The following is a 229,266-nucleotide window of genomic DNA, read 5'->3' as shown; positions in this document are numbered from 1 at the left end:
GAGTATGATGTTAGGATTATTAACCCCTTGGTGCTCAAGAAGTTTAAGGATTTTAGGGGTAAGAAGAGTGATAAGAATGATGCTAAAAAGCTTGCGGAATTAGTTGTTAATATGGGTAGTGAGTTTATAACGAGTGAGGCTAGGGAGTTAACAAGCCAATGGGATTTTGTGACAAGGAGTATTGTTAGGGTTAAGAACAGGTTGAGGAGGGATTTAGTACTTCTAGGATATAGGGATAGTTTGTCCAGGGAGAACTTGAATGAGGTATTGAGAGGGGAGGATAATGCAGTGTTGTCTGAGGTTAGGTTTCTTTTAGGCGAACTGGAGAGGCTTGAGGGTAGGAAGAGGGAGATTGAGGAAGAGCTTGAGAATTTTGTTCCCAAGGATAGTTTGATTTTCACTATTCCGGGTATTGGTAGGACGCTGGGTTGTATTATTTTGGCTAGGGTTGGTGATGTTAGGCGCTTTTCTGATAAGAAGAGGTTTGTTGCTTATTGTGGTCTTGATCCGGTTGTTGAGTCTAGTGGGAAGGGTGTTGTTTCAAGGGGTATTTCTAAGAAAGGTGATGCTGTTTTGAGGAGGGCTTTTTACCTTGCAGCTTTAACTGCTATTAGGGTTAACCCTGTTATCAAGCGTTTTTATGAGGAGCACAAGGGTAGGTTGAAGGGTAAGGAGTTGATTATTGCTTGTGCAAGGAAGCTTGCTGTTATTACTTGGGCTGTACTGTACTATAATAAGCCCTTTGAGGCTGACGAGTGATAAGGAGAGTCTTGTTTTTCATAAGTAGTGTGGACTGTGCTTGATTTTTGATGGAAAGGTTTTTATACCGGAAGCTCCCCGCCCTGGAAGGGACGAGGGTTCCCATCCAGAGTGGCTCATCGTTCCCACCATTGATTCGGGTTTACATCTCTCATTTGGTGGGCAGTCGAGTGGATCAGAGATCCACTCCCATTTGGAAATTGGGGATCCATCATCCACACTGTCTGGATCCCGTGAAATAGAAAATGGAGATGATAGTTGCTCCTCCCTCAGTCTCATTAAACCCTCGATCGAGCTGGAGAGGAGGATCATTAACGCCACTAAGAAAAATTCCACCAAAGAGGTATTTAAACTTTATAAGGGGGCTATCCATCCCCGCCTCAGAGAGGCGAGGCTTTCCGCCCCCTTAACCCCATTTTTTGTAAGTTAATATCTTATCAATCCTCTTAAAGTACTTCCAAGTTCCTCAACCTTCCCTAATTCACCTTGACAGTGCTAATTTCTCTTTATAAACATTATGACTACACTTGATAGGAAAGAGAATAGTTCCATTATATAGAGACTCCATTATAATAGATAGAGTTAGTAGCATTTTAACACAAAAAGAATAAAATTAATGGGAATTATATCCTAATACTAAAGCCTGGACCACCCTGCTGACCTTGAGGTAAATACGGTCTTAATGAGGCTACTAATTGTTCAACAGTCAATGTATGTAGCCATATTTTTCCGGGCCCTTCAACATTTACAAAGAATAGACCCTCTCCAGAGAACAACAATGACTTTATTCCTCCTACGGGTTGAATACCATATCTCATACCTTCCTCAAATGCCATTAAATGTGACGCCTCAACTTGCAACTTCTCTCCAGGATTAAGGTATTTCTCAATTAAACCTCCGTAAGCATGCAAGAATACGTTACCATAACCCCTAAACCTCGCTAAAAATATACCTTCTCCACCTAACCATCCTACACTTAGCTTATTTAAAGTAGCATCGTAATTCACACTGTTTTCTGCACATAAGAAAGAATGGGATTCTGCTAGAATTCCATTGCCTTGTAGTTGTATTTGAACTATTGGGCCAGGAAAGACGCCGGATAAGTATGCTTCCCCTGGACCTAAAAATTCAGTTACAAAAAATGATCCGCCTGTTATTTCCCTTTTTAAAGCACCGAAAAATCCACCCCTCATTGTAGTCTTCATTGTCACTGAACTTTGTTTTGCAACCATATGCCCTGCATCAGCGTAAATTGCTTCTCCTTCACCTAACATTACTTTTAAGTACTGTAAATCTTTTCCAAGAATTTCATACTGAGGCATGGTCTCTCTTTATAGCCATAATATATAAATCTTGATGCTTAAATGGACTTTCTAGCTCTTCTGGGTACGGTAATCAAGTACACACCACTCTTGATTATGTTATGCTTAACAAAACGAACGACAAGCCTTCGCTTCTCTGTGACGGGCTGAATCCTTTTTCACGTTAACAGAAACCTTTTTGTATTTGATCATGTTAGAATTTTGCGATAAAGATGATCCTTGATGCCGATTTGGGCTATGCCCAAAAGGATGAGGGTGAGAAGTACACAGACGTGAGTCCCGTGCCGTTGGGCTCTAAGGAGTCCCATGACCCACCTACCGTGAAGCTGGGTAGTTGGTTGAGGGCTAAGTCCCTACACTCAATCATGATTGAAGATAAAAAGAGTGAAATGAAAGTATATGGATAAACGGTACTATATAGGACAACAATTTTGTTAGTGCAGTATAAATCATATAAAGTATAAATTTAGTTTCAATTCATCATAAGACTTGTCTATTAATAAAGTGATAGTATTGTAAGTTTAACCCAATGTAAAAATTTTATTGTTACACAGAGAGTTTAAAGGAAAAGATTTTAAGTAAATTTCAAATGAATAAAATCATCTGTCTGAATTCCGCAGTATGAAAGATTAATCAACTTATATGTAGAAAAGAGATGAAAATTCCATTTAACTTTTTATCACAAGATAAACTATTCTTTTAAAGAATGAACCTATTTTTTGTACATATTTCCATTCGTTAGGGTATTCAAGACAGTACCTTAAATCCTCCGGTAGTTTCTCTATCGGTATCTCATATATTGGAGGGTCGAAGATATCCTCTAGCTTCTTCTTAACATTTTGAAGGTCTTCCTTTTGCTTAAGTGTTAAGCTCATACAACATCACTAATGTATAAGTAGTATTTCTAATTTTTAAATCTTATGGCCCTATATTTATATTAGACATGAAATGTTTAAACCTAAATCTGGATAATTCCGTAAAAATTAAAAAAAGTTGAATGATAAAAAGCATAAAGATTATAGCTTCAGCATAATTCTCAGCTAAGTAAGAGATTTATAGCTTATAAAAGAAGAGGTATCATTTGATGACGGGTTATTAAATGATTGATTATAACTTGTTAAAAGGAAAGCATTTATACTCTTAAATACTATAAATAAAACATGAAGGTTAGTTTAGATTTTTTAAATGATTTAGTTCATGGAGATGCATTAAAAAAATTAGAATCTCTAAATAATTATCGATTAATTGAATTTTTAAGTAACGTCGTTAAGTTATGCGAACCGGATAGTGTACATCTTATAACTGGAAGCAATGGGGAGAAAGAGTATATAAGGAAAAAGGCTCTGGAAAGCGGGGAAGAGAGTAAACTAAAGACTAGTGGACATACTATACATTTTGATCACCCTTTAGATCAAGCTAGGGCTAGAGAGGATACATTCATACTTACTGATACTAAGATCCCCTATGTTAATACTAAACCTAGAAATGAGGGTTTAAATGAGATCCTAGCTTTACTTAAGGGATCAATGAGGGGTAGAGAAATGTATGTGGGATTTTATTCTCTTGGTCCTAGAAATTCTCCCTTCCAAATTTTAGCAGTTCAAGTGACTGATTCTCCGTACGTTATTCATAGTGAAAATATATTATATAGAAATGCATTTGAAGATTTTAATAATAATAAGCAGTTTTTGAGATTTGTCCACTCAAAGGGAGAACTAGATATAAGAAAAAGGAGAATAATGATTGACCTAGCGGATAATACTGTTTATAGTGTTAACACCACTTACGCCGGTAACAGTGTGGGCTTAAAGAAATTAGCTTTAAGGTTAACAATAATGAAAGCTGTAGAGGAGGGCTGGCTCTCCGAGCACATGGCTATAGTGGGGTTCAATGGAGATAAGGGTACACACTACTTCACAGCTTCATTTCCTTCAGGAAGTGGAAAGACCTCTACTTCCATGATTGGGAGTCTAATAAGCGATGATTTAGCGTTTATAAGGGAATTTGACGGCTTTCCTAAAGCAGTAAATCCAGAAATTGGAGTTTTCGGCATTATACAAGGTATAAATGCTAGGGACGATCCAATAATATGGGAAGTCCTCCACAAACCTGGAGAAGTAATATTCTCTAACGTATTAATGACTGAAGATGGTGATGTGTACTGGGAGGGAAGTGAATTACCAAAACCAGAAAAGGGGTATAACTATGAGGGAAGATGGAGTAGGGATAGCGGCAAGCCAGCCTCCCATCCAAACGCTAGGTTTACTGTTCCTTTAACTTCATTCCAGAATTTAGATGGAAATTGGGATAATCCAAATGGTGTCGTTATAGATGGCATAATATTTGGTGTAAGAGACTACAGTACTCTTATTCCAGTTGTTGAGGCCTTCTCATGGTCTCATGGAGTTGTGACTATTGGAGCTTCAATGGAGTCTGCTAGAACCTCAGCTGTAATCGGGAAATCCGATGAGTTAGAGTTTAATCCAATGGCGATTTTAGACTTTATGCCCATCTCGCTCAGTAGGTATTTAAGAAACTATTTGAATTTCGGTAAAAGATTAAGGAGAAGTCCTAAAATATTTGGGTTTAATTATTTTCTAAAAGATGAAAATAATAAATTCTTGAATTCAAAGGAGGACAAGAGAATATGGGTTAGCTGGGCTGCAAAGAGAGTGGAGGAAACTACTGATGCAATCTATACGCCTATTGGCTTCATACCATTTTATGAAGATCTAAAAGCTCTATACAAAAGAGTTTTAGGAAAGGAGTATAGTAAGGAAGATTATGAGAAGCAATTTACAATAAAATTGAGAAGATACTTAGAGAAAACAGAGCGCATAATTGGGATTTACCTTAAATTTGAGGATATTCCCTCTGAGGTTATTGATGAATTAGAAATGCAAAGAAAGAGAATTATTGATTATATTAGCAAGTATGGTGATTCAGTATCTCCATTTAAATTGGAAAAAGCTTGAATAGCTTTTATCTTATTTAAGATCCGGTTTCATAAAATAAGTTAAGTTTTTTTATGGTATGAGCACTTGCCTTCCGACAGCCTTGAAATTCTCCAAGTTATCAATTGCCTCATTTGCCTCCTCTAATTTCATGGTTTTAGTTACCATTGGTTTAACTTTACCAGCCTCCGCTAATCTCATTATCCCCAAAAAGTCTGATTGGTTCCCAACTAAACTGCCTACAAACTGTATTTCCGACAAGGTTATTAAAGGTGCGTGGAAGTGCAAATCGGCACCAAATAATCCTACCATTACGTATTTGCCTTGTTTTGCCAAAGCCCTAGGGTAAACCGAAAGCGTTTTCTCGGAGTTATTTAGGTCTATTACAGCATCAACACCCTTCCCTTCAGTTATCCTCCTTATCTCCACCAAGACATCTTGGATTGACGCATTTATTACGTAGTCAGCTCCAGCTCTCTTAGCAGCCTCTACTGCTTCATCCCTCACATCTACACCTATTATCGTTGCCCCGCTAACAGCTTTGGCTATCTGAACTGCCATCGTTCCTAATCCTCCGCCAGCCCCCACTACTAGTAATGTCTTAGTTGGATCTAAGGACGCTTTTCTAACTGCCCTATACGTGGTTATTCCAGAACAAGTTAACGGCGAAGCCTCTACTGCATTAAGCCTTCTCAGCTTGTAGATATACTTATAATGGGGTATCAATACGTACTCTGCATAAGCCCCATCATAGTTAATTCCCAACCATCTAGGAGAATCACACATATGCTCATCCCCTATTCTGCAATAGTAACAATTTCCTTCTCCTTGCCAAGGATTAACCGCAACTAGATCGCCCTTGGAGTATCCAACAACTTCATCTCCAACTTCCTCAATTTTTCCCGCAATCTCGTGACCTAAAGTTACCGGCAATTTGACACCCAAATCTTCTACTATTCTTAAATTCCCAAATCTTCCTTGTCTCATGTGGACATCAGAATGACAAACTCCTGCTGCCTCTACTTTTATCAAAACTTGTGCTCCCTTAGGTTTAGGTATATCTATATCTTTTAAAACGAGAGGTTTTCCTATTTCCACTAATCTAACTGCTCTCATGCTATCACATAAAATATAAATATGTTTAACATATTATTAAATATTATAATGTTATTTAACATAGTACCTTTACTGACAATTATCTAACGTATTATGATATTAACATTTATATAGATGAATCTAGTTAAAACTTTATCGTGTTCGTTTTCTATTTATGAATTCATCCATTCTCTTTTTTGCGGAATCCCCCAATGACATTAACGCCAACTCCATGACTGCATTTCTTATCTTCTCCTTATCGTTTTTCAACCAATACTTCATCGTCATAATAGAATTCATATCAATACTCTTGATTTTCTCTAACTGTTCCTCAACTTCTGTATAAAGGTCTTCCCTTTTGACCACTATATCAACGAGCCCTATAGTTTTAGCCTCTTCAGCAGTTATGGAATCTCCAGTTAATACTAGCCTAGTAATTGATCTACCCAATATTGAATAACCTACTGATATTGCCATTGGCGGAATTAACCCCAACTTTCCTTCTGGAATTGAAAAAGTAGCGTCTTCAACTGAAATTATCACATCACAGAAAAGCAGTATCTCGCAACCACCGCCATAAGCAAGCCCATTAACTGCACATAATAATGGCTTCTTCAAATCCACTAGACTTTCAATTGCACTATATAAAGTGTTGAAGAAGTCTAGGGCATCTCTTTGGTCCTTCAACTCTAACATGGCGTTGATATCATCTCCTGCGGAGAAAGCTCTTCCATTGCCAGTTAAGACTATTGCTGAAATTGACTGATCACTATTACACTCCCTCAAGTGTTTTGCTAAGAGACTCCAGCTTTCCTTATCTAGGGCATTTAACTTTTCTGGTCTATTTAATGTGATCCAACAAACGTCTTTTCTTCTTTCAGAGAGGATTTTTGCCATAATATGATATGTGACAAAGGATATCTTAAATGTTGGTCTTTCAAATCCTGCTGTGAAGATTTTAAAATTTGAGATTGAAATAAAATTGAATAGTGTGTTGCTATGATATTGCATCTTGGCTTACGATCTCCAAGTTAATCATACTTTATTAAGAATAACACTTGTATATAGAAAATCAGAAGTAAAAATAACAAAAAATACTATCCTTTAATACTCTCTAATGGTTTTCCAGTAGTTCTAATTCCCCATATGCCAACTATAGTCCCTGCAATACCAGCTACAACTGCTAAAACTATAAATGATAATAATTGCATGTTGACATACGCTAAGGAAAAGATTATTGGACCAATTGCACCGCCTAAGTGTCCAATACCATCAGCAATACCATAACCTAAAGTTCTAATTCTCGTTCCAAAAATTTCAGCAGTGTAAGCGTACATTGTGGGGAATTTGAAGCCCTGCAAGAACATTTCCATAAATCCCATTATTAGCATCAGAGAACCACTACTGAAAAACCACGCTACTATAACCACACCAGCTAGAACGTTTACTAATGATACGCTACATTTACGTTCAAAGTTATCGTTCAATAACGTACCAATTACAACACCCAGAGGATCACCATATAGAATATAAGTGAAGTACAACGCAGTATTAGTAAAACCGTGAGAGCTAATAAAGCTAAAGATGGGATCAGAAAATAATGCGTAACCCGTAAAATAGCTTAAGAACCAAACGATAGTCATCATGAGGATTCCGAAATCCCAGCTTAACTTCATCTCCTTTTTGGCAATCCACATTGGAGATTCAGGCAGCCAAACCCTAGTAATTAACGCAATCAGAGAAACTAGAAGTCCGGCCAAGAAAAGTAATCTCCATTCGCCTCCTAAGGCTACTGCAATAGGTCCCACAATTAACGTTGTTAAAAAGCCTGAGGCTGTAACTAACCCAACTGCCCTACCTCTCCTTTCAGCAGATACGGTTTCTGATATATAAGCTGGCACTACACTGATTTCTCCTTCTATTCCTAATCCTATAATGAACTCTGCTATGATTATCCATGAAAACGTTTGCGATAAAAAGCCAATTAGAGATCCTAATGATACAAGTCCCATGGAAGTTAATAACCCAATTTTTCTTCCCTTGAATGATGATAGCAATCCGTTTATCACTCCACCAATTGCATATCCAATCATTTCAGCAGATAATGGTAAGTTAGCGATAACTGTAGAGACTTCAAACTGCTTGCTAACGTAATTTATAATGTACGGAACGTTGAATATATCCCAAAAGGTTAACGACATCCCGATTGCCAAGACTACTAATTTCCAGTTCATGCTTTTTTCTGAAAGTTTAAAGTTTATAAAACTTACCATTTATGGAATAATGAATAATTTAAAGACCTATTTTTGCACTAGAGTGTGATTTTTGTAGTTCATCTCTAATTTCCTCTAATGTAATCCATAAGGTACCTCATCAGTAACTCAGCATAATATTATATTACCGTTATGTTTTATCACTCTTTTTATCTACTTTATAGTGATTTAACTGGGTCCTTTAAGTAGTGTATAACTCCGTTCAGAAGTACCGTATCATAACTCTCACTCTCAATTGGTAATTCCTCAGCGTAGGCTCTTTTCACTTTTATCCCTCTCTTCTCAGCTATCTTACCCATTTCGGAAGGTTCTACGCAGTCCTCAATTCCAATCCCCTTATCTTTTAGAATATATTCGAAAAGACTGTAGAATTTTTGTGTAACTGTTAGTTATTCTTAATCACTTCTCAATATCATTTTTGCCATGGATATGTTTATATAGTATTACATCAGATTCATATATTGATGATCTCCCTACTGATGACGGGCTCTGCTCACGAGGTTTTGGGAGTGATAAAAGGTGGATGGGAGGGTAATGGTGTTTCCCTCGACTAGCCCCAATGAGTTGAGGGTGACCGTGTATGATCCCCTAAGAGGGGCGCCGTGGCGGAATTAGAAGTAATTAAAAGTAAGGATAAATTACGCCACGGGTAAACACTGCTCTCATAACCTACACTCAAGATTTTCTTTCCCATTTCTTCTATCAGAAGAGCTTCGGAGAATAATACGTTTTGATTTTTCACAAATCAAGAATCATATTCCTCTGCGTATTTATCGAAAGCCGATACCATAATATAATGTACTTATAAACTAATTTATAATCCTTAACATAAGTTATCCTACTTTTTAGGAGCGTAAATAGCATTAACCTACTAATTTTTTAAAACCGCCAAAGTAAGTAATACCTATGAATAAGCTAATTCCCATACTAGTCGTGGTAATAATCATTCTTGGCATAATTGCGTTTCTAGAATTTGACAAGTTTCAACAAAATACTAGTTTAACTAAAAGCACTAATATTTACGCCTTGTTCCCTGGTCGTAATCACTCTTTCAATATAGTTGCGAACTATTCCGGTAATTACGCAGATGCTTTAGTAATAGTGAACTCGTCTACAAATGCCACTTTGATGGCTTCACCCTTTTTATGGAATATAGGATATGCTTTAGGAAACGTTAACATGACGTTTAATAATAATTATTTACACGTAGCGATAAATCTATCTCAAATAAACAAGATTTCGTTGAACGTGGTTGATGGTTATCCAGGTTTAATGTACGGTCAAGAATTGTGGTGGCCATTTGAGTATAGAACAGCACAACTTCAGTCCCTTTACTTGCCTATGATTGTTTCCCATTTATCTAACTTCTACTCAATTCTTAATTACTCCGTTTACCTCATTAATGGGAGTATTGACGATTTCTCCTATGATATTTGGCTTTCCCAAAATCCCAACATAACTTCTTTACAATATGGCGATTTTGAAATAATGATTTGGATGTATTGGACCGAAAACTTGTCCCATGTTCCATATTTCATATATGTCGGCAACATGACAATCCCAACACTTATAAATGGTAAGATCCAGAACTTGAGTTGGGAAGTATACGTATTGCCTAGAACTGGTTCTGCCAATGGTTGGACTGGAGTTTACTTTTTGTCACCCTTAAAAGAACGCAAAGCGGAATTTGGAGTACCCATAGCTTATATATTGAAAAACATGGGCCAATTTATTGAGAACGCAGGGATGAATATATATAATCCAAATACGTACTATTTAGATGCAATACAGGTTGGCATGGAGTTCAGTGATAATCACGGTACTGCAATAATGGGTTACTATTTGTATTCATGGCGAATATGGATACTCTCCTAAGATCTCAATTATGATATATCTCTTGCTCCTAGGGGAATGCAAGTCTAAATCGGAGATCCACAGAAGGGCAAAGAAATTTAGGGGAAAAATCAAGAAAGTATTCAATGACTTCTCCAAGGAGCTGGAGCTGAAGTTGAGCGGACTTGTTGACTACTTACCAAGTAGTGCATTGTTCGGCAAAGTCGGGAAGCTCTAGGGCTGACTCCTTTCTGATCGAAGTACCCTTCGGGAAGAGGAATAAAGAGACCTTGTGGAAGAAATTCCAACTGAGCCTAAGGCAGGGAAAGTACAAGGAGGCAGCCAAACTACTTTACCAATATATGAACTGCAAGGTTAGGAGAAGGTTCAAGGGAGAGTTCACCAAGAAGAGGAATAGGAGTTACTTCGGCTTCAAGGTCTTCACTCTCATGTCGCCCACAATGTTAATACACGAAATTCAAGTGAAACTTGCCAATTTCCCCGACAACAAGGTCGGCTTCTTCCACAGCGGTTACAGGGTAGTTGATAGGGATTTCGTCGGGAAAGCTTCAACATGGTTGATAGGTTTTCCAAGTTTTAGGCGTTATGTTGAGTTCTTCGGGATTTTCTTGAAAAGGTATTGGAGACCTTACGCGACTGAAAAGGATATGGTGGAGCTCTTCGGCTACGTTATCGCGTTGATCTACAACTCCTCGATCTATACCTCAGTGTTGTCGCGGGTTCCCGAGAGTCAGTTAGCCCACTAACTTTGTACCGCGAGAGTTGATCGAGGTAGTGTGGGCTATGTGGAAAATTCTGTTTTTCTCTACTACTGGTTATTTTCTTTTACAGTATAAGTTTAATCTCACGTTATACTGAAAGATAAAATTGTATTTCATTCCTTATGGTTCATAATACAATATTTCTCTCTAGCTATCTTTATTCAATTATTTTGCGTTCGGGACAGTCTCTTGAGCTTCTTTGGATGGCACTTAAGATTTAATGATATCCATACTCTTTGATGAGCCTATCCATGGCGCAATAGGTCGGAAATGTCTTATAAGCGTTATATCCAACCTCATAAAATTGACTTAACGCTAACTTGACCTTTTTGAGAAACTCCTCATACTCTTTGTTATCATCGTAAACATTCAATGGAAGAAGAGTTTCCCTATCTTCACCAAAAAGCCATCCATTATAGCCGTCATTTATTATCTCTGGGACAGCACCGTCTCTAGACGCTATAGATGGGACTCCATTAATTCCTGCCTTCATGAAACTAGTACCACTGGCCTCCCAACCGGAGAATGGTGTAAAGGTCCATATATCACTGGCCCATATGGCGAGTTTCATTAAATTTGCATCAGCACCCCTTACAAATATTACATTGCTTTTCATTTCAGAAATTTCCTTTAATCTTCTCTCCATTTCCACAGCAGAATAATCCTTAGGATGAGCTAATCCGCCTATTATAAAGAAAACGTCGTCCTTTAAATCCTCAATTAGTCTTAAAATGAAATCCGGTCTCTTATACGCCGTAATCCTCCTTAACCAAGCTATGGTAGGTTTATCAGTATCCTTTCCCAATTTCTTTATACTATCTCTTTTAACTTCCTTCCTCTTTTTGATGAAGTCGTCTAGATCTTTAACGTCATTAAGTAATGGATGTCTCCATCTTGGAATTTCGACTCCATTAGTTACTGCCCTTATTTTATACATGTGTTGAGGAAAAGTTCTACCAACGTGTTTTAACATCTTTTTCGATACTACAATACCTTCTATTGACGATGAAAGTCCAATATCTGTCATCACCACGTGATCTAGAGGAAACTCATAACCGAACTCCTTTTTAAATAAATATGAGGGAAAGGTGGGATGGCCCCAAGGTGCAGGTGTATGAATTATAATTCTATATCTGTGGAAATACTTTATGAGTGGAAGGAAGGCTGGACAAGCCTCTTGCATATCGACGTATTTTATCTTATCCCATTCTATTCTTTCGTTAATGTAATTTTCCGCAACCCTAGCTAATAGAAGACATTTATAAAACCTCTCCTCGTCGCTATTCTCCACGTAAAGTTGTTCATTAAAGTTAGTGTTTAATGGATTAGCAAAGATAGCTTTTGCAGTATTTAAAGTGTAAGCCAAATATTCGACCTTTATTCTTTGACCTCCAAGGGTAATTTCACTTTCCCATTCCTTATTTAAATTAGATAATAGTTCTTTTTGTTTTTCCTCTCCGTTAACGTAGCCTCTTCTGTAAAATAACGTAATTACTGTATAGTTAATACCTAATCTAGATGCAGCGTAAAATTTATCCCCTTCGAGAATACCTAAGCCTCCAGCGAAATTTTGACCAATGTCCAAGCCAAGCTCAGCTGTAACACTTACAATCATATCTCTTTGCTTCCTCAATAATTGGTTAAAAAACTATTTCCAACTCATATTAGACTTACGCTTATACTTTTCTTACCCTCCACCCTTATCTTATCTCCTTTTTTAACGCTGGTTGGACCAATAAATACTCCCAAGGAAACGTAACCCCTCATGTGCTCCCTAACCTTTTCCTCTGGCTTGTATTTTGGCTCACCTTCTCCTACAAACTTATCGTTTATATAAAGCTTAAATGAACCGAAAGGAGGATCAATTTCTGGTCCTACATATAACCTAGCTGCAAAGATATTATCTGCAACAATGTAATGTGAAGGGAGATCCCATGTAGTAAACCTTGGAGCTGGGATTTCCAATCCTAGGAATGTCCTTTTAACTTCGCCGTTTTCAACTAGGGCAACTATCTCAACTTCTAATTTGTGATTTCTAAACCACAATTCTACCGTATTTTCTCTGGTTATCATTGCCTTTGTCAATACTCCTTCCCCGAAACCAGATAATTTATACCCGCCTAAACCCTCGCTATTTATAAGAATGTCTATAAATTCCTCCTTAACCTTCTTAGCCTCATCTTCAGTTAGGGGAAAGGGTTCTATTTCCTTCCTACTCTTGTATGCGTTGAATAATAACTCAGCTTTTTTCATTAATATTTAACGAGAAAAATTAGATTAAATATTTTTCCTAGTCAATATGTGGGTGGAATAGTCTCTTATATTCCTAGCTATCAAATATTATATATGGTATTTGTAAATGAAAAAACTTATCAAAGATATGTAGAGGAGAGAAGGGAGGAGGAATTTCATAAGGAATATGAAAGAGCGTTAGATCATATTGAACTTGGAAAGGATTATCCTATCTTGATTGGTAAGGATGAAATCAAACTTTCATCCAAGTATATAGTTAAAACTCCGGTTGACACAAGTTTAACTTTCGCAATTACTCAAAAGGATGATGGAACTAATTTACGTAACGCAATAAAGATTGCTAGAAAATCCTTTGATTATTGGCAGTACTCAGATTGGAAAGATAGGGTAGAGTTTGCGTATAAAGCAGCTGAGGAGCTAAGGAGAAGAAAGTTCGAGCTTGCCGCAATAATAACTTACGAAAACGGTAAAAACAGATATGAAGCAATAGCAGAAGTAGACGAAACCATTGATTACTTTCTCTATTACGCTAAGCTTTTGGAGGATAATAGGGGATACATAAGACAGATGGAAGGTAGAATATACAAGAACGAGAAAGCATTTTCGGTAATGAGGCCCTATGGTACTTGGTTAATCATTTCTCCATTCAACTTTCCATTGGCGATTACTGCCACAATGACTTTAGGAGCACTACTGACTGGAAATACAGTAGTAGTGAAGCCGTCATCAGATACTCCAGTTTCAGCCTATATGCTTGTAACCATTATGAGAAGAGCTGGATTCCCACCTGAAGCAGTAAATTACGTCACAATACCTGGAGAGCTTGTAACTCCAGCATTGGATGAGGTTGACGGTTTCGCATTTACTGGATCTAGGGATGTTGGTCACAGGTTACTAAAGACGTTTATAAATAGAAAGCCGAGACCAGCTGTTCTAGAATTGGGTGGAAAGAATGCTACAATAATTACCGCAAGGGCCGATTTAAATAAGGCAGTTGAAGGTACTTTTAGGGGTGCTTTCGGATTTGGAGGGCAAAAATGCAGTGCAACTTCTAGGGTATTTATCGAGAGCCCAATATATGATGAGTTCTTGAAGAGAATGAAGGAGAAAGTTGAGAAGAGTGTAATAGGTGATCCGAGAAAAAGGGAGACCTTCTTAGGTCCACTAATAAATAAGGGGGCTATTGAGAAGTTTAGAAGATACGTTAAACAAGCGGTCGAAGAGGGTGGTAAAATACTAGTGGGAGGAAGGGTAATCGATGACGAGAAAAGTTATCTAGTTGAACCAACGATAATTGTAGACTTGCCATACTCGAGCCCATTGTGGAAAACTGAATTATTCGTACCAATCTTACTAGTAAAGGAGGTCCGGAATCTTGAAGAAGCTGTAAAACTTGCAAACGATGTTGATTATGGCTTAACTGCAGGTATCTTCTCTGAAGATCCAAAGGAGATACAATATTTCTTCGACCATATTGAGGCTGGAGTTGTATATGCTAATAGAACTGTTGGATCAACTACTGGAGCTATGCCCGGTGTACAGCCTTTTGGAGGTTGGAAGGATTCTGGTTGGACTGGGAGGAACGCTGGAGGGCCGTATTATCTCCTCTCGTTTATGAGAGAACAGGCTAGGACTGTATACGATTAAGTTAACCTTTTTATTATTAACTTTCATATCAATTTATGAATAAGACGCTTTCAGTACTATCTGTGACAATCCCCTTTTTACTTTCTGCATATGTGATACACACAATCTCATTTATCTATCTCTAGCAATTGCCTTAATTATTACGTCAATACTCAGCACAATAGGAATGAGCTTTTTATGAACATATAAAAACTTGACTTTACACTATAATAATTATGGAAAGTGAAAACGTTCTGAAAGATGTAGAGACTTTCATAAAGACAAAAATGAGCATGTTTAAGACTAGAAGTTACGTTTATGAGGGAATAATTAAGGTTAATGAATACACCCACAAGGACTTAAAACTAGAATTCTACTACTGTGATGAGAAGCTACGACATATCGTAATAAAAAGTAGTGATTTAAATTCAATACTTAATAGTGATAGCAATACTCAGAATATAAATGATATATTGAGATATCTAGAAGAAAAATTAAAGGGATAACCTCCTTGACGCTTCTTTATAAATGGGATCCAGAAAATCGTAATCTTTTATCAAACTTACACTCTCAAGCTGTTTTAAGATATTACTTAATACGCTAGAGGATATTGTAGTCCCCTCACGATCACTTAAGCACCTTTCTAACCTACTCCAGCTACTATTACCATCTGCAATGCATTTCAAAGTATATAAGTACCTTCTTCCCACTATTTCTGAAATCCTTCTCTTATTCTCTATTAAATTCTTCAATTCGTTTAATGCCACATTTACTGCAATCTCCTTTACCCTTTCAACGTCTTTGAAGTTAACATATAGGTTTCCTGAAAAGGCTAACCAACCTGGAATTCCATCAAAAAAGCTTATGATTTCCTCAATAACCTCATCTTTTACCTTCAATGAATATTCCTCAAACCCTTTTCTCAGAAAATTAAAGGAAGCGTCTTTATTAAATCTCTCAAGCCTGATTTCATGATAAAACCTACCATAAAGTGGTGAGGAGGGGTCTTCTATACTCATGAAATCGTACAATAGGCCAACTTCTGATCCCGTTAGAATGAACGTTAAGTTTTTGTCGTAATCATAAGCGTGAGCTATAGCCTCCTTTATTTCCTTTGATAAGGGACCTCTAAGTCTCTGCGCCTCATCAAAAGCTATTATTAGCCTCTTCTTATTGAGATGATCGAATAGATCTGACAAGGATACAAAGTTCTTTCCCTTCCATGAAATCTCTATCTCATTTCCCATTATTCTAATTCCCTTTATGCCTTTCAAAATTTCAATAACCCTATTGCTACCCCTTGCTAACAGCTCATAAAGGTCCTTCCAACCGTAATTTTCCTTAAGCTTCCTACAATCTGTTAAAATGAAAGGTATATTACTCTCATTCAAGAATACTTGAAGAAGAGAGGTTTTCCCAATTCTCCTAACACCAGTTAAAAGGATCAATGGTCTATCTATGTTTTTCTCGAGTTCTCCTAGCTCTTCTTCCCTATCAAATAACTCCTCTCTCTTCACCTTGGGTCTCTCATCAAATAACAACTTCTGCCCCAGAATATTACTTCATCCCCAGAAGTTGATAAATTTTTCCCTTATGAAAACCTTGTAAAAAAGTATTAATATATTATGAACACAAATCCATTATATGGAGTATGCAGAGCTCGTGAAACTTTTAGAGGAAACGGTTAAAATTCCAATATATGGTGTATTAGGCAAGTTAAGGAATAATTTAATATACTTGGCAACATCTGAAGGGGAAATAAGCATTTATGCTTTAGTTAATGGAAAAAGTGTAAAGTTAACAAAATCACCAATAGCAGTTACAACAAGACCAAAATCTAACTTGGACTTCATACCCTTTGCAAGAGATGTAGAAAAGGGAAAGGAAATTCACGCAGTATATATAGCAAATTTGAAAGGGGAGGAGTTTCAAATTGAGTCACCAAGGGTTAGAATTTCTTCTTTAGCTTATGATAGCAAGCGTATAGTATTAACTGGTTCCTCACAAAGTGAAACCTCAATATACGTTATCGAGAACGGAAAATTAAGTAAACTTACTACAATACCTCCCTTCTCATTTGTTACAGACATTAACGAGAAATGCATTATAGGTTCGGGAGTATTGAAGGGAAATCCAAGATCACAAGAGTTCTTCATAATTAACTTTAGTGGAGAGATGCAAGTATTAACACCGAAAGAAGGGAGCGTAACCAATGCGTATTATCTAATGGGAAATAAAGTCTACTTGATAAGCGACTACGAAACATTAGGTGAATCTTATTGGGTTTACACCTATGACATAGAGAGTAAGGAGTATAAGAGAGTTGAAATTCCTATTGAATTTAAGCCAGTTGAGATATATTACGACCCGGAGGATTCGTTAGTAATAGCAAAAAGAGATGGTGAATCTAGACTATTTGATAACGGTAAAGAGATCAAAACTCCAAGGGGTACCATAAGTGGTGCAACCAGAATAGGTGACGAAATATACTTTTCCCATTCCTCCTTAGTATCACCTTATAAAATATACAAGGCAAATAGAGAGGGAAAGACCGAGATCGTTGTAGACAATAGGAAGGTCGATATGGGTGAACTTGATTACGTCAAGTTGAAGACGGATGTTGACGTACCCGCATGGGTTATAAAGAGAAAAGTTCCAGGGAGTACAATAATATATGTACATGGAGGGCCGTGGTCTGAAGTTGACAACAGTTGGGATTTGTTAATCGCACCTCTAGTGTTAGCTGGTTATAACGTTATTGCACCTAATTATAGGGGATCAACTGGCTACGGAAGTAGATTTATGCTAATGAATATTGGAGATCCTGGAGGTGGTGACTTAAGGGATGTTGTTAAGGTAAGGGATTATGCTGTAGAGTCTGGAATTGCAAATAAGGTGGGAATAATGGGTTATAGTTATGGTGGATATATGACGCTATTAGCGGTAGGAAAAGAGGCTAGTAAGTGGGATTTCGGTATAGCTGGTGCAGCGGTTGCTGATTGGGTTGAGATGTACGACTTGTCTGATTCGTTGTTTAGAGGGTTCATGGAGATACTGTTCAATGGTAAAAATATAGAATTGATGAGGGAGAGGTCTCCAATTACTTATGCAAGTAACGTCAAAGTACCATTATGTATAATCCACTCTCAGAATGATACCAGAACTCCATTAAGTCCAGTCATGAGATATGTACAAGAGTTACATAAAAATGGTAAAACTTATGAATTTCACGTAATACCGAATCTCGGCCACGCCATATATAAAGTAGAAGATGCCATAGATTTGTTATTACCAGCCCTAATATTCCTTAAAAAATTAAATCGAGGATAACCAATTATAAGTTTTTGAAATTTTTCCTTTTATGTAAAAACATCCTTACTTGAGCTCCTTTGGCGCTTTAGGATACTTTTCCCATAATTTTGGATCGTGTGATATTATAATATTTGTCCTTGGCATTCTCATCATGCTCTTAAGTAGTCTTATCCTAGTATAATACTCCTCAGCATTACCTAACAGCCAACCTTTACTTTCAAAATCTAGCTCTTCTGGGACATGTATGAAATCGCCAGTTAGTATATAGTTGTTGTCATTTTGCGTTCTTAACTTTAATACTAAGGAGCCTGGAGTATGGCCTCCAAATAGGTATACCTCAACTCCAGGTAATATTTCTAGGTATTCGCTTGATATAGGAACTACATTCATATCGCGTAATATTTCCAAATCTCTCATCAGATAAGGAACCGGTTTATTTAGCCAAACATTTAATAGAGCGTATTTTAGTTCCTTTTCATGGACTATTACTGATGGCTTAAAGCTTTTGAAAACTTCTAGATTTCCCGCGTGGTCTAAATGTAAATGAGAAAAGACTATGAAGTGGATGTCTTCTGGTTTTAAGCCTATAAGCTTTAACTGGTTTTCCATTTTGTTTACATCAGAAAATTGGCTTACTGGGAAAACATTTAATGCCATTTGTGGCCATTTTTCCTCCGTTTTATCTGGAATGCCCGTATCGAAAAGTATTATACCATCCGTATGTTCAATTAAAACACTGATAACATTTACGCTGACCCAAGAACGTGGTTTAGGATTCTTCATTTCCTCTGCTGTCATTGGAGTGGGAAGAAACCAGCCCATATCCGCATTTATCTTACCATGGTCTAACAGATAGATTCTATTTACACTCATACTCTTCCATTACTCTTTATATTTTAAAATTTTGCTATAATAAACTATAATACTCTTCCAGCAAAATTTCTAGTAATGCATTCTCTGACTTCCTTATATGATATAAAAGGGTATTTGGCTTAATTCCTAGCTCGCTACTTAAGCCCATTAGCGTATTGCGCCTAGGAAATTCAAATAGTCCACGGACGTAAGCAAATTTAAGTAATCTCAAGTTCTTATCAGTCAACCCATTTATAGCTTTCTCTAACTTCTTTGGTTTCATTTCTCTAAAAGATATCAAATTTCCAGAATTTTGTAATCTCTCTTGTACATGAGGTAATTTAGAGGAATTAATTATTACTTTCCACTTCTCTATCCCATCAAATATCCTATGAGATACCACTATGGAGTTGGTCTCATGAAATAAGTTGGAGATAGAGTTTTGTCTTGGATAAGTAAACTCCAATAAACACGCGTCATCCAGGTAATCGAGCTTCTCTATCTTCATATTTTCATTACATTTTAGCTCCTTTATGAAATTCTTCGTATCCTTACCCAAGATCAAAACTTTCGATGAGAAGAATTTATCGTCTGTGAAATTTTGGGACAATAGTTTTATATTGACACTATATCTGCTGGTTAATTCGGTCCAACAATTTGCATGTGAAAGACCGATATCCATTAATAATAATTTTTCCATAAATTAAGTTAATAGAGTGAAGTATAAAAATTTTAATAATTATACCATGAAAGTGGATACGATGGGTCGTCTATTTCCTTTGCATATAGAGACACTTTCAGTCTTTTCTGTGTCTCGACCATAACGGCAACCTCATCGTTGTATGTACCCCTTTTATTAAGGCTTAATTCGACTGCACCGGGTTGTGGACCATGAATATGCCCACCCCTATGCAACGTTATATCACCTTTGCTTATCCCCCGCCTACTCATGAATTGTCCAGATGAGTAGAAAATCATCTCATCCGCATCCACATTATTATGATAATAGGATATTGGGACCGCTTGTGGGTGATAATCAAAGAGCCTCGGGACAAACGTACAAACTACAAAATTACTCGCCGTAAAGGTAGTGTACATCGTAGGTGGTTGATGTAGTTTGCCCGTAATAGGCTCTAAATCATAAACGCTCAACGCAAATGGGTACAAATAACCATCCCATCCCACAACATCAAAGGGATGAGTATCTAGCTCCACGAATTGAAAACCGTTAGAAGTTTTGATTACTAGCCTATAATTCCCTTTTTCATCGTAAGTACGTAATGTAGGTAATCTTATGTCTCTGTTATAATAAAAGGATCCCTCAACTAATTGCCCATATTCGTTCCGATAGTTTTTAGGCAATTCAACTTGCTTACCCTCTACCACTAATAACTCTGAATACTTCTTGAATACAAATGTGTAAGTAGTCCCCCTTGGAACAACTAAATAATCCCCTTGACTTACATTTATCTCTCCAAACAAACTTTTAAAAAGTATTTCACCTTCATGAACATAATATATCTCATCGAAGTCGGCGTTTCTATAAAAAACTTTACTTTCACCTTCACTAGTTTTTACGTAGGAAATAAAAGTATCTTCATTAAAGAGGAGCGTTATACGGTCTAAGAACGCATCGTTAGACTCCCTTAGCTTTGAGGTAGATAGTTTATGATGTCTATATCCAGAACTTTTCCATTCCTGTATAGAGTTATCTTTCCACTCCTCCAACCTGACTATCCTAGTTGGAGGATTCAAGTGATAAAGAAGCGAGTATCTACCGCTAAATCCGTTTATCCCAAATACCTCCTCCCTTACCAATTTGCCGTCCTTAGTAAACACAGTGTGTCTCTTTTTAGGCAATTCTCCCTGCTTATAATAGAACACCATAACTGCATATTATTTTTAAGTTATAATATTTAAGCATATAATAGAAAGGTTTCAATTAAACATTTATTTGGATAAGATGGGAAATAATTTCTGGTAATAAGGTATGATTAAAATAAAACCTGAACTATTTTGGGTAATGGACTATTATCCAGATCAAGGACTGTCGAAGGGAGAATACTATGATCAAGTAGCTAGGGAAATTGAAATAGCTGAAAAATTGGGATTTAGAGGAGTATGGATTGCTGAACATCACTTCATAGATTACGGTATTGTTCCGAATTCACCAATTTACCTTTCTCATATAGCCACAAGGACTAAATCTATTAGAATTGGTCCTGCAGTTTCCACAATAGTATTTAGAAATCCAATACAGGTAGCTGAGGATTACTCTCTATTAGATGTACTATCTAATGGAAGAGTAAACTTAGCTGTAGGAAGTGGATACTTAAAGCACGAGTTCGCAGGATTTAATGTCTCCCAAGAATATAAAAGGGAGATTTTCGATGAAGCCCTTGACATAATCCTTAAATTAATGAAAGGAGAGAAAATCACTGTTAATGGTAAATATTTTAAGTTCGATAATATAGGCATAAATGTACTTCCAGTTCAAAAACCACATCCACCAATTTGGATAGCAGTACTTAGAGCTGAAGCTGCATATCACGTTGGAAAGAAGGGATTTAACTTGATGATGATACCTTATGCTACCATTGATAAGATAGACGATATAAAGCCGGTAATAGATTCGTATAGAGAAGGTTTGAAGGAGGTAAAAGGAAGTTTGCCAGAGATCTCGTTAGCTTTTCACGCTCATGTCTCTAGTACTTTCCATAGTGCAGTGGAGGAGAACAAAGAATATATACATAGATACGTATTTTCCAGACTTTACGCTAAGAGGAGAACTCTGGATGAACTTTACAATAGCGGGCTACTACTTCTTGGTAGCCCCGAAGATGTCGCTAATCAAATATGCAAAATCTGGAAATTAACTGAGGTTAATAGAATAATGTTTCTAGTCGACTATGGAATGAAACCATTTAATTTAGTTGCGGAAATACTTACTGATATCAGAGAAAAGGTGAATCAAAAGCTCGAAAGAAAAGGTATAGAACTTGACTTTGCGGAGTAAAATAACTCTATTATTATACCTACTGAAACATAATGATAACCTTTATCTATCTGTAATTTGTGGGACAATAAATAAGGTTAACATCCCATTAAGCTCAATAAGATCTCAATTATTCTTAACATTCATAGCCGAATCTATAAAATATTTATATTGCTATTATAAAGTTCCCTAAATTGTTCAGCTCATTCATAGTGTCGCCACTAAGCTACAAATTATGCTACTAAACTTAATTCAGCTAAAAAGTACAAGCTATCCCATGTTTTCCAGACGTAGTTAGTTATAGCAGTTGTTCTACTTTAACGTAGCTTAAAGATTTTCATCAGACCTAGTGCATCAACTAAACACATCTCAACTAACCTGAGGAGTTTATCCTCATATTTTTAATTAACTAAACACTAAACTAAAAACTTTATAGGTAGTACCGGGAATTTTGTATTACCGAGGAAAATTAGAACAACTGCTATTAGTTATATATATCTTAATGACGACACTATGAGCTCATTCCTCTAATCATTTAATATACATTTTTTATACTATTTTGAATTGCCTTGGACCTTCTTTCTTAAAATATACCATGAACCTAATGCCTTAGCCCCTAAATTGCCTTCAGCATCTCTAAACTCTATCTCAACAACTATTACTGTACTGCCTTTCCTAAGAACCTTACCCTCAACCCTAAACGGCCCCTTATACATAGGCTCCAGAAAGTTAACCTTAAGTTCTTGTGTAACTTGATCCACACCATCATTAACAGTAAACGCTGCAAGACCTCCAGTGAAGTCAATTGCAGCCATTATTATTCCTCCGTGTAATACGTTGCCCCTTCTAGTTAATTCTTCCTTAAAAGGTATTTCAACTACTGCTCTACCTTGCTCTAAGAGAAGCACTTTAGCTCCTACATATCTGAAAACATGATCAGCATTTTTGAATATTTCCTCAATAATCTTAGGATCTTCCATACTAATAAAGAAGAGAGAACGATTTAAATAATTTGCTGATCAGATTATTCTATAGCTAGAAGAATAGGTGGTGTTCTCATGCAGTCCTCTTATTCGATATCTATTAGTAAAATTGTATCAAAACTGTAGATTTCCCAAATAGGTGTTCTGATCTAGAAGTAGCTATAGAAACTAGAACGTTTAAGACGTCTTAAAACGGTTTATGTGCGAGGATTGCGAGATTTTCGTGGAGGTCATCTAGATGGACCTCACAATCCTCGCACAATTAACACTTCTGATTCTAAGAAATTTAAACTTTAAGCCGAGAAAACACAAGCCAGAAGACATTGCCTACGTAATATCAGCATACAGATTACCAAACCTCGGGATACCGCCATCCACACTCTACTATTATTCCAAAAAACTCGGGATGAGGAGGAAGAAGGAGACCAGGCCTACTTCATAATCTATTATAACTTTTTCAAAACTTTAGCAATAATGGGATCAATAATAGCGTATACTCCCCTCTCCTCCCTTATAATGTAACCATCATCTAGCAAGCTTTTTAGACCCTCGTTAATACTAGATTTACCTAATTCTATACCTTTTAAATCGCCCCTACCGCCTTCTTTCGCTAGGAATTTCAATATTGTTTTAGCATTCTTTCCTAATTTATTATATTCCTCTTGAACTATCCTCCTTACTATTGGGTCGTTAGATATCATATCTTCAATTGTCTTCTTAACACATTCTAGTGTTACTTTATCACATTGCAAACTCTTTAATCCAAAATAATTTAGCCAAGCTGGAATTCCGTTCAATTCTTTCATAGCAAATAGTAAAGCATTATCATCATACTCTTTTCCCTCTTCTTCAAAGCTTTGCTTTAAGAAACTAAATGAGGTATTCTCATCAAATTGTTTTACATAAATTGGGAAGAAAAATTGATAAAAGGGTTCCTTCTTACTGGACAAAATCTTTTCTAAAAGACCCACTGATGAGCCGGAAATCACGTATGAAACTCTACTATGAAATTGCCATTTACTTCGTAAAAGATGAAAAATTCCAGGATAGTTCTGAGATGCAAACCTTAAGTATTGGAACTCGTCAATAGCGACTACGATATTTTTTATCCCAAACTCCTCTCCTAGCCTCTGCGGTAATTCTAAAATTTGTGGAATTGATTCCTTTATACCTCCCCTTTTAACGCTATTTAGGAAAACTTCAACTTCTACTAGATTAATATTGAACGAAATCTTAACGTAACCTATTAACTCCCTTAACATTTCGAGCAATTCCTTACCCTTTTGCTTAACTATTTGAGGTATTTTCCTTTTAGGTTCAACGTAATTCATTACGTTAGTGATTAGAAGTGACGAATATAGCGAAAGAAAGGATATTAGATCAAAGCTTTTCCCTTCTAAAAAATCCTCTGCAGAGAGATAGACTTTTGGAGTCTCAATCATTTTTAAACCTTTCAATATTACCGAAGTCTTTCCTATCCTTCTCACACCGATTATTGCAGTTGGTTGTCTTCTATTTGCCATTTCAACTAGTTGCCTTATCTCGCTTTCCCTATCAAAAGGCTCATCAACTGGTTTACCGAAGATAAATTTCACGGGTACCAATAAAATATGGGTACCCATACTATTAAAGTTTATCTAGAATACTTTTTAGGTTAAGAAGAACCCAATTTCAAAACCGAACCTTATGAAGATTATACTTCCTGAGACTTTAAAGGGCAAGACTTTCTCCCCAATATAAGGAAAGGTTTTTGTGTAATTTTAGAAATGCCGTTGCCCTTTAGACTATAAGCAAGTATAATATTACAGAATCTTTCTTTAAGAATACACAACGTAAACTAATAAGGAGTTTGATTTTTAGTATCTCCAATCTCATTCGCTTTTAGCAAAAAGAGTTTATCATATAGCCTTGATTCTCTAAACAGCGCATATAGAATTTACCATATTCTGATAAAAGTTATAAACAAAAGAAAAACAGAAAATGATACAAGATAATAAATTACAATTTACTAATTAAAGATTATTAAGAGAACCCTAGAGGGTTACAACGATTACTATCGATACCGATAATTGGATAACTTTAAATTTATTACTATCGATTCTGATAGTATGAGTGAGTTAATAGCAAGACAAAAAGGAAGATTAAGATTAATGACCCTTTGGTTACTATGGCAATCTCCAAAAAGAGGCATTGACATTATCGATGATATTAACAAAATGAGCTGGGGCTTTTGGAAACCTTCTCCCGGTTCAATATATCCACTTCTTAATAAAATGGTAGAAGAAGGAACAATAGAGAGAACTTCTGATGGCAAATACAAGATCACTGCTAAAGGAATAGAGGAGATTAAGGAGATCTTACCCATTAAGCAGATAAATAGCATTGAAGATTCTATACAAGAACTGGAAGGACTGGCGCAATTCTTTAAGGAAGTCGAAAGGAATAAACTCTTTGAATATAAAGATAGGATCTTGAACGCGATAAAGGAAATAGAGGAGGTCGTTAAAGGTGCGTAATGTCGCGATAGAGGCTATAAATCTGACTAAGAGATTTGGAAAGTTCGTTGCGGTTGATCACATTAATTTTGAAGTGTATGAGGGTGAAATATTTGGCTTTCTAGGTCCTAATGGTGCTGGGAAGTCAACCACAATAAAAATGTTAACTACTGTATTAACACCGTCTGAAGGAACTGCAATTGTTAATGGATATGATGTAATAAAACAGCCCGCACATGTTAGACAATCAATAGGCGTAGTACCACAAGAATACACTGCGGATGAGGATTTGACTGGTTGGGAGAACATGATGATGATGGCAGGACTTTACGGAATACCAAAGAAAGTAGCAGAGGAGAGATCTAAGGAGTTACTTGAAATGGTTGAGTTAACTTATGCTGCTAAAAGAAAAGTTGAAACGTATTCTGGAGGTATGAGGAGGAGATTGGAAATTGCGATGTCACTAATAAGTAGACCTAGAATACTGTTCTTAGATGAGCCGACGTTAGGTTTAGACGCGCAAACTAGGGCTGCAATATGGCAATACATAATGAAGCTAAAGGAGGAATATAAGATGACAATATTCGTTACCACGCACTATTTAGAGGAGGCTGATATGTACGGAGATAGAATTGCAATTATTGATAAGGGAAAGATTTTAGCAATAGGAAGCCCCAAGGAGTTAAAGGAGAAAGTTGGTGGGGATTTAGTTTCACTTCAGACCAATAATGACGAATTGGCAATGAAGGTAGTTTCCTCAATAGATGGAATCCTAGATGTAAAGAAAGCAAATGATGGTATTAGAATTAAGGTTAGGAATGGTGAGGAGAAAGCTCCAGAGATCCTAGAGTCTTTAGTTAAAAATGGTATTAAGGTTAGTAGAATGTCAATTACTGAACCAACAATGGATGAGGTATATATGGAGTTCACTGGAAAGAGGCTAAGAGATGAAGAGGCTAGCGCACAAGAAATGTTCGCATTTAGAAGAACTATGAGGAGGGCGAGAACATGATAGAGGAGGAAAGAAATAACTATTCAGTTTTCCACGGTTTATGGACTTTAGCGTCTAGAGAATTGAAGAAGTGGTATAAGGCTCCAGTGATACTTCTCCTTTCATTAATACAGCCAATATTCTGGATAGGAATATTCGGTAAAGCAATGAATCTAGGTAGCATCTTTACTGGAACCTCCTATAACATCCCTGGCCTAACAATACCGAAGCAAGTGTTAGATCAAATAGGTTTAGAAATACTTAAACAGACCTTCGGAACTAGTGATTACTTCTCCTTCCTAGCGGCTGGAATGCTATCCTTCATAGTGCTATTCACATCGATGCAGAGCGGTATGTCAATAGTTTGGGACAGAAGATTGGGAGTACTAGATAGAATTCTAACTACCCCTGTAGCCAGAGGGAATATAATAATAGGTAAAGTTTTATCTGCTGTAATAAGGTCACTAGTGCAAGCTACAATTGTCCTTGTAGTTGCTATATTGTTAGGAATGACCTTCTATCCTGGAATTAACCCTCTTGACTTCCTAGGAGTTTACGCTGCATTGTTTCTCATGTCTTTCGGATTATCTTCACTATTCCTGATGCTGGCACTGAGAGCCACAAGTTGGGAGTCCCAAATGGCAATAATGAATTTATTAAATCTACCATTACTCTTTACCAGCAACGCGTTCTATCCAGTGAAATCAATGCCGTACTGGTTAAAGCCAGTAGCATACATTAATCCATTAACGTATTCCAATGGTGTCGCAAGAGGATTATTGCTAGGAATAAGCACTAATCTTGGCCTAGACTTCCTTTATCTGGGATTATTCGCATTAATATTATCTACAATCGGTATAGTGCTATCTTGGAAATATCTCTCCAAGTGAACCTTTTCTCGTAGAAACACTTTTATTTATAAAATAATGAAATAATCGTAATGAGCTACTTCGATAATATTCCACTTTCAACAAGGATTAAAACGTTCATAGTAACTTCAGCAGGTTTTTTACTAGACGGCTATGATTTAAACGCGATATCATTTGCAGTCACGGTAATATATAAACAGTTCTCCTTAACAACTGTCCAGTATGGTTTATTGTTAGCTGCATCGTTGATTGGTATGATACCAGGCTCCATATTATTTGGATGGCTATCAGATAAGATGGGTAGAAGTAAGATAATGGGACTCGATCTTTTCTTCTTCTTAGTTTTTGGCATATTATCTGCAATTTCCCAGAACTTTGTTGAGCTTTTCATCTCGAGATTGTTATTGGGAGTTGGAATAGGTGGAGATTACCCCATAAGTAGCACATTAATGTCTGAACTTTCACCTTCAAGATCTAGGGGAAGATATTTGACTGGATCCGTAGCAATGTATTGGGTTGGTGTTGCAATTTCAGGAATCGTAACGTTATTTTTATTGCCTATTGGAAATTACTTCTGGAGATATGTATTTTTAATTGGGGCTCTAATATCAATACCAATAATACTTCTCAGGCTTAGATTAATTGAGTCTCCAAGATGGTTAGTTTCCACTGGAAAGGCTAATGTTAAGGAGATAAGTAGAGAAATGGAGAATAAAGGGGTTAGAGGTGTAGTCGATTTATTTAAGGGAAAACTACTAAAGATTACACTTTTTGTAACCAGTGTTTGGTTCCTATTTGATGTAGCCGCTTATGGGATTGGTCTGTATTATCCAGCTTTACTTGAAGAATTCGCATTTCCATCTAAATATGAGGCAGTACTGGGGACTCTGGCTATCGCTGGAGCTTCCGTTTTAGGATATATTATTGCTGAACTCCTTGTTGACTCGTTAGGAAGAAGAATGGTACTTCTAGTTGGATTAGGTCTCATGACGCTATTACTTTATCTAGGAGGAGTTTACAAGGTCACTGGAGGAATATTAGTGCCATATTTCATGTTGTTCGTAGCCTTCGAACAATGGGCAGGGGCGGTAACATTATTTTATCCAACTGAACTATATCCCACTCCAGTTAGGGCGGTTGGGCAAGGATTTGCTACTGCAATTAGTAGAGTTGGATCAGTACTTGGCGTATTTTACTTCCCAATATTAACGAAACAGATAGGGTTCTTTAACTCATTAATACTATTTGGTTCTGTATGTTTAATAGCGTTCATAATTTCAATACTCATGAGTAAAGAGACTGCTAAAAAACCATTAGAAGTGACTTCAGAGGGTATTAAATAAATAATATACACTACTTTTTATTTGTTGTTTTCTTTATTGCTACTTTTTAAAAATCTAAAATATGGGCTTTAATGCATAATCCCAGAAAAGTGCTCCCAGTACCTCCTATGAAATCTGGAATACCAAAGACGAAGAAATATTCGCCTCTAAAATTGAACGTCACAGTCCTATATCCAAATAACCAGAGCGCTAGCATTGGTTCCCAACTTCTCGCTCGTTTATCATCCCTCCAGTTAATTGTGCCTAAAATAATAAGAATAACAAACCCTATACCTATTGCTCAAGGAGTTAATGAGTGAAATAAGGTGAGTCTCTTAGTAAATAGCTTAGAGCATCGTTTAATAGGGGATCTACTAGCGCACCATCTTAAAATTAAGAATAAATGTGCCGATAAACTCGGTGAAATACTTACATAACGAATCCTCCATGACAACTGAGGCTATAGTCACTCACTACCTAATGACTTTTCCCATCCCATTGATCTCTTCACAGCCTCTTTCCATGCTTTGTATCGTTTTTCTCTCTCCCTTTCACTCATTGACGGAATAAATTCCTTGTCGATCTTCCACTTTTGTTTTAATTCCTCAAGTGAATTCCAATAATCTACTGCTAAACCCGCTAACATTGCTACACCCATGGATGTAGTTTCCATAATCCTTGGCCTTACTACCTTTATTCCCAGAATATCTGCCTGAAATTGCATCAGTAAATTGTCCTTAGCTGCCCCACCGTCAACCTTGAGTACATTTATTTTAATTCCCGAATCCTTCTCCATTACTTCTATTACATCTCTAGTTTGGTATGCAATTGATTCCAGTATTGCCCTAGCTATATGAGCCTTTGTAGTACCTCTTGTAATACCTATTATCAACCCCCTAGCATATGGATCCCAATATGGAGCTCCTAGACCAACAAATGCAGGTACAAAATAAACCCCACCCGTATCTGGTGTACTTGCAGCTAATGGTTCAATCTCATCAGATACGTCTATCGCTCTTAACCCATCTCTAAACCACTGTACGGCTGCACCAGTTATAAATACGCTCCCCTCCAAAGCATATGTGACCTTTTTATCCTCTATACCCCAGGCTATGGTAGTTAGGATATTCTCCGAGAAAATTGGATTATTGCCTATATTCATTAAGATAAAGCTTCCTGTACCATAAGTTGACTTTACTTCACCCACTTCATAGGCTATTTGCCCAAACAGTGCTGCTTGTTGATCTCCCGCATCTCCAGATATTGGAATTGAGGATCCCAAAATTTCGATATATCCATAAATCTGACTGGAGGGTTTTACGTCTGGTAATACACTCTCGGGAATTTTCAATAATTCTAAAATTTCCCTATCCCATTCGAGTTTATTTATATTGAATAACATAGTTCTTGAGGCGTTTGAATAATCAGTTACATGGACCTTACCATTAGTTAATTTCCATATTAGATATGTGTCTATGGTTCCAAACTTTATTTCCCCTCTTTTAGCCTTCTCCCTTGCATTAGGGACATTATCCAACATCCACTTTATCTTAGATCCGCTAAAATAAGGGTCTGGAACTAGCCCCGTTTTATCCTTAATCATCCTAAAGTAATTTGCCTTTAGCCAATCCGTTATATTAGAAGTTCTCCTATCTTGCCAAACTATCGCGTTGTAAATTGGCTTTCCACTTTTTACATCCCACAGTATTGTAGTCTCCCTCTGATTGGTCACTCCAATTCCGGTAATCTGCTTAGCCTCAATCTTTGCCTTTTCTATCGCCTCCTTTATGGCCAGCATTTGTGCATTCCATATCTCATGGGGGTTATGTTCCACATACCCTGGCTGTGGATAATGTTGAGGGAACTCGTGTTGACCTATTCCTACTATTTCCAAATCTTGATTGTAGATTATTGCCCTAGCACTTGTTGTTCCCTCATCTATTGCCAGGATGAAGTTATTAGACATAATAAAATTATTTGTTTAACTAATATTTAACTCTTTTAGATCATCTTAGGAAGATATTTGGATTTATATCCGATCAATATTGATTACTAGATACATTTTAAAAAACAAAATTTATAAGTGATATATCTATAAGCCTTTAGCTGAATGCCGTAGAGGGTTACCTCGTTTGCAGCTAATAGGTCCATGATATTACCTCATACTCGTCCCCTATCAGTGTTACTCAAAATGTAGAATCAATTTCTCTTATCTATTTTTAGGAAAACAAATTGAAATCGCAATGGATCTGTGAATCGCCCCGAGTTACCAATATCAACATTTTTAATGCTAGGCTCACAACACATTACTATGGAGATTAAATCTACAGTAACAGTAATTGGAGGAGGAATCAGCGGTTTATTTACTGCCTTAGATTTAGCGTTAAGGGGAATTGACACAATATTGGTAGAAAGAGGCGATATAGGTTCTGGAACTTCTGGAAAATTTCACGGACTTCTTCATAGTGGGGCTAGATATGCGATAACTGATCCCGAATCCGCTAGGGAGTGTATTCAAGAGAATAAGATAATATCGAAAATTGCTCCTCATGCAGTGAAAGATACTGGTGGAGTATTTCTCGGCATTACTAATGATGACCTACAATTCTCTGAATCTTTTATGAAAGCGTTAAAAGAAGTTGGAATCGAACACAAAGTCGTGGACGTTAATGAGGTGTTACAGAGTGAACCCTTTATTAATAGGGATACAAAGCTGGCGATTTGGGTTCCCGACAAAGTAGTTTATGGTTACGACCTAATGGCTAGCGTTGCAGTTACAGCGTCGTTAAACGGAGCTAAGATTTTAACGTATAATGAGGTAGTAGAGTTCATAAGGGAAAAAGATAGTGTTAAGGGAGTTAAGGTTTTCGACAAAATAAACAATACTACTAACGTAATAAAATCCGACTATATAGTTAATACAGCAGGACCTTGGTCCTTCAAAATTATAAGGATGGCTGGTTTAGAGGAAATACCAATAATGCCAACTGCGGGAATTATGGCAGTCTTTGACCAAAGGGTTAATAACATGGTCATTAATAGATTGAGACCACCCTCTGATGGAGACATAGTTGTACCATACGCTGATTCGTCAATTCTAGGAACTACAGCTACAATTATTGAGGATCCAGATAACTTCACCATCTCAGATGAAGATATTAATATGTTAGTAAGTGAGGGAGCTTACCTAATACCAAAATTAAAGGAAATGAAGGTAGTTAGATCTTATGCCTCCATAAGACCTTTAATTAGAAGTGATGTCTCTGCAAGAGAGGCTACGAGGGATTTTAGATTAGTTGATCACGAAAAAGAAAATGGGTTAAGAGGATTAGTATCCGTAATTGGCGGTAAGTTTACAACTGGTAGACTAGTTGGAGAAAGAGTAGCTGATTTAGTCTCTTCTAAGCTAGGCATAAAGAGCGTGAGTAAAACTGCAATGACTAACCTGATTAGCCCTCTAGATATTAATCTATTAGATTACGCTGAAAGGATTGGGATACCTAAAGTAGTGGTGAAGAGTATTTTAGATAGGAAAGGATCCTTAGATGAGGAAAGGTATTCAAGTTCGCTATATATTCTTTTATCACTAATTTCTAGGGGGAAGATATAGAAAATGGATTTTAAGGGAATTTTTGAGGTAAAGAAAAAGATAAACGCAGTTAAGGAATTCTTAACTAATCCTAACCAGTTTGCCGAATGCCTCCCTGGATTACAGAGCTATGAGGTAATGAATAATACATTTAAAGCGAATTTCAAGCTAGATGTGTCGCAAATGAAAATACCCCATATGAGCACATTAACTGCCTTAATAACTGCCAATATTCTTGAGAAAGAGAATGGTGTAGAGATAAACGGTAATGGTAGATCTGCTGGGGTGGGAATAAAGTTTAGTATCGTCATGGGATTAGAGGAAGGTGAGGAAGTTACTAGAGTGAGTTGGTTTGCCAAGGTAGATCTTGGAATGTTATCTAAACTTTTAGGGGAGGACAACATTAGAAGGATAGCCGAGCCCAACATAAGCCATATAATTAACTGTATTTCTTCAAAATTATCATGATCTATTGTAATTAATATTCTTCGTATTAGTAAAAAATCTCTAACTTCTAATTAGCCTATTTGTTAGTGATTCCCTTCTCTTTCTCTTGAAGTACCCTCCACAATATTTTACCTGATCCGCTCTTTGGTAATGAATCAACAAACTCTATAACCCTGGGATATTCATAAGCGCTCATGTGTTGTTTACACCATTCCCTTATATCTTCTGCAGTTATCTTCCCCTTATATTCTGGTTTTAATACTATATACGCCTTAACTTCCTCATTAGTTCTCGGATCTGGTGTCGCAACTACACACGCTTCTAAAACTGCCGGATGCTGATAAAGTTTGTTTTCTACCTTAGTTGGCCATACCTTATACCCTGCTCTATTTATCATTCTCTTTATCCTATCCATGATGAAGAAATACCCTTCTTCATCCATGTATCCAAGATCACCAGTTCTAAAATACTCTAAACCATTAACAGTTATAAACGACTTCCTAGTCTCTTCTTCCTTATTCCAATAGCCCTTAAATAGACTAGGACACCTTACGACTATTTCTCCTTCCCTATTGGGCGGGAGCACTTCACCTGTTGATGGATCGATAATCAAAGCGTCAACTCCAAAATGTGGAATCCCTAAACACTGCAACTTAGGTCTTTGCGGGGGATTGACGTGAGTTTGAGACATTGTTTCAGTTAATCCGTAACCCTCTACATAATCTAAACCAGTTAACTCTTTCAGCCTCTTGGCGACAGCCTCGGGCATTGGCGCGCCTCCTCCGCCTACTAAAATTAGGGAACTCAAGTCCCTCTTTTCTATACCCGGCGTTGTTAATAAATCTACAACCATAGTGGAAATGTTAGTCCAATGGGTAACTTTATACTTCTCTATTGCATCCAATGCTGCTTCTCTATCCCAAATAGATAGTAAAACCATTGTACTACCAGTGTATAATGGGGCGTTTACACTATGAACGAAGCCGGTAACGTGAAATATGGGTAAGGATGATAAGACCACTGCCGAAGGCGTTAACATGTTCCAAACGACTGATCCCAAAACTGTTGGCCATATGGTTGAATGCGTGTGGACACATCCCTTTGGTACTCCAGTTGTCCCCGAGGTATATGGGATTACAGCAATATCCTCAGCGTTCACCTCAACTGGTGGAGGATTATAATTGTTTCTTAGAGTTTCCTTCCAATAGATTGCATCACCACTTAACTCTGGCTCCCTCTGCATCAATGGATGTACCCTTATTTCTGGTTGTTCTGGAAGATAATCCTTAAACCTACCCGCTATAACCCATTTAACTTGACTATTTTCTTTAGCCTTAATAACCTTACTGAGGTAAGATGATAAGGTGACTACTCCAACCGAACCAGAGTCCCTAAGTATGTAGTTAATCTCGTCTTCTGCCAATAATGGATTTATTGGAACCAATATCGCATTAGCCCTAAGAATTCCGAAATAGGCTATAATCCATTGTACTGAGTTAGGCATAAATATTGCTATTCTATCCCCTTTCCTAACTTTAAGTTCATTAGATAGAAATGATGAAAATCTAATTATGCTTTCCCACAATTCCCTATACGTTATTCTATTGCCGTAATATATTACAGCAATCTTATTGGGATACCTCTGTGAGGAGACCTCTATAATATTGAATAGGGGAACCTCTGGGTAATCCAATGTCTTAGGCAACTTAGATGGCCAATATTTAAACCAAGGTCTATCAGATGGTACACTTTGATTCATAAGAAAATTTAGTTATATACACTAATAAACCTTTATTCACAGAAAAGCTTATCTATTATGAATAAAAATAAACTAATGTATGAGAATACCTTTAGTTGGGAAGGAACCAATAGAAGCTAAGAATATGGGATTTACGCTCATACATGAACATCTAAGAGTTTTCAGTGAGGCTGTTAGATTTCAATGGCCACATCTATACAACGAGGAAGAAGAATTTAGAAACGCTGTGAACGAAATTAAGAAAATAATACAATTTGGAGTTAAGACTATAGTGGATCCTACGGTAATGGGATTGGGAAGGGACATTAGATTTATGGAGAGAGTAGTTAAGGCTACTGGAATAAATTTAGTTGCAGGGACTGGGATTTACATATATGTTGACTTACCGTTCTATTTCTTAAATAGATCAATTGAGGAAATAGCTGATCTATTTATTCATGATATAAAAGAGGGAATACAAGGTACTTCTAACAAGGCTGGTTTCATAAAGATAGCTGCAGATGAACCAGGGATCACTAAAGATGTGGAGAAGGTAATAAGAGCTGCTGCCATAACCCATAAGGAGACTAAAGTGCCCATAATTACGCACTCTAACGCCCACAATAACACTGGATTGGAACAGCAGAGGATATTAGTGGAAGAAGGTGTTGACCCAGGGAAGATATTGATAGGTCATTTGGGCGATACTGATAATACGGATTATATAAAGAAGATAGCAGATAAGGGATCCTTTATCGGATTAGATAGATATGGTTTGGATTTGTTCTTACCAGTTGATAAGAGAAATGAAACAACATTGAAACTAATCAAGGATGGTTACTCTGATAGGATAATGATTTCACATGACTATTGTTGCACAATTGACTGGGGGACTGCTAGACCAGAGCTTAAACCTAAACTTGCTCCAAGATGGAGTATGACTCTGATATTTGAGGATACCATACCGTTCTTAAAGAAAAATGGAGTGAGTGAGGAGATTATAGATATAATATTCAAGGAGAATCCGAAAAAATTCTTCAGCTAAATATTTATTTTAATTCAACATTTTTATTATAGCATGCCACTGGATCCTCAAGCTAAAGATCTCCTAACTAAAATAAATTCGCTATTACCTACAACTCCTCTAACACCACAAGAGTTCAGAAAAGTCAGAAATGAACTTTTTGTCAATTTGTTTAATAAAGAGAAAGTTGAACTGAATGATATTCGTGATATGACTATCCCAGGAAGTAATGGGAACATAAAAGTTAGAGTCTATTTTCCAAGCCTAAAGGAAAACCTACCAGCTGTAGTGTATTATCATGGAGGAGGTTTCGTTTATGGGAACTTAGATACTCATGATAGTGTATGTAGGCTAATTTCGAAGTTATCAAATACGATAGTAGTTTCGGTGGATTATAGATTAGCTCCAGAACATAAATTCCCTACACAAGTTTATGAAGCTTATGAGGTTGTTAAGTGGTTGGCTAATAATGGAGGAAAGTTATCAATAGATACGTCAAAAATTGCAGTTGCCGGTGATAGTGCAGGAGGCAATTTGTCTGCAGTAGTTAGCATTCTTGATAGAGATAATAAGGATAACATTGTGAAGTATCAAGTTTTAATATACCCCGTAGTTAACATGTTAGATTCCTCTCCCTCAATATATAATTACGGTGATGGCTATTTTCTAACCTATGAGAGAATTTTATGGTACAATAAGCAGTATGTTAAGGATGATAATGACTATTATAATCCTTTAGCCTCACCTATGCTCGCTAATCTACATAATCTTCCTCCCGCGTTGGTAATAACTGCTGAGTATGATCCCTTAAGAGATCAAGGGGAAATTTATGCTCATAAATTGAAGATGAGTGGGGTAAAGGCAATAAGCTTAAGATATAACGGCATGATTCACGGTTTCATGAGCTTTTACGAATATTTAGATGCGGGAAGAGAGGCAATACATCATATTACCGCATCTATTAGAAAAATATTTAACTATTGATTTTTTGCTATAACATTTTTCAGAATACCTATTTTTTCCACATAAAGTTCTATACTACTATTTGGCTTTAACGATTTACCTATATCTAATCCAGTACATCCACTTACAGTACCACTACCGAAAACATCGCCAGGCCTAATGTGTTCGTCTTGTGAGACATATTCTATCATTTCTTCAAAAGTCCATTGCATGTCCTCTGCCCTAGTATCACACCAGATTTCGTCATTAATTTTAGCGTAAACTCTTAACCCCTTAATGTCTGATAACTCGTCCTTAGTAACTATCCAAGGACCCAATCCATTGGCGAAGTCTTTACCCTTAGCTGGCCCTAACAAACCTTTCATTTCAGCCATTTGTATATCTCTCGCACTAAAATCATTGAAAATTGCAAAACCTAGTATGTAATCCTTTGCTTTTCTTTTATCAATATCCTTACCTTTCTTATATATTATGGCTGCTATTTCCAATTCTATATCAACGTGATTAGAATACTTCGGCCAAGGTACTTCCTCTAAATGACCATAAAATATTGCTGGATCTCCCTTGTAATAAATAGGTATCTTGAACCATTCTTCAGGAATAGGCTGTCCTCTTCTCCTATAAGTAGCCTCAACGTGACCTTTAAATGCTAAGAAATCCCTTAACATATTCGCCCTTAATAATGGGGCCTTTAGCTTAACATGATTAATATTATAAAGAACCTCATTTCTCTTTTTTGCCCACTCCAAAATTTCCTTGACCATTTCCAATCCCCTATCTCCCGCTTGAAGAACACCTAGCATATCTGGAGGAACAATAGCTTGGCAATACCTCTCCACAAACTGTTCATCCTCCCCTTTCTCCATTAGCATTAGATAACAAGAGGTATTAAGATCTGCCACAAGCTCATCGTTAACCAAAACACCACTTCTTACCCTATTATCCTTAACGAAACTTAGTAGTTTCATGCTCTCTAAAAATATTTAATCAAAAAAGGTAATATATATTATTATGGAAGTTCAATATAAGTTCGAAAGGATAAGTGATAACGTATACGCTTTCATTCAACCTAATGGTGATTGGTTCTTAAGCAATGCTGGGGTAATAATTGGTAAAAAATACGCTATAGTAGTGGATTCATTAACGAATGAGAAAATGACTAAACAATTCATTTCTGAAATAAGGAAAGTAACAGATAAGCCAATAAAGTATTTGATAAATACTCATGAACATGAAGACCATTTGTGGACTAATCACTTATTCCCTAACGCAATAACCATTTGCCATAAGAATTGTAGGGAGAAGGTAGTAGAGGGAATGAAGAGAGGGGCTAATCCCTACGAGAAGTTATTTAGCACAATAGATTTTTCGGGCTATAAATACACTCCCCAAGAAGTAGTAATTGATAATGAGATGAGAATATTTATTGATGATGAGGAAGTTAGAATAGCGTACGTTGGCTACGCGCATACGATTAGTGACATCTACGTCTATGTTCCTAATAAAAAGGTTATATTTACTGGTGACCTCCTCTTTTCTCCACCTTGTACTCCATTTGCGTTAATGGGTTACATTCAAGGATATATAAATACGTTAGAGAACCTAGCTAATCTTAACGCAGAGGTTTATGTTCCTGGCCACGGTGAGGTAAGTTATGATAGAAAAACCTTGTATGAATCAAGGGATTACTTAATCTTTGTGAGGGATGAGGCTAGAAAACTGATGAAGAGTATTGATGATCCTATTAGAGCTGCCTATGAAGTAAATTTAGGCAAATATGAGGAGTGGATAAGTAAGGAAAGGATAATTGGAAATTTGGCTAGAGCTTATAGCGAGTTGAAGGGAAATCCTCCAGCCTCAAAATTGGAGAATATTGATAAAATATTAGTAGAGATGGTTAAATATAGGGAAAAGAAAGGTGGAATAAAGTAATTAATGTTGTTGCGACAACCACTTTAACACTATGGAGTTAACGTCTTTTTCACTGTTTTCCCCAGTGTACACATCCAAATGTCCATATCCCTTCAACGAGATGACTTCACTATTTGGAGGTAATCTCTCGCTGTCAAAGACTTGAAGACCGAACCTTTCGCTGAAAAATGCTATAGTGGGTACAAGTATTCCCTTATAGTCAAATTTCAACCCTCTTTCTAGACTTAATCTATATGGCCAGTAAGGGTCGAAAGAAGCTAAAATTGGGAACACATCTTCTTTTTTAGAATATGGATAATCGTAAGGATTAGCTGATCCACTTATGTACAAACTATCCATTAAGAAATCACTTATAGTCTTATATTTGGGATCTGGACTTGGCATATCTGGATTTGCTAATGCGTAAGCCCAGATAGGGTTATTTGGCCCTCCTCTACTGGGTATAGCGTAAATACCTTTAGCTTCCATTTCTTCAATGCTACTTACTTCTGGAGTATAGAACCTTGGTCTAATACCATGCTTAACTGGACCTCCATCTAACAATATTAGTCCTTTAATGTCATCCCTCCAATATAGGGAGGAATAGTTTAGAGCTGCTCCACCTCCAAAACTCTCTCCAGCTAAAAATATTCTTTCTTGATTGGAATTCCGTTTAATGAAACTAACTACCTCTTTAATATCGTTGATCCACGTACTCCATCCCCAATTAGCCATAAAGGAGAGTTGCTTATCTTTAAGAAATGGAGGAACATAGTGGGTTCTATAGTCAATTGTGTAAACGTTAAATCCGTTTCTTGCTAGATAAAGTACAATAGATTTTTTGAAGTCTGGTGTTGTATAATATATACCATGCCAACTTATGGTTACCAATTGTTCCCCGCTTGACCATGTACCGGGAAGAACTAGTATAGCCTCATTACCACCATCTCTTAAATTTACCTTGTGAAGGGATATGACATCATATGTAGAACCTTCTCTCTTCATCTTCCATATGTTCTCTACAAGCTGTTCATTACCTAAGATTGGGGACTCACTTTTTACAATTTTCCATTCTTCATACATCAATCCTAACCTCTTGTTAAGATATCCTTTAGCGCAGAACCGACCATGACAGTAACTAGTCTACTCACATTAGGAGAACCTATGAAGGCGTGAACCATGCCGTTTACCCTAAAGCTTAAGGTAGAGACTCCAGATTCCATTAGCCTCTTCGCTAGTGTTTCCGAAAAGTTTATAGATTAGCATTACCAGATTGAACTATGCAAGATTTGGTTCAAGCTTATAAGGAAGAGAAGAACGCGAGAATTAAGGAGAGGATTCTTGCAGTGAAGCTGCACGTAGTTGATGGTAAATCGGAGAAAGAAGTTTCGAAAATGCTTAACAAGGGCTATTCCACGATAAAATTGTGGATTGGTAAGTACAAGAAGGAAGGTCTTGATGGACTAAGGGACAAGCCCAGATCGGGAAGACCCAGAAAAGTAGAAGAAGAAAAGATAAAACAAATACTTGAAGATAAGCCCCAAAAATACGGAATACAAGAAGAGTACTGGACAATGAGAACATTAAAGATAGCACTACAAGAACAAGGAATAGAGTACAAGAAATCCAGACTATACGAACTAGTCCACGAACTAGGATACAACCTAGTAAAACCCAGACCTACCAACATCCAGGCAGAAAAGGACAAGTGGGAAGACTTTAAAAAAAATAAAGAAATTGGAAGGAAAGGCCTTATTCTTTCTAGACGAGTGTAGGGCAGTAATTAGCACGTCAATTAAGAAGGTTCTAGCTAAGATCGGCAGTAAGCCCGTAATGCGCGTCAATATAGGTTTTTCCTCAATCTATGTTATTCTCGCTATAAACGCTTGGACCGGTGAAGTAATAGTTTCTCTTGCTAAAAGGCCTAACTCTGAATCTGTTAAGTATTTCTTGAGGTACTTTAGGAGGCGTGTGGGTAGTGGTAGGGTTTACATGGTCATGGATAATTACTCTCCTCACAAGACTAAGGGTACGCTTGAGGTTTGTCGTAGGAAGGGTATTCATCCCGTGTTTACTCCTCCCTACTCGCCTGAGCTTAATATGGCTGAGGCGGTCTTCAAGTCCCTCAAGAACTACATGAGCAATAAAATATTTTATACGATAAAAGACGTTAAAAATTGTATTAAACAGTTCTTTGAAGAAAATAAGTATAGATTTGATCTTAATGCAATAACATACTTAGGGTTAGATAAAATTGAGGTCTAAGAACTTTCCGGAAATACTAGCGTAAGCCTCTCCTTGATCTCTTAGAGGATCAAACTCTGCAGTCACAACTATAGCTTGTGGTAAGTTTGAAAGATCTTCTGTAATTAAAGGGACGAACATGGGATTAAGAATGTCCTTCTCGTCTCTTATGTACATTCTTATTCCGTAATCTACTGGTACGTTAATGTCCAAGAAATAACCTTTTCTATACTCAGTCATTGATCTAGAGGCTAAATCTAGATAGACGAACGGAACTACAAGCGCTTGTGCCCTTAATTTCATCCCACGATCTCTGGAAAGAATAGATGTGACAGCAGCCAAGTTGCCTCCCGCACTGATACCGAAAACTGCGATCCGATTTTTATCTCCACCTATATTTTCAGCGTTTTCATAAGCCCATTTTGTCGAATCGAAGCAGTCAGTCACGGCTGCGGGAAACTTATGTTCTGGAGCTAGTCTGTAATCAACTGAAATAACTATGCAGTTACAAGAATTAGCTAATATTCTAGAAACGCTATCCTCAGTTTCGATACTTCCTAAAATCCATGCCCCACCATGAAAATGGAGAACAATAGGATGGCCTCGTTTATCATCTGGATAATATATTCTTATAGGTATTTCAGTTTCTGAACCTCTAATTTTTCTATCCTCAATCTTATATACTGGGTCCTTCGGAGTTGCTTCTGCTAAAAGCTTGTTTAGTTTTTCTCTAATTTCTTTTAATGAATATTTGGTAAAATCTAAAACGTTAGCACTATAGAAATATTCTAAAAATTTTCTTACTTCCGGATCTAGAGGAATCCTTCCACCTAATCAATCTTATATTTTTGACTCCATATATAGTTTACTATTTAATTTTAAGAAACTTTCACTATTAGTTCTCTAAAGTTTAGCTAGAGATTATTTAGCTATGAGTTATCTTTGTGCAGTGCCTTCTCTGTAAGCTTCATTGACCTCCTCAAGTCTAACCCCTACTGTCTTAGGAATTGTAAACCATAATAAAGCAGCCGCAAATGGGGCTGGGAGGCCTAGAATTACCCATGCTGGTAATGGACCTATTATCTCTATTAAAGGAAATAAAAGCAAAGGCCCAATAACTCCACCTAAATGCCCTATACCATCAGTTATGGCGAAACCCGTTGATCTTACTGCCGTTGGGAAGGCCTCACTACTCATTAAATATCCAGCTAGATATGGTGGATTGACAACGAATTCTAGAAGAAAATAGGCTATAAACCAAGTTATGAGTTCCTTGTTAAGTAGTAAATATGTCGATACGAAAGAGCTAATTAGGAATCCTATTCCTCCTATTTGGGTTAGCAACCTTCTATCAGTCTTCTCTACTATGCCTAGTAAAATAAACGAGATTATTGTAGCTCCTATCGCAGCAAATCCTGACAATCTAATATACTCTGCATACTGAGCTGGAGTAAATCCTACCACTACTTTTACGAATGTAGGGCCAAGTCCAGTAGATGTATACTGTATGAAGTAGATGAAGAACCAGAAGATCGTGAGCGAAATTAGACGCTTAAGATATTTCGACTCTCCTAATATTTTCAGTTGACTATAAGATGGCACTTCTTGGTAATGAACTATCTTAGGCTGTGGAAGTGATTGTATCTTAGCTCTCTTCATACTTACCTCTTCCATTCTATTTACAATCTTCTCAACATCTTGTATCCTTCCCTTCTTTACCAGTATTCTAACGCTTTCTGGAGATGAAATAGCTAAAATTACAGTAGTTATAATTGCTAGTACTGCTGGCAAAAGGAAAATTATTCTCCAACCTAATGTAGGACTAATAGTTACGATGAACGCTGCGACTACTGTACCAATTCCCACAGCTGTCCATCCCGAGATGAAAATCCAGTTTGCATATTTTCCTCTTTTCATACTAGGAGAAAACTCTGCAATATAGACCATGGCTAAATTAAGACCTGCTCCAATACCTATACCTTCTAGCATCCTAAAGATAAACAGCATTAAATAGTTGGTAGCTAAACCCATACCCAAACTGCCAATTCCTAGAAGCGCAAATGTTGTTATTAGTACTAGTCTCCTACCTATTCTATCTGACGCAATGCCAAACCCTATGGAGCCTATAATGTAACCTGCTAAACCCACTGAAACAATAATTGAAGCTTGTATTGTGTTTATGAAGGGAATAAAAGGTAAGGCGTAACCTAAATTAGATACCGCGTCGTATAGGGTAGCGAAATACCCTATTCCGAGCGCCCATAGTAGTGCATATGATAGTCCCCATGTAGGTAGTCTATCAATTCTAGCCAGATACTCATCTAACTTACTACTCATGTGATTAATTATGTCAATTAATTCATAAAAATATCTTATGAAAGTCAATTTTTTAGATTTATACATATACTGTATAATTACATACCCATCATCAACAATATAGGTCATAACGTATATTAGATCAATTTGTATAGTTTTAACACTTGGTTGTAAATAAAGGTCTGTCTATTTATTCAATTTTTAAAAAGCAATAAGAGTAAAATCAGTTTATTGGACTAAAGGGATAAGTTTTAAAGCTAGTCAAGAGAAAATGAGTTTGCGATGATATTTACTTTAAAGCTACCAATGCAAGGTCCCTTAAAGTACATCAACGCATATCTGGTAAAGGACAATGAAGAGAGCATACTAATAGATACTGGACTACCTACTCAAGAAGATTTAATCGCTTTGACAAACTATTTAAAAGTGAATGGCTATCCAAGCTTCGTTGTTGTTACTCATTATCATCCAGATCACATAGGTCTAGTTAGATTATTTAAAGATAGGAGTAATATATTGATATCGGATAGAGAGTTCGAGTATATAACCTATCTCATGAGTGAAGAGTACGAAAAAGAAATGAGACAATATTTTCTCGCAAATGGGTTTCCGGAAGAGTTTATCCAGAAAATGTTTAAAAATCGAAGTCGATTTAACGAAATAATTGACAGCGTAAATTTTAATACCGTTAAGGATGGGGATGTGGTAAAATTTGGACAAAGGCAGATGAGAGTATTATTGACGCCTGGTCATACCATGGGACATATTTGCCTAGCCTACGACAAAGTAGTCTTCTGCGGGGATCACATATTGCAAGACATAACGCCAAATATATCGTTATTGAGATTGGAGGATAATCCATTGAAGGCGTATTTAGAAAGCCTCGATAGGATAGAAAGACTAAGTGTTGAGCAATTATATCCAGCACATGGAGAGCCGTTCAAAGATGTAAGTAAAAGGGTAGAGGAAATAAAGGAACATCATAAAAGAAGGCTAGAGGAAATAAAGAATATTATAAGTGTTTTGAGAAGGGCTAATGGATTTGATATTGCGTCTAGAATTTCTTGGTATAAGAAGTGGGATGAACTTTCAACGTTTGATAAGCAATTGGCTATGGGGGAAACATTATCACATATTAAATATCTAGTTGAAGAGGGCGTTATAAGGGAGATAAACAACACTAATAGTATTTATTATACTATAAGTAGTTGATATAAAATGGGTAAATATTAAAAATTGTATGAAGATTGAATTGAGATTACTTTTTAACCTTATTTTGCTTATCTTTATCCGATGAAAGTAGAAGATATTAAAAAAATACTTGTAGTTGGAGCAGGAACAATGGGACACGGTATAGCTGAAATTGCTGCGATTTCTGGGTATAAGGTGTACTTAAGTGATATATCTCAAGATATATTAAACAATGCTTTAGAGAGGATAAGATGGAGTTTAAGTAAGTTACAAGAGAGAGGACAGATAAAAGAGAGTGTCGATACCATAATGTCCAGGATAACTACTATAGTGGGATTAGATAAGACAGTGAGTGATGCTGACTTCTCAATAGAGGCTTCAACCGAGAGAATGGATATAAAAAGACAAGTTTTCTCCAAACTTGACGAGTTATTACCATCCCATGCAATATTAGCCACAAATACGAGTAGTTTACCAATCACTAAAATCGCTGAAGCTACTAAGAGACCTGATAAAGTTGTGGGGATGCACTTCTTCAACCCGCCAGTATTAATGCAACTTGTGGAAGTGATGAAAGGAGATAAAACTAGTGATGAAACCGCTAAGGTAACTTACGATTTGGCAAAGAGGTTTGGTAAACAACCAATAATGATAAACAAAGACGTGCCAGGTTATGTTGTTAATAGGATATTGGGTCAGATAAATGTCGCCTCATGCGTATTAGTGGAGAAGAAAGTTGCAGACTACAGAGAAGTTGACGCAGTAGCTAGATATAAATTAGGATTTCCGATGGGAGTTTATGAGTTAATAGACTATACTGGAGTAGATGTTGCATACTATGTTTCAAAATCTAGAGAGGAATTAGGAATAAGAGACGATATACCAATATGCAGTCTAATAGAGCAGAAGTTTAAGAACAACGAACTAGGTGTAAAAACTGGAAAAGGCTTCTATACTTATCCAGCACCAGGTAAGTATGTTAAACCAGAATTGCCAAAAGAATTAGCTGATAAATTAAACCCCGTATTAATTTTAGCCGGAGCTGTAAATGAGGCTGCTAGACTATTGAGAGAAGGAATAGCAAGTAGAGATGACATAGATTTAGGTGTGAGATTAGGCTTAGGACTTCCCAAGGGAATATTCCAATACGCAGATGAATTAGGAATTGATAACGTGATTAAGGCTTTGGAAGACCTAAAGGCATTATCTGGTTATAGTGTTTTCTCACCAGATCCCTTGCTAACTCAAATGGTAGGAGAGAATAAATTAGGAATAAAGACTGGTAGTGGGTTCTATACGTATGGAAAGGTTGAGGAGAAGAAACTAAACACACTTATTATACGTATTGAACCACCCCTAGCGTGGATTATATTAAACAGACCAGAGCGTTTAAACGCATTAAATCCAGAGTTGGTAAGTGAACTCGATAAGAGTCTAGATGAATTAGAGGGCAGAAGTGACGTAAGAGTTGTCATTATTACTGGTAATGGTAGGGCTTTCTCAGCTGGAGCAGACGTTAGTTCATTCATTACGTTAAGACCAATAGACGTGATAAGATTGAGGACTCTAAGAAATGTAGTAAACAAAATTGCTCTTTATACTAAGCCAATAATTGCAGGGATAAATGGGTTTGCATTAGGGGGTGGACTTGAGTTGGCCATAGCTTGCGATATAAGGATAGCTTCCGAAGTTGCGCAATTAGGACAGCCTGAAATAAACATAGGCATAATACCTGGAGCTGGGGGAACACAGAGATTACCTAGACTAGTTGGGAAGGGAAAGGCTAAGTTAATGATATATACTGGAGACATGGTTTCAGCTGATGATGCGTATAAGATGGGATTAGTGGATTTAATAGTCCCAGCAAATAGGTTTGAGGAGGAAGTAAGAAGAGTAGCATTGAAAATAGCCGAAAAATCTCCAATATCCCTCTTGGCAGCTAAATTGGCAATAGAGTTAGGATACGAATCCAATATCTGGACTGGACAGACCCTTGAGTCCACATTATTTGGGCTTTTATTTACAACTAAAGATGTGGAAGAAGGAGTAAAGGCTTTCCTGGAGAAAAGAAAACCACAATTTAAAGGAGAATAATTTTTTACTTTATTTTTCTTTCCTTAGCCTTTTGGTAATCCCAGAACTACTTCTCCCAATAGATTCCTTAATATCTCTGAAGTACCACCAGCTATTGTTATAGCTCTAGAGGCTAATAAGCCATATGCTATCTCTGGCCTAAATCCAGGTTCCCTTTCCATAACCAGTCCTTCTATTCCAGCATTACTCATTGCGTTTTCGTAAACTCTCTGTATGGCCTCTGAAGCTACTAACTTTATCACTGCAGCCTCTGGACCTGCAATATATCCCTTCTTGAGCCTCTCCAGTATCCTCTTATAAAATGACTTTAGTGCTATTATATCCTCTGCTGTATTGAACAGTTGCTCATTGTTTATAGATAGTTCCCTTATGAGCCTCTCTACTGTAAATAATATTGTTCCTATGTTAAGCCTCTCATAATTTAACGTGGACATTGCCACTTTCCATCCTTCACCAACCTTACCAACTACGTTCTCCTTAGGTACCTTTACGTTATTAAAATACAATGTGTTAAATTCAGATCTTCCGGTAATTTGCTTTATTGGGCTTATTCTTATTCCCTCGCTCTTCATATCAACTATAAGCATAGTAAGCCCCTTATGTCTCTCTGATACATCGCCAGTCCTTGTTAGGAGAAGGCAATAGTTAGCCAGATGTGCATAACTGCTCCATATCTTCTGCCCATTAACTAGAAAGTGATCTCCCTTATCCTCAGCTTTAGTCTTTATTCCGGCCAAATCTGAACCGGCTTGTGGTTCAGAAAAACCTTGACACCATATATCCTCAGCCGTTAATATTCTCCTTATGTATTTCTTCTTCTGTTCTTCAGTACCGTTGAGAATTATTGCTGGACCAACCACGGATACTCCTAATCCAACTGTCGCATAAGGTACTCCTGCTTTGGCGAACTCCTCTCTAACTATTATCTCCTTAATCGGATTTTCTCCCCATCCACCATATTCCTTTGGCCAAGAGACACCTAGATATCCGGCCTCATATATCTTCCTTTGCCACTCCCTTAATACCTCAGGGGGAGCCATATCTCCTTTAGCACTTATCTCCTCCGGTACATTATTCCTTATCCACTCCCTTACCTTAACTCTGTACTCCTCTAATTCATCCTCATTTTTACTCATAATTTTAATACCTCCTCTTCACTTTAAATACTTTCTTTTCTACCACTAGTAAAGAAATCTCTATATTTTTCCCTTAAAACCTTCTTATCAAATTTCCCTACACTAGTCTTGGGAATCTCCTTGACGAATATTATATCGTCAGGTAGCTGCCATTTGGCGAATCTCTGGCTTAAATGCCCTAATAGCTCCTCCTTACTTACTCTATTTTCAAATCCTTGCCTTAAAACCACGAAAGCTAATGGTCTCTCTCCCCATTTAGGATGAGGGATACCTATGACAGTAGCCTCAGCTACAGCAGGATGAGTCATTAAGTGGTTCTCCAAATCTACGGTACTTATCCATTCTCCTCCACTCTTTATAACATCCTTTATTCTATCCACTATTTTAATATAACCTAGCTCATCTACTACAGCTAAATCACCACTTCTCCACCACCTATCTACACCATCACCAACAAACGACTCCATTGTTCTGGGATCATTATAATAGGATGAGGCAATCCATGGTCCTCTGATCCATAACTCTCCCACAGTTTTACCATCGTGAGGTACCTCTTCACCAGTTGATGGGTCGACAACTTTTATATTAATCCCAAAAGCTGGTATACCTTGTTTTCTTAACAAATCCAACATATCCTTATCTGAATATTTCTCCCTTATCTTGGGTTTAACGACACTACCCGCGACTGAAGGAGTAGTCTCAGTAGCACCATATCCCTGCCCAACTTGAAATCCAAACTCCATTAGACCTATTACTAAGCTCAGAGGAGGTTCACTTCCCCCTATAAGGATTCTAGAATTTACAAACAACGGCTTGTTTTCCATGTTTCTTAAGTAGTTTAAAATGGAGCTGAACACTTCTGGAACCCCAGCCGTAACTGTAACTTTCTCGCTAATCATCAAGTCAACTAACGGTTTTGGGTTATCAGCAGTATATCTTCCCGGTAACACTAGCTTAGCTCCTACTAGTGTAGTAGCCATAAATCCTAACCAACCATTTACGTGAAACATAGGTACTAATTGCATAAAAGTATCATCTATTGTAATATTACGTGATATTACTAATGTATTTAATACAATTGATCTATGTGAATAATATATCCCTTTAGGGTCTCCAGTTGTACCAGTAGTATAAGCTGCGTAACACGCTGTCCTCTCGTCAAACATTGGTATCTCATACTTCTCATCGCCTCCCTCCACCAGTTTCTCGTAATCGTAATAATTAGTTTGGTGTTTCTTCTCTGTATCTGAAATCACTATGAACTTCTTAACGGATGGAATATTGTTTGATATGCTCTCGATTAAGGGAATGAAGTCCTCATTTAGGAAAAGAAACGATACTTTAGAGTGATTGATAATCTTAGCCAATTGAAGTGGATGAAGTCTAGGATTTAGCTCTAACATTACTGCACCCGTAGCTGGTATTGCAAAGTATAATTCGTAAAACCTATGCGTATTCCACTCTAGTACACCTACTCTATCACCAACCCTAACGCCTAAAGACTTAAGTGAATTTGCGAGTTTTTTAACCCTTCTGAATGCTTCCCTATAATTATATCTTATAATTGTATTATCCTTTCTCCTAGAGACGATTTCTTGTTCCCCATACCATTTCCCTGCATGTTCCAATATTTGCACAACATTAAGTTGATAGTCGTCCATCATAGTTGAAGGAAAACCTTTTATTATCTCCACATGTAATATGTAATCTTTTCTATATTTAAGCTTTTTTACCTTTATAGATAAAAAATGAAACTAAGGGCTAGGCAACCTTAAATAAGGGGTATTTCTTACCGTTTATCTCCTTAAATATTACTTCAACTCTCTTAGCAATGTCAGCTTGATTCCCCTCGACTATATTGGAATACATTCTAAACCCCTCATCTAGCTCAACTATTCCATAAACAACATAGCTACCGTCCTTCCTATAGATTTTAGTCATCGCAAATATTTTACCTTGCCCTTTACTAAATCTAACTTCAACATCTGAAGAGCCGCATTTAGGACAAAATGCTCTTGGATAGTAAAACCTATGACCACAATTTTTACACTGAATAAACGGTAGCTTCTCTTCGTTAAAATATTTAAAGTATGATTCTCTTATCTCATCATCTCTCATTTCCGCTCACCCAATACTAAAGTTACACTATGCCTTCTACTCCACCACCCAATTCCATTTAGGAATACAACGTCAGCACCCTTAACCTGATGACCATCTGCCATATCGTTTAATTGAAGTAAAGCTTCTTCTAAAATAACACCACCACTCATGTAAGCGGGTTGACCAGTATTCAAACTACCACCCCCAGTATTAATGGGAACATCACCCTTGAAAGTTAAGTCATGAGATTCAACGAATTGCCCAACCTTACCCTTCTCAACTAACCCTATGTCCTCCATTTGTAGCATCACGGTTATGGTGAATGAGTCGTAAAGTTGAAAGGTGTCTACACGATTAAGGTCAAATGAAGCCCTTTTCGCACTTTCAATTGCTGGAGTATAAATTATATCATCCCATTCAGCTGGTGGATTTGGCCAATGAGCCTCTCCATATGCTAAAATATCAATATTTCTAAGTACCGACTTACCCCTTCTTTTACTTACTACAAAAACGTGAAAGCCATCTATAGGGTATACTATTTCAAGAAGATGCAAAGGATAAGAAACTATCCTAGATTGCAAAACGTCCTTCACTGTAATAGGATTTCTGAATAGAGCTTTAGGATTGTAACTCGCACTATATCTCTGCATTACAGCTACTCGTGCTCTCTGTTCATCAGTTGTACCGAAGAGTTTCGAATGTCTATAGGCTACCATTGCGTAATCAGATATTGGAGACATCTGCTCGTAAATCTTAATGTAATCATCAAAGGGGCTATCAATTATATCTGTTTTTTGAAAATGGTTGTCTCTTAAATGAGATATTTTCCCTCCTTGTATGCAAAGTATTGTCTCTGCATCCCCCGCATTAATTGCCTTATACGCTCTATATATCATTGACAACACTGAAGGTCCACCGTATTGCACATGGTCTATAATTTTCGGCTTTATTCCAAAATATTCACTTATTTGGACTGGAGGATTTAAATACGTTTTATTGCCGTGGAATGAACCTCTACCTATATTAGCCATTATCCCATCAATGTCAGCATAATTTAGTCCCGCCATCTCTAGGGCCTCATCAATAGCTTCTTTTAATAGCTCTATTCCATCTTTCTCATAATTTTTATACAGTTTTCCAGCAAATCCTACAATCATCGTTAATCATAATTTACTACTTATTAAAAAATCTTGTTCAAATTTCTCCTTCTAATAATACTTATTAAGAAGTTCAGATTAACTTTTACTATGGCTGAGTTTGTGTATCCTAGTAAGGAATGGGCAGAAGAATGGTGTAAACTACTAAGTGAAAGCAAAGAATATAATGATGCAGGGAAAGGGTGGGTGTCGCCAATTTTATTCGTGGTAACCGATATCCCTTTCCAAGTATTGGACTATTTAGGTGTAAAGGGTACTAACACCATAGCAATGAAGCTTTATCTAAATAATGGAAAGTGTCAAGGTACGGAGTTTTTCACCGATATTACCAAGGCTGATGCCCCATACGTACTTGAGGCAAGTTATAATTCCTGGAAAGATATAATTAGCGGTAAATTGCAAGTAGTCTCAGCCTTGTTATCTGGTACAATAAAGCTTAAGAAGGGTAGCCTTTTCGATCTAGCTAGATATACTACTGCTTCAGTGGTTATGGCTAACATCTCAAATAAAATAAATACAAAATTCCTTGTTTAGATTACTTGGGTCTTAGCATGTTTTCTATAAGAATGGCCAAGTCATTATATTGTTTTTTGGTTAATCCTTGATTTGTCCATAGGATATATCTTCTACCTATCATCTCTCCTATTCCTATTAATACATAGGCTAATAATTCTGGATCTACTTTAACAATCTCTCCCCTATCCATAGCCTCTTTTAGGCCAATCTTGTATCTTTCTGCCAATTTATTGAAATGCCATATGTACATTTCTGGCCTATGCACTTGAGCCTCTACGAATACCTTGTAGTATTTTTTATTCTGACTCATCCATTCTAGGAATTTAGCTAAACCTTCCTTTTCCATTTCTATCCTATTTTGTATACCCATTGTATTTACCTTTAAATAATACCTCATATCGGTATTGAATTTTCTAATTAGTTCATCCAATATATCATGTTTACTTTTAAAATAGAAATAGAACAAACCATAAGCAACACCAGCCTTATTGGTTATATCGCTTATACTGGTGTTTAGAAAACCCTTCTCTGAAATTAAATCGAGTGAGGCATTAATTATTTTATTTAATGACTCCTTTCCCTTTTCAGTTTTCGGGTACCTATACATTTTGACCACCATTTTTGATTACTGAGTCAATTTATAATTTATTGCCATCGTATATAAACCTTTCTAGGAGGAATGATATTACAATAATACTTTCCTAATTTATAAATAAGTGCTATTTAAAAATATAGATGAATCCCAGTCAGTATAGCGATAACCTCTTTTTTCTAAATGTAAGTTAAATTAACAAATGAGTATGAAGCTATATAGTATAATTCAAAATAGAATCTTAAGAACTCCTTATCATAGAATAAATGTATAAATCTAAAAAATTGACTTTCATAAGATATCTTTATGAATTAATTGACGTAAGTAACCACATGAGTAGTAAATTAGATGAATATCTGGCTAGAATAGATAGACTACCTACATGGGGACTATCATATGCACTACTATGGGCTATAGGATTTAGCTACTTCATAACACTCTATGATGCCGTAGGAAATATAGGAGCTGCACTACCGTATATACCCTTTATAAATGCATCCCAGGCTTCGTTAATAGCATCTCTAGGTCTATTTGGTTATATTCCAGGTTCTCTAGGATTAGGTTACTTAGCAGATAGAATAGGCAGAAGGACTGTACTAATAATCACTGTTTTATTGACTGCAATAGGTAGTTTGGGGATGGCATTATCTGTCAACTTTCCCATGCTAGCAGTATTTAGATTCATTGAGGGAGCAGGGATAGGCGGAGATTTAAACTTAGCCATGGTATATATATCTGAATTTGCTCCAAGCTCAAAAAGAGGTAAGTACGCGAACTGGATCTACTTAGCAGGATGGATAGCAGTTGGTGTAGGTGCAACTATTGCCGCATTGTTGGTTACTGGCTTACCCTCTGTGGGATGGAGATTAGCATTTGGAATAGCTGCCATAATGGCTGTAGCTGCACTGGTATTTAGAATTAGGGCTCCAGAGACTGTAAGATTCTTAGTTAAAAAGGGGAGGATAAATGAGGCTGAGAGTATAGTGAGAATAATGGAAGAGACTGCCATGAAGAGAGCTGGAGTTCAATCTTTACCAGAACCTAAAATAATAAATTATTCATATCAGACTACAAATCCATTTTCGATACTAGGAAAGAGAGTATTTGCGAAACGTTTGATAGGGCTCATATTGTTCTGGTTTTTCATATACTTCGTACAATATACATTTTCAACGTTATGGGATTACTATGGAAAGTTCATAGGTTACTCTGGGGCAATGTTTAATCAGTTCGTTCTCTTTACTGGATTTGCAGCTTTAGGAGACACACTTATGGCATTTCTCCTATTGACCTTTATAGAGAGAACAGATAGGAGACTAATCACCCAAATTGGTTCCATAGGTTGGTTAGTCGGCATGGTAGTTGCTGCGTATTTTGCTGTGCATTTTGATCTGTTAGGTATGACATTGACTTTAGGCCTTATTACAAACGCTATTGGAGGTGGAATGTCGTACTTAGCTGGATATTTAATGAGTAGTGAGTCATTCCCAACCGCTGCCAGATCTACTGGATTTGCTATTACTGATGGGCTAGGACATATTGGAGGAGCCATAGGCCCATTATTGCTCTTCCCGCTAGTAGTGGCTACTGGACCAATAAACGCATGGGCTATTGAGGCATTTCCTGTAGTTATAGCTGCGATGATCTTGTGGTTTACTGTTCCTAGGACAGTTGGGGTAAGACTGGAGGAGATAAACGAGATACATCTAACTCCGCAGCAACCTCAAGGAGGAATTATAAAAAGTGAGAAATAATAACAAATAAAGTTTTAAGAAATACCTTTTTTAAACGCGGTATTTCTTTAAGGGAAGGAAAAAGTTAATAGAGTATCATGAGTAATATTATTTATGAGATCAAAAGAATATTTCCTAAAGTCCTTGAAGGATGGTAGAAGTCTGTATTATAGGGGGAAGTTAGTAGAAGATATAACAACACATCCAGTCTTGAAGACAGCAGCATTACATGCAGCTAAATTATATGAGTACGCTGAAAGGCTATATGAAGATAGTAAAATGGGGAAAATCAGCAAGTTCTTTAGGGTACCGTCAACATCACAAGACTTATTGGATAGGCACAAGCTAATTTATGATTTAACGATGTATTGCAACGGTATATTTAACATTTCACAAGCAATAGGAAGCGACGCGATGTTTGCCCTTATGATCACTGCTAAACAAGTTGATAGGAAATATGGAACTGATTACTCAAAGCGTGTAGAGAGATATCTTGAAAGAGTTGCAAAAGAGGATTTGACGCTAGCCACTGCCCAGACTGACGTTAAGGGAGATAGAAGTAAAAGGCCTTCCGAACAAGTTGATCCAGATATGTATGTTAGAGTAGTTGATGTGAAAAGCGATGGAATAGTAGTTAGAGGAGCAAAGGCCCATACTACCCAATCTGCAGTGTCTGACGAGATTATTGTTATACCAACCAGAGCAATGAGGGATAGTGATAAGGATTACGCGGTAGCCTTCGCAATCCCTGCTAATACTAAGGGTTTGAGGATGTATATTAGACCAATTGATGAAGTTGAGGGAAATTCATCCTCAGTGCTCAGTAGAAAAGATTTCGAGCTAGAAACATTAACTGTCTTCGATGACGTTTTCGTTCCTTGGGATAGGGTATTTTTATTTAAGGAATACGACTACGCTGGAACATTGGCAATGCTATTTGCAACCTTTCATAGATTTACCGCATTATCGTATAGGTCAGCAACTATGAATCTATATTTGGGAACTTCTAAAGTGGCATCTCAAGTAAATGGAATTGAGGACGAGAAGCATGTGAGAGATGATATAGTTGATATAATTCTCTACAAGGAAATTATGAGGAGTAGCGCAATATCTGCAGCTGTGTATCCAGTGAACATGGAGGGTGTAGCTGTGCCCAACCCACTTTTTACTAATGTCGGTAAATTATACTCCAATATGCACTTCCATGATGTTGTAAGAGATTTAATTGACATTGCTGGTGGGATAATAGCTACTATGCCCTCTCAAGAGGATTTGGAAAGTGACGAGGGAAAGAATATTGTTAAATACTTAAGGGGCTCAGTTGACGGAGAGGAGAGAGCAAAGGTGTTAAAGTTAGCCAAGGAATTAGGAGCTAGTACGTTTACTGGATATTTGTTAACTGGTATGATACATGCTGAGGGTTCGATGGAAGCTAGTAAAATTGAACTGTTCAGAAGTTATAATTTCAAGGAAGCTGAGAGCTTAGTTAAAAGGATCCTAAGTTAACCTTTTTTCTTTTTATTTGATAATAGAAAAGCATAAAAAGAATAAATAGGAAAATAAATCTATGGAACTCACGCTCCCTACACAGCATGATATACAAGCATTATCTAAGATTCTCTCAGATCCTATTTTCACGTTATACAAGATATTAGGAGCTGAAACAGTAACCGTAAAGGGAAATGAATTTGATGCATTAATATCGTTAGGAGTCACATCTATAATCCTACACGGTACGGTTTATGTAGGGAATAATAAGGTATCTTATAAGTTTTATAGCGTGGGAACACAAAAAGGAGAAGGTGGAGTCTTAGAATTTGACTTATTTAAAGAGGGTGAGATTAGGCTAGTAGTGGAATATGAAGGCAGATTTGCCTCTTTTGTTAAATTCTCCTTAAGGAGAAAAATTGAGAAAAATATGGAAAGACTTGACGAGGAAGTAAGATTGGAAAGAATAAAGAGAAAGATCTGAACCAATTTTGGTAAAAGCGATTCTTTTGAAAAGCAAGACTGAATTCTGACTCGATTATCAATTTAGATAAATTGTTTGAAAATAGTAGAGGCTACTACCATTAAAAGTTGACTGTTTTGCTTGTATTTTATATTACATACACTTTATACAATGTATGATTCTACATTAAAATTATATCCTATATCACTAGAGGAGTTTATATTTAAATAGATAGGTATCGAATAAAAAGCCAACTATTATAAAGGAAGAAATTAATTGTATTAGAGAATAGAAAGAAGTAATGAAGGCAGCCGTATATAAGGGGTATGGATTACCATTAAAAATAGAAGAAGTTCCTAATCCTACTCCAAAAGAAGGGGAAGTCTTAGTGAAAGTAGCCTCAACTGGAATATGTCATAGCGATTTACATCTATTAAGTGGCGAACTAGTAGGGCCACTTCCTAACGGATTTATAATTGGTCATGAAATAGCCGGTTGGGTAGAGAAGATAGGTGGAAATGTTAAAAACCCATATGGACTAAAGGAGGGAGATCCAGTTCTGGTGTCATGGATTGTTCCATGTGGTATATGTAGATATTGTGCGAGTGGAAAGGAGAATTATTGTAAAGAGAATGCGAAAAGACTTGTAGGCCTAATTGGTATTAATGGAGGTCACGCTGAGTATTTAACTGTTCCAGAGATAGCAGTAGTTCCCCTAGCCAAAAATCTCGATCCATACTATTCTTCACCAATTGCATGTGCATACGGTACTGCTTATAACGCGTTAAAGAGCGCTAACGCTACTTCAGGGAAGAGCATCGTTATAGTGGGATCTGGTGGCGTAGGTTCTGCCGCGATACAATTAGCCAACTCAATTGGGTTAAATCCCATTATTGCGGTTGACATAGATGAGAATAAATTAAAGAGAGCTAAGGAATTGGGTGCAACTCATATTATTAACGCAAACGAAAGTGACGCTAGAGCGAAAGTTTTGGAAACTTTGGAAGATGGTGCTGATATAGTGTATGAGACTAAACCCTATCCAGATCTCAAATTATCGTTAGAAGTAGTTAAAAGCGGTGGGACTATAGTTGTCACTGGATTGGGAGGATTCTCTACATTGGCGCAAATTCCCGTAACGCTATTTGTCTCTAGAGGCATAACCTTAATAGGAAGTTTAGGCTACAGACCCAGAATTGACTTACCAGAGCTAGTGAGTTTAGCCTCTTCTGGGAAAATTGATATTAAGAAGTTAGTTTCGCATATTTACACTCCAGACAAGATAAATGAGGCATATGAGAATTTAAAGAAAGGATTACATATAAGGGCAATAATAAGGTGGAATTAGGAAAAAGTTTTTTATTGCTAAAAATTTTATATTATTCATGTACTCTCTAAAGAATAAGGTTGTTGTTGTAACGGGTTCCGGTAGGGGTATTGGTAGGGCAATAGCTGTGAGATTAGCTAATGAAGGTAGTTTAGTTGTAGTAAACGCTAAAAAGAGGGCTGAGGAGATGAATGAAACTATAAAGATCATTAAGGAGAATGGAGGAGAAGCTATTGGGATCTTAGCTGATGTCTCCACGAGGGAAGGATGTGAAAATTTACTTAAAGCGACCATCGATAGATATAGAGTAACTGACATATTGATAAATAATGCTGGTTTAGGACTATTCTCTCCTTTTTTAAACGTAGACGATAAACTTCTAGATAAACACATTTCAACAGACTTTAAATCTGTAGTTTACTGTTCTCAAAGTTTCGCAAAGGAAATGAGAGATGGAGGAGCAATTGTCAACATTGCATCAGTTGCTGGAGTATCGCCAGCCTATGGCTTATCAATATATGGCGCTATGAAAGCTGCAGTAATTGCGTTAACAAAGTACTTAGCTTTAGAACTAGCACCTAAAATAAGGGTTAATGCTATAGCTCCAGGATTCGTGAAGACTAAACTAGGTGAAAGTATGTTTCAAGTGTTAGGGATGAGTGAAAAGGAATTTGGTGAAAAATTCACTTTAATGGGCAAGATTCTTGATCCAGAAGAGGTAGCCGAATTCACTGCAGCAATTCTTAAGATAGAGTCTCTCACAGGGCAAGTTTTCGTGTTAGATTCTGGAGAGAGCATAAAAGGTGGAATAAAATAAGGGTCTTTTTCATTTAATAGCTTAACTAAAACTTTATTTTATCGTATCTAAGGCAAAATTTAAATATAAACAAATCATTTATAGTTAATTATGGGAATGAGTTTTGAAGAATATAAGCATGAGTATTTTAAGTCCATAAGATCTGGAGGCTTAAATTGGTCACTATTTCCAATGAAGTTATATCAGCTTGGGAAGAAGCTTTTCTGGGATCCAGCCAATGTAGATCTAAGTAAAGACGCGGAAGACTGGAAAAAATTGAATGATTTAGAAAAGATGTTCATAATAAATGTTGGGTCAAAGTTTGCTGCGGGAGAAGAAGCCGTGGCATTAGACCTTCATCCGCTAATTGTGACATTAGTTAAGGAGGGAAGAGTGGAGGAAGTGATGTATTTAGAACAATTCGTTTATGAGGAATCTAAGCACGTTGAGGCATTTAGAAGATTTTTTGACGTAGTCAATGTTATGGAAGATCTGAGCGCATATACAAAAGATCTTTCGCCTAATTATAGGAAGATATTCTATGAAGAATTACCAAAGGCCATGTGGAATTTATCCAGAGATCCTTCGCCAGAAAATCAAGTTAGAGCTGTAGTAACTTACAATTTAATAGTTGAAGGAGTAGCAGCTGAAGGAGGTTACAATATTTTCAGACTGATAACGAATTCAAGAAAGATCCTACCCGGTCTGGCTAAAATGGTAAACCTCATAGCTACTGATGAGTCTAGACATATAGCGTTTGGAGTATATTTAATTACAAGACTAGTAAAGGAACATGGAGAGGGAATATACAAAGTTGCCATGGATCACATAAATTACCTTGCACCATATGCTATAGGAATATTCTCTGAACCTACAATGCCCCAAGTTGAGAGCCTACCTTTTAATTTGACTGGAATGGAGCTAGTAGACTACGCTAAAAAGCTCTTAAATACTAGGATTGATGCGATTAATAGAGCTAAGCAGATGAAATTGGAAATGTTATTACCAAAGGATTTGGATGTAATTGAATCATGGTGATTAAATGCTCCTAGATCTTAACTTCGAAATTAGCGAGGATCTTAAACTGATTTTAAGCAGTTTAAATGAATTACTGGAATCAAGGTGGTCCACAAAAAAGTTAAGGGCAGTAATGGAAGGAAACAAGGATTATATTAAGGAAATATGGAAGGAAATAATTAAGCTTGATATCTTACCTTACCTTTCCACACTATCATTAAGAGATAACGTGATAATAAATGAAGTTATTGGTAGAAAATTATTGCCTGGAATTGTAGTAAGTAGTATAGTAGCATCTAGGGGTATTAAGAACAAGGACATTTTAAATAGACTCTACGCCGGTGAAATTAAATTAGCAATATCTGATTCAAACTTCGTGCCCTCGGCTGATGATGCTGATTATATAGTAATAGGAAATAGACTGATTAAGAGAAGCAACTGCACAATTCGTACTTTCAATTCCCTTGATAGCTCCATGAAAATCAGTAAAGTAGACCACATTGGAAACCATGAAGATATAGAAGTTAATAACGCTGAAATTGCACTTTCATTAGCCTCTCAGATGGTGGGAAGTGGTGAAGAAGTTGTTAGCATGTCAATCAAGTATAGTAAAGAAAGGGTTGCTTTTGGAAAACCTATAGGTTCGTATCAAGCAATAAAACATAGAGTGGTTAATGACGCAATTGATGTGGAATTAGCTAGATCTTTAATCTTGGAAGCTGCTGAAAATATGAAGTACGCTTGGATAGCTAAGGATTTGGCTAATAAGAAGATACCTAAGGTTATTTTAAGTGGTATACAAGTTCATGGTGGGATAGGATTTACGGATGATCTTGATATCCACCTCCATTTAAGGAGAGCGCTTACATTAAGTAAGTTATACAATAGTAAAGTGGATATCTCTGAGTTCCTGCAACCTATATAATCTATCAAATAAAATAATATAATAGGTAGATGAGAAGATGTTAGAGGATGTATATCTAGTAGATTACGCAAGAACAGCGTTTACAAGATTTTCTCGTAAGGACTATCAAAAGGATCCTTTCTACAATATAAGACCAGAAGAATTAGCTGGAATGGTGATAAAAAGGTTAATAGAGAAAAACGGAATTAGGGCAGAAGAGATAGATGAAATAATCACTGGATGTGCACTTCAAGTAGGTGAGCAATGGACTTTTGGAGGTAGACATGAGGTTTTCGCAGCGAGATTACCATATAACATACCAACGATGGCTGTGGATAGACAATGCGCTTCATCGTTAACCACAGTTTCTATAGGAGCCATGGAAATATCGACTGGAATGGCTGATATAGTATTGGCAGGTGGAGTTGAAAAACTATCTAGAACACCAATGTTCGATAACCCCCATATTGAAATTAACACTAAGTTTCTAACTGATAATAAGTATATTGAATACGATTTAACTACAGGATACGTTATGGGATTAACTGCTGAGAAACTAGCTGAAGAAGCTAAAATAAATAGGGAGGAGATGGATAGATGGTCTTTAAGGAGTCATCAATTAGCGTGGAAAGCCATTCAAGAGGGATATTTTAAGGACGAGATCCTACCTATTGAGGTAGAAGTTGAGGGAAAGAAGAGTGTTGTAAACGTGGATCAATCGGTTAGGCCAGATACTAGCCTAGAAAAGTTAGCTCAGCTTCCTCCGGCCTTCAAACCTAATGGTAGTATAACTGCTGGAAATTCCGCACCTTTAAATTCAGGAGCTTCTTATGTACTTCTAATGTCAAAGAACGCATTAAAGAGGTATGGCCTAACTCCAATGGCTAAGATTAAGAGCTTTGGATTTGCAGGAGTACCTCCAGCGGTAATGGGGAAGGGTCCAGTTCCAGCCTCTAAAAAGGCCTTAGAAAAGGCAAATTTAAGTATTAGAAAAATAGAGTTATGGGAAATAAACGAGGCGTTTGCTGTCGTAGTATTAAATGCTATAAAAGAATTGGAGTTGGATGAGAGCACCGTAAATAAGAGAGGAGGTGCTATTGCCATAGGGCATCCCTTGGGAGCTACTGGAGCTAGATTAGTAGGCACCTTGGCTAGACAATTAATACTGGAGGGAAAGGATTATGGTGTTGCAACTCTGTGTGTAGGTGGAGGACAAGGAGGAGCATTAGTTCTAGAAAGAGTTTGAGATCAATATTTTTCCATACCTATTTTTATTATTGTTCAGTAAATCAAGAGCTTTCTCAAAATCCTCCAACCTAAACTCATTTCCAATAACCGGTTCTATTTTTCCTTCCTTGACGAGGTTTAGAGTCTCTATTATATCTCTCTTGTTTGCACCTATATGCCCCATTAAATTCATGTCCTTAAGAATCAAATAGCCCAACCTTAAATTAAACGTTACAGAGGGATCTAAATTACCGATCTGGATAATTTTCCCACCGCTCCTTAAACTCCTCATGCTTTCCTCCAGCGTGTAGGGACCAACGTTTTCAATAACGATGGAAACATCACCTATCTTTTTAGCCTCTTCTGAGAACTTCTCCCCTACTATTACGTAGTCAGCATATTTAGAAACTATCTTAGCCTTGCTTTCCCCACTAGTAACTCCTATTACCTTAGCCCCTAAAGCCTTTGCCACTTGAATTGCGTGAATCCCCACACCACCACTTGCTCCAGTAACCAATACAATTTCCCCTTCCTTTATTCCAGCCTTTTTCAGACCCCTATAAACCATGGCTGCAACACATGGAACTATAACAGCTCCCTCATCGGATACACCTTCAGGCAATTTGATTAGACTACTAGCCTTAACTTTGGCCTTTTCTGCGAAAAACCCATCTAGTTCTTGAGCATATAGAACCCTATTCTTACAGTAAACCTCTTCTCCGCTTCTACAATATTCGCACGACCAGTCAGGGACAAAAAGCATTGACGTAACTCTATCTCCTTTCTTAAAATCATTAACGTCTTCTCCAACTTCCTCTACAGTTCCCACAACTTCATGACCTAAAATTAATGGATATTTGGATCTTGGGTAGAATCCCTTTATTTGCAATAAGTCCCTATAACACAATGCAGCCTTGTTAACCTTAATAATGGCTTCATCCTTACCCGGTTTAGGATCTGGTACTTCCTCAATTCTATAACCTTGTTTATGAGCTGGAAGAATAACAGCTTTCATAGTCTTAATTTGTTATTGACTCTTTTTAAATGTTTTTAATAATGCCTTAAAACAAAAATTAAAATAAAAAGATTATCAACTTTTATCATAAAATGTACGTCTCAAAACAGAACCTATTAGCCCTATAGCGTCTTTTCCTTGATCTATTAAAGGGAAAAACGAAAGGAATCCGTGTATAACGTTATTGAATCGAACACTAGTAACCGGGACTCCAGCTTGTAGTAATCTGTTCGCATAGGCCTCTCCTTGATCCCTTAATGGATCGTATTCAGCTGTTATTATTAAGGCTGGAGGTAATCCGCTTAAATCTTGTGCTATAATTGGAGAGAACCTAAAATCTAGTAAATCCGCAGGACTTCGCAAGTATTGAGAACCGAACCACTCTATATGCTCTCTAGTTAGGAAGAACCCATCAGAGTATTCTATCATGGATCTTGAAACACTATCGAAACCTACTGCTGGGTAAATTAGGATTTGATACTTTAAATCAAGTTTACCCTTTGAGAGAAGAGCTACGACTGCAGCCAAATTTCCACCAGCACTATCCCCTGCAATAGCGATTCCCATCTCGCCATCAAACTTGTCCAAATTATTGTAAATCCAATTAGTAGCGTCAAACGAATCGATAACAGCAGAGGGAAACTTGTATTCTGGAGCTAACCTATAATCAACTGATACTACTACACAATTGCACGCATTGGTAATAGCTCTGCACAATGGATCATAAGATTCCACATCCCCTATAACAAAACCTCCTCCATGAAGATATACCAAAACTCCATAGGGACCTTTAGCTTTTGGAAAATACACTCGAGCGTTTATACTGGTTTCACTCCCTGGTATTTTTATATCTTCTACTTTTCTCACTTCAGCTTTAGGTGCTGCTGATGCTAATTGTCTGAATATTTTTCTAACTTCGTCTACTGAAGCTTTACCTATAGGTACGACAAAACCTGATTCTAGTAGCTTTTTGATTCGAGGATCTAGGGGCATATATTAATATTGAAATTCCAAAGATTAAATCTTTTATATACCTCACTTTGGTGGTTCGACTTTAGAATCTATAAGTACGATTATAATATCTAGCGCTAAAATCTTGCCATAAATATTAAGATATATCTATCCTATTGGTTCTCTTCACGTTAAATCCTTTAACATAATCATTAACATTTCGGTTTAATATGGCGTTAATAATAGTCCTATCTATGATATTGGAGCTGTCGAAAACTTTATTAACTAATATTACATGTTTAGAATCTATATGGTTCCAACTATTGGAATATTCTGTAGTAGAATCCAGTGACAAGTCATCACTAAGGAAAATACCTATTTTAAGCTGAGAAAATTCATAAACAGCTTTAATTATTGGATTTTCCTCTTGTATTCCAACATAATTATCCACTATAATGTAATCCCAATTTTTGGATAAGATTAATTTAAGTTGATTTAATCTTTCATTATCATAAAATTTATCTAACAAGTGTACTCTATTACGTAGTTTAAGTATGAAAATACCATCTATTTCTTTTAATGAAGACCTTAAATCGAAACCGTCCAGTAATCCATCACCATAATGTCCTAGGACGTTTGATAAAGTTGATAGAGAATCGTTATCGATCAAGAGAACTCTCTTAAGTTTCTTTTCAGAAATATATTTAGATAATTCATAAGATAGTCTACTCTTGCCTATTCCCCCTTTTAGGCTTAGGATAAAAATTGAAATAGACATATCTATTTTAGGTAAGTATTTTCCTTAATAAAGATTAGTTAGAAAGATTCTAACTACTCTCGTTCTTTTATATGAAATTTAAATGGACAACTATATCTATAGAAGTATTTACATTACGATTTATAGTTTGAGCACTACCAATCTTGTTTGTGGTAATTCATCCATTTTCTCCAATCGCCAAATTTCCTATCGTATTCCGGACACCCTCTCCTCCAATTCATACCTCCAATCCATTCTACATTAACAAAAGTATCATAAAACTTCTTTTCCCTAAATGATATTTCATCCTTAATATAATTCCTTATACTTTCTATAAAGTTTTCCATTTCTTCTTTTGTATTAAAATAGAAAATTATGACCCCCCTACTTAAGAGGTTTAGAGGAAACCCAAAAATCGCATATTTTCCAGATAGATCCTTAGTTATATTTAAAAACTGATCTAAGGGAACTTTTAGAGCATCTATTGGAATTCCCAATTTATAACAGTTTAAGGAGTGCTCATGTTGAATTCCCCTTTCATAAGCTAGCCAACACTCCTCACACTTACCCCATCTTTTTCCAAAACCCTTCCACTCTATCATTTTAAAAGACCTCTTCCACAAATCTCTTAGCTGTTTCCATGTCAATTTTAATTGGATTTCCACTATTGTTCACAATCTCAACGAAAGTTGGTACATATTTTAATGCCTCATCCAAGGTAGTAAATTCGGATAATCTCCGCTTAGCTCCTATCTCCTTCAAGAATTTATCCATGAACTCGTATAATAGCTCCCCTTCACTCTCTATTTCCTTCAGTTTATTTCCTGCTACACTATAATTCAACTTAATTGCTGATGGTAATGAGATACAAGAGGTTACTCCATGAGGTATGTTAAATCTAGGACCGTATACGTAACCGAAATTATGACTTATCCCCATTTTCGCATATCTCATAGTCAATGACGATAGCCACGTGCCTATTTGACATAATGCCCTATTATCAAAGGAATCCAGATCCCTTAGGCACTTAACTAGCTTTTTATAACCTTCTATGGCCAAGGAATCAGTAAATGGCGTAGAGTCTTTAGAGTATAATGCTTCCACTGCGTGGTCTATCGCCCTTACCCCACTGGCTATAAGTAACCATTTTGGGGTTTCGAGCGTAGCTCTTGGATCTAAGATTATCACATCTGCCTCTTTTCCTATCCTACTTTTCTTTATCCCATCAACTGTCGCTCCTCCAGATCTAGTATGCTCCGCCCCAGAAAAGGTGGTAGGTATAGCTATATAATAACCATTAAATGAAAGCTTTATACCGTCTATTATACTCCCTCCTCCCAGGCCTATTACAATATCATATCCTTTAAGTTTCTCCGTTAAATTGTTTACATCAACTGCTGGAGTGTGCTGCCTAGGTCCTTCAATTACTTCCGCATTTATTAGACTTAATATTTGTTCGAGAATTTTACTTTTAAGTAAACTTCTAGTGGTAACTAAGGCTATTCTTTTACCTTTTACGTTTGTTAACCAATCTAATGCGTTGATTCCATAAATTACTTGTGTAGTGGGGTACTCTATTTTAAACATATATTAATATCTAGCAAATAAATTAATAAACTTACAAAACTCTATCTGTTAAACGATAGTTTTTTGTTCAATTTATTAAGTAACGTAAGATTGTGAAATAGGACAGTAGCTGAGATTATTGGTAAGCCGTAATATGCTAATACGAAATACGTAAATGAAGATAAAATGGAGAGTATTGTTGCTGTAATTGAGCTTATTGAAAGGGCAATAGAATACATAATTATACTGGGTAAGAACACACAGCAAGACGAGCCAGACACAACTCCTAGAGAAGGAACCAAAACAATTGACTTACTAAGTTTATTTGAAATTCCCCACAATTTAATTATTTCCATAACGTTTAACCCTATCAATAACGCTAATATAACTCCTATGAAGGTAGAGAAGGGTATGATATCTCCCTCATAAGGACCTATGAAGAACCATATTGCAGGACTGTTTGATACCCATTCTAGAAAAAATGTTAATGGGGGAGGTACGGAGTATCCTATCCCCGCATTGAATGAGAGACTAAAACTTATAGCCCTAATTGAACCAGGAAGGAGTAAATAGAAGAAGAATGAGTAGAGAATTACATGATAGGATATATATAATCCTACTATTAACCAAAATATTTTCTTTCTCCAATTTTTTACAATACCATCCTTGATATAGTTATAGAAAGAGGTTGGTAAGATTAGAATCACGAATATCCAAAACGATATTGTTGATATTGTTGAGTAGAGAAGAATGTCAGACTTACTGAGATCATAAGTTATCAAGGAAATTATTAGAAAAATAGGGGATATTGTTAGTCTTTTAATCATAATGATATTTAAGAAAAATATTAAATAAAAAATTTTCCCTTAACCCCAACTTGCAGATGATGATGTGGTTGTAGACGTTGTAGAGGATGAGGAGGAAATTATGAAGTATGGAACTGACAAAGAATTTGATACTATTAAATCAGCCCACATTCCGTTTTCAGCGTGGCCAGTTATTCCACAAGCGATCCAATAGTAACCAGCTGAAATATTATCTAATATCCCAATTGCAGTCTGACCTGGTTGAACTCCATTACTTGTGAAATCCGATGGGGAATCACCAACATATAGTAGAATTTTCCCATCCTTAGAAATATTGAGATTATTCGGTATTTGAGTATTATTTAATATTATATTTGCGTTATGGGGAATAGATTGTTCATTCGTTAAAATTATCATCACACTCCATCCTGCAGGAACGTAAATTTTCATTTGTCCATATGCAGTCCCATTATAGTTAAATGTTGGACCAGTAGCTGTAACAGTTAGATAGATAAATACAGTCTTGTTATTAGGATTATAAGGTAACATATTAGCCCCAGGAGGTAAAGTTACCGACTGTGTCGTGGTAATAGTAGTGGAAGACGTAGTAGATGAACTTGTTGTAGTTGTGGAAGATGTTGAAGTCGAGCTTGTTGTAGTTGTGGAAGATGTTGAGGTTAAAGCGAAGCTTGTTGTAGTTGTCTCAACTGAACTTGTTGTGGAAGGTACCATGGCAGGATGATGCACTAACGTTAGGTAAGCAACTACTCCTACTACTATTATTACTATAACTATAACAGCTATAATTATTGACGTATTCATGACTGCTAAGTCCCATAGAATCATATTTAAATCTTTTCCCAAATATAGCAATTAACTCTATTATCAAAATAATATGGAATCACAAATCTACTTAAGTTTAGGTGACTAATAGCTTTGACTGGATTTAATAATTACTTTTTATTTAATTTTGTATATTCATTTGACGAAAAATATTATCAAATACTGATAGTTGAATTTTATGCATGCAATATACAACTGAACTAGCCTAAAGATATAATAATTTCGATGACGAGAGACTTATGTAGTAAAGAGGACCAATATACCGTTCTAACAATTATAGATATTAGTCGTTTTTACATAGTCTAGAATTACCTAATCCTCATGCAAAAACATTATCACAATCCTACTCCTCATGGAGTTAAAAAGTTAAGGCTTTTGAATCATTCTTTCCAAATAAAATTTAGTAAATAATAAATTATATTAAGAACTTATTTAACAAGGTTAAATAGTTGTAGGCAAAGCTCATATCTTAATAAAAGGTGTTAAAGTACATTATGGAAAAGTTTTAAAAAGAGAGAGTACGCACATTATCTTATGAAAGAAAGAGAAGTTGAAGCTAAAAGATTAGTAGGAAAGAAAAATGTAAGAGGAAAAGTATACGAATATGAATACTTCACATTGCCATTAAACCTATACTTGCCTAAGTCAATGGTAGAGAAATTCGGAACAAAATATATGCTTCAAGTTGATGAGGATAGTGGGACAATAACAATAAAGCCTAAATCTGGTCAGTGAAACCAAGGATTTTTCCCTTCCGTATTATGAACGTTTTGTTAGCAGTGTGAATTTTGATGATTTTGTCCTTAATTTCAAGTTTAACTATTTTTTCATAAACCTCAGGTTTGTAGAGATGTAAGGAGATTAATATCGTAATTAGATAGATTAGAACAGGTATGATAAAAAGAAATAGGATGAAGATATCTCTGAAAATTACGTATAAAATGGAAACTAATAAGATACTAAAGAATGAAACATAATACATTTCGTTGATATGAGTCTTTTTATACCCTATCTCGTTCTCTGAATGGAGAAATATTACATAGTAACCATCATTGCTTAGTCCAATTGCTTTCTTTTTCACAGTATTAATTTGACATAAGAGCTATTTAATTGATACCTATTTGAGGATGCGGATAAATAATAAATATTAATAAAAAATACAGTACTACTCGAGATGAAAAGATACCTTATATTATTTTTGGTCTTAACAAGTATAATATTTGTACCAATAACTTACTCTTCTAATCAATTTAATTTCCTAAATATTGGAAATACAATTAGCTATAACATTTACGAGACATCATCAAGACTCGGAACCTACTTAACCTTCAACATAAGTATGAACCTAGTTTGGAATGGAACTGCCTTTGTGATAAGTGGTAAATCTATAAATAAAGTGTTTCCTGCAATAAATACAAACAATTTAACAATAGAGAACATAAGTGGTTCTTATCCATATCCTCTAAGTGTATGGATTAATACCGCAGCTGCTGGTACTCCTAACGGATTTCTAGAAACCGGCAAAGAATTCACCAGTTACGATGGCATTCCTTCTGTGGAATTCCTAGACTATAATAATTACACCTACATTTCCCTACAATACATGATACCTCTAAAGTCATACTATAGTGTAAACATAGACCCTGCCTCAAATTTAACATATAGCGCTACCGCTACGCTAACAAAAGGTGACTTAAACTTCTACACTGGGCCATATAACTTGTATAACTTGTCATTCAAATACGTATATCAAAACTACACTGTAGATCTATTCTTACTAGTAGCATCATCAAATGCGGAAATTAATTTCATAAATTACTCTAATCATGCAGCTTTTAACATAACTGGTTCAAAGTTCATAAGCCTACTAGTACCCATAACCACGTTCAACGACTTACTTGGAGTATCTAAGTTCATATATAATGGAACCACTTACGTCATAGTATTAACATCAACGGGAAATGCGTACTATTATAATACGTCCGTACCGATAATTGGAAGTTATATCCCTGGAACAAATTACTACATGATATCTATCCCATATTCAGGAAATCTAATAATTGTATTCGGAAATCATTACTCAAACTATGTTGTCGGAAGTTTTAACATAAAAAATAATGGGGTTGGTAATGGATTCTCCCTAATCTATGCTTTATCTGCAGTTGTAATAGTTGTTGTTGTAACAATAGCTACCTATATGTTAAGAAAGAAGTAACTTGGGGATATCATAGGGGGTATTAGCAACTGGAATTCCAGCTTCTTTAAACGCCCTTATTTTACTCTCAAAGGTTCCCATACCCATATAAACTACTGCTCCTGCATGTCCCATTCTTTTCTCCCTTGGTGCAGTCATTCCCGCTATGTAAGCTATAACTGGTTTCTTAATTTCTCCCCTCTTATACGCCTCTGCTAATCTCTCCTCCATGGTACCACCTATTTCTCCTATCACAACAATTTTTTCCGTCTCTGGATCTTGATCAAACATCTTTGCAACTTCTAAAGTGCTTGTTCCTATTATTGGATCGCCTCCTATGCCTATAACAGTAGATTGACCCATACCAGAGTTCTTAAGTAACTCTGAAACCTCATATGTTAGTGTACCAGATCTAGACACTATTCCTATTTTACCCTTCTTGAATGCTCTGGCTGGAAGTATTCCAACTAGACTTTCCTCTGGAGCTATTATTCCGGGACAATTGGGTCCTATTATTCTAGCTCCCCTAGCTCTGGCATACTTTATAGATCTAGCCATGTCCAAAACTGGTATGTGCTCGGTTATAGTTACAATTAATTTTATCCCCGCATCAACTGCCTCGTATATGGCATCCACTGCGTATCTGGCTGGAACGAAAATTATTGAAGCATCTGCTTCATGTTCTTTCATCGCATCCTTTACCGTGTCGTAGACTGGAACACTGTTAACTTGAGTCCCTCCTTTTCCCGGAGTAACACCAGCAACTATTTTTGTACCGTATTTTAGCATTTGCTGTGTATGGAAGCTCCCTTCTCTTCCGGTTATTCCCTGGACGATTACCCTAGTATTCTTGTTTATGAGCGTACTGCATCACCTATCATTTTTAATACATCATCATATACGTTTACTCCGTTCTCTCTTAATATTTTCTTCCCTAATTCCTCGTTAGTTCCTAATAATCTAACAAATATTGGCTTCTTTACTTCCTTTAGTGCATCAACTATACCTAACGCTACCTCATCACATCTAGTAATTCCACCGTAAATGTTTATAACAATCTTTTTAACTCTAGGATTACTACCCACTTTAATAACGCTTTCTTTAACGTGTTCCCTACTAGCTCCTCCGCCAACATCCAAGAAATTCGCTGGATTTCCACCATTTAATTTGACTAGATCCATTGAAGCCATGGTTAATCCTGCGCCATTACCTATTATCCCTATATCTCCTTCTAGTTCCACATAACTATCACGAACTTCTTGCCTCCCCAATTCCTTTAACAAATCCTCATGCCTATACAATGCGTTATCCTCTAAAATTACTTTAGAGTCTAGTGCTAATATCCTACCATCGTTAGTTAGTGCTAATGGGTTTATCTCAACTAGTTCAGCGTCGTAATCTACAAATAATTTATATAAACCTTGTATTATTTGCCCTAATCCCTTAACTCCTAGATACTTCTCAGCCTCAACAATATCATAACTCCTAACTCCCCTCTCTAATGGTATTATCATCTTCTTAACGTCCTTAGCTTGTTCAACATCAATACCTCCCTCTCTTGATAAAACTAACATTGGTTCCGCAGTTTCCCTATCTAACAATACTGAAGCGTAAAACTCCTTCTCGTGAGGAACGAACTCCTCCACTAAGAATTTCTCGACTCCTAGTTTTTTCAGCTCTAAAATAGTATTATAAACGTCTTCAGTTACTCTTACTAATCCTCTTTTACCTCTAGCGCCTTCCAATAGTTGAGATTTCACTACAGCTTTTCCTTGCCATCTTATTGGTTCAGAAGTTACAACACCATTAGGCACTGGTATCCCTACACGCTTAAAAAGACTCTTTCCCTCATATTCGTATAATTTCATACCACATACTTATCACATAAAAATTTAAACATTACTATGCATTACTTAAATTTAGTAAAAGTATTTAAAGAGGTCTATTTTGTATCACGAGGAATTCTCTCTATAATATTTGCATACTTTCTTCAAAATACAGTCTTCACATTTGGGATTTTCAATGAAACAAAATGCTCTACCTACAGTGACTATTCCAGCGTGTAGTAATTTGTATTCGTAGACGTTTCGTTCTAAATTCTCCTCTACTAATCTTTTAACCTCATTCTTTTTCTTTATATTAATCCCTAATACTCTAGATAATACTCTCTTACCGTACTCTGATGGTGGAAAGTTTGGTTTGTGCCCTGCAAAAAGCATGATTGAGTCAGCTGTTTCTTCGCCTATACCATCAATGCTTAAAAGTAGATTTCTGTCATAAAATTTCTCAACACTACCTAGATTTATTATGATTTTAGATAAATTAATCAATCTCTTAACCTTAGTCTTATAGAAGTTAATTCCTTTCAATACATCATATAATTCTTGCTCAGTAGTATTGTATAATTTATAAAAATCAGTCAAACCTTTACTCCTCATCTCCTCTACTTTACTCTTTACAATTTCCCATCTTGACATTTGAACCAATATTGCTGAAATAATTATTTCTTCTGCACTTTTTAGTCCGTCCCACCATTCATAAGAAGTTTCGGACGAAACTATCCAACCTTTTTCCTTCAATATGCTTCTATTGTTTTCAAATATTTCCAACAATGTCTCAAGTATTTTACGAATCATTATAGTTCACTTAATACATGTTTAACCAGATTTGGAGTACCTATATCAAAAACGTTAGGCTCATTAGCATGTTCTATAGCTTCTAGTAAAACGTTATAATCGCTCCACGTTATTGGATCACTTAAAAACGTAGCTCCCAATATCTCAGCATACTTCTTGGCATCACTTAACGTAGTTGCACTCTTCCAATCGTTGTTGTAAACCATTATTACCGGCTTCCTATACATTACTACTGCCTCCATGGCAGTTTTACCTTGATGCGTTATTACCAAAGATGCATTAGCGATCCACTTTTCTAAATCTGGATCAAAACTAAACGTAGTAACATTTTGACTACGATAAATTGTGGGATCTATTTTCCCCGTCTGTATGACAATCCTCTTCCTTATAGCGGATTTCACTATTGCGTCGAATAACCTCTTAAAACCCATGCTACCAGTTGTAACTAATATGTAGCCTTCATCCTTACTCTCATACTTAGGCTTTTCAACAATGGGTCCCACGACAATACCCTTCTTTTCATAAAGTTTCCTTTGCTCTTGCCAATGAAGAAATACACCCTTTCCGTAATTTGATATTATGCTTATCGCCTTTCCCTTGGTGATAAGTCTATCTTGACTTTCAATACCGTAAACCTTCCCACCTTTTAAGTATTGAAAAAAGGAAGGAAATATGGAGTGATTGCTCCCGGTGGCTATGATTAAATCGTATTTCTTAATATTGGCACTCTTTACTATTGTAGAGAATAATCTCTTAAATAACACTAGACTACTTTCGTCTGGTTCTCTTCCTTTAGGTATCTCGTAGATTTTATTTGCATATTGTGATATCATTTGTCTACTGTAAGGGTCATTTGTTGGTATCACGAAATCTACTTTTTCAGGTAAATATTGGGCAATAGCTCTGGCGAAGCCTGTATGACCACCACCACTGGCTATTATTAAGATTCTTGTCACAATACTCTTTGTAACAGCTAAAGATTTAAGTTAAATGACATAGCGATATTTATGGAAAGTTATAAGCCAATGTGGCTAAAGGGTGCGGTAATTTTAGCCATAAACCTAATAGATAAGGGATATAAGCCAGTTGCTGTTGGCCTAGGTGAAAGGGATTTCTACATTGATGTGAAATCAGACACTAGCATTACCTTAGATGAGGTAAAGAAGGCGATCAATGAGAACGTTCTAGCTAATGTACCCATTGAGAATAATCAGATAGTGTATAAAGGAAACAAGGTTTCAATAATAGAGGATAAGGTTTCAATTTCGACCAATTTAAATCCTAAGTATTTTGAAATTTTAAATATCTCAACTCATCATCCAAATCCCAATGAACAATACGTTAGAATTAGGGGTGTGGCTTTCGAGACTGAGGAACAGTTAAAGGATTACCTTACTTGGCTAGAAAAGGCTGAGGAGACTGACCATAGGCTGATTGGAGAAAAGTTAGACTTATTTAGCTTTCATGAGGAAGCCGGATCAGGATTAGTGCTATTCCATCCTAAGGGACAAACGATAAGAAATGAACTCATTGCGTTTATGAGAGAGATAAATGATAGCATGGGGTATCAAGAAGTTTATACTAGCCACGTTTTCAAGACTGATATATGGAAAATATCCGGTCATTATACCTTGTATAGGGATAAATTAATTGTCTTTAACATGGAAGGTGATGAGTACGGAGTAAAACCTATGAATTGTCCTGCTCACATTCTAATTTACAAATCTAAACCTAGAACCTATCGTGATCTTCCAATCAGATTTTCAGAGTTTGGCCATGTATATAGATGGGAAAAGAAAGGAGAATTATATGGGTTACTGAGAGTTAGAGGTTTCGTCCAAGACGATGGTCATATTTTCCTTAGGGAGGATCAACTAAGGGAAGAAATTAAGATGCTTATTTCTAAGACAGTGGAAGTTTGGCACAAGTTCGGCTTCAAAGATGACGATATTAAGCCTTATTTGAGTACAAGGCCGGATGAGAGTATAGGTTCTGATGAACTGTGGGAAAAAGCAACTAACGCGCTGATTTCCGCGTTGCAAGAATCGGGCTTAAAATTCGGTATTAAGGAAAAAGAAGGTGCATTTTATGGGCCTAAAATCGACTTCGAGATAAGGGATAGTCTAGGTAGATGGTGGCAATTATCCACAATACAGGTTGACTTCAACTTACCTGAGAGGTTTAAGTTGGAGTACATTGATAGGGATGGGGTAAAGAAGAGGCCAGTAATGGTACATAGGGCAATATATGGATCAATAGATAGATTTGTTGCAATACTACTTGAGCACTTTAAGGGTAAGCTACCAACGTGGTTAAGCCCAGTCCAAGTTAGGGTTTTACCGATAACTGATGAAGTAAATGACTACGCTGAAAAAGTGTTAAACGATATGAGAAAGAGGAGAATAAGGGCAGAGATTGATTATGCGGGTGAGACCTTAAGTAAGAGGATTAAGAACGCATACGATCAAGGAGTTTCATACATATTGATAGTAGGTAAGAAGGAAGCTAGTGAGGGTACAGTAACTGTTAGAGCTAGAGGTAACATTGAAGTAAGGAACGTTAAGTTTGAAAAGTTCCTAGAGTTATTAATCACCGAGATTGGGCAAAGGGATGTAGAACAAACTACAGTAAAAGCGTTAAAATAGTGAATTTTTTATAACAATATATAGTATATTAATACTTGTGCTAGTGTATGGTTTGTATAAAAGTCCTCTTGGCTATATAACTGTTGCTAAGGACGATAAGGGATTTATTATGCTGGATTTCTGTGACTGTGTAGAAGGAAATTCAAGAGACGATAGTAGCTTCACTGAATTCTTCCATAAGCTAGATCTCTACTTTGAAGGTAAGCCAGTAAACTTAAGGGAGCCTATTAACCTAAAGACCTATCCTTTTAGATTATCAGTATTTAAAGAAGTAATGAAGATCCCTTGGGGAAAAGTTATGAGCTATAAACAGATAGCAGATTCACTGGGAACTTCTCCAAGAGCTGTTGGTATGGCTTTATCTAAAAATCCCATTCTTTTAATCATACCATGCCACCGAGTAATAGCTGAAAATGGTATTGGAGGATACTCCAGAGGAGTAAAGTTGAAGAAAGCCTTATTGGAACTGGAGGGAGTCAAAATACCAGAATGATGTGGAAAAACTTATTGCAGGATTAATCAATTACTTTTTAACAAAAAGAGCTTTATATCGTGTTTGAGTTACTTAATCATTCTCCAAAGTCCGAATAGATAAGTCTAGAGCTGAAGAATTCGAGGGAAAGAACTTTCAAAATAGTCCTCTGCACTATGAAGCTTTTAGGGTTATTGGAAAATGTTTATTAAATTGGAAATATTATGTATGTTATGCACGCGGTTATTTTGGCGGGTGGGTATGGTAAGAGATTAAGACCACTTACAGATGATAGACCTAAGCCTTTGATTGAAGTGGCTGGGAGACCAATAATTGAATGGCAGATCTCTTGGCTTAAACAGTTCGGTATTACATCCTTTGTAATATTAACAGGCTATAAATGGGAGGTTCTAATAAAGTGGTTAAGTGAAAACGAAAAGAGACTGGGAATTTCAACTTATTTTTCTATAGAAGAGGAACCTTTAGGTACTGGTGGAGCACTAAAGAAGGTCGAGAGATTATTAAGTGCTGAAAACGCGTTTATAGTACTCAACGGCGATATAATAACTAACCTAGACATAAGTAAGTTGAAAGTATCCAGCGAAAACGTAATGACAATGTCACTAGTTCCCCTCAAGAGCCCATACGGAATAGTCGAAACTAAGGATGACAAGATTATAGATTTTAAGGAGAAGCCAATCTTAGAAAACTACTGGATAAATGCAGGAGTATATTTAATAAGAAAGGAAATATTCAAATATTTACCAGAAAAGGGAGACATGGAAAAACTCACTTTTCCTAAACTTGCAAAGGAATCGTTATTGATGGGCATAAAATATTATGATGTCTACTGGCGATCAATAGATACAATAAAAGATATAGAGGAGGTCTCTGAAGATTTAATAAAGATGAAGAACGGGCTAAGCTCTGAAAGGTGAAGATCAAATCCGCGACTGATTTAATGAACTATGAAAAGTTCCTCATCTTCCTCTCCTAACCATTTTTTCATTGTCTCCTTGACACCTAATTCCTTAATATCATCCATTATTCTGTCCATTAATCTGTTAATTACCAAATCTCTACAATCGTCTGGTATATTCTCCTTAATTATTAAAAATATTTGTTTTATTATTCTTAATTCCTCTTCCTCTTCAATCATATCAGAAATTTTACTTAAAAAAACACGACTGAGATTCACGAAAGTATTTTCTGTCTCACGTTTTCAACTATCTTGGGCAATGAAATTTCCACTGGTTCCCTTACGACGTAATCCGCAATACTATCCAACGGGGTCTCCTCCATATTTAAAATTATTAGCTTACCACCTCTTTCTTTTACGGTCTGTGGAATTAAATTGGCTGGATATACAGTTAATGAAGAACCTATTGAGATTACGAGATCAGATTCATAGGCAATACTTAGTGCCTCATAAATGTTCTTAACTGGTTCCCCAAAAAGTACAACATCTGGCCTTATTATCCCACCGCAATCACACCTAGGTGGAAGATTACCCTTTTCTATCATACTTAGGACGTTTAGAGAATCATAAGTCCTTAAGCATGAAACACAATATGACCTCCTCATAGTTCCGTGAAGCTCAATAACGTTCTTAGAACCAGCCTTCTGATGTAGACCGTCAATATTTTGCGTTATTATTACCTTTATTATACCCATCTTTTCTAACTCAGCCAAAGAGTAGTGTGCCTTATTAGGTTGGGCTTCGAATAATCCCCTCATTCTTAATGAGTAGAATTCCCAAAAATTTTTGGGATCTTTTTCAAAATATTCTATACTAGCTAACTCTGGTGAATACTTCTTCCATAATCCTTGAGGACCTCTGAAATCGGGAATACCAGAAGCTGTACTGATACCAGCTCCGGTAAAGGCTATGGCGTAAGAAGAGGAAATAAGTTCTTCAGCTATTTTCTCGTATATCATAATTAGAATATACTACTAGTAGGTAAATAAGATTTTAAAATAAAAAAGGTTTGAGTTTAACTTTCATCTTTTTAGATCCTCTGCAGATATATTGCTTTTAGTCTTGAACCCTAGGGCACTAGCTATAAGTGTACCTATGACTGAAACTACCAAGTTCAGTACTAACGCTATTACTGCAGCATACATTAAACCGAAAGGCGTAGGATATAGAGACGTGGCACGAGGTAGTCCAAATGTGAAGAACATATAGGTCCCGCTTATAATTCCAGTAGCCCATCCCGCAGTTAATGCCCATGGATTAAACCATTTAGTGTATAAACCTAAGAACACTGCCGGTAATGTCTGTGTTATAAGTATTCCTCCTAGCAATTGGAGGTTGATGGCATATGTGGATGGAACTAGGAATACGAAGGCTAAGGCTAAGAACTTTATAACAGCTGAAATCCACTTAGCTAACGTAGTTTCCCCTTTAGGTGTAATGCTTGGATTTACCTCTTTTATCACATTTCTAACTAATAAATTGGACGCCGCTATTGCCATTATTGCAGCTGGGACTAAGCCACCAACAAATATACCTAGTAGCATTATACCAGCAGCCCAGTCCGGCATGGTTGATGTTATTAATGCAGGAACTGCAAGAGCACCCCCATATTTAGATACTACACTTAATGCATTTGGTACCGCATAAACTAAAATACCAAATAGTGCTATTATTGCTAGACCAATACCATAAATTGGCAATAATGCTGTACTATACATTAATCTATTTTTATCATCAGCACTTAGTGAACCGTTTATTGAATGTGGATAAAGGTATAGGGCTAGGGCACTACCTAAGAATAAACTCCAATATGCTATTTGTAAGTTATTTGGTAATGTATCATATCTTGCTGAAAGGTTTGCTGCGTTTATAGCACTAAAGGCGTGAGTGAAACCCCCATATTGTAGTGGTACGATTACGATTACCGATATGACCGTGATCCAGATCAAAATATCTTTAAAAACTCCAGTTAACGCAGCACCCCTAAGACCGGAAGTATATGTAAATGCAGCTAAAATTATGAAGGAAACTATTAGGGAAATTTCAGACACTAAGGCCGCGTTACCTATTCCTAATAACATCATCTGTAAGACCGACTTCATACCTACTATTTGCAATGCTATATAAGGTAGTTCAGCGACTACACCAGTTAACGCTATTAAAGCCGCTAAAATGCTACTGTTGAATCTATCTTTCACGAAGTCTGCTGCTGTTACATAACCTCTATTTCTCGAAACAATCCATAGTTTAGGCATTGTCAACATGGCTATTGCAAAGGTTAAAGAAACATATGGTACTGCGAAGAAATATATTGCACCTTTGGCGTAAAGGCTTGATGGTACTGCAATAAATGTATACGCTGTGTATAAATCTGCACCCATCAAGAACCATACTAGAACAGTACCTAACCTTCTTCCTGCCAACCCCCATTCATGAAGTAAATCCAAGTTTCCTTTTCTCCAGAAGGCACCATAAAATCCAAGGAATATGAATACTATGAAAAGCGCTATGAAGACGATTATACCAGCTAGTCCTAGCATCTATATCACCTTCTGGCAAGAAGGAGTGCGGCTATTGAGAAAAGTATTGTTGATATCGCTAACCACAATGTTTGATACCAATAGAAGAACGGCAAACCTCCTAAATCTGGCTCTACTTTATTGTATGTCGGTATTGCAAAATATGCGATAAATGGTATTAGAAGTAGGATTCCCGCTAAAATACTTTTCACACTTACCATTTAACCACTATTCTTACGCTAAGAAATTCCTATATATAATTCTTTCTTTCATTATATCGTTTGAAACATTAAAGTATTTATAGAGTGGTATTAACTTTATAAACTAATATCAAGGAAAGCTATATCCTACTTACTCTCTATATGCTCTAACACATATTTAGCCAATTCAATAATTTCTTTCGGCATGTTTAGCTGATCAAGGGGTGTATAAATTGCTTCTTTTTTAAATGGGATTTTAACTATTTTATTGGTTAGATTTTGAACCTTACTAATATCTATTCTTTCTCTAGGATTATACATATTTATTACTGAGGATATTACATCAAAATTCACCAAATCGTTTCCCAGAGATATGCTTAATTCATTCTTAATATAATCCTTAAACAGTTCCATGAATGCTAAACTTTCATCTACCAAAAACTGATTAGGGGGCAATATTAGGATTAAATTGTAATCTAATCTTTTTTCATTCAAATAAGTATAGTAAGCTTGAAGCTCAGTATCTAAACAAACATCTGATGGTATTGATGGATTATCAACTATCATCAAATCGTAATCCGAAAATCCACTATAGATATCTGCTATTTTTGTAGGTTCTATATTTTTTATTTTCCTACTACAGCCTATATTAATTACTGTAAGTCCATTGTCAACTTCCTTGAAATACATAAAAGAAGACTGACCCACTGTCAAATAAGATAGTAAGTTGCCTTTTATGTTATAGACCCTACTAATTGTAGATGTCAAATCTTTATCTACTAATAATATCTTACGGCTTGTAGCAAGTGCTTTGGTGAGAAAATAAGCTATAAATGATTTCCCTACACCACCTTTGACGCTGGCTATATCAATTCTTTCCATTATAAGAATCATTTGATAATTAGAGTTTAAATAAATTAGCAGTTTCCAACAATATGAGAAAGTAGAGACACTCATAGCTGAAAAGACTAGTAATACATTGGATGTAAAGCAAAAGTTTATAAACTACAATATATAGAAAGTCTACCATGGCTAAGAAAAGAAGCAAGCTAGAAATTATACAAGCAATACTTGAGGCGTGTAAGACGGGATCTCCAAAGACGAGAATAATGTATGGTGCCAATCTAAGCTACGCCCTAACTGGAAGATATATAAAGATGTTAATGGATCTAGAAATAATAAAACAAGAAGGAAAGCAGTACATGTTAACCAAAAAGGGAGAGGAACTACTCGAAGATATAAGGAAATTTAATGAAATGAGGAAGGATATGGACCAATTAAGGGAGAAAATTAATAGCGTACTATCTATTAAACAATAAAAGAAGTTTTTCTTTAAATACTAGTAGTTTTTTCTACCTCTACGCCTACTATATATGCAATCTTCACCTTTAAATCTTTCATTAATTGGTCTATATCAACAAGCAATTTCTTGCTTAAATAATGTGTATCCACCTTATATGTATATGCCCTTCTTCCCTTTTTAGAAGTTTCTATTTTTTCTTTAATTATCATATTCTTCTTCTCGAGATTCAGTATAGATTTATTTACAACAGATTTTGTAATATTCAGTTTGCTCGAAATTTCCTCCATGGTTAGGGCGTTTTGGGATTTAATTAGCAGTTTTAAAATTTCTATATCCCTATCACTGAGTCCATAGAGAAATTTTACTACATTGAATATGTCAGCTACTCTGCCATCTGGCATGCTTATTTCATTTTTACCTTGCATAATTAGAGGATTTCATAAAACTCTTAAAAATCTTTTGGTAACTTGTAAACTTAATTTATAATGATAAAAGAGAATAGTTAAAATTACAATTTATTTAGGATCTAATGCGCCGTTTCTCAACGCGTAAATTGCCCTTATTAACTCGGCATGACTCCACGCTAAAGGAGAAACTGATGGATAGTTATCGTTCTCATCAATTTGTTCTGGCATAACCCCAGTTGGTAAAGATTTCGACAAGGCCCAATCTAACTTCTCCTTAGCCTTCTCTTTCTCACCCATTAACGAATAAACTTCAGACAACCATAATGTTGATATAAACCAGATATTGGGAGTACCACCTCCCTTCAAATATTGATCACCCTCATACCTAGCTAATCCCCTTTTAACACTTAACTTCTCTATGACAGTCTCTAAATTCTTTGCAAAACGAGAATTACCAATAGGAATTACATTAAATATTGGCGCCAATAACGTACTTGAGTCAACGGTCTCATCGATCTTGTGAACCTGACCTTCCTTTATATATATCGTTCTAGCGTAATGGTCACCGACCCAGAATAAATCTGACGCATTACGCATCTGATCTGCAACTTTCTCATATTTTCGCGCTAACTCGTCTTCTCCAAAGAATCTGGCAAAATCTGCTGCAGCCCTCAACCCTGCAATTACAGTTATTGTAGTATAAAAGTGAATACCAATCCTTTCTTCCCAAAGATCAAATGAGGGAAGTGGAAGACCAGTCATCTTTTCTCTATAATTTACTAGAAAATCAGCTATTCCCTTCACCATAGGTCTATAATACGTCTTTATAAAATCAACATCCTTCCATTTTGAGAAGTGAAACCATAAGGCGTAAAGTACTAATGCAGTCTCATCTTCTTGAATAGGCAAATATTCTAGAGTCCAGGGATGCCATGTGGAACCGAAATGTCCATCAACAGTGTATTTGTGAAACAGTGCTCCATTTATTGTGAAAAGCTTTCTAGTGAACTCAAAGAATTGCCTAGATCTATCAAAATATCCCATTAGCTCAAGAGCTAAAATACAGAACACCGCATCCCTATGCCACACGTAGTTATACGTATCTCTATTGAACTTCATAATATCAGTATCAAGTGACGCTATTATGGCACCATTGTTCTGTACATGAGATTGCAAAATCAGTAAACTTCTCCTCAAAATAGAATTATATTCACCATAGTCGATTACTTTACTTAACCATCCCCTCCAATAGTCCTCAACTCTTTTAAATAGAATCTGGGGTGTTCTCTTCCTCACGTAATCGCTTAAGCCCCTAACTTCGTTGTAATTCTTACCAGCTACTAACCATATGTAAAAATCTTCTCCATATAATTTGAAACTACTAGCGAAATCGACAGAACCTTGGGCAATTGGATTACCGGAAAGTTCACCATCTTCACAGTCCTTCCATGTACCTAAAAGACCTTTATATTCCTTAATTCCCGTAGCGTACTGGTAGAAGGGAATAGAAGGTGAAAGCAAAAACCATCTAGAACCTTTATATTGTATCATAGACTCAGAGTAAGGATCGAAAAGTGCGGTATTCCCATCTGGTGTTCCACCAACATGAAAATCAAAGGCGGTAAAAACTCTAACGTCCTTATCTTCTACACCTTTTACTGAAATTTTCCTTATCCAAATATCGTAAGCCATGTCTATTACATCTTCTAAATAAAAATTGACTCCCTCAAAGGAAAAAGAGGAATATACTGCTAAAGTATCGTCTAAATATCCAATCTTTGGATTTAAATTATCTAACCATGAGAACTTACCATTAACGAATACGCCAAACCTACCCTTGTGTAAATTATTTGTAGTCGTTAACGGCCAATATAATTCCCTTATCGTAAAATTACCATCATATAGGACTGTTAATGAACCATTGCCTAAAATCAAATGTCTAGTCATATAATACATAATGTAGAATTCCCTTTTATTCTAACCCCTTTTAACACAAATCTAATAACTCAAGAGAAAAAAAGAATCGTGCTCTGCCTATTTGTTTTTAGAAGAGATCTAAGGTTAGATGACAACACTGGACTAATTAAAGCTCTAGAGGAATGCAAGAAAGTCGTTCCTGCATTCATATTAGACCCTCGACAAGTTGGCGATGAAAACCAGTACAAATCGGAATTCGCATTAAACTTCATGATTAACTCCTTAAATGAGCTAAATGACGAGCTAAGGAAAAGGGGATCTAAGCTTTACGTCTATTACGGAATTGCAGAAGAGGTAATAAAGAACTTACTTAAAGAGATTGACGCTGTTTATCTTAATGAGGATTACACACCCTTTAGCAAAATGAGAGACGAAAAAATTTACAAATATTGCGAGGAAAGTGGAAAAAATATAAAGTTTTTTGAAGATTACTTACTCGCTTCAAAGAACGATTTTATGAACTATAAGAGCTTTACAACGTTTTACAATGCAGTGAAGAATAAACGGGTAAAGAAACCTATTCATAATAATTACACAAATTATTATAAAAATTCTTTAGGAGACGAATACGAATTACCACCTAGTAGAGAGGGAAGAGGAGGAAGAAAGGAGGCCATTAAATTAATAGATAGAGCAAAGCAAATCGATTATACTAGAAGAGATTTCGTAGCTGAGGATAACAGAACCTTTCTTTCACCTCATCTGAAATTTGGAACTGTATCCGTAAGAGAAGTATATTATTCTCTGATAGATAATCAAGCAATAATTAGGCAATTATATTGGAGGGATTTCTATACCCTATTGGCTTACTATAATAATAGAGTATTTCATGAACCGTTAAGAAGGGAATATAACTGTATTGAGTGGGAGAACAATGAAAGGCTACTTCAAGCCTGGATTGATGGAAAAACTGGATACCCAATAATAGATGCTGGAATGAGGCAATTGAGCCGGACTGGCGATATGCCAAACAGAGTTAGAATGTTGGTCGCATTTTTCTTAGTTAAGGTTCTTTTAATAGATTGGAGAATAGGTGAGAAGTACTTTGCAAGTAAACTAATTGACTATGATCCTTCAGTTAACAATGGAAACTGGCAATGGGTAGCTTCAGTAGGTACTGATTATATATTTAGAGTATTTGATCCTTGGAAGCAACAGACTACATATGACCCAGAGGCAAAGTATATAAAAAGGTGGGTAGATGAATTGGAAAGCTATGACGCAGAGATCATACATAATGCGTACAAATATACTCTGAAGAACTACCCTAAACCTATAGTAGATTGGAGAATAAGGGTAAATCTGGCAAAGAGACTTTACGAGGTATGTAGGAAATCTAAAATAAAATAGGTTTCTTTTTCGAATTTGGTACGATGTAAATGTAATTCCTTCGTAAGAAATGCTTATTTATTAATAATCTTAACTTCTTATTGATGTCAGCAAAAACGTTAACAGAGAAAATTTTAAGCAGGGCATCGGGAAAGGATGTCTCACCTGGAGATGTTATAGAGGCTAAAGTGGACTTAGTAGCATTTCATGACTTAACTGGTTACCACGTGATAGAGGTAATGGAAAAGGCTAACATGATTAAAGTTTTCGATAAGAGTAAATTGGTAATAGCTTTTGATCATTTAGCTCCACCTCCAGATGTAAGGAGTGCAGAAATTCAAGGCTATATAAGAAAGTTCGTGAAATCGGAAGGTATTCCTAATTTTTACGACATAAATTACGGAATTTTACATGAAGTCATGATAGAGCAATACGCCAACCCTGGACAAGTTATTTTAGCAGCTGATAGTCACACAACCACATCCGGTGCTGTAGGAGCATTTGCTCAAGGTATGGGAGCTAGTGATATTGCAGCCGCTGTAATAACTGGTAAAACTTGGCTAGTAGTTCCACAACCGTTTAAAGTAGTTTTAGAAGGAAAACCTGCTAAATGGATAACTGGGAAGGACGTTGCATTAAAGTTGCTAGGAGACTTTAAGGCAGATTACTTTAATGGAATGACGTTAGAAATCTTTGTCAAGGATCCCTTAAGTTTTCCAATGGATTATAGGGCAACAGTATCAAATATGGGAATTGAAATGAATGCTGACGCATTAATGTTCATACCAGATCAAGAGACTAAGAGATACATCAAAGAAATGAGAGGATACGAACCAGAACTGGTCACACCAGATAATGGAGCGAAATACGCTGATGAATACGCTATTCAATTAGACAAAATGGAACCATTAGTTGCAGCTCCTCATAGTGTAGATAACGTTAAGGTCGTAAATGAATTGGAGGGTACTCCAGTAGATCAGGTTTACATAGGTTCTTGTACAAATGGTAGGCTAAGCGATTTTGAAATAGCTGCTAAAATAATGAAGGGAAAGAAGGTCAAGAGTAGATGTATAGCCATCCCTGCGTCTTACAGAATGTTTAAGGAGGCTTTAGAAAGAGGTTATATACAAACATTAGTTGATGCTGGTTGTATTGTAACGTATGGAACTTGTGGACCTTGCCTAGGTGGTCATTTCGGTATAGCTGGTCCCGGTGAGAATGTTGTATCAACAAGTTCCAGAAACTTTAAAGGGAGAATGGGAAGTAATGAGGCTAAAGTTTACTTATCTGGTCCCGCTGTTGCTGCAATTAGTGCATTAGAAGGTAAGATTACAGATCCCAGGGTGATCTGAATGATAATAGAAGGTCCAGTAATTAAGTTTGGTGATAAAATAGATACTGATATAATAATTCCAGCTAGGTACTTAAAATATACTGACCCACAGTACTTAGCCCAGCACGTTATGGAACCATTAGACCCAGAGTTTTATAAGAAGGCATCAAAGGGTGTTATAATAGTTGCGGGTAAAGTATTTGGAATGGGGTCCTCAAGAGAACAAGCTGCTATAGCCCTAAAGGCTGCTGGAGTTAAGGCAATAGTTGCTGAGTCATTCGCTAGAATATTCTATAGGAATGCGATAAATAATGGTTTACCAGTCATAACGTTGCCTAATTCCACGAAGGAGATCAATGAAAACAGTTACGTCAAAATTAACGTGGAGACTGGTGAAATCTTGGTTGGTAATAAGGTGCTTAAGGGAAAGGGCATAACAGGGATGGCACTAGAGATTCTACAAGCAGGAGGAATAATGGAATATCTAAAGAAGATGCAGACAGTTAACCGAAACTAAAAAGTTTATTTTTTAGTTTTTAATACTATTATTGTGAAGTGGATTATTATCGGTTTGGTCTCCCTACTGCTTACAATCGTTGATTACAAGATTGGAATAGAGAGTGTTAAACTCGTTTATGGATATGCAGTATACCAGCTTTTAACTACAATTCCATTTAATGTTGTATATCTTTGTTTGATTTTCCTAATAGAATTATTAATAATAAATTCATTTTTAAAATTAAGAAGAATTTTCAATATTTTTCGTCATAAAGATAAATCCCCAATGTAGTTTACAATAGGAAAAACGGTCGAAAAGCTTTTAAGAATTTATAAGAAGAGAGAAAACGGTGAAGTTGTTGGAAGAATCCTAGAGGCCGTAGATATAGCTTACGCTTACCCAAACGGATATTTAGTATTCGAAAATATCAACATGTATACTAAGGATAGGGAGCTTATAGCTATAGTAGGTCCGTCTGGGATTGGTAAATCAACACTCCTAAGAGTATTAGGAGGATTCGTAAAACCACTTAAGGGGGAAATTCGACTGCTAGGAAAAAAGGTAACTAGCCCAACGCCAAAAATTGCACTAATACACCAGTCAATAGCCACTTTTCCTTGGTTAACTGCATTGGAAAATGTTAAACTAGGCTTAAAATATAGGAAATTACCCAAAGAAGAAGAAGACAGATTAGCTAAGCATATGCTAGAAGTAGTAGGACTTCAAGGTTTTGAGGACTTTTATCCAAAACAAATGAGTGGAGGAATGAGACAAAGAATAGCAATAGCTAGAGCCTTAGCTGCTAGCCCACTAGTACTTTTAATGGATGAACCATTTTCACACCTAGATGAGTTAACTGCAGAGGGTTTAAGGCAAGAAGTACATTCCATGCTATTTAATGAATCTACTACACTTCACAGCGTAGTTTTAGTATCTCATAATTTGAGCGAAGTGGTGGAATTAGCTGACAGAGTTTACGTTCTAAACGGAAGACCAGCTACAGTAATTGGAGAAGTAGAAATAAAATTAGAAAGGCCAAGAAACCCAAAGGATGAAAATTTTCAAGAGTATTTAGATATACTTTACGCCCTCTTAACTCCAGTAAAGAAAGGAGGGAACAATAATGAATGAGCTTGTAATGATATTTTTGGCCTCCGTCGCATCATTAGGTAGGGTTTTTCTTACAATATGGTTGTCAATAATTACTGGGTGGTTTCTAGGGTATATAGCAATAAAAAGTAAAGTATTTGAAAATATTTATATTTCAGTAGTAGAAGTTTTCGAATCTGTTCCAGTTATTTCATTCTTTCCAGTTGTTTTAATATTCTTTGTGTATAAGATAGGTGGATATATCGGTATAGAATTAGCAGTAGATTTTCTAGTTTTCACTGCTGTAGTATGGAATATATGGATAGGGATATACCAAGCTTTCAAGACCGTTCCAAGCGACCTTTTAGAAGTTAGCGAAAACTACAGATTAGGCTTTCTGGGTAAAATGTCAAGACTATATATCCCTTACTCATGGCCTAGAATAGCGGCAAATCTTATACCAAGTTTCGCAGATGCGTTCTTCTATATAACCGTTAGTGAGGTTTTCTCAATAGGCAGCTCTAGTTATCACGTATTCGGTATAGGTACGCTAATTGGGGAGTTTACCGCATCGCAAGAATATAATCTAGCCTTAGAAGGATTAGGGATTCTTGCAATTTTAATAATTATATTTACATATTTATTAAGAAGATTTGCCAATTATACAGTATCCAAGTATGGGTTGGACACTGAAGTAAAAGTGACTAAAAGAGGTAGAATGAGAATAAGATATACCACGAGAATGTCAAATACGATAGCCCCTTTCGTCAAACTATCTAAATATGTAACAAGAATTGGAAGTAGGGGTGCAATCAGTGAAGAAGAGACTAGGAGGAACTTACCTTGGAGATATTTGGGCATTGGAATCTCGGTGCTTTTATTGGGATTATTAGTTTATGGTGCTTTCTCCACAATTTCCTCAGTACCTCAATCTGTTTGGCTTTCCCTAATCTCAACTACCCCTAACATCCTTTTTAACCTTTTAATAGACTATGCAAGAGTACTTTTTATTGCAATTGTTAGCCTAGTATTCTCAATATTTCTAGGATATTTCCTTGCAACCCGTGAAAGAGTAGAGAAAGTATTAATTCCGGTAATACAGACCTACGCATCTTTTCCAGCTCCAGCTTACTTTCCATTAGTTTTCACAGCTACCATAAGTTTTATTCATGGTGTATTTGGAAGTTGGACGGATGAATTCTACGTAATACTCTTGGGTTTCATTTCAACTTTCTATTATGTTTTCTATAGTTATTGGCTAGGAATAAAGAACATGCCTAGTCAGTACTGGGAGATAATGAAGAACTATAATTTCTCTTTCTGGCAGAAATTGAGATATGTGATTGTGCCTTCAACATTTCCTTATATAATTGCTGGGCTTTCCAGTACGATTAACAGCGCATGGGGAGGTTTAGCGATAGGAGAATATTGGAAAATTTCAAACAGTTATACATTACAAGTCAGTCACGGTATAATGAAGAGCATTGCAGTTGCTACCGCAAATGGAAATGTTCCTCTTGCAGCCTGGGATTCGTTAATATTTGGAATAGTGGTAATAATTTACTCAATATTCTTCACAAGAAAAATGATGGATTTAGCAAGGCAGAAATACGTTGCAGAGGAAGGAATTTATTTAGCCTAAATCAGCGTTCGCGCATGTCCTCACTGATCAGTTCCCGGATTCGTCATCCTCACTTACTATAGAAAAGATTGCATTAAAAATTTTGCTGAACTATAACCTCACATGATCATACTTTGCACACAATATATAAATTAGTTTAAAAAACAAAATCTTGCATGCATAAAGGATTTTATAATGAAAATTTTTTAAAAAATCGACTAAGCCCAAATTCCTAATGTTAAAAACTTTTAAACCAGTCTAACTATATTAATATAGTATGCCACCCTTTAATAAAGTTCTCGTAGCCAATAGAGGAGAAATTGCCATAAGGGTTATGAAAGCCGTAAAAGAAATGGGAATGAAGGCAGTTGCTGTATATTCTGATGCTGATAAATATTCTCCCCACGTTAAATATGCAGATGAAGCTTATTGGATAGGACCACCCCCAGCTTTAGAAAGTTACCTGAATATTGAAAGAATTATCGATGCGGCAGAAAAGGCTCATGCAGATGCTGTACATCCCGGTTATGGGTTTCTTTCTGAAAACGCGTCTTTTGTAGAAGCTGTTGAAAAAGCTGGAATGGTGTTTATAGGACCTTCTGCTTCTGTAATGAATAGAATCAAGGACAAATTGGAAGGAAAGATGATAGCTAGAAAGGCTGGTGTCCCCACGTCCCCTGGACCTTTATCACCAATTGAAAATGTAGATGAGGCGTTAAAGATAGCTGGGGAAATAGGATATCCCATAATGTTGAAGGCTGCGGGAGGCGGAGCAGGAGTGGGTATTATAAAGGTTGATAATCCTAGTGAACTAGCTGAGGCTTTTGAAAGAAGCAAAAGATTAGCGTACTCTGCCTTTGGCAGGGCAGAAATTTACATAGAAAAGGCTGCTATAAAACCAAAACACATTGAAACACAATTGATAGGAGATAAGTATGGAAATTACGTAGTCGCCTTTGAAAGAGAATGCACAATTCAAAGAAGGAACCAGAAGTTAATTGAAGAAGCTCCCTCACCGTCCATTAAAGAAGAGGAAAGAAAGGAGATTATTGAGGCGTCAATAAGATTTGGGAAAGAAATTAACTACTTTACCTTAGGTACCATGGAGTTCGTGTTCTCACCAGTTACTCATGAATTTTACTTCTTAGAAATTAATAAAAGAGTTCAAGTAGAGCACACAGTCACTGAGTTCATAACTGGAATAGACTTAGTCAAATTACAGATAAGACTAGCTGCTGGCGAATATTTGCCTTTTTCCCAAGAGGATTTGAAAATAAGAGGACATGCAATACAGTTCAGAATTAACGCTGAGGACCCATTAAATAACTTCACGCCTCAATCCGGATACATAACCTATTATAAGGAACCAACTGGTCCCGGTGTGAGAGTGGATAGTGGTATAGAAGTTGGTTCATGGGTTCCACCATATTATGATCCCCTTGTTTCCAAGTTAATTGTTTATGGGCAAAGTAGAGATTATGCCATTCAAGTCGGACTAAGGGCTCTAAACGATTATAAAATAGGAGGAGTTAAAACTACAATTCCATTATATAAGTTGATCTTGCAAGATCCAGACTTCTGGGAAGGTAATTTCACTACTGCATATATCCCTGAGAAAGCAGAGTACTTCACGGCCAAATTAAAAGAAGAACAAGAGATGCAAATTGCAATAGCCATTTCTATTTATAATAGGGGATTGATGAAGAAAAAGACTGAACAGAAAGCACCCATCTCAACTAGTAATGGTAAAAGTAATTGGAAAACTTATGGTATCATATCACAATCCTCTCCAAGGGTGTTGTGGTAATGAGGCTGTTTAGACTTTATAGCGAATTGGGAGATACGTATTTAGTATCCTATGAACAGAGCGGCAACAGTCTTGATAAAATAAAAATAGGAGATAAAAATTATGAAGTAAAATATCTAGGACCAGGCAATAGGGAAAATGAGTATTTATTTGAGATTAATGGGAAAAAATATTATGTTTTCATAGAGTCTGATGGTACTTTGATCTTCAACAATCAAGATTTCTTAAGGTTAGATAAGGTAACTGAAATTCCAGTAAAAGGAGAAGAAAGAGTTGAGGAAATAATTAGAGGAAAGGAAGGAGAAATTGTATCTCCATTATTTGGAAGGATAGTTAAAATTAGAGTAAAGGAAGGAGATGCAGTAAATAAGGGTCAACCTTTGTTATCCATTGAAGCGATGAAGGCAGAAACGGTAATCTCATCGCCAATAGGTGGGATCGTGCAAAAAATTCTGATCAAGGAAGGACAAGGTGTAAAGAAGGGAGATATTTTAATTGTTATAAAATAGTTTTACAGTTATGAGGTGAGATAAATGGCTCTATATGAAAAACCTCCAATGGATAAATTAATTGAAGATTTGAAAATATTAAAGGAAAAGGTATATAAGGGTGGAGGAGAAGAGAAGATAAACTTCCAGCATGGTAAAGGTAAACTAACGGCAAGGGAAAGATTAAATCAGCTGTTCGATGAAGGAACGTTCAATGAAATATTGACTTTTGCCACTACTAGAGCAACTGAATTTGGGTTAGATAAGAATAGGTTTTACGGAGACGGAGTAATAGCTGGATGGGGAAAAATTGATGGTAGACAAGTTTTCGCCTATGCTCAAGACTTTACGGTACTCGGAGGAAGTCTAGGAGAAACACACGCAAATAAGATAGTTAGAGCTTATGAGCTAGCCATAAAAGTTGGTGCTCCAGTAATAGGAATAAACGATTCTGGTGGAGCAAGGATACAAGAGGGTGCACTATCGCTAGAAGGATATGGTGCAGTGTTCAAGATGAACGTAATGGCTTCTGGAGTAATTCCACAAATTACCATTATGGCAGGGCCAGCAGCTGGAGGTGCAGTCTACTCTCCTGCTCTTACTGACTTCCTAATAATGATAAAAGGAGACGCATATTACATGTTTGTAACCGGACCAGAGATTACTAAAGTATCAATAGGCGAAGAAGTGAGTTATCAAGATCTAGGTGGTGCAATAGTACACGCAACAAAATCTGGAGTAGTTCACTTTGTGGCTGAAAATGAACAAGATGCAATAAACATAACTAAGAGGTTACTGTCTTACTTGCCTTCAAATAATATGGAAGAACCTCCATATGTTGATACCGGTGATCCTGCTGATAGGGCAGTGCAGAGTGCTGAATCAATTGTACCTACAGACTCAGTAAAGCCATTTGACATAAGGGAATTAATATACAATATAGTTGACAATAGCGAATTCTTGGAAGTTCACAAATTATGGGCACAAAATATTACTGTGGGATTTGGAAGGATAAATGGAAACGTCGTGGGAATTGTCGCAAACAATTCAGCATATTATGGAGGAGCAATAGATATTGATGCTGCGGATAAGGCTGCTAGATTTATCAGATTCTGCGATGCGTTCAACATACCGTTAATAAGCTTAGTTGACACTCCAGGATATGTTCCAGGGACAGACCAAGAGTATAAAGGGATAATAAGGCATGGTGCTAAAATGTTATACGCATTCTCTGAGGCCACAGTACCAAAAATTACAGTTATTGTAAGAAGGTCTTACGGTGGTGCTCATATTGCAATGAGCATTAAAAGTTTAGGTGCTGATTTGGTTTACGCTTGGCCTTCTGCGGAGATAGCTGTAACTGGTCCAGAAGGTGCAGTTAGAATATTATATAGAAGGGAAATACAAAGTGCTCAAAATCCAGAGGAACTCTTGAAACAAAAAATTGCAGAGTATAAGAAATTGTTCGCTAATCCTTATTGGGCAGCCGAGAAAGGTTTAATAGATGACGTCATTGAGCCTAAGGACACCAGAAAGGTAATAGCTAGAGGATTAGAAATGTTAAGAAATAAGAGGGAATTCAGATACCCCAAGAAACATGGCAACATACCTCTCTGATCAAACCTTTTTTCTACAAATCAACTCTTCACAATTGTTAAGTTGTACCTCTTGACCCAAGGCTAAAAGGATTAGCCTAAGCCTCTTTAATGTATCACACTCATCCCTTACAATGAATATTTCTCCGTTTGGCAAATTAATGAAATCTATTAAGTAATCTTGCAGCCTCTTGGACAACTCTCTCACCTAGTTTTTGGCCTAACAAGTTCCTAACTTTATCTGGATTCATTACAACATCACCTAGTCCTTTAATTCCGTTATTGTACAATAATCTAGCTCTCTTCCTACCTACACCACCTATTTGAACTAATTCTAATAGCTCTTCCTTTACACCATCAGCTACTCTTAAGTTCAAGACCCTAAGTTTATCGCTGTGATCATCTAACCTTAACTCTTTAGATAAATGGTAAGCACTATAGGTTAACCAGTCCATAGTTTCAACGATATTTCTCAAATCTCCAGAACCTATGTTATATTTACCCAATATGGTATCTTCGTCAACTTCATCTATCCAATCCTTCATTATCAACGCCACTTTTAACGCATTTAAGTAAAGGGAATATTCGTCTTCCTCATAAGGTTCCTCTACTAACAGCTCACACTCTAGGTCTTCCAGCAATTCAATTAGCTCTTCTTCCTCATTCCTTCCAACTGATACTAATGGTCCATCTGGAGTAAACGCTAGTAAATGGAGGTAAGCTATTTCACACGAAGCCTTATGTCCCTCAAGCCCCTTTCTTATGATGTCAGCAGTAAATGGATTTATATATAGATCAGCAACCCTCTTTCCAAAATTAGTTAAAGTAAACGTATTATTTTCCTCTCTAATGAAAGAATGCTCTGATAGCCACCTTATGGCCCTATCAAAATAAACGTCAACTAGTGACTTTGCAAGCAGAGATTCATATACAAAGCCTTCCAACTGTTTTTCACTCAGACTACCTTCAGCAGAAAGTATGCCGAGTAAGAACGTGTAAAATGCCCTTTCACTACCCAGTTTAGATTCAATGGGTTCAACATCAGATAGTATGTATTTCTTAAATACTCGATCTACGTCTTCTTTATCCCTTACCACAATTATTGACTCGCCAATCTGATCAAAACCAGGTCTACCAGCTCTTCCACTCATTTGCTTATATTCCATAACTGGAATTTCATCATAATATCCAGCTATCTTCCTATTGAATCGATAAATATCTCCTATTATTACTGTTCTAGCAGGTAAATTTACGCCAGCTGCCAAGGTTGGAGTTGCTACGATCACTTTTATTTTTCTTTTCCGGAAACTCTCCTCTATTATATCCCTTAACGCCTTTGATAGTCCAGCGTGATGATACGCAACTCCCTTACTTATAAGAGATTTTAGTAGCTCTTTTTCATCACTTCCACCTTCCTCGATATCATCCAATTGTTTTAAAATCTCAGATATGGCTTTCTCATCTAAACTTACAAAATTCATGTAATTTGCAATCTTTAATGCTGTACTTTCTGCCATTTTCCTGGAATTCCTAAAAACTAAAACTTGCCCATTTTTGCTTAGACTATCTAGAGTATAAGCTATTATGGCGTCATCTCCGTGAACCTTCCTGGTAGTATTATCTCTGAAAAGTATAGTATATTCCTTCTTCTTCCTTTCTGGATACATAACACCTTCTATGAGGGGAACTGGTCTCCAATTAGTTGCCACTGGTTCTGCACCTAGCCATTTGGCTATTTGTTTGTAGTTACTTATTGTGGCACTCAATGCCAATAGATTCCTCCTTTTGGCCCTTATTGTGACGCTCTCAACCACTGGCCCCCTTTCAGGATCATTAAGGTAATGTAATTCGTCTAATACGAAATAATTAACCTCATTAAGCCAATCTGGCCTATGACGCCATAGGGAATCTAACTTCTCGTAAGTGGTGATTATAATATCGTAATTCTTCAACCAAGCATCATCTGTATCGTAATCACCAGAGGTCATAGCTACTTTAAAACCTATTGATTCCCAGTCCTTGAAAGTTAAATACTTTTCATTCGTAAGAGCCCTAAGTGGAGTCACATATATTGCTTTTCCTCCGTTTTTTAGAAGAAATGAAATTATTCCCATCTCTGCTATTAGTGTCTTCCCAGAACCGGTAGGTGAGGTTAATAGTAGTCTATTGCCATCTAATAGTCCTTTTTTTACCGCTTCAGTTTGAGGCGGGTTAAGTTTTTTTATACCCCTATTTTTTATTATATCAATAACGTTACTAGGTAATTTTAGGTCCTCTACTGACATCCACTCTAATTCTAAGCTCATAAACTTATTTTACTTCTCGCAAAAGGTTTTTAAGCACTATCACCCTACTTTCCATTAAGAAATACGTTGAAAATTTTTCATTGTAGTAGATAGAGTTATATAAGTATAGTGTTGGAAAACAAGACAAAATGTTTATGTACTTATATCATATACTATTTATGATTCATATGACGAGCTTGAAAAAGGTGGATGACCAAACATTTGAGTTAGAAATTACCGGGACAGTGACGATATCTTTTAAATTGGAGGACGAGTTTATAAGAAAAGTCGATAATATTGCAAGAGACTTAGGATATACTAACAGAAGCGATTTTATAAGAGATGCCATAATCTACTATTTAGGGTACCTAAAAAGAAATGGTAATCACAATAATAATCTCAACGCAGAACATTATTGAATATCTATTATTTATTGTAGGACTAATATCCAGTTACGTGATAGGAGCGAACAATAATGCAACGTCATTAGGTATATTGTTTGCAACTAATGCCATCAAAAGAAGATATGCTTACATATTAAATATGATATCTATTTTAGTAGGTGTAGTATTAGGTAGTTTAACTATGCTACATAGTGTTTATGGGGTAGTATATGGAAATAGTTTGTACGTGGCTATAGCTATTTTTACCGCATTATCCTCATCAATAATCACCTTTTATTATTTAAATAAATCAGGTATCCCTTCCTCTTTAAGCCAAACGTTTTATCCATCAATTGCGATACTAACCTTAATATCGCATGGATTTATAGAGTTAGACTGGATAAAATTCTGGGTGATAGTAAGCTCGTGGATTATCTCGCCATTAGTTGCAATTGGATTTTCCCTTCTATTATATTTAACGTTGAATAAGGTTATAAGTGCAGAGACTCGTATTATTAAACAGATTGCAATATATAGAAACCTTATACTATTCTCGTCAGCCTTTACATCATTTATAGTTGGAGCTAATGCGATAGGTATAATAGTATCTTCTGCACTACTCTCTGCTCCAGCATACCTTGTGATACCTCTTTATGGTATATCTGCAGCATTAGGAGTTTTGACTAGTCAAAGAATAGCAATAAGGGTAGGATTTCGTATAACTAAATTAGGATATTTAGGTGCGTCATCAGCATTAATAGGAAGTAATGTTATAAATGAAATTTTCACAATTCTAGGAATACCTCTATCGATAACTCAAACCATAGTTGGTGGTATAGTAGGGCTTAGTTTTAGAAGTTTTACATCTGATGTTAGAAAACAAGTAATGCAGATATTTAGGAGTTGGGCCACATCTCCAATTTTCGCTATAATACTTTCATTGGCAATATTTGGAGTAATAAAGAGTATATTAGGACTTTAATGTAGCGTAGAATATTTCCACACTTAATGTAGCATCTTCTAACGAATCCAATATATCGTCTATAAATATGATTACATCTTTCATTTGCAATATACTTATAATATCAATCTCTTTCTCTATCTCATAAAGCCTCTGCAGAAGAGTATCTTTAATATCATCCCCTTCTCTCTCCATTGCTTGTATTTCCCTACTTAGTTTTAATGAAACTTCAACATCTGATCCTAAATGCCTCGTTAATTCGTGGATCTTAAGTGATGCCTCATTGACCAATGCTAGATACGTAATTAGCATATCTGATAGAATTGTAATACATTTTACATCAACCTTCCTAGACCCCAAAGCCCTAGCCGCGTCTTTTACGGAACTCAAAGTATTAAAAAGGGCTTGAGCCAACATTACCATTGATTCCTTAAAGTCTGGTAAAAATGCCTCTCCATAAAGAGTTGAAAGTATTTCCTCACGTAACATTCCAGCTCTTTCGTGAATAGATTTAATTTTAATTAAATCTGCGGGAATTTGATCGTATTCCCCCTTTCTTACATGATCTACTTCATTTTGCAAAATCTTTACTGCTTCGCCTATTAGTTCTGCAGTAAAGGTAATTCTCTCAAATACCTCTTCTTCCTTATTATTTAGTCTTAATTTAAACATTCTAAAACAGTATAGTAGACAATTATATTTAAGTACTTTTCCACTTATAGCTCAGTCCATTTAATTTTACGACCATTCTTATACTGGATTTATATTTCCTTGCTTATGTTATTTCTCAATACCTTTAGAAAGTTCTTTTAACTTCCTTAAGGCTAATCGTTTATCACTATCTTCAAGCTTAGCTCTAGCTATAAAATCCTCTAAGGTATATATCACCTCCCAAGCAGCTTTCCTATTAACTGGATATGGAATACCATCTTTACCTCCAATAGCAAATGCGTACTTAAATGGATCATAAGGGTAATTCACTGGGTCTTTGTACGATGGTGGCTCATTATATATTAGATCAGCTATTAAGTATAATGCTCTAGCTGTGGAGGGACCTAAACCATTAATTAGTGCTTCCTCAAATGTAAGTGGGTTAGATTCATACATTTCCCTTAGTACTTGTTTGATTCTATTAACATCTACGGGCTTCATGTAAATTAATCTAGCCTCTTTGGATACGAACGCTATTGATCCTCCTTTTATCCACATGTCTAAAGTTGATTGACCTTTAAGCATAGCCATTGCTTGAGTATATAAGGAAACTATCTTATTGGGATTCTCCCTCAGCAAATCTAATATTAACTTCCTTGTCCTATCCTTATCTCTATCTATTACGTTAACTACAACGTTAGTCTTAATACCAGATATTGCAGTATGAGGTTCTACCACAAAATTATCAGCTTCTTTCCAATGATATCTCCTAGCGAACTTCGTTTCTAAATTCATACCCTGCTGGATTACGCTCCATTTTCCATCCTGGGTTACAAGCATGGAGTGATGATATAGTTGGTGCCCATCCTGAACTAAGGTTGAATCAACTTTTGCTACTATCTTACTTATATTTTTAATCTTATTCTTATCTATATCAAAAATTAGCATATCTACCTCTTCTGGAACCTTTAGAGCATTTTTACCTTTCCCTCCCAGCACAGCAAAACCGTGGACCTTAGGGTTTATAATATCCTTCAAAATACCTAATGTTACGGTTGTAGAGCCTGAAGAATCCCAATCCATTCCGATCGCATTATTGAAAGCTTGAAACCATAATGGATTTGAAAACCTTTCCACAACCTTCTGAGGACCTAATTCAAGAATCATTATTTCAACTATTGCCTTAGCTAATCTTTTCATAATGGGAACTAACCATGGAGGAACGTGACCAGTGTGAAGTGGTAAGTCAGCTATTCCCTCTACTTCCATATTTTATAAGTTCTGAAGAGAAGGTATATATGTGCTTATCATATCAACCTCAGACATACACTCACCTAGGTATTTAACCGAATTCTTCTTAGCCTTACGAGAACTTGGTAATATCAAGGCTGATTTAGCGTTATTAGCTGGAGATCTAGTTGAAAAAGGTGAGTATCTACATTTTACTCCCGTATATAACGCCCTAAAAAATAGAGTTAAGCAAATAGTCTCAATTTTCGGAAATGAAGATTTTATAGAGAATAGAAAATTCTATAGAGAAAATTATGGTGATATAATTTGGCTAGAGGATGAAAAAGTAGAAATTGAGATAGCGAATAGAAGACTTGTAATAATCGGTAGTGAAGGAGTTCTAGAAAAACCAACATTGTGGCAAACAAGTAACGGGATAACTGAAGACCTTTATATGAAAAGGTTGGAAAAAATCACCGAAATGACTTGTAATTCTAAAGCAGATATTAAAATTCTTTTAACTCATTACGCTAGTACCTTTGAAACAGTATTCGGTGAAAGAAAAAGTGTATATCCACACCTGGGATATAGAGTGTTAGAGGAGTTATCAACCAAGGGAAAAGATTGTTTACCCAATATAGCAATCCATGGCCATGCACATTATGCAAAAAGGACACTCTCAGTAGTGAAAAGTGTTAGAGTATACAATGTGGCATTACCAGCTAACAAGAGAATTATAACTATCCACACTCTTTAATAAGGTGGAGTACTACTCTTTTTACTCTCTTGATATGTTATGAAACCAACATCTGCTATGGTGTTTTGAACGACTTTAGTAACCCAATTTAGCATAGGACCTTTAATCCCAATCCTATTTAAAAACCTATATATTATGGGAACTTTTAGTTGAGCGCCCGCTGCTAAGGGATGTCCTCCTCCCCCTAATTTAACAGCAAATTGCCTAACATCGATCTCCTTACTTCTAAAAGAAATGCTCCTTCCATTTGCTGACGCAAAGACGGAAGCATTTGTCCTAGTCATCAAAAACTGGGAAGCGTAGCTTATATCCGGAGGGCCTTTCCACCTTACTGCTACAACGACTTTATGGCCGTCAATTTGTATTAACTTATAACTCTTCATTACTTTTTTATAGCCCTCTAACTCTCTGGAAACTACTTCCTCTAACATCTTATCAAACGTATCATTCCACAATATTCCGTTATAAAACATTTTTATTAGCTCATTTTTCCACGAGTAATCCTTGTTATTCTCAACTATTCTTCTCAATTTTTCTCCCATGGGATCATCATGAAGCCATATATCAACTGAACAATCTGCTGAAGCTAATCTCCTAGAAAAATCATCATTGGGATTCTTATATTTATATATAACTCCTGCACCACATGTCGAAGTATCATGATATACTGAAACGCCAATTTTTCTCAATTCCTCTTTCCATTCATCCTTCCAAACATGATGATCAAACCACTCCACGTTAGCACCTTGCTCGATGAGCTTTTTCAAATTCTTTATAATTTCATCAAAAGTACTAGCGTTTATTCCCAAATCCGCGATCATGACGTTATATACTCCTCTTAACTCCAATGAAGACAAAAGTGAATGTAATTTGTTTGGCTCTGTAAAAAATACATTTTTAGGTAATGATTTCACTGCTCTAGCGTAAACGGCCGCAGATGCTGTCCCATCAAAATCGTTATGTACTATCGCATAATATTCCAACTCTTTACCTACCTCTCAAACTTAATGCCGTCTGCAGTAGTTATTATACCCTTGTATAAAAAGTCTACTTGTCTTAAAGTAGCATAATAATCAAACTCCGTTATTGCAGATATTGAATCCTTTGGCATAATTACATTATACCATCTTAAAGCAGCACTACCAGCAGTGTGTAATACGCAAATATTTGCAACAGTCCCAGTAATTATGGTATTTTTGATATTCTTAACTCTAAGAATATAGTCCAATGAGGATTCAAAAAAGGCATCATATCTATACTTCTTAACTACGAAATCGCTCTTTTCTGGAGTCAATTCGTCAATTATTTCTGCACCCCAAGTTCCAGCCAATGCGTGCTCTCCCCATATTTTAAATTCTGGATCATCTTTCATGTGCCAATCTTGTGTATATATTACCAACGCATTGGAACTTCTTGCCTTATCGATTAATCTCTTTATAAATGGTATAGTAGCCTCTGCAGTAGGAACTGATAACTTACCGTTTTTCCTCACAAAGTCGTTTTGCATGTCTACAATTATTAATGCTGTATTAGTAGGATCTAATATTACCTCTTTATGTTCGGGAATAGATGGTACTTCAATTTTCATAATTAAATTTACTGCACGCGCACTTTTATTCCTTTTTTATCTTCTTAGTGAGCATATCAGCTATTTTTAGAACTTTAGGATAACCCCTCTTACCTAGTTCAATGCAATCTTGTAAGTCGACTTTATTTCCTGGACTATAAAAATATCTACCGAATTTAACCCCTACTTTCTCTCCATTTAGATATAAATAGGTAATGTCACTTTCATTAACCAAATCACCCGTAAGCCTAGATTTCGCTACCCCAATTGTTGGGAAGTCTAGGAGAACGCCTATAACTGCAGCAATTCCGCTTTTCCTAGGATGAGCTATCCCATGACCATCAACTAAAAGAAGTTGACAATCCAAACCCTCTATTGCTTTTATCATTAATGGAGCTTCCCTCATGAAAAGGAAACCCGGAATATATGGGAAATTCACTTCACCAACATAAGATTTGTAATTATACTCTCCACTATTAATATCCATACTTACACCTACTGAGAATCCTAGATTACCCTTATATGCAATATCAACCCCACAGATTTTCTTAACGTTCTCAATTCCGTAATGACTTATTTTAACGTTTTTAGAGATAAGGAATTGCAATTTCTCTAAGAATTCGAGTAGATGTTTTTCAACCAACTCTTTCTCATCCCTTCCACACGTAATAAGAACATCTCTTGCTCATATGTTTGTACTGCACCAGGTCTTACCAATCTAACTTCGTTAATAGCAGATTCCACATCTAATCCTTCAGTTAAAATTAGATAACTAGCTAAAATTGTACCAGTCCTTCCTATTCCACCTACACAATGAACTAGATTACCTTCTTTTTCACTTAACAGCCATCTCATAATTGTAAGAAATTGAGAATCCGATGGAACCCCCCCATCTGGAATTGGAATATGTAAGGGCTGAAGTCCATTTTTCTTAAGAATAGACAGATAATAATCCTTATCTCCCCAACTCTCTTCGATTTCCCAATCCTCTGGTAAAACTAATACTCTTTTCACTCCTTCTTTCCTCCATTCTAAAATCTCATTTTCGGTATATGGTAATCCAGAACCTCCTATGGCTTTCCTTCTAACCCAATACATTATTCATCACTTCCATATCAGAAGATCCGCTGAGCGTCACAGATCATTTTAAAATTCTCAAAGTCGATATTTAAGATTATGGTAAGTAGATTATCTACTGGAATATTGGAGTTTGACAAACTAATACAAGGTGGGATTCCTCAAGGATTTTTCATAGCGTTGACCGGAGAGCCTGGAACTGGAAAGACGATATTTTCGCTTCACTTCATTGCTAAGGGATTAAAGGACGGAGATCCTTGTATATACGTTACAACTGAGGAAAGTAGGGATTCAATAATAAGACAAGCTAAGCAGTTTAATTGGGATTTTGAGGTATATATAGAGAAGAAGTTGATAATAATAGATGCGCTAATGAAGGAAAAAGAGGACCAATGGTCTTTAGTGAACTTAACCCCTGAGGAATTGGTGAATAAGGTAATTGAGGCTAAACAAAAATTAGGTTATGGTAAAGCTAGATTGGTAATTGATTCAGTAAGTGCATTATTTTTGGATAAACCCGCAATGGCAAGGAAAATAAGCTACTATCTTAAGAGAGTCCTAAATAAATGGAATTTCACAATATATGCTACTTCACAATACGCAATAACCACATCACAAGCATTTGGATTTGGAGTAGAGCATGTGGCAGATGGGATAATCAGATTCAGAAGGATGATAAGGAATGGAGAACTACATAGGTACATATTAATTGAGAAAATGAGACAAACCGATCACGATAAGCATGTGTGGGAAATAGATATAGTTAATGGTAAAGGAATAGTCTTGAAGGGAAGATTAGAGGAAAGAAGGGAAGATTATACATTGCCAGAAAAGGTAAAGAGAAAGATCATTGAGAGTGGCAAAAAGACTGAGGAGGAATTGAAGTGAATCTATTTTCTACATACTCCTAAGAAGTTCTTAAATATCTCTATTCCTCTTTCTGTATGTTTAACTTCAGGGTGAAATTGCACACCAAATATTGAATTACTTGAGTTCGCCATTGCTTGGACTCTTGCATTTGCGCTACTAGCTAACACTCTGAATCCACTAGGCGGCTCAACCACCTCATCATTGTGACTTTCCCAGACGTTAAGTTGCTGTGAGAAACCTTTCAGAATAGTATCTTCGTCAAATATATTTATCCTAGTGAGTCCATATTCTGGATTTAGGGCTCTTCTTACAACCCCACCCAATACATAGGCAATTAGCTGATGACCTAGGCATATGCCTAACATTGGGACTTTCAGCTCTTTTATATAAAGGGGAGAATTTCCCATTTTTTGAATTTCCTCTGACACTGAGTAGGGGCCACCACTAAATATAACGCAATCGAATTTCTTAAGTTCCTCCACTGGCTTATATGGGGGAATTACCTCAATGTCCGCGCCCAAATACTTTACGTTCTTAAGTATTAGGTGATTATATTGTCCGCCATAATATACTAAACCTACTTTCACATCAGAATCTAAGTTTTTGGATATTTAAAAAATATTGATCAGACTTTTTGGCGACATCACTGGCTCAGAGCCGTCACCAGACATCATTTCAATAATAGATTCTCATACTCCTTTACAAACTTTACACTTCTCTTAACATCTGAGAATAGCTTTGAAGCTACCACTACATCTTCAACCTTTATAATATTCCTATTATTTCTTTGAGCAATTATAAGAGATGGTTCTAACAGTTGAACAGAGTATCTCAAACTATTTTCAACACCTATTTTAGTTAATTCCTCTAAAGCTTGAGGATCTAATTCAATTTCTAATTCATCAGCCCTAATTTTGATTATTTCTTTAATTTCATCAGCATTGTAAGGTCTAGTTGGTATTATCAACAGTCTATCCAATAGGTCAAGAGGAATCCCGTGAGGAGATTCTATATCAGTTCCTCTAATTTTAGTTAGCCCTCTGTTGGTTGCTAAGATCAGTATTGGTGCTAATTCTGACTCTAAGGCTCTAGTTAGGAAAGAAAATGCTTCTAAATCAAGCGTATGAGCATCATCAATGAATAGCACTCCAACTACTAATTCCGCCCTACCTTGGTTAATCCAATCCTTAACTAGTCTATCTACCTCTTTTCTAACGTCCTCATTTATTTCTCTTTCCGTAAAGAACGAGAAGATAGCTGTAACGGCTAGATTTCTAGCAGCTAAATTCAGGTCTAAATCGTTTAAGGTGAGTGTAGTTGTTATTTCCTTTTCTTTTCTCACCGGACCAGTAGGTATCTCTAGTACTTTCGTAGTCTCTATATCATAAGTTTTAGCACCTTCAAAACCCTTAGCCTTACCCTCAACTATAATTTGTCCAGTTTGAGCATCAATCATAATAACGTCGCCTTTCTTAACGCCTAAGGATACGAGTTGTTGTGCTATTTCCTCACCTACTGACAACGTCCTTTCATCGTCTTTAGTGGTTAAAGTTATTTGAGCCTCAACTGGAGCTTGGGAATAGGGATTTAATCTACTTCTAGCAACCTTAATCTTCCTATCCTTTACAACGCCTTCATACACCAGTCTCTTTTCCCTAATTCTGACACCTATTGATTTTCTTATCAATTGGGTTAGTATCTCAGTCTTCTTAAGTTCTGTAGAATATATTTCAGAAGCGTTAATTGCGGTAAATGGAGTATCTTCACCCAGCTCTCTGGCAATCGCTACGGCCAATGCAGTTTTTCCAGTGCCCGGAGGACCAACAAATAGTATCCCTTTTCCCGACATTTTTCCTTGTTTTATCAATTGTACAACTACTCCTGCAGCCTCTCGTGCCTCAGCTTGGCCAACTAGCCCATCTGCAATAAACTTAGCTTTACCATTATCATCTAAACCTAAACCTTTAATATGACTATGAATACTTGCTTTTTCACGTATGGGTTTCTTTAACTCGCGTATCTCTGACATCTCACAGTAATAATATATAATAAAGTTTTTGAGATTAACTCTAAATCTATGAGGCCTTGTATAGTGAGAAAGCTTGCGTATAAAATATTATGGTCAAAGGATTTCCGTTGCAATAGTTAAAAGCTTAGCCTTTTAAGGTGAAAGGGGTCGGAAGTCAAGCCACGTGAATTATGAAAGCTTTATTAATATAACACTATGTAAAGATAACATGTGATGAAGACCTTTGGGACTGACAAAGTGATTGAGTGGCGGCTGTCTGACATGGGTGATTTTAGTTGATACACCTAGCAGTTGGGAGATTTAACATTGATATTATAGTAAAATTGGATTCTATCCCACCCATAGACTCTAGTCACATGACAGATGTTCTTGAAATTATGCCAGGAGGGGCTGCAACAAACTATGCAGTGGCAGTGACTAAACTGGGTCACTCAGCTAAGCTACTAGCAAAGGTTGGGAAAAATGAAGTAGTTAGAAGTCTAATGGAGAAGGTAGTGGAATTAGGGGTAGGTCTAGAATACGTAGAAGAACTAAATGAGAAACCTAGCGCCACATTAATCTTCCTAAGAAACGATGGAACATTATCTATGGTAAGAAGACTTGGTGCATCAATATTGCTAACTAGAGAAGATGTTAAAAGGTGTTTTGGATTATTTGACGTTATTCACTTCGCCTCAGTATCACCGAATGTTGTTGTAAGAGACCCCTATGCAAAATTAGTAAGTTACGACCCAGGTCCACAAGTCAAAAATATAGAGTCGATTGACGTAGACATCTTATATGTTAATGAGAAAGAGTATGAAATGATAGAGGATAAGAACATAAAGGCCAGATTTATCGTAATTAAGATGGGCAAGAAAGGGGCAAAGATAATTACTGAGACAGAAGAGTGTACAGTAGAACCAATACAACTAGAAAAGATAGTTGATACTACCGGTGCTGGAGATACCTTTGATGCTGCATTTAATGTAACATATTCTGATGAAAAGGATATTATAAAGAGTCTACAAGTTGCTAGCGTTGCCTCAGGTCTTAAGGTTACGAGGATAGGAGGAATTTCTTCACCAACATTAGAAGAGGTAAGAGAGTATTTAAGGAAGAAGAAACCAAATGTTATATGTAAATGATCATTCTCTTCGTTGATTTTGACTACTTTTACGCTCAAGTTGAGGAAGTTTTAGATACATCCTTGAAAGGAAAGCCAGTGGTCGTTTGTGTATTTTCTGGTAGATTTGAGGATAGTGGGGCTGTGGCTACTGCGAACTACGAAGCCAGAAAATTTGGGATAAAAGCTGGAATACCAATAGTTGAGGCAAAGAAAATTTTGCCAAATGCAGTTTACTTGCCCATGAGAAAGGAAGTGTATCAACAAGTTTCCAATAGAATAATGAGGTTGCTACGGGAGTACTCTGAGAAGATCGAGATTGCGAGTATAGATGAGGCCTATCTCGATATCTCAGACAAGGTTAAGGATTATCAAGAGGCATATAATCTAGGGTTGGAGATTAAGAACAAAATACTCGAAAAAGAGAAAATTACAGTTACTGTTGGGATTTCCAAGAATAAGGTATTCGCAAAAATTGCTGCTGATATGGCAAAACCAAACGGGATAAAGGTTATTGATAATGATGAAGTTAAAAGGCTGATAAGAGAGCTAGATATAGGTGATGTACCAGGAGTTGGTAGTATTACTGCTGAGAAACTAAAGAAGTTAGGCGTCAACAAACTAGTTGACACGTTAAGAGTTGAATTTGGCGAACTAAAAAGAATAATTGGTGAGGCGAAAGCCAAATATCTGTACTCTTTGGCTAGAGATGAGTATAACGAACCTATAAGAGCTAGAGTACGGAAGAGTATTGGGAGAATAGTAACAATGAAGAGAAATAGCAGGGACTTGGAGGAAATAAAACCGTATTTATTTAGAGCAATAGAGGAGGCATATCATAAGTTAGATAAGAAGATTCCTAAAGCTATTCACGTAGTTGCAATAACGGAAGATTTAGATATCGTAAGTAGAGGAAGAACTTTTACCCATGGAATAAGTAAGGAGACAGCTTATAAGGAAGCAGTAAAATTACTGCAAAAAATATTGGAAGAGGATGAGAGAAAAATAAGGAGAATTGGAGTGAGGTTTAGTAAATTCATTGAGGCAATAGGGTTAGATAGATTCTTCAATACTTAAACTTACTAAACCCTTTAACTTTCCTATATCTATTTCCTTATGAACTGACAAATAGTTATAAAACCCCTTTATTCCCCTCTTAGAAACATCAGGCTTCTCAAGTATTTCAATATCAAAATATAATGGAACTTTAAACATTCTAGCTATTCTATCCAGCTTCAATACACTTTGTATTTTTTTGAAATCATCTTCTATTCCTATGGCATCTACAAATGTCTTTTTACCTTTTATGAAATTAATTTGATCTTGTCTTATTATCCCATACTTATCTACTATAACAACTAATCTAGCTTGTCTTCCTCCTTCAACATCTTCATAAAAATTAAGACATTCTATAAAATATTCATTTTCCGCTAAAGGTATTACCGCCAACTCCTCTTCTCCAACAACCTTCGCAAGAGACTTTAATTTGACCTTCAAGATAATTCACCTAATGATTGAAATAGATGGATCCTTTGGTGAAGGAGGAGGGCAAATTCTGAGAACGTCTTTAACGCTATCTGTCATAACTGGTAAACCATTTAGAATATTTAATATAAGAGCTAATAGACCTAATCCCGGATTACAAAGGCAACATCTATGGGCAGTAAAAGCTATGAAGATGATATCAAATGCTGAAACAAAGGGGGATGAAGTAGGATCCAAAGAACTGATATTTGTGCCTCATGAAATCAAGGGAAATACCAATATAGATATAGACGTTGGTACAGCTGGAAGTGTAACTCTAATAATACAAACTGTCCTACCGGCCATAATTAACAAGAACGTGAAAATTAGAATTAAAGGTGGTACTGATGTCCCGAAATCTCCTACCATTGACTACATTAGACTTGTATATTTAGAAATTTTAAGAAAAATAGGGATTGAAGCAAAGTTGAACTTGATAAAAAGAGGCCACTATCCAGAAGGTGGAGGAGAAGTGATAATTGAAAATGCCAATGGAAACCCATCCGCCTTTAGTTTACTAGAGCTAGGTAAATTAACAATAATAAAGGGAATTTCACATGTTTCATCTTTACCAGCCCATATCGCAGAGAGACAGATGAATTCAGCTAGGGAAATCCTATCTAAACTTGGAGTTCCAATTGAAATAGAAACTGACGTAAGACAAGGTGAAGTAAGTAAAGGTAGTGGTATTGCATTGGCTGCCATAGGGGAGAAGAGTATTATTGGAGCTGATTCGCTGGGAGAGAGAGGTAAAAGAGCTGAAATAGTTGGAGAAGAGGCTGCGAGGATACTTATTGATAATCTTAACACTAAGGCCTCTGTGGATATACACATGAGCGATATGCTCATGATATTTGCATCACTTTACGGTGGGGAATATATTGGTGCGGAATTGACATCTCACGCCTATACGAATATGGAGATTATAAAGAAGTTTCTAGATATTAAAATCGACGTTAGCGGTAAGAGACCATTTAGGTTTAAAGCTAAAATCTTTTAAAGGAACTACGTTATTTAATTTTGGGGACTCCTATGGAGTTCCCTAAAGCTTTAATAAAAAGACCAAATTATAATTTCGAATACCCTCATAAAAGAAAGGATAAAAGAATAGGTAGAGGATTTAGTATAGGAGAACTAGAAAAAGTTGGATTAAATATAAATATCGCTAGAAAACTGGGGATAATAGTAGATATAAGAAGAAAATCAGTTCATGAAGAAAATGTAGAAGTACTAAAGAAGTTTTTAGAGCAACTTTCGACTCAAAAATCTTAAGGAGGCACTATGACCGCACGACCTATCACTTTGCCCTCTCTTAAATCCTTAACCGCCTTGTTGATATCCCTTAATCTGTACGTATTTATTATAGGTCTAATTTTTCCCTCATTATATATTTTATAAACACTTATCAAATCATCAAAGCTGCCGTATAATATACCCCTTACTTTTAACCCCTTTAATACTAGTAACTGCTCCGGAACAGTTAGAGTACCACCAAATTCTCCGACAATTCTTAGCTCTCCTTCCCTATTTAGCAACCACATGGAATCAGAAAGTGTGTAATCACTGCCCACGTAATCTATGATGTAATCAAACTTAGACTCCTTAATCTCACTAGCTATCGTACTGCCATTCTGTATATCAATCGCCTCATCAGCTCCTATTTCCTTAGCCTTACTAAGCTTATTTTTATTATGCCCAATAACGGTAATTCTAGCTCCTTTTAGTTTTAAAATTTGTAATGCCACTAGTGCGACAGCCCCAGTTCCTATAATCAATACATTATCCCCCTCACCTATGCCCTTGGTTGAGCTATAAGCTGTGATTCCGGCATCTGCTAGGGGTGCTAACTCAACGGGATTACCATCTACTCTTAAGAGAATATTATCAGTAGGAACACTCACATATTCCGCGAAACCACCATCAATATTAAGCCCAACAATTTTCACTTTTTCGCAGTATTGATACTTTCTGGACGCACAATACTTACATTTTCCGCAACCAATACTGTTATAAACTAGTACCTTTTCCCCTTCCTTAAAATTGTCATTACCTTTGATAACCTCACCGAGAATTTCGTGTCCCAATATTTTCGGCAATTCAATCTTAATTTCGTATTTCCAATCGCCATTCATTACATGCAAGTCCCCATGACAAAGCCCAGTAGCTAGAACTTTTAGAATAATTCCATTAGAAGGCTCTCTTACATCTTCGAGACTTAATTCCTCACCGAAACTTCTTAGAATAGCAGCTAGCATTTACCATCCTGCCTTTAAATAGTACTCTTTTTCCCATTCAGTTATTTCTGATTCGTATTCTTCTATCTCTATATTTTTGATATTAATATAAGTAGTGATTAAATCTTGGCCCAAATTATACTTCATATATGTATCATTCTCCAATCTACCTAACGATTCCTTTAGGGTCTGTGGTAAGGTTCCGTAATATTCATTTATATTAACCATAAGATTTCTTTCAATACCATCTAAGCCTGCATATATTATGCTGGCTAATAGAATATACGGGTTCGCTAATGGATCTGCTAATCTGAATTCTACTTGACGAGTATCCTTATAATAACTTGGAATTCTGACTATGTAATGTCTTTCAGTGCCTATCCCCGGCATATTTGGAGTCACTACTTCCTTAAATCTCTTATATGAATTGACAGTCGGTGCAGCGATAGATAATATTGAAGAGAGATGCTCTAATATTCCAGAAATGAAATTGTATGCAATCTTGCTAAGACCAATTCCCTTGGCGTCATTGGGATCGTACATAATGTCTTTTCCATCCGTTGTTTGCAAGCTTAATGTAATGTCCATACTACTACTAGGGTAGTCTTTAAATGGTTTCGGCATAAAAGTAGCAATTACATTATTCATTTTTGCAGTATCTCTTATCACTTCCCTACTGGAAATCAGGGAGTCTGCAGCTTCTAAAACAGGTTTTTGAGAAAGCTTAACCTCGTATTGACCTGGGCCATAATGTTTATTAATAGTTTCAACTTGTATATCAATCTCTTCCAAATATTTTATAAGTAATTTTAGAAAGTTTTGTTGTTCTAATAATCCCTCCAACGAGAAGGCTTTGGAATAATCTGCTGGATCTAGGGAAGAATTTAAGAGATAAAATGTTGGTTCAAACGAAACCCGTAGGGTATATCCTGCTTCCTTTAACTTCTCTATTGCCTTATTGAGTATAGATCTACTACAATATGGATATGATAAACCCTCGGGTTGGACTAGAAATGAGAGTACTCTAGCAGTTCTTTCTAAATACGGTATTGCAACGAAGGTGTTAAGATCGGGGATAGCAATAATATCCTCATACTTCGACTTTATCGGCCTATCCTTGTAGTCCATCAATGCCAATGATTCTGGATAGTCAACTCCTTTGTTGCTATTTATCACGTTTTCAAATTCCGCTCTCCTTAGAGACCTACCTTTAGTATTCCCTAGTATATCTACAAATTCTACTCTCACATAATCTATTTTTCCAGATTTTAAAGCATCAAATATATTCTCTTTAGACACTTTTATCTCATCAACTATTCGTAGAATTATTTAATAAATATTAACATGAAAGCTTAAGCATTTATTATGATTTTTATGTAGTTAAGCCATAGGATTCACCAGTGGGGTGTTGTTAAGTTGGTTGAGTTGCTTAAGGCTCACCCACTCAATGTTGAGGAGATCTCTGAGGCGTATACTTCGTCTGTTAACCTGTTTAACGGCAAGAAACTGAAGAAGGACAAGCGGATTGTGGAGAAGGTCGACAAGGTGTTTAACCCCTACTTGATAACGGGCTCTGCTCACGAGAGTGGGGGTATTAGAGTAGTCAGAATGACTGCTAGGTATTTTAGATAGGGAGTGTTTTGTTGGAGAGGAATTCGATTGCTCCTCCTAACATTATGAGAAAGGCGGATGGGAGGGTAGGCACCACATGCTCCGTCTCTGACAGACCTGGGTTTGCAACCGTAGGAGTGACGTTTCCCTCGACTAGCCCCAATGATTCAAGGGTGAAAGTGTATGATCCCCTAAGAGGGGCGCCGTGGCGGAATTAGAAGTAATTAAAAGTAAGGATAAGTTACGCCATGGGTAAACACTTAATCATTCTTTAATATAAGATAAATTGGAATGTTACGCTATCACTTAGGATGAGGAGAATGTCAAAACGATAAGATGTACGAGATCTTATTGGATAGCAGAAGTTGTTTTATCTAATCAAAATCTATCTTGTTGAAGCTCTTAGGAGATAATAAGAAATTTATAAGTATTATTATTATTTAGGTTGTGGAGTGTAAAAAAGCTAGGGCATATTCGAGTTCAGCTAACTTAGGTTCCGGCTTTGATATATTATCGATGGCACATACTGCGTTTTTTGACACTGTTGAAATTTGCGTTGAGAATAAGAATTCAGGGGATATCGTAATTGAAAGTAATTCAAACATTCCACTAGAGCCAACTAAGAACTCGGCTACTTATCCAATAGTTAGGATCATGGAGGAAAGAGGGATAAAGGCTAGTCTTAGAGTTAAAGTGATAAAGGGTATTCCCGAGGGTTTAGGATTAGGGAGTAGCGGAGCTTCTGCAGCAGCAGCTGTTATGGCGTTTAATAATTTATTTAAACTTAACTTATCCAAGGAAGAAGTAGTTAGGTATGCCATGTACGGGGAGATCGCTTCTTCTGGGTCTCCTCATCCAGATAATGTCGCCGCTAGTGTTTTTGGCGGAGTTGTCTCCGTAGTTTCCGTTAATCCAGTTAAGGTTATTGAAATTCCTTTAAATTACTCATTTAATATTTTGCTTTTCGTCCCATTAAATGTACATATTGAAGAGAAAACTAAGAAGGCCAGAGAAATGGTACCTAAAACAGTTAAACTTTCTGAGTATATAAATAATTCAAGATATATGTCCTCTTTGCTGATTGGCTTCGTTAAAGGAGAGAGGGATCTGATAAGATTAGGTTTAAATGACGAAATTGTGGAGAAAGCTCGACTTCCCTTATTCCCATACTATCCTAAAATTAAACAAATCGCGATAAAATACGACGCAATAGGATCTTGTGTAAGTGGCGCGGGTCCTTCAATCTTAGTTTTGACCGATAAAATGACCGATGAAAATAAAATTGCAGAAGAGGGTACTAAAACTTGTAATGAATTTAATGTTGAATGTAAAGTTATCAAAGCCAAAATTGCTGGAGGTGTAGAGGTTGAAAGACGCAACTAGAACAGTAAGGGAAGATATAGATGAAGCGACTGGTGCTATTACTACTCCAATATATCAGACAACTGCCTATCATTATCCTGAAGGAGAGAAATACAGATATTCTAGGGAGGCAAATCCCACTGTTCTAGAACTCACTAAGAAAATCGTAGAACTTGAGAACGCTGAGATGGGTGTTGCGTTTTCTTCGGGGATGGGTGCTATATCCACATCTGCCTTAGCATTATTAAAGCCTGGCAATAGTGTTTTGGTTCATCGTGATATGTTTGGTAGGTCTTATCGTTTCTTTACTGATTATCTTAAAAACTGGGGTATTGATGTAGATGCATCAAACCCTGGTAGTAATAATATAATAGAGAAAGCGAAGTCTAAGAGGTACGATGTAATATTTGTAGAGAATATTACGAACCCATTATTAAGGGTTGTCGATATTAGTGAATTATCCAAGGTTGCAAAAGAAAGAGGAAGTATATTAATTGTGGATGCGACTTTTTCCACTCCAATAAATCAAAAGCCCTTAGAGTTGGGTGCTGATATAGTGGTTCATAGCGCATCGAAGTTTTTGGCTGGCCATAATGATGTAATAGCAGGATTAGCTGCTGGTTATGGTAAGTACTTAAATGTTATAGACCAAATGAGAAGAACATTAGGTACTTCCTTAGATCCCCATGCGGCATATCTGACTTTAAGGGGTATTAAGACTCTTAAAATAAGGATGGATGTTATTAATAGGAATGCGGAGCAAATAGCTGAATTTTTAGAAGGACATCCTAAAGTTATAAAGGTGTATTACCCTGGTCTTAAATCTCACGTAGATTATGAAATAGCTAGAAAGGTCCTCAAGGGATTTGGAGGCGTTTTAAGTTTTGAAGTAAATGGAGGTCAAGAAAATGCATTGAAAGTAATGAAATCACTTAAGTTAATAATTCCTGCACAAACGCTTGGTGGAGTGAATTCCGTTATATCGCACCCAGCTACCATGTCTCATAGGACACTGAGTTTAGAAGAGAGGAAGATAGTTGGGATAACAGATAGTCTTCTCAGACTATCTGTTGGAATAGAAGATGTAAATGACTTGATAGAGGATTTAGATAGAGCATTAGGCACTTTATATTAGATTATTGTTCTTATTTCATGTCTTAATTCTTCCTCTAGCATTTCTCTTATCTCTCTCCTATGGACTCTGCTTAAGTGTAAATAAAGTCCTTTTTTCGTGAAGGGTCCTCTGTTACATAATTTGCAATATAACAAATTGTTATTTTCATAAACTAACCAAAAAGATACTTTATCTATAACATTTAAGGCTAACTTCTTTGACGAAATTCCGACTAATTTAATTATCTCATCATCTTTGACCACCATTTTGCACGCTTTCTTAACACTAGGGTCGATTAATTTTTCCGCGATTATTGTAATTCCGCTGTCCATTTTTCATCCCATACTGATGCAATACCTATCGATATTGTGGCCAATGCTATTAGCCTATTGGCTCTTTTCTCCACGTTAGTGAAATTAAAGAATTGTCTTACGTCATTTATATCTATTCCTAACACCCTAAGAACTTTTTCCACCCTAACTTCCAACTCTAATATTTCAGTTTCTAATGTGCCAATATCTAGTTTTCTCTTAAAGTCTATGATGAAATCTAATATATCTCCTAATTCATTTTCACTTATTTCATCAAAGATCTTTGTTATTTTCCTTCTAACCTTAGAACCTATCACTTCTGCCATTCCCGGAGAATAGTCAATTGGTGATAATTTAGAAATCCAAAGATCGACGTATTTCATTATGGTATTTCTCACTTCCTCGCTCTCCCCTTCCAATTCGATTACTATGGATGCAGCTGCCAGTATGTGAGCCAATGCCTCTCCTACTCTTAACTCCTCCTCATAAGTCGTAAACATGTCCATTGATACGTTTTTACTATCAATTTCCGTGCTCAAGATATATTCCCTATCAATTCTGCTTGGTGGATGAAAATATGAGAGAGAGATCAGATAATACTAAATCGCCGGATGGTATGACGTTGTAGTGGTATTATTAGGATAACTTAAAGTATAAAGTAGGAAAAGGTTTAAATATGAAAGCATTTGTTTTCGGGATAGGCGGTGGAGGCGACATAGTATCTGCGATAGTGGCATATAGTTACTTGAGAAAGTTAGGCTATAACGTTTTGCTAGGTGCAGTGGTTTGGGAGAGATATGTAGAAGATCCCATACCGGGACCCATATGCTTTGACGATTTAAGAAACGCTATTCTAGTAAACCAAGGTTTATACAAGGTTAATAAAGATACTTATGCGATCAGAGGCAGTAGGCAAGTAGTACCTCAATTAGTAAGGGTCATTAGGTCATTAGAGTTGGATGGAGCTTACGGAATTTGCAATAAAAGTGGAGCCATGGGTCTTTATTCATCATTAAAGGAATTTGTAAATAGAGAGAAAATTGATCTAATAGTTGGAGTAGATGCAGGAGGCGACGTATTAGCTAAGGGTTGTGAGGAAACCTTGGGTAGTCCACTCATTGATTTTATCTCTTTAGCCTCTCTTGTCAAGCTAGAGGAAGATGGATATAATGTTATGTTAGGAGTTATAGGTAGTGGCAGTGATGGAGAATTACAATACGATTACTTTCTTAAGCGAATCAGTGAAATAGCTTCGTTGAACGGTTTACTGGATATTAAAGGTTATGATAGGGAAACAGCAAGTCGAGTAGAGAGAGTCCTAAATGAAGTTAATACTGAAGCATCAAAGATACCTTTTGAAGCATTTAAGGGGTTGTATGGAGACATACCCATTAGAAATGGTACAAGAAATGTTTTCGTTACTCCAGTCTCAGCTATTATGTTCTTTCTTGATCCCATTAAGGTAGCCGAGACTAGTCCTCTTTATAGCTTAGTTAAGGATTCCTCTTCAATCGATGACGCTAACAAGAATCTTAATGAAGTTGGTATATATACTGAATATAACTTTGAAATAGATTTGTATTGTCAATTTGGTTTAAATGCTTCCCATGCTTCTGCATATGACGTAAGCAAAATTAGGGCAGAAGGTAGGAGGAAATTAGGAGGCGTTAAAATAAAGTGCTAGATTTTTATTATTGCATATTTATATTGCTATGTGGATCTGATTCGTGAACTAAAGTCAGAGTACGGCTTTGATGAAGATGAAATAAATTACGCGTTATCTAGAGCTAGAGGCATAATCTTTGGCTTTGCCATGGAGTATAGGGCTAGGCGAATATTACAAGAAATGAATTTTGAAAATATCAAGTCAGTCGATATGCCAACTCATGATATAGAAGCTGAAAAGAATGGTATTAAGTATTATGTAGAAGTAAAGGCTAGTAAAAAATCTCCTACAAGGGAATATAGTGCCTATAAGGTAGCGATGATAGCATTATTAGATGGGGTTCATTTGACCTTATCTATGATACCTAAGCCAAATCTTCTTTTAACTGAAGAAATTCTTAGTGAACCAAAAAGAATATTGTATAGGTTCTTTAAATTGGCTTATATGAAACAATCGGAAGAGCTGAAAGTATTTTTGGAAAATGAGAAAAATAGAGAAGTTTTAGATTCGTATTCTAATGTAATAAGGACTATTAGTAATAGATATCACTTACCGATTGCCCTTGATCTCGTTAATCCCTTTTCTTCCTAATTTAGAGGTTTTGTATATTATCAGATCTTTTTCTGCTTTATCTAGAAATTTATAGACTGAGGAATGTTCTTTTCCGTCAATCAAAAGCTCTATGGCCTTCCTTGCTATTTGAACTTGATCATAAGGTCCTATTATTCCTATATAATGGCCGTAAATTGATATATCAACCCCGGTATACTCTTGAATTATTCTTTTAGCTTTTCCACCTTCGCCTATTATCCTTCCCTTTACTCTTCTTATTGCATCTGGATTACTTCCTATGAGTGTTTTCAAATCTATCACATCTAAAATATATTCGTCACTGAGTAATCTAAAGGCGGATTGCTCATCGAATCCTAGACCTATTGCTCTTATTACTGACACAGCCTTGAGGGCTTCATATTGATTTTGACCCTTAGGAAGTATATTGAAAGTCTTAGTTCTTTCATCGTACATAATCTTAGTATCTGTAAACTGCTCAAGTTTCTCAATGATTTTTTTAACTACTTCTAATTTCTCATCTTCTACCGTAGTGAACAAGATTATCAATCCCCGGAAACTCCGAATTCTATCAATAACTCTTCTGTGGGCTTTATATTTATTCCTTTATCCTCAAAAAATCTATTTATGTTATCGAGGTCTCTTTTCAATAACATAATCGCATCTTCGTAATCTATGGGAACTGCTTGGCTCACATCAATTATGTAGCATTTATTATCATAAACCATTACATTATACTCACTTAAGTCTCCGTGAACCAATTTAGCTCTTTTCGTCATAATTTCCACTTGTTGAATTAGGTCATCATACAATTCTTGCGTAATTTCTTCATCATTTAACTCCTTCAAAAGGGGAGCCCTTAGGCCATTTTCACCAATAAATTCCATTACAAGAATGTTTTCGTAAACTAGAATAGGTTTTGGTACTCTAGTTCCAGCCTCATATAGCCTACTAAGGTTTTTGAATTCCTTTTTCGCCCAAGTATTAATAAGTTGTTTAGTATTGGTTACCTTTACGTCTTCGAATCTTATATCGCCAACAGTATATTTTTTAATGGCTCTTTTACTTTGCGCTGCGGATGTGTAGTATATCTTTAGCGCATAGTACTTATTATCGAAAGTCTTGGCAGGATATATCCTAGCTTCTTTCCCAGACGATATTGCACCCAAATACTCCTCAATGTTCAATCTTCTAGCTATTTGAATTAAATTTAGGTAAGTCCTATAATCTATTGTGGAATCTACTACTTTAAAAAGATCTTCGTCTTTACGTCTTTTTTCGTCTTTAGTCTTCTTTGGTAATTCCGTCAAAATCTATCCTCTTAACTGGTCAATTACTTCCCTACTTATGATATTCTCGTTAACAAGTCTCTTTATTTCATCATTTCCATACTTATACAATATATCGCAACGATTGGGTTGAAAATCCCAAATACCAACAAGCACCACATCTCCTTCTCTCATCCACATCTTCTTCCTTATTTTACCAGGTATTCTAGCTAATCTCTCCTTTCCATCCATACACAATACTATTAAATGATCTCCACCTAACATTTTCTTAACTACACATATAGTCTGTCCCTCTTCAGGCTTTGGTACATCTCTACTAGGCGCTTCCTGCGCTCTATCTTTCTTAGGCAACTTATTTATTCACCTACAGTAGTCTATTGTTATATATGCATAAAAAATTACTTCATCTCTCTCAAGAGCTCGATAGCGACCGCAGTTGATCCTCCAATTCCATGGCAGATACTAGCTATTCCTCTTGCCCCACCCATTTTAGATAATACGTTTAAGAGCGTTACAATAATTCTGGCGCCACTTGCACCTATTGGATGACCTAACGCTATAGCCCCTCCAAAAACGTTAAGTCTATCATAAGGTATTCCCAAGTACCTATTTACTAGTACATTATTTACAGCGAATGCCTCATTATTCTCAAAATAATCGAAATGCTTTATATCAGTATTTAATTTGTTTAATAATTTTTTAATAGCAAAGATCGGCGCCTCGGTAAACCTCCAACTCTCTATACCCACCCAACTATACCCTAGAATTCGGGCTATGGGTTCTATTTTAAGTTCCTTAATTGCTTTTTCACTCATTAATACCAACGCTGTCGCACCATCAGATATTTGTGACGAATTCCCAGCTGTGTGTGGGCCACCATCGGTAAACGCTGGAGGTAAAGTTGAAAGCTTATCTAAGCTGGTGTCAGCTCTTATACCCTCATCGACATTAACTACTTTTACATCAGTTTTAATCTCAACGATTTCTGACTTAAAGTATCCATTAACTGTAGCCTTATGAGCCCTAAGATGACTTTGATAAGCAACTTCATCCAACTCTTTTCTTGAAATATTATGAGCTTTTGCAACCATATCAGCCTCTTGTCCCATTACTTTCTGCAGGAATGGATCGGTTAATCCATCGTATAACATGGTATCAATAAGCTCAATATTTCTATTCATTAACATTTTCACACCCCACCTAATATCAGATTTTATTGTGAACGTTGCTTGACTCATACTTTCCGTCCCTCCTGCAACTATTATGTCAACATCTCCAGATTTGATCATCTGTGAAGCTGTAATTACGCTCATCATCCCCGAAGAGCAAACCATATCTACGGAAAATCCATCTATTTCGTATGGAATTCCAGCTCTAATCGCGCACTGTCTGGCTATATCTTGGCCATGTCCAGCTCTTAAGACGTTTCCCATAATTGCAATGTCTACCTTACTTGGTTCTATATTAGCTCTCCTTAGCGCTTCCCTAATTACTATTGAACCTAGATCCACCGGGGACAGATTTTTTAAAGCACCGCCAAACTTTCCAATGGGCGTTCTAACAGCTGATGCGATATATACACTTTCCGGCATACTGAATATACATTCATTCATTAGGTTTAAATTTTTTAAGCAAAAACTCCACGCAAGTCATAAAATGATGCTTCAGTTATTTTAACATTATACCACTTTCCTAGTTCTACATTTTCAGACCTAATCACGACTGGAATATAATTCACCAATCTTCCTACTACAGATCCTTTACGACCTAATTCTGTTGTGATAACTCTGCTAGTACTTCCCACGTATTCTAAATGAATAGATAACGCGATATCCTCATATAGTTTATTAGCTATTTGAATTCTCTTTTTCTTTACACTATCTGGAACCTGGGGCATTGATGCACTTCTAGTATTTGGCCTGATGGAATACATTGCTAAATGTATCCTTTCAAATCTTAATTCCTTCATAAGCAATAGGGTATTATTAAATGCATCTTCATCTTCTCCAGGATGACCTATAATTATATCAGTAGTTATATTGACAAATGGTATTTTACTTCTTATTTCACTTACCAACTCTTTATATTCGTCTATTGTATATTTCCTATTCATTAGCTTTAATACTCTATCATCTCCACTTTGGACCGGTAAATGGATAAACTTATACACCTTAGGGTTTCTCATGATTTCTATTAAATTATCTATTATTCTCATAGCTTGTTCTGGCGTCATCATGCCAATTCTTATCATAAAGTCTCCATCAATTTCCGTTACTTTATTTACTACATCAACTAAACTTATAGATCCTCCTAGATCTAACCCATAAGCTGCAGTATCTTGACCAGTTAATTCTATTTCTTTAGCACCGGCTTGTACGGCATCTCTCACAGCATTAACTATTTCCCTTAATGGATAGCTCCTCAACTTCCTCCTTGCTAGTTTAGTTATGCAGAAGCTGCAATTTCCTGCACATCCGTCAGCTACTGGAATTATTGCAATTTTTCCATCGAAAGTTCTAGGAGTTATAAGTGCTCTATCGCCCTCAAGGACAATTTTACGCTCCTCTGATTTAATTACATCGATTATTCTTTCAACTGATTGTGGACCTATTAATGACGCATTTGGAGCTATGGAAAGGACTGTAGCTGGTTCTGCACTACTCATACATCCTGCTACCACTAATTTTTTTGATAACGTGTTTAATTCCTTAATTCTTTGTTTCATTCTCTCTTCAGTTTCTAACCTTACTGCGCAAGTATTGAGTATAATTATATCTGCGTTCTCAGGGTTTTCTACAAAATTATAACCCTCATTTTTAAGCAACGTCATCATTACGTAAGTATCTGCCCTATTTAATGCGCACCCATATGTCTCAACGTAGATGGTTTTCATTTTCTTCAGTAGTATTTTAAACCCTATGTGCTTATAGATTTAATGTGAATTCAGAAAAAGAATACGTGGAAATGCTTGATAGACTATACTCAAAATTACCAGAAAAGGGTCGTAAGGAAGGTACACAAGCACTACCTAATCTAATAATACTCAATATAGGAAATACCACCATGATTAGAAACTTTGCGGAATATTGTGATAGAATTAGAAGAGAAGATAAAATATGTATGAAATACTTGCTAAAGGAATTGGCTGCACCTGGTAATGTGGACGATAAAGGTGAACTTATAATTCAAGGAAAATTCTCCTCACAAGTAATAAATACCTTAATGGAAAGATTTTTGAAGGCATACGTTGAATGTAGTACTTGTAAAAGCCTAGACACTGTACTAAAGAAGGAGAAGAAGAGCTGGTATATAGTCTGTCTAGCGTGTGGAGCTCAAACACCAGTGAAACCTCTATGAGAGTGTTTCTAAATATAATTAGAGCACAAGGTATGACACTGGTAAATATATGTCAGGAGGAACTATTAGGGAAAGTATTTAGAGAAGGGGAAATAATACTCGATGTTAGTGAGAAGTTTTACGGAGGAGAGTCCGTAGAATTAGATTATGCCCTTTCATTGATCGATGAGGCTACAGTTATGAGTATTGTAGGGAATTACGCGGTAGAAGAGGCAATAAGGAGAGGGCTAGTTCACAAGGATTCTGTCATCAATGTAGCTGGTGTAAAATTCGCTCAAGTTTATAATGTGTGAAATTTATGTCAGGGAAGTTCTGTGTGCTATGCGGAAAGCAAAATGTTGAGCTAATAGACTCACTCTGCGTGGACTGCTATGTAAAATCTAAAAAACTGATAGAAGTACCTAAAAGGATAACCGGAAAGTATTGCAAGATCTGTGGTGCACAATGGATTAAGGGAAAGTGGATAAGGACTTCAGCAACATCTTTAGCTTCAGTCGTGGAAGATATTATAATAAGAGAACTAGGGAATAAGATAGACATTGATAAAAACGTAGAGGAGTTCGCATTTGATATAAAGAGCATATGGAAGGATCCAAGTGGTAATTCCTTTGCTACTATTGAATTTAGAGGGAAGGTAAGAGGTAAACCCTTTTCCCAAGAGGCGATAATTAGTTTAGAAATGGAAAGGACATTATGTGACTCGTGCTTTAGGAAAAAGACACGATATTATGAGGCCATAGTTCAACTGAGGAGTAAAGGTAAGATTGGAGTTGACGATAAGAAGAGAGCGTTCTTCGAATCCTTTTTCTCTACAAGCATAGTGGATAATATTTCTGATGTTATTGAGGGTAGAGAGGGTGTGGATTATTATTTTATGAGTAAAAGTGTTGCAAGAAAGCTTGTATCGATGATATCTTCTATTGTTGACGTTGAAGTTAATGAGAGTTATCAGAATGAAAAGATGAAAAACGGTAAAAGGGAGGCAAAACTAGTTATTTCATTGAGGATATGAGAATAGGTATAGACGAAGCAGGTCGTGGAGCCTTAATAGGTCCAATGATAGTTGCAGGTGTAGTTATCAGTGATTCAAAGCTAAAATTCCTTAAAGGCATTGGAGTAAAGGATAGTAAGCAATTAACTAGGGAGAGAAGGGAGAAATTGTTCGATATTATTGCAAGTACCGTAGATGCTTTCACAGTAGTTAAAGTTTTTCCTTACGAAATAGATAATTACAACTTGAACGATCTCACATATGATGCGGTGTCTAAGATAATTTTATCACTTTCGGTTTTCAATCCTGAAATAGTAACAGTTGATAAAGTGGGAGAAGAGAAGCCTGTTATAGAGCTCATCAGAAAGCTAGGTTATAAGTCAAATGTAGTTCACAAGGCGGATGTCCTATTTGTTGAAGCAAGTGCAGCAAGCATTATTGCTAAAGTAATAAGGGATAATTATATTGATGAGTTGAAAAAAGTTTACGGTGATTTCGGGAGTGGATACCCTGCTGATCCTAGAACAATAAAGTGGCTTAAGTCCTTTTATGAGAAGAACCCAAATCCACCTCCCATTATCAGAAGATCATGGAAAATTTTACGTTCTACTGCTCCACTATATTATATAAGTAAAGAGGGTAGAAGACTATGGTAACGAATTTACCCGCTGAAGCCAAGGCTAAATGGCTAAAGGTGATGGACGCAAAGACACCGGAGGAGAAATTCCAAGCTTTGCAGGAATTTCTTAAGGAAGTTCCTAAACATAAGGGAACCGAAAATCTGGTATATTGGGCTAAGAGGCGAATGGCCGAATTAAGGGAAGAAATGGAGGTAAGAAAGAGCAAGAAAAGCGGAGGTTTTTCGTTATTTGTTGAGAAAGAGGGTGCGGGTCAAGCGATTTTGATAGGAGATTTACTCCTAAGATCCTTAATAATGAAAAAACTTACCAATGTAAAACAAGAATTCAACGAGTTACCAGTGCCTGGCATGGTTAAATATGAGGATGTTCAAATACAGTTGGTTAACCCACCTAAGAGTCTTCCACTCACTAAGACAATAGGTCTAATAAGGAATGCAGATGAGGTAATTATTGTTGTAAACAATAAGGAAGAACTATCCTTTATGAGGAATCTTTTGGAGGAGAATAATATCTTATTGAGAAAACCTAAGGGGAGGGTTATAATAGAGAGAACAAGGTATGGAATCTCTGGAATTAGGATAGTAAATTTAGGTAAACTGGTGGACGTCGATGAAAAAGCCGTAAGGGATTATATAGAGAGTTTTGGGATTAAATCAGCAATAGTGAAGATCATAGGTGAGGTTGCCTTAGATGATATAGAGAAATCCATGTTCGAAGCAGTTAGCTATAAGCCTACAGTAATAATCTCTAAGGAGAGGTTTGATATTGGCGAGTTTCCAATATTGAGTATTGATCAAATAGATAAGTTACCTAAGCTTCTGTTTGAGATGTTAGAGGTGATCAGAATTTACACAAAGGAGCCTGGGGAAGAACCAACTAAGGATCCTTTGATACTTAAAAAAGGTTCCACTGTTCTAGACGTAGCAAGGAAACTGCATTCATCATTGGCTGAAAATTTTAGATATGCCAGGGTTTGGGGAAGGTCGGTAAAGTTTCAGGGACAGAAAGTTGGTCCCTCACATGTTCTAGAAGATAAAGACATAGTTGAGATTCATGTAAAGTAAAATTTTCTATATAAATTTAAGTATAGGTTTATGAGAAAGTAACAATAGAATGAGTATATTTAATAGGCGTGATAACAAACAATCTCTCAACAATCAAGGCCCATCTAAAATTGAATTATTATTTTACAATTCCAGTATTATCAATGGTTTAGTTAAAAGCGTGGATATGAAAATCAAAAAAGCTGGTATAAGTCAAGATCCTCGTTTATTTGCATCTAAGCTATTTCTTACTCTGATACTTTCAATTGCCATTTCAGCGCTATTAATAGCGTTTTCTATTAGGTTCTTTGAGCTATATAGATTTACATTACTTACAAAATATTTGGCAGGGTTTTTAACATTGATAATATTCGGTGTAATAATACCGCCTGTTGTTTATTTGATGCAAATTCTTCAATTATCTCAATCAACTGAGAATAGAAGAATAGGTCTGGATAGTGAAGCTCCAGCATTCGCTGCAGTATTTAACGTTTTCTTAAGATCTGGTCTAAGTGCAAGATACGTTTTCGACTACTTATCTAAATCCACAGCAATGCACTACGCTAGTCAAATCGCCTCATATGTCAATAAGAGAGTTAAATATCTAGGAGAAGGTGTAGAAAGCGCAATAGTCGAATCATTAAACTACTCACCTTCGAAAGTATTTAATGAGTTTTTAATAACTTACGTTACTGCTGTAAGAACCGGAGCTCCAGTTCTAGATACAATGGAAGCTAAGACTAAAGATATTCTAAAGAATATAGAAACTTTAGCTTCTACCGCAGCAGAAAACTTGTCCGGAATTGCTGAGGGTTTCGTAATTTGGCTTTCCTCCGGTTTCATAACGTTCTTTCTGGTTTTATTGTTACAAGCAATATTTCCATCTCTCTTTGGTTCAGTCCCATTTCCTATAATGGCTATTTTCGCAATGATTATGATACCATTGATAAATCTACTATTCATATGGGTTGTAGATCAAACCCAATTTAGATTTCCAGAGAGATCATTAAAAGCGTACAAGGTATTTTATATTACCTTCCCCTTAGGGATAGTCATATCATTTATCGTACTATATTTAATAAAGGACCCAATTCCTCTTCTTTTATACCTACTATTTTTGAATGGTGGTGTACAGCAAATACCGTTATCTGTATTAGCATTTACAGTAGGTCTATTAATAGCTGTCATACCTCCAGCAGTAATTGCAATTAGGGAATTGAGGGAAGGTACAGGATATGACGTCTATGTCGTTTCTTTTCTAAGAGCTGTTGCTGAGGGACTTAGAGCTGGGTTAAATCCAGCTACTGTAGTTAAAAACTTAAAGGATTCCCCGGAAATGGGAAAGTTCAGAGATATACTGAATACCATTTACGCTTATTCTCTGTTAGGTGTCCCCTTAAAGGACGCCTTTAAGATAGCCTCAGAGAGAATATTGGACTTTTCTAGTAGAGTTTCCTTAATTTCATTAGCGGATATGATAGAAATTGGTAGTTTGACACCAGAGACAGTTGAGTCATTAGCAGAACAAGTAGATGCTCAAATAAGGATAAGGAGAAACTATAACGCCAAAATAAGAGTGTTACTATATGCACCGTATATAGGAATTATTTTAGCCTTAGTAGCGTCTATTCTATTGGGTAACGCTATGTTTACCTTAATATCTCATCAATCTTTGGCTTTATCTTATGGACCATTATCCAATGCTACTGTGATCTTGCCCAAATCCCTCTACGTAATCTCTATTTCGGCACTCTTTAACTCGTTTTTGGCTGGATTACTAGTAGGGAAAATAGGCTATGGCAAAACGGCAGCTGGCTTTATACATTCGGCGATTTTAGTAGTTATAACTGCTATCTTAGTTGTCATATCATTACATATATCTCTAATACCTTCTATATCTCCTTCGTCAACATCTTTATAATCTAGATGGAGAAGTGATATATAATGAGTAAAATTTTAAAATCTCTCTTGCCAAAAGGCAAACCCACCGTTAAGCAATTGCCTATAGCAGAGTTACCTATAACACTCTATCCAGTTAGTCCTTTTCCAGAAGAGGTAACTACAATTGTTGCAGACTACGAAGTGAATATACTAAGCTTAGCCCCAGAGGATGTTAAGTCCAATATAGCCCAAAATAATATAGAGTTAGTATTGCCGAATCCTCACATCTTTATTACCTTTGATGAAAGGAAGGGTATATACAAATACGTTTTATTAGAACCACCAGTAAATGATACCATTTACAACATGTATAATATATTCATAGAAGAGGTAGAGAGAGAATTACTTTCCAAGACACCCTCGCTTGACCTTGCGAAAATTATATTCGAACTTAGTAAGAAAAGATCTAATCTTAATATTATCCAAGAGAAAAGGGGAGATATATACATACTAAGTACAAACGCAAGAGTTACGTTATATTACCTATTAAGGAACATGTTCGGATACAACGTATTAACTTCACTGGTTGCTGATAAGAATATAGAAGATATTTCTGTTTCTGGTTTGAATAATCCAGTCTATGTATATCATAGAAGTTATGAATACGTTCCAACTAACATTATGTTTACTAAGAACATGAAGATATCTCCACAACTTAATATTATGATAGATGGTGAGGAATTGCTGGATCAATTAGTACTAAGAATGCTTTCAACCACTGGTAAGTCAATTTCAGTTGCTGAACCAATACAAGACGGTATGTTACCAAATGGTGATAGGATTGCCGCAACATTTAGGCGTGAGGTATCAGCCAGTGGTTCTTCAGTAGTGATAAGAAGATTTAGTGAAAGGCCTATTACGATACTAGATTTAATCAATTCTGGCACCTTATCTCCAGAGTTGGCCGCATATCTATGGTATGGAATGGATCTGAGAATGAGTATAATGTCAATAGGAGTTACTGGTGCTGGAAAGACCACTTTGCTTAATGCAGTTCTGAATCTAGTAAAAGAGAGCATGAAAATTGTCTCTATAGAAGATATTCCGGAAATCAGATTAGCGCATACTAATTGGGTTCAACTTTACGCTAGACCAGCATATGCAGGAGTAGGCAAAGAGATTTCATTAATGGATTTGCTAAAATTATCCCTCAGATATAGGCCAGATATAATAGTGGTAGGTGAGATAAGAGGACAAGAGGCTTACGTATTATTCCAAGCGATATCAACTGGACACGGTGGTGCTACGACATTCCACGCGTATAATACGGACTCTGCAATAAAGAGGCTTATGAATGAGCCCCTTAACATTCCACAAGAGTGGATACCTATGATGAACATAATGATGACAATTAGGAGGTTACCAGTATATGTAGGCGAGAAGATCGTTCTAAGGAGACGTGTTGTAGCAGTTGATGAAATAGTTAGTTGGAATGATTATAGAAGGGTCTCGAGTTGGGATCCGAAAAGTGACGCGTTTGCAATCAATCTTGACTCTGCCAGAGTATTAAAAAATAGAATAGAGGAAGCTGGCCTTAGTATAGATGATGTTAAGAGAGAAATGGAGAGGAGAGCATTATTCCTAAAATTATTAGCGTCTTCCAGGGAGATAATACAGAGTGAGGAGAGTTATAAGCTTGTGAAGAACTATATAATAAAGTATAGCTTAAAGCCAGAAGAAGCTCTAAAAGAAGTTCAATCAATGGCCAGGACAAAAGCTATAGAATTAAAAGAATAATTGAAACCAAGATTAACAACAAAGATGAAAGAGTGTTATTGAAAAGACTATTAACATATGCCATAATTGCGAGAATAACTCCCAATATTTTTATACTCAAGATTTCTTCTTCTTTTACAATGTGGTTTTTAGGAGTGACTTTCCATTTGAACCTTACTTTAAATACTCCTTGAACGTAACCTATAAGGGAAGCGATTATGGTTACAATCCCACTTCTATAGTCATCCTTAGGTTTTATTAGAGTTATATAAATTCCATTTGAGACCAGTATTGGGATCAGTGAGCTAAAGACGTACAGATAGTTTATATTTAATGTAAACTGAAGGGAGATAACAATCAAAAATACTAATAGATATAAGGGGTACAATCCCCATTGTTGAGAATAAATAAATCCCTCAATTCCCTTTGCTCCTAATTTAAACAGTCTCATGCTGTAGGCGAGCAATTCTCCAGAGCCATAAGCCCATCTTTTAATTTGGTTATATAAATCAGTTAGAGTATAAGGGGCTAAGGTATAAACTACAATATCATCAACATATTTCACTCTAATACCATTTAGAGCAAGTCTAATACCTAGCTCTAAATCTTCCGCTACAATATTTTCTTTCCATCCGCCTATTTTCCTTAAAATATCTCTCCTTATTGCAAATGCTGAACCATTTGCAAAAATTATTAGGCCTAACTTCTCTCTTGCCTTAAATAAGGCATTCATTACGAATTCATTAGTGTGAGAGTATATCTTTTGGACTGGTGTGATAGGATCTCTGACTTTTAGCCTAAACGCAGCAGCATCGTAATTAAGTTTAGAAATTTTACGTAAAAAGTTCTTTTCTACTCTGGCTTCAGCGTCAAGAAACACTAATAATTCTCCATCTGAAAGGTTAAAGGCAAAGTTTAGTGCTCCAGCTTTTCTTCCCCCATTTTCTGGTCTCCTTATAATTACGAAATTCTCTGGAATTCTATCTACAACTTTCATAATTTTCTCAAAATTTTCCAACGAATCATCAGAAATTATTATAACTCTGTAAGGTCTGTAGTCCAATTCCGATAAATTATCGATTAACTCTTTTATAGTTCTCTCGTTTTCGTCCTTTATCGCAACTATTATATCTATTTTCTTATTAGAATTGTTTCTATCATTATCCAATACTTGTACTAAATTTTCATTGGAAACTTTATAGTAAAATGCTTGAAGAAGTATCCATAAAGATGTAATAGAGGAGGATATAAAAAGTAAAATTTCAAAAATTTCCCTTATCATCCTTGTTTCTTTCTGTCAATTGCTTTTTTAATTCTTTCCTTAGCCTCGGCTACGCCTCCCCATCCACTTATTTTTACCCATTTATTTGGTTCCAGTTCTTTATAGTGTTCAAAGAAATGTACAATCTTATTCCTTGTAGCCTCTGGAAGATCTTTAACATCATTAATATTAGAAAATGAAGGGTCCGTCTTATTCCTTGGCACTGCTATTACCTTCGCGTCCTCACCTTCCTCATCCCTCATGTAAATCATTCCTATAGGTCTTGCTTCTATTACCGTCCCAGGCATTAATGAGTAATTTCCTAGAACCAACACATCTAATGGATCTCCATCTTCTTCTAAAGTCTCTGGAATAAAGCCATAATTAAACGGATATACCATTGACGTATACAACACTCTATCTACTTTAATAACCTCTTCCTCTTCATCATACTCATATTTAATGTTTGAACCCATGGGTATTTCTATGAATACGTTTATCTCATCTGGGGCTTTTTTCCCAGGACCTACCTTCATATCATTTCACTGCTTATTATTTTGGATTCATCTTATTTAAACTATTCATTATTTTAGTAACCAGTTCTCTTATCTGATTCAAAGGCTCTATGGAAAGTAATTTATCTATTTCCTCTGCGTAACTTAAGATTATCTCATCAACATTAAATCCGATTCTCTTGTATCTTAATCCTTGTAAATATGTTGAAAGCCTATCTGATAACTTAGCTACTTTAGCCTCATTAGTCTTTAACTCCTTAAGTTCAAGGAAAAGATCCTTTCCTATTCCCAATTCGTCAAATGCCTCCACTTCAGCTTCCCTTTTATTAATTCTATTAGTAGCCCACTTTGGTAAATCTCCTAGTAAAGTCTCCCCTGCATCATGAAATAGAGCAATAACTGCACTATGTTCTGGATCAATTTCAACTCCTTTTCTCTTAAGCTCGGTAGAAAGTACATAGGCCAAGACTGACGCTTCAAAACTATGTGAAGCCACCGTTTCTCCCATTGCTGATGGGATCCCATTCTGCATCCAACCAGTTCTAACTAAATTTTTAGCGCCTTCCAACAATCTCTCCAGTTTCATCTTAAGTTAAAATGAAGCTACAGCATTTTTAATAAGTTATCTAAAGCTTCTATCATTTCCTCCATATTTTTTGTCCAAAATCTAATCATTGCCTCCTTTCCCTTGGTACCTTTATCGTAAATTACATTAGGTATCCTACCGTATTCACTACTTATATACTCAATAATCCACTGCATCGTCTTTCCTTCACCATGGCTAGGTTCCAATTCCCTATTAATCTCAACAGTTTCATAACCAATTCCCTTAAAACTCTCAACTATCTTATCGTCGTATCTAATGTTCATTAAGCAAGTACTATCCATTCCCTTAAGAATAATTGATAATAACATTCTGGCTGTATGGGTCGGATTTCCAAACACGACGGGATGGCCAACAATTACCTTTCTATCCCACCTCCTTATTATTCTACCTCTAAATGTAGAAATGTCGTTTAGATCCCTAACGTATTCTGGTTTTATACTGTGTGCTAGATTCGATTGTACTTCGGGTATTAAAATCCAGAATTTCTCGTTATTTTCAACAAAGTCTGCAAATCTTCTCATCTCCTCAACTACTTCATATTTCATAGACTTCTTCATAATCTCAGCACTTACGTTAACTGGTCCTACACCTTTCCCTATATTAAGTCCATATTCTATTGAGGATTGAACAAAATCTCTTGCTTTCCTAAAGGCCAATTTTACATCCTTTGTCTTTATATATTCTGCAGTAAACGCAGTTGCAAATACGCTGCCGGTACCATGTGTGTCTTTCGCTTGTATCTTGTGATAACCTATCTTATATACTCCCTCTTCATTACACATGTAATCGAAGCTAAAATCTCCCTTACTATGGCCTCCCTTAATTATTACGTGAGCAATATTGTAAGTCTCCCTTATCTTTTTACATACAATAACTAGATCACTTTCCTTTTCTACCTTAATACCGCTAATTGCAGATGCTTCTATTATGTTTGGTGTTATTACCTTGGCAATGGGTAAAATTATCTTCTTGTAATCTTCAACGTCTTTTATTAGTGGAGTTCCATCCTTTGCGTACAGTACTGGGTCTACTACTAAAAAAGAATCGTGTAATAATTCATTCACAACTTGAAACTGTCCTTTTGTATATATCATTCCCATCTTAACAGCTTCGACATTGAAGTCATCAAGTAATGTTTCTATCTGTTTTTTAAGGAATTCAGAGCTAACAACATTAATATCTTTTATACCTCTTGTACTTTGAGCTGTTATTGCAGTAATTGCAAAAACTCCGTGAATTCCTAATACTTCAAAAACTCTTAGATCAGTCTCTCCTCCGGCTCCATTACCAGTATCTAATCCAGCTACGGTCATTCCAACTGGTTTAATCATTGCTTTTTCACTCTCGTATTTCCAGCTACTACCCAATATTCTCCATCATCTCTTATTTCCAATTTCCAAATTCCAGTGCTATGTTTAACCAATTCCAATGTTTCTTTCACCGCATCTATGGCATCTTTTCTTCCCTTGCCTAGGGCCATTATAAGTAAGACATTCTCTCCAGGTTTCATGGACTCTATTACATGTATTATCTCAAGGTCAATCAAGTCACTATATTTCCTCTTCATTTCTTCTTTTATTTCTAGAAACCTCTTCCTAGTGTACTCTTCATAAGCTTCGTATCTCAGTTCTAAGACTTTGTGATTGTCTACTATACCCTTAACAAAACCTACATAAACAACTAAAGAGCCTGCTTCCGGAGGGGCTTTTTCTCTGAATTTTCTAATTTCCTCAAGTAAGTCAAACCTTTTCCCTATAATTAAATCTCCACCAGAAGGTGGTGGTAATAGTGCTACCTCATCTCCTTCTTTAATATTCTTAGTTGATGCTGAACCATTTACCAAAATTGAAACTTTTATCCCGTTTATTCCATTTTTCAAGAAGTTTACTAATTCATTTCCGTACATTTTACCTAGTTGTTCAATGAGGCAGTCAACGTCCTCACACTCAGTTTCCAATACTTCATTCGATTTATGGGTTATATCTTTAATGAATGCAAAATAGAGAAGTTTCACTTTTTTCATACACTCACCATTATTATTTTTTAATCCTTAGTTAGTATGAGTGAAGACGAGATAATAGATTTAATATTCAATAATCAACGTGATATAAGGCAAGGTACAGCGATTAGGAAGGAAAACAATGAAGTTCTAAACAAATTAAATGAGATAGAGAAGCTTCTACAATATCTAATTAAGAGTAAAGAAAGAGGAGTTCAGCAAAACGTGAGTTTATGTGAACAAATTCTTTCATCAGCCTATGTTATTCTCGATGACAGTATTGGAAACATAAGCAGAAATTACTATGTAGTTGAGCTAGATAGCTCGAGAAAACTTATAACATTCAGAGATACAATAGAACTTCTCAACTTCTACTTTTCTCAAACTATAAATGAGCAAGATTTGGATGATAAGCTTCCTAAAAGGCTTGTTCCGCTATTTAGATTCATGAGAAGAAATGGTTTAATATATTTCGACTACGATAAGAAACGATATTTTATTGTTGATTATAAGTAAATAATATTATTTATCACACTTACGATTAAGTTTTCGTTTATAGATCTTCTTAAGGCTTCTTTTAATGCATTTAAAAATTCATTAGTGTTAACTAAATCTTTTACAGAATAATCTAGTTTATTTGATTTTGCTATTTCTTCTAGTAGGGCGTTTATTTCATTGTTAAAATTATAGCTCGAAAGATAATCCTTATATGTGGAAATTTTCTGGTTTAGCAGATGTGTATCTTGTGATAGTTTAGATAAAAATTCCTTTACTCTGGAGTCAGAGGATAGTTTACGTATGAGCTCACTGCTTATATATTTAGAGAAAATTGGAATAGTCAACAATAAGAAGTATTGGCTACCTCCTAAACTCCACATGACTACTTTCTCGGCGACTTCATCCTTAGAAGCTATTAAACCATCTGCAATGGCCCTCACTAACAAATCAAATATTACATTCTCATTTATCATGACTTTTTCTTCCTCAAGTTCCTTTACCTCTTTCTTTTCTAGGAATAAACTATACACTGATATTGTTCCAAACTTCCACGTAGAAAATGGACATACGGTCAAGAAACCTTTTTTAGTAGCCTTAAGTGGATTGCCTTTATAAGATGTCAAGAACAACCCTGCACATTCATTATATCGTGAAGTGTATCCTAGCTTCTTAGCCCAGCATCCCAAATGTGCTTCTTTCTCCTTTAGTTCATTTTTAATAACTTCATACGCAAATATTCCCTTCTGTTCACTGAACTTATTATAAACATACAATCCCTCTGGGCATAGAAAATAGATACCAGCGGCATTTTGTTCAATTCTTAACCGATTTATCTTCTCAACACTATTTTTCACGTCTTTTAGATTCCCCGCTAGGTAATCGTTAAAACCACAACAAATTCCAGTAACTAGTTTTACTCTGGGAGACAGCTCTTGAGGTAATTTATCTCCGCTAAATAGGAGGTAATTTAGAAATCCTTCTAATCCCAATGGATCATACTTTGCTGTACATCCTACAAATAATAAGAAGACTGGTCTATTTCTATATCTAGTGTTTAAGCTTTTTTCCAATTCGTAGATAGTCCTTGGTACATCTGTTGTTTCTAATTCTACTGTTTCCTTATTTTCATTAAATTGTGGTAATATTTCCATTAGATTGGAAATATTTATTCCTACTGGGCAAGCCTCTTGACAAGAAGCGCATCCAAAACAGAATTCAAAATTTCCTTCACCTGTTAACAATCTATCAAATCTACCTAAAGGTGAATAAAGGATATTATTTGTAGTGTTGTACGCAAGGCAACTATCTAAACATAATGAGCAATTTATACACTTCGACGCCTCGATTATCATGTTTTTATTTATTCTCTTAGATCTTACTTTTATTTCATATTTTTTAAAGTTTCTTAGTATATCCTTATGAAATTCTTCATACTCTTTCAGATAGGGGAATGGTAATACATCTGGATTCTTTCTTAGATATTCAAAGAGTTCTGGTAATCTGGTTTCCTCTAGACTTCCTATCAGAACTTTATATCTCTTTGGTGAGTTGTAATTGATTACATATCCCATTTTAAAATCGAAATTAAAGTCCGTATTTTTTTCGTAATTAGTCATCAGTATTATTGGTATGTAATTTCTCTTGAATATACTAGATATCTCTATATTTATACTTTTTATCAAATTATTGGTTGGTATTGATTTAAAATTTTCATTGATTATTTTATTGTAGAACGAGGGTATATAATACTTTATAGTATCCTTGTATATTAGAGCTGACCAAGCAAACTTATTTTCGCCTTCAGTTTCTAACAGCTCTGGATATTTTACCGCAAGAATTCTTACTACCTTATAATCAATTAGCTCATTTATAGTCTTTTTACCTTTTACAAATCCGAACTTATAACTACCAAACCCTGAACCATTTAATACAGTAAATCCTCCAATAGTACCTTTTAAATATAGTGGAAAGATAGCAGGGTAATAATTATTCTTGGAAAGTTCATCTATCAGTTTATCGAAAGTTACCCCTGCAGGTACTTCGAATATTTTATATATATTCCTTCCTTCAACTTCCCTAAATATACTTCCGTCATTAAATCTATCCGGAGCACGTATTATTTTCGGATTAGCATATTTTAATACGTTACCATATAAACCGGTTAATCTACCAACTACTAATTCATTTTTATCGTTAATTTCGATCTTTTTTACATCTAAGCCTCCTATTACAGCTCTGCTAAATATTGATGCGTCTAAAATCACAACTGCTCTAAGTAAAAATTATTAGTAACAATTTTTATAGTTTTAGGTGTGGAGATTAAGGTACCAATTTCTATTTCTGCTATATGGTACCCAGTAGTAGATAGAGAGAATTTGATGGAATCTGGATCTGTAGGGCTGGCCTTAACATTGGAACCTTATATAACTGCTGAAATCAGGGGCGGTAGTGGGATAGAATTTAATGGGATAGAGATAAAACTTCCCAATTATGAAATATTAAAGAAAAAATTAGGAGAATATAGGTTATCTATATATTCTGAAGTACCATTAGGTTACGGTTATGGTTTAAGTGGAGCTATAAGCTTAGCATATGCCCTAGGAGTTAAGGAATTAACTCCAATAAGCGAGAAAGACGCAGTTAATGCAGCCCATTTAAGTGATGTCATAGCCGGAAATGGATTAGGGGATGTGATAGCGCAATATTATGGTGGGGGTTTAGTTCATAGGAAGAAGGCAGGAGGGTTGGGTTATGGTGAGGTTGAGGTAATAAATATGGATTGGTCACAATATCCAATCTTCTCTCAACCTATTAGCCAGCTTCCAACTAAGAGTATTATAAAGAGGTCAGAAATAGCCCTTAAGCTCATAGACGAATTTCTCAAAAATCCGTCTCCGTTAAAATTTATCGAGGTTGCGCAAAGGTTTACAAGCAGTTTGGGTTTCAACTCAGAATATCCTTTTTCATATAGGAAGAAGGGGATAATTGTTAAAATCTTTGATCCAGAGTATGGAGTATGGATAAAGCACAAGATAGCAAGTCGTGGAGCATACGTGACATAATACCAGAAAATCACCCTAGAAAAGAATCCCTGCTAATTAGGGAAAAACTGATTGAAGCTATGGAAAAAAGTATTCTTGTTCCTCAAGGGTTAATAGCACATGGAAGAGGAGAATGTTTCGACTACCTAATAGGAGAGAAGACTCAGGATTTCGCTGAAAAGGCTATAGAAGCTGCAGCAGCTACCCTACTCTTGGCTAAGACACCAGTTATTTCCATAAATGGAAATATGGCTGCATTAGTACCAGAAGGTCTAGTTACATTAGCAGAGGAGACAAATGCCAAGCTCGAAGTTAATTTATTCTATAGGGATGAAAGAAGAGAAAAAGCAATAGCTGAAGTGCTTTATAAGGCAAATGCAAAGGAAGTTTTAGGAGTAGGTGATGATGCTTCGACGGTAATACCTGAATTATTTAGTCAAAGAAGAAGAGTAAGTCCAAAAGGTATTTACATAGCTGATGTAGTATTATTGGGTTTAGAAGATGGAGATAGAACAGAGGCATTAGTCAAAATGGGTAAGAAAGTTATAGCAATAGATATCAATCCATTATCGAGAACTTCTAGGTCTGCCACAATAACTATAGTGGACAATATAATTAGGGCTGTTCCCAGGCTAGTAGAGAAGGTGAAAGAGTTGAAGTCTAAGAATAAAGAAGAGTTAGAACAAATAGTCTTAAACTATGATAATAAAAATGTTCTAGCTGAATCGCTGAAATTCATAGCTAACAGATTAACTCAACTTTCTCTTTCCTTATAATGCTGTTTTTCAGGGAACCTATTATTCTTCACGTCAACTATGTACTGATTTATTGCGTTAGAAATGATTTCTTTCAGATTTACATATGATTTAGCGAAGTAAGGAGTAAACTCAGATAGCCCTAGTAAGTCGTTTATCACTAATACTTGACCATCACAATATGGACCAGCCCCTATACAGATTGTAGGTATGTTCAACTTTTCCGTAATTCTTTTAGCTATATCCACGTAAGTATTTTCTATAACTAATGAAAATACTCCCGCATCTTCTAGTTCTAAACTATCCTTTATCAATTGCTCCTCTTCTTGTTTAGTTTTTCCGATGGTTCTAAATCCTCCTAGTCTTAGAAACCTTTGAGGAGTTAAACCAATATGCCCCATAACAGGTATTCCAGCCTTTACAATTGCTTTAACAGTGTCTTTCATTTCCTCCCCACCTTCTAGTTTTATCGCGTCACTACCAGCCTTTACTAAAAGTCCTGCATTCTTTACTGCACTTTTTGTGTCTATCTCATAACTTAAAAAGGGCATATCTGCAACTATTAACTGAGGTGGATTTGCTCTCGCTACTGCTCTTGTGTGGGAGATCATGTCTCTCATGGTTACGTTGAGCGTATTTGCATATCCTAGTACAACCATTCCTAGGGAGTCTCCTACAAGTATGGAGTCCAGTCCAGTATTAGATATTATCTTCGCCGTTGGGTAATCGTATGCTGTTAACATTGTAATTTTCTCCTTCGTTGATTTCTTCTTTATGAAGTCCCTTATTGTCACCTTTTTCATTATTAATTCTAGAGCTTATTCTCTTAGCTAAATTTATAATTTTTTTCAACTTTTCAGCAATCTCAAAGGTCTCTTCATGTTGAGAAGCCTTATAATACAATTTGACTATTAACGGTAAAATCTCAAATGAAAATTTCATAAAATTTTTCTTATCTAAGTCAAGTAGTTTAGGTTTCTTTAATAAGAATAGTAATTTTCTCTCTACTTCCTTTGGGTTTAAGCTATTATATTGAATAATTATAAGAGAAATTTCAGGATCTTCCTCGCTGTTATCGATTTCACCATTAAGCGCTAGCTTAGTCTGCTCAATGTCTATGAATTTCCACCAATGTTGATTAGCAGACTTATAAGTGGTCTCGATTATGCCGAAATCCTTCTCCAACGCTCTCAATATCATTCTAGGGTCATAGTTAACTCCCAATTCCCCTAGTTTTTCAACTAATTGCTTGTAGCTGAAGTCTCCAAGCTCCCTATTTTCATTCTCCTCAGTAATTTCTATTATAGCCTTTAAGACATATTTAGCCTTGTCGCCATATTTGAGCAAAGCCTCTAATGTTCTGTCCTTTACTGTGCCAATCATTTTATATACTATCTCGAAAGCATATAATAAGTTCCTTAGCCATAATAGCATAAGTATGACAGAAAAACAATTCGCTGTCAGTGTTACCAATTTGCGAAAGAGAATTGGAAATAAGGATATACTTAAGGGGTTATCATTTAATGTGGAGAACGGAGAGGTTTTTGGGATAGTGGGGCCCAATGGAGCCGGAAAAACAACGACGCTAAGAATATTGTCGGGTATTATTAAAAATTTTGAAGGATATGTAAAAATTTTCGGACTTAATCCGGTTGAGGCAAAACAAAAGGGATACATTTCGTATATGCCAGAAGACGCTTTCCCGTATGAGAAGCTAACTGGATACGAAAATTTAGATTTCTATGCTGAGCTATACGCTAAAGGTGACAAGGAGTTAAAGGAAAAATACTTAAAACTAGGTGTTGAGATTTCCAATTTAGGTAAGAGGATTTACGATAAGACCGCTGAGTATAGTAGAGGTATGAAAAGAAGGCTTATTATAGCAAGAACCTTAATGGTAATGCCTAAACTTTCGGTTCTGGATGAACCAACTTCAGCCCTAGACGTGGAGTCTGCAGTAAGGATAAGGAATATAATTTTAGATATGGCAAGAAGATATAACATGACAATAATACTCTCTTCACACAATATGTTAGAGGTCGAATACTTATGTGATAGAATTACTCTGATTAACGACGGAAGAGTAATTGCTAGTGGAAAGCCCGAAGAGATCGTCAAAAACACTAATTCTAAGAATTTGGAAGAAGCTTTCATAAAACTCGTATTCGGTGATCAGTGATGCTGAAGACAATGATAAAGAAAGAGATAATGGATTTAAGAAGGGATAGAAAGCTACTACTTGGGGCTATAATTCTTCCTTTTATATTATTACCGTTAATTGGTATCATACTTTACGCTTCCATAGCGGTATCTCCACCTGTGATCGAAATAGTAAACCATAACCAGTCAAACTTACCCTATGTTGAAGCCGTTTCACATTACATCACTCAAGAGGGGGGAACAGTAATTTACAATGATTCGAATGGAAATATAATACCTGATGTTGTGATCATATTCCCTAATGACTTTAATATAAATGCTAGCAATATCTCAAGACAAGCCTCTGTGTATGTAAAGACCCTAATTTCCTCTAATCAAGAAGCTTCGAATTTGGTTAATAACGCGTTATACCATCTGTCCTATAGTCTAATTTACAATAGGACTGAATTCTTGATAAATTCCTCTAATTTACGGCATGTTATTAATCCTAGTGATATTTTAAGCCCTCTATTGGTTAAAAATTACGTAGTTACTATAACTGGTAAAAGTGCTCCAGCGTCCCAAGCTAACCTAAGTGAAATAGCTAGGATAATAACTCTAGTCCTTTTCCCTAGTGCCACTCCGGTAATATTTTACGTCACAGATGGGATAGTTGGCGAAAAGGAGAGAAGAACTTTAGAATCTCTATTAGCTTCACCAATATCAATAAACTCCTTCATATTCTCTAAGGTAATCATTGCTATTATCTTAGGAGTTCTTTCATCATTAGGTGACATTCTAGGAGTAGTATTATTTTCCTCCTTAATGTCATTCACGTTCGGTTTACCATTATCCCTTAGTACATCATTTATTCTAATTGTTGTCCTTACCTATCTATTGGCTGTATTACTAACTGCAGCGTTGAGTGTAATTTTACTCCTAGCTTTGGGAGGATCCATGCGTAACATGCAAGTGATAAACTTCCTCATTTTATCCTTTGGCCTAATCGCGTCCTTTTCTGCCCTTTTTATAAATGTTGCCAATTTACAGTTTCCTCTTAATTTAATATTGGTAATACCCTATGAGCAATTAAGTCTATCATTACTTTACTTCGTCTCCGGTTCTACTTTTATTTCATTATCTCTCCTATTGGGCGTGCTGATAGTCTGTTTGATAATTTTGTTAGTATCCTCAAGGCTATTTAATTCGGAAAGATTACTGCTAAAGTAAACCTTTAAATATTGAGTCGTAATTAATATTTTATGGCAGAAGTTGTAAGAGCCTACATTCTCGTATCTACTACTGTTGGTAAGGAAATGGAAGTAGCGGATATGGCTAAAAAAGTATCAGGTGTTGTAAGAGCAGATCCAGTTTATGGTGAATATGATGTGGTAGTAGAAGTAGAAGCTAAGTCATCTGATGATTTAAAGAAAGTAATATATGAGATAAGAAGGAATCCTAATATAATAAGGACCGTGACTTTAATAGTAATGTAATTTTTTCTCATCTATTAATTATCTTCGTGTATTTTCATTCTATTAGGAATATACGATAGGTCAGTCTTTTAATTTTTCCACACTAATTTCAGTTCGTCCCTGCCACATCACTTGATAATCATAAAATCCGGGGGTGACCCTCCTGCGATCATTTTACCCCGGTACTCGGGGATTGGTCTAAAATCACGCAGGCCAATAAAAATTAGTTAAGGATAGGTTAAATTTTTTTACATCTGAAAGCCTCACCCTTATAGTGGGGATGAAGAAAAGTTTATAAGTAAGATAATATGGTGAATTTCTATATACCTCTGCTACCTCTCAAATGAGAGATGTAATTCCGAATCAGTGGGAGAACTTATGATCCACTAAAGGAACCTATATAGAACACCCTCATAGAATGGAGAGGAGATCAGCTTTGATTACTATCCACTATCTCTACTTGTTCCTCTTCCTCATCTTTCTCCTCTTCTAATATCTGCAACTTCTTTAACACCTCCACCAATAATGAATCTAACTGCGCAACTTTAGCCTCTAAAAAGGCTATACTCTCATCATACTTAACGTTCTCCTTTTTCTCTTCATTCTCTTCATCTCTCTCAAAGTCTCCTTCAAGCCCTTTCTTTATAAACAATTTGACTAAATCAGTCATTTGAATTCCTAATTCATCAGCCTTCTGTTTAAGTTCGTCATACATCCACTCTGGTAATGATAAATGTATTGTAGGCATCTCTGTACACTCCTCTAAATATTAATATTGCAGTGGGAGTATATTAATCTTTATTTTCTATTATGTATTCCTCTTTATGGAAGAATCCGGGAATACTGATCCAGAGAATACTTAAACCTTACTGATGACAATTTTATATATGATAAAAGATGAGAGTTGTAACATTTAAGGTAGAAGAAGACCTATTAGAGTTATTGGATAGATACGCTATAAAATACGGTTTAAATAGATCAGAAGCAATAAGGAAAGCCATAGAAAAGATGGTAAGGGACGAGTTATCTAAGGAGAGAGTCCCAGTAGCGAGGGTTGAAAAGATAAAGCTCTAGTAGGATAAAATATACACTAATTTCTTGTTCTCTTCTATCTTTTCATCTATAAGATTGTTTTTCAGATCTATTCCTCTTACCTCATATTTTATATTAGATAAGAACTCTTCTGGAGGGTCTAAAGGCATGTAATGTCCTTTAATCCAATAGTGTATTGGGATTATAATTTTAGGTGAAACTTTATCAATTATCTCTAGTGCTTCCTTGTAATTTATAGTTATTACTCCACCTATGGGTATTAAAAGGACATCTGCTCCATATAATTCCTTATAAATACTTTCGTCTGGAAGGTGACCTATATCTCCAAGATGGACAATCTTCTCACCGTCATTCTTTTGTATCACGTATATGCTATTTTGTCCTCTTAATTTACCGTTATACTTATCATGGTAACTCTTTATTCCCTTTATGGTGTAATTGGCGTAATTTAAAGAGCCATAGAAGTTCATTTTGAGATCTTTGTATTCAAAAATTTGGTATGCGTTATGATCGTAATGATCGTGTGTTATTAAGATTAGATCTACCTTTTTTATATCTGGTTTAGGTAAACCAATACTTCCCCCATCATGCGGGTCAATTAATATTTTATCATCAATTAAAACACAAGAATGTCCAAAATATTTTAGTACCATAAGATCGTTTAAGAATTCATCAATTTAAGTGCAATGTTTTTCGCATCTTCTACTGTTACCTTATTACCAGATTCAGCTAATTTCTTAATCTCAGCTAGGACTATTTTTAATTTATCTTCAGATAGGTATATTCCTTGTTCTTCTAATAATTTCCTTAAACCATGTATCCCACTGTGCTTGCCTAATGCCAATCTTCTGAAATTACCTACTTCTTCTGGCGAAATTGGCTCATATGTGAAGGGGTTTTCTATTACTCCATGAACGTGTATCCCAGATTCGTGACCAAAGGCATTATCTCCAACAATTGCCTTGAAATAGGGCACTGGTACGCCAGTCATTTCAGCCACAAACCTACTTACCTCATACAATTTCCAAGTTTTCACATTTGTCTCATAATTTAGTAATTTCTTTATTCCCATTACTACTTCTTCTAATGATGCGTTCCCAGCTCTCTCACCTATACCGTTTACAGTAACGTGAGCTTGTTTAGCACCAGCGTATACACCGGCTAATGAATTCGCTGTTGCTAAGCCGAAGTCGTTATGGCAGTGAACACTCACTATTATTCTCTCACCTACGAAGTTTACAATTTTCTTTATCATATCATAATACTTGAAAGGATGCATAGTCCCTACTGTGTCTGGTATATTTATCCTTTCTGCCCCTGCTTCTATTGCAGTTCTAATTGCTGTAAACAGGAAGTCCTCTTCAGTTCTTGTTGCGTCTTCTGGGCTAAATTCCACTATCATACCGTGATCTTTTGCGTATTTCACGCTTTCATAGATCTTATTTAGAACCTCCTCTTTTGTCATCTTTAATTTATATTTCATGTGTAATTCTGAAGTGGCTATGAATAAGTGTATACTTGAGATTCCAGTACTTATTGTCTTATCTATATCGTTTTTATTGGATCTAGATAATCCAATTACTTCTACTTGATCCCCTACTTCTTCGAAAATCTTTTTAGTAGCTATGAATTCTCCTTCTGAAGAGGCAGGAAAACCTGCTTCAATTACATCAACGCCTAAATCTGCTAATTTCCTAGCTATCATTATTTTTTGCTCCATTGTTAGATCTATACCGGGAGCTTGCTCACCATCTCTTAAAGTAGTATCAAATATCCTAATTTTTTTAGGCGTAGAGAATACTCATACCTCGTACGCACCATGTAAACTTCGGTATAATGCTATTTAAAACTTACTATTCATCATAATTTAAAACTTGTTCAATTATCATTCTGGCTATTTCTAACTTTTTTCTTTTTATCATCGAAGCTGGTACGTCTCTCTTATAGTATGGTTTAGAGTATTTTCCAATAATTCCGGATTCAAAATCCATGGCATATAATCTTATTTTCCTAGCTCCCATGTACTTTGCTAAAACTACGGCCCTATCTCCGTCAGTGAACCCACCATACAGTTTTAAACGACCAAAAGGCATTACTTGTGAATTCGGAATTACCTTATCCATCTCCTTGACCTTAGGTAGTAAACTGATATTATCACCATGAGCCAACACTACGTATATCGGGTTTTTATGGAAAGTTTGAAGACCATCCAAATCAGTTACCACAATATCAGGGATAACTCCTATATTTATGAGATAGTTTGTGGCACCATCCGCAGCTATTATAACGTCCTCTTCAATCTTATTTATTTTATCCAACTGAGGACTTGCTCCAACTACTGCAATTTCCCTTCCCTTAATTATGTCTCTTAATTCAGACTCATCGTACTCCTTGTTTACTAGATAGTTTAGTATTGATGCAGAAATATAGTCATCCCTTTCTTTAAATCCGAACCAACTCCTTACTATTTTATAAAAGTTCAACCATCCGAACGTACTATAAAGTAAATTATATCACCTTCCTCCTTAATTATGTCAATGTTGAATTTACCTTTTATTGTCTCGAAATATGGATTTTTTAAATTTATCTTAAATATTACATTATTATGAAGCAAGTACTCAATTGCCTCTAATGGATCACTCGAACATGTGTAGGAGTCGAGATCAATCGTGATATTCATCATATATTCTCTCAACCTCTTCTAGAATTTTAGTAATTTCGTCAACCAACATTTCCGCTTCCTTATTCCTTATTATCACAGTTGGAGTTTTCAAAGAGGACTCGTTTATCAAGATTATTGGTATTAGTTTTAGTTCGAGATCCCTTAATTTCTTCTCTATATTACTTTCATTATTAAGCATTATTGTAGTATTCCAAAGGGGTTCATATCTAAATATATCCTTTAAAGCTAACAACACTCTAGCTAAATTTTCTATAGTATCTAAGCTTCTTACCACAGTGTAGTAAAGATCTCCATCCTCAAAGGCTATTTGTGCCTCTTTTAACGTTCTTCTAGCCCTGAGCAAATATTCAGCAGCTACTAGACTTTTATCCATTTTTCTCATCCTCTGAAGAATATAGTACTTTTCCATGATTATTTAGATACTCAATTATTGGTATTTCGTATTCCAATTCCTTAGGAGATAATATTAATCCATAGATTTTAGGTAAATCACCATGGCTTAAGATAAAATTCTTTGTACTCTCCATATTCTTTACCTTATTGTAGAAGAACGAAAATATTTCACCCCTAGCATAGAGTGAGATTTTGGAGACTTTATCTAACACTAATAAATAAATTACCTCCTCATTTTCATCAAATTTTTCAAAGGATTTTCCACCAACTATAATCTTTTTCACATAATCTCCGTACCATTCTATAAAAAGAGAGGATAAGTCCTCAATTACACTTAGAAGTAACTTCATGTTTAATAGTTAGTTACTCAATATAAAAATTATGAATGAAGATGCCGAAAGTTACTTGAAGGAGCGAATTAGTATCACTTTACCAATTCTAAACATATCTGTACCTTGTAATACTACTTGTATTATGATGAGTAAGTATAAACATCTTCTCTCGATAGAGAATTTCAAAGCGCAACTAGAAATATTAGATAGTCTCATTAATTTAATTGAGGATAAAATATACACGCTAAGATATGAGATCGAGGATAAGTTCTCTCACTATAAGGCTAACATTAATATAGATAATTTAGTATATGCGATTTACAAGATGATTGAGGAGGGTGGAAATATGGTTCTAGGCGAAAAGATATATTTCGGAAATAAGGAAGTAGCTTACGGTGATTATACTGTTTTAATAGGCTTCCACAGTCTTGTTGAAAGGATTGTAAAGACTGATTCTAACATTAGATCATTATGTGATGAGATAAGATATTTAAGCGAGTCCACATGGGAACATTTTGACAAGAATATAAGGAGGTCTTTAAATGAAAGTTAGAGTTGGTATTGAAGGAATCACAATGGATTCCGCTCATTATACCTTATCGTCATATGCTGATAGCCAAATTCATGGTCATACGTATATTATTAATGTGGAAGTTGAGGGTGAAGTCAATGAGAAATCTGGATTTGTAGTAGACTTTAACTTACTTAAAAAGATGATTAGAGAGGTAATACAAGAGTGGGATCATAAACTTATCATACCGAAGGTTGACTTAGATAAGTCGAGGTTTGAAGGTCCGTTCAGGGTAGATTACAAGGTAATAGATGCTCCATTTCCCACTGCTGAGTATATAGGTATTGAAATAGCAAAGGACATATATCTAAAACTGAATAAAAAGTACAGAATACTTTTAAAGATATATGAGGGAAAGGACTCTTATGCAATTATAGAGTATCCATAGTCAATAGATCTTTTGTCCATTAGGAGGAGAAAATTAGAAAGCGTAAGCCTATATTGTCAATCCACCTACATTCTTTAGATTCCTTTCTGTTCTTGAAACAAAGAATGGAATTATCGTCAAATCTAAAACACCATTCTTTACCCTGCTCAAGTTGCTTAAATAGCTGATTTATGTTTTTCACACTCTCTTCTTCTCCATTGCACAAATATCCGTAGATCTCATATCTTTTTATGATCAAGTCATGATCAAATACAAATACCCCACCAAATATTGCGGGATAACATAACTTCTTGTCCCTATTCCCGCATGCAATATCTATCCTAAAAGATTTAGATAGTTTTAAGAGAAAGTCCTTTAGATCTTCATCTGCATTCTTGAGCGTAATTATTGGGGGAATTACACTGAAGACAAACGTAATATTATCGATCTCTTTTCTTATCATGCTCGGTATGGAAATTATCATTAATTATCTTTTTGAATAATGGTTTGTCCTGGATATAATTTTTATCGAGTTGGTACGCAATTTCAGCCTTTGCTAGTTCATATCCTATATATACTGCATGCTCTTTGCTAATATCCTTAACTCTTCTAACTAATTCTCTACCGATACTAAGTCCATTTTTCCCTTTTATTGTTACCTTGTTTTTACCTATCCATTTTACTCCAAATCCGTCTTCGCTCACGAAAATTTTAGCGAATCCACTTTTGTCCATTTCTGGCTCTATATACTCATTAACAATTACGTCAGCGCCAAAATTCTCCCTAAATCTTCTCTTATCCTTAAGTACGAGCAAATCTATGCCTATATCTTTAGGAAGCCTATTTTCCTTCAAAGCTATACTTATCATTTTCGTAGCCTGTGATAATTCCCAACTGCTCCACTTCGTTTTCCCCTTTTCCATAATTAGCAAGTTAGAAATTCCCAACTCTCCAGCAATAGCAGAGAGAAGTGCGTTAACTCCCAAACTATCCGCATCAATGAGTTCAGTTACGTTAAGAATTCCCATTAAAATCGGTATATCTTGTAACTTTGTCCTCACGTACTTATACTCAATTATACTATTTACTAACCCTCTTAGAGGTGGTGACAACACTGGATCTGCTATTAACTTATCGAATCCCTTCTGTTTAGCTTTTATAACTAGATCAACAGTTATCTCTCCTCTATTTTCAGTATTGAATGGGGCTACGACAAACGCTGCTTCTTTCCTAATTTCCTCAAGTTCCTCCAGGTTAGTTTCATTTAAGTTAAATACGAATGAAGCTCCAGCTCTTACACCCTCTTTTAATTCCCTAGGCGATTCAGCATCTATTCCAACAACATATCCGTAATCCACCAATTGTTTAACCTTGTTTTTGACTTCATCTAAATCGTAGTGGCCTACCGGAAGACCTAATACTACTACATTAATGTTTTTCCTTAGTCTCTCTAATTTCTCGAATTCTTGCTTATTATCTATTTCCAAAAATATTCTGAAAGGAGGCGGATAAGTTGTAATCTTAACTCCATTTATTTCGAAAGAAATCTTAGCCTCTTCTTCTATTTTTCTTAGCTTCTCCTCTATGTTGTCCATTTTACCTATAATCTTATCAGCGGGTTCTGTTGTAGAAAGTTGTACTCCATTTTTCAAGGCCTCAATTACCCTAGGAAGATCCCAGGCTTCCTCTGTTCCTTTGAACGTTTTCACTCCCGTAACTTCTTCAACAATTTTAGCGTCCCCATATACCATACCAGGTAAAAGTATGTAATCTACATCATATTTCGTCTGCTTCAAGTTCTCTGCTATAAACTTTGTACTCATTAGTGAGGCAACGGGATAGTTAAGCACTTTAATCTCTACCTTTGTATCTTTAATGTTCTTAGCAACTTCAGAAAGTATTGGTGCAGCTAGAGTTCCAGTTACTACTAATACTTTCACACATTTATTCTAGTTTTTTACGGTATTTAATTTCACGTTTTTAGAATCGTTGAACAAAACTCTTAAAATTCGCTTACCAAATATAGTATAGCTATGAGTCTTCTACCAAGAGCTGCAAGTGTAAAACCGGGAGAGAAGTTCGATGTCATAATTGTTGGACTAGGTCCTGCCGCTTATGGTGCTGCATTATATACTGCTAGATATATGCTAAAGACTCTAGTTATAGGAGAAACTCCAGGTGGGCAGTTAACTGAAGCGGGTATAGTTGATGATTATCTTGGCTTAATAGAAATTCAAGCGAGCGATATGATAAAGGTATTTAATAAACACATAGAGAAGTATGAGGTACCCGTCTTGTTGGATATTGTGGAGAAAATTGAAAATAGAGGAGACGGATTTGTAGTGAAAACCAAGAGAAAAGGTGAGTTTAAGGCTGATAGCGTTATCTTAGGGATAGGAGTAAAGAGAAGAAAGTTAGGTGTACCTGGAGAACAAGAGTTTGTAGGAAAGGGTATATCGTACTGCTCAGTCTGCGATGCCCCATTATTTAAGAACAGAGTCGTTGCAGTTGTCGGAGGAGGGGATTCCGCGTTAGAGGGAGCTGAGATATTATCTAGTTATTCTACTAAAGTCTATTTAATACATAGAAGAGATAGTTTTAAGGCGCAACCAATTTATGTTGAAACAGTTAAGAAAAAACCAAATGTTGAATTTGTACTTAATTCAGTAGTGAAGGAAATTAATGGAGATAAGGTTGTTAGACAAGTAGTTGTGGAGAATTTGAAAACCGGTGAGATTAAGGAGTTGAATGTAAACGGTGTGTTTGTAGAAATAGGATTTGACCCTCCAACAGATTTCGCCAAGAGCAATGGGATAGAGACTGATACAAACGGATATATTAAAGTAGATGAATGGATGAGGACTAGTGTACCAGGGATATTTGCAGCAGGAGACTGTACGTCAATGTGGTTAGGGTTTAGACAAGTTATTACTTCAGTAGCTCAAGGTGCTGTGGCTGCGACTTCAGCTTATAGATATGTGACAGAAAAGAAGGGTAAGAAATGATCGATTTAGTAAATAAAATCGCTATCAGCGCAACGAAATATTTAAATGAGATAAAGGATGAAAAAGATCTAGATAAGGTAGTTGGATTTCACTCGGGAGACACTACACGAGTAATTGATAAGAAGTCTGAGGAGTATATTTTTCAGTTATTAAATGATACTGGACTAAAATTTAAGTTCGTTTCTGAGGAATCCGGTGTTATAATACCATCAAATGGTTATGATTATATTGCGTTAATCGACCCATTGGATGGCAGTAACAATTTTGTACTTGGTGTACCGTGGTATTCTATATCAGTGGCTATTTATGGCAAAAGTGCAAAAGGTTTGTTAGATTCGCTAGGGGGATTCGTTTCACATATTTCAATTGATAAGATATATTTGTACGATACTTCTACTGCATATTTGAATGGATCTCCCTTAAAGATTGAAATGATTGGCAATTCGCCCTCAAATGTTGTAATTACGTATTTTGATGAGAGAGGCATAGATAAGACATTAAAGATTCTCTCAGTTCTAAAGGGATATAAGATTAGAAGCTTTGGTAGCGCATCATTAGATATGATTCTAACTTGCATTGGCAAGGCAAAATTATATTTTGACATTAGAGGAAAGTTAAGAAACATTGATATTGCAGCTTCAGCCAACTTTTGCAAAAGATTGAACTCTATTCCGTCTACATTGAATGGTAAAGAAATAAGTATTGGAATAGATGATATATATAAAATAGATGAAATTATTGTATCTCGTGATCAGATTTTGATGAAGAACGTTTACTCAATCTTTTCTTAACTGATGGATGTATTTTATTAAGTGCCTCTATTAGGTCTTCCTTAGTTAACGTTCTATTGCTTTCTCCTCTCAAGATGCTCTTTAACACTTTCATCTTAGCCTCTCTCGCTAATGCAGACAAGTCAGCCCCTGAATAACCTTCCGTCTGCTCTGCTAAAAATCCACAATCTACTTTTTCGCATTCCTCTTTTCCAATATATTTCATTAGTATATCTAGCCTCTCTTCCCTATTTGGAAGTGGCATATGAATAATTTTATCAAATCTGCCTGGTCTCAATAGGGCTGGATCTATGGCTTTTAATCTATTTGTAGTCCCTATTACAACTACTTCCTTCAAACTTCTTATTCCATCCATCTCTGTTAACAGTTGATTAACAATTTTTGAAGAATCTGTATAACTCTTATAGTTTCTTTTAGATGCAATTGCATCTAGCTCGTCTAATAAAACTATTGCGGGCTTGTTTTCTCTCGCTCTGTTAAATACTTCCTTAATTGCTGCTATTGCACCCTCGTACCCTTTATACATAATCTCAGCTCCACTTAACGCAATTAACTTGACGTTAAGTGTTTTAGCCAATGCCTTAGCCATCATGGTCTTACCTACACCCGGGGGTCCGTAAAGTAATATTCCCCTAATTGGAGGAACTTTCAATTGTTCCAATAATTTATAGTGATATAATTGTAACTCTAACAATTCTTTTAATTCAGTCTTTATCTCGTTATAGCCTCCTATATCATTCAAAGTTAATTTCTCTTCTAGCTCATTTTCCTCTTCTCCTTTACGTACCCTTCTTTCAAAATCAAGTCTGAATTTCTCATAATCTTCTATCATTTGTAGCGTTATACTAGGCTTATATTTTTTGATCAACTCAATGAAATCTGCCATAGTTATTTTCCTATCTGTACCTTTTTCTATTGCTTCAGATGCGACTTTCCTCGCTGCCTCTTGACATAAATTAGCCAAATCCGCTCCACTATACCTCTCAGTAATTTCAGCTAATTTATCAAAGTCCACATCTTCAGCCAACGGTTTCCCTTTACAATGTATTTGTAAAATTTGTTTCCTAGCCTCTTTGTTAGGTGGACCAATGTAAATTAATTTATCAAATCTGCCAGCTCTGAGCAATGCCTTATCTAACATTTGAGGAACATTGGTAGACCCTACTACTATTACTCCATCTTCACTATGTAATCCATCAATTTCCGATAACATTAGGGATAATAATCTAGGTGTTACAGAGTCGCCAGTGTGTGACTCTCTTTTAACGCCTATTGTATCTATTTCATCAAAGAAAAGGATACATGGAGCGTTTTTTCTAGCATTATTAAACAACTCCCTTAATCTAGCCTCACTTTCTCCATACCATTTACTCATAATATCGCTTATGTTAACGTAGAGGAAATTCAATTTAGATTCGTTAGCTAATGCTCTCATCATCATAGTTTTTCCACAACCTGGTGGGCCAAACAATAACATCCCTTTAGGTGGTTTTAAGCCATATTTCATTGCCACGTCCCTATTTTTTAAGGGTAATTCTATGTATTCTCTTATCTCTTTTTTAGCATCCTCATATCCCCCTATATCATCCCAGGTTATCTTTTTATCCTCTATCTCGACTTTTTTCTTCTGTGATTTATTCTGTAATTGTAAAGCTTTATCGGAATAGGCGAATTTAGCAGTAGATTTTCCAAAAATCTTCATGAGTATGATTACTAGTACTGCTAAGCTAATAAATATAATCGCTAAGTTAAGTACGGGTTCTATCAACTTAAATCAAGAGTAATATCTGCCTTTATGATTATAAGCTTATTTCAAAAATTTTTATCTAGAAAAGGACTCAATTAGTATCTACTTGTAAATACCTTTTCTTAGATCTTCTAGAATTTTAACGTGAGCATTATAACCAGGAGCGCCGGTAACACCTCCACCAGGATGAGTCCCAGATCCACAAAGGTAAAGTCCCTTTATTGGCGTTTTATAATCACTATAACCTATTAATGGCCGGAAGAAGTATAATTGATCTGGAGTCATGTCCAAGTGGAAAATATTCCCTCCATTAATTCCAAATCTCCTCTCAATGTCTAATGGTGTTAAAACCTCATATTTAATAGGTTTGAAATTAGGTGCAAATTCCCTAATTTTCTCAAAAGTTATTTCAGCAATTTTATCTTTCATTTCATCATTTTTCTTAATATCGTAAACCAAATATTGCCCAAATATGGAGAAGGAGAACTTACCTTGAGGGGCTACTGTAGGGTCTACGGAGGACTGAATGTTAATGGAAAGCCAAGGTTCCCTAGAGTATCCTAATGTTCTAGCATCGTCATAAGCTTTCTCTATGTATTTCATGTTTGGCATTATCAATTCAGAAGCTACATGTTCTGGTAATAGGCTCTTGCCATTACCAAAATCTGGTAATTCCTCTAAATATCCAACGATCTTAAATGATATACCAATGTTTTTCAAAGATCTTACCCTTCTAATGAAATCTTCCTCTAACTCAGCATTTCTTAAAAGTTTAAAGAACGTTGTTTTAGGATCAGCATTTGAAACGACAATTTTAGCGTTTATTATTTTTCCACTTTTCAGTTTGATACCTTTTACCTTTCCATTTTTTACCAATATCTCATCAACTTCTGCATTAGTGTAAATCTCAACCCCAAGGTGTTCAGCTGATCTTTTAAGAGCTTGAGTTACACCTCCCATTCCTCCTTCTACGTAACCCCAAGCTCCTTTCACGCCATTTACTTCACCTATAACATGATGAGCAAGCACATATGCCGTTCCCGGAGTTGAGGGTGAGGCAAAGGTTCCTACTACAGAGTCTTCTGCCAATGCTGACTTAACTTCATCTGTTTCGAAATACTCGTCAAGTAATGATTTCGCATCTTGTATGAAAGTTCTTAAGAAACTTAGCGCTAATTCTTCATTCACGTTTCCCTTAAACATATCAAGTAAGTTCTTAGCCTCATCTATATGTGGAGGAGGGTTTAACATCAAGAAATCTGCCATCTCAGCGAATACGTCCCAGAATTTAACCCATTTTTCATAATTCTTTGCATCGTTTTTCGAGAACTTTTCTATTTCTTTCTTAGTTTTTTCTAGACTTGACCAAATGTATAATTTTTTACCGTTTTCAAATGGCAAAAATAATCCCGGATCTTTTAAATAAACCTTTAATCCAAACTCTCTTAGTTTTAATTCCTCTATTATCTTAGGTCTCAATAGGCTAAGCACATAAGCACCAGTGGAAACTTTGATACCTTGCCATAACTCCTCAGTAATCGACGCACCACCTACTATTTCCCTTCTCTCAAATACAGCCACTTTTAGTCCAGCCTTGGCTAGATATGCTGCTGTGACTAGTCCATTATGCCCCCCACCAATAATTGCTACATCTATCATTTAACTCGCCTGATAGTTAGCCATACTAGAAATCCTATTGCAACTCCTAAAGCCCCAAATCCTATGGAGATATATGTAAATGTTTCAATCGTTTGAACAAGTGGTGTTATAGTTTTTGTGGCCGTAGCCAATACTGTTATGGGTAACATTAACTTAAACTTAAAAATAAATACTTATAACCTTATTGCAAATATGGATCTGATATTACCAGACTATTATGGAGAGAATATTTACACGTTATCTTGTTTTATAGCTGAATACCTTGGAGTTCAGAGGCAATGTTTGAATAAGATGAATTTAAACGTTAATAGTAAATTGGTTTTAGCATTATTTGATGGTCTAGGTTGGAATATATTTAATCAAACTGGGGTAAATTTACAAGCAACAAAGATAACAAGTGTTTTTCCATCCACAACATCTACTGTATTGACAACATTATTCACCGCATCAACGCCTGGTGAGCATGGCGTTTTAGGTTATAATACCTTCTCAAAGAGGTTAGGAGGAATCGTAAATACTCTACGTTATACTTATCCTACGGTAAGTGATAGAGATTCCATAAGAGATTCCGTACCTTTTTCTTCATCGTTTCCTTATGTTAAAGGCTATTTGAAAGAAGTTCAAGGTAAGAAGACTATATCCATAGTGCCTAAGGGAATTGAAAATACCGAGTTTAGCAATGCTACACATGGAGCTTCTGGTGAGTCGAAAACTTATGTTAACTTTTGGGATGCATTTTATCAGCTCTCACAGATTTTACAACAAGACGCATATGACTTTATCTACTTCTACGTTCCGGATGTGGATACTTTATCTCATAAATATGGGCCGTATACAGATCCTACCATTAAATCCGCAAGAGATATTCTGATCAGCATCTCAGAGATTTCACAAAAACATAAGAAATATAGTTTTATAATAACAGCAGATCATGGTCACGTTCCAGTTTCTGAAACTATACTCTTCAACAATGACCAAGACCTACTTAATATGCTTGATGTTCCTCCATACGGAGACTCCAGGGCAATATTTTTAAGAACCAGATATGACGTTTCAACCTATCTCAGCAGAAAGTATGAAAGTCTTAAAATATTTGGAAAAACCGATTTCGAAAAACTATTAGGAAAAATTAATGATGTTTCCGTCTTACCTGACTACATTGCAGTTCCTACCGATTACCGAGCATTCATATTTATTTTTAAGGAAAAAGACGAGTATGATAAACTTAAAGGGCATCATGGAGGACTATTGCAAGAGGAATTTGAGATACCTTTGGTGGTCTTGAATGGTTGAATATCATATTCCATCATGGGACGAAATAGAAGACGCGGTTTTTTCGATAGGTGAAGCATTAGTTAAAAATAATTATATTCCAGATGTTCTGGTCGCGGTATTGACGGGTGGAATTGTACCAGCTAAACTTCTTTCTGACTTATTAGATTTGAAAGTAATAAGGTATATAGATATAAAATTTTATCGTAGCGTTGGAAAAACTGAAAGTAAGCCAGTCATCAGATCTGTATACACTGATTCTTTAGAGGGGAAGAAAGTCCTAGTAGTTGATGATGTTGCTGATACCGGCGAAACCTTGGAGGCGGTTAGTAATGTTATAACCATGTTTAATCCAGCTAAAGTAATGACTGCAACTTTATACTTAAAACCTTGGTCCAAGAGGGTTCCGGATTTCTATTACAAACAAATTGATAAGTGGATAATTTTCCCATGGGATAAATGGGATGTTGTTAGGGAAAATAATGATGTTCCCGTTAACAAAAAGGAGAGATTCTTCGACTTGTATAATCAATTATTAAAGATCAGAAAATAGAAGGTTCTTTATATTCTCCCCAAATATCTCGTAAAACACCACTGGTCTCCCCTACTGTTGCCCCTGCCCTTATGGCATCAATCATGTATGGGAACAAATTCTCATTCTCTTTTTCAGCAACTTTCCGTAGATTATTGAGACTATCCCTAACTTTCATGCTGTCTCTTTCTTGTTTATACTTCTTTAACCTTGAAATAACCCTCTCCCTAACCTCTGGATTTACTCTAAATATTTCAGTTGTTCCAATCCACTCTGGTTCATAATACATATTAACACCAACTTTTCCGAGGTCACCCTCTTCTATTCTCTTCTGTATTCTATACGCGCTTTCAGCTATCTGCGCTTGCGGATACCCATTTTCTATGGCTTTTATCATACCACCCATTTTTTCTACTTGGTCTATAATCTTCCACGCTCTCTCCTCTATTTCATCGGTCAGCCACTCTATGTAATATGAGCCTCCCAATGGATCCGCTACATCGGCAGCTCCACTCTCATTCGCTATTATCTGCTGAACTCTTATTGCAATCTTAGCGGCTTTCTCAGTGGGTAACGCTAATGCTTCATCATATGAATTAACGTGCAAGCTTTGGGTTCCACCCAATACAGCGGCTAATGCTTGTAATGTAGTCCTTATAATGTTTATTTCCGGCTGTTGTGCAGTTAATTCAGCCCCTCCAGTTTGTGTATGGAACCTTAACATCATTGACTCAAGTTTCTTAGCGTTAAACATTTCTTTCATTATTTTCGCCCACATTCTTCGGGCAGCTCTAAATTTAGCAACTTCCTCGAATATATCTGAGTAAGCTGCGAAGAAGAAGGATAAATGTGGTGCAAATTCGTCCACGCTAATCCCTCTCTCCATCGTTTTTCTGACATACTCCATACCATCCGCCAATGTAAACGCTAATTCCAATACCGCATCCGCCCCAGCTTCTCTTATGTGATATCCACTTATGCTTATTGGATGCCATTTTGGTAAGTATTTAGCGGAGTATTCGATAATGTCGATAGCGTATCTCATTGAGGGCGAAGGTGTGTATATGAAGTTCTTTCTAGCTATATACTCTTTTAAAATATCATTTTGAACTGTACCATCTAAAACATTCTTGTCAATATTTCTACTTTCGGCAGTAGTAATCAGCATTGAGAGTAATTCCATGGCGGTGGCGTTTATAGTCATTGAAGTAGAAACCTTGTCGAGGGGTATTCCGGACATTACCATATCCATTTCCTTCCAATGGAACATGGAGACCCCAACAACTCCAACCTCTGTGTAAGCTAATTCATGATCTGGGTCTAATCCCAATTGGGTAGGTAAATCAAAGGCCATACTTAAACCGGTTTGTCCTGCTTCCAATAATTTCCTAAACCTCGAATTCGTTTCCTCTGCAGATCCAAAGCCTGCATATTGTCTAATTGTCCAAATCCTTCCTCTGTACATGTTAGGATAAATTCCCCTTGTGAATGGATACTCACCCGGTAATCCCAACTTTTCCATGTAATTGCCTTTGACATCCAATGGAGTATAAACTGGTTTAATATGTATTCCGGAAAACGTTTTGAATTCCTTTTTCCTCTCTCCCCTCTTCTTCACCCAACTTAAATAGACCTTTTCTTCCCATTCCTTAATTCTATCTTCAAGATCCATATTATGTTTAAATCCTATAAACAGTATATAACTTTTTCTTTAGGACAAAACTTTTAAGATTAAACAATATGAATACGTTGTGCTGGTTGAAAATCTAGACCATATTGGAATAGTAGTTGAAGATATAGACCAAGCAATTAAGTTCTATCAAAATACTTTTGGAATGAAATTGATACATCAAGAAATCATTCAAGAGAGAGGGATAAAAGTGGCGTTTTTAGTTGGGGAAGAAGAAAATGAAACTTCAATAGAGTTATTGGAACCAATCGATCATAACGACATGAATAACACTGTGGCTAAGTTTCTGAAAAATAGGGGCCAAGGTTTACATCATTTAGCTGTAAAAGTTAGTGATATTAATAAGGCATTAGAGGAATTGACAGCTAAAGGACTTCAATTAGTAGATTCCGCCCCGAGAAAGGGGGCAAGAGGACACCTAGTAGCTTTTGTACATCCAAAGAGCGTTATGGGAGTACTACTTGAATTGGTACAACCAAAGGAATTATAAATATCGAGATACACTTGTTGAGGAACGTAAGAAACTTTAAAACTATATTTTCACAATATATAACGATAATCCATGCCTAAGAAGGAAGAAAAGGATATTTTTGATTTAATGGACGAATGGATAAGGGAGATGGAAGAAGAGTTCGAGAGAATTGAGAGGGAATTTATGAGAGGTTTCAGAGGCAAAGGAGAGGAAGTTAAGCAATTTGGGCCATACGTTTACGGATTTAGAATAACCGTAGGGCCAGACGGCGTGCCGAAAATAGAGGAATTCGGTAACGTTAGGAAAATCAGAGGTAAGCCAATGATATCTGAAGAACGTGAACCATTAGCTGACGTTATTGAGAAAGGTGATGAAATTAAGGTAGTAGCTGAAGTGCCTGGCGTTAACAAAGATGATATTAAAGTCAAGGTGACAAATGGTGGAAAGAAATTAGTGATTACAGCCAAATCAGAGGATAGACAATACTATAAGGAGATTGATTTACCAGCAGAAGTAGACGAGAAGTCGGCTAAGGCTAATTTTAAGAATGGAGTCTTAGAGATAACTTTAAAGAAGAAAAGCCCTTCGTCAGATTCTGGTGTTGAAATAAAAGTTGAGTAATTATTTTTTCCCTAACTTAATCAGAATTAGTTAAAATAAGTGGTTTTACTGTTGCCTTTTCTGATTTTATGAAGCTTAATCCGAATTCATCCTCAAGTACTAATGTAAATTTAATTTTACCTTCCATTGCTAATCTTATTCTATTTTCACATTCCTTATCACAGAAGTCTCCTACTTTATCTAGTATTATCTCTAGAACTCCCTCAATTGTAGAGACATAACCTTGAGACATACCAGCTGGTTCTATTTCTATTCCTAATTCCGGTATTGTTACTTTAGCAAAAGCAGATCTATATATTATTGTTCTCAGATCGTCCTCGTTTTCTATCCTCATCTCAATTACCCGGGGTTCTCTAGCTTCATATGGTTTAACATCTCTAAATCTATACCCACAATTTTCACAGTACCAATTTGATAAAATTAACTTTCCAGCATGTGGAGTATCATATAGGTAGTCTATTGCCTTAAAGGTCTTTGATTTGCAAACTGGGCATACAAGTGTCTCTTCAAATATTACCTTAGGTTCCTCAGACATTAACAATCCCCTATTAAAATTTATTTAGTTGTTCACAAATTTAATACTTGTTAAAGTGATGTGATGTAATGAAATTACCCCGAGAAAATGAAGAAGGAAAAGTAGAATATAAGCTTATTCTTTCTGGCGTGACGCCAGAGCGTCTTCAAGAATTAGCTTCTCAAATGAAGTACAGATTAGAGGAAGGTGATGGGGAAGCATTTTACGTTATAGGTGTAAGTAATGAGGGGGAAATAATAGGGTTATCCAAGAGTGAATTAGAGGAAAGTATAGCTACTCTAGATATGATTGCTAAGCTAGTAAACGCTAAAATTGTGTATAGAAGAGACGTTGAAGTAAGAAAGGATAAATACGTGGCTGAACTTCTAGTTAGGAGATATAAGGAGAATTTACCAGTGGAGGTCAACGTTGCAGTAATGGGTCATGTAAATGCAGGGAAAAGTACTGTAACTGGTGCGTTAGTTCTAGGAAGATTGGATGATGGAAATGGAGGTTTACGAACAGCAATTGCAAGGCATCTCCATGAAGTTCTATCTGGTAGAACATCTTCCATTACATTGAGAGTGATCGGATTTGACGATAGCGGTAAGATAGTGAATTGGCAATTAAAGGATCCACTTGACGAGGCGGAAACAACGATTAAGAGTACTAAGATAGTTAGACTTATTGATCTTGGAGGGCATGAGAGATACCTTAGAACCACTCTAAAAGGATTATTAGGTTATGAGGTAAATTACGTTATGCTAGTAGTTGGAGCTGATGATGGGTTAAGTATAATGGGCAAAGAACACTTAGCCTTAGCTTCAATATTAAAATTTCCTATATTTGTAGTTATTACTAAGGTGGATAAATACCCAGAAGATAGGGTAAAAGGTATAGTTAATGATATTAAAAACGTTTTAAAAATTCCCGGAATTAATAGATTGGCTCTAGAAGTTGAGGATGAGGACGATGTTGTAAATTCAATTTTGGCTATAAAGACTAAGCGTGTGGTTCCTATTTTTAGAATATCGAATGTAAGTGGAAAAGGTTTAGATTTACTTATAAAATTCCTAAACCTATTACCTCCGGAGACTAAGAATTTAGATGAGAAAGAGACACCACTAGTGTATATTGATGAAGTATATAACGTAACTGGAGTAGGTACTGTTGTACTTGGTTCCGTTGTGAGAGGTAAGCTTAAGAGTAATGAGTCTGTATTAATTGGGCCCAATAAGTTAGGAGAATTTAAGGAGGTTAAGATAAAGAGTATACAAGTAAATAAGGTATTTGTGGATTCCGTTTTGGCTGGGAATATAGCAACATTTGCTATTCAAGGTATTGAAAAGGAGAGTCTTAGAAAAGGAATGGTAATGGTGAAGGGAATACCTAAGGTAGTTAGAAGATTTAAGGCGAGAGTGTTCATACTTCACCATCCAACTACCATTAGAGAAGGTTATGTTGCTACCCTTCACTCCTATACAATAAGGCAAGCGGTAAAGTTTGAGAGAATTCAGAGTGGGTTTCTAAGAACTGGCGATACGAGTGAAATAGTATTGCATTTTCTGTATAGGCCAGAATACTTAGAGAGGGGACAAATTTTCGTATTCAGAGAAGGTAGAACTAGAGGTGTAGGTATTGTATTGGAACCTATTGGTTAATTTTCCCTACACTACACTCTATAATCTGCTTTGATATTTCCTCTGCTTGTGAACCTATATGCTTCTTTAAACTATTTGCTAATGGTCCGCCCACTTCATAATCACTACTCCATTTGATTTTATTTCCAAGAATTGTAAGTAATGTGTTTATGTTTGCTATTATACCGGGTCCCTCAATGATAATTAACGTATCTATGTTATCCCCATTAATTTCGTGTTTTTTTACTGTCCCATTAATTTCAATAGTTAAAAATGAGAATTTAACATAAGCCTTGAAGCTATTCCCATTTATTTCTTTTACCCCAGGAATACAAGTCAATAGGTTCTTATAATCTGAAAAAAACTGTTTGGCCTTATTTGGATCCTTTATAACAATTTCTCCTTCAGTTTTTGTCATTTTATCACCCTCTCCTTTATACAATTGAACAAGTCATTGATGATCTTCTCTACTGCACTACCCATTAATCTTGCGCCTACAGACGCTAAAACTCCTGCCACTTTCACATCTGCTGAATAGTTTATCTTACCATCTAGAGCCTCGGCTATTGCATCTATATCCACGTTACTATTCATTCCAGTACCTTTAGCAATAATTTTTCTCTTATTTTCATCTATCTTCTCAAATCTCACATTCGCCTTATATTCTCCTTTTATGAACCCGATCCCGGTTACTCCCACTACCTTGTACTCTTCACCCTCCTTGGTAAAACTCTTTATCCCTGGAAAACACTGTGCTACCTGATCTGGATTATCCAGTAGTTTGAGTATTTGATCCTTAGTCGCGTTTAAGCTGATTGAACCCTCATATTTCATAAGTAACTTTTGGAATAGCAGTATATATGAATATAGGAGTCATTATTTTGGCAGCAGGGGAGGGAAAGAGATTCGGAGGAGATAAGTTATTTGCAAAAATAGATAATATCCCTATAATTATGCGAACTATTGGAATTTATGAAGATTTAGAGAAAGTCATTATTGTAGGCAAATATGTTAATGAATTACTTCCCTTACTCATGGATCAAATAGTAATATATAATCCGTTCTGGAAGGAAGGGATAAGTACGTCAATAAAGCTTGGGTTGAGATTCTTCAAGGATTACGACGCTGTATTGGTAGCATTAGGGGATATGCCGTTTGTGACTAAAGATGATGTTAACAAGATAATTAGCGCATTTAAGCCAAGTTGTAAAGCTGTAATTCCAACCCATAAAGGAGAAAAGGGAAACCCGGTATTAATTTCCAAAAGTTTATTCGATGAGATTGAAAAATTAAGAGGAGATGTAGGGGCAAAAGTTATACTAAATAAAATGAGAATGGAAGAATTATGTTTTGTAGAATGTAGCGAAGGTGTTTTAATAGATATAGACAAAAAAGAGGACTTAATGCGCCTTGGGAATTTCCATCCTTAATTTTTGTGATGCCAATTTCACTGCTTCCACAATATTTTGATATCCGGTACATCTACACAAATTACCAGAGATTCCTTCTCTAATCTCTTCCTCTGTTGGATTAGGATTTTCCTTAAGTAGCCAATAGGCTTCCATTATCATGCCAGGGGTACAATACCCGCATTGTAAGCCATGTTTCTCCCAAAACGCTTCTTGGATTGGGTGTAGTTTACCATCTTTTGCTAATCCCTCAATTGTTAAAATCTCTGACCCATCTGCCTCTACAGCTAATACTGTACATGATTTAACGCTCTTTCCATCCATAATTACAGTACATGCTCCACAATTGCTTGTATCACAACCAATATGAACACCAGTAAATCCTAGTTCTCTAAGTACGTGAACTAATAGTCTTCTAGGCTCTGTTTCAACTTCATAATTTTGTCCATTTACCTTTAGGTGAACTTTTACTTTTTGATCCTTCTCAAATACTTTCATACTTATCACCTATTAAGTGCGGCTAAAATTGCTCTCTTAGTCATAACTTTTACCATTTTCTTTTTATATTCTGCTGATCCCCTTATATCGGAAGTCGGATTAGCGTAATCCATGGCTTTTGTTGCAGCTTCCTCTATTAATTTTTCCGATATCTTTCCAGATAATAATATTTTCTCAGCCTCACTAGCTCTTACTGCAGTTTTGTTTACAGCAGTTAATCCTATCCTCGCATCTTGAATTACGTCACCATTTACCTTTAGTGCAACAGCAACTCCTACAATTGCAAAATCGCCTGCTCTTCTCTCTAGTTTCTGATAAGAGAACTTATAATCCTTGAGTAGGGGAACTTCTATTTCTGCAACTAATTCACCTGGATTCAAATCTGGTGTAAACATATCCTTGGCAAATGAAGAAAAGCTTTCTACTCTTTCTCCTTTTGTGCTCTTAATCCTTATCTTTGCATCCATGGCAATCAATGCGGCTGGATAATCTGCAGAAGGATCTAAATGTGATATGCTACCGCCTATAGTTCCCATGTTTCTAACTTGCGGATCAGCTATCTTTGACGCAGTTTCACTTAATAACGGAATATTAGCCTTCATAATATCGTAATGAGTAACTACAGGTCCTATTTTCACTACGTTTCCTTCCATCTTAATGTATTTTAGTTCTGGTAATTTTCTTATTTCGACTAAATACGATGGTCTAAATATCCTTAACTTTAGCATTGGTATTAAACTATGGCCTCCGGCTAGTGGTTTAGCATCATCATGTGACTCTAGGAACTCTAAAGCCTCTTTCACATTATCTGGAATTACGTAACTAAACTTTGGCGGATACACATCCTTAATATTTGGTAGACCTTTATATACTTAGCTCTTATACTTTTAACATCTAAACAAAAACTTATATTAAATCTTATAGATTTGTATTATTTAACATATTTTTCTGGTCTCTTCTTGAATTCTGCCATACACATCGGACTACAGAAATAGTACGTATTCCCTTTATAATTGAATGAGTAAGGTTTACCTCTTATCTCATCCCCACATACAGTGCATTTCATCTTTGTCACTTAAATTTCCATAAGTATTCCCTAAATTTAACAACTTCGCCAATTACAATAACCGCTGGAGACGTCACATTATTATTCTTGATAATGCCAACTAAGTCTTTTAATTCCCCAGTAAAAACCCTCTGGTTCTCCGTTGTCCCGTTTTCAATAACGGCAACAGGTTCTCTTTCATTTCTTAATTTTATTATAATATTGACTATATTCTCTATTTTCCTAAGACCCATAAGAATTACCAGTGTACCTTTTCTTGGGATATAATCTTCGTCAATTACTTTATCTTCTGCTTTCGTTCCAGATATTACAGTAAATCCACTGGCTGAGTAGATCCTACTTGTAACTGGAATCCCCGCATAGGCAGGTACGGCAATTGCACTGGTTATCCCAGGTATTACCTCACACTCTATACCTTTGGATGTAACGAATAGGCATTCCTCTTCTCCCCTACCCAAAACGTATGGATCTCCTCCTTTTAATCGAACAACAATTTTATTTTCCATCGCCTTTTTTACTAATAACTCATTTATCTCATCTTGTATTACATAATCCCCTATATTTTTCCCAACGTATATTTTTTCAGCCTCGACTTTACAAAAATTTAGAAGCTCTTTAGGGATTAGCCTATCGTAAACCACAACATCAGCCTTTTGCAAGATCTTTAAGCCTTTGACAGTTATTAATTCTGGGTCACCTGGGCCTGCCCCTACTAAATAAACCTTCCCACTCATTAAATTCCCCCTATCTTTTTCATAATGTAGACTGCAAATACTACGCCCTCAGGAAACTTTATACCATATACTAGTACTATTACCGAATTTAACAGTAACTGCGATGGGACGTGGAATATGCCAGATGCTAAGTATAGTAATAACAAGTATATCGTATCTCCCGCAAAGCCTAGACTAAATAAGAGAAGTTTTTCCGTAAATTTTAGTGATGGTATTATATAACCTATCATAAAACCCCCTAGAAATTCACTGAGAAAAGACAGTACGAATAGCCACTGTATTTCCAATACTATTTGATATATCTGAGGCATTAACCAAGGTATTATTAATAGTGAACCTATGGCCATGAATAAGGGCACTCTTTTCCTTATCAATATTGAAACAATAGGTATTTTTTCTCCTTCAGTTTCAATAAATTTATCTCTTGGTGTGTTAGAAATTAATACGTACCACCCTAGTAGTGCGCCGGAGAGTATTGGCCCTTGATACGAGAGTAACCTGTCCACTGGATCTACAAAAACGTAAAGTACAATTGAAACTATAAGTAAAGAAAAACCTATATACTTGGCAATTTGAACTAAGTCCATTATGGTAAAAATATTGTATATACTATTTTATCTTTTTCATCCTTTTTGTCCACTAGTTTAACTCCTTTCTCACTCATAACATCTATCCACATATTTACTTGTTCTTCTTGTGATCCTTTTTGTGCAATAATTTTTATCTCTCTATTTCCTCCCACTTCTAGCCAGAACTTCAATAACCTTACACTTGCAGAATTTGCACCACATCCACTTTCAGCTTTAGTTAAATCTAATTCCTCCATCTCAATATATCATCTTGGAGCTAACGTTTAATATTTTTTTGTTCTCTAGAAAGTAAATCTTATCCCACTTTTCCCTCCTCATTTTATTTACTATTGATTTTATTAGTGTAATCGCATTACAGAAAGCTCCATTACAATTAGTAAATTGAATGTCAGTATAATCAACACTATTAATTAATTCAATCTCCCTCTCATTACCGATTCTAAATAGTATTATCTGTCTGTTTTCCGTCATGAAAATTGGAGAATGACAAAATTGCTCGAATCTTTCACTGTTTGTGGTATAACCAAAAATTTCAGCGAACTTAAGCATTGCGTAATATGCAATACCATAACCTTCCTTATATCCTATGAAAAATGGATTATTTGTCAAATTAAGTGACCTATCAGATTCCTTAATATCGTCTTCCTTTTCTCCGGCAAGTGAGTATATCGCGCTTAAACTCATTAAGAACGATAATGTACCCGGTAGGGGTTGACTTGATTTGTAGGGAATAGGAATAAGATAATCAGCCAATTTTGCCAATTGTGATTCCTCATTTGCTGTTATTACGTAGAGTTTTGTTTTTCCTTTGAATTTCCTAGCAAGTAGTATATTTGATTTTGGTCTTCCGGAAGCTGATACTATGACTAAAGGGCGATCTAGATTTTCATAAAACAATCCCTCGAATGGATCTAACGCCTTAAACCTACCATTGGTTTTACTCTCTATCGTGAGAGCTACTGCAAAAGAGTCTCCGGCTCCTACAATGTAGGCATTATCTAACTTTAAGTCTACATTTACTCTGTAATCTTGTGTTATCTCACGTTCAATTAAATCTGCGTACATTAAATAACTTTAATTAACATTCTGCCTTATAGTGTTTTAAGAAAAATGAAGGTTTTAATAAAAAGTGATTTAGTGTTAGGTGCACCTAAGCCTCTCAGAGATGTATACATAGGAATTGATGAAGGACAAATAAAGGTTATATCGAAAGAACAGCCAGAAGAGTATGACTATGCAGAATACGTGATCGGTGGGAAAAACAGGGTAGTGGCACCAGGGTTTGTAACTACGCATTCCTTTCTTTACCTATATCCATTTAGGTATAGGATATTTTCGGGTAAGGCAAACGCCTTTCAACTAATGTCAACACTTACACCTAATGACATTTATTACTTCTCCTTAATGGGTGCGTATCACTTATTGAAAACTGGAGTTACCACAGTAGTCACTTCAGGTCCTAATTTAGATATGATAGCTAGAGCGATTTCGGAAGTTGGACTAAGACCAGTACTAGCTGTGGGCGTGGATTGTCCAGATTCTAAAGAGGATTGGGAGACAGAGTTCACAACGTTATATAATAGATGGTCTAATAAGAACGAGAATAGGGTAATTTTACGTCTTTGTAGCAATGAGTATTCTAAAGAGGTGTTTGAACTCTCACAACAATATAACTTCCCTGTTCTTTTAGAGAGATTTGTAAGCTTGGAAAATATTAATGGTAAACCAATTAACATAATAGGATTAGGTGGAGGGGCTAGGAAGGATCTAGATATTATAAAACAGAAGGGATTTCACTTAGCGTCAACTCCATCCTATGAGGTTTCACAATTTCCATTAAGCCAATATAAACCATCAATATCCTTAGATCTATCTCCTACTTTTGATATTAGACATGAAATCTCTACAACTATTACCAGGTTAATCTTAACGCCAGAAGAAGCGCTTAACGCCATGACAGTTTGGGGACAATTACAACTAAAATATAATGATAGGGGTGTTTTAGAGAACGGAAAAGTGGCTGATTTAGTTGTCTTTGAAGTTAAGGAGCCCCCAACTTTCCCCTTGGATTATGAAAGTCCCTACGAGTCCATAGTCTTTAATCTCTCTACTCCAGAGACAGTACTAGTGGGTGGAGAGGCAGTATTAGATGGTGGTGTCCCTTTAAATATTGGAATAAAACATATTGAGAAAGCCATAGAGAGGCTTGAAGACATTGATAAAAAGGTTGCAAAACCAGCAAGATATATGGAAAAGGATTGAAATAGTAGGAGATATAGTAATTATTGGGATCCCTTTCAACAAAAGACCAGAAGATCTTATAGAGATAGCAAATGAGATACTTACAACTTTTCCCTATGTTAAATCTGTGTGGGGAAGATATAGAGATGTCTCTGGCACATATAGATTATCAACGTATATACATTTGGCAGGGGAAAAAAGAAGTGAGGCCATATATAAGGAGCATAAATGTAAATACTTTCTTGATTTTACTAAGGTATTCTTTTCTGAGAAGCTATCATATGAACATCTGAGAGTAGCAAGACAAGTTAAGAGAGGTGAGATTATCATAAACATGTTCTCTGGTTTTGGACCATTTTCAATTCTCTCCGCAGTTCTTGGCAAACCAAAAGTAATTTACTCAATGGATGCAAATCCCTACGCATATTACTATATGATGGTAAACGTGGAATTAAATAAGTCTTACGAAGTGCTTCCAATGTATGGAGATGCTTTCAAAAGAATATACGATCTAGAAGATGCAGATAGGATAATTGCACCTCTGCCAGAACTAGCGGATAAGGCATATGAGGTAGCGTTGCAAAAAGTAAAGAAAGGTGGCGTAATTCATCTTTATACAGAAGTAGAGGCGAATAGAGGTGAGGATCCCGTGAGAATTGCGATGAATAAGTATAATGGATCTTATTTTGGTAGGATAGTGAGAAGCGTCAATCCACATAAGTATCATGTAGCAGTCGATATTAAGGTTAATTAATTGGAATAATTTATTGTTATGAATTTAAACCGGAATTGGCGAGGTTAACGTGATAAACTCCAGTACTTTCTATACCTATCTTACAACCCTTAGGCAAGATCTTCCTTATATCCTCATAACCTCGCCTATCATTAGGAAACTCGAAGAATTTGTCTTGAAAATATATGACTACTTTATCTTTTGATACATCAATTCCTGCAACTGGTGCCTCCGTGTATGCTCACTTTTATTCGGCTTTAAGCCCAACTTCCGGTCCGAATTGGAGGTAAGGCTCCCCATCGAGCTTTACGCTCAAGAAAGTCAACGGTCTACATCCCAGTTAGATCTGTATTACTCAGATCTGACTAATATGTTTTATATAAGGAAATCAGTTAAATTAAATTAAGAACGCATTATACGTTAAATCTTTTAAGTAGTTTAGAGTACTACTTCAATTACTTCAAGTGAACTCACATTATTTATTAGTGTAAGTATCATACTTTCATTGTATTTAGATACCTCTTACCCCTCTCGCTAATTCCTACCATGTATAGACATTCCTCAGCTACCTTATTACCCACTATATAACCTTCTGGAGCATAAACCCTAGCCTTCCCTAACAACGAGTAAATTGTTGAAGGTGATTTTAACTTCACTACCGGGTTCTTAACAATTTTGGACATCCCAACCCAATCGTCATAACCTATTTCATCTCCCTCACCATTAACTAGAATTTGTCTACAGAACACTTTATCATAATTCTCTATGGATCTAGTATATAGTGAACTAATAACTGCTATATCTCCAAATTTATATTCAATAGCTTTACTAGCGGGTAAGGAACCCAGCAAAACATTTTTTGTATCTAAATTAAGGACTTTCTTATCCTCCTCTCCGATAATAGATATGGAATCATCATACTTCTTCACATTGACCTCAACTTCCTTACCTTCTTCAATTTCTTCGTTAGGCTTAAGCATTATATAGCCCTCAGTTAAGGAAAAAGTACCTACCATATAGCTATCGAACTTTACTGGAAGAGCGTAATAGAAATTATCGATACTCCTAAATAAATAAACTGGGATCAGAGTATCTCTATATTTATCAGCTGTAACCCCCAATGCTAATCTAGCTTTAATTTTACCTAATCCAATTATTTCTTTACGAGAAGGATAAAGATTTTTCAGAATTTCCGAAATGACCGTATCAAATACAACCATTGAAGATACTATATTCCCTGGTAGTCCAATTACAGGCTTATTATTAACGATTCCTAAAATAGTAGGCTTTCCAGGCTTGATCTTTATACCGTGAACTATTATACTACCTAACTCTCTTATAGCTCTATGGACGAAATCTTTTTCTCCTGCACTAGTACCACCAGTCAGTATCAGAATATCAGCAACTGAAACAGCTCTCTTTATCTCACTCTTGATACTCTCTATATCATCTCTAAGTAATGAAAGACCTACTATTTTGTAGTGCTCTTTGAGCTTAGAATATAAGTAGTGTAGATTAGACTCGTAAATTTTACCTTGTGGCAAGGAGTTACCGGGCTCAACTAGCTCATCCCCCGTTGCAATTAAATATATCTTTAACTTCTCATAAACCTTTACACTACTTACCCCTAATGAAGCTAGCAAGCCAATCTTTTCATGGGAAATTACTTCACCTTTTCTCAATATTATTGAGTTTTTAGGAATATCGCTTCCTATCCAGCCAATATTTTGGCCAAAGGTCATCTTTCTGTCTATTTTTATGAGATCACCATTGATTACTTTAACATCTTCAACTTTTATTACAGCATCTGCGCCCATTGGTATCATTGCACCAGTATCTACTTCAACTGCTACACACTCATTTACGTGAATTTCTTTAAATTCTCCAATTCCTATTCTGTCTATTACCTTTAGTTCTCCGGGAGTGCATGAAGATTTTAAGGCATAACCATCTACGTTTGATCTTGAAAATGGAGGATAATCAATAGGCGACGTAAGATCTTCTGCAGACACATAGCCAAAAGAGTCCTTTACTCCTACTTCCACAATTTTAGGAGTGAAATTTAATGACGATAAATAGACTTTTATTGCTTCTTCTATTGAATGTAATGATTCATCCTTAACAAACACTCTCATATAAAAAAACAATATCTTATACGATTAAAAAGTTATGAGAGACGCTTTTTCTAACTCGTCTAATACCATTACTACGGGATCACGAACTTGCGATATATCTAAATTCGCTTCTTTACTTAATTCGTTAACTATCTCATCCACGCTTCTATTACCATCACACATAGCCCAAATATAATAAGCTATGGGAGCAAGCTCGTATACTTTATCTTCAGCTACTTTTACTATATAATTATCACTCTCTTCGCTTCTATCAATTAATTCTCCTATCTTCTTTGGTTTTTTATCTTTTACATCTTCAAAATTCACTCTTCTTCACCTTCTTCGTTTTCTTGCCTTCTTCCGCCTCTTCTTCCATATCTTCTTCCACCACCGCGGAATCCTCTGCCTCCTCCACGCATTTGCTGAGGTGCAGTCGGTGTGTTCTCTGGTATTTGAGAAGAATCTGGAAATCCATCTTCTGAGGCTTCAGCTATCTTAGTCTTACTTCCAGCATTTAACTGCACTTGGCCCTTAAAAGCGGTAGTCCATGCATTTTCTATTTTTACTACTTGGCCTTCTTTTATACTACCAGCGTGTTTTCCCCATAATGTTAACTTTACTCTCCCTGTTTCGTCTCCAACAATAGCTTCGCTTATAGTCCTAACACCATTCTTTGTCTGTATTTGTCTTGCTTCACTTGCTTCCAAAACTCTTACGGTTACATCTACGCTTTCCATATTTGGTTTTAGATTACCTACTTTTTCTTCCATTCGACTCGACTCACAGATTTGTTATTTCTAATATCATTTTATCCATTTATAAATCTATGTGTTAATGAAAGGATGTTAAAAAGAATTGAAGATAAAGGATCAAGAAGAGACAAGTGAACTAGTACCCATAAAGCAAAGTTTTTTAGATATAGTATACTAGATAAATTACGTACCAAAGAGTTATATAAAGTAGCCATGATTGAAGCTAAGAATCACATTTTTCATTATCTTGCATTATTTCTTATATAGTTTAAATAGAATAAGGAATTACAGTTCTTTAACATAATGAGATAAAATTTATTAGACTAAAAAGTATCATCAAAGATATCGTATTAGATCATACTTCCTTTCACGCTAAAGGATGAGACCCTCCTTCTTCCTGTAAGAGACCCGTTCTTAATTTTTGTTTATAAGCTAAAATTGAGAAGTAAAGAATGGGATAGAATTGAGTGAAAAGACATTACTTGAGTTACCCAAGAAATTCATGGAATCATTAATGGCACCATTTATAGGAAGAGAAGAAGAGGCAAAGGTAATTACGTTAGCCTTACTTAGTAAAGAGCATGTAATACTAATAGGTGAGCCAGGTACTGCGAAGTCAGCACTAGCGAGAAGAGCTGCAGAGTTATTGAATGCCAAATTCTTCATGTACTTATTAACGAAATATACGGAGCCTGCAGAACTATTTGGAGCACTTGATATAAATGCCTTAAAAGAAGGACAGTATAAGAGAATTACAAAAGATCGATTACCGGAGAGCCAAATAGCATTCCTAGATGAGATATTTAATGCGAACTCTGCAATACTCAACGCTTTATTATCGTTGTTGAATGAAAGAGTAATCTATGATGGCTACAATGTAATAAAGGTACCTCTAAGGACGCTAATATCAGCAAGTAATAGGGTACCAGATGAACCAGAATTGGAGGCACTTTACGATAGGCTACTCTTGAGACATTATGCTAGACCAGTGGGAGAGGAATTGTGGAAACAGCTTTTGGACGCTACATGGGAAATAGAATTTACTAATAGATGGGCAGTTAAAGAACCTATAATGAACATAGAGCATCTAGATAAACTATACTCATATTTATCCCAGGTTGATTTGTCTGGAGTCAAAAACAAATTATTAAAACTATATGCAATGCTAGAGGAAAAGGGAATCCACTTATCAGATAGAAGAAAGGGTAAAGTTCTAAAAGTGGTTTCTGCACATGCGATATTAAATAGTAGACTGAAGGCTACTGAAGAAGATCTAATAGTGTTAAAATATATAGCTCCGAGGGAAATAGATGACTTTGAAAAAGTAGCTGCATTACTATCTGAAGAGTTAAAGACACCAATCAAATACATGAAGGAATTGAACGAAATTTATAATAACATTAAGGAAGCAGCAAAATACGTTGAAGCGGCAAACGAGTCTGATCCTAGACTGATTGAATTGATTAGAAGTTTAAGGGCAACTAGGGATAGGATAGTAGCTTTAGGCAAAGAAAGCGGTGACGAGAAGGTCGAAGAGTTTTCCAAAGAGGTTTTAAGTGAAATAGACAAATTAATAGAAAAAGTGGCTAGAAAATTAGGGATTTATCCATGACTGAAGAGGAAGGTGTATTAAGAGGAATAGATTATAAGGATCCTCTGGTCAAATATAGAGGAGAGAGAATCTCCTATACTTTGAAAAAATTACTAGGAAGAGATGTCCAATTAAACGAAACATTTTTAGTTGATACTTATTATGTTCACTATTTACCATTACCAATAACTAAAGGAAAGAGTGAAATAGAAAAGAACCAAGAAATAGCGTATTCGTTAGTGAATTCCACTCTATCTTCTGACGTGGTTCTAAAGAATAGGGAATACTCAATTGTGAACTCTGCCGTAAGCTTAGCTTTAACCGTAAGTTACGTCCAAAATCTGATTGAGGAGTTGGAAAGAATAAAGAAAACCTCCCAATCTATGGAGGAGAGGGAAGCGGCTGAAGAAATACTAAACGGTCTAATGAAAGGTAGCTCTTCAAAAGAAGGGAAAGAACAAAAGAACACGAATCAACAGTCCATGGAAAAAGTCCTTAGACAAGCTCATGAAAAGGCAATGTCTAAAGCTATAGAGGATGCCAATTCAGTGAGGAATATGCAAAAGATTGTAGGAGGAAACGGAGCAGGTACTGGGAGCGTTTTGACATTTGAAGGAGAAATTCATGAAGTGCTAAGGCTTGCTAGGAATACTGAAATTAAGAAGATCTTAGAGTTTCTAAGTGGGATTCCAAAATTAGGTAGTATTACCAAGAGAAGAACAACTAGGTTCTCAAAAGGTGAGCTTTACGGATATGAAGAGGGAAGTGATATTGAGAGGATTGTCTATTCCGAATTAGCCTTACCAGATATACTCTTTTACCTAAAACTAGCTGAAGGTCAGTTGCTATTATATCAAAAACAGATTAAAGAAACGTTAGGACCTATATATCTGTTACTTGATAAATCGGGAAGTATGGATGGGGAGAAAATACTATGGGCCAAGGCTGTTGCATTAGCATTGTATAGTAGAGCTAAGAGGGAAAATAGAGATTTCTACCTCAGATTCTTCGACAATATTCCATATCCTTTGATAAAAGTTCAGAAGAATGCAAAGAGCAAAGATATCATAAAGATGATAGAGTACATAGGAAAAATAAGAGGAGGAGGAGGCACAGATATAAGTAGATCAATAATATCCGCCTGTGAAGATATTAAGGAAGGTCACGTTAAGGGGGTCAGTGAAATAATATTATTAACAGATGGAGAAGATAAGATTGCAGAAACGACAGTGAGAAGATCGTTAAAAGAGGCTAACTCTCAATTAATAAGTGTCATGATTAGGGGAGATAACGCAGATCTTAGACGAGTGTCTGATGAGTACTTGATAACTTACAAGTTAGACCATGAAGATCTATTGAAAGTTGTGGAAAGTTAAAAAGAAGAGGAGGCCTCAACTTCACTCCCCCACGGGACACGTGGGTGTCTGCTGAGTATGGCCAATATTAATATGTAACAAAAAAGTTATGAAGTTTTCTGTTGTTTCTGCTTTCTTATATTTTCTATGAAAGTCTTTAAGAACTCGAAATCTCTTTTTAATCCTTGGATATCGAACTCTTGAAGCCACATTAAACCGCCAGCTGCATCCACAACCTCACCACTAAGTTTCAGCTCCTTTATTCTGTCTTTCCAGTTGAATACATCCTTTGAGATTACTAGAACGTAAATCTCTCCTTCGTTCCTAACATGCACCTTACCCCAGAAATAATCACTAAGACTATAATTGAGTTCCTTCGCAAATGGTTCCTTTCCAGGCCTTTCAGAAACCCTAATCCACTCCTCCGGTTTCCCACCAATATCTTGTATTATTTTTTTAATTTCTTCATTCATTCATATCACTCCCTTGCTTCGTAATACCTCAATAGCGAGTTTCCCTATTCCTATTTCCTCTGGGCTAAAACCAAATGATAAACCTAATAGTTGTGTCACATATATTGCTGGCATGGTCCAATTTACGTTGAACTCTGCTTTGACCTTTAGTTGTAGAGAGTCCAGCTGAAGATGACATAGGCTACATGGATGTATGACTAAATCGGCTCCAGATTGTTTAGCACCATTAAGAACATTGAATGCTAACTTTAAAGCACCTTTAGGATTGCTTCCAATTAGAGGAAATCCACAACATGAAGTCATCGTTGGAAAAGGAACTGGTGTAGCCCCAGTGACTGCAACCAATTCTGATAAACTAGTTGGGCTATATGCCTTCTCAAATCCCATAATCTGCTCTGGTCTTAACATTTGACATCCGTAATATGTACCTACTCTAAGCCCAGTTAAAGGTTTCTTAACGTGTTTTTTAATATTCTCTAATCCAACATCTCTTATTAGAACCCAGACTATGTGTTCCGCGTCAGCCTTTCCATCATATTTAACTGAAGTTCCCTCTAACCTTTTTTCGACTTTCTTTTTAATATCTTTGTCTTCCTTGTACTTGTATGTAGCTAATCTATGACTATGAAGACACACGCTGCAAGGTGTAACCATCTTTTGTAATCCCATCTTTTCAACTTGTGATAAGTTCCTTAAATTTAGAGCTACATGACCAACTTCATTATATTCATCATAAAATCCTCCACCACAACAGTTCCAATCGGGTACTTCAACTAACTCTACTCCCAACACTTCTGCCACTTTTCTTGTGGCTATATCTACATCTTTAGAAAGACCATGAGCTGCACATCCAGGATAATAAGCTATTTTCATTTTTATTCACCTCCTAGAATCTTTTTAATTTCCTTTATATTCTGAACTGGTTTACTTTGTACAAGCATATATTTAAGTTTTCCTGCCCCAGACATATATACCAGATCGATAAGAGACTGTAATACTCCATATGCTTTTACATACACCTCGGCTTCTTGAAGCTTTCCAGTTTTACTTATTGACTCATGAATAGCCTCAATGTGTCTTTCTCCTATTTCAGCTACTTCTGACTTGTCTTTGTACAATTTAGTAAAGCTTCTAGTCTTCTTTATTGCAGTCACTGGCTCTATATCTCTTGGACACACATTAAAGCATTGATAGCAATAAGTACAACGCCATGAACTATCAATTAGTATTTTCATTCTTTCTTCAGTTATCGTATCCCTTGGATCTGCTAAGAATCTATAACCCTTAGCGTGAGCTGCTGGACCCAAGAATTGCTGATCTATTACAACTGCCGGACAAGCTGAGACACATAATCCACACCATATGCATTGAGCGAATTTCCACAACTCTCTTTGATCTTCAGGTTTAAGCCTATGTTCAGCTTTTCCCTCTAATACCTCCTTAGCTTGATATAGTCTTGGTTTTACCTTAAACATCCTCTCGTAAAACTCGTCCCAGTCAACTATCAGGTCTTTAATTGGTTTAAAGTAATCCATTGGCTCAATTATTATTACATTATTATTGTATTTCTTTGCAACATCTAAAACTAACGTTTTACAGGCGAGTCTAGGTTCACCATTAATTTTCATTCCACAACTTCCGCATACTGCCATATGACATGATGCTCTGTACGATAGTGTAGGATCTTGCTCACTCTTTATTCTCCTAAGAGCCTCAGTGAATTGTGTAAACTTATCAACCTTCAGCTTATATTCTGCCCACCAGAATCCCCTTTCGGGATTGAATCTTTTTACCTTTAATATAACTTCTTCCTCTTGAGACTGAGCCATTTCAATACACCCTAGGTTCTGGTTTCCATCTGGTTATCTTAACTGGTTTAAATGTAACCTCAACTGTATTACCCCTTAGATACGCAATAGTGTGCTTCAACCAATTATTATCATCCCTATCAGGATAATCCGTCCTAAAATGGGCTCCTCTTGATTCTTTCCTCTCCAAAGCTGATTTAGCTATAACTACTGCTAAATCTAACATATTCCTTAATTCTAGAGCGTTAAAGAATTCTGTATTATAGACTTTACTCTTATCTATAACATACATATTGCTAATCATACCTCTTAATTTATTTATCTCGCACATCGCATTAAGCAGTCCACCTTCATCTCTATATATTCCCACATAATCCCACATTGTATCTCTTAACTTTTCTAATATTTGGCCAAAATGAACACCACTCTCACTCTTTACGAACTTGTAAGCATCGTCAACAACTTTCTCGGCCTCTTTCTCGTAATTGGATGTGGGGTTACCTGGATTAGACTTAAGAAATTGTACAACAGTTCTCCCTGTAACTTGGCCAAATACTAAAGTATCCAGAAGTGAATTAGAGCCTAATCTATTAGCACCATGTACTGATACACAAGCTGCTTCGCCAGCAGAGAATAGTCCCACAATATCTGGGTTCCTACCATCTATATCCACGTCTATTCCTCCCATATAATAATGCTGAGCGGGCCTCACTGGGATGGGTTCAGTAAATGCATCAACACCGGCAAAACTTTTAGCAGCTTCGACAGCTAAAGCTAACCTTTCTTTAATATATTCTTCACCTAAATGAGTTAAATCTAAGCCAACATATCCACCAGGGAACCCTCTTCCTTCCCTTATCTCGGTGATGATTGCTCTTGAAACTATATCCCTAGGAGCTAGGTCTAGCTTTTTGGGAGCATATTTCGTCATAAATCTTTCTCCTTTAACATTTTTCAGTATCCCACCTTCTCCTCTAGCGGCTTCACTAATCAGAACGTCTGATGGGTATAATGCTGTGGGATGAAATTGCACAAATTCTGGATCTTTTAACGCAGCTCCAGCTCTTAATGCAATTCCGAAGCCATCACCAGTGTTAATGTAACTATTGGTTGTATGCCTGTACAACATCCCCATTCCTCCAGTTGCCAATACGACAGCCTTGGTCTTAAAGAAGAATGGAGTCAGCGTCTTCATTTGCATTGCTACTATACCAACTACCTTTTTATCATCAGTAACTAAGTCTAAGGAGAACCACTCGTTGTAAAAATCCACATTTAGACCGGAAGTCCTTTCAAAAAGTGTATGTAAAAGCGCCATACCTGTTTTATCTCCCACAAATCTAGTCCTCGGATAGGTCTGTCCTCCAAAATATCTAACTGCAACTCTGCCATCAGGTTGCCTATTGAATAGAGCCCCCCATCTTTCCAGCAGCATTACTATTTCTCCGGATTTGTTAGAAAGTAACTCTGCCGCATCTTGATCTACTAAATAATCTCCTCCTTTAACTGTATCATATGTCATATAATCTGGGTTATCATTTGGATCTGAATTCCCAGGGATATAGGCAGCTATTCCACCTTCTGCAGCAGCAGAGTGTGACCTCGTGGGAAACACCTTTGAAATAACAGCAACTTTAAAACCAGCAGAGGCTATCTCATGTGCACTCATTAAGCCAGCTAGTCCTCCTCCAATTACAACTGCATCGTATTCGATCTTTTCCATACAAGTTTATATTTGCATAATAGTTTTTAAGTATTCTTTCTACAATTTCACAAAAGGTCTAATAAACTATTTACTACGTATTTCGGCTTAACACTACTCCTATCAACATCGTCAACAGTTGATATACCAGTTAAGACTAATGCTGTATCAGCACCTATATTGTATCCCATTTGGATATCAGTCTCTATCTGATCCCCTATAACTAGAATTTTATCTACCTTCTTAACACTTGAAATTCGCATGGCTATTTCTATTATCCAAGTGTTAGGTTTCCCTGCTATAAAGTCTGGATCCCTTCTCAAGGCGTAAATTATAGAACTAGCCAACGCTCCAGCACCCAACTTTAACCCATCCTTAGCTGGCCAAAGTCTATCCATATTTGTCACTATGAATTTAGATCCCTTGCTTATACACCTCATGGCTAAAGATAGTTTATCGTATGTACTTAATCTATCCAGTCCCATCACTACGGCATCTGGTAAACTTCTCTCTGATTCCGCACTAGAGAATACTAAGAAACCGTGATTTTTCAATTCTTCAATAAGACCCTCTTCGCCTACAGCGAATACAGACTTTACATTAAGCTTCTCCTTCATATAAATCGCAGCAGCTAGACCACTTGTAATTACCATATCTGGAGTAACTTTAAGACCTAAATAGGAAAGCTGTCTAGATAATAAGATCCTACTAAAACCGGAATTGTTAGTTACAAATATAATCTTAACTCCATTATTTTGTATATTCCTTAACGCTTGTATATTCTCCCATATTGGTTCGCCTTCTCTTACTATTACCCCGTCTACATCACTTATTATTAGTTGATAGTCATTAAGTGTTGACATGTTTGATTAACGCCTCCATCTTCTCTCTAATTTTTTGTTCCAATTCGTCTTGTTTATTCGCAAAGCCAAAAAGCCCAAATGCTGTATAGAGTACGTTTTCACAATCTTCCCATTTCCCAATTATCTCCGGCATTATTTTGAAATAATAGTATTTTTCTCTCTCAAATAGGTATAGGAGAAACACTTTATCATTTTTTTGTATGATATATAGGTCACAGTGATCTAATGAATTTTTTATAATTTTATCCACACCTAACTTTTCCTTATTGATTAGCAAAACTATTTTATTTCACCCCATCAACTTATCATGGACATGGATACTGAAAACTTGACAAGGAAATACTATGGTTATCTTAAAACTCTGCCAAATATAAAAATATTTGCAACAACCTTTTCAGCAGAATCCTTATTTATACTGCTAAGGAGTTTCCAACTAACTTTCGATTATCTGTTTTCATTTGCACTCTACTCAATTCTTCTAACGATAATTTTTAGGAATAAGATAAAAGTAGCCTTATTTCTTATGAATCTAACTGCGATACCTTACCTTCTTCTTTCTCTGCTACCTATAGCTCCATTTTACGCATTTGGATTTTTCATGCCGCTAATGGCGTATATTCTCCTAAGTAGTTATAAGGAAATCCCTTCCATAGTACTATCTGGAATTACATCATATGTCCCTATAATATTTTACATCAAATACTCAATTATCTTTCTAATCTATATAATTATAGTAGGTTTAGTATTCCATTTTTACATATATACAGTTAATAGAAAGGGCGTAAAAATACTTGGTTTCAAATCAACGCAAGTAGCTGTTCCCTTCATAACAGCGATAACTGAAAAAAATAAGGTACCTCTAGAAAATTTTCTAAATTTAGTATCTGTAAAAACTAATCTGAGTGTATTTATGTACAAATTGGACGATTTTCTTTTCATGATACCACAAATACATTTCGGAGTTTTCGATAGTGTTGGTAGTTCTAGATTCGTTTATGATATTGAAAAAACCTTAAGAAATAGCATAGTAACGGTATTTCATGGGCCGGGTAGTCATGAATTAGATTTACCCTCATCAGCCGAAGTAAATAAAGTAATGGAAGTAATCTCGAAAAGTACGCTAGAACTTAGTAATTGGAATAAAGCAACTTTTTACGGTATTTCAATCGAAAAACGCTCTACTTTTGACATTACATCATTAGAATTCGATAAATTCAGAGTATCATTTATGGAGAGACCTGAGTTTGGAATAGATGATTTACCATCTTCCCTATGGAAGTATATGCTATCATCAAATAACTACCTTATAGATTGCCATAACTCTTTTCTAGTAAAAGAATACAATAATCACGAAATAAATAGTTTAAAGGAATTCATCATGGATCAAAGAGGGATTAAAATTACAAGGAAACTTTTGGTAGGATATGCAGAAGGAAAATTAGCTAAAACATGTGAGGGATTATGTGATAGCCGTATACGAGTCTTCACATTTGATGATGGGGTAAAGAGAGTATCCATAGTTTACATTTACGCTAATAACTCAACTAAAGAACTTAATAACGCTATATCCAATGCAGTAAGGCAAATCGTTGATAAGGTAATTTTAGTCACACCAGATGATCACTCTTGCACTGGGATAAGCCTAGGGATTACGTACTCTCCAGCCACTTTTTGTGAAGATCTTGTGAATAGGGCATCTGAACTAATTAAAAAATCCACAGAGAATATGAAGGAGATAAATAGCATACAGTATAAAGTGGTTAAGATAAAAGGTGTAAAGATCCTCGGAAAAATAATTTCTATTATGCTAAAGGCGCTAGAGGACGTGGGGAATTATACTTCAAAAACGTTTTGGATTCCCCTAATAGCACCATATGTCCTACTGGTAATTATACTACTTTTCCAAAGCCTTATTAAATTCTAAAATTATTGAGTCTACACTATGTTTCCATTTCATCAAATCTTTAGGTTCTTCTGGGAAGTGCTTGTAAACATCCTTAACCTTTTTCATATACTCAGCAACGGTCTTTAGCTTAAATAGTAGTGACGGTTTTCCAAGAGCCATAATAACTCTCATTGCCTTTTCGGCTGTGGAAAGCTGAAGATCACCACTTGTACTTGCCTCCAATAGGTCCTCCTCTCTTATCACTTTCCTATTCATTCCATAATTTATCTCATCATCACTTAACCTCTGTAGAAATCTCCTAAACAAGTCAAGGCTAGCCTGCTTAGCGCCATATCTCTCTATATAACACTCATTAGCATCCCATAATCCTTTTGCAGAGAAATCGTTATTCTCAAATGCATTAAGTATAGCTTTACCAACACAGTAAGCTGAAATCATTGCAGAACCTTTACCTCCTCCATGTACTGGATTCACTGTAAATGCTGAGTCACCTATTACTGCTATACCATCCCATACGATAGTTGCAAGGGGTCTTCTAGTAGGTACTAACGCTCCACCTTTAACTAATAGCCTATTCTTATCTATGTCTGGAGCGTAATAGTCGACGTATTTATTGTAGAATTCATGAATACTGGGATAACCCATTCCTCCCTGTATACCTAAACCAACATTGACCTTATTTGGTCCTTTCGGAAAGTACCACCAATAACCTCCCGGAGAAGCCTTCTGTGTTATGAATATTCTTAAATACGGATATTCATCAATTTCATCCTTAGTATTTAACACTTCTCTATATGCAACATCAGCGTCTTTGTCATCTAATGACTCAGTCACCGGGAATTCAAATGGAAGCTTACTTCTAAAACTGGTTGAATATCCAGTAGCATCGACGGTAATTTTAGCTTTAGCCTCTATAGTTTCATTAGTCCTTCTGTTAAACAAGACCGCTCCTTCCACTTTATTGCCAACTATTATCGGTTTCATTGCAGTCGTTAGATCTAAAATTTCAACTCCCCTATCTCTAGCCTCTTTGGTCAACCTCTGTACATAACTGGGAGAATCAATTTCAAAACCTTCTCCTTTTACAGTCCAAACGGTTTTCATGTCAGGGCTATACAGCTTTATACCTTCTACCTTTTCCTCTAACTCTTTGCCTTGAGGATAAGGCATCCCCAGGTTATCGAAATGTTCCTTGCTTATTGCATCTCCACAAGGTTTATCGCCAAATCTATTCCATGGTTTACTATCTATGGCTAAGACCTTAAGGTTAGATTGAGATAATTTCCAAGCAAGTGATGCACCAGCTATACCTAAACCAATAATTAAAACATCATATTCGGCTCTTTTCAATTTAGCACCACTATCTACTTCCCTCGTTAGAATAAAAAATTATTTACAATAATCCTTTATAATATTTGCCTTTATCGAATTAGGAACCTTAGGAAGTATTTTTTCAATCATATGTTTATTATTATCATCACAATATATTATTATACCTTTCATATCTTGACGATTTTCCAAGATCTTTTTCATCATTTGGTCAACCTCTTCGGGTTTCCAAATGTAAATATACGCACCTAAATCTATATTATCTAAAAGGGCCTCCCTGGCATTTTGTATAAACTCTGGATAAGAAATTGATGAAATGAAATTTATTATTAATTTCTTGCTCCCATTTAATCTGCAATCCTTAAACATCGCCCTAATGAAATTCGGTATTTCCTCAGCGTTGGTTGAAGAGATCACTACAATTGGCTTATTTTCAAGTTGCATAAGCTATTAGTAAGACTCAGATTTAAATGGTTTATGAAAATACCATCTATTATTATCAATTATCTTAAGAGAATAGAGGGACAATTATAATATGTGATTGTAGTAGTCAAGTATAGGATAATGGATAATAATATAAGAAAAATAGTTAACTCTCTTAGAAAAATACCATTTATAAAAGAAATATTGTTTTATAGTGGAGAGAAGAATAGTATATTTGCAAACAACTACAAAATTTGGGAAGAGGGATCTGATTTAAATCCTATAGAAGAAGTATATGATGTGAAAATACTAGAACTTGCGAGAAGAATGTATTTCCCAACATGTGGTTAAGTTCTGAGATTCCTAATGTAAAAACTTGAATCAGTGATAACTACATAACCTCTTGCTTCTGGCGGAAATTCCCTAGTTATACCACCACTATATAATACTCTTGCTAGTTTATCGATTTCTAACCTCTTATATTGGCCTATTACTAACCAATCCCATGGTCCAGCCCCAATACTCTTCCTTAACTGATCTATTTCTCCCTGGTGTCCATGAATAATGTGATATTTGACAGAGGCTGCTTCCGCAATATACATAGTTGTACCAATTATTTCTTCCCTATATCTGGGTTCTGCAGTTATACATTTTATTGCATGAGGATCCATATCTCCTTGAACGTATATTATCTGAGCCCAGGGAGCTATACTCCTAATAACGTAGAGCACATCAATGACTCTAGGACATTCATAGTCCCAATAGCATTGGGTAGTATCACCATTTAATACTATAACTTCTGGCTCCTCCTTCTTTATAATACTTGATAACGTACTTTCAACATGAGGTTCGGGGAATCTAATATTGCTCATTACTAATATCTTCATTTAGATTTCACCTTCGAAGACATACACTTTCTTAACTCCATCTGAGGAAATAACACCTCTAGCCATCCCTTTTGTATTATAGTAAGCCGAGGCATTTCCATATTTATCTAATCCTATCATTCCTATATTATCTTTTCCAAAAATTTTAGTTATTTTGTTTATCACAGCTCTTAGTGCATCATCAATAGTGAAACCTAATGAGACTAAAATATCAACTTCTTTAGCTGGTAACATCCTTAAAATTATCTCACCAATTCCGGTACTAGAAACAGCTACATTCGGCGTTGCGTAATAGCCTGCGCCCGGAATAGGAGAATCCCCAACTCTACCCGGTAATTTTCCCTTTATCCCACCAGTGCTAGTTCCGGCAACTAGATTACCATGTTGGTCTAGGGCTACTGCACCTACAGTATCTCCGGAAACCTTACTTTCGGAAATTGCATTCTTATTATTATTAGAAGTATTATCGCCACTACCTATCATTAATACATGCCTATTTTGAAGTAAGATTTCCAAAGCCTTTTTTATCGCGCTACCTTCTCTCAATCCCATAATACCCCCCGCTTGAAGTGTATTACCTATCATTATTCCAGCGTCCATTTCAATATATCCAGCTGAGTTTCTCACACTACCTTTTCCCGCATCGAAAACTCCAGACTCCTCCATATAGTATATGGCCTCTACTACGGCTTCAAGCGCAGAACCTTTCCTAAACTCATAATATCCTCTCTCTAACGCTTCGCTTATTGTCAGTTTCGCCTTATCTTGATCAGCTATTTGCCAACTTCCTGCTCCGCCGTGTATCACGAGTACTGGTAAATTATATCTCACACTCTTCTATTGGGAATAGATATTTTTATTTTCTAATTAGTAGTCTTTAAGAATAAGATGAAAGCCAGTTATACGTTACCCCTTTCCATATTGATGATAGTTTTACCAATAGTTCCAGGATTAGTAGACTCTTTTATAGCATTTTTGGTAGGAGCCCTAATAGACTTTATTATTGCAGTGTACGTTTTAATTTCTGAAAAACCTTGGATAAATGGTATAAAAACTGCAATTAGTACTCTTTACTTTACTGCGTTGTCAACATTTGCAGACGTAGCGGGAGTTTTCTTTGTTATGGCATATCAAGATGAGTACAAATTCGCCATAGTTACGTTAACCTTATCTATTCCATTCATATATAACTTGTTTCTAGTGTTGAAATCGGTATTACCTAATATAATAAAGAGAGATATATTATATGTAGGAAATGGATTCTTTGCATTTATATTAGTTTTAATTATTGGAGCAATAATAGGCAGAGCGTTTATAACAAACTTTTACGCGCTCTTACCCTTATATACTGGATTTTTAATACTAGCTATTATAGCTTTATTTTACTTCAGAAAAAAGTGAACAATATATGACGAGAATAGCAATAGTAGGCGCTGGTCCCGCAGGATTATCCCTAGCTTATTTTTTAAAAGGGAATAGAAAAGTTGAGGCAACAGTTTATGAGAGTATGGAAGAACCTGGACTTAAACCATGCGCATGGGGCTTAATAACTGGGATAGAAAATATAATACCAATACCAAATGAAACTATAATTAGTGAGATAAGGAGTTTTAGAATATATCTTGATAATAAACTTGTTTTTGATATAAGGACAGATAACAAATTAGGATACATTATTGATAAACCTCTCTTCTTAAAAAGGCTTTCAGAAGAAGTAAACGTAGAATTTAATTCAAAAGTTATAAAAAAGGATGATAAATACTACGTAAATGATAAACCACTAGATCATGATAAGGTGGTATTTGCAACAGGGCATTATAGTGTAAGTAAGTCTATGTCAATTCCCGCAATTCAGTACATTACCGACTACGAAATAGATAAGGAAGTAGTGGAATTCTATTTTTACTCTGGCTTTTTGGGTTATGCTTGGGTATTTCCAGATAGGGAAGGATCAAAAATTGGAATTGGAGGATATGCTGAGGTTCCAGAGCTAAAGGAAAGATTAAAACAAATCCTTAAGGGGAGAATTAAAATATTTCATGGAGCTAGGGTTACAGATTACGGAGTGATAGAAGACAGATTAGACGGTAATTATACGGGTGAGGCGTTGGGTACAGTATATGCAATAACTGGAGAGGGAATAAGACCGTCAATTATTTCTTCAAAAATTTTAGCGGACTCCATATTAACTGGAAAAGATTTCAAAAAGGAATTTAAAAAGAGTAAGTTATATTGGTCATTAAACTGGCATGCAAAAATTATAAAAATGACGAAAGAGAGAGATCCAAGCACGGTAAGACTTTCGAAGGCGTTGCTTAATAATGATCCCCAACTAATTTTAAAATTTGCAATAGGCGACTTTAATAGAGTTGATTTGATAAAGATCTTTGGGAGGTCCCTTATTTGAATTCCTCATTTTATTATCTTGACGATATTGATAAAAAGATACTTAATATACTACAACAAGATTCACGAATACCTTTCTCTAGACTAGCTAAGATGCTCAATTTGAGTGAGGCTACAATATATGTTAGAATAAAGAGGTTAAAAGAAAATGGTGTAATTAGGGGTTTTTATACTGAAATAGATTTCGATAAGATTGGACTCAGCGTTGTAGCTTTTATATTAATAAAAGCGGATCCCAAGAAATATGATAACATACTAAAACAATTAGTGGAAATGAAAGAGATTTATGAAATTTATGATGTAACTGGAGAATACTATGCAGTGTTGAAAGTGAGAGTACCAACTAGAGAAGATTTGGCAAAAGTATTAGATAAGATAGGAAATATGGATGGAGTTACATCAACTTATACGATGCTTGTACTTAGATCAATAAAGGATAAGAAAGAGCTTGATCTTTGAATCAGGAGCGAGAGCTCCTCATCACATCTCAGACGGTTTTCTATTCCTCATCTCCTAATCTTTTCTATTAAATGCGCGGCAATATATTTAGCTGGATTAATATTTGTAGCTGCCTCAAATCCATCCCATAAAGGCGCTGCATTGACTTCAATTATCTTGTAACCACCGTTCTCTACGTCTTCTATAATATCTATCCCAGCATAATCCAGACCAAGCACTCTAACACTCTTTAAACTTATCTCCTCCAATTCAGCATCAGGAATTAAAACTTGTGCTGTAGCACCTTGAGCTATATTAGTCTTCCATCCGCTTTTTGATATCCTATATATACTCCCTAAAACTCTATCACCAATTACAATTACTCTAATATCCCTATCTGGTTTCTTCACATATTTTTGAACGTAAACTGGTTGGTTTACTGATAAAATGGCCTTTGCTACTCTAAATGCTATATCCGGATCTGAAACTTTAACAGATCCTAAACCAAGACTTCCCACTACAGGTTTTATTACAACTTCACCCCACCTTTCTACTAATCGCATAACTTCAAAGGGATCTTCGACTAAGGCAGTGTTTGGTACTGGAATACCCGCTCTTCTCATTCGCATTAAACTTGCAAATTTATCCCTGGCCAACAACATAGAATCTGGCCTATTCATTAATACTACTCCACTTCTTTCTAGCTCCCTCAATACGTCGAATCTTTTTATGAACTGTTCAGTGGTAGAGATGAAGCCTAAATTCCTTATTAGCCCACCATCTATGTCAACTTTCTTTCCACTATATGTGAATTCTATACCCTTTTCTGTTATTTCTGCATTCAATTTAGAAATTCTAATATAATAGGCACTATGATTCCTGTTTTTTATCTCCAATAAAAGTTGCTTAGAAGCCTTTGTTACTTTCTCAGATTCATGGATTACTGCAAGTCTAATAATAATTCACCAAAAAGACCTTGAATTTAAATTTCTTAAATCTTATCTATGTTAGCCTCCTTTAGAAGACCATTAGCTAAGAACTCTGGAAGGGATCGTATTTCACTAATATATTTAGATTGGAAGGGAATGTTACTTATTAGCTCATCATATTTTTGCTTATATTCTAAATATACTGACCTAACATACTCTTCCAACTTTCCCTCTCGGTAATACTTGAATAATTGCTTGGCACTACCATCTATCTCCTCTAATTTCTTAGTTTTATAGTCAACAAAGTCGTCTATTACTTGATAGATTATTCCTAAATACTTGCCAACATCCAACATCTGTTGTTTCGTATTATAGTGCTTAGAAGCATATGCAGATAACACTGTGGAAAGCTTAAATAAACTACCAGTTTTTAACTCAATTGTTCGTATGTAATCACTATTATCATACATATCCCTTAAAGCGCCAACTGAAGTGTCTTTCCACAACTCAATGCTCGTATTTAACGCATCGTCACCATAAGAAGTCTGAATTATCCTGAGAGCAGTGGGAATAAGATAGTTGGTTATAAATATTACTTTCCTATTTCCATATACAACCCACGCAGCTTTATCACCTCTCCTAGTCGCGTCAAGGTCAACTATATCGTCCAAAGCTAAAGAAGCAGAATGTAAAATTTCAATAGCCAAAGCACCACCGTAAGAGTCCTTAATATCTCCACCTAAAGCAACAGTAAAGAACATGTTTAAAGTTCCCCTAAAGCGCTTACCATCTTTAAGAATATAGCTACTTATATCAACTAGATCCCAATCCCTATTTGAATTTAGAAATTGTTCGATTAATTTGTCTATAGTAGTCTTAGCTTCTAGCCAAAACTCTATGATGCTCAATCAGCAGAACCTCCTTTATTTCTTTTTTAAGTAAAACATAATCATACTTAAATATATGGGTGCTAATAGTGGGTCTACATCTATAAGAACATCAGTAACCTTTTTCCCCTTTGATTTTAAGGAAAAAATCATCCTTCTAATAATATACATATCGACACCAGTATAAACTATCTGTGCACCATCTAATATTTTAGTATCAAAATAACTTGAAACATTTATCCCAAGACTCTCTAAGAAAGACTTAGCTGGAAGCATCACCGGAGATAAGAGAATAGGCAAATCTGGGTTGAAAGCTTTGGCATAATTCTTCACGTAATCATCTAAATCCGAAAGGTCGTTTAATTGATCTAAAATTCTTTTTTCTCTTACTGTACTTTTATTATTACTTAATACTCTCAAAATGGATAGGGATAGATTAATCTCACAGAAAGTTTTATCTAAACTATTAATTGAAATAAAATTATATCTAGGTTTAATATCTGTAACACCACAATGGTAGATGCTTCCTCTTACTCTTAAACTCTCTATACCATCCAAAAGTTCCCGCAAATCATTTTCATCCCCAGTAAACGCTACAACGTTTGAAACTTCAACATAAGGATTGTAAATAAACAGAAAATCGTAAATATTTAATGTGTTGATTATTTTATTCTTCAAGGAAGAAAGAGCTCTTGCAAGAGTAAATGCAGGGAGTTCAAGACCACGACCATATACTATTAAATCTATTTGCGGAAAATTAATATTTAAAAACTTCACCAATTTCCTTATACTAGTGCTGTCTTCAGACTGTTGCAACAGGAACACGACCCCTCTTCTGGTTTTTCTGGTAACCTTTGAATTAACGCATATAAAAGTTTCTTAGCCTTTTCCGTATTCTCTGCCATAACTCTAGTGACCTCCTCTGCTGTAACTGGAATCTCAGCGAAAACATCGTAGTCAGTCACCATGGCAATAGTAGCATAACACATTTGTGCTTCACAAGCTAGATTAACCTCTGGTACTAACGTCATACCGATTATATCAGCCTTGTAAACTTCTCTCCACGTCCTACTCTCAGCCCTTGTAGAAAACCTAGGACCTTCAATACATATGTAGGTACCACTTTCATGCGTCCTAATATTTAGTTCCTTAGCGATCTCTAATGCCAATTTCCTTAAGCTATTACAAAATGGATCAGCCATTGAGACGTGAACTACTACGGGGCCATCGAAGAAGGTGTAATCTCTTTTCTTTGTCATATCTATAAATTGATCTGGTATAACAAAATCACCGGGTTTATAGTCCATTCTTAAGCTACCTACTGCAGAAACTGAAATCACCCATCTAACTCCAAGTTCTTTTAATGCCCAAATATTAGCCCTATAGTTTATTTTGTGAGGAGGAATTCTATGTCTCCTTCCGTGTCTAGGCAAGAACGCTACAGTCTTATTTCCGATTTTACCTATCGTTATTAAATCGCTAGGTTCTCCATATGGTGTATATATTTTTACTTCCTTACTCTCCGAAAAAATACCCGGATCATATAACCCAGAACCACCAATAATTCCTATCGAGGCTTTTTCATTTTGCTCAATCATAAGTGAAATACATTAACGTACCTTATAAAGTATAAACCAAAAAATTGATAAAGTTTTAACAGAGATTTTTTAGGGAGTTAATTTTGCCCAAAATACCAGTGAAAGTGGTCACATGGGATGAAATAGTAAGTCTTTCTACTAAATTGGCCGAGAAAATTAAAGATGATAAGTATGATGTGGATGTGATAATTGCGATAGCAAGAGGAGGTTTAGTTCCAGCTAGATTAGTGGCTGACGTCTTGGGTGTTTTTGATATATTATCAATAAAGATAGAGCATTGGATAGTGACAGCATCTCATACTCCAGAGGCTAAGGTGAAATATCCATTTAAGGTTGACCTATCAGATAAGAACGTAATTATAGTAGATGATATAACAGATACTGGAGATAGTATAGAATTAGCACGGAAATATGTAATGGAAAATTTTGGACCAAAAGAAGTTAAAACAGCGACTTTACAATATATAAAACCAGCTGCGAAAATAATGCCAGATTACTACGCAGAAGAGATTGTAAACTGGGCTTGGTTTATGTATCCTTGGAATTACTGGGAGGACGAAATTAACTTAGTGAACAAAATTCTGGTAGAAAGGAAAATAAAGGATATAGACTTAAATGAGCTTAAAAAGAATTTTGTTGAAAATTATGGAATAAAAGACCCACCGATCTCATTAGATAAAATACTAATGGAAATGAAAAGAAGAAAAATAATCTAATTAATATAGCCTATACCTTAACTTACCCACTACACCATTAAACGTTTTTTTAACCCATTCAGCCTCTGGTACTTCATCACCAACCACAAAAACCTTAACGCCATAATTTTCCGCATCTTGAGCTAATTTCTCTAACTCTTTATCACTAGAGTCCTCATGAATTACTATAGCCTCTACTGCTCCCATTTCCATAGCTTTTTTAATTTGCTCCTTTCCATATATTATTAATCCATCATCCTTAGCCAAATGATATTTTAATTCCTCTAGTAATTTCTCCACCTCAACATATTGTTGATTCTTTAATAAATCCTCAGCCCTCATTATCATTTCCCTTAATCCAACCTCACCTTGATCAGAAACGTCAATTAAAGGTTGTAAAATTAGATTCTTTATCCTATAGTCAACATAATCTTCCTTATAGAAATCCTCTTTAGCATATCCTGGACCACCTAATAGTATACCTTTCATCTTGCCAGTCTGAATAAAAGGCATAAAATACGCATTGACTTTCTCACCAACCTCTTTTAAGAAATTATGATACATCTCGTCTATTATTCTGTCAATTCTCCTCTGAGACTGTCCTCCCATCATGTGCTTCCCTGGTACAAAACCTTCAATTTCCTCTAAAATTTCTATTCTAGTTCCCTTAAGTAAACCTATAGTGGCCTCATCCCTCTCCACAATTATAAGACCATATACTACAGTATCCTCCACCATATCCTCCAAAAATTCCACATGAAACTCCTTGTCAGTTCTATAGAAGAATAATGGAACTTTATCAGGAGGAGAAAACATAAAACATTTGAAATCCTCAGTATCGAAATTTTCACCGCAAAACAATACCAAACCATTACCATCTATCTTCGGTATCTTGTTCAGCCTATCTATTGCCGCACCTATCGCGGAAAGTACGGCATCTCTAGTCCTCTTGAGCTTTATATTCTGAGCTATGGAGTACTCTTGCCTAAGTAGATTAACCACATCGGGAATTGGTCTACCGGGTGGTATATACAAAGACAGAAGAACAGTAGCTGGTGCCTTCCATTTCTTCAATTCCTTAATTAGTGCCTTTAATTCTTGCTTATTTAAAGCATATTCGTCAAAGACTCATCCCTAATCATTATCACTTTAACATGCAATCCCTTAAAAATCTGCCGATCTTGCTTCATATCAATAACATCAAAACCATTAAAATTGATAATAAAAACTCTGATGAAAATGGCATTAGCGCATACAGTACTGGTACTATGAGACCCATCACTGAACCAATATTCAAAGCCAAACCCATCCTCTTTGGATCTTCACCTCTAATTGCGAGATACTTCGGCGTTATCCCTAAAATACCAAGACCTACACTAGTAAAAACAATTACCATCGTGGGCAATAGAATAAAGGTAATAATGCTACTAAGGATTACAATAATGGAACTAATAACCAAAACCTTTCTAATTCCCACTTTTCCGCTAATCATAGGTAAAAGCACGTAAGTTGGAATTGATAACAAATAGGATGGAAGAATCAACCAGGTAAGCTTTATCGCCTCCAAAAAGCTCGGCATAACTTGCAAAATGAAAGCTGGTGTTAACGCTGATATATAAATCAGTATTGAGGTAAGCCTAGGAAAAGATACAGAACTCCCACTTCTCTCTCTAAACTTTTCCTTGTTTAATTCAAACAACGCTAAAAACATTATTAAAATTCCACTTATAGTAATTACATTCCAATTTTTAAGTAAGGAATACACAAGATAGCTAATTACCCAACCTATAGACCAACCTGCAGTGGTAAAACCTACTAACACATTTCTACCACTTCTTACAGCACTCTCAACCGCATAGCTCGTTAACAGACCAAATATTACCCCTACTAGAAATCTCACAAAAATTAAAGCCCCTAAAAAGTTTTGAAGAACAACTAAAAAGCCAAGCAATGGAAAACAATAAGAAACTACACTACCTCTGAACAACTGATACATGAAAGAGCCAATTATCCTACCTAGAAATGGTAAAGCAATTATTGCGAACACCTCCCAATACGCTAAATGCATAGAATTACTGAGCCAGCTTACAAAGAATGATGGATAAACTAACACAAATGTAGGAACAGCATATGAAATGATCGGTAACGTAAAGGATTTCACTTTACTGCCTAGCAAAGACCTTACACCTTCAACTTACGTTTAAAGAACAACTAAGCGAGGGACCATGCTAAAACTTTTAACCTCTTAACCACACTAACTTTCTCTAATGTGAGTATCCGCGTCCCGTGGATTCTGAATTTTAGCGGTAGTCAACAGATAATTAGCCACTATAGTTCGAATAGTATTGTATCCATATCATTCCCTTCGCAATCTAATCCATACTAATATCATGAGCAATAATGACAATTTGTTTATAGTCTTAATTTATGGAACTTCTCTTATGCCATATAGCTATGTAGAACAAATCTCTTCATATTTATTTAGTTTCCAAATGAAACAAGATCCATAGAGTATCTCTTCATACTAACCTAAGCAATTATTGCCCCAAAAGGAGAGCTTCTCAACTCCGTCCTGTACTTGAATTATAATTTTAAAAGTTCGGAACCTCTATCTCTTTCATAAAGTCGTTCTGTTTTATTCTATGGTAAAACTTTATACCTAGTTAATATAAAGTATTGGTGTGCGGGGGTGCCCGAGTCAGGGCAAAGGGGGCGGACTGAGGCTCCGCTGGCGAAGGCCTGCGCGGGTTCAAATCCCGTCCCCCGCATAAAATTATTTCTATTATATTTTTATCATATACTATGGTATTATCATTCCTCTAGAATTTAGTTTCAATTATTTTGTCTATAACGCATTTACGTGACTTTTAGTTATTTTTAATCACTTCCAATCCTCTTAAAGCTATTAAATAAGCTGATCCCATATGCCTATCAAAACCCCTCAACCTCATAACCACCTCATGCTCCTTAGAACTCATAGTACCCCTAGGACTAACTAGGATGACATTAAAACCCAGTTTCAACCCCTTAATAACACCGTGGACAAGCATTTGCCTCTTAGCAAAACGCGAAACCTTCCTATTACCCTTCCTACTCCTCGTAAACCTCTTCCCCTTAACAAGGAATAAATCCTCAAAAACCACGTAGTCAACCCCGACAAGAAACTTTAAAGCTTGTGACAAGGCATTAAACCTTAACGCCCTTCCCCTTAGGATAACCCGGCCTAGTTACCGTTTGTCCCTACACCTTCATTTCAATCATTTTATCTTCAATCATGATTAAGTGTAGGGACTTAGCCCTCAACCACTGCGGGTCATGGGACTCCTTTGAGCCCAACGGCACGGGGCTCACATCTCCGCAATTTTCACCCTCATCTTTTTGGGCATAGCCCACATCGGTGTGAGGGCTCATCTCCATCATAGAAATTTAAAATTAACGAATATAAAAAGATTTCTATCAACATAAAAAAAGGATTCAGCCCAGAATACCAATAAGTGCTAGTAGTAACAACTCCACCTAACTTATCCAAGACTACAACATTCAACCTATCACTATTCAAATCAAAACCAGCAACAAGAACAAACCCGAACTCTATAACTATAATCTTTATTATAACGAGAGCTATAATCTTGTAAATCTTAAGTACTTTTAGTTATGAGTTCAAATTCGTCTACTTTATTTGAAAAATTGTTAACCCATTTGTTCTTCGTACTTCTAAGTTTTTACGCTTTCTAGATTATTCTTTTTGTGACATATCTTTGAGAGAAACTTAAAATCTAGTTTTCTAAGGCTCAAGTTCGCTTATTCCGCCTAATACATAACTAGCTAAGAGTTCTAAATGATTTAGATCAACTTTATAGGATCCAAAATAATTTTCATCAAAGAAGAACAGAAATACTTTACTTATCTTCACGTTACTTTTGGGAGGCAAGGAATCTAAAAACTTCCTTACTAAAACGTCATGCTCGTTATCTTCCCTTATGACCATATTTACAACTAAAAAATTAGTCCCTTCCTTATCATTCCATTCCTTTATGTAATTTAACGTATTATCAATCGAAGAAAAGTCCGAAATGAAAATATTGTAAATACGATCCCCCTTAATATCTGATAGCGTTCCTCTAGGTATCCCAGAATAGGTATCAATTATCACATATTCGTAGTTGTCAAACGAAATCTTACTGAGATCATCGCATGCAAATACGAAAAAATCTCTTACATATGTTAACTCACAATCCTTAACACCCAATATTCTTGAAACAGTATGAAGGTTATCCATATCCAAAAACAATACCCTATACCCAGAAGTAGAGATAGTCCTCGCTAATGCATAAGCTATAGAGCTTTTACCAACACCACCTTTAATACTCAAAAGTCTGACGATATTTGTTGTCAATAATTCTCTATGCTATACTATACATCTAAATTTAATAATTTTTCCGCTTCAAACTTAAAACCATATAAAACCTATTGTATAATGATCATGAGTGTGATAGAGAAATTTGTTAAAAATATTGAAAAGGTATATGACAATGAAGAGGTAAGAATGCTAGAAAACCTATGGTTGAAAAAGGTAACTAATTTTCCAATTAATCTACAAGTTGTTGAAGAAGAGGATGGAGAAAAATTACACCTATTTGTACTTAAAGGAGCTGAAGCCATTTTATTACATAAGCCCACGAATATATTTTTATACATAACTAACTTAACATCAGTAGAACTGGAGACCTTAAGGTATATCACAATAAAGAAGAGGGGTGAAGAGGCTGATGAAGCTTTCGTAAGCCTTGCGTACGAATATATTAGCTTTAAGAATAAGGCCAAGATAGGGATAAGACAATAGTTACCCAAAGTTAAGAAACCGATTTATATTGCGGAGAAGACTAGTTTTTTATGAAAGCCCTAGTTTTCGACAAGAGTGGTTTAGAAAATCTCAAGGTAAAAGAAGTTCAAGAACCACAATTAGGTCCACATGACGTTTTGATAAGAGTAGTTAAATCTGGTTTAAACCCTATAGATTACTTCGTAATTAACGCTATTCCTGTTACCCCAATGCCCCATATCCCCGGTGCGGAAGTTGCTGGAGTAGTTGAAAAAGTAGGGGATCATGTAAAAGGACTAGCTAAAGGAGATAAGGTAGTAGTATACAACAGAGTATTTGATGGCACTTGTGATTTGTGCCTATCTGGAAGAGAAATGTTATGTAGAAGCGGTGGGATAATGAGTGTTATAACTAACGGTGGCTGGTCAGAATACTTTTCGGTTCCAGATAAGAATGTTTTTAAAATTCCAGAAAGTATGAGTTGGGATCTCGCAGCAAGTTTACCTGTAGCTGCTCTAACTTCGTACCACTCATTAAAAGAATTGGAAGTCTCTCCTAATGATACTGTAGTGATCTTTGGTGCAAGTGGAAATACTGGTATCTTTGCAGTTCAACTGGCTAAAAAGTTCGGAGCAACAGTGATAGCGGTTTCAAGAAAGAACTGGCTAAAGGACTTTGGTGCAGATTATATAATAGGATATGATAATGTAGTACAAAAGGTTAAAGAAATAACCAATGGAAAAATGGCTGATGTAGTAATAAACTCCTTAGGATCTTCTGTGTGGGAAAAAAGCTTACAAGTTCTAGGTTTAGGTGGTCAATTGGCATTCTTCGGGACTTTAACTGGAAGTGAAGTGAAGGTAAATCTAAGCTCCCTATACGGAAAGCATATAAAAGTAATTGGAACCACAGGTGGATCTAGGAAGGAACTAATGGAATTAATAAATCTGTGTAAGGATTGCAAGGTAAAGGTTCATAAAACTTATAGACTAGATGAAGGTGTAGAGGCGGTAAAAGAAATTATGAGTGAAAATAGAGACGGGAGAGTAATGTTGCAAGTATCATAAAATCGAGGTGGGCTCTCTCAACAAATCTAATATATATCTGACGATATCAGTTATCTCTTTAGGAGGATCAATATCTTTGAAATGTCTTTGTGTTAGAGAAAGATAATAGGGAACAACAAATCTAGCAGATCTCTGCAGAATCTCGTCTCCTCTTATAAATTCCTCTAACTTACTTTCTTGACCTTTGAGGATTTTATTTATAATCACTGCTATAATTTTTAGAAATTTAACATCCCTTGGTAAAGAAATACCTAAGATTTTCTCAGCGTAATTCTTTACAAAATCATTCAGCAGAGCTGTATAGTTTAAATATCTTTTTATCGGAATCTCATCTCCACTAAGAACTAATACTGTATTATATGCAAAGTTTCTAAAATTTTCCATAAATGCCTTTAACTCTATCTCGGTTGCGAAGTCATGAGGAATAGATGAATGATCTACAATGACTATATCACTATTTTTTATTAATTTACCATATAAGTATTTGAATGTGCTAAAATCAAAATTATTAAGATCATTCTCGCTTGAAAAAGACATGTTTATAACTGAAAAGTTATTCTTACTAACATAAAATAACTCGTTCCTTCCTTTCAGAAAGGAAAAAATGTTATTATTAATATTATATATCCGGCTTATAGTTCCAGAATATGTCTTATCTACGAGTACTACATTGTAATACTCACTTAGCTGTCTGGCTAAATAATACGATACGGTAGATTTCCCAGAACCACCTTTAAAGCCAACCACATTTATCCTAATCATTAATTTCTATTATCATCAACAACCTTATAAATCTATATTAGAAAAATAGTATTGGTTTTTCTATAAATTTTTAGTGTAAGCTTTCTTGGATGTCGATAATTAGCTTTAATTATTACGCTCTTAAAACGTAATTTGACTTAAAGGTTTAAATAACAGTTAAATTTCTTTCTTTTAGCTCCATTTTACCCAATCCTTTTTTAATACTCACTGTAAACGCAATAATTATCTTCTTTACTACATATAACTCGGCAATATCATGTTTATTTGAGAGTATTACATCGATAAACTATACATGATAATATACTGTTCAGTTTCTCGTTTTCGTACTCAGCGATTATTGGATTATAGTTATACATCTTCTCGTCAAATTCAACAACTATAACAGCATTAAATAACTCGTTATAATTATTATAGACTTCATTTGCAATTTTTGTAGCTTCAGATAGGCTTTCTGGTATTGGTGGAACCATATTTATAGCTAATACCTTGTATTTTATATTATTCTCCCATAATTTAGCGTATTTTATAGTAGAATTTATGGACAACATATCACTTAAGAACACTTCTTTTTTCTCTGTCTCTAACTCTTCTAGTAATGCTATTACAATATCATTATCTGGAAGTATACCTACTGAAGAATCTAAAATAATATAATCCAATTCTCTCTTAAGAATACTATTTAAAACTTGAGGTATCTTATTGCTTAATAAAGAATAATTCTTATTCACGTTTAAAGGATCTGAAAAAAGTTTTAAGATATAAAGATTATCAATGTTTTTTAAACTTCTTGAAAATATTGGCAAATTGCGTTCGATCTCCTCCAGAAGTCCAAGATCATTATGTCCTAATATTAAAGATCCAAAGGAAAAATAATCATGATCAATATACATAACTTTTTTACCCATTAAAGACAAGCGTTTAGCAAAATAAAGGGAAAAGGTTGTTTTACCTATACCTCCTTTTACTCCGAGCACATAGATGGCTTCCATAATCTAAACCACATAACTCTTCTCCAATGCTAAATAAAAATTTTATGTATGATTCTTACATTTTCAGAATTACATCTTAGCCATATAAATCTTTTTAATTTCCTTTATGCAACTATATCCCTACAATTAACTTAGCAAATTAATTTGCGTTTACTTAAACTTAATTTTGTTCATTGATAATTCTTCTCACTGTTATTACTAATTGACTTAAGATAGTTTATATATTTCTCTATAGCGTCTCTAATGAAATCACTCCTATGCTCATAACCTAAGTTCTTCACTATTTCATCAACCATACTCAAAATATTTTCTTCGAGCTTGAATGTTATAACAACCGATCGTTCATCTTCTAGTATATAAGTGGTCTCATTAACTTTTACTATCTTTTCCACAAATTATCGCCTATAGATATTACTAGTTATAGGTTATAAATCTTTATGATTACTTATAACATACGACCCTAAGGATATATTAAATAATAATTAAATATAGCTAATCTATAACTTGAAACATGTATTAACTCTCATTAATTATAATCGTAATTTGGAGGGTGTCTCATGCAGTCATCCTATTCGATATTGAATAGTAAACTCATATCAAATTTTCTCTAACATAGTTTTTTCATAATAGGTTCTATATGCTCCGTCTCTAACAAACCTAAGTTTTGCAACCGTAGGAGGTCAACGAAAAGGAAATAAGCCCGCAAGAACTTCAAGGCAAATCCATATGTGAAGCAAAGTCTTACATAGAGGAGAAGTTTCGCGTGAAATTAAGTTACGTAACAGCTTGTAGAATAGCGAGAAAAAGATTGAAAATCCTACATAAAACCATATTCAACAAGAAGCGACGCTTTAACGCCGATTTGAAGGATAGACTAAAGGGCGTCATTAAGAAGGGTATTAAGGTGCTTTTCACGGACAAGTCGGGTATTCATCACGATCCTTCTAGGAGGTTGGGGTTGTACGATGTTCCCGTGGATTATCCTATTAAAAAGCTTAATATTCTAGCTTGTATTCCCTTGTTTAACGGTGTTCCTTGTTTCATTTCCACCTATTCCAATGTTAATTCTAGAGTTTTTGTCGAATTTCTTCTCTTGCTTAGGAATTCCGGTCCTATCGTGTTGATCCTTGATATAGTCCATTTCTTAGTAAGTGCGAAGAGAATATAGCTTTTGTCAATACAAAATATAGCCAGTTAAACCCCTTAACTCATTCATTCCCAACATCAGCCACTAAGTTAATAACCCTTTTACTCCTTTGCAAGTATTATGAAAAAGACTATATAATCTTGAATACACTCTTGATTCAATGTAGGAGGAGTTCTATTATTTGGTTTCGATAAATGATTACACAAGTTATTGGGTTAATAAGTTTCACGACGTGCTCGAGAAACTGAAGGAAGAAGCTAGTATGAAAAAGTTTTTATCATTTCTCCTTTATTATTTGTTTTCAAGTTCTATCAAGTTTAATTCATTAACTATTCAGACTTATTCGAATGTTCTTCTATATTTTGTAATGGGAAATATTATTTTCCCTTCGCGTCTATTAAGAAAAAGACTATATACTTCTCGTAATTTTAACAGATCTTAGAATTATGATAGATAAAAGATTTGGAGGAGACCGAGATTAAAATAATTTTCATAATTCAAAACATTAATTCTTAGTTATTGCTCCATGTACGGCTATAACTATAACGCCAATAAGTAGGCAAAAATACGAATAATCCCCCAATAATACTGACAAAATAACTCTCTTATCAGAATAAAAAAGAGAAGCCAGTATTAACTCTACTATACCAGTCAAAACTAAAGCCCTTCCGAGATTATATATTTTCATTTTTTATTCACCCTCTCAAATATGATGTAGAACGAAACTACTAGCACAATCGTAAGAAGAATTGTCTCGTACTCTTCTACATTATTATTTCTTTGGTGACTTAGTATATAGGAAGGGATTAATTTATACACCCCTGGGCCTAGGGGAATTGTCGCTCCAATTAAAGTTGCATTAATTCCATCTCCTATGTAATGTATCACTATGCCATTGTATACGTCAACATAAATTGTAAAATTGCGTATATTTATAATAGTGGTATTTATTCCCTCAAACTGAGTGACTGTACTTTGTTGTGTTACATTTGGTACATAAAGAAGGAAAATTGGATAGGCTACGACATATGATAATGTAATGTTATGACTTATCTCAGTCATGTTTATAATAGCAAAATTTTTGCTCACATTAAGTATAGTAATCAGCATAAGATAATGAGTATAATTTCCAGTTATTAAATATAGAAGACTAACATTAGCTAACTCCATATATAACCATCACCTATCTCATTGTTAAATAAGCGAATATACTCAATAGTGAGGTGAAAACCAACATATATAACCATAAAATACCAATCACACGAATGGGAACATCACCATCGTAATATATTATTATGGGTGACGATAATGCGAAGAAAACCATAAGTTTCATCAAGGCTGATTCATAACTTATACTAAAAGTCATTTTTAATAATAGTCTTAGAAACAGGTTATTCTTTATTCTAATTAGACTTGGTACCTTGTAAGCTATTTTTCTACCCTCATTAGTTAATACAACAGTTTGAACATTCTTCCCCAATAAGCTCTTCTTATTTACCTTCTTAAAAATCTTCTTCCTCATGAATAATTCTAGATAATACTTGACTGTCTGTTTCGATATCCCCAATTCTCTACTCACTTTGTCAATAGGTAAAATACCGTTATTAAGCAAAGACATCTTTATCAGCTCTAACAAATAATAATTCTGTGAAGGATTATCTATATTTGATAATACATTATTACCGCCGTCAACACCATTTTGGGTAGATACTGTATGAGATGTAAAGTAATTGAGTTTATTTAATACTTGCTTTCCCTTTTCGGACAAATCATAGACGTCATACTTAACCTTAATAATTAGTTCCTTTTCTATTAGTTTCCTTATAGCATCTATTACTGCCTTTTTGCTGTTATTCGTACCTTCTGCTATTTCTGAAACAGATGAAGGCCCTCTAGAATTTATGAAAAATAAAATATCCCACTGCAATTTAGCCCTAGCGAAATCTACTATGGAATCTAGTTCCCTTAAGATATCGAACACATTATAAGACATCCCATTAGTTATTGGGGACAGATCTATTTAAGTATTGTTTATAATTAGCCAAACTATATCGTCACTACGACTAATATGTTCATGGGAGATTCAGGTTTCCATTGCGAATTGTAATTATAGCAAAAATAGATTAAAAAAAGGAAATTGTTAAGCGAGAATCCTTACCTAGTCCATATGAGAGTGTTCAATTAAATTCATTTCGTTTCAATAAATAAACTGAATTCGCAAAGGAGACGTGAATCGCCCATGTTCATCAACTAGATGCATTATCTTTAATCATCTCTATTAAATAATCAACACCCTCATATTTACTTAATACTAATACTTTAGAATTTAGTTTCAAGATTAGGTGATTATTGCTTATAACTACAGTATTATCTTTAATTGATGACGGGAAATAAGCCAATGTTAAATCACCTTGGATAATATTATATTTCTTCCTAATAATAGCTGCGAAATCTCTTCCATAGACTTTTTCCACGTATCTATAAAATGATTTTAAATCTTTTATTTCTGGTATTCTAGACTCAATAATCAAGTATATTGAAAACAAAACAATGGGAACGAGAAGAACATAAAGCCTAGAAACTGCGGTTATAATTACTAAAAAAGAGATAATACCAACTAATAGTAACTGATATATCTCCCTCATTGTTAATAAATCTCTTCTTAAGAAAAATAAAAATCTTACTATCATAACATGGGAACGCTGTTAATACTCATATAAATACCCCATAGTATTAAACTCAGAAGTAATAATACTGAAACGCTCTGCCTATCAATATTTCTTATGGTATAAGCTGCAGGAATGAAAAGAGGCAAGTCAATAATTAAATTGGTCGCTGGTGCCAGAAAGATAATACCAAATACCGAGATTGAATACACAAAATCTAGAACTCCTTCCTTAATATACCTGTTTCCAAAGGATGATAACAAAAAGTAAAGCGAAGCATTATTCGATCCCCAACTCACTACAGCTATTTGGTATATAAGTTGATTATAGTTTAATAATCCCATAGGTACAGGAAAAACACCATTTAAAATTAGAAAGAATCCAATGGCTATAAAGGGAATTGAAAAGGACAAATATATTAGCGCATAGTTATCTGGTCTAGATTTACGTATAATTGATTTAAGAATATAGTATAAAGTTATACCAGCAGATAATTGAGCCCAGGCATATATGTGAGAGAACATTGATAGTAAAGAAAAAAGTATTGCTAAACTTAATTTCTCTTTTTTGATAAGATATGACATTGAGATAAACATCAGTGAAATTGAAAATAAATTTGCTTCCAAACCAGAATAGAGAAAGGTCATTAACATAGGAGATACTGAAGCTAATAAGGCTGCTAGGGAAGCTATAGACTTGTCTAAGGCTGAGGCTAGTTTATATGCAGAATATATATAAAGGATTGAAAGAAATACAAATTCATAATATGCTACTAAATACGGCCTAAAAATAAATGATAATCCGTATAAAAGCATTAAATAGAGAGGCCTGGAGTAAAAGAACCACCCGCTGAAAGTAGGTGTTAAAAGCCATGAGTAATAATACTTAAAATCAACAGTTTCTGGAAATTTGTAAGGATTTATAAAAGGAAGATAAGGGATTAAAGAAATAAGTAGTACTACAATAAATGGAATTAAGGGATTTATCAATAGTCGGCTTTTACTACTTAAATCTCTTTTATAAGCAGATAATATTATTCCAGCAAACCATATAAATGGAATTACCGTAGGAACTCCCGCCTCTAAAATCATAAGAGGAATAGAAAAGTAAGTATTAATGCCTAATAGTAAACGTAGAAAAAGCCATGATAACATGGATGCATCTATTATTAGCAATATAATACTAACTATTCGATCAACTTTCCTTAGCTCATGTAAAATAAATATAGAGATGATAAGAGGAGTAAACGATACAGAGAAGAAGGACAATAGAGATAATGGAACAAGAAAAACATATCTCTTGTAATTGTAAAGAGTCATTAATGATGACGAGAATATGGTGAGAAGTACTGAAACAATTTTAGATTCAAATAAAGGATAATATGTAACACGTTGTATGGTTATATATAAACCACTCCCTATGGAATAAGCAAGCAATAAGGCAACTATAGAAATCCAAGGAATGAAATTATTTTTATCTAACCTTATCATATCGACTCACCATAGTCTTTAGAATGAGGGATGACAAAATAGTTAGTAAAACCCCTAAAACTAGAACCCTTATATTAGAATCAAAAATGGAAATTTTCGCTAGTTTATAAAGACTAGGGAATTTACTGTTATCAATTCCAGGATAGTTAGCTGCTATGAGATAACGAACAGAGTTATTGCTAGCCTTTTTCAGTATTAACCCATTATATGCTACGATTATACTTCCATTATAATCTTCATAAGCAAAAATCTTTTTTCCATTTAAACTATAATATGTAGTTAATCCAGTAACATTTGAAAAAATTTGCTCAGGCACTAAAGACACATTATAACTAAGGATTGCATGGGAATCTGGATATATTACGTACATTGTTACTAATTTTAAGGATAAATTATATATAAAAACGTAAATAATATAATATGTAATATTATCTTGTATGATCTTATATTCCAGAAATACAGGGGTCATCATATAATACTCGTTAAAAGTTACTTAAAAGATCGCCTAAAGTTATGTCGACTGGTAGTCGAAAAACAGAGAGAGCTTTTTAAAAGTGTTATGAGAAGTGAACTTAAGCAAGTGATCCAAAAATGGGCCTACAAAAAATAGTAAAAAAATACAATAAAAAAATGAAAAGAAAAGGATTAGCAGGATTAGATACTGCTATAATATTAATAGCGTTTATAATAACTGCATCAGTATTGGCTTATGTAGCTATAAACATGGGATTATTTGTAACACAGAAAGCTAAATCCACCATCAATAAGGGAGAAGAGACGGCTTCAACAGCACTAACGTTATCTGGCTCTGTCCTATATGCTGTCAATTACCCATCAAATACGCGAAGTTATTGGATATACTTCACAGTATCTCCCAGTTCTGGAGTATCCAGCGTGGAGTTATCACCCACCACTACAGCCATCTCGTTTACCGCTTCTACGGAGGGGGTAGCATATTCAAATATCTACAAATACACTTTATTAACAGTAGATCCATCAAGCCTAGGTCACGCCGTATACGCCAATGGGCAGTACCTAAATCTCATAAATCAGCAGACAAGTGCAGGGCAAACATATGTATATTACCCTAATCCTTACTATGCTTTACTAGCACTTAACTACACATTATATAATTACTATCTTAGTACAAAAACGCCATCACCAATATTTATTAATAGTAGTACTCTATCTAGCATTCCACAATGGTTAAAGAATGACAATAGCTTTACTTTCACTCTAAATATAAGCGGCCAACTAGTTACCTACGATGTGTTTGTTAATCAGACATTTGCATTTACATATCCAGTAGCTGGAGATCCATTAATAGGGAGCGCAATAGCACCTGCTGGATCAGTGATAGGAGTAATGATCTTATTCGGACCAGATCTAGGAAGTCACGTATTCCAATATCAGACAGTAACAATACAAATTACACCTAACGTAGGATCTCCTCTCACAATATCTGAATATATATATCAGCCAGAAGGTAGTGTATCCGTAATAGGGTGAGATCAAAGTGCAAAAAAAGGTAAGAATAAGGTATTATTCTTTTTTCCCACTTATAACATTCATGAGGTGAAGAATGATAAATTTAAACTTACCCGAATTGCAACAACTAATGGAATCTCCCCTATTTATTTTACTGATTAGTATAAGCATACCCTTAGCAGCATTCTTTATATCCTTTTTTAAGATAGTATTACCAAGAATAACTAGGCCTAAAAATGCACAAACAGCACAAACTACTTCCACTACTACACAGAATCAGCAACAACAGCAAGTTACGACGACCAATTCTAGCAAGGAGATTGAAGAACTTCTTAAGAACTTAATAACTAGAATGGATAAATACCAAAGTGATCTGGTAAATGTTCTAAATGGATCTATGGAAGATTTAAAGCAAACTTTACAGAAATTAAACTCTTCAATTGAAGATGCCGTATTATCTCTAAAATCTGCTCAAGCTGATTCATCATCACCTTTCAATATCATATCAGAGCAGTCTAAAGGTGAACAGAGGCCAGAAGGTAGTAAAGAATTAAAGGCTGTAGCGGAAATTGTTGGAACATCGAATATAGATTTGAGCACTTTCATCAGAAATTGTGTATTACTAGAAATCTTAGATTATGATGATTCTAAGTTGACAGCTTTATACGAATTAGGTTACATCTCTGCAGATGATATGTTCATTGTGAACAAGGTGCAATCTTATATTAGGACTAATAATGAAAAGATAAGAGCAAAAGATTTAGCCAATATAGCAATGAATGTAGCTGAAAGTTACTCCTCAGTAACTGCAGAAATGAAAAAGTATCTATTGGTATTGGAGGTTGGGAAGAATGGCTAGTGAAGTGATTAGCGAGACAATTATGTTAATCGTAGCAGTCACATTAGTAGGAGTAGTTGCGGGATCGGTTTTTTCTGTAGTGTCGTCAATATCTACTAACATGGTATCGTATAGTATGTTACAATCGCAAAAATTGGTTACTGATCTTCAAATAGATTATGTTACAAATGCTAGCTCTACAACTGTAATAGTATACTTACATAATATAGGAGAGTCAACAATTTTTAACTTGAAAAATAGTGTATTATACTTCGGCCCACAAGGAAATCTACAACAGATAGGATATAGCTCCAGTGCATTACCCTATTGGGTTGTTAATACTAACACATTATACCCTGGATCTGTAGCTAAAATTATCATCTATTTATCCTCACCCTTATCTACTACACAATATTATACAGTTCAGCTGGTTACCCCTAATGGATATTCAGTAAGCTATACATTTGAGGCGAGTTAGGTATGGGGGTTTCACAGGTAGTAGCGTATGTGCTATTATTTTTCATTACAATTTCACTAGGATTAATTGCTTTAGGAGCATATATAAAAAGTCAGCAACTCTTATTACATGCTGAGGATATGAGACAAAATATGGATCTAAATCAACTGAACACTAGAATATTTATAAAGAGTGTAACGATAAATGGTAATCTATTATATATAACAATAACTAATAATGGATCTACTGTATTATATGATTTTAAGGATTTCGCAATAATTATCAAATATTATGCAAACGTAAGTAACATATCTACTCTTATAATTTCTAATTACAACTACTCTACTAGCTTAGGCCCATATAAGTGGGTCTCAAATACCGTTCTAATTAATCCAAACATGGTAGGCACCTTTATAGCTGATTTACCATATCCTCCATACCCTAATACTGAGGCGACTGTAGTTGTTGTATCTAATTATGGACCGGAAGCGTTATGGAGGGGTGTACTGTGATAATAAAAACTGGAAATGAAGATTTAGATAGAAGATTATCTGGTATACCATTCCCTGCACTGATTATGATTGAGGGAGATCATGGAACTGGTAAAAGCGTTCTATCTGCACAATTTTGTTATGGACTACTAATAGGTGGGAAAAAGGGTTATGTAATAACTACAGAACAAACTAGCAAAGACTATTTGAAAAAAATGAGAGATGTAAAAATTAATCTGATACCGTTTTTCTTAAAAGGTGTCTTGGGAATTGCCCCGTTAAATACGAATAGATTTAATTGGAATTCGGCATTAGCGAATAAAATACTTGAAGTTATCATAGACTTCATAAAAAAGAGGAAGAACATGGACTTCGTTATTATTGATAGCTTGTCAATAGTAGCAACGTTCGCAGAAATAAAGCAAATTTTACAATTTATGAAAGATGCTAGAGTGTTAGTTGATCTAGGAAAGCTTATATTATTTACCGTCCACCCAGATGTATTTAATGAGGAACTAAAGAGTAGAATCACAAGTATAGTTGACGTTTATTTTAAACTTTCTGCAACAAGCATAGGGGGAAGAAGAATAAAGGTCCTAGAAAGAATTAAAACAATAGGTGGTATACAAGGAGCTGATGCTATTTCATTCGATATAGACCCAGCTTTAGGAATTAAGGTTGTGCCACTATCCCTATCGAGGGCTTAACCATGAGCTTCGTCGAAGATTACTTATCTAGATTTCTGGAAAAACCAGTAATGATTGATGACCCGAATAAACTGAAAGGTAGTAAGAATTATAATGCAATTTATAAGGTCGATAAATATATTTACATCCATGTTCAGAGTACAAAGGCAGAAGACGGCTACAACCAATATACAGTAATTGAACCTCCAAGGCCAAAACCTAAAGAAATGGAAGAAATAGAAGAGAAATTCGCAAAAGCCATTAGTGACTTAGAGCCACCACCTACTGTTGAAGAAAAGGAAATACTTATGAGGAAAGTTTTAGATAAAATACTAAGCAAGATAAGAATATCTGTACCAAAGGAATACGCAATTTATCATTTCGTAAGAGATAAACTATATTCAAGCATATTAGAGCCATTAATTAGGGATCCGTTTATCGAGGATATATCTATTCCAGGCTTAGGTCATATTTACATTGTGCACAAGGTATTCGGTCCTATGAGGACATCATTATTAATTGAGAACGAAGAGGAACTGGATAATCTAATTATTTCTTTAAGTGAGAAAACATATAGACCAGTATCTCATAATAGACCAATAATTGACGCAAGCTTACCAGATGGATCAAGAGTAAACTTCGTTTATGGAATTGATATAAGTAGAAGAGGTTCTAATTTGACTGTAAGAAAATTCAGCAAAATACCAATTAGTGTAACTCAATTGATCTCATTCGGTACCCTGTCCCCACTTCTAGCAGCATATATATGGATGATGTTAGACGAGGGTATGAACTTGTTCGTATGTGGAGAGACTGCATCCGGAAAAACAACTACACTTAATGCAATTACAGCTTTCATTCCTCCTAATTTAAAAATAGTAACAATAGAAGATACACCGGAACTTACGGTACCTCATTCAAATTGGGTAGCAGAAGTGACTAGAGAAACAGGCGGTGAGGGAAGTGTAAAGCTATTCGACTTACTTAAAGCCGCTTTAAGGCAAAGACCTAATTACATTCTAGTCGGAGAAATTAGAGATAGAGAAGGTAATGTAGCATTCCAAGCAATGCAAACTGGACATTCAGTGATGGCGACATTCCATGCAGCAAATATAAGAACACTTGTTCAAAGGCTTACTGGTTATCCTATAGAAGTACCTAAAAGTTATATTAATAACCTTAACATAGCACTATTTCAGACTGCATTATATGATAAAAAGGGCAATTTGATAAGAAGAGTAGTGGAAGTTGATGAAATAATAGATATAGACCCTGTTACTAATGACGTAGTCTATATACCAGCATTTACATATGATCCTGCAGAAGATAAGATAATTTTTGCTGGGAGAGGGGCTTCTTATCTTATAGAAAATAAGGTTGCAATTAGAAGAGGAATCGAACGTAGAAATATAGGAATTCTTTATGATGAATTAAACTTAAGAGCTGAATTTCTAAAAATACTTATAAGTAAAAAAATTTTCAATTATTTTGAAGTATGGAATCAAATATTAAGGGCTAGACAATTTGGTATAGAAGAGGAGATAAGATATGCCAAGAATATTTAGTATAAAAAATGAAGTAGACTCTAAATATATTTTTATGTTAGCTTTTATGCTTGCGTTATTTTCCTCGGGGGTGCCACCAGAAATCGTTATATTGCATTTAAGTAGGGAGGACTCCTTTGAACCATATACCAAAGTTTTCAAAAAAATAAGAAATTTAGTTTCTGGATATAGATATAAATTCTCATCTGCAATAACCTACAGCATAAAGAACCTCAACATTAGATACCTGAAAGAATTCTTAATAAGATTATCACAAGCAGTAACTTTTGGTGATGATATGATAGAGTCCTTGTCAAGAGAAATTGATTTTACATTATCTGAATACAATGCTTATTCTGCTAGGTTAATAGAATCAATGAATAATTTTCTTACAATCTATGCTACATTAAATAGTTCCCTTACCTTTTTAGTAGCTGACATTACAATTTTATCATTAATTTATAGTGGAGGAACTACTCTAATAACACAGCTTACTATCTTATCCTTAGCACTTCTAGGAAATTTAACATTAGTTATGTATCTCTTATATAGACCAGAAAATTACATTAGGTACAACGTTATAGATAAACTTCTTCTGACATTCGCAATATCTCTTTCAATAATATTTTCAATAATATATACTTCATATATAGTTTTAATGGTAATTGGTATAGTTCTATTAGGAGTTGGTCTTAGGTATAGAATATATGAAAATAAGATTAATAGAATAGAGAGACATTTCTTACTTTTTATTAGATACTTTTCGAGAAATTATGCAATAGTAAGCAACTTAAAAGAGTCTCTGATGGCAGTACTAAGGGGGGATTTAGGAGACGTAAAACCTTTAATCAAAAGATCGCTAAATAGATTAAACTTAGGCATCAATAAGGAAAAAATATTTAGATTGATAGGAGATGAAAGCGGAAGCGTACTGGTGAGCATGTTAAGCAAAGTACTATATGAAACGATAAGTATGGGAGGAAATGTCATGATAATTGGAGAGATTCTAAGTAAGATAGGTGATTCGGTTTTGAACATAAGATCTAGAAAAGAGCAAAATGGAAGAGCTTTTGAAACATCAATATATGCACTGCAAACAGCTTCAGCGGGGGTATCTGCTGCACTAATATCGATAGTTGGTATGCTAAATAATATATTTTCAACCCAGAACGTATCTACAGTATTTAGTTTCTCTGAAGTTAATATTGATATGATATCACGAATATTTCTAATTATATTATTAATATTGAGCTTCGCTAATGGAATTGCGATTACATTGGCATATGGCAAATCGCTTTATGTTAGTCTATATTTTATTGGAATACTGATAATATTAAGCTCAATAAGCTATCATATAGTTCTCATATTAACCGGAAACATATTTAAGGAGTTGGTATCGCCATCGGGTTTATTACAAACAACTTGACGGATCGGTATTAACCATATCATATATTTACCTAAAATTACTTTAATGATACCGAATATTACGCCAGTTATACTTTATAATAAGTGTACAAGTCATTAGCTACATTGTAATCAGAGAGTTATATATTTCACAATGAGAGTTATTTTATTTCAGGTAGATACCTGATAAAGAAACATTCTAAGATTGATTTATCCAAAATGTATTTACATTGCAATACAATCTATAAAGTTCTTTAGTTATAACAACAATTAATGCAGCATTAGAGACTATAACACCATGTCTATTTTTTAGATATCCCCTAATGAACTTTTCTTCTAAAAACTAAACCTTTTTGAGTTATATTATACTCGATATTCTCTAACCCTAGGAGTATTGACCTCACAACAACGGAATTTAGCAACACATTAGCTGGTGTCAAATCTTGCTTTAACTTGACCACAATTTCCTCCACTGTAAACTCACTGTTTGACAATAGATCTAGGATTTTTCCTATTAACTTTTGAGCATAAGTAATATTACTCTCTAAAATCGAGATCATCTTATTCTTATTAGTGTAAACTGGACCATGACTTATTACTATGTTATCAACACTCTTTGCCAATTCTTTAACTTTATCCAACGATTCTAGAGCAGTCCAGAAATCAGTATAAAAGGGAACTGAGAAACCCTCCAGTACTTTCTCACCAAAAAACGCATCTCCCGCATATAGAACATTATCAACAATATAGCCGCTATGACCTGGTGTATGTCCTTGCAATTTTACCACTTCAATCTCTGAATTTCGAACCTCACCATTCAAAGAATCGAGATTCTCTTTTACATAATCAAATATGAAGACTTCGGAATTCTTCGAACTACATCCATAAATCATTGCTCTTCTTCCCATTAGAGTTAATGACCAATAGTCCTCCTTAGGGAGATATCTTATTTTAGCATCCTTCTTCAATAAACCAGCTATATGATCGGCATGGCCATGAGTAGCCAATTGAACTTCAGCATTTAGATCTAGGGAGGAGTTCTTTCCTCCCAGATCTATCACAACTCTATTATCATAAATCAACGTATTTGGACTCCCAGTCATAACCGTAACGTTCTTTGTGAGTTTCACAGTTGGCATAACTTGACTAACGAAGTCTGTGATATTTAACTTTTCGCAAAAGATTAATACATGCGTTTGTATATTAATTAAATATGTCAACTTTAAAACCTATGATAGTAGGCAACGTGAAAAGGGCACTTCTGGGGCTTGGAGTTAGAAAATTACCTCTGATTGCAGGACACAAGTTGTTATATACGTGCAACTTAAGATGCAGAATGTGCCCTTTTTGGAGAAGGAAAGACGAAAAACTGCTATCTTTGGAAGAAGAGGTTTTGATGTTGAAATCATTAGAAAGAGCGGGAGTTCTTTTCATGGGGTTTGAGGGTGGAGAACCGTTACTGAGAAGAGATTTAGAGCAAATATTAGAGGAGTCTTACAAGAGATTCTATACTTCATTAGTTACAAATGGATGGCTCCTTAAAGATAGGGTCAAGAGTATAAGTGAAAATCTAGATTACTTATTTGTATCCATAGATGGAATAGGCGAAGTCCATGATAAAATTAGGGGGATTTCAGGCGCCTTTGAAAGGGCTGTAGAAGGTATAAAGGAGGCTAGGAAGTATTTACCAGTAGCGATTAGCTTTACAATAACTAGAGAAAATATGGATCAAGTTAAGGATGTAATTGAGCTTGCACGAAAACTTAATGTTAATATTAGTATACAAGTTGAGTACGACTATTCTACCGCTGAGAAATTAAGTCCGGATAAGAGGAGACTTTACGATACATTAAGGCTAATAATTGAGCTTAAGAAGAGGGGCTATCCCATAGTTGAATCTGTAGATTACTTTGAGGCAATAGTTAACTCATGGTATAATAAGATACCATGGAAATGTAAACCTTGGTTAACCATAAATATTGACCCACAAGGTAGAATCGTACTCCCTTGCTACGTGCTAAATGAGTATAGTGGAACTGATAAAGTCTGGGAGGTTAATATAGTTAAATTATGGAATACTTATCCTTGGGAGAAATATGAGAATTGTAACGCCTGTGCTCTTGCTTGTTACTTAGAGCCTTCACTGTTTAGTTGGTCAAATGGAAAAATGGTAAAAGAGAAAATAATAGATAACATAGCAAGCTATCTTTATAACGCTACTCCTATTAAATTTTTATTATCAAGATAAACATATATATTAAAAAATGTTCTGCTATAGGTTAGTACTAGTAGATGATAGGTACTTCATGTATATTTACGACGGAGATAAGATAATTGGATTGATACCATTAGACAAAAACCAATCCACTTCCATGGGTAAAGTAAAAGAGTACGAGGATAGATTTGGATGGAAACAATGTGTTAATTGACTTCCCATATAAGAAGATTTATGTTATATAATTGCCATATAAGAGCCCACTAGAAGTTTAGCTTAATCATAGTCAAAAACTATTCCTAAATACATTAACAAGCTTCATTTGAATTGAGACTGATGGTAGTTAAAGACTTTTAGATTCGTATACTACTGAAAGTTTATATATAATGAGTACGTATATCGAATGAGAATATACTAGGTGTCACTTAAGATACTCATTGGTACTATATTCGCAGTACCTTCTTTGTTATTTTTCCGAATATTACATACTAAATTACAATTTTCTATCAATATCCGTATAGAACATGTTTGATCAACTGTACGAATAACTGAAGTTTCTATTTACTATATCAACAAGGATAACAACTATTGATATAGTTTATCAAATGATGCTCTATGTTGAATTACGTACTCGTCCTTCATTTTTCTCTTTATTACGGTATGTGTCAATTACAACATGATAGATAAAGTTCCGATTCTGAGTATTATTATATCAGCCTCAACTTCAATGGCAAAATATTAAACCTCTAGTAGGGCTCATAAGCGAGTTATAAACGCGTATATTATGCTTTGTCGATTGGAGTGTGGACATGGTGTCATTATTAAGGTATAAATTTTCTTTCTAATATTCAAACGTATATTAAGTATATCAGTTTAACGTCTTCTCTTCATGAAGATCAGTTAACCTAATTAATTTGTGGCTCAGTGATGACACTATGGGTAAATTTTACCAATTTAGATCAACTTAGCGATATATTAAATAAAGCAAATTAAGTATTTAATATGGCATACTTGGAATTAAAGAAAAACTTAACATTAAAGAAGCTTTAGGTCCCTCCCAATCTTCACTACTTCAGCCAACTTTACGAGATTTTGTAATAGTTCTCTTAAATACTTTTTAGCGTCCTCATCTAAGAGGTTACCGTTTTCATCAAACTTTTTATGGGCAAATGTAACGAAAACCTCTGGCCTATTGACTGGTATCATATTTAAGAACACAAAAATTTGTCTTAGATGATATTGAGCTCTAGCACCACCTAACATACCTATTGATGCACTAATTACGGCAACCGGCTTACCTTCAAATGAGTTATCCTTAGGCGGAAATGAAGCCCAATCTATAGCATTTTTTAGTACGCCAGGTATTGAGTAATTATACTCAGGTGTAGCTATGAGCAGCGCATCTGCTGATCTTATCTTCTCTTTAAATACTTTTACTATTTCTGGTGGTTCTAGGTCTACATTAAATGGTGGTATACCTTCTAAATCAAATATTTCCATCGTCACGTTATCAGGAAGTAGTGTCTGGGCTACCTTTAAGAGCATTTTATTATATGACTGTTTCCTTAAACTACCTGCAAATCCTAATATTTTTACCTTTTCCATTGGTTATATTTACTTAGCTAAGTAAATATAAAGTTTATGCCCTAGTTACTACACATTTAATTTTATATTACCAAAAAGAGAGAGCGTTGCCTAAGAGTTTTTGATTCGAAATCATCTTCTTCTCAAATATTAAATAACTTAGTATACCTTGAGACCATATATGCACAAAGGCTAAAAAATACGCAAAATAGTTGAATATAAAATAAGAGTAAGAAAGAGTTAGTACATAAACTTAGTTATTACTGATTAACACTAAACAAAGCACGTATATTATGCTTTGTGGATTAGTTCAATTTTCTTAGATATTAAGTTCGTTAAGTTTTCTTAAATTCGAAATCATGCGTTGATTTAAAAGTAGGTTCCACGTCAACTCAGATGAAAATTGAAGTAATCCACAAATCACGTACATTAACAATCCTTAAATACTAGATGATGAAAATGAATATGTGGATAGACAATCCAATACTGCAATAATGCTAATAGGTCACGGTTCAAGGAGAGAGACATATAATAGTGATATTGAAGGTATGATAAATTACTTGAAGGAAAAAATCTCAGTACCTATATACTTAACTTATAACGAATTCGCCAAGCCCGATTGGAGATCTCTACTAAATGAGATCATTAAAGAAGGGTATAGGAGAGTAATAATAGGGTTAGTGTTTCTAGGAAGAGGAAATCATGTTTTTAGAGACATCATGGGAGAGCTAGGAATCCAAAGGTTGAACAGTTGGGAGGTAAGTAAGATAAGTGGAAAGGAAGTGGAGTTTTACGTTACAGAACCGCTTTCGTCATCACCCTTGATTGGATTGGCACTATATTACAGATTGGCGAGGGCATTAGATGCACTTCCAACTCTTGAATACACGGAGGATCCTTATGAGATAGAAGAGAGAAGTATGAACTATATTCTATCAAATTTAGATGTTAAAGATGAGAGGGAGAAAAGAGTAATAGGAAAAGCCGTTTTCGCATCTGGAAATCCAGAAGTAGCAAGATACTTGAAGGTGACCAACTTGGATACGGGGATTGAGGCAATAAGAGCTGGAAGCGAAATCGTAGCCGATGTGAAAATGGTCTCTGTAGGTATTAGATGGAAAAAGGTTACTTGTATGATAGATGATGAAAGGACGAAGGAGCTATCAAAGGAATTGGGGATAACTAGGGCCGCAGCTGCCATGAGGTTATCAATTGGACAAGGTGGCAAAGTGGTGGTTATAGGAAACGCTCCGACTGCACTTATAGAAACGATTAAATTGGTTAAGCAAGGGGTTGATATACCATTTATAGTAGCAACACCTCCAGGTTTCACAAACGCCAAGGAATCCAAGGAAGCGTTGATAGAGAGTAAAATTCCATCTGTAGTATTAACTGGGACTTATGGTGGGAGCGGTATAGCAGTGGCGATTATTAATGAGATTATTAAAATGGCAATGGAGGGATGAAAATGGGGAAATTATACATTGTAGGAATTGGACCAGGATCAAAAGAACAAAGAACTATAAAGGCACAAGAAGTTTTGGAAAAGTCAAACGTAATAATTGGATATAATACATACTTAAGGCTAATATCTGACGTCCTAGGTGGAAAAAAGGAAGTAATAGGAGCTAGAATGAAAGAGGAAATATTTAGGGCTAACACTGCAATAGAAAAAGCCTTAGAGTCAGATAATACTGTTGCCTTAGTATCTAGTGGTGATCCACAGGTCTATGGAATGGCTGGTTTGGTATTTGACTTGATAGCCAGAAGAAAATTGGATTTAGACGTTGAAGTGATACCGGGAGTAACTGCTGCTTTGGCAGCTGCTGCTAGACTAGGAAGTCCCCTTTCTCTTGACTTCGTCGTAATAAGCCTAAGTGATTTATTAATATCACGAGAGGAGATTTTACATAAAGTAACCAAGGCTGCAGAGGCTGATTTTGTAATAGTATTTTATAATTTAATTAATGAGAATTTATTAATAGAAGTAATGGATATAGTTTCAAAACATAGGAAGCCGAATACCCCAGTGGGATTAGTTAAGAGTGCGTATAGGAATAATGAGAACATAGTAATAACGACCTTGTCGTCATGGAAAGAACATATGAATGAGATAGGTATGACTACTACAATGATAATAGGAAATTCATTAACTTATAGTTATAAAAATTACATGATAACACCAAGAGGTTACGAGAGGAAATACGAGCTATGATAATAAACTCTTTGAAGAGATTTGGAATAACCACTGGAGCTGCAGCCTCTGCAGCCGCAAAGGCAGCAGTTATAGGATTACTTAATAGAGAGAAAAGAAACACAGTGGTAATACCGACACCCATAGGATTAAGACTGGAAATACCCGTAGAAAAAGTTGAGATAGATAGTGGAATCGCATGTGCTGAAGTTAAGAAATTTTCGGGAGATAATCCAGATATCCTAGATGGGTTAGTGATAAGATGTTGTGCTAAACTAAATGAGAGTAATGAAATTGTCATAGTTGGAGGAAAGGGAGTTGGCAAAGTTACAAGGAGTGGGTTAAAGGCAACCATGGGGGAGACGGCAATAAGTCCTACTGTAAGAGATATGGTAATCAACGCAATAAGGGAAGTTACAGATAAGGGAATACAGATAACGATTGAAGTACCAAATGGAGAAATCATTGCTGAAAATACCTTAAATAAAATGGTTGGAATAGTGGGTGGGATTTCCATATTGGGTACGACGGGTATTGAGACGCCTGTTAGTGATGATGATTACTTAGAGCATATTAAATGTGAGCTTAATGTAATTAGGCAGTCTTACGACTTCGTAGTGATTGCCCCAGGGAATTCCGCAGCAAAATATGCATCAGAGTTATTTGATAGTAACAGCATTATAAAAGTAGGGGATAGGATAGGGGATTCGATAAAGTTAGCAAGTAGTGTTTTTAGGAAGGTAATACTAGCTGGATTACCTGCAAAACTTCTTAAAGTATATGCAGGCATTTTTAACACTCATTATTCACAAGGTGACGCTAGACTGGAATCATTAACCCATGCTTCAGTTCTAGCAGGACTCCCCTATGACGTGCTGGCTAAAATATCAAACGCTCTATCAGTTGAGGAAGCTTTCACGTATATGACAAAAGAGCAGAGAAGGAAAGTGATGAACATTGTAGCGGAGAAAATATTGAGTAGGATAAAAGGTTTTAATGGTGATATAAACTTCTGCGTAATTATTTTCGATTATGATGGTGAATCTTTGAGTAGGGTGGGATGTTAAATGGAATGGGACTACGTTATACCAGGGATTCCAGATAACTTCTTTGAAAGGGATGAGGAAATACCAATGACTAAGGAGGAGATAAGGGCTTTGGCTTTATCCAAATTGAGGATAAGAAAAGGTGATACGGTCTTAGATATTGGATGTGGAACGGGTAGCGTTACTGTAGAGGCTTCATTACTGGTTGGAAGTACTGGGAAGGTTTACGGTGTAGATAAGGAGGAAAAGGCTATTAACTTAACTAGGAGAAATGCTGAAAAGTTTGGAGTTTTAAATAACATAGTACTCATAAAAGGTGAAGCGCCGGAGATATTGTTTACGATTAATGAGAAATTCGATAGGATTTTCATAGGAGGTGGATCAGAGAAAATTAAGGAAATTATATCGGCCTCTTGGGAAATAATAAAAAAAGGTGGAAGAGTAGTTATTGACGCTATACTATTGGAAACTGTAAATAATGCCATATCTGCGATGGAGAACATTGGATTCATGAATTTAGAGATAACGGAGGTAATTATTGCAAAAGGTATGAAAACAAAAGTAGGTACTGCAATGATGGCGAGAAATCCAATATTTATAATTTCGGGTGAAAAGCAATGAAACTTTACGTGGTTGGATTAGGGCCAGGTGATGAGGAGTTAATAACTATAAGAGGAGCGAAAATCCTTAAGGAGGCTAAAACTATCTTCATTCCCTATTCCACTGGAACCAATAGAAGTCTGGCAGAGAACATAGTCAAGAAATATGCTGACAGTAATTCAAAGCTGGTTCTATTAGGTTTTCCCATGGCAAAAGACGTTAATGAGAATGAGTTGAAAAAGATAGGAGAGAAGATCTGTAATGAAAGTGAAGGCGACTCCGCATTTGTAACCTTAGGTGATCCAACGTTATATAGCACATTCTTCAGAATAAAGGAGAAATTACCATGTAATATTAACGTGGAAATTATCCCCGGCGTCTCTTCCGTAACCGCTTGTGCCTCAAAAGCCATGATATCTTTAGCGAATTCTGAGGATTCGATAAGTATAATACCAGCTTCAAGACTAGACTCTATTGAAAAAGCTAGCGAAATATTCGAGACTATAATAGTACTTAAGGCTAATGAGAACATTAAGGAAATAGCTCAAATGCTTTCCAACAAATACGACTTACTTTATGCTAGAAGATGTTTCATGAATGACGAAAAGTTAGTTAATATGGAAAAAGAGATCATTAATGATAAGGATTACTTCTCAATGATAATAGCTTTGAGAAAGAAAAGGTGACAATAATGGTAGGAAAAGTGGTTTTCATTGGATCTGGCCCAGGAGATCCAGAACTAATTACAGTAAAGGCCAAGAAATATATAGAAACAGCTGATGTAATAGTATACGCAGGTTCCCTTGTAAATCCAGAAATATTGAAATGGTCTCGAAAGGATGCCGAAGTATACAATAGTTCATCGCTTACATTAAATGAGATAGTGGAGATAATGGTCAAAAAAGCGAGTGAAGGAAAACTAGTTGTTAGACTCAAATCTGGGGACTCATCAATCTACGGAGCGTTATTTGAGGAGATGTGGGCATTAGAAGCTGCTGGAATCCCATTCGAAGTTGTACCAGGTATCACTGCAGCTATTGCTGCGGCTTCTGTAATACCCATTGAGTTAACAGTCCCCAAGCTTTCCCAAACTGTTATTATAACAAGAGCCTCACTGAGAGTCCCAATGCAAGGTTCCATAAAAGATTTCGCCAAAATGGTAAAGATTGGAGCTACTATGGTAATCTATACTGGAATACATATCATAGACAGAGTAGTTAATGATCTTAAGGAGGGAGGATTGACTGACGATACTCCAGTGATAGTGGTCTATCGCGCAACTTGGCCAGAGCAAAGGATAATTAAAGGAACTTTGGCTGACATCGTGAGTAAGGTTAGGGAAGCTAAGATATATAGGGATTCAGTAATAATAGTAGGACTAGCGTCAGATCCACAACAGATCAAGAACATGGTAAGATCTAGTGTATATGATCCTAAGCATAATCATTCATATAGGCCTTGGAAAGTAGAGGAAGACTGAGAATGATAGAAAACTTATGGCGAGGAATTGCCATAATCTCAGCCTCTGAAGACGGTTTCAAAGCAGGCGAAATAGTTAAGGAGAAGCTAAAAAGATTTGAGATACCCGTAGTCCATTTTAAGTATAAGGACGCAGATATCGAAACAGTATGGAGATGTTATGATGCGATTATATTTGTAATGGCACTAGAAGGAGCCACTAGGATTATTTGCAAATACGCGAAGTCTAAGACCGAGGATCCTGCAATAATATGTATTGACGATAAAATAAATTACGTTATACCCCTTCTTGGTGGCCATTGGGGTGCTAACGATATCGCAAGAGACTTATCTGTAATTTTAAACTCAACACCGATAATAACCACAGCTGCTGAATTAAAAGGTAAGTTAAGTGTTGAAAAGATAGCGAACATTTTAGTTGCGAAAATATTAAATCCCGAAAATATCGTTAAGATAAATGCAGTCCTATTGAGAGATGAGTATGTTTGTGTGGATGGAGTCGATATTAACTTCACGTTCCCCGAAAATATAAGGATAAATAGTGAGGAGTGCAACTACATCGTATCGTTGAGGAACGATAAGGAGTATAGGGATAAGATAGTAGTATGGCTGAAACCACTAAAGATATCAATAGGTGTAGGGTCTAAAAAAGACGTGAAAATAGATGAGATTAGAGATGGAATATACAAAGTACTAGAGAGGCTTAACTTAAAAAGAGAGAGGATTGGCATAATTGCGTCTATTCGAAAAGAGGTCAAGAAAATTGCTGATGAATTTAATGTTAAATTTAGATTAGTAAACGAGGAGGAGATAAACAACTTTACAAATCCATGCCTTACTCCTCCTAGCAAAACCCTCATTGAAGTTGGCTTGAAAGGGGTAGCTGAAATTTCCGCCCTAATAGCTGGTGGAATTAATTCAAAATTGATATTGAGAAAAATAACCATAAGTAGAAATTCCACTATTGCAGTAGCAACTTATGAAGGTGAGTGAAATTCCAGTTTACATCATTGGAGTAGGCCCTGGAGATCCAGAGTATCTTACATTAAAGGGATATAAGGCCATAAAGGATAGTTCAATAGTAGCCGGATGGAAATCAGTCTTAGAAAGATTTTGGCCAATATTGGAAGGTAAACGAACGGTGGTATTAACATATAAAAAAGAGAGTGAAACGCTAGAAGAGATTATTGAAATAGGGAAAACTGAGAACGTTGCAATACTTGATCATGGAGATCCTTCAGTATCTGACTGGCAATTTGTGGAAAAGATAAAGAATATAGCTGCAAGTAAAGGTGTTAAGGTAAATATAATCTCTGGAGTATCCTCTCTAAATATTGCCCTTTCTAGACTGGGTCTTGACATAAATTTTATTGGCTTTGTAACCTTACATGTAAGGGGAGATATATCGAAATCTTTGAATGATCTTCTTAACATATTGAAGATGGGTCGTGTAGCCGTGGTAATACCAGAACCTTACAAAGATGGGCCACAAAAAGTAGCTAAATTCCTCTATGATAATAATTTAAACTGTAGAATAGTGGTATTTGAGAAACTCAGTTACGATGATGAGAGAAGGAGGGATTATGATAACTTAGTATCGTTATTGAATGAAAACAATGAATTCAGTGACCTTACAATAATGGCCATATTTCCTAAATCCTAGTGCGTTTTAGAGTAAAAAGATAAAAACCATGATGAATAACGCATAGAACATGGAGAATATCGAATATGTTTTTGAAGATGTAGTTAGAATATATGATACTGACGCTCAAGGTATAGCACACTACGCCGCATATTATAGATTTTTTACCAATACGATAGAAAAATTTATTAAAGAAAAAGTTGGAATACCATATCCCATAGTCAATGAAGATTTGTGGTTTGTTATAGCGGAATCCCATGCCATATACCGTAAACCAGTCAAGTTAGGTGACAGGCTTACTATTTTATTAAACCCAAAAATCTTGTCTAATAAAACGATAAAGTTTGACTTTAGGATTTTGAGGGATGGGGAACTGACAACTGAAGGATATTTAATACAAATAGCAATTAATCCAAAAATATGGAAATCAACTGAGATGCCCAAGGAAATTATGGATAAACTGTCAATAAAGTAAAGACTAGGCGTAAAGAACTTAAAAAGCGTAATCTAATTGTTAATATTATGAACTTAGAACCATTATTCCAAAGGGCAAATGAGCTTTTACGTGCATCAAAATTCAATTTTAATTCAGGATTTTATGAAATAGCAGCAATAGCTGCCGAAGAGTCTCTATACTTAATGCTAAATGCAACATTAATCAAGTTAGGGGCTGACATACCATGGTATCTTGATTTTGATGGGCTTTTTAGAGTAATATCGAGATATTCACACGATGATAGACTCTCCGAAATTAGAATTAAAGAAAGGGATATCATCAGATTATTAGACGACATCAAAATTAGATTAGGATATTCAATACCCTTGGAGCTTAATGAAAAGGATATTGAGAAACTGATTACTTTCTCTGAGAAAATGTTTGACCTACTCTGGAGGAATTTCCTTAAAAGTTAACGATAGATCTATTCCTTTCTTTGAATTCATGTACTTAGTTATACTCCAGATTATTATGCCCGATATAAAAGACCCAAGAACAAATGACAAAGTGATAATATTAACACCAGACGTCGTTGAGAAACCGAACAAGGGATTTGTCGCAGCTTCATAGGTCAGATATACGAAATAAATCGTCATTAAGATACCTGCAATCTTCATTAATCCACTTTTAGTCTTCTGTCCAAATATTATGGCTGAAATACCTACTGCCAAGAAATACAACATTCCAACTATAGAAGCACCATATAGTGATACGGCAGCATCTATTGAAAATACTGGAATTAAGAGGAATAGTAGCGTTAAGGTTATATCCAGGAGGTGAGCGTAAACTGGAGATCCATGTGCGTTAAGTTGCGAGAATTTCTCAGGAAATACTCTGTCAAATGATAGGGCAAATACATATCTTGAAAATACTAAGACACCATATGATAAGACGAAGTAATTCCAGAGTATTAACCCAAGTCCCAATATCCATTCTATAATTGGATTTAAGGATAACGCCATAGCTACTGCCCAAAAGTTATAAATCGCAGATGGGTAGGCGTTTAAATTAAAGTAATACCCACCAACAACATCCATTTCCAGAAATCCTAATGTTACTAAAATTCCAGTAATTAATAGCGAGAAGAACACATTGAATTTGGAGACCTTATCTCCCCTAAACTCCGAAGATACTGCAGGACCGGCATTCATCCAAGGATATGTGTAGAGTGCAAAGAGAGGTAAGAGAGAAAGTGTAGCCGGTAATGATATTGAATAAGGTAATATAGTTTTAGGCAGGTTCGATGATACAGTTACGTTAAAGTCCTTAAGTAAAGGTATGACTGAAGAATTAAAATGCTTAGCGTTAATTGCAATTATTATCATCGCGAGTATTACAGTAAGAATTGAGAACGTTCCTAAACCTGTAACTAACTTATACCCCCATTTGGAGTGTAGAATATTTATAAGCACTATTATTACAAACGCAAGTGCTGAAATTCCATAGAATATTAGCCTTTGTTGAAGCGTTGGAGTGGCATAAGGATTAACGATCACATTTTCAGCAACATAAATTAACGTATTTTGATGGTTAAGATAGCCAATTGTCAGCAACGCAGAGTTAATTGATGACGCCGAGAAGAATGAGATGATAGCGTAAAATGCAGTTGATTCCAAAAGATATGCTACTGCGAAAATTGTACCTATTATTCCGCCTAAATTCCTTGATATCCATACGTAATCCCCACCCGTTCTTCCAACCTTTCTGTTGAATATGGTGTAAACTAGCGCTTGAGGTAACGCTAAGAACATACCTATCAATGATGCCATCCATAGCACTCCACCTTGTGTTATATAGGGAGATATGGATTGGAACAAGGCTATGCCTATTGACATGTTAGCTAAATTGAGCATTACCGCATCAGTAAGGGATACTTGCTTTATGAGACCAGAAGTTTCCCTCACAAAGACCTGCTTTCTTTCCATATTGCCACTCTAAACTTTTGATTAATAAATTTTACTTAGACACAAAAATTTAACTGGGAATCTTCACTAGGGGATTTACTTAGATAAATAAATTTAGCCTTAACCTCATGATACTAATAACAATAAGATCTTAATTATCTATGGAAAATGACCTATCTTAATTGGAATAGTTTATTCGTGTCAATCTCATCCAAGGGCTATAATAGAAATTTTTAACTTTAACTCATACACGAAAATAATGAGACGAGGGGTAAAAAGTAATGAAGTGAGATTCGTTCTCGCTAAAAATGGTATATTGGTATCAACTATCATTCCACTTCTTGGATACATAATGTATGGGATAGCCTTAGGCTCCCTTTCTTCAATTGGATATTCCACATTAGCTGGAATACTCTATACATTTACATTATACTCTCCTTTCATATTTTCCCCTTCTCTACTACCACTTTCTGCCATATCTTATTTTCTAGCTTCCATATTTCTTTATAAGGCTTATAAATACAAGACTCTAAGAAAATATGGAATTATAGCTATTTCACTATCAATATCTTACATCGTATTGTATGTGTATAATCTCTTCTTGGCGGAATTAATTCCAAAATTTCTAATGAGTTGGGTTTTGATAGGATTTTATGAGATAGGCAATACTATACAATTATTAGCGTGGAGAGTAAGTCTAAGGACTATCTTGATAAAAGTTTATGGCTTGCCAAATAACCTAAAATGGAACATTAATATTGAAGGACAAAAATACACTTTTTCCGACTCTCAAGCAAAAGTAAAAGTTAACAAGGAAAAACCTAGCTTCTATGTTGATAGTATTTTAGAAGGATATAATACTTATATGCCAAAGCCTAATAGTGGAATTATAAGTAGTAACTTATTGGAAATTTATTTCACAAAAATTAGCAAAATACCAGATATTAGCAACTGGGATCCAAAGTTATGGATAGGAAATAAGATAAATGAATACGAAGTTATTGATATAATAGCCATAGGTGGCAGCTCATACGTGTTAAAAGTTAAGAGGGGAGATATGTTATATGCGATGAAAATTCCGAAGATTAGTAAGACCACCCCGGGACAGACTAGGATTAGTGCTAGTAATATAATATTTGATCTTAGTAGGGAATTTATCAATTTACAAGAGATTGGAAACAAAACTCAAAATGCAGTACAGTTATTCACAATAAGTGAAATAGATATTAGCAATATAATGAAAATTGAGAAAGGGGAGAGCTATCTTTACCTAACTAGGCCACCTTATATAATAATGGAATTAATGGAGGGCGGTAATGCTTTACAGCTTTTAAACATAAGTAGAAGTAAAGATTGGTATAGAATTGTTGGAATAATAATTAGAGATGTAGCAAAGGCGTTAGATATTATCCATTCATCTGGTTATGTTCACTTAGATGTAAAACCACAAAATATCTATTTCAGTAAATTCCCTGGTAGTGAAGAGAAAGAAATCCTCAGTAATTTAACTAGTGGTAAAGTGGTGGTTAAATTAGGAGATTTGGGCTCAGCCAGTAGAATAGGCGAAAGTGTCGCTGAATTTACGGAATTCTATTGCCCTATAGATCAAATAGAAGCTGCTATGCTAAAGAATAAAGGGGCATTACCTAGTATGGACGTATTTGCCTTGGGCGCAACAGCCTATAAGCTTCTATTCGATAGTTACGTATATCCTAAAGAATACTATGAATTAATAGAAAAGGCGATAGAAGAATTTCAAATGGGTAGAGGAAATTACTTGAATAATCTAAAACTCGCTAGGCAGTACGCCATATTACCTAAAATAAATAATATACCATCATGGTTAGTTAACCTCATGTATGACATGCTATTACAAAGAACTAACGCTAGAACAATCTATACTACTATAGAATATAATTTACGTTAATTCTAAGATAATAGGTGCGTGATCTGAGCCTTGTATATCTATCAAAATATCAGCCATTTTTATCCTATCTTTTAACTCTTCCGATACTATACAATAATCTAATCTTAGTCCCAAATTCCTCTCCCTAGCCTTTCCCATGTAACTCCACCAACTATATTTTCTAACATTTGGATGTAGATATCTAAAAGTATCAATGAAACCTAAAGAGAGAAAGTGAGAGAACCACGATCTCTCTTGTGGTGTAAGTCCAGGAATTGTTGAGTCAGAAAAAGCTCCATCAATATTTTGGTGTGCAATGTTGAAATCTCCACAAAGTATTACAGGTTTAACTTTTCTTAATTTAAGAACAAAATTTTCAATTTCATTATTAAATTTTAGCTTAAAGTCCAACCTTTCTAGGTTATCTCCTGCCCTAGGAAAGTACGCATTAATCACGTAGAAGTCCTTCAGTTCTAAGGTAACTGTTCTTCCTTCATCATCGAATTCCTTAATTTGAAGACCTTTAATCACATTTATGGGCTTTATTCTAGTTAATGTCATCACTCCACTATATCCTTTTCTCTTTGCTGGAAACGAAATTACTTCATAACCCATCATAATAAAATCAAGTGGGACTATATCACCTTTAGTTTCTTGAAACATTATCACTTCAAACATGTTATTTTCTATGAAGTCTATTAGATTTTTCTTTAAAGCTGCACGTATACCATTAATATTCCAACTTGCTATCTTCACATTTAGAAGATTATAACGAATGAGTTAAATTATCTATTCTCCCTCCATCTGCAACTATGACTTGCCCAGTAATGTACCTTGCTTCATCGCTCGCTAAGAACAATACGATATTTGCTATATCCTCGGGCTTTCCAGTAGTTTTTAGAACTGTCTTATTCCTAAATAACTCCCTCAATTTCTCAGCCTCCTCTTGGCTTTTTCCAGACAACGTCATATCAGTCTCTATCCAACCTGGCGCTATAGCGTTAACTCTTATCCCATATTTTCCCAACTCGAAGGCTAACCTTCTTGTAAGAATTATAATGCCTGCTTTGGTTATTGCGTAAAATGTAGTACCTTCAGCAGCAGTTCCGATACCTGCATTTGAAGCTATATTAACTATTGTACCGTTTTTTGATACCTTTAATAAGGGAAGAAATTCATAAGTGGTATATATCGCACCGTTCAGATTAATTTTTATCATCTTGTTATACTTCTCTTCATCAAATTCCTCAAATGGCATCAGGACCATTATTCCCGCATTATTAACTATTACATTAACTCTCCCAAATTCCTTCTCAACTACCTCTTTAGCCTTTTTAACTTCATCTCTGTTTCCCACATCACACTTTATTGTGAAAACCCCTTTCTCTCTTAGTTTTTTAGCCTCATTTTCCGCGGAATTATAAAGGACTACCGGTAATCCTTCCTCTCTTAAAAACGCTTCCGTTATTGCCCTTCCTATCCCTCTAGTACCTCCAGTTATCAGAATAACTTTGTCTTTAAACCTCATATGATAAGACACTACCATATCTCTTATTAACGTTTTGCTTTACTAGTTGAAATATTGTGATTAGAAAGTATATGGGACAATACTTTGTCATAACGAGCTTCACAATGATAGGTCTATTATTCCCTGTAGAGTTCTATAGCGAGACTAAATCGTTGATCTTATTAGGTGTAATTACTGGGATTTATAATGCGTTAAATGCGTTAGGATCTTATATATGGGGTTATCTAATTGATAAGACGAGGTTAAGAAAGGAATACGCTGTAATGCTCTCGTTATTTGGTGTAGTTATTGGCATAGTATATCACTACAATAAATTAATTGCTTACGAATTAAGTGGATTCGTTTCAGCATTGGATGGTCCTATATATTCGGCAATACTGCTTGAAACGACTCCCCAGGAAAAATTAGTTTTGGGAAATACTAGATTATCTCAAATTTCATTAGCCGGAAATGTTACTGGTAGTTTACTTTCTGCTTTTTATCATAACGACTACCTTATACTTATATTCTTTTCAGTTTCCCTTATCTTCAATGTAATTCATATTCCTAAATATGATGGTGGGATTAATTATGATGTTGCTGATAGGAACAAATTACTTAGAATTTTATTTATTCCGATTATATCTTATTTCTGGTTTAATATGGCAGCTGAAATATTCTATACCTTATTCGTACCTTTAAACTATTTAATGTTGAATCCGTCTTACGTTATATTCCTCAGTTATACTTTCCTTTATTTAATAGAAGAAGTGATTTACAGTAAAGGAATAAGCGTGGTTAAAGGGAGGGAAGAATACTTTATGTTATTAGTAACATTTGCTAGATCATTAATAGTTTTATCGTTAGTTTACATAATTCTTATGGGATTAAAAATATATGAAGGAACTATGTTATTATTCTTGGTCTTCGGTCCATTATTTCCAGTATATAATATCTCTTTCTTCTCACTATTAATAAAGGGGTTAAAGAGAAATAAGGCAACAATTATTGGAATATTCAACGTCAGTGAAGATATAGCAAATGTTGTTGGAGGATTCTTATCGGGTTCTACTAACAATATAGTGTCTGGGTATCAAATTTCGTTCTATTCTTTCGCGCTTTCATTATTCCTACTATATATTTATTTACGCAAACCTCTACGTGTTAGTGCTTCTTCATGAAGTCTTTTTTCTCTTTCCGTAACGGGTACATATTCTGGCATTTTAATGGGTTTTCCTTCCTTATCAACTCTAACATATGTAAAATATGCAGTAGCTACGTGTTCCTTTGTACCATTTACATCTTCTCTAATTACGTTAATTAAGATGTCGGCAGAAGTGTTACCTACATAAATAAGTCCTGCTCTGATTGTTACAATATCATTAAGTCTTATGGGAGAGTAAAACGCTAATCCCTTTACCGCTACTGTGACTACGGCGTTGAAAACATTATCATAAATATTTTTACTGTTATAGTTTATATAGTTTAAACAAATTATCCCTCCAAGATCATCCATAAGTTTCAGTAGTTTACCAGCTGACATTATTCTGCCATCATATGTTAACTCTGGGGATACGTGGACCACATTGCTTATCCTATATCTTAATCCATCAGTGATATCATCCACATAAAACCTCATCTTCTGTCTATTTAGTATTTTAGATAGCCTATTCTCTCTTCTCCTCTTTGCCTCATCCATTTTTCTCTTATCATCTTCGCTTTCTGCTATGATCTTTACGTTAACTGGAGCGGGCCTTAGCAAATCGTCAACTTTAACGTATGTAGCGTAAGCTGAAACAACCTCTTCATCCCTATCAAACGCACTGACCTCTACTTCAAGCGAAGTATTACCTACATATACCGTTTCAGCCCTTACTTTAACTATATCGCCTAGTTTAACTGGTTTTTTAAATGTAACATCGTCAAGCGAGGCTAAAACCGTAGTACCCATCGCAACCTTAGTAGCAGATAACATACCAGCCTCTACTAGAAAGAATAGCATGTCACCCCCATGTAGTCTATTTAAAAAGTTAGATTGTTCATAATGGATAAATCTAAATGTTTCAATAGTAGTATCAGAGATTTTCAAGTATGACATGATTAACCATATCAGCTATTTTGTCAAAATTTTTATCTCTTTTTGCATACTCCAAGGCTATATCCCTTAGTTGCCTTAAAACTCCTTTCCAATCAAGGTTGTTTACAAGATTATCCGGAAGTTGCGAGTAATCTATTCTTTTCTCATATGCTGACATATAAGGTAAATACTCGTCTTCAGCTATTCTCATAATTGCTACACCATTCCTATCTAGAATATACTCATAAATTCCCGATTTCCATAACGTTATGGAAAAGTCGTCTGAGGGTGGCAAGTATTTCCTAACGGTTTTCAAAAACTCTATAACAATTTCCTTATCTTTCTTTCTCTTTAACGTATTTATAACATTTTCTAAGTTAGACTCCACTAGTCTAACTTAGTACAATAGTATTTATGTTTTAGACAAATCATAATGACCTAATGGAGGAGGCACCGGAGCTTTTATCTTAATTTTACCTTCTCTAAGCCAAGGTGTAAGCAAATAGGCTACACCATTTCTCTCCCAGTTTAGAATCTTAGCCTCAGTCTTAGATAGACCTAGAGTTTCAGCCACTTCTGACTTAATTCTAAATATAATCTTAGTATTTGCTAACTGTATAATTATATCGCTTAAGTCATTAGGATTATGAGTGGCAAACACGAAACCAATTTTCCTCCTCCTACCTAATCTCATCATGGTAGCTATTTTGCCCGCAACTCTTCTAATATAGTTAGTATCCTCTTCTCCTCCTTTAGACGATGGAAAGAACCTATGAGCCTCATCAATGATTATCACGTTCCTTCCTTTTACGTTTCCACTTCGCATTTGCCTCTCTCTAAATTCAAATAATCGGTCTAGGAAATAATATGTTAAAATTTTCTGTGAGAAATCATCAAGCTCACTATTATATAGATCAAAAACTAGTGTAGATGACGAAGACTCTTTAAGAATCTTGCTTAATGGAAACCGCTCTACACCAACATCAAAAAGTTGGGTCTCCTTTAGTAAATATAAACCTCTGACTATGTTTTCCCTTGTGCTTCTATGAATTTCTACACCTTCCAAGCTATTCTCATTAAATAAATCTATCAGATCTTCTAGCTTTCCGATATCTTTACCCTTTTTTCTTATCATTATTTTTATAAAATGTGATGCTTGCTCAGTAAAATAAGGATTAAGCCTATGTAAAATTGTCTTCACATCTTTAAATCTAAAATAAAATGGATAAATTGTAACTTGAGATGACCATTCTGCATTGGAAATAATTATTTTATTATTTATTATGGAAGCGTATATGGAAATACCCTTGTTATTCAAGTGATTGAGAATTGGTTTTACAAACATGTCAAAATACACTTTCGCTATGGATCCAGCGGATTTGGCACCACCTAGATACTTTTTCACCCACGATTTACTGACAGGGTAAATAATGTCAAGATTTATACCCTTAACTATTGCACCATAAAGTTGATTAAACTCCTCTACGCCCCTCATAACTACCTTATCGGATCTATCCGGAGGAAGGAAAATATGATAATAGTCACCAGTTGCATCAAGGATAAAGATCTTACTACCCTCTTCATTAGCTACATTAAGTCCAGCTATTAGGTCTTTTATGAATGAAGTTTTACCTGCTCCCGTAGTACCTAATATAAGCATATGAAAATTCAGATCATCAAGGCTTGTGCTCACTCTAACCTTACTATACGCGACGTCTAAAAATCCTAATCTTAACAAACCTCTGGTAGTACCTAGAGATCTCTCTATGACTTCTGGCTTAGGTATTATCACAGGTGATTGTGGCTCTAATATGATATCAGCAGCGTCAGGCTCAGAAGAGGAAAGAAAGTCTACTTTAGTTAGCATTTCGCATTTAAGAGTAACATTAGTTATTAATGATCCAGGTTCGTCATCACTTAATCCAATATTATTTAATACATTAGAATCTCCAATGAATAAAGAAGAGGCATCGTTTCTTTCATAACCTATAACTCTTAGCAAAACAAAGTACAGTGTCTTTATATCTATAGCTCCTAAGAAGATACCTATCTTACCTAGAAAAGGATACTTATAATAAGTATTGGGATCTATAGTTACGTTAACCACATTATTTTCCTCATCAACTCTGCTAGGAACATATCTAGAAACCTTTCCTACCAAATCACCCAACGTTATGGCTAGTGCCCTTGCCTTAGATATCTTGTCTTTTATATCGTTGTATAACGGAACATCTGAGCTCAAATTCTCACCTGCTCAAGCTTACTGTAAAAACTGGCTTGTAATCCCATACTCTCTAGTGAGGTCATAACAATCTTTAATATGGCGTTGGTTATCTCCTTTGCCGTTCTATCAGCGATAGCGAGTACAAATGGAATACCGTCTTTAGTGAACTTTAATGAAGATAACTGGTCTATAACTCTAGAATCATTACTAAGACTCTCTACCCTCAATATGGCAAATTTATAAACATAAGGGTGAAGAGGATAAATTAAGTAATTAACATAAACTGGCGTGTTACCTATATTTCTCAATATGGGACCTAAAGATATGGGAGAATAAGGAGGTGATAAATTAGCTTTTATTAAATCAAGTATAAACGACTCGTCACTGAAATACCTCCTCGGATCTATTCTAAATTTCTCCATAAATTTGGATGACAATTTGTAGAGACTAGAAATTAATAATCGGCTTTTGTCTAACCTCTTAACAATACCGATCACATTCCTCCCCCTTATGGCTTCTAAACGTAAGTTCAATACGTCGTCTCTAACCTTACTTCTCAAGAAAATCAACGGGGGTATTAATGGACCATCTAATATAACAGAACCATCATTTGGTATTTTTTTAAGAGCTTCGGTTTCAAGAATAGTCCTTATTTCAGTCTCGATTTCTTCTGGAGAATTCACTGAAGTAAAGAAAGATCCGTCTAGAGATAAGGTTGTAACGTATTCTGAGCTATAAAAGAAGGGTAATAAAGGACTCTGATGAGCAGAGGATGCTAATGCTAAAAAGGGCTTTCTCAAATCCAATTCGGGGAAACCAGAAATGGGAGGATATACTCCAAAAATAGGAGAAATAGTTGATGAAACTACAACAGATGCAACGCTAATAATTCCTTTTGACGAAATAAAACTCCTACTACTTCCATCTAATGAATAAATTAAAGATTGATTAGATTCAGCGCTGACAACTTTAATAAACTCATTCAAAGGAGAGACCAAAATTCCACTATTATCATCCTCTCCAACTAGATTCTCTACCCCAAGACTCATACTACTGGAAGAGGTTAAATAATTCACAATATAGTTTGAGATTATGTCCTTTAGTAATACTTGAAGCTCTAACTTTTTAGCCATCTTTCATATCATATTTTATTATGGTAATATTTAAATATGAGGTAATACTGAAAGAAGACCCAGAAAGCTTAGGTCTATTCCCCGCTAATGCCAGTATATAGTTTTCTCGCTGCTAAAGTAACCGCGTCCCATACTCTATTTACGGGTGGAACATATCCCGTTTCTACAAAGAATAACTCTTCTGCAGTGAAACCTTTTTGAATAACAGCTGCCATCATATTTAACCTTCCTAGAACCTCCTCCTCTCCTATAATCTGTGCACCTATTATTCTCATAGTATTAGCCTCGGCGATTAACTTCACTATGATATCTTTAGATCCAGGGTAGTATCTAGCCCTAGTCTT

247 protein-coding genes, 1 tRNA gene and 11 pseudogenes (2 of these 259 only partly in view) are annotated in these 229,266 nt (G+C 35.6%); 119 read left to right on the top strand and 140 right to left on the bottom strand.

Annotation, left to right across the window (positions count from 1 at the left end; all coding sequences use genetic code 11):
- A protein-coding gene (locus tag J5U23_RS06830) for an IS110 family RNA-guided transposase (RefSeq protein WP_218267339.1) crosses the window boundary here: on the top strand, positions 1–759 show its 3' portion. It extends 192 nt beyond the left edge of the window; the window shows 759 of its 951 coding nt (coding positions 193–951); the start codon falls outside the window, past its left edge; its stop codon occupies positions 757–759.
- 62 nt (positions 760–821) lie between these two features.
- Here J5U23_RS06830 and J5U23_RS15715 read toward each other — a convergent pair.
- Both J5U23_RS15715 and J5U23_RS06820 read right to left on the bottom strand, forming a co-directional pair.
- A pseudogene (locus tag J5U23_RS15715) lies at positions 822–1,080 on the bottom strand (hypothetical protein).
- Between the two features lie 302 nt (positions 1,081–1,382).
- A complete protein-coding gene (locus J5U23_RS06820) occupies positions 1,383–2,081 on the bottom strand; it encodes a TIGR00266 family protein (protein WP_218267337.1) in 699 nt (232 codons plus the stop codon).
- A gap of 212 nt (positions 2,082–2,293) precedes the next feature.
- On the opposite strand from J5U23_RS06820, the gene J5U23_RS06815 reads away from it, so the two are divergent.
- Positions 2,294–2,488, top strand: coding sequence for a hypothetical protein (locus J5U23_RS06815; protein WP_218267336.1), 195 nt, complete (start codon positions 2,294–2,296; stop codon positions 2,486–2,488).
- Between the two features lie 261 nt (positions 2,489–2,749).
- Here J5U23_RS06815 and J5U23_RS06810 read toward each other — a convergent pair whose 3' ends face one another.
- Positions 2,750–2,956 carry a hypothetical protein gene (locus tag J5U23_RS06810; RefSeq protein WP_218267335.1) on the bottom strand — a complete coding sequence of 69 codons (207 nt, stop codon included), beginning with the start codon at positions 2,954–2,956 and terminating at the stop codon, positions 2,750–2,752.
- A gap of 285 nt (positions 2,957–3,241) precedes the next feature.
- Between J5U23_RS06810 and J5U23_RS06805 the strand changes: the two genes are divergently transcribed.
- Positions 3,242–5,056 carry a phosphoenolpyruvate carboxykinase (GTP) gene (locus J5U23_RS06805; protein WP_218267334.1) on the top strand — a complete coding sequence of 605 codons (1,815 nt, stop codon included), beginning with the start codon at positions 3,242–3,244 and terminating at the stop codon, positions 5,054–5,056.
- A gap of 51 nt (positions 5,057–5,107) precedes the next feature.
- Here J5U23_RS06805 and J5U23_RS06800 read toward each other — a convergent pair whose 3' ends face one another.
- From J5U23_RS06800 to J5U23_RS06785, 4 genes are all read right to left on the bottom strand, one after another.
- Complete coding sequence (locus tag J5U23_RS06800) at positions 5,108–6,151, bottom strand: NAD(P)-dependent alcohol dehydrogenase (protein WP_218260049.1); 1,044 nt, start codon at positions 6,149–6,151, stop codon at positions 5,108–5,110.
- A gap of 132 nt (positions 6,152–6,283) precedes the next feature.
- The gene (locus J5U23_RS06795) at positions 6,284–7,027 is read right to left on the bottom strand and encodes an enoyl-CoA hydratase/isomerase family protein (RefSeq protein WP_218261483.1); all 744 of its coding nucleotides are present in this window, start codon (positions 7,025–7,027) and stop codon (positions 6,284–6,286) included.
- A 200-nt stretch (positions 7,028–7,227) separates the two neighbouring features.
- Entirely contained in the window at positions 7,228–8,364 is a 1,137-nt protein-coding gene (locus J5U23_RS06790; protein ID WP_218261482.1) for an MFS transporter, read from the bottom strand.
- 197 nt (positions 8,365–8,561) lie between these two features.
- A complete protein-coding gene (locus J5U23_RS06785) occupies positions 8,562–8,702 on the bottom strand; it encodes a methyltransferase domain-containing protein (RefSeq protein ID WP_240781792.1) in 141 nt (46 codons plus the stop codon).
- A gap of 128 nt (positions 8,703–8,830) precedes the next feature.
- Between J5U23_RS06785 and J5U23_RS16080 the strand changes: the two are divergent.
- From J5U23_RS16080 to J5U23_RS06775, 3 genes and pseudogenes are all read left to right on the top strand, one after another.
- A pseudogene (locus tag J5U23_RS16080) lies at positions 8,831–9,056 on the top strand (hypothetical protein).
- Between the two features lie 253 nt (positions 9,057–9,309).
- On the top strand, positions 9,310–10,278 hold the full coding sequence (locus J5U23_RS06780) for a GH12 family glycosyl hydrolase domain-containing protein (protein WP_218267333.1): 969 nt from the start codon (positions 9,310–9,312) through the stop codon (positions 10,276–10,278).
- A 28-nt stretch (positions 10,279–10,306) separates the two neighbouring features.
- Positions 10,307–11,003 (top strand): annotated as a pseudogene (locus J5U23_RS06775) (IS5/IS1182 family transposase); the annotation flags it as partial.
- 232 nt (positions 11,004–11,235) lie between these two features.
- Here J5U23_RS06775 and J5U23_RS06770 read toward each other — a convergent pair.
- A complete protein-coding gene (locus J5U23_RS06770) occupies positions 11,236–12,633 on the bottom strand; it encodes a glycosyltransferase (RefSeq protein WP_218267332.1) in 1,398 nt (465 codons plus the stop codon).
- Between the two features lie 44 nt (positions 12,634–12,677).
- Entirely contained in the window at positions 12,678–13,271 is a 594-nt protein-coding gene (locus J5U23_RS06765) for a 2-keto-4-pentenoate hydratase (RefSeq protein WP_218267331.1), read from the bottom strand.
- A 93-nt stretch (positions 13,272–13,364) separates the two neighbouring features.
- Between J5U23_RS06765 and J5U23_RS06760 the strand changes: the two genes are divergently transcribed.
- Together J5U23_RS06760 and J5U23_RS06755 are read left to right on the top strand one after the other, a co-directional pair.
- Entirely contained in the window at positions 13,365–14,918 is a 1,554-nt protein-coding gene (locus J5U23_RS06760) for an aldehyde dehydrogenase family protein (RefSeq protein ID WP_218267507.1), read from the top strand.
- Positions 14,919–15,133: 215 nt separating this feature from the next.
- Complete coding sequence (locus J5U23_RS06755) at positions 15,134–15,403, top strand: hypothetical protein (RefSeq protein ID WP_218267330.1); 270 nt, start codon at positions 15,134–15,136, stop codon at positions 15,401–15,403.
- On the opposite strand, the gene J5U23_RS06750 is transcribed toward J5U23_RS06755, so the two are convergent.
- Entirely contained in the window at positions 15,392–16,438 is a 1,047-nt protein-coding gene (locus tag J5U23_RS06750; protein ID WP_218267329.1) for an AAA family ATPase, read from the bottom strand. The two genes, J5U23_RS06755 and J5U23_RS06750, sit on opposite strands and share 12 nt — an antisense overlap.
- Positions 16,439–16,541: 103 nt before the next feature.
- On the opposite strand from J5U23_RS06750, the gene J5U23_RS06745 reads away from it, so the two are divergent.
- The gene (locus J5U23_RS06745; protein WP_218261478.1) at positions 16,542–18,227 is read left to right on the top strand and encodes a S9 family peptidase; all 1,686 of its coding nucleotides are present in this window, start codon (positions 16,542–16,544) and stop codon (positions 18,225–18,227) included.
- 45 nt (positions 18,228–18,272) lie between these two features.
- Here the strand turns inward: J5U23_RS06745 and J5U23_RS06740 are convergent, their stop codons facing one another.
- From J5U23_RS06740 to J5U23_RS06730, 3 genes are read right to left on the bottom strand one after another with little or no spacing between them, the layout of a single operon-like run.
- Positions 18,273–19,082 (bottom strand): N-acyl homoserine lactonase family protein, encoded by an 810-nt coding sequence (locus J5U23_RS06740; RefSeq protein WP_218267328.1) that lies wholly within the window; start codon positions 19,080–19,082, stop codon positions 18,273–18,275.
- A gap of 34 nt (positions 19,083–19,116) precedes the next feature.
- Positions 19,117–19,761, bottom strand: a complete 645-nt coding sequence (locus J5U23_RS06735) for a helix-turn-helix domain-containing protein (protein ID WP_218261477.1) — start codon at positions 19,759–19,761, stop codon at positions 19,117–19,119.
- A gap of 32 nt (positions 19,762–19,793) precedes the next feature.
- The gene (locus tag J5U23_RS06730) at positions 19,794–20,948 is read right to left on the bottom strand and encodes a homogentisate 1,2-dioxygenase (protein ID WP_218261476.1); all 1,155 of its coding nucleotides are present in this window, start codon (positions 20,946–20,948) and stop codon (positions 19,794–19,796) included.
- A gap of 103 nt (positions 20,949–21,051) precedes the next feature.
- Between J5U23_RS06730 and J5U23_RS06725 the strand changes: the two genes are divergently transcribed.
- Positions 21,052–22,077 (top strand): LLM class flavin-dependent oxidoreductase, encoded by a 1,026-nt coding sequence (locus tag J5U23_RS06725; protein ID WP_218260036.1) that lies wholly within the window; start codon positions 21,052–21,054, stop codon positions 22,075–22,077.
- 533 nt (positions 22,078–22,610) lie between these two features.
- Here J5U23_RS06725 and J5U23_RS06720 read toward each other — a convergent pair.
- Entirely contained in the window at positions 22,611–23,036 is a 426-nt protein-coding gene (locus tag J5U23_RS06720) for a PaaI family thioesterase (protein ID WP_218261475.1), read from the bottom strand.
- A 241-nt stretch (positions 23,037–23,277) separates the two neighbouring features.
- Here J5U23_RS06720 and J5U23_RS06715 point away from each other — a divergent pair.
- Positions 23,278–23,472, top strand: a pseudogene (locus J5U23_RS06715) (IS1 family transposase); the annotation flags it as partial.
- Positions 23,473–23,485: 13 nt separating this feature from the next.
- On the opposite strand, the gene J5U23_RS06710 reads toward J5U23_RS06715, so the two are convergent.
- Positions 23,486–24,661, bottom strand: coding sequence for an AAA family ATPase (locus J5U23_RS06710; protein ID WP_218261473.1), 1,176 nt, complete (start codon positions 24,659–24,661; stop codon positions 23,486–23,488).
- Between the two features lie 486 nt (positions 24,662–25,147).
- On the opposite strand from J5U23_RS06710, the gene J5U23_RS06705 reads away from it, so the two are divergent.
- From J5U23_RS06705 to J5U23_RS06690, 4 genes are read left to right on the top strand one after another with little or no spacing between them, the layout of a single operon-like run.
- A complete protein-coding gene (locus J5U23_RS06705) occupies positions 25,148–25,555 on the top strand; it encodes a PadR family transcriptional regulator (RefSeq protein WP_218260034.1) in 408 nt (135 codons plus the stop codon).
- Positions 25,548–26,546, top strand: coding sequence for an ATP-binding cassette domain-containing protein (locus tag J5U23_RS06700; RefSeq protein WP_218261472.1), 999 nt, complete (start codon positions 25,548–25,550; stop codon positions 26,544–26,546). Before J5U23_RS06705 ends, J5U23_RS06700 begins: the two co-directional genes overlap by 8 nt.
- Positions 26,543–27,415, top strand: coding sequence for an ABC transporter permease (locus tag J5U23_RS06695; RefSeq protein WP_218261471.1), 873 nt, complete (start codon positions 26,543–26,545; stop codon positions 27,413–27,415). The genes J5U23_RS06700 and J5U23_RS06695 overlap by 4 nt, the downstream gene beginning before the upstream one ends.
- A 50-nt stretch (positions 27,416–27,465) precedes the next feature.
- Positions 27,466–28,737, top strand: coding sequence for an MFS transporter (locus tag J5U23_RS06690; protein WP_218261470.1), 1,272 nt, complete (start codon positions 27,466–27,468; stop codon positions 28,735–28,737).
- A gap of 46 nt (positions 28,738–28,783) precedes the next feature.
- Here the strand turns inward: J5U23_RS06690 and J5U23_RS15710 are convergent, their stop codons facing one another.
- Both J5U23_RS15710 and glpK read right to left on the bottom strand, forming a co-directional pair.
- On the bottom strand, positions 28,784–28,933 hold the full coding sequence (locus tag J5U23_RS15710; RefSeq protein WP_244988829.1) for a hypothetical protein: 150 nt from the start codon (positions 28,931–28,933) through the stop codon (positions 28,784–28,786).
- A gap of 249 nt (positions 28,934–29,182) precedes the next feature.
- Positions 29,183–30,682, bottom strand: a complete 1,500-nt coding sequence (gene glpK / locus J5U23_RS06680) for a glycerol kinase GlpK (RefSeq protein WP_218267327.1) — start codon at positions 30,680–30,682, stop codon at positions 29,183–29,185.
- Between the two features lie 345 nt (positions 30,683–31,027).
- Between glpK and J5U23_RS06675 the strand changes: the two genes are divergently transcribed.
- Complete coding sequence (locus tag J5U23_RS06675; protein WP_218261468.1) at positions 31,028–32,326, top strand: FAD-dependent oxidoreductase; 1,299 nt, start codon at positions 31,028–31,030, stop codon at positions 32,324–32,326.
- 3 nt (positions 32,327–32,329) lie between these two features.
- Positions 32,330–32,773 (top strand): CoxG family protein, encoded by a 444-nt coding sequence (locus tag J5U23_RS06670; RefSeq protein ID WP_218260027.1) that lies wholly within the window; start codon positions 32,330–32,332, stop codon positions 32,771–32,773.
- Positions 32,774–32,828: 55 nt separating this feature from the next.
- On the opposite strand, the gene J5U23_RS06665 is transcribed toward J5U23_RS06670, so the two are convergent.
- A complete protein-coding gene (locus J5U23_RS06665) occupies positions 32,829–34,511 on the bottom strand; it encodes a long-chain fatty acid--CoA ligase (RefSeq protein WP_218261467.1) in 1,683 nt (560 codons plus the stop codon).
- 79 nt (positions 34,512–34,590) lie between these two features.
- On the opposite strand from J5U23_RS06665, the gene J5U23_RS06660 reads away from it, so the two are divergent.
- Both J5U23_RS06660 and J5U23_RS06655 read left to right on the top strand, forming a co-directional pair.
- Positions 34,591–35,535 carry a phosphotriesterase family protein gene (locus J5U23_RS06660; protein ID WP_218267326.1) on the top strand — a complete coding sequence of 315 codons (945 nt, stop codon included), beginning with the start codon at positions 34,591–34,593 and terminating at the stop codon, positions 35,533–35,535.
- Between the two features lie 33 nt (positions 35,536–35,568).
- Positions 35,569–36,498: an alpha/beta hydrolase gene (locus J5U23_RS06655; protein ID WP_218260024.1), complete on the top strand. Its 930-nt coding sequence runs from the start codon at positions 35,569–35,571 to the stop codon at positions 36,496–36,498.
- Here the strand turns inward: J5U23_RS06655 and J5U23_RS06650 are convergent.
- On the bottom strand, positions 36,492–37,445 hold the full coding sequence (locus J5U23_RS06650) for a fumarylacetoacetate hydrolase family protein (RefSeq protein WP_218267325.1): 954 nt from the start codon (positions 37,443–37,445) through the stop codon (positions 36,492–36,494). The two genes, J5U23_RS06655 and J5U23_RS06650, sit on opposite strands and share 7 nt — an antisense overlap.
- Positions 37,446–37,488: 43 nt before the next feature.
- Here J5U23_RS06650 and J5U23_RS06645 point away from each other — a divergent pair, with 43 nt between their 5' ends.
- The gene (locus J5U23_RS06645; RefSeq protein ID WP_218267324.1) at positions 37,489–38,409 is read left to right on the top strand and encodes an MBL fold metallo-hydrolase; all 921 of its coding nucleotides are present in this window, start codon (positions 37,489–37,491) and stop codon (positions 38,407–38,409) included.
- Here the strand turns inward: J5U23_RS06645 and J5U23_RS06640 are convergent, their stop codons facing one another.
- Both J5U23_RS06640 and J5U23_RS15985 read right to left on the bottom strand, forming a co-directional pair.
- The gene (locus J5U23_RS06640; protein WP_218267323.1) at positions 38,410–39,471 is read right to left on the bottom strand and encodes an alpha/beta fold hydrolase; all 1,062 of its coding nucleotides are present in this window, start codon (positions 39,469–39,471) and stop codon (positions 38,410–38,412) included.
- Positions 39,472–39,476: 5 nt separating this feature from the next.
- A pseudogene (locus J5U23_RS15985) lies at positions 39,477–39,632 on the bottom strand (alpha/beta hydrolase); the annotation flags it as partial.
- Between the two features lie 36 nt (positions 39,633–39,668).
- Here J5U23_RS15985 and J5U23_RS06630 point away from each other — a divergent pair.
- Positions 39,669–40,653, top strand: a pseudogene (locus J5U23_RS06630) (IS630 family transposase).
- Here J5U23_RS06630 and J5U23_RS06625 read toward each other — a convergent pair.
- Together J5U23_RS06625 and J5U23_RS06620 are read right to left on the bottom strand one after the other, a co-directional pair.
- Positions 40,633–41,271 (bottom strand): alpha/beta hydrolase, encoded by a 639-nt coding sequence (locus tag J5U23_RS06625; protein WP_407690813.1) that lies wholly within the window; start codon positions 41,269–41,271, stop codon positions 40,633–40,635. The pseudogene J5U23_RS06630 and the gene J5U23_RS06625 overlap by 21 nt on opposite strands.
- A gap of 297 nt (positions 41,272–41,568) precedes the next feature.
- The gene (locus J5U23_RS06620) at positions 41,569–43,035 is read right to left on the bottom strand and encodes an MFS transporter (RefSeq protein ID WP_218267506.1); all 1,467 of its coding nucleotides are present in this window, start codon (positions 43,033–43,035) and stop codon (positions 41,569–41,571) included.
- Between the two features lie 195 nt (positions 43,036–43,230).
- Between J5U23_RS06620 and J5U23_RS06615 the strand changes: the two genes are divergently transcribed.
- Together J5U23_RS06615 and J5U23_RS06610 are read left to right on the top strand one after the other, a co-directional pair.
- Positions 43,231–44,160, top strand: coding sequence for an MBL fold metallo-hydrolase (locus tag J5U23_RS06615; RefSeq protein ID WP_218267322.1), 930 nt, complete (start codon positions 43,231–43,233; stop codon positions 44,158–44,160).
- A gap of 81 nt (positions 44,161–44,241) precedes the next feature.
- Positions 44,242–46,233: a 3-hydroxyacyl-CoA dehydrogenase/enoyl-CoA hydratase family protein gene (locus J5U23_RS06610; RefSeq protein WP_218267321.1), complete on the top strand. Its 1,992-nt coding sequence runs from the start codon at positions 44,242–44,244 to the stop codon at positions 46,231–46,233.
- A 23-nt stretch (positions 46,234–46,256) separates the two neighbouring features.
- On the opposite strand, the gene J5U23_RS06605 is transcribed toward J5U23_RS06610, so the two are convergent.
- The 4 genes from J5U23_RS06605 to J5U23_RS06590 form a co-directional block, all read right to left on the bottom strand.
- On the bottom strand, positions 46,257–47,369 hold the full coding sequence (locus J5U23_RS06605) for an acyl-CoA dehydrogenase family protein (protein ID WP_218260017.1): 1,113 nt from the start codon (positions 47,367–47,369) through the stop codon (positions 46,257–46,259).
- 23 nt (positions 47,370–47,392) lie between these two features.
- Positions 47,393–49,063 (bottom strand): long-chain-fatty-acid--CoA ligase, encoded by a 1,671-nt coding sequence (locus tag J5U23_RS06600; RefSeq protein ID WP_218267320.1) that lies wholly within the window; start codon positions 49,061–49,063, stop codon positions 47,393–47,395.
- Positions 49,064–49,130: 67 nt separating this feature from the next.
- Positions 49,131–49,487, bottom strand: a complete 357-nt coding sequence (locus J5U23_RS06595) for a Zn-ribbon domain-containing OB-fold protein (RefSeq protein ID WP_218267319.1) — start codon at positions 49,485–49,487, stop codon at positions 49,131–49,133.
- Entirely contained in the window at positions 49,484–50,626 is a 1,143-nt protein-coding gene (locus tag J5U23_RS06590; protein ID WP_218267318.1) for a thiolase family protein, read from the bottom strand. The genes J5U23_RS06595 and J5U23_RS06590 overlap by 4 nt, the downstream gene beginning before the upstream one ends.
- Positions 50,627–50,716: 90 nt before the next feature.
- On the opposite strand from J5U23_RS06590, the gene J5U23_RS06585 reads away from it, so the two are divergent.
- A complete protein-coding gene (locus J5U23_RS06585; protein ID WP_218267317.1) occupies positions 50,717–51,160 on the top strand; it encodes an SCP2 sterol-binding domain-containing protein in 444 nt (147 codons plus the stop codon).
- A gap of 1 nt (position 51,161) precedes the next feature.
- Here the strand turns inward: J5U23_RS06585 and J5U23_RS06580 are convergent, their stop codons facing one another.
- The gene (locus J5U23_RS06580) at positions 51,162–51,761 is read right to left on the bottom strand and encodes a TetR/AcrR family transcriptional regulator (RefSeq protein ID WP_218260012.1); all 600 of its coding nucleotides are present in this window, start codon (positions 51,759–51,761) and stop codon (positions 51,162–51,164) included.
- A gap of 239 nt (positions 51,762–52,000) precedes the next feature.
- Between J5U23_RS06580 and J5U23_RS06575 the strand changes: the two genes are divergently transcribed.
- The 8 genes from J5U23_RS06575 to J5U23_RS06540 all read left to right on the top strand — a co-directional run bounded on the left by J5U23_RS06575 (position 52,001) and on the right by J5U23_RS06540 (position 60,708).
- The gene (locus J5U23_RS06575; RefSeq protein WP_218261458.1) at positions 52,001–53,488 is read left to right on the top strand and encodes an MFS transporter; all 1,488 of its coding nucleotides are present in this window, start codon (positions 52,001–52,003) and stop codon (positions 53,486–53,488) included.
- Positions 53,489–53,581: 93 nt separating this feature from the next.
- Complete coding sequence (locus J5U23_RS06570; RefSeq protein ID WP_218267316.1) at positions 53,582–54,973, top strand: 4-hydroxyphenylacetate 3-hydroxylase family protein; 1,392 nt, start codon at positions 53,582–53,584, stop codon at positions 54,971–54,973.
- Between the two features lie 61 nt (positions 54,974–55,034).
- On the top strand, positions 55,035–55,439 hold the full coding sequence (locus J5U23_RS06565; RefSeq protein WP_218267315.1) for a DUF3211 domain-containing protein: 405 nt from the start codon (positions 55,035–55,037) through the stop codon (positions 55,437–55,439).
- Between the two features lie 280 nt (positions 55,440–55,719).
- Positions 55,720–56,766, top strand: coding sequence for an alcohol dehydrogenase catalytic domain-containing protein (locus tag J5U23_RS06560; RefSeq protein WP_218267314.1), 1,047 nt, complete (start codon positions 55,720–55,722; stop codon positions 56,764–56,766).
- Positions 56,767–56,803: 37 nt separating this feature from the next.
- A complete protein-coding gene (locus J5U23_RS06555; RefSeq protein WP_218260008.1) occupies positions 56,804–57,562 on the top strand; it encodes an SDR family oxidoreductase in 759 nt (252 codons plus the stop codon).
- A gap of 90 nt (positions 57,563–57,652) precedes the next feature.
- The gene (locus J5U23_RS06550; RefSeq protein ID WP_218260007.1) at positions 57,653–58,579 is read left to right on the top strand and encodes a R2-like ligand-binding oxidase; all 927 of its coding nucleotides are present in this window, start codon (positions 57,653–57,655) and stop codon (positions 58,577–58,579) included.
- A 4-nt stretch (positions 58,580–58,583) separates the two neighbouring features.
- Complete coding sequence (locus tag J5U23_RS06545) at positions 58,584–59,483, top strand: acyl-CoA dehydrogenase family protein (RefSeq protein WP_218267313.1); 900 nt, start codon at positions 58,584–58,586, stop codon at positions 59,481–59,483.
- A gap of 37 nt (positions 59,484–59,520) precedes the next feature.
- Positions 59,521–60,708: an acetyl-CoA C-acetyltransferase gene (locus J5U23_RS06540; RefSeq protein ID WP_218267312.1), complete on the top strand. Its 1,188-nt coding sequence runs from the start codon at positions 59,521–59,523 to the stop codon at positions 60,706–60,708.
- Here J5U23_RS06540 and J5U23_RS06535 read toward each other — a convergent pair.
- The 7 genes from J5U23_RS06535 to J5U23_RS06505 all read right to left on the bottom strand — a co-directional run bounded on the left by J5U23_RS06535 (position 60,694) and on the right by J5U23_RS06505 (position 66,606).
- Complete coding sequence (locus tag J5U23_RS06535) at positions 60,694–61,704, bottom strand: acryloyl-coenzyme A reductase (protein WP_218267311.1); 1,011 nt, start codon at positions 61,702–61,704, stop codon at positions 60,694–60,696. The genes J5U23_RS06540 and J5U23_RS06535 overlap by 15 nt on opposite strands.
- A gap of 75 nt (positions 61,705–61,779) precedes the next feature.
- A complete protein-coding gene (locus J5U23_RS06530; protein WP_218260003.1) occupies positions 61,780–62,697 on the bottom strand; it encodes an alpha/beta hydrolase in 918 nt (305 codons plus the stop codon).
- Positions 62,698–62,812: 115 nt separating this feature from the next.
- Positions 62,813–63,433 (bottom strand): ParA family protein, encoded by a 621-nt coding sequence (locus J5U23_RS06525; RefSeq protein ID WP_218267310.1) that lies wholly within the window; start codon positions 63,431–63,433, stop codon positions 62,813–62,815.
- A gap of 134 nt (positions 63,434–63,567) precedes the next feature.
- Positions 63,568–64,014 (bottom strand): hypothetical protein, encoded by a 447-nt coding sequence (locus J5U23_RS06520; RefSeq protein ID WP_218267309.1) that lies wholly within the window; start codon positions 64,012–64,014, stop codon positions 63,568–63,570.
- Between the two features lies 1 nt (position 64,015).
- Complete coding sequence (locus J5U23_RS06515; RefSeq protein WP_218267308.1) at positions 64,016–64,999, bottom strand: iron-containing alcohol dehydrogenase; 984 nt, start codon at positions 64,997–64,999, stop codon at positions 64,016–64,018.
- A gap of 41 nt (positions 65,000–65,040) precedes the next feature.
- Positions 65,041–65,805, bottom strand: a complete 765-nt coding sequence (locus tag J5U23_RS06510) for a hypothetical protein (RefSeq protein WP_218260000.1) — start codon at positions 65,803–65,805, stop codon at positions 65,041–65,043.
- A 39-nt stretch (positions 65,806–65,844) separates the two neighbouring features.
- Entirely contained in the window at positions 65,845–66,606 is a 762-nt protein-coding gene (locus J5U23_RS06505) for a sulfocyanin-like copper-binding protein (protein ID WP_218267505.1), read from the bottom strand.
- Positions 66,607–67,161: 555 nt separating this feature from the next.
- Here J5U23_RS06505 and J5U23_RS06500 point away from each other — a divergent pair.
- On the top strand, positions 67,162–67,362 hold the full coding sequence (locus J5U23_RS06500; protein ID WP_218259998.1) for a hypothetical protein: 201 nt from the start codon (positions 67,162–67,164) through the stop codon (positions 67,360–67,362).
- On the opposite strand, the gene J5U23_RS16075 is transcribed toward J5U23_RS06500, so the two are convergent.
- Positions 67,346–67,708: a hypothetical protein gene (locus tag J5U23_RS16075; RefSeq protein ID WP_322789633.1), complete on the bottom strand. Its 363-nt coding sequence runs from the start codon at positions 67,706–67,708 to the stop codon at positions 67,346–67,348. The genes J5U23_RS06500 and J5U23_RS16075 overlap by 17 nt on opposite strands.
- A 93-nt stretch (positions 67,709–67,801) precedes the next feature.
- Between J5U23_RS16075 and J5U23_RS06495 the strand changes: the two genes are divergently transcribed.
- Positions 67,802–68,842: a hypothetical protein gene (locus tag J5U23_RS06495; RefSeq protein WP_218267307.1), complete on the top strand. Its 1,041-nt coding sequence runs from the start codon at positions 67,802–67,804 to the stop codon at positions 68,840–68,842.
- Here the strand turns inward: J5U23_RS06495 and sucD are convergent.
- The 4 genes from sucD to J5U23_RS06475 form a co-directional block, all read right to left on the bottom strand.
- Positions 68,828–69,679, bottom strand: coding sequence for a succinate--CoA ligase subunit alpha (gene sucD / locus J5U23_RS06490; RefSeq protein ID WP_218267504.1), 852 nt, complete (start codon positions 69,677–69,679; stop codon positions 68,828–68,830). The two genes, J5U23_RS06495 and sucD, sit on opposite strands and share 15 nt — an antisense overlap.
- Complete coding sequence (locus J5U23_RS06485) at positions 69,676–70,689, bottom strand: succinate--CoA ligase subunit beta (RefSeq protein WP_218259995.1); 1,014 nt, start codon at positions 70,687–70,689, stop codon at positions 69,676–69,678. The genes sucD and J5U23_RS06485 overlap by 4 nt, the downstream gene beginning before the upstream one ends.
- A gap of 84 nt (positions 70,690–70,773) precedes the next feature.
- A complete protein-coding gene (locus J5U23_RS06480) occupies positions 70,774–71,457 on the bottom strand; it encodes an endonuclease III domain-containing protein (protein WP_218267306.1) in 684 nt (227 codons plus the stop codon).
- Complete coding sequence (locus tag J5U23_RS06475) at positions 71,457–72,413, bottom strand: UDP-N-acetylglucosamine--N-acetylmuramyl-(pentapeptide) pyrophosphoryl-undecaprenol N-acetylglucosamine transferase (RefSeq protein ID WP_218259993.1); 957 nt, start codon at positions 72,411–72,413, stop codon at positions 71,457–71,459. Before J5U23_RS06475 ends, J5U23_RS06480 begins: the two co-directional genes overlap by 1 nt.
- Before the next feature lie 51 nt (positions 72,414–72,464).
- Between J5U23_RS06475 and thrS the strand changes: the two genes are divergently transcribed.
- The 3 genes from thrS to J5U23_RS06460 all read left to right on the top strand — a co-directional run bounded on the left by thrS (position 72,465) and on the right by J5U23_RS06460 (position 75,512).
- Complete coding sequence (gene thrS, locus J5U23_RS06470; RefSeq protein ID WP_218259992.1) at positions 72,465–74,102, top strand: threonine--tRNA ligase; 1,638 nt, start codon at positions 72,465–72,467, stop codon at positions 74,100–74,102.
- 37 nt (positions 74,103–74,139) lie between these two features.
- Entirely contained in the window at positions 74,140–74,595 is a 456-nt protein-coding gene (locus J5U23_RS06465) for a methylated-DNA--[protein]-cysteine S-methyltransferase (protein ID WP_218267305.1), read from the top strand.
- Positions 74,596–74,798: 203 nt separating this feature from the next.
- Entirely contained in the window at positions 74,799–75,512 is a 714-nt protein-coding gene (locus tag J5U23_RS06460; protein ID WP_218259990.1) for a nucleotidyltransferase family protein, read from the top strand.
- A gap of 20 nt (positions 75,513–75,532) precedes the next feature.
- Here J5U23_RS06460 and J5U23_RS06455 read toward each other — a convergent pair whose 3' ends face one another.
- The 5 genes from J5U23_RS06455 to J5U23_RS06435 all read right to left on the bottom strand — a co-directional run bounded on the left by J5U23_RS06455 (position 75,533) and on the right by J5U23_RS06435 (position 79,154).
- Positions 75,533–75,733: a hypothetical protein gene (locus tag J5U23_RS06455; RefSeq protein WP_218267304.1), complete on the bottom strand. Its 201-nt coding sequence runs from the start codon at positions 75,731–75,733 to the stop codon at positions 75,533–75,535.
- Between the two features lie 35 nt (positions 75,734–75,768).
- On the bottom strand, positions 75,769–76,512 hold the full coding sequence (gene cobB, locus J5U23_RS06450; protein ID WP_218267303.1) for an NAD-dependent protein deacetylase: 744 nt from the start codon (positions 76,510–76,512) through the stop codon (positions 75,769–75,771).
- 63 nt (positions 76,513–76,575) lie between these two features.
- Positions 76,576–78,093: a sodium:solute symporter family protein gene (locus tag J5U23_RS06445; RefSeq protein WP_218267302.1), complete on the bottom strand. Its 1,518-nt coding sequence runs from the start codon at positions 78,091–78,093 to the stop codon at positions 76,576–76,578.
- 5 nt (positions 78,094–78,098) lie between these two features.
- A complete protein-coding gene (locus J5U23_RS06440) occupies positions 78,099–78,293 on the bottom strand; it encodes a DUF3311 domain-containing protein (protein ID WP_218267301.1) in 195 nt (64 codons plus the stop codon).
- Between the two features lie 126 nt (positions 78,294–78,419).
- Positions 78,420–79,154, bottom strand: coding sequence for a ParA family protein (locus J5U23_RS06435; protein WP_218267300.1), 735 nt, complete (start codon positions 79,152–79,154; stop codon positions 78,420–78,422).
- Positions 79,155–79,300: 146 nt separating this feature from the next.
- Between J5U23_RS06435 and J5U23_RS06430 the strand changes: the two genes are divergently transcribed.
- On the top strand, positions 79,301–79,591 hold the full coding sequence (locus tag J5U23_RS06430) for a winged helix-turn-helix domain-containing protein (protein WP_218259984.1): 291 nt from the start codon (positions 79,301–79,303) through the stop codon (positions 79,589–79,591).
- A gap of 13 nt (positions 79,592–79,604) precedes the next feature.
- On the opposite strand, the gene J5U23_RS06425 is transcribed toward J5U23_RS06430, so the two are convergent.
- Both J5U23_RS06425 and J5U23_RS06420 read right to left on the bottom strand, forming a co-directional pair.
- A complete protein-coding gene (locus J5U23_RS06425; RefSeq protein ID WP_218259983.1) occupies positions 79,605–80,000 on the bottom strand; it encodes a helix-turn-helix domain-containing protein in 396 nt (131 codons plus the stop codon).
- A gap of 90 nt (positions 80,001–80,090) precedes the next feature.
- Entirely contained in the window at positions 80,091–81,929 is a 1,839-nt protein-coding gene (locus J5U23_RS06420) for a glycoside hydrolase family 15 protein (RefSeq protein WP_218267299.1), read from the bottom strand.
- 78 nt (positions 81,930–82,007) lie between these two features.
- Here J5U23_RS06420 and J5U23_RS06415 point away from each other — a divergent pair, with 78 nt between their 5' ends.
- From J5U23_RS06415 to J5U23_RS06375, 9 genes are all read left to right on the top strand, one after another.
- The gene (locus J5U23_RS06415; protein WP_218267298.1) at positions 82,008–83,309 is read left to right on the top strand and encodes a cryptochrome/photolyase family protein; all 1,302 of its coding nucleotides are present in this window, start codon (positions 82,008–82,010) and stop codon (positions 83,307–83,309) included.
- Positions 83,310–83,392: 83 nt separating this feature from the next.
- The gene (locus J5U23_RS06410) at positions 83,393–84,640 is read left to right on the top strand and encodes a 3-isopropylmalate dehydratase large subunit (protein WP_218267297.1); all 1,248 of its coding nucleotides are present in this window, start codon (positions 83,393–83,395) and stop codon (positions 84,638–84,640) included.
- Positions 84,641–85,138 carry a 3-isopropylmalate dehydratase small subunit gene (locus tag J5U23_RS06405; protein ID WP_218267296.1) on the top strand — a complete coding sequence of 166 codons (498 nt, stop codon included), beginning with the start codon at positions 84,641–84,643 and terminating at the stop codon, positions 85,136–85,138.
- 33 nt (positions 85,139–85,171) lie between these two features.
- The gene (locus J5U23_RS06400; RefSeq protein WP_218267295.1) at positions 85,172–85,411 is read left to right on the top strand and encodes a hypothetical protein; all 240 of its coding nucleotides are present in this window, start codon (positions 85,172–85,174) and stop codon (positions 85,409–85,411) included.
- Between the two features lie 141 nt (positions 85,412–85,552).
- Positions 85,553–86,251: an ABC transporter ATP-binding protein gene (locus J5U23_RS06395; RefSeq protein WP_218259977.1), complete on the top strand. Its 699-nt coding sequence runs from the start codon at positions 85,553–85,555 to the stop codon at positions 86,249–86,251.
- Complete coding sequence (locus J5U23_RS06390) at positions 86,244–87,851, top strand: ABC transporter permease subunit (RefSeq protein WP_218259976.1); 1,608 nt, start codon at positions 86,244–86,246, stop codon at positions 87,849–87,851. Before J5U23_RS06395 ends, J5U23_RS06390 begins: the two co-directional genes overlap by 8 nt.
- Before the next feature lie 256 nt (positions 87,852–88,107).
- Positions 88,108–89,637 carry an acetyl-CoA carboxylase biotin carboxylase subunit gene (locus J5U23_RS06385; RefSeq protein ID WP_218267294.1) on the top strand — a complete coding sequence of 510 codons (1,530 nt, stop codon included), beginning with the start codon at positions 88,108–88,110 and terminating at the stop codon, positions 89,635–89,637.
- The gene (locus tag J5U23_RS06380; RefSeq protein ID WP_218259974.1) at positions 89,637–90,146 is read left to right on the top strand and encodes an acetyl-CoA carboxylase biotin carboxyl carrier protein subunit; all 510 of its coding nucleotides are present in this window, start codon (positions 89,637–89,639) and stop codon (positions 90,144–90,146) included. The genes J5U23_RS06385 and J5U23_RS06380 overlap by 1 nt, the downstream gene beginning before the upstream one ends.
- Before the next feature lie 24 nt (positions 90,147–90,170).
- On the top strand, positions 90,171–91,742 hold the full coding sequence (locus J5U23_RS06375; protein ID WP_218261433.1) for an acyl-CoA carboxylase subunit beta: 1,572 nt from the start codon (positions 90,171–90,173) through the stop codon (positions 91,740–91,742).
- Here J5U23_RS06375 and J5U23_RS06370 read toward each other — a convergent pair whose 3' ends face one another.
- Together J5U23_RS06370 and hel308 are read right to left on the bottom strand one after the other, a co-directional pair.
- Positions 91,743–91,928: a hypothetical protein gene (locus tag J5U23_RS06370; protein WP_240780991.1), complete on the bottom strand. Its 186-nt coding sequence runs from the start codon at positions 91,926–91,928 to the stop codon at positions 91,743–91,745.
- Positions 91,879–94,026 (bottom strand): ATP-dependent DNA helicase Hel308, encoded by a 2,148-nt coding sequence (gene hel308, locus J5U23_RS06365; protein ID WP_218259971.1) that lies wholly within the window; start codon positions 94,024–94,026, stop codon positions 91,879–91,881. The genes J5U23_RS06370 and hel308 overlap by 50 nt, the downstream gene beginning before the upstream one ends.
- Positions 94,027–94,154: 128 nt before the next feature.
- On the opposite strand from hel308, the gene J5U23_RS06360 reads away from it, so the two are divergent.
- Together J5U23_RS06360 and J5U23_RS06355 are read left to right on the top strand one after the other, a co-directional pair.
- Positions 94,155–94,424 carry a ribbon-helix-helix domain-containing protein gene (locus J5U23_RS06360; RefSeq protein ID WP_218267293.1) on the top strand — a complete coding sequence of 90 codons (270 nt, stop codon included), beginning with the start codon at positions 94,155–94,157 and terminating at the stop codon, positions 94,422–94,424.
- The gene (locus tag J5U23_RS06355) at positions 94,384–95,370 is read left to right on the top strand and encodes an inorganic phosphate transporter (RefSeq protein WP_218259969.1); all 987 of its coding nucleotides are present in this window, start codon (positions 94,384–94,386) and stop codon (positions 95,368–95,370) included. Before J5U23_RS06360 ends, J5U23_RS06355 begins: the two co-directional genes overlap by 41 nt.
- Here J5U23_RS06355 and J5U23_RS06350 read toward each other — a convergent pair.
- A complete protein-coding gene (locus J5U23_RS06350) occupies positions 95,359–96,021 on the bottom strand; it encodes a DUF47 domain-containing protein (RefSeq protein ID WP_218259968.1) in 663 nt (220 codons plus the stop codon). The genes J5U23_RS06355 and J5U23_RS06350 overlap by 12 nt on opposite strands.
- A 108-nt stretch (positions 96,022–96,129) precedes the next feature.
- Positions 96,130–97,269, bottom strand: a complete 1,140-nt coding sequence (locus J5U23_RS06345; protein WP_218267292.1) for a DUF763 domain-containing protein — start codon at positions 97,267–97,269, stop codon at positions 96,130–96,132.
- Between the two features lie 31 nt (positions 97,270–97,300).
- Between J5U23_RS06345 and J5U23_RS06340 the strand changes: the two genes are divergently transcribed.
- The gene (locus tag J5U23_RS06340) at positions 97,301–97,987 is read left to right on the top strand and encodes a metallophosphoesterase family protein (protein WP_218259966.1); all 687 of its coding nucleotides are present in this window, start codon (positions 97,301–97,303) and stop codon (positions 97,985–97,987) included.
- Here the strand turns inward: J5U23_RS06340 and J5U23_RS06335 are convergent.
- From J5U23_RS06335 to J5U23_RS06320, 4 genes are read right to left on the bottom strand one after another with little or no spacing between them, the layout of a single operon-like run.
- The gene (locus tag J5U23_RS06335) at positions 97,984–98,970 is read right to left on the bottom strand and encodes a DHH family phosphoesterase (protein ID WP_218267291.1); all 987 of its coding nucleotides are present in this window, start codon (positions 98,968–98,970) and stop codon (positions 97,984–97,986) included. The two genes, J5U23_RS06340 and J5U23_RS06335, sit on opposite strands and share 4 nt — an antisense overlap.
- An 8-nt stretch (positions 98,971–98,978) precedes the next feature.
- The gene (locus J5U23_RS06330; protein WP_218267290.1) at positions 98,979–99,575 is read right to left on the bottom strand and encodes a cysteine hydrolase family protein; all 597 of its coding nucleotides are present in this window, start codon (positions 99,573–99,575) and stop codon (positions 98,979–98,981) included.
- A 25-nt stretch (positions 99,576–99,600) separates the two neighbouring features.
- The gene (locus tag J5U23_RS06325; RefSeq protein WP_218259963.1) at positions 99,601–100,197 is read right to left on the bottom strand and encodes an endonuclease V; all 597 of its coding nucleotides are present in this window, start codon (positions 100,195–100,197) and stop codon (positions 99,601–99,603) included.
- A complete protein-coding gene (locus J5U23_RS06320) occupies positions 100,167–100,652 on the bottom strand; it encodes a cyclin-dependent kinase inhibitor 3 family protein (protein WP_218259962.1) in 486 nt (161 codons plus the stop codon). The genes J5U23_RS06325 and J5U23_RS06320 overlap by 31 nt, the downstream gene beginning before the upstream one ends.
- Positions 100,653–100,697: 45 nt before the next feature.
- Here J5U23_RS06320 and J5U23_RS06315 point away from each other — a divergent pair, with 45 nt between their 5' ends.
- The gene (locus tag J5U23_RS06315) at positions 100,698–101,519 is read left to right on the top strand and encodes a KaiC domain-containing protein (protein ID WP_280638411.1); all 822 of its coding nucleotides are present in this window, start codon (positions 100,698–100,700) and stop codon (positions 101,517–101,519) included.
- Between the two features lie 2 nt (positions 101,520–101,521).
- Here J5U23_RS06315 and J5U23_RS06310 read toward each other — a convergent pair whose 3' ends face one another.
- Together J5U23_RS06310 and J5U23_RS06305 are read right to left on the bottom strand one after the other, a co-directional pair.
- Positions 101,522–102,088: a GMP synthase subunit A gene (locus J5U23_RS06310; RefSeq protein ID WP_218259960.1), complete on the bottom strand. Its 567-nt coding sequence runs from the start codon at positions 102,086–102,088 to the stop codon at positions 101,522–101,524.
- A gap of 83 nt (positions 102,089–102,171) precedes the next feature.
- Positions 102,172–103,530, bottom strand: a complete 1,359-nt coding sequence (locus J5U23_RS06305; RefSeq protein ID WP_218267288.1) for a RuvB-like helicase — start codon at positions 103,528–103,530, stop codon at positions 102,172–102,174.
- Positions 103,531–103,805: 275 nt separating this feature from the next.
- Here J5U23_RS06305 and J5U23_RS06300 point away from each other — a divergent pair, with 275 nt between their 5' ends.
- Both J5U23_RS06300 and J5U23_RS06295 read left to right on the top strand, forming a co-directional pair.
- The gene (locus J5U23_RS06300; protein WP_218259958.1) at positions 103,806–104,657 is read left to right on the top strand and encodes a carbohydrate kinase family protein; all 852 of its coding nucleotides are present in this window, start codon (positions 103,806–103,808) and stop codon (positions 104,655–104,657) included.
- Complete coding sequence (locus J5U23_RS06295) at positions 104,654–105,712, top strand: DNA polymerase IV (RefSeq protein WP_218259957.1); 1,059 nt, start codon at positions 104,654–104,656, stop codon at positions 105,710–105,712. The genes J5U23_RS06300 and J5U23_RS06295 overlap by 4 nt, the downstream gene beginning before the upstream one ends.
- Here J5U23_RS06295 and J5U23_RS06290 read toward each other — a convergent pair.
- A complete protein-coding gene (locus J5U23_RS06290; RefSeq protein WP_218259956.1) occupies positions 105,689–106,132 on the bottom strand; it encodes a hypothetical protein in 444 nt (147 codons plus the stop codon). The two genes, J5U23_RS06295 and J5U23_RS06290, sit on opposite strands and share 24 nt — an antisense overlap.
- 13 nt (positions 106,133–106,145) lie before the next feature.
- On the opposite strand from J5U23_RS06290, the gene rtcA reads away from it, so the two are divergent.
- Complete coding sequence (gene rtcA, locus J5U23_RS06285) at positions 106,146–107,159, top strand: RNA 3'-terminal phosphate cyclase (RefSeq protein ID WP_218259955.1); 1,014 nt, start codon at positions 106,146–106,148, stop codon at positions 107,157–107,159.
- 32 nt (positions 107,160–107,191) lie between these two features.
- A complete protein-coding gene (locus J5U23_RS06280; protein ID WP_218259954.1) occupies positions 107,192–107,431 on the top strand; it encodes a 50S ribosomal protein L13e in 240 nt (79 codons plus the stop codon).
- On the opposite strand, the gene J5U23_RS06275 is transcribed toward J5U23_RS06280, so the two are convergent.
- Both J5U23_RS06275 and J5U23_RS06270 read right to left on the bottom strand, forming a co-directional pair.
- Complete coding sequence (locus tag J5U23_RS06275) at positions 107,428–108,414, bottom strand: alcohol dehydrogenase catalytic domain-containing protein (protein ID WP_218259953.1); 987 nt, start codon at positions 108,412–108,414, stop codon at positions 107,428–107,430. The genes J5U23_RS06280 and J5U23_RS06275 overlap by 4 nt on opposite strands.
- A complete protein-coding gene (locus tag J5U23_RS06270; RefSeq protein WP_218259952.1) occupies positions 108,415–109,692 on the bottom strand; it encodes a glutamine synthetase family protein in 1,278 nt (425 codons plus the stop codon).
- An 81-nt stretch (positions 109,693–109,773) separates the two neighbouring features.
- On the opposite strand from J5U23_RS06270, the pseudogene J5U23_RS16070 reads away from it, so the two are divergent.
- The 3 genes and pseudogenes from J5U23_RS16070 to J5U23_RS06255 all read left to right on the top strand — a co-directional run.
- Positions 109,774–110,260: pseudogene (locus J5U23_RS16070) on the top strand (IS200/IS605 family accessory protein TnpB-related protein); the annotation flags it as partial.
- 191 nt (positions 110,261–110,451) lie between these two features.
- The gene (locus tag J5U23_RS06260) at positions 110,452–111,387 is read left to right on the top strand and encodes a homoserine kinase (RefSeq protein ID WP_218267287.1); all 936 of its coding nucleotides are present in this window, start codon (positions 110,452–110,454) and stop codon (positions 111,385–111,387) included.
- Entirely contained in the window at positions 111,371–112,501 is a 1,131-nt protein-coding gene (locus J5U23_RS06255) for an aminotransferase class I/II-fold pyridoxal phosphate-dependent enzyme (protein WP_218259950.1), read from the top strand. Before J5U23_RS06260 ends, J5U23_RS06255 begins: the two co-directional genes overlap by 17 nt.
- Here J5U23_RS06255 and J5U23_RS06250 read toward each other — a convergent pair.
- Both J5U23_RS06250 and J5U23_RS06245 read right to left on the bottom strand, forming a co-directional pair.
- The gene (locus J5U23_RS06250; protein ID WP_012710344.1) at positions 112,498–112,812 is read right to left on the bottom strand and encodes a hypothetical protein; all 315 of its coding nucleotides are present in this window, start codon (positions 112,810–112,812) and stop codon (positions 112,498–112,500) included. The genes J5U23_RS06255 and J5U23_RS06250 overlap by 4 nt on opposite strands.
- Positions 112,791–113,330: a hypothetical protein gene (locus J5U23_RS06245; protein ID WP_218259949.1), complete on the bottom strand. Its 540-nt coding sequence runs from the start codon at positions 113,328–113,330 to the stop codon at positions 112,791–112,793. The genes J5U23_RS06250 and J5U23_RS06245 overlap by 22 nt, the downstream gene beginning before the upstream one ends.
- A gap of 137 nt (positions 113,331–113,467) precedes the next feature.
- Here J5U23_RS06245 and J5U23_RS06240 point away from each other — a divergent pair, with 137 nt between their 5' ends.
- Both J5U23_RS06240 and J5U23_RS06235 read left to right on the top strand, forming a co-directional pair.
- On the top strand, positions 113,468–114,475 hold the full coding sequence (locus J5U23_RS06240; protein WP_218267286.1) for a DUF1152 domain-containing protein: 1,008 nt from the start codon (positions 113,468–113,470) through the stop codon (positions 114,473–114,475).
- A 30-nt stretch (positions 114,476–114,505) separates the two neighbouring features.
- Positions 114,506–115,048, top strand: a complete 543-nt coding sequence (locus J5U23_RS06235) for a hypothetical protein (protein WP_218259947.1) — start codon at positions 114,506–114,508, stop codon at positions 115,046–115,048.
- Here the strand turns inward: J5U23_RS06235 and J5U23_RS06230 are convergent.
- The 5 genes from J5U23_RS06230 to J5U23_RS06210 are packed head-to-tail and all read right to left on the bottom strand — an operon-like array spanning position 115,007 to position 119,209.
- Complete coding sequence (locus J5U23_RS06230) at positions 115,007–115,576, bottom strand: KH domain-containing protein (protein ID WP_218267285.1); 570 nt, start codon at positions 115,574–115,576, stop codon at positions 115,007–115,009. The genes J5U23_RS06235 and J5U23_RS06230 overlap by 42 nt on opposite strands.
- The gene (locus J5U23_RS06225) at positions 115,573–116,337 is read right to left on the bottom strand and encodes a serine protein kinase RIO (protein WP_218267284.1); all 765 of its coding nucleotides are present in this window, start codon (positions 116,335–116,337) and stop codon (positions 115,573–115,575) included. Before J5U23_RS06225 ends, J5U23_RS06230 begins: the two co-directional genes overlap by 4 nt.
- Positions 116,338–116,340: 3 nt before the next feature.
- The gene (locus J5U23_RS06220; RefSeq protein ID WP_218259944.1) at positions 116,341–116,667 is read right to left on the bottom strand and encodes a translation initiation factor aIF-1A; all 327 of its coding nucleotides are present in this window, start codon (positions 116,665–116,667) and stop codon (positions 116,341–116,343) included.
- Positions 116,668–116,714: 47 nt separating this feature from the next.
- The gene (locus J5U23_RS06215) at positions 116,715–117,929 is read right to left on the bottom strand and encodes a thiolase family protein (protein ID WP_218267283.1); all 1,215 of its coding nucleotides are present in this window, start codon (positions 117,927–117,929) and stop codon (positions 116,715–116,717) included.
- A gap of 14 nt (positions 117,930–117,943) precedes the next feature.
- Positions 117,944–119,209, bottom strand: coding sequence for a tRNA (N(6)-L-threonylcarbamoyladenosine(37)-C(2))-methylthiotransferase (locus J5U23_RS06210; protein WP_218261424.1), 1,266 nt, complete (start codon positions 119,207–119,209; stop codon positions 117,944–117,946).
- A 71-nt stretch (positions 119,210–119,280) separates the two neighbouring features.
- Here J5U23_RS06210 and J5U23_RS06205 point away from each other — a divergent pair, with 71 nt between their 5' ends.
- From J5U23_RS06205 to J5U23_RS06175, 7 genes are read left to right on the top strand one after another with little or no spacing between them, the layout of a single operon-like run.
- Positions 119,281–119,673, top strand: a complete 393-nt coding sequence (locus J5U23_RS06205; RefSeq protein WP_244988851.1) for a translation initiation factor IF-2 subunit beta — start codon at positions 119,281–119,283, stop codon at positions 119,671–119,673.
- Positions 119,670–119,966 (top strand): DUF424 domain-containing protein, encoded by a 297-nt coding sequence (locus J5U23_RS06200; RefSeq protein ID WP_218259941.1) that lies wholly within the window; start codon positions 119,670–119,672, stop codon positions 119,964–119,966. Before J5U23_RS06205 ends, J5U23_RS06200 begins: the two co-directional genes overlap by 4 nt.
- 5 nt (positions 119,967–119,971) lie before the next feature.
- Positions 119,972–120,685, top strand: coding sequence for a 60S ribosomal export protein NMD3 (locus J5U23_RS06195; protein ID WP_218267281.1), 714 nt, complete (start codon positions 119,972–119,974; stop codon positions 120,683–120,685).
- Positions 120,682–121,320, top strand: coding sequence for a ribonuclease HII (gene rnhB / locus J5U23_RS06190; RefSeq protein ID WP_218259939.1), 639 nt, complete (start codon positions 120,682–120,684; stop codon positions 121,318–121,320). Before J5U23_RS06195 ends, rnhB begins: the two co-directional genes overlap by 4 nt.
- On the top strand, positions 121,314–122,369 hold the full coding sequence (locus J5U23_RS06185; RefSeq protein ID WP_218267280.1) for a TGS domain-containing protein: 1,056 nt from the start codon (positions 121,314–121,316) through the stop codon (positions 122,367–122,369). The genes rnhB and J5U23_RS06185 overlap by 7 nt, the downstream gene beginning before the upstream one ends.
- A gap of 49 nt (positions 122,370–122,418) precedes the next feature.
- Positions 122,419–124,269, top strand: coding sequence for a type II secretion system F family protein (locus tag J5U23_RS06180; RefSeq protein WP_218267279.1), 1,851 nt, complete (start codon positions 122,419–122,421; stop codon positions 124,267–124,269).
- Positions 124,270–124,292: 23 nt separating this feature from the next.
- Positions 124,293–126,026 carry a type II/IV secretion system ATPase subunit gene (locus J5U23_RS06175; protein WP_218267278.1) on the top strand — a complete coding sequence of 578 codons (1,734 nt, stop codon included), beginning with the start codon at positions 124,293–124,295 and terminating at the stop codon, positions 126,024–126,026.
- Here J5U23_RS06175 and J5U23_RS06170 read toward each other — a convergent pair.
- From J5U23_RS06170 to J5U23_RS06150, 5 genes are read right to left on the bottom strand one after another with little or no spacing between them, the layout of a single operon-like run.
- Complete coding sequence (locus tag J5U23_RS06170; protein WP_218267277.1) at positions 126,007–127,287, bottom strand: glycosyltransferase; 1,281 nt, start codon at positions 127,285–127,287, stop codon at positions 126,007–126,009. The genes J5U23_RS06175 and J5U23_RS06170 overlap by 20 nt on opposite strands.
- The gene (gene ppa, locus J5U23_RS06165; protein ID WP_218259934.1) at positions 127,284–127,802 is read right to left on the bottom strand and encodes an inorganic diphosphatase; all 519 of its coding nucleotides are present in this window, start codon (positions 127,800–127,802) and stop codon (positions 127,284–127,286) included. Before ppa ends, J5U23_RS06170 begins: the two co-directional genes overlap by 4 nt.
- A 16-nt stretch (positions 127,803–127,818) precedes the next feature.
- Positions 127,819–128,367 carry an HD domain-containing protein gene (locus J5U23_RS06160; protein WP_218267276.1) on the bottom strand — a complete coding sequence of 183 codons (549 nt, stop codon included), beginning with the start codon at positions 128,365–128,367 and terminating at the stop codon, positions 127,819–127,821.
- A gap of 17 nt (positions 128,368–128,384) precedes the next feature.
- Positions 128,385–129,719 carry a bifunctional hydroxymethylpyrimidine kinase/phosphomethylpyrimidine kinase gene (thiD, locus tag J5U23_RS06155; RefSeq protein WP_218267275.1) on the bottom strand — a complete coding sequence of 445 codons (1,335 nt, stop codon included), beginning with the start codon at positions 129,717–129,719 and terminating at the stop codon, positions 128,385–128,387.
- Positions 129,716–130,411 (bottom strand): MoaD family protein, encoded by a 696-nt coding sequence (locus J5U23_RS06150; protein WP_218259931.1) that lies wholly within the window; start codon positions 130,409–130,411, stop codon positions 129,716–129,718. The genes thiD and J5U23_RS06150 overlap by 4 nt, the downstream gene beginning before the upstream one ends.
- Positions 130,412–130,447: 36 nt before the next feature.
- On the opposite strand from J5U23_RS06150, the gene J5U23_RS06145 reads away from it, so the two are divergent.
- Positions 130,448–130,903 (top strand): hypothetical protein, encoded by a 456-nt coding sequence (locus J5U23_RS06145; protein WP_218267274.1) that lies wholly within the window; start codon positions 130,448–130,450, stop codon positions 130,901–130,903.
- Here J5U23_RS06145 and J5U23_RS06140 read toward each other — a convergent pair.
- A complete protein-coding gene (locus J5U23_RS06140; RefSeq protein WP_218267273.1) occupies positions 130,894–133,149 on the bottom strand; it encodes a 4Fe-4S dicluster domain-containing protein in 2,256 nt (751 codons plus the stop codon). The two genes, J5U23_RS06145 and J5U23_RS06140, sit on opposite strands and share 10 nt — an antisense overlap.
- Before the next feature lie 48 nt (positions 133,150–133,197).
- Here J5U23_RS06140 and J5U23_RS06135 point away from each other — a divergent pair, with 48 nt between their 5' ends.
- On the top strand, positions 133,198–133,947 hold the full coding sequence (locus J5U23_RS06135; protein ID WP_218267272.1) for a pantoate kinase: 750 nt from the start codon (positions 133,198–133,200) through the stop codon (positions 133,945–133,947).
- On the top strand, positions 133,902–134,702 hold the full coding sequence (locus J5U23_RS06130; protein WP_218267271.1) for a 4-phosphopantoate--beta-alanine ligase: 801 nt from the start codon (positions 133,902–133,904) through the stop codon (positions 134,700–134,702). Before J5U23_RS06135 ends, J5U23_RS06130 begins: the two co-directional genes overlap by 46 nt.
- On the opposite strand, the gene panB is transcribed toward J5U23_RS06130, so the two are convergent.
- Complete coding sequence (gene panB / locus J5U23_RS06125; protein ID WP_218259926.1) at positions 134,681–135,484, bottom strand: 3-methyl-2-oxobutanoate hydroxymethyltransferase; 804 nt, start codon at positions 135,482–135,484, stop codon at positions 134,681–134,683. The two genes, J5U23_RS06130 and panB, sit on opposite strands and share 22 nt — an antisense overlap.
- On the bottom strand, positions 135,381–136,064 hold the full coding sequence (locus tag J5U23_RS06120; RefSeq protein WP_218259925.1) for a hypothetical protein: 684 nt from the start codon (positions 136,062–136,064) through the stop codon (positions 135,381–135,383). Before J5U23_RS06120 ends, panB begins: the two co-directional genes overlap by 104 nt.
- Here J5U23_RS06120 and J5U23_RS06115 point away from each other — a divergent pair.
- The 3 genes from J5U23_RS06115 to J5U23_RS06105 are packed head-to-tail and all read left to right on the top strand — an operon-like array spanning position 136,009 to position 138,316.
- Entirely contained in the window at positions 136,009–136,860 is an 852-nt protein-coding gene (locus tag J5U23_RS06115) for an ABC transporter ATP-binding protein (protein ID WP_218259924.1), read from the top strand. The genes J5U23_RS06120 and J5U23_RS06115 overlap by 56 nt on opposite strands.
- Positions 136,860–138,050 carry an ABC transporter permease gene (locus J5U23_RS06110; RefSeq protein ID WP_218259923.1) on the top strand — a complete coding sequence of 397 codons (1,191 nt, stop codon included), beginning with the start codon at positions 136,860–136,862 and terminating at the stop codon, positions 138,048–138,050. The genes J5U23_RS06115 and J5U23_RS06110 overlap by 1 nt, the downstream gene beginning before the upstream one ends.
- Positions 138,051–138,082: 32 nt before the next feature.
- Positions 138,083–138,316 carry an Lrp/AsnC ligand binding domain-containing protein gene (locus tag J5U23_RS06105; RefSeq protein ID WP_012710373.1) on the top strand — a complete coding sequence of 78 codons (234 nt, stop codon included), beginning with the start codon at positions 138,083–138,085 and terminating at the stop codon, positions 138,314–138,316.
- Positions 138,317–138,725: 409 nt separating this feature from the next.
- On the opposite strand, the gene J5U23_RS06100 is transcribed toward J5U23_RS06105, so the two are convergent.
- On the bottom strand, positions 138,726–139,043 hold the full coding sequence (locus tag J5U23_RS06100; protein ID WP_218259922.1) for a hypothetical protein: 318 nt from the start codon (positions 139,041–139,043) through the stop codon (positions 138,726–138,728).
- Positions 139,044–139,192: 149 nt separating this feature from the next.
- Between J5U23_RS06100 and J5U23_RS06095 the strand changes: the two genes are divergently transcribed.
- Positions 139,193–139,369 carry a ribbon-helix-helix protein, CopG family gene (locus tag J5U23_RS06095; protein ID WP_009989429.1) on the top strand — a complete coding sequence of 59 codons (177 nt, stop codon included), beginning with the start codon at positions 139,193–139,195 and terminating at the stop codon, positions 139,367–139,369.
- Here J5U23_RS06095 and J5U23_RS06090 read toward each other — a convergent pair.
- The 6 genes from J5U23_RS06090 to J5U23_RS06065 all read right to left on the bottom strand — a co-directional run bounded on the left by J5U23_RS06090 (position 139,366) and on the right by J5U23_RS06065 (position 142,774).
- On the bottom strand, positions 139,366–140,001 hold the full coding sequence (locus J5U23_RS06090; protein WP_218267270.1) for an MBL fold metallo-hydrolase: 636 nt from the start codon (positions 139,999–140,001) through the stop codon (positions 139,366–139,368). The genes J5U23_RS06095 and J5U23_RS06090 overlap by 4 nt on opposite strands.
- Before the next feature lie 8 nt (positions 140,002–140,009).
- A complete protein-coding gene (locus J5U23_RS06085; protein ID WP_218267503.1) occupies positions 140,010–141,122 on the bottom strand; it encodes an isopropylmalate synthase in 1,113 nt (370 codons plus the stop codon).
- Between the two features lie 79 nt (positions 141,123–141,201).
- Positions 141,202–141,831, bottom strand: coding sequence for a 6-hydroxymethylpterin diphosphokinase MptE-like protein (locus tag J5U23_RS06080; RefSeq protein ID WP_218259920.1), 630 nt, complete (start codon positions 141,829–141,831; stop codon positions 141,202–141,204).
- Positions 141,828–142,028 (bottom strand): hypothetical protein, encoded by a 201-nt coding sequence (locus J5U23_RS06075; protein ID WP_218261561.1) that lies wholly within the window; start codon positions 142,026–142,028, stop codon positions 141,828–141,830. The genes J5U23_RS06080 and J5U23_RS06075 overlap by 4 nt, the downstream gene beginning before the upstream one ends.
- Positions 142,012–142,404 carry a hypothetical protein gene (locus tag J5U23_RS06070; RefSeq protein WP_218259919.1) on the bottom strand — a complete coding sequence of 131 codons (393 nt, stop codon included), beginning with the start codon at positions 142,402–142,404 and terminating at the stop codon, positions 142,012–142,014. The genes J5U23_RS06075 and J5U23_RS06070 overlap by 17 nt, the downstream gene beginning before the upstream one ends.
- Positions 142,397–142,774 (bottom strand): hypothetical protein, encoded by a 378-nt coding sequence (locus J5U23_RS06065; protein WP_218259918.1) that lies wholly within the window; start codon positions 142,772–142,774, stop codon positions 142,397–142,399. Before J5U23_RS06065 ends, J5U23_RS06070 begins: the two co-directional genes overlap by 8 nt.
- A 31-nt stretch (positions 142,775–142,805) precedes the next feature.
- Here J5U23_RS06065 and J5U23_RS06060 point away from each other — a divergent pair, with 31 nt between their 5' ends.
- Both J5U23_RS06060 and J5U23_RS06055 read left to right on the top strand, forming a co-directional pair.
- A complete protein-coding gene (locus tag J5U23_RS06060) occupies positions 142,806–143,309 on the top strand; it encodes a hypothetical protein (RefSeq protein ID WP_218259917.1) in 504 nt (167 codons plus the stop codon).
- Positions 143,299–143,715, top strand: a complete 417-nt coding sequence (locus J5U23_RS06055; protein WP_218259916.1) for a 6-pyruvoyl trahydropterin synthase family protein — start codon at positions 143,299–143,301, stop codon at positions 143,713–143,715. The genes J5U23_RS06060 and J5U23_RS06055 overlap by 11 nt, the downstream gene beginning before the upstream one ends.
- A 19-nt stretch (positions 143,716–143,734) precedes the next feature.
- Here J5U23_RS06055 and J5U23_RS06050 read toward each other — a convergent pair whose 3' ends face one another.
- Positions 143,735–144,178 (bottom strand): hypothetical protein, encoded by a 444-nt coding sequence (locus J5U23_RS06050; RefSeq protein ID WP_218259915.1) that lies wholly within the window; start codon positions 144,176–144,178, stop codon positions 143,735–143,737.
- Positions 144,135–145,634, bottom strand: coding sequence for a dihydropteroate synthase-like protein (locus J5U23_RS06045; protein ID WP_218261407.1), 1,500 nt, complete (start codon positions 145,632–145,634; stop codon positions 144,135–144,137). The genes J5U23_RS06050 and J5U23_RS06045 overlap by 44 nt, the downstream gene beginning before the upstream one ends.
- A 93-nt stretch (positions 145,635–145,727) precedes the next feature.
- Here J5U23_RS06045 and trxB point away from each other — a divergent pair, with 93 nt between their 5' ends.
- Both trxB and J5U23_RS06035 read left to right on the top strand, forming a co-directional pair.
- A complete protein-coding gene (gene trxB, locus J5U23_RS06040; RefSeq protein ID WP_218267269.1) occupies positions 145,728–146,699 on the top strand; it encodes a thioredoxin-disulfide reductase in 972 nt (323 codons plus the stop codon).
- Complete coding sequence (locus J5U23_RS06035; protein ID WP_218259912.1) at positions 146,696–147,490, top strand: inositol monophosphatase family protein; 795 nt, start codon at positions 146,696–146,698, stop codon at positions 147,488–147,490. The genes trxB and J5U23_RS06035 overlap by 4 nt, the downstream gene beginning before the upstream one ends.
- Here J5U23_RS06035 and J5U23_RS06030 read toward each other — a convergent pair.
- From J5U23_RS06030 to J5U23_RS06020, 3 genes are all read right to left on the bottom strand, one after another.
- The gene (locus J5U23_RS06030) at positions 147,435–149,258 is read right to left on the bottom strand and encodes an AAA family ATPase (protein WP_218259911.1); all 1,824 of its coding nucleotides are present in this window, start codon (positions 149,256–149,258) and stop codon (positions 147,435–147,437) included. The two genes, J5U23_RS06035 and J5U23_RS06030, sit on opposite strands and share 56 nt — an antisense overlap.
- A gap of 81 nt (positions 149,259–149,339) precedes the next feature.
- Complete coding sequence (locus tag J5U23_RS06025; RefSeq protein WP_218267268.1) at positions 149,340–150,896, bottom strand: phytoene desaturase family protein; 1,557 nt, start codon at positions 150,894–150,896, stop codon at positions 149,340–149,342.
- Entirely contained in the window at positions 150,893–151,045 is a 153-nt protein-coding gene (locus J5U23_RS06020; protein ID WP_218267267.1) for a hypothetical protein, read from the bottom strand. Before J5U23_RS06020 ends, J5U23_RS06025 begins: the two co-directional genes overlap by 4 nt.
- On the opposite strand from J5U23_RS06020, the gene J5U23_RS06015 reads away from it, so the two are divergent.
- Positions 151,035–152,189 (top strand): alkaline phosphatase family protein, encoded by a 1,155-nt coding sequence (locus J5U23_RS06015; RefSeq protein ID WP_218267266.1) that lies wholly within the window; start codon positions 151,035–151,037, stop codon positions 152,187–152,189. The two genes, J5U23_RS06020 and J5U23_RS06015, sit on opposite strands and share 11 nt — an antisense overlap.
- Positions 152,182–152,721, top strand: coding sequence for a phosphoribosyltransferase (locus J5U23_RS06010; RefSeq protein ID WP_218261404.1), 540 nt, complete (start codon positions 152,182–152,184; stop codon positions 152,719–152,721). Before J5U23_RS06015 ends, J5U23_RS06010 begins: the two co-directional genes overlap by 8 nt.
- Here J5U23_RS06010 and J5U23_RS06005 read toward each other — a convergent pair.
- Complete coding sequence (locus tag J5U23_RS06005; RefSeq protein ID WP_218261403.1) at positions 152,711–154,372, bottom strand: methylmalonyl-CoA mutase family protein; 1,662 nt, start codon at positions 154,370–154,372, stop codon at positions 152,711–152,713. The genes J5U23_RS06010 and J5U23_RS06005 overlap by 11 nt on opposite strands.
- Positions 154,373–154,451: 79 nt before the next feature.
- Between J5U23_RS06005 and mce the strand changes: the two genes are divergently transcribed.
- Both mce and hsp20 read left to right on the top strand, forming a co-directional pair.
- On the top strand, positions 154,452–154,880 hold the full coding sequence (gene mce, locus J5U23_RS06000; protein ID WP_218259905.1) for a methylmalonyl-CoA epimerase: 429 nt from the start codon (positions 154,452–154,454) through the stop codon (positions 154,878–154,880).
- A 72-nt stretch (positions 154,881–154,952) separates the two neighbouring features.
- Positions 154,953–155,483, top strand: a complete 531-nt coding sequence (hsp20, locus tag J5U23_RS05995) for an archaeal heat shock protein Hsp20 (protein ID WP_218259904.1) — start codon at positions 154,953–154,955, stop codon at positions 155,481–155,483.
- A 16-nt stretch (positions 155,484–155,499) separates the two neighbouring features.
- Here the strand turns inward: hsp20 and J5U23_RS05990 are convergent, their stop codons facing one another.
- The gene (locus J5U23_RS05990; RefSeq protein WP_218259903.1) at positions 155,500–156,018 is read right to left on the bottom strand and encodes a ZPR1 zinc finger domain-containing protein; all 519 of its coding nucleotides are present in this window, start codon (positions 156,016–156,018) and stop codon (positions 155,500–155,502) included.
- A 68-nt stretch (positions 156,019–156,086) separates the two neighbouring features.
- Between J5U23_RS05990 and J5U23_RS05985 the strand changes: the two genes are divergently transcribed.
- Positions 156,087–157,658 carry a GTPBP1 family GTP-binding protein gene (locus tag J5U23_RS05985; protein WP_218261402.1) on the top strand — a complete coding sequence of 524 codons (1,572 nt, stop codon included), beginning with the start codon at positions 156,087–156,089 and terminating at the stop codon, positions 157,656–157,658.
- Here the strand turns inward: J5U23_RS05985 and J5U23_RS05980 are convergent.
- The gene (locus J5U23_RS05980) at positions 157,648–158,055 is read right to left on the bottom strand and encodes an SRPBCC domain-containing protein (RefSeq protein ID WP_218259901.1); all 408 of its coding nucleotides are present in this window, start codon (positions 158,053–158,055) and stop codon (positions 157,648–157,650) included. The two genes, J5U23_RS05985 and J5U23_RS05980, sit on opposite strands and share 11 nt — an antisense overlap.
- Positions 158,052–158,471: a CoxG family protein gene (locus J5U23_RS05975; protein ID WP_218259900.1), complete on the bottom strand. Its 420-nt coding sequence runs from the start codon at positions 158,469–158,471 to the stop codon at positions 158,052–158,054. Before J5U23_RS05975 ends, J5U23_RS05980 begins: the two co-directional genes overlap by 4 nt.
- Before the next feature lie 26 nt (positions 158,472–158,497).
- Between J5U23_RS05975 and J5U23_RS05970 the strand changes: the two genes are divergently transcribed.
- Positions 158,498–159,067, top strand: coding sequence for a nucleotidyltransferase family protein (locus J5U23_RS05970; protein WP_218259899.1), 570 nt, complete (start codon positions 158,498–158,500; stop codon positions 159,065–159,067).
- On the opposite strand, the gene cutC is transcribed toward J5U23_RS05970, so the two are convergent.
- The 7 genes from cutC to J5U23_RS05935 all read right to left on the bottom strand — a co-directional run bounded on the left by cutC (position 159,038) and on the right by J5U23_RS05935 (position 162,999).
- Positions 159,038–159,544, bottom strand: coding sequence for a glyceraldehyde dehydrogenase subunit gamma (cutC, locus tag J5U23_RS05965; protein ID WP_218259898.1), 507 nt, complete (start codon positions 159,542–159,544; stop codon positions 159,038–159,040). The genes J5U23_RS05970 and cutC overlap by 30 nt on opposite strands.
- A gap of 5 nt (positions 159,545–159,549) precedes the next feature.
- Positions 159,550–160,386, bottom strand: coding sequence for a glyceraldehyde dehydrogenase subunit beta (gene cutB / locus J5U23_RS05960; protein ID WP_218259897.1), 837 nt, complete (start codon positions 160,384–160,386; stop codon positions 159,550–159,552).
- An 89-nt stretch (positions 160,387–160,475) separates the two neighbouring features.
- Positions 160,476–160,610, bottom strand: coding sequence for a YHS domain-containing protein (locus J5U23_RS05955; protein WP_218259896.1), 135 nt, complete (start codon positions 160,608–160,610; stop codon positions 160,476–160,478).
- A gap of 5 nt (positions 160,611–160,615) precedes the next feature.
- A complete protein-coding gene (gene cobA, locus J5U23_RS05950) occupies positions 160,616–161,344 on the bottom strand; it encodes a uroporphyrinogen-III C-methyltransferase (RefSeq protein ID WP_218259895.1) in 729 nt (242 codons plus the stop codon).
- Positions 161,344–161,931, bottom strand: coding sequence for a DUF1404 family protein (locus tag J5U23_RS05945; RefSeq protein ID WP_218267265.1), 588 nt, complete (start codon positions 161,929–161,931; stop codon positions 161,344–161,346). Before J5U23_RS05945 ends, cobA begins: the two co-directional genes overlap by 1 nt.
- Positions 161,931–162,170 (bottom strand): hypothetical protein, encoded by a 240-nt coding sequence (locus tag J5U23_RS05940; protein WP_218259893.1) that lies wholly within the window; start codon positions 162,168–162,170, stop codon positions 161,931–161,933. The genes J5U23_RS05945 and J5U23_RS05940 overlap by 1 nt, the downstream gene beginning before the upstream one ends.
- A 1-nt stretch (position 162,171) precedes the next feature.
- A complete protein-coding gene (locus J5U23_RS05935; RefSeq protein WP_218259892.1) occupies positions 162,172–162,999 on the bottom strand; it encodes a sugar isomerase in 828 nt (275 codons plus the stop codon).
- A 45-nt stretch (positions 163,000–163,044) separates the two neighbouring features.
- Here J5U23_RS05935 and J5U23_RS05930 point away from each other — a divergent pair, with 45 nt between their 5' ends.
- Positions 163,045–164,196 (top strand): amidohydrolase family protein, encoded by a 1,152-nt coding sequence (locus J5U23_RS05930; protein ID WP_218259891.1) that lies wholly within the window; start codon positions 163,045–163,047, stop codon positions 164,194–164,196.
- On the top strand, positions 164,150–164,929 hold the full coding sequence (taw21, locus tag J5U23_RS05925) for a tRNA 4-demethylwyosine(37)-methyltransferase Taw21 (protein WP_218259890.1): 780 nt from the start codon (positions 164,150–164,152) through the stop codon (positions 164,927–164,929). Before J5U23_RS05930 ends, taw21 begins: the two co-directional genes overlap by 47 nt.
- Positions 164,930–164,969: 40 nt before the next feature.
- Here taw21 and J5U23_RS05920 read toward each other — a convergent pair.
- The 4 genes and pseudogenes from J5U23_RS05920 to ssb form a co-directional block, all read right to left on the bottom strand.
- A pseudogene (locus J5U23_RS05920) lies at positions 164,970–165,122 on the bottom strand (IS110 family transposase); the annotation flags it as partial.
- A gap of 280 nt (positions 165,123–165,402) precedes the next feature.
- The gene (locus J5U23_RS05915) at positions 165,403–167,043 is read right to left on the bottom strand and encodes a molybdopterin molybdotransferase MoeA (protein ID WP_218267264.1); all 1,641 of its coding nucleotides are present in this window, start codon (positions 167,041–167,043) and stop codon (positions 165,403–165,405) included.
- Positions 167,044–167,067: 24 nt separating this feature from the next.
- Positions 167,068–167,349, bottom strand: coding sequence for a PqqD family protein (locus J5U23_RS05910; protein ID WP_009989482.1), 282 nt, complete (start codon positions 167,347–167,349; stop codon positions 167,068–167,070).
- Positions 167,346–167,792, bottom strand: a complete 447-nt coding sequence (gene ssb / locus J5U23_RS05905; protein WP_218259887.1) for a single-stranded DNA binding protein — start codon at positions 167,790–167,792, stop codon at positions 167,346–167,348. The genes J5U23_RS05910 and ssb overlap by 4 nt, the downstream gene beginning before the upstream one ends.
- A 445-nt stretch (positions 167,793–168,237) precedes the next feature.
- Between ssb and J5U23_RS05900 the strand changes: the two genes are divergently transcribed.
- The gene (locus J5U23_RS05900; RefSeq protein WP_012710338.1) at positions 168,238–169,386 is read left to right on the top strand and encodes an AAA family ATPase; all 1,149 of its coding nucleotides are present in this window, start codon (positions 168,238–168,240) and stop codon (positions 169,384–169,386) included.
- Positions 169,383–170,741 carry a vWA domain-containing protein gene (locus J5U23_RS05895; RefSeq protein ID WP_218259886.1) on the top strand — a complete coding sequence of 453 codons (1,359 nt, stop codon included), beginning with the start codon at positions 169,383–169,385 and terminating at the stop codon, positions 170,739–170,741. Before J5U23_RS05900 ends, J5U23_RS05895 begins: the two co-directional genes overlap by 4 nt.
- An 86-nt stretch (positions 170,742–170,827) precedes the next feature.
- Here J5U23_RS05895 and J5U23_RS05890 read toward each other — a convergent pair whose 3' ends face one another.
- The 6 genes from J5U23_RS05890 to J5U23_RS05865 are packed head-to-tail and all read right to left on the bottom strand — an operon-like array spanning position 170,828 to position 175,843.
- Positions 170,828–171,193, bottom strand: coding sequence for a succinate dehydrogenase (locus J5U23_RS05890; protein ID WP_218267263.1), 366 nt, complete (start codon positions 171,191–171,193; stop codon positions 170,828–170,830).
- Positions 171,194–172,066 carry a CoB--CoM heterodisulfide reductase iron-sulfur subunit B family protein gene (locus tag J5U23_RS05885; RefSeq protein WP_218267262.1) on the bottom strand — a complete coding sequence of 291 codons (873 nt, stop codon included), beginning with the start codon at positions 172,064–172,066 and terminating at the stop codon, positions 171,194–171,196.
- Positions 172,067–172,068: 2 nt separating this feature from the next.
- Complete coding sequence (locus tag J5U23_RS05880) at positions 172,069–173,022, bottom strand: succinate dehydrogenase/fumarate reductase iron-sulfur subunit (protein ID WP_218259883.1); 954 nt, start codon at positions 173,020–173,022, stop codon at positions 172,069–172,071.
- Position 173,023: 1 nt separating this feature from the next.
- Positions 173,024–174,724, bottom strand: coding sequence for a succinate dehydrogenase flavoprotein subunit (locus tag J5U23_RS05875; protein WP_218267261.1), 1,701 nt, complete (start codon positions 174,722–174,724; stop codon positions 173,024–173,026).
- A 47-nt stretch (positions 174,725–174,771) separates the two neighbouring features.
- On the bottom strand, positions 174,772–175,566 hold the full coding sequence (locus J5U23_RS05870) for an HAD-IIA family hydrolase (protein ID WP_218267260.1): 795 nt from the start codon (positions 175,564–175,566) through the stop codon (positions 174,772–174,774).
- A complete protein-coding gene (locus tag J5U23_RS05865; RefSeq protein WP_218267259.1) occupies positions 175,553–175,843 on the bottom strand; it encodes a hypothetical protein in 291 nt (96 codons plus the stop codon). The genes J5U23_RS05870 and J5U23_RS05865 overlap by 14 nt, the downstream gene beginning before the upstream one ends.
- A gap of 30 nt (positions 175,844–175,873) precedes the next feature.
- On the opposite strand from J5U23_RS05865, the gene J5U23_RS05860 reads away from it, so the two are divergent.
- Positions 175,874–177,490, top strand: a complete 1,617-nt coding sequence (locus J5U23_RS05860; protein ID WP_218267258.1) for a DUF2070 family protein — start codon at positions 175,874–175,876, stop codon at positions 177,488–177,490.
- Here J5U23_RS05860 and J5U23_RS05855 read toward each other — a convergent pair.
- On the bottom strand, positions 177,461–178,822 hold the full coding sequence (locus tag J5U23_RS05855; protein WP_218267257.1) for a digeranylgeranylglycerophospholipid reductase: 1,362 nt from the start codon (positions 178,820–178,822) through the stop codon (positions 177,461–177,463). The genes J5U23_RS05860 and J5U23_RS05855 overlap by 30 nt on opposite strands.
- Before the next feature lie 39 nt (positions 178,823–178,861).
- Positions 178,862–179,245, bottom strand: a complete 384-nt coding sequence (locus J5U23_RS05850) for a DUF5751 family protein (RefSeq protein WP_218267256.1) — start codon at positions 179,243–179,245, stop codon at positions 178,862–178,864.
- 93 nt (positions 179,246–179,338) lie between these two features.
- Between J5U23_RS05850 and J5U23_RS05845 the strand changes: the two genes are divergently transcribed.
- Positions 179,339–179,575, top strand: coding sequence for a hypothetical protein (locus tag J5U23_RS05845; RefSeq protein WP_012710327.1), 237 nt, complete (start codon positions 179,339–179,341; stop codon positions 179,573–179,575).
- Here the strand turns inward: J5U23_RS05845 and J5U23_RS05840 are convergent.
- Together J5U23_RS05840 and J5U23_RS05835 are read right to left on the bottom strand one after the other, a co-directional pair.
- The gene (locus J5U23_RS05840) at positions 179,572–180,111 is read right to left on the bottom strand and encodes a metallophosphoesterase family protein (RefSeq protein WP_218259877.1); all 540 of its coding nucleotides are present in this window, start codon (positions 180,109–180,111) and stop codon (positions 179,572–179,574) included. The two genes, J5U23_RS05845 and J5U23_RS05840, sit on opposite strands and share 4 nt — an antisense overlap.
- The gene (locus J5U23_RS05835; RefSeq protein ID WP_218259876.1) at positions 180,112–180,942 is read right to left on the bottom strand and encodes an isoaspartyl peptidase/L-asparaginase; all 831 of its coding nucleotides are present in this window, start codon (positions 180,940–180,942) and stop codon (positions 180,112–180,114) included.
- 57 nt (positions 180,943–180,999) lie between these two features.
- Here J5U23_RS05835 and J5U23_RS05830 point away from each other — a divergent pair, with 57 nt between their 5' ends.
- Genes J5U23_RS05830 through J5U23_RS05820 form a run of 3 tightly spaced genes read left to right on the top strand, consistent with a single transcriptional unit; the run spans position 181,000 to position 182,976 of the window.
- The gene (locus tag J5U23_RS05830; RefSeq protein WP_218267255.1) at positions 181,000–181,512 is read left to right on the top strand and encodes a hypothetical protein; all 513 of its coding nucleotides are present in this window, start codon (positions 181,000–181,002) and stop codon (positions 181,510–181,512) included.
- Between the two features lie 7 nt (positions 181,513–181,519).
- Positions 181,520–182,518 (top strand): NAD(P)/FAD-dependent oxidoreductase, encoded by a 999-nt coding sequence (locus tag J5U23_RS05825; protein ID WP_218261397.1) that lies wholly within the window; start codon positions 181,520–181,522, stop codon positions 182,516–182,518.
- Positions 182,515–182,976, top strand: a complete 462-nt coding sequence (locus J5U23_RS05820; protein ID WP_012710322.1) for an Lrp/AsnC family transcriptional regulator — start codon at positions 182,515–182,517, stop codon at positions 182,974–182,976. Before J5U23_RS05825 ends, J5U23_RS05820 begins: the two co-directional genes overlap by 4 nt.
- A 47-nt stretch (positions 182,977–183,023) precedes the next feature.
- On the opposite strand, the gene J5U23_RS05815 is transcribed toward J5U23_RS05820, so the two are convergent.
- The 4 genes from J5U23_RS05815 to J5U23_RS05800 are packed head-to-tail and all read right to left on the bottom strand — an operon-like array spanning position 183,024 to position 186,369.
- Positions 183,024–183,896, bottom strand: coding sequence for an ATP-grasp domain-containing protein (locus J5U23_RS05815; RefSeq protein ID WP_280638410.1), 873 nt, complete (start codon positions 183,894–183,896; stop codon positions 183,024–183,026).
- Positions 183,897–183,946: 50 nt separating this feature from the next.
- Positions 183,947–184,792 (bottom strand): hexaprenyl pyrophosphate synthase, encoded by an 846-nt coding sequence (gene gdS-2, locus J5U23_RS05810; RefSeq protein ID WP_218259873.1) that lies wholly within the window; start codon positions 184,790–184,792, stop codon positions 183,947–183,949.
- Positions 184,793–184,807: 15 nt separating this feature from the next.
- Complete coding sequence (locus J5U23_RS05805) at positions 184,808–185,596, bottom strand: hypothetical protein (protein WP_218267254.1); 789 nt, start codon at positions 185,594–185,596, stop codon at positions 184,808–184,810.
- Positions 185,557–186,369, bottom strand: coding sequence for an S-methyl-5'-thioadenosine phosphorylase (locus tag J5U23_RS05800; RefSeq protein WP_218267253.1), 813 nt, complete (start codon positions 186,367–186,369; stop codon positions 185,557–185,559). Before J5U23_RS05800 ends, J5U23_RS05805 begins: the two co-directional genes overlap by 40 nt.
- An 83-nt stretch (positions 186,370–186,452) precedes the next feature.
- Between J5U23_RS05800 and J5U23_RS05795 the strand changes: the two genes are divergently transcribed.
- Positions 186,453–187,085, top strand: a complete 633-nt coding sequence (locus J5U23_RS05795; RefSeq protein ID WP_218267252.1) for a phosphoribosyltransferase — start codon at positions 186,453–186,455, stop codon at positions 187,083–187,085.
- Here J5U23_RS05795 and prf1 read toward each other — a convergent pair.
- Positions 187,086–188,159: pseudogene (gene prf1, locus J5U23_RS05790) on the bottom strand (peptide chain release factor aRF-1); the annotation flags it as partial.
- Between the two features lie 91 nt (positions 188,160–188,250).
- Positions 188,251–189,240 carry a transporter gene (locus J5U23_RS05785; protein ID WP_218261393.1) on the bottom strand — a complete coding sequence of 330 codons (990 nt, stop codon included), beginning with the start codon at positions 189,238–189,240 and terminating at the stop codon, positions 188,251–188,253.
- A gap of 507 nt (positions 189,241–189,747) precedes the next feature.
- Here J5U23_RS05785 and J5U23_RS05780 point away from each other — a divergent pair.
- Positions 189,748–189,832: transfer RNA gene (locus J5U23_RS05780), tRNA-Leu, on the top strand.
- A 99-nt stretch (positions 189,833–189,931) separates the two neighbouring features.
- Here the strand turns inward: J5U23_RS05780 and J5U23_RS05775 are convergent.
- From J5U23_RS05775 to J5U23_RS05765, 3 genes and pseudogenes are all read right to left on the bottom strand, one after another.
- Positions 189,932–190,295, bottom strand: a pseudogene (locus J5U23_RS05775) (hypothetical protein); the annotation flags it as partial.
- 9 nt (positions 190,296–190,304) lie between these two features.
- Positions 190,305–190,457, bottom strand: a complete 153-nt coding sequence (locus tag J5U23_RS05770) for a hypothetical protein (RefSeq protein ID WP_218267572.1) — start codon at positions 190,455–190,457, stop codon at positions 190,305–190,307.
- A 391-nt stretch (positions 190,458–190,848) separates the two neighbouring features.
- Positions 190,849–191,460 (bottom strand): nucleotide-binding protein, encoded by a 612-nt coding sequence (locus tag J5U23_RS05765; RefSeq protein WP_218267250.1) that lies wholly within the window; start codon positions 191,458–191,460, stop codon positions 190,849–190,851.
- An 81-nt stretch (positions 191,461–191,541) separates the two neighbouring features.
- On the opposite strand from J5U23_RS05765, the gene J5U23_RS05760 reads away from it, so the two are divergent.
- The gene (locus J5U23_RS05760; protein WP_218267249.1) at positions 191,542–191,907 is read left to right on the top strand and encodes a hypothetical protein; all 366 of its coding nucleotides are present in this window, start codon (positions 191,542–191,544) and stop codon (positions 191,905–191,907) included.
- A gap of 50 nt (positions 191,908–191,957) precedes the next feature.
- A complete protein-coding gene (locus J5U23_RS05755) occupies positions 191,958–192,953 on the top strand; it encodes an alcohol dehydrogenase catalytic domain-containing protein (RefSeq protein ID WP_218267248.1) in 996 nt (331 codons plus the stop codon).
- On the opposite strand, the gene J5U23_RS05750 is transcribed toward J5U23_RS05755, so the two are convergent.
- From J5U23_RS05750 to J5U23_RS05740, 3 genes are all read right to left on the bottom strand, one after another.
- Complete coding sequence (locus J5U23_RS05750) at positions 192,948–193,715, bottom strand: ParA family protein (RefSeq protein ID WP_218267247.1); 768 nt, start codon at positions 193,713–193,715, stop codon at positions 192,948–192,950. The two genes, J5U23_RS05755 and J5U23_RS05750, sit on opposite strands and share 6 nt — an antisense overlap.
- A gap of 260 nt (positions 193,716–193,975) precedes the next feature.
- Positions 193,976–194,704, bottom strand: coding sequence for a ParA family protein (locus tag J5U23_RS05745; protein WP_218267246.1), 729 nt, complete (start codon positions 194,702–194,704; stop codon positions 193,976–193,978).
- Positions 194,705–194,874: 170 nt separating this feature from the next.
- Positions 194,875–195,096, bottom strand: coding sequence for a ribbon-helix-helix domain-containing protein (locus tag J5U23_RS05740; RefSeq protein WP_218267245.1), 222 nt, complete (start codon positions 195,094–195,096; stop codon positions 194,875–194,877).
- 284 nt (positions 195,097–195,380) lie between these two features.
- Between J5U23_RS05740 and J5U23_RS05735 the strand changes: the two are divergent.
- Positions 195,381–195,848: pseudogene (locus J5U23_RS05735) on the top strand (IS630 family transposase); the annotation flags it as partial.
- 508 nt (positions 195,849–196,356) lie between these two features.
- Here the strand turns inward: J5U23_RS05735 and J5U23_RS05730 are convergent.
- From J5U23_RS05730 to J5U23_RS05705, 6 genes are all read right to left on the bottom strand, one after another.
- Positions 196,357–196,539 carry a hypothetical protein gene (locus tag J5U23_RS05730; protein ID WP_218259861.1) on the bottom strand — a complete coding sequence of 61 codons (183 nt, stop codon included), beginning with the start codon at positions 196,537–196,539 and terminating at the stop codon, positions 196,357–196,359.
- The gene (locus tag J5U23_RS05725) at positions 196,536–197,021 is read right to left on the bottom strand and encodes a hypothetical protein (protein ID WP_218267244.1); all 486 of its coding nucleotides are present in this window, start codon (positions 197,019–197,021) and stop codon (positions 196,536–196,538) included. The genes J5U23_RS05730 and J5U23_RS05725 overlap by 4 nt, the downstream gene beginning before the upstream one ends.
- Positions 197,022–197,034: 13 nt before the next feature.
- Entirely contained in the window at positions 197,035–197,844 is an 810-nt protein-coding gene (gene arnR, locus J5U23_RS05720; protein ID WP_218259859.1) for an HTH-type transcriptional activator ArnR, read from the bottom strand.
- A 253-nt stretch (positions 197,845–198,097) separates the two neighbouring features.
- Complete coding sequence (locus J5U23_RS05715; protein WP_218267243.1) at positions 198,098–198,541, bottom strand: hypothetical protein; 444 nt, start codon at positions 198,539–198,541, stop codon at positions 198,098–198,100.
- Positions 198,538–200,007, bottom strand: coding sequence for a hypothetical protein (locus J5U23_RS05710; protein WP_218267242.1), 1,470 nt, complete (start codon positions 200,005–200,007; stop codon positions 198,538–198,540). The genes J5U23_RS05715 and J5U23_RS05710 overlap by 4 nt, the downstream gene beginning before the upstream one ends.
- Positions 199,991–200,476, bottom strand: coding sequence for a hypothetical protein (locus J5U23_RS05705; protein ID WP_218267500.1), 486 nt, complete (start codon positions 200,474–200,476; stop codon positions 199,991–199,993). Before J5U23_RS05705 ends, J5U23_RS05710 begins: the two co-directional genes overlap by 17 nt.
- A gap of 122 nt (positions 200,477–200,598) precedes the next feature.
- Between J5U23_RS05705 and J5U23_RS05700 the strand changes: the two genes are divergently transcribed.
- The 7 genes from J5U23_RS05700 to J5U23_RS05670 all read left to right on the top strand — a co-directional run bounded on the left by J5U23_RS05700 (position 200,599) and on the right by J5U23_RS05670 (position 206,937).
- Positions 200,599–201,516: an archaellin/type IV pilin N-terminal domain-containing protein gene (locus tag J5U23_RS05700; protein WP_218267241.1), complete on the top strand. Its 918-nt coding sequence runs from the start codon at positions 200,599–200,601 to the stop codon at positions 201,514–201,516.
- Positions 201,517–201,589: 73 nt separating this feature from the next.
- Positions 201,590–202,354 (top strand): hypothetical protein, encoded by a 765-nt coding sequence (locus tag J5U23_RS05695; protein ID WP_218267240.1) that lies wholly within the window; start codon positions 201,590–201,592, stop codon positions 202,352–202,354.
- The gene (locus tag J5U23_RS05690) at positions 202,347–202,811 is read left to right on the top strand and encodes a flagellin (RefSeq protein ID WP_218267239.1); all 465 of its coding nucleotides are present in this window, start codon (positions 202,347–202,349) and stop codon (positions 202,809–202,811) included. Before J5U23_RS05695 ends, J5U23_RS05690 begins: the two co-directional genes overlap by 8 nt.
- Before the next feature lie 2 nt (positions 202,812–202,813).
- On the top strand, positions 202,814–203,302 hold the full coding sequence (locus J5U23_RS05685) for a flagellar protein F (RefSeq protein WP_218267238.1): 489 nt from the start codon (positions 202,814–202,816) through the stop codon (positions 203,300–203,302).
- The gene (locus J5U23_RS05680; RefSeq protein ID WP_218267237.1) at positions 203,284–203,988 is read left to right on the top strand and encodes an ATPase domain-containing protein; all 705 of its coding nucleotides are present in this window, start codon (positions 203,284–203,286) and stop codon (positions 203,986–203,988) included. Before J5U23_RS05685 ends, J5U23_RS05680 begins: the two co-directional genes overlap by 19 nt.
- Before the next feature lie 2 nt (positions 203,989–203,990).
- Positions 203,991–205,532, top strand: coding sequence for a type II/IV secretion system ATPase subunit (locus J5U23_RS05675; protein ID WP_218267236.1), 1,542 nt, complete (start codon positions 203,991–203,993; stop codon positions 205,530–205,532).
- Positions 205,516–206,937: a type II secretion system F family protein gene (locus J5U23_RS05670; RefSeq protein ID WP_218267235.1), complete on the top strand. Its 1,422-nt coding sequence runs from the start codon at positions 205,516–205,518 to the stop codon at positions 206,935–206,937. Before J5U23_RS05675 ends, J5U23_RS05670 begins: the two co-directional genes overlap by 17 nt.
- A 298-nt stretch (positions 206,938–207,235) precedes the next feature.
- Here J5U23_RS05670 and J5U23_RS05665 read toward each other — a convergent pair whose 3' ends face one another.
- Positions 207,236–208,054: an MBL fold metallo-hydrolase gene (locus J5U23_RS05665; RefSeq protein ID WP_218267234.1), complete on the bottom strand. Its 819-nt coding sequence runs from the start codon at positions 208,052–208,054 to the stop codon at positions 207,236–207,238.
- 74 nt (positions 208,055–208,128) lie between these two features.
- Between J5U23_RS05665 and J5U23_RS05660 the strand changes: the two genes are divergently transcribed.
- Together J5U23_RS05660 and J5U23_RS05655 are read left to right on the top strand one after the other, a co-directional pair.
- Complete coding sequence (locus J5U23_RS05660; RefSeq protein ID WP_218267233.1) at positions 208,129–209,163, top strand: PTO1314 family radical SAM protein; 1,035 nt, start codon at positions 208,129–208,131, stop codon at positions 209,161–209,163.
- 16 nt (positions 209,164–209,179) lie between these two features.
- Positions 209,180–209,344 (top strand): hypothetical protein, encoded by a 165-nt coding sequence (locus tag J5U23_RS05655; RefSeq protein WP_218267232.1) that lies wholly within the window; start codon positions 209,180–209,182, stop codon positions 209,342–209,344.
- 821 nt (positions 209,345–210,165) lie between these two features.
- On the opposite strand, the gene J5U23_RS05650 is transcribed toward J5U23_RS05655, so the two are convergent.
- Entirely contained in the window at positions 210,166–210,735 is a 570-nt protein-coding gene (locus J5U23_RS05650; protein WP_218267231.1) for an NADPH-dependent FMN reductase, read from the bottom strand.
- A gap of 446 nt (positions 210,736–211,181) precedes the next feature.
- On the opposite strand from J5U23_RS05650, the gene J5U23_RS05645 reads away from it, so the two are divergent.
- The 10 genes from J5U23_RS05645 to J5U23_RS05600 are packed head-to-tail and all read left to right on the top strand — an operon-like array spanning position 211,182 to position 218,587.
- Positions 211,182–212,180, top strand: a complete 999-nt coding sequence (locus J5U23_RS05645; protein ID WP_218267230.1) for a precorrin-8X methylmutase — start codon at positions 211,182–211,184, stop codon at positions 212,178–212,180.
- Positions 212,177–212,929 (top strand): precorrin-3B C(17)-methyltransferase, encoded by a 753-nt coding sequence (locus J5U23_RS05640; protein WP_218259844.1) that lies wholly within the window; start codon positions 212,177–212,179, stop codon positions 212,927–212,929. Before J5U23_RS05645 ends, J5U23_RS05640 begins: the two co-directional genes overlap by 4 nt.
- Positions 212,926–213,975 carry a cobalt-precorrin-5B (C(1))-methyltransferase CbiD gene (gene cbiD / locus J5U23_RS05635; protein ID WP_218267229.1) on the top strand — a complete coding sequence of 350 codons (1,050 nt, stop codon included), beginning with the start codon at positions 212,926–212,928 and terminating at the stop codon, positions 213,973–213,975. Before J5U23_RS05640 ends, cbiD begins: the two co-directional genes overlap by 4 nt.
- The gene (cbiT, locus tag J5U23_RS05630; RefSeq protein ID WP_218267228.1) at positions 213,976–214,575 is read left to right on the top strand and encodes a precorrin-6Y C5,15-methyltransferase (decarboxylating) subunit CbiT; all 600 of its coding nucleotides are present in this window, start codon (positions 213,976–213,978) and stop codon (positions 214,573–214,575) included.
- Positions 214,572–215,240, top strand: a complete 669-nt coding sequence (locus tag J5U23_RS05625) for a cobalt-factor II C(20)-methyltransferase (protein WP_218259841.1) — start codon at positions 214,572–214,574, stop codon at positions 215,238–215,240. Before cbiT ends, J5U23_RS05625 begins: the two co-directional genes overlap by 4 nt.
- A gap of 5 nt (positions 215,241–215,245) precedes the next feature.
- A complete protein-coding gene (gene cobM / locus J5U23_RS05620; protein WP_218259840.1) occupies positions 215,246–216,034 on the top strand; it encodes a precorrin-4 C(11)-methyltransferase in 789 nt (262 codons plus the stop codon).
- Between the two features lie 2 nt (positions 216,035–216,036).
- Positions 216,037–217,026, top strand: coding sequence for a cobalt-precorrin 5A hydrolase (cbiG, locus tag J5U23_RS05615; protein ID WP_218259839.1), 990 nt, complete (start codon positions 216,037–216,039; stop codon positions 217,024–217,026).
- Positions 217,013–217,696, top strand: a complete 684-nt coding sequence (locus tag J5U23_RS05610) for a cobalt-precorrin-7 (C(5))-methyltransferase (RefSeq protein WP_218259838.1) — start codon at positions 217,013–217,015, stop codon at positions 217,694–217,696. Before cbiG ends, J5U23_RS05610 begins: the two co-directional genes overlap by 14 nt.
- A gap of 49 nt (positions 217,697–217,745) precedes the next feature.
- The gene (locus J5U23_RS05605) at positions 217,746–218,150 is read left to right on the top strand and encodes an acyl-CoA thioesterase (protein WP_218259837.1); all 405 of its coding nucleotides are present in this window, start codon (positions 217,746–217,748) and stop codon (positions 218,148–218,150) included.
- A 47-nt stretch (positions 218,151–218,197) separates the two neighbouring features.
- Complete coding sequence (locus tag J5U23_RS05600) at positions 218,198–218,587, top strand: HEPN domain-containing protein (RefSeq protein WP_218259836.1); 390 nt, start codon at positions 218,198–218,200, stop codon at positions 218,585–218,587.
- Here J5U23_RS05600 and J5U23_RS05595 read toward each other — a convergent pair.
- The gene (locus tag J5U23_RS05595) at positions 218,558–220,096 is read right to left on the bottom strand and encodes an APC family permease (RefSeq protein ID WP_218259835.1); all 1,539 of its coding nucleotides are present in this window, start codon (positions 220,094–220,096) and stop codon (positions 218,558–218,560) included. The genes J5U23_RS05600 and J5U23_RS05595 overlap by 30 nt on opposite strands.
- A 238-nt stretch (positions 220,097–220,334) precedes the next feature.
- Here J5U23_RS05595 and J5U23_RS05590 point away from each other — a divergent pair, with 238 nt between their 5' ends.
- Complete coding sequence (locus tag J5U23_RS05590) at positions 220,335–222,002, top strand: protein kinase domain-containing protein (protein WP_218267227.1); 1,668 nt, start codon at positions 220,335–220,337, stop codon at positions 222,000–222,002.
- Here the strand turns inward: J5U23_RS05590 and J5U23_RS05585 are convergent.
- Together J5U23_RS05585 and J5U23_RS05580 are read right to left on the bottom strand one after the other, a co-directional pair.
- A complete protein-coding gene (locus tag J5U23_RS05585) occupies positions 221,994–222,737 on the bottom strand; it encodes an exodeoxyribonuclease III (RefSeq protein ID WP_218267226.1) in 744 nt (247 codons plus the stop codon). The genes J5U23_RS05590 and J5U23_RS05585 overlap by 9 nt on opposite strands.
- A 10-nt stretch (positions 222,738–222,747) precedes the next feature.
- Positions 222,748–223,527, bottom strand: a complete 780-nt coding sequence (locus J5U23_RS05580) for an SDR family oxidoreductase (RefSeq protein ID WP_218259832.1) — start codon at positions 223,525–223,527, stop codon at positions 222,748–222,750.
- Positions 223,528–223,580: 53 nt separating this feature from the next.
- On the opposite strand from J5U23_RS05580, the gene J5U23_RS05575 reads away from it, so the two are divergent.
- On the top strand, positions 223,581–224,669 hold the full coding sequence (locus J5U23_RS05575) for an MFS transporter (RefSeq protein ID WP_218260226.1): 1,089 nt from the start codon (positions 223,581–223,583) through the stop codon (positions 224,667–224,669).
- Here the strand turns inward: J5U23_RS05575 and J5U23_RS05570 are convergent.
- The 5 genes from J5U23_RS05570 to cdr all read right to left on the bottom strand — a co-directional run.
- A complete protein-coding gene (locus J5U23_RS05570) occupies positions 224,630–225,586 on the bottom strand; it encodes an acyl-CoA thioesterase (RefSeq protein ID WP_218261380.1) in 957 nt (318 codons plus the stop codon). The genes J5U23_RS05575 and J5U23_RS05570 overlap by 40 nt on opposite strands.
- On the bottom strand, positions 225,564–225,953 hold the full coding sequence (locus J5U23_RS05565) for a hypothetical protein (RefSeq protein ID WP_218267225.1): 390 nt from the start codon (positions 225,951–225,953) through the stop codon (positions 225,564–225,566). Before J5U23_RS05565 ends, J5U23_RS05570 begins: the two co-directional genes overlap by 23 nt.
- Before the next feature lie 24 nt (positions 225,954–225,977).
- Positions 225,978–227,807, bottom strand: coding sequence for an ATP-binding protein (locus tag J5U23_RS05560; protein WP_218267224.1), 1,830 nt, complete (start codon positions 227,805–227,807; stop codon positions 225,978–225,980).
- Entirely contained in the window at positions 227,804–228,922 is a 1,119-nt protein-coding gene (locus J5U23_RS05555; RefSeq protein ID WP_218267223.1) for a DNA double-strand break repair nuclease NurA, read from the bottom strand. Before J5U23_RS05555 ends, J5U23_RS05560 begins: the two co-directional genes overlap by 4 nt.
- A 74-nt stretch (positions 228,923–228,996) precedes the next feature.
- A protein-coding gene (gene cdr / locus J5U23_RS05550; protein ID WP_218267222.1) for a CoA-disulfide reductase crosses the window boundary here: on the bottom strand, positions 228,997–229,266 show its end. It continues 1,056 nt past the right edge of the window; the window shows 270 of its 1,326 coding nt (coding positions 1,057–1,326); its start codon lies off the right edge, out of view — the gene reads right to left on this strand; its stop codon occupies positions 228,997–228,999.

The sequence above is a fragment of the Saccharolobus shibatae B12 genome (assembly GCF_019175345.1).
GTDB classification, from domain to species: Archaea; Thermoproteota; Thermoprotei_A; order Sulfolobales; family Sulfolobaceae; genus Saccharolobus; species Saccharolobus shibatae.
This window is presented reverse-complemented; position numbering and strand designations above follow the sequence as displayed.

What these genes read in the sequence shown, in the direction of transcription:
- J5U23_RS06405 (WP_218267296.1), top strand. Translation starts at nt 84,641, where the DNA reads ATGATAATAGAAGGTCCAGTAATTAAGTTTGGTGATAAAATAGATACT.
- J5U23_RS06355 (WP_218259969.1), top strand. Translation starts at nt 94,384, where the DNA reads ATGGTAATCACAATAATAATCTCAACGCAGAACATTATTGAATATCTA.
- J5U23_RS15710 (WP_244988829.1), bottom strand. Translation starts at nt 28,933, where the DNA reads ATGCTAGCGCTCTGGTTATTTGGATATAGGACTGTGACGTTCAATTTT.
- J5U23_RS06075 (WP_218261561.1), bottom strand. Translation starts at nt 142,028, where the DNA reads ATGAATATCACGATTGATCTCGACTCCTACACATGTTCGAGTGATCCA.
- hel308 (WP_218259971.1), bottom strand. Translation starts at nt 94,026, where the DNA reads ATGAGCTTAGAATTAGAGTGGATGTCAGTAGAGGACCTAAAATTACCT.
- J5U23_RS06240 (WP_218267286.1), top strand. Translation starts at nt 113,468, where the DNA reads ATGAAAGCATTTGTTTTCGGGATAGGCGGTGGAGGCGACATAGTATCT.
- J5U23_RS06360 (WP_218267293.1), top strand. Translation starts at nt 94,155, where the DNA reads ATGTTTATGTACTTATATCATATACTATTTATGATTCATATGACGAGC.
- J5U23_RS06610 (WP_218267321.1), top strand. Translation starts at nt 44,242, where the DNA reads ATGAAAGTAGAAGATATTAAAAAAATACTTGTAGTTGGAGCAGGAACA.
- J5U23_RS06375 (WP_218261433.1), top strand. Translation starts at nt 90,171, where the DNA reads ATGGCTCTATATGAAAAACCTCCAATGGATAAATTAATTGAAGATTTG.
- J5U23_RS05930 (WP_218259891.1), top strand. Translation starts at nt 163,045, where the DNA reads ATGAAGGTTTTAATAAAAAGTGATTTAGTGTTAGGTGCACCTAAGCCT.
- J5U23_RS05640 (WP_218259844.1), top strand. Translation starts at nt 212,177, where the DNA reads ATGAAAATGGGGAAATTATACATTGTAGGAATTGGACCAGGATCAAAA.
- J5U23_RS06810 (WP_218267335.1), bottom strand. Translation starts at nt 2,956, where the DNA reads ATGAGCTTAACACTTAAGCAAAAGGAAGACCTTCAAAATGTTAAGAAG.
- J5U23_RS06530 (WP_218260003.1), bottom strand. Translation starts at nt 62,697, where the DNA reads ATGCCCCTAGATCCTCGAATCAAAAAGCTACTAGAATCAGGTTTTGTC.
- J5U23_RS05895 (WP_218259886.1), top strand. Translation starts at nt 169,383, where the DNA reads ATGACTGAAGAGGAAGGTGTATTAAGAGGAATAGATTATAAGGATCCT.
- J5U23_RS06605 (WP_218260017.1), bottom strand. Translation starts at nt 47,369, where the DNA reads ATGAGTAAAAATGAGGATGAATTAGAGGAGTACAGAGTTAAGGTAAGG.
- J5U23_RS05665 (WP_218267234.1), bottom strand. Translation starts at nt 208,054, where the DNA reads ATGCCAACTGTGAAACTCACAAAGAACGTTACGGTTATGACTGGGAGT.
- J5U23_RS06815 (WP_218267336.1), top strand. Translation starts at nt 2,294, where the DNA reads ATGATCCTTGATGCCGATTTGGGCTATGCCCAAAAGGATGAGGGTGAG.
- J5U23_RS06060 (WP_218259917.1), top strand. Translation starts at nt 142,806, where the DNA reads ATGAATGAAGATGCCGAAAGTTACTTGAAGGAGCGAATTAGTATCACT.
- J5U23_RS05590 (WP_218267227.1), top strand. Translation starts at nt 220,335, where the DNA reads ATGAGACGAGGGGTAAAAAGTAATGAAGTGAGATTCGTTCTCGCTAAA.
- J5U23_RS05715 (WP_218267243.1), bottom strand. Translation starts at nt 198,541, where the DNA reads ATGATAGTAAGATTTTTATTTTTCTTAAGAAGAGATTTATTAACAATG.
- J5U23_RS05890 (WP_218267263.1), bottom strand. Translation starts at nt 171,193, where the DNA reads ATGAATGAAGAAATTAAAAAAATAATACAAGATATTGGTGGGAAACCG.
- J5U23_RS06395 (WP_218259977.1), top strand. Translation starts at nt 85,553, where the DNA reads ATGTATACTAAGGATAGGGAGCTTATAGCTATAGTAGGTCCGTCTGGG.
- cobM (WP_218259840.1), top strand. Translation starts at nt 215,246, where the DNA reads ATGGTAGGAAAAGTGGTTTTCATTGGATCTGGCCCAGGAGATCCAGAA.
- J5U23_RS06200 (WP_218259941.1), top strand. Translation starts at nt 119,670, where the DNA reads ATGAGAGTGTTTCTAAATATAATTAGAGCACAAGGTATGACACTGGTA.
- J5U23_RS06170 (WP_218267277.1), bottom strand. Translation starts at nt 127,287, where the DNA reads ATGATAAGGGAAATTTTTGAAATTTTACTTTTTATATCCTCCTCTATT.
- J5U23_RS06035 (WP_218259912.1), top strand. Translation starts at nt 146,696, where the DNA reads ATGATCGATTTAGTAAATAAAATCGCTATCAGCGCAACGAAATATTTA.
- J5U23_RS05990 (WP_218259903.1), bottom strand. Translation starts at nt 156,018, where the DNA reads ATGTCTGAGGAACCTAAGGTAATATTTGAAGAGACACTTGTATGCCCA.
- J5U23_RS06770 (WP_218267332.1), bottom strand. Translation starts at nt 12,633, where the DNA reads ATGATTGTAAGTGTTACAGCTGAGCTTGGCTTGGACATTGGTCAAAAT.
- J5U23_RS05685 (WP_218267238.1), top strand. Translation starts at nt 202,814, where the DNA reads ATGGGGGTTTCACAGGTAGTAGCGTATGTGCTATTATTTTTCATTACA.
- thiD (WP_218267275.1), bottom strand. Translation starts at nt 129,719, where the DNA reads ATGATTAAACCAGTTGGAATGACCGTAGCTGGATTAGATACTGGTAAT.
- J5U23_RS06615 (WP_218267322.1), top strand. Translation starts at nt 43,231, where the DNA reads ATGATATTTACTTTAAAGCTACCAATGCAAGGTCCCTTAAAGTACATC.
- J5U23_RS06110 (WP_218259923.1), top strand. Translation starts at nt 136,860, where the DNA reads ATGCTGAAGACAATGATAAAGAAAGAGATAATGGATTTAAGAAGGGAT.
- J5U23_RS06350 (WP_218259968.1), bottom strand. Translation starts at nt 96,021, where the DNA reads ATGTTTAAATTAAGACTAAATAATAAGGAAGAAGAGGTATTTGAGAGA.
- J5U23_RS06150 (WP_218259931.1), bottom strand. Translation starts at nt 130,411, where the DNA reads ATGAAAAAAGTGAAACTTCTCTATTTTGCATTCATTAAAGATATAACC.
- J5U23_RS06790 (WP_218261482.1), bottom strand. Translation starts at nt 8,364, where the DNA reads ATGAACTGGAAATTAGTAGTCTTGGCAATCGGGATGTCGTTAACCTTT.
- J5U23_RS06065 (WP_218259918.1), bottom strand. Translation starts at nt 142,774, where the DNA reads ATGAAGTTACTTCTAAGTGTAATTGAGGACTTATCCTCTCTTTTTATA.
- thrS (WP_218259992.1), top strand. Translation starts at nt 72,465, where the DNA reads ATGGAAAGTTATAAGCCAATGTGGCTAAAGGGTGCGGTAATTTTAGCC.
- J5U23_RS06160 (WP_218267276.1), bottom strand. Translation starts at nt 128,367, where the DNA reads ATGAAACTGGAGAGATTGTTGGAAGGCGCTAAAAATTTAGTTAGAACT.
- J5U23_RS05760 (WP_218267249.1), top strand. Translation starts at nt 191,542, where the DNA reads ATGATCATGAGTGTGATAGAGAAATTTGTTAAAAATATTGAAAAGGTA.
- J5U23_RS06735 (WP_218261477.1), bottom strand. Translation starts at nt 19,761, where the DNA reads ATGGAAAAATTATTATTAATGGATATCGGTCTTTCACATGCAAATTGT.
- J5U23_RS05870 (WP_218267260.1), bottom strand. Translation starts at nt 175,566, where the DNA reads ATGTCAACACTTAATGACTATCAACTAATAATAAGTGATGTAGACGGG.
- cbiG (WP_218259839.1), top strand. Translation starts at nt 216,037, where the DNA reads ATGATAGAAAACTTATGGCGAGGAATTGCCATAATCTCAGCCTCTGAA.
- J5U23_RS06205 (WP_244988851.1), top strand. Translation starts at nt 119,281, where the DNA reads ATGCTTGATAGACTATACTCAAAATTACCAGAAAAGGGTCGTAAGGAA.
- J5U23_RS06090 (WP_218267270.1), bottom strand. Translation starts at nt 140,001, where the DNA reads ATGGTACTAAAATATTTTGGACATTCTTGTGTTTTAATTGATGATAAA.
- J5U23_RS05660 (WP_218267233.1), top strand. Translation starts at nt 208,129, where the DNA reads ATGTCAACTTTAAAACCTATGATAGTAGGCAACGTGAAAAGGGCACTT.
- J5U23_RS05655 (WP_218267232.1), top strand. Translation starts at nt 209,180, where the DNA reads ATGTTCTGCTATAGGTTAGTACTAGTAGATGATAGGTACTTCATGTAT.
- J5U23_RS06380 (WP_218259974.1), top strand. Translation starts at nt 89,637, where the DNA reads ATGAGGCTGTTTAGACTTTATAGCGAATTGGGAGATACGTATTTAGTA.
- J5U23_RS06740 (WP_218267328.1), bottom strand. Translation starts at nt 19,082, where the DNA reads ATGAGTGTAAATAGAATCTATCTGTTAGACCATGGTAAGATAAATGCG.
- J5U23_RS05935 (WP_218259892.1), bottom strand. Translation starts at nt 162,999, where the DNA reads ATGTACGCAGATTTAATTGAACGTGAGATAACACAAGATTACAGAGTA.
- J5U23_RS06105 (WP_012710373.1), top strand. Translation starts at nt 138,083, where the DNA reads ATGGCAGAAGTTGTAAGAGCCTACATTCTCGTATCTACTACTGTTGGT.
- J5U23_RS05710 (WP_218267242.1), bottom strand. Translation starts at nt 200,007, where the DNA reads ATGATAAGGTTAGATAAAAATAATTTCATTCCTTGGATTTCTATAGTT.
- J5U23_RS06505 (WP_218267505.1), bottom strand. Translation starts at nt 66,606, where the DNA reads ATGAATACGTCAATAATTATAGCTGTTATAGTTATAGTAATAATAGTA.
- J5U23_RS06730 (WP_218261476.1), bottom strand. Translation starts at nt 20,948, where the DNA reads ATGGTGTTCTATTATAAGCAGGGAGAATTGCCTAAAAAGAGACACACT.
- J5U23_RS06460 (WP_218259990.1), top strand. Translation starts at nt 74,799, where the DNA reads ATGTATGTTATGCACGCGGTTATTTTGGCGGGTGGGTATGGTAAGAGA.
- J5U23_RS06650 (WP_218267325.1), bottom strand. Translation starts at nt 37,445, where the DNA reads ATGAAACTACTAAGTTTCGTTAAGGATAATAGGGTAAGAAGTGGTGTT.
- J5U23_RS06180 (WP_218267279.1), top strand. Translation starts at nt 122,419, where the DNA reads ATGAGTATATTTAATAGGCGTGATAACAAACAATCTCTCAACAATCAA.
- J5U23_RS06645 (WP_218267324.1), top strand. Translation starts at nt 37,489, where the DNA reads ATGGAAGTTCAATATAAGTTCGAAAGGATAAGTGATAACGTATACGCT.
- J5U23_RS06570 (WP_218267316.1), top strand. Translation starts at nt 53,582, where the DNA reads ATGAGATCAAAAGAATATTTCCTAAAGTCCTTGAAGGATGGTAGAAGT.
- J5U23_RS06215 (WP_218267283.1), bottom strand. Translation starts at nt 117,929, where the DNA reads ATGAATGAATGTATATTCAGTATGCCGGAAAGTGTATATATCGCATCA.
- J5U23_RS05830 (WP_218267255.1), top strand. Translation starts at nt 181,000, where the DNA reads ATGAAAGCCAGTTATACGTTACCCCTTTCCATATTGATGATAGTTTTA.
- J5U23_RS05800 (WP_218267253.1), bottom strand. Translation starts at nt 186,369, where the DNA reads ATGATTGAGCAAAATGAAAAAGCCTCGATAGGAATTATTGGTGGTTCT.
- J5U23_RS06720 (WP_218261475.1), bottom strand. Translation starts at nt 23,036, where the DNA reads ATGGAAGATCCTAAGATTATTGAGGAAATATTCAAAAATGCTGATCAT.
- J5U23_RS05705 (WP_218267500.1), bottom strand. Translation starts at nt 200,476, where the DNA reads ATGACCCCTGTATTTCTGGAATATAAGATCATACAAGATAATATTACA.
- J5U23_RS06655 (WP_218260024.1), top strand. Translation starts at nt 35,569, where the DNA reads ATGCCACTGGATCCTCAAGCTAAAGATCTCCTAACTAAAATAAATTCG.
- rtcA (WP_218259955.1), top strand. Translation starts at nt 106,146, where the DNA reads ATGATTGAAATAGATGGATCCTTTGGTGAAGGAGGAGGGCAAATTCTG.
- J5U23_RS06565 (WP_218267315.1), top strand. Translation starts at nt 55,035, where the DNA reads ATGGAACTCACGCTCCCTACACAGCATGATATACAAGCATTATCTAAG.
- J5U23_RS06765 (WP_218267331.1), bottom strand. Translation starts at nt 13,271, where the DNA reads ATGAAAAAAGCTGAGTTATTATTCAACGCATACAAGAGTAGGAAGGAA.
- J5U23_RS05605 (WP_218259837.1), top strand. Translation starts at nt 217,746, where the DNA reads ATGGAGAATATCGAATATGTTTTTGAAGATGTAGTTAGAATATATGAT.
- J5U23_RS05670 (WP_218267235.1), top strand. Translation starts at nt 205,516, where the DNA reads ATGCCAAGAATATTTAGTATAAAAAATGAAGTAGACTCTAAATATATT.
- J5U23_RS06725 (WP_218260036.1), top strand. Translation starts at nt 21,052, where the DNA reads ATGATTAAAATAAAACCTGAACTATTTTGGGTAATGGACTATTATCCA.
- J5U23_RS05695 (WP_218267240.1), top strand. Translation starts at nt 201,590, where the DNA reads ATGATAAATTTAAACTTACCCGAATTGCAACAACTAATGGAATCTCCC.
- J5U23_RS06545 (WP_218267313.1), top strand. Translation starts at nt 58,584, where the DNA reads ATGCTCCTAGATCTTAACTTCGAAATTAGCGAGGATCTTAAACTGATT.
- J5U23_RS06275 (WP_218259953.1), bottom strand. Translation starts at nt 108,414, where the DNA reads ATGCTAGCTGCTATTCTAAGAAGTTTCGGTGAGGAATTAAGTCTCGAA.
- J5U23_RS06195 (WP_218267281.1), top strand. Translation starts at nt 119,972, where the DNA reads ATGTCAGGGAAGTTCTGTGTGCTATGCGGAAAGCAAAATGTTGAGCTA.
- J5U23_RS05595 (WP_218259835.1), bottom strand. Translation starts at nt 220,096, where the DNA reads ATGGAAAGAAAGCAGGTCTTTGTGAGGGAAACTTCTGGTCTCATAAAG.
- J5U23_RS06320 (WP_218259962.1), bottom strand. Translation starts at nt 100,652, where the DNA reads ATGTATTGGGTTAGAAGGAAAGCCATAGGAGGTTCTGGATTACCATAT.
- J5U23_RS06585 (WP_218267317.1), top strand. Translation starts at nt 50,717, where the DNA reads ATGGCTGAGTTTGTGTATCCTAGTAAGGAATGGGCAGAAGAATGGTGT.
- J5U23_RS06640 (WP_218267323.1), bottom strand. Translation starts at nt 39,471, where the DNA reads ATGTATGAAGAATGGAAAATTGTAAAAAGTGAGTCCCCAATCTTAGGT.
- J5U23_RS06535 (WP_218267311.1), bottom strand. Translation starts at nt 61,704, where the DNA reads ATGAAAGCTGTTATTCTTCCAGCTCATAAACAAGGTTATAGAATTGAG.
- J5U23_RS06385 (WP_218267294.1), top strand. Translation starts at nt 88,108, where the DNA reads ATGCCACCCTTTAATAAAGTTCTCGTAGCCAATAGAGGAGAAATTGCC.
- J5U23_RS06510 (WP_218260000.1), bottom strand. Translation starts at nt 65,805, where the DNA reads ATGATTAAAAGACTAACAATATCCCCTATTTTTCTAATAATTTCCTTG.
- J5U23_RS06390 (WP_218259976.1), top strand. Translation starts at nt 86,244, where the DNA reads ATGAATGAGCTTGTAATGATATTTTTGGCCTCCGTCGCATCATTAGGT.
- J5U23_RS05675 (WP_218267236.1), top strand. Translation starts at nt 203,991, where the DNA reads ATGAGCTTCGTCGAAGATTACTTATCTAGATTTCTGGAAAAACCAGTA.
- J5U23_RS05825 (WP_218261397.1), top strand. Translation starts at nt 181,520, where the DNA reads ATGACGAGAATAGCAATAGTAGGCGCTGGTCCCGCAGGATTATCCCTA.
- J5U23_RS06575 (WP_218261458.1), top strand. Translation starts at nt 52,001, where the DNA reads ATGTATAAATCTAAAAAATTGACTTTCATAAGATATCTTTATGAATTA.
- J5U23_RS06145 (WP_218267274.1), top strand. Translation starts at nt 130,448, where the DNA reads ATGAGTGAAGACGAGATAATAGATTTAATATTCAATAATCAACGTGAT.
- J5U23_RS05945 (WP_218267265.1), bottom strand. Translation starts at nt 161,931, where the DNA reads ATGGACTTAGTTCAAATTGCCAAGTATATAGGTTTTTCTTTACTTATA.
- J5U23_RS06250 (WP_012710344.1), bottom strand. Translation starts at nt 112,812, where the DNA reads ATGGACAGCGGAATTACAATAATCGCGGAAAAATTAATCGACCCTAGT.
- J5U23_RS05985 (WP_218261402.1), top strand. Translation starts at nt 156,087, where the DNA reads ATGAAATTACCCCGAGAAAATGAAGAAGGAAAAGTAGAATATAAGCTT.
- J5U23_RS06305 (WP_218267288.1), bottom strand. Translation starts at nt 103,530, where the DNA reads ATGTCAGAGATACGCGAGTTAAAGAAACCCATACGTGAAAAAGCAAGT.
- J5U23_RS05955 (WP_218259896.1), bottom strand. Translation starts at nt 160,610, where the DNA reads ATGAAATGCACTGTATGTGGGGATGAGATAAGAGGTAAACCTTACTCA.
- cutC (WP_218259898.1), bottom strand. Translation starts at nt 159,544, where the DNA reads ATGAAAGTATTTGAGAAGGATCAAAAAGTAAAAGTTCACCTAAAGGTA.
- J5U23_RS06420 (WP_218267299.1), bottom strand. Translation starts at nt 81,929, where the DNA reads ATGACTAGACATTTGATTTTAGGCAATGGTTCATTAACAGTCCTATAT.
- J5U23_RS06410 (WP_218267297.1), top strand. Translation starts at nt 83,393, where the DNA reads ATGTCAGCAAAAACGTTAACAGAGAAAATTTTAAGCAGGGCATCGGGA.
- ssb (WP_218259887.1), bottom strand. Translation starts at nt 167,792, where the DNA reads ATGGAAGAAAAAGTAGGTAATCTAAAACCAAATATGGAAAGCGTAGAT.
- J5U23_RS06665 (WP_218261467.1), bottom strand. Translation starts at nt 34,511, where the DNA reads ATGAATCAAAGTGTACCATCTGATAGACCTTGGTTTAAATATTGGCCA.
- J5U23_RS06525 (WP_218267310.1), bottom strand. Translation starts at nt 63,433, where the DNA reads ATGTCTATTTCAATTTTTATCCTAAGCCTAAAAGGGGGAATAGGCAAG.
- J5U23_RS05885 (WP_218267262.1), bottom strand. Translation starts at nt 172,066, where the DNA reads ATGAAAATAGCTTATTATCCTGGATGTGCAGCTCATGGTCTTTCTAAA.
- J5U23_RS06120 (WP_218259925.1), bottom strand. Translation starts at nt 136,064, where the DNA reads ATGATTGGCACAGTAAAGGACAGAACATTAGAGGCTTTGCTCAAATAT.
- J5U23_RS06330 (WP_218267290.1), bottom strand. Translation starts at nt 99,575, where the DNA reads ATGAAAATTGAAGTACCATCTATTCCCGAACATAAAGAGGTAATATTA.
- J5U23_RS06755 (WP_218267330.1), top strand. Translation starts at nt 15,134, where the DNA reads ATGGAAAGTGAAAACGTTCTGAAAGATGTAGAGACTTTCATAAAGACA.
- J5U23_RS06520 (WP_218267309.1), bottom strand. Translation starts at nt 64,014, where the DNA reads ATGATAGAGTGGAAGGGTTTTGGAAAAAGATGGGGTAAGTGTGAGGAG.
- J5U23_RS05610 (WP_218259838.1), top strand. Translation starts at nt 217,013, where the DNA reads ATGAAGGTGAGTGAAATTCCAGTTTACATCATTGGAGTAGGCCCTGGA.
- glpK (WP_218267327.1), bottom strand. Translation starts at nt 30,682, where the DNA reads ATGTCTAATAACTTCATCCTGGCAATAGATGAGGGAACAACAAGTGCT.
- J5U23_RS06760 (WP_218267507.1), top strand. Translation starts at nt 13,365, where the DNA reads ATGGTATTTGTAAATGAAAAAACTTATCAAAGATATGTAGAGGAGAGA.
- J5U23_RS05860 (WP_218267258.1), top strand. Translation starts at nt 175,874, where the DNA reads ATGGACATGGATACTGAAAACTTGACAAGGAAATACTATGGTTATCTT.
- J5U23_RS05840 (WP_218259877.1), bottom strand. Translation starts at nt 180,111, where the DNA reads ATGAAGATATTAGTAATGAGCAATATTAGATTCCCCGAACCTCATGTT.
- J5U23_RS06500 (WP_218259998.1), top strand. Translation starts at nt 67,162, where the DNA reads ATGAAAGAAAGAGAAGTTGAAGCTAAAAGATTAGTAGGAAAGAAAAAT.
- cbiD (WP_218267229.1), top strand. Translation starts at nt 212,926, where the DNA reads ATGATAATAAACTCTTTGAAGAGATTTGGAATAACCACTGGAGCTGCA.
- J5U23_RS06095 (WP_009989429.1), top strand. Translation starts at nt 139,193, where the DNA reads ATGAGAGTTGTAACATTTAAGGTAGAAGAAGACCTATTAGAGTTATTG.
- J5U23_RS06175 (WP_218267278.1), top strand. Translation starts at nt 124,293, where the DNA reads ATGAGTAAAATTTTAAAATCTCTCTTGCCAAAAGGCAAACCCACCGTT.
- J5U23_RS05970 (WP_218259899.1), top strand. Translation starts at nt 158,498, where the DNA reads ATGAATATAGGAGTCATTATTTTGGCAGCAGGGGAGGGAAAGAGATTC.
- J5U23_RS06130 (WP_218267271.1), top strand. Translation starts at nt 133,902, where the DNA reads ATGGATAAAGCACAAGATAGCAAGTCGTGGAGCATACGTGACATAATA.
- J5U23_RS06425 (WP_218259983.1), bottom strand. Translation starts at nt 80,000, where the DNA reads ATGCAAGGTAAAAATGAAATAAGCATGCCAGATGGCAGAGTAGCTGAC.
- J5U23_RS05575 (WP_218260226.1), top strand. Translation starts at nt 223,581, where the DNA reads ATGGGACAATACTTTGTCATAACGAGCTTCACAATGATAGGTCTATTA.
- J5U23_RS06620 (WP_218267506.1), bottom strand. Translation starts at nt 43,035, where the DNA reads ATGTATAAATCTAAAAAATTGACTTTCATAAGATATTTTTATGAATTA.
- cobB (WP_218267303.1), bottom strand. Translation starts at nt 76,512, where the DNA reads ATGATATACGAGAAAATAGCTGAAGAACTTATTTCCTCTTCTTACGCC.
- J5U23_RS05600 (WP_218259836.1), top strand. Translation starts at nt 218,198, where the DNA reads ATGAACTTAGAACCATTATTCCAAAGGGCAAATGAGCTTTTACGTGCA.
- J5U23_RS06055 (WP_218259916.1), top strand. Translation starts at nt 143,299, where the DNA reads ATGAAAGTTAGAGTTGGTATTGAAGGAATCACAATGGATTCCGCTCAT.
- J5U23_RS06480 (WP_218267306.1), bottom strand. Translation starts at nt 71,457, where the DNA reads ATGATTCGTAAAATACTTGAGACATTGTTGGAAATATTTGAAAACAAT.
- J5U23_RS05730 (WP_218259861.1), bottom strand. Translation starts at nt 196,539, where the DNA reads ATGAAAATATATAATCTCGGAAGGGCTTTAGTTTTGACTGGTATAGTA.
- J5U23_RS06210 (WP_218261424.1), bottom strand. Translation starts at nt 119,209, where the DNA reads ATGAAAACCATCTACGTTGAGACATATGGGTGCGCATTAAATAGGGCA.
- J5U23_RS06515 (WP_218267308.1), bottom strand. Translation starts at nt 64,999, where the DNA reads ATGTTTAAAATAGAGTACCCCACTACACAAGTAATTTATGGAATCAAC.
- J5U23_RS06780 (WP_218267333.1), top strand. Translation starts at nt 9,310, where the DNA reads ATGAATAAGCTAATTCCCATACTAGTCGTGGTAATAATCATTCTTGGC.
- J5U23_RS06185 (WP_218267280.1), top strand. Translation starts at nt 121,314, where the DNA reads ATGGTAACGAATTTACCCGCTGAAGCCAAGGCTAAATGGCTAAAGGTG.
- J5U23_RS05580 (WP_218259832.1), bottom strand. Translation starts at nt 223,527, where the DNA reads ATGGTAGTGTCTTATCATATGAGGTTTAAAGACAAAGTTATTCTGATA.
- J5U23_RS05700 (WP_218267241.1), top strand. Translation starts at nt 200,599, where the DNA reads ATGGGCCTACAAAAAATAGTAAAAAAATACAATAAAAAAATGAAAAGA.
- J5U23_RS05690 (WP_218267239.1), top strand. Translation starts at nt 202,347, where the DNA reads ATGGCTAGTGAAGTGATTAGCGAGACAATTATGTTAATCGTAGCAGTC.
- cbiT (WP_218267228.1), top strand. Translation starts at nt 213,976, where the DNA reads ATGGAATGGGACTACGTTATACCAGGGATTCCAGATAACTTCTTTGAA.
- arnR (WP_218259859.1), bottom strand. Translation starts at nt 197,844, where the DNA reads ATGTCTTATAATGTGTTCGATATCTTAAGGGAACTAGATTCCATAGTA.
- cobA (WP_218259895.1), bottom strand. Translation starts at nt 161,344, where the DNA reads ATGAGTGGGAAGGTTTATTTAGTAGGGGCAGGCCCAGGTGACCCAGAA.
- J5U23_RS06675 (WP_218261468.1), top strand. Translation starts at nt 31,028, where the DNA reads ATGGAGATTAAATCTACAGTAACAGTAATTGGAGGAGGAATCAGCGGT.
- J5U23_RS06795 (WP_218261483.1), bottom strand. Translation starts at nt 7,027, where the DNA reads ATGGCAAAAATCCTCTCTGAAAGAAGAAAAGACGTTTGTTGGATCACA.
- J5U23_RS06550 (WP_218260007.1), top strand. Translation starts at nt 57,653, where the DNA reads ATGGGAATGAGTTTTGAAGAATATAAGCATGAGTATTTTAAGTCCATA.
- J5U23_RS05975 (WP_218259900.1), bottom strand. Translation starts at nt 158,471, where the DNA reads ATGAAATATGAGGGTTCAATCAGCTTAAACGCGACTAAGGATCAAATA.
- J5U23_RS06070 (WP_218259919.1), bottom strand. Translation starts at nt 142,404, where the DNA reads ATGGATAAAAGTCTAGTAGCTGCTGAATATTTGCTCAGGGCTAGAAGA.
- J5U23_RS06785 (WP_240781792.1), bottom strand. Translation starts at nt 8,702, where the DNA reads ATGGGTAAGATAGCTGAGAAGAGAGGGATAAAAGTGAAAAGAGCCTAC.
- J5U23_RS05940 (WP_218259893.1), bottom strand. Translation starts at nt 162,170, where the DNA reads ATGGAGGAATTAGATTTAACTAAAGCTGAAAGTGGATGTGGTGCAAAT.
- J5U23_RS06280 (WP_218259954.1), top strand. Translation starts at nt 107,192, where the DNA reads ATGGAGTTCCCTAAAGCTTTAATAAAAAGACCAAATTATAATTTCGAA.
- J5U23_RS05555 (WP_218267223.1), bottom strand. Translation starts at nt 228,922, where the DNA reads ATGGCTAAAAAGTTAGAGCTTCAAGTATTACTAAAGGACATAATCTCA.
- panB (WP_218259926.1), bottom strand. Translation starts at nt 135,484, where the DNA reads ATGAAAAAGGTGACAATAAGGGACTTCATAAAGAAGAAATCAACGAAG.
- J5U23_RS06440 (WP_218267301.1), bottom strand. Translation starts at nt 78,293, where the DNA reads ATGGTAAGTGTGAAAAGTATTTTAGCGGGAATCCTACTTCTAATACCA.
- J5U23_RS06005 (WP_218261403.1), bottom strand. Translation starts at nt 154,372, where the DNA reads ATGGATCTTGAAGATAGAATTAAGGAATGGGAAGAAAAGGTCTATTTA.
- J5U23_RS06345 (WP_218267292.1), bottom strand. Translation starts at nt 97,269, where the DNA reads ATGGAAGTAGAGGGAATAGCTGACTTACCACTTCACACTGGTCACGTT.
- J5U23_RS05650 (WP_218267231.1), bottom strand. Translation starts at nt 210,735, where the DNA reads ATGGAAAAGGTAAAAATATTAGGATTTGCAGGTAGTTTAAGGAAACAG.
- ppa (WP_218259934.1), bottom strand. Translation starts at nt 127,802, where the DNA reads ATGAAGGTAGGTCCTGGGAAAAAAGCCCCAGATGAGATAAACGTATTC.
- J5U23_RS06695 (WP_218261471.1), top strand. Translation starts at nt 26,543, where the DNA reads ATGATAGAGGAGGAAAGAAATAACTATTCAGTTTTCCACGGTTTATGG.
- J5U23_RS06430 (WP_218259984.1), top strand. Translation starts at nt 79,301, where the DNA reads ATGGCTAAGAAAAGAAGCAAGCTAGAAATTATACAAGCAATACTTGAG.
- J5U23_RS06435 (WP_218267300.1), bottom strand. Translation starts at nt 79,154, where the DNA reads ATGGAAAGAATTGATATAGCCAGCGTCAAAGGTGGTGTAGGGAAATCA.
- J5U23_RS05755 (WP_218267248.1), top strand. Translation starts at nt 191,958, where the DNA reads ATGAAAGCCCTAGTTTTCGACAAGAGTGGTTTAGAAAATCTCAAGGTA.
- rnhB (WP_218259939.1), top strand. Translation starts at nt 120,682, where the DNA reads ATGAGAATAGGTATAGACGAAGCAGGTCGTGGAGCCTTAATAGGTCCA.
- J5U23_RS05915 (WP_218267264.1), bottom strand. Translation starts at nt 167,043, where the DNA reads ATGAGAGTGTTTGTTAAGGATGAATCATTACATTCAATAGAAGAAGCA.
- J5U23_RS06010 (WP_218261404.1), top strand. Translation starts at nt 152,182, where the DNA reads ATGGTTGAATATCATATTCCATCATGGGACGAAATAGAAGACGCGGTT.
- J5U23_RS06710 (WP_218261473.1), bottom strand. Translation starts at nt 24,661, where the DNA reads ATGGGTACCCATATTTTATTGGTACCCGTGAAATTTATCTTCGGTAAA.
- J5U23_RS05680 (WP_218267237.1), top strand. Translation starts at nt 203,284, where the DNA reads ATGGAGGGGTGTACTGTGATAATAAAAACTGGAAATGAAGATTTAGAT.
- J5U23_RS06670 (WP_218260027.1), top strand. Translation starts at nt 32,330, where the DNA reads ATGGATTTTAAGGGAATTTTTGAGGTAAAGAAAAAGATAAACGCAGTT.
- J5U23_RS06025 (WP_218267268.1), bottom strand. Translation starts at nt 150,896, where the DNA reads ATGATAGATGTAGCAATTATTGGTGGGGGGCATAATGGACTAGTCACA.
- J5U23_RS05880 (WP_218259883.1), bottom strand. Translation starts at nt 173,022, where the DNA reads ATGGCTCAGTCTCAAGAGGAAGAAGTTATATTAAAGGTAAAAAGATTC.
- J5U23_RS06540 (WP_218267312.1), top strand. Translation starts at nt 59,521, where the DNA reads ATGTTAGAGGATGTATATCTAGTAGATTACGCAAGAACAGCGTTTACA.
- J5U23_RS05750 (WP_218267247.1), bottom strand. Translation starts at nt 193,715, where the DNA reads ATGATTAGGATAAATGTGGTTGGCTTTAAAGGTGGTTCTGGGAAATCT.
- J5U23_RS06020 (WP_218267267.1), bottom strand. Translation starts at nt 151,045, where the DNA reads ATGTTACCCATAACAGTATTGGCTACGGCCACAAAAACTATAACACCA.
- J5U23_RS06555 (WP_218260008.1), top strand. Translation starts at nt 56,804, where the DNA reads ATGTACTCTCTAAAGAATAAGGTTGTTGTTGTAACGGGTTCCGGTAGG.
- J5U23_RS05570 (WP_218261380.1), bottom strand. Translation starts at nt 225,586, where the DNA reads ATGTCATACTTGAAAATCTCTGATACTACTATTGAAACATTTAGATTT.
- trxB (WP_218267269.1), top strand. Translation starts at nt 145,728, where the DNA reads ATGAGTCTTCTACCAAGAGCTGCAAGTGTAAAACCGGGAGAGAAGTTC.
- hsp20 (WP_218259904.1), top strand. Translation starts at nt 154,953, where the DNA reads ATGCCTAAGAAGGAAGAAAAGGATATTTTTGATTTAATGGACGAATGG.
- J5U23_RS05745 (WP_218267246.1), bottom strand. Translation starts at nt 194,704, where the DNA reads ATGGAAGCCATCTATGTGCTCGGAGTAAAAGGAGGTATAGGTAAAACA.
- J5U23_RS06690 (WP_218261470.1), top strand. Translation starts at nt 27,466, where the DNA reads ATGAGCTACTTCGATAATATTCCACTTTCAACAAGGATTAAAACGTTC.
- J5U23_RS06820 (WP_218267337.1), bottom strand. Translation starts at nt 2,081, where the DNA reads ATGCCTCAGTATGAAATTCTTGGAAAAGATTTACAGTACTTAAAAGTA.
- J5U23_RS06745 (WP_218261478.1), top strand. Translation starts at nt 16,542, where the DNA reads ATGGAGTATGCAGAGCTCGTGAAACTTTTAGAGGAAACGGTTAAAATT.
- J5U23_RS06705 (WP_218260034.1), top strand. Translation starts at nt 25,148, where the DNA reads ATGAGTGAGTTAATAGCAAGACAAAAAGGAAGATTAAGATTAATGACC.
- J5U23_RS06100 (WP_218259922.1), bottom strand. Translation starts at nt 139,043, where the DNA reads ATGCCTACAATACATTTATCATTACCAGAGTGGATGTATGACGAACTT.
- J5U23_RS06590 (WP_218267318.1), bottom strand. Translation starts at nt 50,626, where the DNA reads ATGATTGTAGGATTTGCTGGAAAACTGTATAAAAATTATGAGAAAGAT.
- J5U23_RS05875 (WP_218267261.1), bottom strand. Translation starts at nt 174,724, where the DNA reads ATGGAAAAGATCGAATACGATGCAGTTGTAATTGGAGGAGGACTAGCT.
- J5U23_RS06050 (WP_218259915.1), bottom strand. Translation starts at nt 144,178, where the DNA reads ATGATAATTTCCATACCGAGCATGATAAGAAAAGAGATCGATAATATT.
- J5U23_RS06595 (WP_218267319.1), bottom strand. Translation starts at nt 49,487, where the DNA reads ATGAGAGATGATGAGATAAGAGAATCATACTTTAAATATTTTAACGAA.
- J5U23_RS06560 (WP_218267314.1), top strand. Translation starts at nt 55,720, where the DNA reads ATGAAGGCAGCCGTATATAAGGGGTATGGATTACCATTAAAAATAGAA.
- J5U23_RS06805 (WP_218267334.1), top strand. Translation starts at nt 3,242, where the DNA reads ATGAAGGTTAGTTTAGATTTTTTAAATGATTTAGTTCATGGAGATGCA.
- J5U23_RS06015 (WP_218267266.1), top strand. Translation starts at nt 151,035, where the DNA reads ATGGGTAACATTAACTTAAACTTAAAAATAAATACTTATAACCTTATT.
- J5U23_RS06800 (WP_218260049.1), bottom strand. Translation starts at nt 6,151, where the DNA reads ATGAGAGCAGTTAGATTAGTGGAAATAGGAAAACCTCTCGTTTTAAAA.
- J5U23_RS06485 (WP_218259995.1), bottom strand. Translation starts at nt 70,689, where the DNA reads ATGAAATTATACGAATATGAGGGAAAGAGTCTTTTTAAGCGTGTAGGG.
- J5U23_RS05725 (WP_218267244.1), bottom strand. Translation starts at nt 197,021, where the DNA reads ATGGAGTTAGCTAATGTTAGTCTTCTATATTTAATAACTGGAAATTAT.
- J5U23_RS05980 (WP_218259901.1), bottom strand. Translation starts at nt 158,055, where the DNA reads ATGACAAAAACTGAAGGAGAAATTGTTATAAAGGATCCAAATAAGGCC.
- J5U23_RS06295 (WP_218259957.1), top strand. Translation starts at nt 104,654, where the DNA reads ATGATCATTCTCTTCGTTGATTTTGACTACTTTTACGCTCAAGTTGAG.
- J5U23_RS05850 (WP_218267256.1), bottom strand. Translation starts at nt 179,245, where the DNA reads ATGCAACTTGAAAATAAGCCAATTGTAGTGATCTCTTCAACCAACGCT.
- J5U23_RS06580 (WP_218260012.1), bottom strand. Translation starts at nt 51,761, where the DNA reads ATGGTGGTCAAAATGTATAGGTACCCGAAAACTGAAAAGGGAAAGGAG.
- J5U23_RS05625 (WP_218259841.1), top strand. Translation starts at nt 214,572, where the DNA reads ATGAAACTTTACGTGGTTGGATTAGGGCCAGGTGATGAGGAGTTAATA.
- J5U23_RS06495 (WP_218267307.1), top strand. Translation starts at nt 67,802, where the DNA reads ATGAAAAGATACCTTATATTATTTTTGGTCTTAACAAGTATAATATTT.
- J5U23_RS06445 (WP_218267302.1), bottom strand. Translation starts at nt 78,093, where the DNA reads ATGCTAGGACTAGCTGGTATAATCGTCTTCATAGCGCTTTTCATAGTA.
- J5U23_RS06455 (WP_218267304.1), bottom strand. Translation starts at nt 75,733, where the DNA reads ATGATTGAAGAGGAAGAGGAATTAAGAATAATAAAACAAATATTTTTA.
- J5U23_RS06660 (WP_218267326.1), top strand. Translation starts at nt 34,591, where the DNA reads ATGAGAATACCTTTAGTTGGGAAGGAACCAATAGAAGCTAAGAATATG.